184 protein-coding genes, 1 tRNA gene and 1 riboswitch (1 of these 186 cut by a window edge) are annotated in these 230,686 nt (G+C 68.4%); of the genes, 68 read left to right on the top strand and 117 right to left on the bottom strand.

The genetic code is table 11. The features are described from left to right. The 3 genes in view from IRT45_RS00930 to IRT45_RS00920 are tightly spaced (at most 25 nt apart) and all read right to left on the bottom strand, a layout consistent with a single transcriptional unit that may run on beyond the window. Positions 1 to 2,872, bottom strand: partial view of a DUF6782 family putative metallopeptidase gene (locus tag IRT45_RS00930; RefSeq protein WP_194804102.1) — the start only. 16,202 nt of this gene lie to the left of the window's left edge; 2,872 of the gene's 19,074 nt are visible here — the first part of the coding sequence; it begins with the start codon at positions 2,870 to 2,872; its stop codon lies beyond the left edge, outside the window. Positions 2,873 to 2,888: 16 nt separating this feature from the next. After that, positions 2,889 to 3,389, bottom strand: a complete 501-nt coding sequence (locus IRT45_RS00925) for a YbaB/EbfC family nucleoid-associated protein (RefSeq protein WP_194803967.1) — start codon at positions 3,387 to 3,389, stop codon at positions 2,889 to 2,891. A gap of 25 nt (positions 3,390 to 3,414) precedes the next feature. Beyond that, complete coding sequence (locus IRT45_RS00920) at positions 3,415 to 3,735, bottom strand: hypothetical protein (RefSeq protein ID WP_194803966.1); 321 nt, start codon at positions 3,733 to 3,735, stop codon at positions 3,415 to 3,417. Positions 3,736 to 3,898: 163 nt separating this feature from the next. Here IRT45_RS00920 and dtd point away from each other — a divergent pair, with 163 nt between their 5' ends. Beyond that, positions 3,899 to 4,342 carry a D-aminoacyl-tRNA deacylase gene (dtd, locus tag IRT45_RS00915; protein ID WP_194803965.1) on the top strand — a complete coding sequence of 148 codons (444 nt, stop codon included), beginning with the start codon at positions 3,899 to 3,901 and terminating at the stop codon, positions 4,340 to 4,342. A 9-nt stretch (positions 4,343 to 4,351) separates the two neighbouring features. Here dtd and IRT45_RS00910 read toward each other — a convergent pair whose 3' ends face one another. From IRT45_RS00910 to IRT45_RS00885, 6 genes are read right to left on the bottom strand one after another with little or no spacing between them, the layout of a single operon-like run. After that, complete coding sequence (locus IRT45_RS00910; RefSeq protein ID WP_194803964.1) at positions 4,352 to 5,143, bottom strand: ESX secretion-associated protein EspG; 792 nt, start codon at positions 5,141 to 5,143, stop codon at positions 4,352 to 4,354. Between the two features lie 10 nt (positions 5,144 to 5,153). Next, positions 5,154 to 8,051, bottom strand: coding sequence for a hypothetical protein (locus tag IRT45_RS00905; RefSeq protein ID WP_194803963.1), 2,898 nt, complete (start codon positions 8,049 to 8,051; stop codon positions 5,154 to 5,156). Between the two features lie 2 nt (positions 8,052 to 8,053). Then, complete coding sequence (locus tag IRT45_RS00900) at positions 8,054 to 8,386, bottom strand: hypothetical protein (protein ID WP_194803962.1); 333 nt, start codon at positions 8,384 to 8,386, stop codon at positions 8,054 to 8,056. 21 nt (positions 8,387 to 8,407) lie between these two features. Beyond that, positions 8,408 to 11,059: a hypothetical protein gene (locus IRT45_RS00895; protein WP_194803961.1), complete on the bottom strand. Its 2,652-nt coding sequence runs from the start codon at positions 11,057 to 11,059 to the stop codon at positions 8,408 to 8,410. A 6-nt stretch (positions 11,060 to 11,065) separates the two neighbouring features. Beyond that, positions 11,066 to 11,581, bottom strand: coding sequence for a YbaB/EbfC family DNA-binding protein (locus IRT45_RS00890; protein WP_194803960.1), 516 nt, complete (start codon positions 11,579 to 11,581; stop codon positions 11,066 to 11,068). 34 nt (positions 11,582 to 11,615) lie between these two features. Next, the gene (locus IRT45_RS00885; protein WP_194803959.1) at positions 11,616 to 12,419 is read right to left on the bottom strand and encodes a DUF6585 family protein; all 804 of its coding nucleotides are present in this window, start codon (positions 12,417 to 12,419) and stop codon (positions 11,616 to 11,618) included. Between the two features lie 219 nt (positions 12,420 to 12,638). Here IRT45_RS00885 and IRT45_RS00880 point away from each other — a divergent pair, with 219 nt between their 5' ends. Further along, positions 12,639 to 12,836 (top strand): hypothetical protein, encoded by a 198-nt coding sequence (locus IRT45_RS00880; protein ID WP_194803958.1) that lies wholly within the window; start codon positions 12,639 to 12,641, stop codon positions 12,834 to 12,836. A 61-nt stretch (positions 12,837 to 12,897) separates the two neighbouring features. On the opposite strand, the gene map is transcribed toward IRT45_RS00880, so the two are convergent. From map to rpsH, 9 genes are all read right to left on the bottom strand, one after another. Further along, positions 12,898 to 13,698, bottom strand: coding sequence for a type I methionyl aminopeptidase (map, locus tag IRT45_RS00875; protein WP_194803957.1), 801 nt, complete (start codon positions 13,696 to 13,698; stop codon positions 12,898 to 12,900). A gap of 5 nt (positions 13,699 to 13,703) precedes the next feature. Then, on the bottom strand, positions 13,704 to 14,249 hold the full coding sequence (locus tag IRT45_RS00870; protein WP_062994277.1) for an adenylate kinase: 546 nt from the start codon (positions 14,247 to 14,249) through the stop codon (positions 13,704 to 13,706). Then, a complete protein-coding gene (gene secY / locus IRT45_RS00865) occupies positions 14,246 to 15,565 on the bottom strand; it encodes a preprotein translocase subunit SecY (RefSeq protein ID WP_194803956.1) in 1,320 nt (439 codons plus the stop codon). Before secY ends, IRT45_RS00870 begins: the two co-directional genes overlap by 4 nt. A 194-nt stretch (positions 15,566 to 15,759) precedes the next feature. After that, positions 15,760 to 16,206, bottom strand: a complete 447-nt coding sequence (gene rplO / locus IRT45_RS00860; RefSeq protein ID WP_194803955.1) for a 50S ribosomal protein L15 — start codon at positions 16,204 to 16,206, stop codon at positions 15,760 to 15,762. Continuing rightward, positions 16,203 to 16,388 carry a 50S ribosomal protein L30 gene (gene rpmD / locus IRT45_RS00855; RefSeq protein ID WP_030513404.1) on the bottom strand — a complete coding sequence of 62 codons (186 nt, stop codon included), beginning with the start codon at positions 16,386 to 16,388 and terminating at the stop codon, positions 16,203 to 16,205. Before rpmD ends, rplO begins: the two co-directional genes overlap by 4 nt. A 1-nt stretch (position 16,389) precedes the next feature. After that, on the bottom strand, positions 16,390 to 17,028 hold the full coding sequence (gene rpsE, locus IRT45_RS00850) for a 30S ribosomal protein S5 (protein ID WP_062994279.1): 639 nt from the start codon (positions 17,026 to 17,028) through the stop codon (positions 16,390 to 16,392). Positions 17,029 to 17,077: 49 nt separating this feature from the next. Continuing rightward, on the bottom strand, positions 17,078 to 17,485 hold the full coding sequence (gene rplR, locus IRT45_RS00845; RefSeq protein WP_036498216.1) for a 50S ribosomal protein L18: 408 nt from the start codon (positions 17,483 to 17,485) through the stop codon (positions 17,078 to 17,080). Positions 17,486 to 17,488: 3 nt separating this feature from the next. Further along, on the bottom strand, positions 17,489 to 18,028 hold the full coding sequence (rplF, locus tag IRT45_RS00840) for a 50S ribosomal protein L6 (protein WP_030513401.1): 540 nt from the start codon (positions 18,026 to 18,028) through the stop codon (positions 17,489 to 17,491). Between the two features lie 14 nt (positions 18,029 to 18,042). Continuing rightward, on the bottom strand, positions 18,043 to 18,441 hold the full coding sequence (gene rpsH / locus IRT45_RS00835) for a 30S ribosomal protein S8 (protein WP_030513400.1): 399 nt from the start codon (positions 18,439 to 18,441) through the stop codon (positions 18,043 to 18,045). A gap of 458 nt (positions 18,442 to 18,899) precedes the next feature. On the opposite strand from rpsH, the gene IRT45_RS00830 reads away from it, so the two are divergent. Beyond that, entirely contained in the window at positions 18,900 to 19,658 is a 759-nt protein-coding gene (locus IRT45_RS00830) for a YoaK family protein (protein ID WP_194803954.1), read from the top strand. A gap of 340 nt (positions 19,659 to 19,998) precedes the next feature. Here the strand turns inward: IRT45_RS00830 and IRT45_RS00825 are convergent, their stop codons facing one another. The 5 genes from IRT45_RS00825 to rplN all read right to left on the bottom strand — a co-directional run bounded on the left by IRT45_RS00825 (position 19,999) and on the right by rplN (position 22,824). Next, on the bottom strand, positions 19,999 to 20,703 hold the full coding sequence (locus IRT45_RS00825) for a hypothetical protein (RefSeq protein ID WP_228533229.1): 705 nt from the start codon (positions 20,701 to 20,703) through the stop codon (positions 19,999 to 20,001). 680 nt (positions 20,704 to 21,383) lie between these two features. Continuing rightward, a complete protein-coding gene (locus IRT45_RS00820) occupies positions 21,384 to 21,569 on the bottom strand; it encodes a type Z 30S ribosomal protein S14 (protein ID WP_025347225.1) in 186 nt (61 codons plus the stop codon). A gap of 4 nt (positions 21,570 to 21,573) precedes the next feature. Next, positions 21,574 to 22,137, bottom strand: coding sequence for a 50S ribosomal protein L5 (rplE, locus tag IRT45_RS00815; protein ID WP_036498214.1), 564 nt, complete (start codon positions 22,135 to 22,137; stop codon positions 21,574 to 21,576). Positions 22,138 to 22,139: 2 nt separating this feature from the next. After that, positions 22,140 to 22,454, bottom strand: a complete 315-nt coding sequence (rplX, locus tag IRT45_RS00810) for a 50S ribosomal protein L24 (RefSeq protein WP_040818503.1) — start codon at positions 22,452 to 22,454, stop codon at positions 22,140 to 22,142. Position 22,455: 1 nt separating this feature from the next. Next, positions 22,456 to 22,824, bottom strand: a complete 369-nt coding sequence (rplN, locus tag IRT45_RS00805) for a 50S ribosomal protein L14 (RefSeq protein WP_030513395.1) — start codon at positions 22,822 to 22,824, stop codon at positions 22,456 to 22,458. A gap of 403 nt (positions 22,825 to 23,227) precedes the next feature. Here rplN and IRT45_RS00800 point away from each other — a divergent pair, with 403 nt between their 5' ends. Further along, on the top strand, positions 23,228 to 25,270 hold the full coding sequence (locus IRT45_RS00800) for a M13 family metallopeptidase (RefSeq protein WP_309240744.1): 2,043 nt from the start codon (positions 23,228 to 23,230) through the stop codon (positions 25,268 to 25,270). Positions 25,271 to 25,285: 15 nt separating this feature from the next. Here the strand turns inward: IRT45_RS00800 and IRT45_RS00795 are convergent, their stop codons facing one another. The 12 genes from IRT45_RS00795 to IRT45_RS00740 all read right to left on the bottom strand — a co-directional run bounded on the left by IRT45_RS00795 (position 25,286) and on the right by IRT45_RS00740 (position 49,427). Continuing rightward, the gene (locus IRT45_RS00795) at positions 25,286 to 27,394 is read right to left on the bottom strand and encodes a glycogen debranching N-terminal domain-containing protein (protein WP_194803951.1); all 2,109 of its coding nucleotides are present in this window, start codon (positions 27,392 to 27,394) and stop codon (positions 25,286 to 25,288) included. A 268-nt stretch (positions 27,395 to 27,662) separates the two neighbouring features. Next, positions 27,663 to 28,817, bottom strand: a complete 1,155-nt coding sequence (locus IRT45_RS00790) for an alkane 1-monooxygenase (RefSeq protein ID WP_228533227.1) — start codon at positions 28,815 to 28,817, stop codon at positions 27,663 to 27,665. 255 nt (positions 28,818 to 29,072) lie between these two features. Further along, positions 29,073 to 30,389 (bottom strand): lipase family protein, encoded by a 1,317-nt coding sequence (locus IRT45_RS00785; protein ID WP_194803950.1) that lies wholly within the window; start codon positions 30,387 to 30,389, stop codon positions 29,073 to 29,075. A gap of 102 nt (positions 30,390 to 30,491) precedes the next feature. Continuing rightward, positions 30,492 to 31,811 carry a lipase family protein gene (locus tag IRT45_RS00780; protein ID WP_194803949.1) on the bottom strand — a complete coding sequence of 440 codons (1,320 nt, stop codon included), beginning with the start codon at positions 31,809 to 31,811 and terminating at the stop codon, positions 30,492 to 30,494. Positions 31,812 to 31,964: 153 nt separating this feature from the next. Beyond that, on the bottom strand, positions 31,965 to 32,774 hold the full coding sequence (locus IRT45_RS00775) for an ABC transporter permease (RefSeq protein ID WP_309240743.1): 810 nt from the start codon (positions 32,772 to 32,774) through the stop codon (positions 31,965 to 31,967). Positions 32,775 to 32,809: 35 nt separating this feature from the next. Then, positions 32,810 to 33,595 (bottom strand): ABC transporter permease, encoded by a 786-nt coding sequence (locus IRT45_RS00770; protein WP_194803947.1) that lies wholly within the window; start codon positions 33,593 to 33,595, stop codon positions 32,810 to 32,812. Next, positions 33,592 to 34,569, bottom strand: coding sequence for an ATP-binding cassette domain-containing protein (locus IRT45_RS00765; protein WP_228533226.1), 978 nt, complete (start codon positions 34,567 to 34,569; stop codon positions 33,592 to 33,594). The genes IRT45_RS00770 and IRT45_RS00765 overlap by 4 nt, the downstream gene beginning before the upstream one ends. Positions 34,570 to 34,645: 76 nt before the next feature. Continuing rightward, positions 34,646 to 37,690: a nocobactin polyketide synthase NbtC gene (gene nbtC / locus IRT45_RS00760; RefSeq protein ID WP_194803946.1), complete on the bottom strand. Its 3,045-nt coding sequence runs from the start codon at positions 37,688 to 37,690 to the stop codon at positions 34,646 to 34,648. Further along, entirely contained in the window at positions 37,683 to 38,981 is a 1,299-nt protein-coding gene (locus IRT45_RS00755) for a polyketide synthase (protein WP_194803945.1), read from the bottom strand. The genes nbtC and IRT45_RS00755 overlap by 8 nt, the downstream gene beginning before the upstream one ends. Continuing rightward, entirely contained in the window at positions 38,978 to 39,730 is a 753-nt protein-coding gene (locus tag IRT45_RS00750; protein WP_194803944.1) for a thioesterase II family protein, read from the bottom strand. The genes IRT45_RS00755 and IRT45_RS00750 overlap by 4 nt, the downstream gene beginning before the upstream one ends. 23 nt (positions 39,731 to 39,753) lie before the next feature. Continuing rightward, positions 39,754 to 45,927, bottom strand: coding sequence for a non-ribosomal peptide synthetase (locus tag IRT45_RS00745; RefSeq protein ID WP_194803943.1), 6,174 nt, complete (start codon positions 45,925 to 45,927; stop codon positions 39,754 to 39,756). A gap of 50 nt (positions 45,928 to 45,977) precedes the next feature. After that, the gene (locus IRT45_RS00740; RefSeq protein WP_194803942.1) at positions 45,978 to 49,427 is read right to left on the bottom strand and encodes a non-ribosomal peptide synthetase; all 3,450 of its coding nucleotides are present in this window, start codon (positions 49,425 to 49,427) and stop codon (positions 45,978 to 45,980) included. Positions 49,428 to 49,573: 146 nt separating this feature from the next. Between IRT45_RS00740 and IRT45_RS00735 the strand changes: the two genes are divergently transcribed. Continuing rightward, positions 49,574 to 50,272, top strand: a complete 699-nt coding sequence (locus IRT45_RS00735; RefSeq protein WP_194803941.1) for a siderophore-interacting protein — start codon at positions 49,574 to 49,576, stop codon at positions 50,270 to 50,272. 72 nt (positions 50,273 to 50,344) lie between these two features. Here the strand turns inward: IRT45_RS00735 and IRT45_RS00730 are convergent, their stop codons facing one another. The 10 genes from IRT45_RS00730 to IRT45_RS00685 all read right to left on the bottom strand — a co-directional run bounded on the left by IRT45_RS00730 (position 50,345) and on the right by IRT45_RS00685 (position 67,625). Further along, positions 50,345 to 50,650 carry a helix-turn-helix domain-containing protein gene (locus IRT45_RS00730; RefSeq protein WP_194803940.1) on the bottom strand — a complete coding sequence of 102 codons (306 nt, stop codon included), beginning with the start codon at positions 50,648 to 50,650 and terminating at the stop codon, positions 50,345 to 50,347. Next, a complete protein-coding gene (locus IRT45_RS00725; RefSeq protein WP_194803939.1) occupies positions 50,647 to 50,979 on the bottom strand; it encodes a type II toxin-antitoxin system RelE/ParE family toxin in 333 nt (110 codons plus the stop codon). Before IRT45_RS00725 ends, IRT45_RS00730 begins: the two co-directional genes overlap by 4 nt. Before the next feature lie 110 nt (positions 50,980 to 51,089). Further along, positions 51,090 to 52,820, bottom strand: a complete 1,731-nt coding sequence (locus IRT45_RS00720) for an ABC transporter ATP-binding protein (protein ID WP_194803938.1) — start codon at positions 52,818 to 52,820, stop codon at positions 51,090 to 51,092. Next, positions 52,817 to 54,718: an ABC transporter ATP-binding protein gene (locus IRT45_RS00715; RefSeq protein WP_194803937.1), complete on the bottom strand. Its 1,902-nt coding sequence runs from the start codon at positions 54,716 to 54,718 to the stop codon at positions 52,817 to 52,819. Before IRT45_RS00715 ends, IRT45_RS00720 begins: the two co-directional genes overlap by 4 nt. 22 nt (positions 54,719 to 54,740) lie before the next feature. Beyond that, the gene (locus IRT45_RS00710) at positions 54,741 to 59,477 is read right to left on the bottom strand and encodes an AMP-binding protein (protein WP_194803936.1); all 4,737 of its coding nucleotides are present in this window, start codon (positions 59,475 to 59,477) and stop codon (positions 54,741 to 54,743) included. Beyond that, positions 59,474 to 61,168 carry a condensation domain-containing protein gene (locus tag IRT45_RS00705; RefSeq protein WP_194803935.1) on the bottom strand — a complete coding sequence of 565 codons (1,695 nt, stop codon included), beginning with the start codon at positions 61,166 to 61,168 and terminating at the stop codon, positions 59,474 to 59,476. Before IRT45_RS00705 ends, IRT45_RS00710 begins: the two co-directional genes overlap by 4 nt. A gap of 13 nt (positions 61,169 to 61,181) precedes the next feature. Next, positions 61,182 to 62,183: an ABC transporter substrate-binding protein gene (locus tag IRT45_RS00700; RefSeq protein ID WP_194803934.1), complete on the bottom strand. Its 1,002-nt coding sequence runs from the start codon at positions 62,181 to 62,183 to the stop codon at positions 61,182 to 61,184. A gap of 62 nt (positions 62,184 to 62,245) precedes the next feature. Further along, positions 62,246 to 65,380, bottom strand: a complete 3,135-nt coding sequence (locus tag IRT45_RS00695) for a non-ribosomal peptide synthetase (protein ID WP_194803933.1) — start codon at positions 65,378 to 65,380, stop codon at positions 62,246 to 62,248. Further along, positions 65,377 to 66,318 carry a methionyl-tRNA formyltransferase gene (locus IRT45_RS00690; protein ID WP_194803932.1) on the bottom strand — a complete coding sequence of 314 codons (942 nt, stop codon included), beginning with the start codon at positions 66,316 to 66,318 and terminating at the stop codon, positions 65,377 to 65,379. The genes IRT45_RS00695 and IRT45_RS00690 overlap by 4 nt, the downstream gene beginning before the upstream one ends. 56 nt (positions 66,319 to 66,374) lie before the next feature. Beyond that, positions 66,375 to 67,625 carry a SidA/IucD/PvdA family monooxygenase gene (locus IRT45_RS00685; RefSeq protein ID WP_194804085.1) on the bottom strand — a complete coding sequence of 417 codons (1,251 nt, stop codon included), beginning with the start codon at positions 67,623 to 67,625 and terminating at the stop codon, positions 66,375 to 66,377. Positions 67,626 to 67,880: 255 nt separating this feature from the next. Between IRT45_RS00685 and IRT45_RS00680 the strand changes: the two genes are divergently transcribed. Then, positions 67,881 to 68,345: a hypothetical protein gene (locus tag IRT45_RS00680; RefSeq protein WP_194803931.1), complete on the top strand. Its 465-nt coding sequence runs from the start codon at positions 67,881 to 67,883 to the stop codon at positions 68,343 to 68,345. Between the two features lie 54 nt (positions 68,346 to 68,399). On the opposite strand, the gene IRT45_RS00675 is transcribed toward IRT45_RS00680, so the two are convergent. Then, a complete protein-coding gene (locus IRT45_RS00675; RefSeq protein ID WP_194803930.1) occupies positions 68,400 to 68,987 on the bottom strand; it encodes a glyoxalase in 588 nt (195 codons plus the stop codon). A 51-nt stretch (positions 68,988 to 69,038) separates the two neighbouring features. Between IRT45_RS00675 and IRT45_RS00670 the strand changes: the two genes are divergently transcribed. The 6 genes from IRT45_RS00670 to IRT45_RS00645 all read left to right on the top strand — a co-directional run bounded on the left by IRT45_RS00670 (position 69,039) and on the right by IRT45_RS00645 (position 75,977). Further along, on the top strand, positions 69,039 to 69,617 hold the full coding sequence (locus IRT45_RS00670; protein ID WP_194803929.1) for a helix-turn-helix transcriptional regulator: 579 nt from the start codon (positions 69,039 to 69,041) through the stop codon (positions 69,615 to 69,617). Between the two features lie 36 nt (positions 69,618 to 69,653). Continuing rightward, the gene (locus IRT45_RS00665; protein ID WP_194803928.1) at positions 69,654 to 70,595 is read left to right on the top strand and encodes an RluA family pseudouridine synthase; all 942 of its coding nucleotides are present in this window, start codon (positions 69,654 to 69,656) and stop codon (positions 70,593 to 70,595) included. A 97-nt stretch (positions 70,596 to 70,692) separates the two neighbouring features. Beyond that, entirely contained in the window at positions 70,693 to 71,451 is a 759-nt protein-coding gene (locus tag IRT45_RS00660; RefSeq protein WP_194803927.1) for a CPBP family intramembrane glutamic endopeptidase, read from the top strand. A 307-nt stretch (positions 71,452 to 71,758) separates the two neighbouring features. Continuing rightward, complete coding sequence (locus IRT45_RS00655; protein WP_194803926.1) at positions 71,759 to 73,765, top strand: hypothetical protein; 2,007 nt, start codon at positions 71,759 to 71,761, stop codon at positions 73,763 to 73,765. A 95-nt stretch (positions 73,766 to 73,860) separates the two neighbouring features. Then, the gene (locus IRT45_RS00650; protein ID WP_194803925.1) at positions 73,861 to 74,466 is read left to right on the top strand and encodes a maleylpyruvate isomerase N-terminal domain-containing protein; all 606 of its coding nucleotides are present in this window, start codon (positions 73,861 to 73,863) and stop codon (positions 74,464 to 74,466) included. A 197-nt stretch (positions 74,467 to 74,663) separates the two neighbouring features. After that, a complete protein-coding gene (locus tag IRT45_RS00645; RefSeq protein WP_194803924.1) occupies positions 74,664 to 75,977 on the top strand; it encodes an acyltransferase in 1,314 nt (437 codons plus the stop codon). Here the strand turns inward: IRT45_RS00645 and IRT45_RS00640 are convergent. The 15 genes from IRT45_RS00640 to rpsJ all read right to left on the bottom strand — a co-directional run bounded on the left by IRT45_RS00640 (position 75,920) and on the right by rpsJ (position 84,128). Next, the gene (locus tag IRT45_RS00640) at positions 75,920 to 77,215 is read right to left on the bottom strand and encodes a flavin-dependent oxidoreductase (protein WP_194803923.1); all 1,296 of its coding nucleotides are present in this window, start codon (positions 77,213 to 77,215) and stop codon (positions 75,920 to 75,922) included. The genes IRT45_RS00645 and IRT45_RS00640 overlap by 58 nt on opposite strands. Positions 77,216 to 77,395: 180 nt before the next feature. Next, positions 77,396 to 78,064, bottom strand: a complete 669-nt coding sequence (locus IRT45_RS00635) for a YdcF family protein (RefSeq protein WP_194803922.1) — start codon at positions 78,062 to 78,064, stop codon at positions 77,396 to 77,398. Positions 78,065 to 78,079: 15 nt separating this feature from the next. Further along, positions 78,080 to 78,520 (bottom strand): type II toxin-antitoxin system VapC family toxin, encoded by a 441-nt coding sequence (locus IRT45_RS00630; RefSeq protein ID WP_194803921.1) that lies wholly within the window; start codon positions 78,518 to 78,520, stop codon positions 78,080 to 78,082. Beyond that, positions 78,517 to 78,741, bottom strand: a complete 225-nt coding sequence (locus tag IRT45_RS00625) for a CopG family transcriptional regulator (protein WP_194803920.1) — start codon at positions 78,739 to 78,741, stop codon at positions 78,517 to 78,519. The genes IRT45_RS00630 and IRT45_RS00625 overlap by 4 nt, the downstream gene beginning before the upstream one ends. A 117-nt stretch (positions 78,742 to 78,858) precedes the next feature. Next, positions 78,859 to 79,155, bottom strand: coding sequence for a 30S ribosomal protein S17 (gene rpsQ, locus IRT45_RS00620; RefSeq protein ID WP_039776446.1), 297 nt, complete (start codon positions 79,153 to 79,155; stop codon positions 78,859 to 78,861). Next, positions 79,152 to 79,391, bottom strand: a complete 240-nt coding sequence (gene rpmC / locus IRT45_RS00615) for a 50S ribosomal protein L29 (protein WP_025347181.1) — start codon at positions 79,389 to 79,391, stop codon at positions 79,152 to 79,154. The genes rpsQ and rpmC overlap by 4 nt, the downstream gene beginning before the upstream one ends. Beyond that, on the bottom strand, positions 79,391 to 79,807 hold the full coding sequence (gene rplP / locus IRT45_RS00610) for a 50S ribosomal protein L16 (RefSeq protein WP_030513364.1): 417 nt from the start codon (positions 79,805 to 79,807) through the stop codon (positions 79,391 to 79,393). The genes rpmC and rplP overlap by 1 nt, the downstream gene beginning before the upstream one ends. 3 nt (positions 79,808 to 79,810) lie before the next feature. Continuing rightward, the gene (gene rpsC / locus IRT45_RS00605) at positions 79,811 to 80,608 is read right to left on the bottom strand and encodes a 30S ribosomal protein S3 (RefSeq protein WP_039776445.1); all 798 of its coding nucleotides are present in this window, start codon (positions 80,606 to 80,608) and stop codon (positions 79,811 to 79,813) included. Continuing rightward, positions 80,609 to 81,016: a 50S ribosomal protein L22 gene (gene rplV, locus IRT45_RS00600; RefSeq protein ID WP_025347178.1), complete on the bottom strand. Its 408-nt coding sequence runs from the start codon at positions 81,014 to 81,016 to the stop codon at positions 80,609 to 80,611. It lies immediately after the preceding gene. Then, a complete protein-coding gene (gene rpsS / locus IRT45_RS00595; protein ID WP_030513362.1) occupies positions 81,013 to 81,294 on the bottom strand; it encodes a 30S ribosomal protein S19 in 282 nt (93 codons plus the stop codon). The genes rplV and rpsS overlap by 4 nt, the downstream gene beginning before the upstream one ends. 14 nt (positions 81,295 to 81,308) lie before the next feature. Then, positions 81,309 to 82,139 (bottom strand): 50S ribosomal protein L2, encoded by an 831-nt coding sequence (gene rplB / locus IRT45_RS00590; RefSeq protein WP_036498168.1) that lies wholly within the window; start codon positions 82,137 to 82,139, stop codon positions 81,309 to 81,311. Between the two features lie 33 nt (positions 82,140 to 82,172). Continuing rightward, the gene (rplW, locus tag IRT45_RS00585) at positions 82,173 to 82,478 is read right to left on the bottom strand and encodes a 50S ribosomal protein L23 (RefSeq protein ID WP_025347175.1); all 306 of its coding nucleotides are present in this window, start codon (positions 82,476 to 82,478) and stop codon (positions 82,173 to 82,175) included. Next, complete coding sequence (gene rplD / locus IRT45_RS00580) at positions 82,475 to 83,146, bottom strand: 50S ribosomal protein L4 (protein ID WP_036498167.1); 672 nt, start codon at positions 83,144 to 83,146, stop codon at positions 82,475 to 82,477. The genes rplW and rplD overlap by 4 nt, the downstream gene beginning before the upstream one ends. Next, positions 83,143 to 83,808 carry a 50S ribosomal protein L3 gene (rplC, locus tag IRT45_RS00575; protein ID WP_194803919.1) on the bottom strand — a complete coding sequence of 222 codons (666 nt, stop codon included), beginning with the start codon at positions 83,806 to 83,808 and terminating at the stop codon, positions 83,143 to 83,145. The genes rplD and rplC overlap by 4 nt, the downstream gene beginning before the upstream one ends. A gap of 14 nt (positions 83,809 to 83,822) precedes the next feature. Beyond that, a complete protein-coding gene (gene rpsJ, locus IRT45_RS00570) occupies positions 83,823 to 84,128 on the bottom strand; it encodes a 30S ribosomal protein S10 (RefSeq protein WP_003938093.1) in 306 nt (101 codons plus the stop codon). 465 nt (positions 84,129 to 84,593) lie between these two features. Between rpsJ and IRT45_RS00565 the strand changes: the two genes are divergently transcribed. Then, entirely contained in the window at positions 84,594 to 85,070 is a 477-nt protein-coding gene (locus IRT45_RS00565) for a hotdog fold domain-containing protein (protein WP_063018211.1), read from the top strand. A 14-nt stretch (positions 85,071 to 85,084) separates the two neighbouring features. Here the strand turns inward: IRT45_RS00565 and IRT45_RS00560 are convergent, their stop codons facing one another. The 3 genes from IRT45_RS00560 to IRT45_RS00550 all read right to left on the bottom strand — a co-directional run bounded on the left by IRT45_RS00560 (position 85,085) and on the right by IRT45_RS00550 (position 88,036). Continuing rightward, entirely contained in the window at positions 85,085 to 86,017 is a 933-nt protein-coding gene (locus IRT45_RS00560; protein ID WP_228533223.1) for a triacylglycerol lipase, read from the bottom strand. Positions 86,018 to 86,092: 75 nt separating this feature from the next. Further along, on the bottom strand, positions 86,093 to 87,034 hold the full coding sequence (locus IRT45_RS00555; protein ID WP_194803918.1) for a triacylglycerol lipase: 942 nt from the start codon (positions 87,032 to 87,034) through the stop codon (positions 86,093 to 86,095). Positions 87,035 to 87,037: 3 nt separating this feature from the next. Further along, complete coding sequence (locus IRT45_RS00550) at positions 87,038 to 88,036, bottom strand: alpha/beta hydrolase family protein (RefSeq protein WP_228533221.1); 999 nt, start codon at positions 88,034 to 88,036, stop codon at positions 87,038 to 87,040. 230 nt (positions 88,037 to 88,266) lie between these two features. Here IRT45_RS00550 and IRT45_RS00545 point away from each other — a divergent pair, with 230 nt between their 5' ends. Next, positions 88,267 to 89,514, top strand: a complete 1,248-nt coding sequence (locus IRT45_RS00545) for a lycopene cyclase family protein (RefSeq protein WP_194803917.1) — start codon at positions 88,267 to 88,269, stop codon at positions 89,512 to 89,514. Positions 89,515 to 89,655: 141 nt separating this feature from the next. Here IRT45_RS00545 and IRT45_RS00540 read toward each other — a convergent pair whose 3' ends face one another. Further along, entirely contained in the window at positions 89,656 to 90,450 is a 795-nt protein-coding gene (locus tag IRT45_RS00540; RefSeq protein ID WP_194803916.1) for an enoyl-CoA hydratase, read from the bottom strand. Between the two features lie 145 nt (positions 90,451 to 90,595). Between IRT45_RS00540 and IRT45_RS00535 the strand changes: the two genes are divergently transcribed. Next, a complete protein-coding gene (locus IRT45_RS00535) occupies positions 90,596 to 91,855 on the top strand; it encodes a TetR/AcrR family transcriptional regulator (protein WP_194803915.1) in 1,260 nt (419 codons plus the stop codon). A 24-nt stretch (positions 91,856 to 91,879) separates the two neighbouring features. Here IRT45_RS00535 and IRT45_RS00530 read toward each other — a convergent pair whose 3' ends face one another. After that, positions 91,880 to 93,343 (bottom strand): aldehyde dehydrogenase family protein, encoded by a 1,464-nt coding sequence (locus IRT45_RS00530; protein WP_194804082.1) that lies wholly within the window; start codon positions 93,341 to 93,343, stop codon positions 91,880 to 91,882. Positions 93,344 to 93,819: 476 nt separating this feature from the next. Between IRT45_RS00530 and IRT45_RS00525 the strand changes: the two genes are divergently transcribed. The 3 genes from IRT45_RS00525 to IRT45_RS00515 are packed head-to-tail and all read left to right on the top strand — an operon-like array spanning position 93,820 to position 96,643. After that, complete coding sequence (locus tag IRT45_RS00525) at positions 93,820 to 94,974, top strand: ATP-binding cassette domain-containing protein (RefSeq protein WP_228533219.1); 1,155 nt, start codon at positions 93,820 to 93,822, stop codon at positions 94,972 to 94,974. A 38-nt stretch (positions 94,975 to 95,012) separates the two neighbouring features. Next, positions 95,013 to 95,780 (top strand): ABC transporter permease, encoded by a 768-nt coding sequence (locus IRT45_RS00520; protein ID WP_106956997.1) that lies wholly within the window; start codon positions 95,013 to 95,015, stop codon positions 95,778 to 95,780. A gap of 5 nt (positions 95,781 to 95,785) precedes the next feature. Beyond that, a complete protein-coding gene (locus IRT45_RS00515) occupies positions 95,786 to 96,643 on the top strand; it encodes an ABC transporter permease (RefSeq protein WP_194804081.1) in 858 nt (285 codons plus the stop codon). A gap of 17 nt (positions 96,644 to 96,660) precedes the next feature. On the opposite strand, the gene IRT45_RS00510 is transcribed toward IRT45_RS00515, so the two are convergent. Both IRT45_RS00510 and IRT45_RS00505 read right to left on the bottom strand, forming a co-directional pair. Further along, positions 96,661 to 96,801 (bottom strand): hypothetical protein, encoded by a 141-nt coding sequence (locus IRT45_RS00510; RefSeq protein ID WP_194803914.1) that lies wholly within the window; start codon positions 96,799 to 96,801, stop codon positions 96,661 to 96,663. Between the two features lie 56 nt (positions 96,802 to 96,857). Further along, positions 96,858 to 97,238: a MerR family transcriptional regulator gene (locus tag IRT45_RS00505; protein WP_194803913.1), complete on the bottom strand. Its 381-nt coding sequence runs from the start codon at positions 97,236 to 97,238 to the stop codon at positions 96,858 to 96,860. Positions 97,239 to 97,303: 65 nt separating this feature from the next. Between IRT45_RS00505 and IRT45_RS00500 the strand changes: the two genes are divergently transcribed. Then, positions 97,304 to 98,170, top strand: a complete 867-nt coding sequence (locus IRT45_RS00500) for a polysaccharide deacetylase family protein (protein WP_194803912.1) — start codon at positions 97,304 to 97,306, stop codon at positions 98,168 to 98,170. 6 nt (positions 98,171 to 98,176) lie between these two features. Here IRT45_RS00500 and IRT45_RS00495 read toward each other — a convergent pair whose 3' ends face one another. From IRT45_RS00495 to IRT45_RS00470, 6 genes are all read right to left on the bottom strand, one after another. Further along, complete coding sequence (locus IRT45_RS00495) at positions 98,177 to 99,424, bottom strand: Nramp family divalent metal transporter (RefSeq protein ID WP_194803911.1); 1,248 nt, start codon at positions 99,422 to 99,424, stop codon at positions 98,177 to 98,179. Positions 99,425 to 99,537: 113 nt separating this feature from the next. Continuing rightward, positions 99,538 to 100,533, bottom strand: coding sequence for an alpha/beta hydrolase family protein (locus IRT45_RS00490; RefSeq protein ID WP_194804079.1), 996 nt, complete (start codon positions 100,531 to 100,533; stop codon positions 99,538 to 99,540). Between the two features lie 227 nt (positions 100,534 to 100,760). Beyond that, positions 100,761 to 117,719 (bottom strand): amino acid adenylation domain-containing protein, encoded by a 16,959-nt coding sequence (locus IRT45_RS00485; RefSeq protein ID WP_375540046.1) that lies wholly within the window; start codon positions 117,717 to 117,719, stop codon positions 100,761 to 100,763. A 50-nt stretch (positions 117,720 to 117,769) separates the two neighbouring features. After that, complete coding sequence (locus IRT45_RS00480) at positions 117,770 to 125,131, bottom strand: non-ribosomal peptide synthetase (RefSeq protein WP_194803909.1); 7,362 nt, start codon at positions 125,129 to 125,131, stop codon at positions 117,770 to 117,772. Between the two features lie 220 nt (positions 125,132 to 125,351). After that, entirely contained in the window at positions 125,352 to 126,329 is a 978-nt protein-coding gene (locus IRT45_RS00475; protein WP_194803908.1) for a helix-turn-helix transcriptional regulator, read from the bottom strand. Between the two features lie 53 nt (positions 126,330 to 126,382). After that, positions 126,383 to 127,255: a M23 family metallopeptidase gene (locus tag IRT45_RS00470; RefSeq protein ID WP_228533217.1), complete on the bottom strand. Its 873-nt coding sequence runs from the start codon at positions 127,253 to 127,255 to the stop codon at positions 126,383 to 126,385. Between the two features lie 201 nt (positions 127,256 to 127,456). On the opposite strand from IRT45_RS00470, the gene IRT45_RS00465 reads away from it, so the two are divergent. Then, complete coding sequence (locus tag IRT45_RS00465) at positions 127,457 to 128,500, top strand: nitronate monooxygenase (RefSeq protein WP_194803907.1); 1,044 nt, start codon at positions 127,457 to 127,459, stop codon at positions 128,498 to 128,500. A gap of 57 nt (positions 128,501 to 128,557) precedes the next feature. Then, positions 128,558 to 128,950 carry an SCO5389 family protein gene (locus IRT45_RS00460; RefSeq protein ID WP_030513337.1) on the top strand — a complete coding sequence of 131 codons (393 nt, stop codon included), beginning with the start codon at positions 128,558 to 128,560 and terminating at the stop codon, positions 128,948 to 128,950. A 45-nt stretch (positions 128,951 to 128,995) separates the two neighbouring features. Here the strand turns inward: IRT45_RS00460 and IRT45_RS00455 are convergent, their stop codons facing one another. The 3 genes from IRT45_RS00455 to IRT45_RS00445 all read right to left on the bottom strand — a co-directional run bounded on the left by IRT45_RS00455 (position 128,996) and on the right by IRT45_RS00445 (position 133,234). After that, positions 128,996 to 130,630: an acyl-CoA synthetase gene (locus IRT45_RS00455; RefSeq protein WP_194803906.1), complete on the bottom strand. Its 1,635-nt coding sequence runs from the start codon at positions 130,628 to 130,630 to the stop codon at positions 128,996 to 128,998. Positions 130,631 to 130,885: 255 nt separating this feature from the next. Continuing rightward, on the bottom strand, positions 130,886 to 131,371 hold the full coding sequence (locus IRT45_RS00450) for a PaaI family thioesterase (RefSeq protein ID WP_194803905.1): 486 nt from the start codon (positions 131,369 to 131,371) through the stop codon (positions 130,886 to 130,888). Positions 131,372 to 131,599: 228 nt separating this feature from the next. Further along, positions 131,600 to 133,234, bottom strand: a complete 1,635-nt coding sequence (locus IRT45_RS00445; RefSeq protein WP_194803904.1) for a long-chain fatty acid--CoA ligase — start codon at positions 133,232 to 133,234, stop codon at positions 131,600 to 131,602. A 457-nt stretch (positions 133,235 to 133,691) separates the two neighbouring features. Between IRT45_RS00445 and IRT45_RS00440 the strand changes: the two genes are divergently transcribed. Further along, complete coding sequence (locus IRT45_RS00440) at positions 133,692 to 135,158, top strand: NAD(P)/FAD-dependent oxidoreductase (protein ID WP_194803903.1); 1,467 nt, start codon at positions 133,692 to 133,694, stop codon at positions 135,156 to 135,158. 16 nt (positions 135,159 to 135,174) lie between these two features. On the opposite strand, the gene IRT45_RS00435 is transcribed toward IRT45_RS00440, so the two are convergent. Continuing rightward, a complete protein-coding gene (locus tag IRT45_RS00435; protein WP_194803902.1) occupies positions 135,175 to 137,412 on the bottom strand; it encodes a M20/M25/M40 family metallo-hydrolase in 2,238 nt (745 codons plus the stop codon). Between the two features lie 140 nt (positions 137,413 to 137,552). Here IRT45_RS00435 and IRT45_RS00430 point away from each other — a divergent pair, with 140 nt between their 5' ends. After that, positions 137,553 to 138,488, top strand: a complete 936-nt coding sequence (locus IRT45_RS00430) for a TIGR03564 family F420-dependent LLM class oxidoreductase (RefSeq protein ID WP_194803901.1) — start codon at positions 137,553 to 137,555, stop codon at positions 138,486 to 138,488. Positions 138,489 to 138,505: 17 nt separating this feature from the next. On the opposite strand, the gene IRT45_RS00425 is transcribed toward IRT45_RS00430, so the two are convergent. Continuing rightward, positions 138,506 to 139,360 (bottom strand): universal stress protein, encoded by an 855-nt coding sequence (locus tag IRT45_RS00425; RefSeq protein WP_194803900.1) that lies wholly within the window; start codon positions 139,358 to 139,360, stop codon positions 138,506 to 138,508. A 136-nt stretch (positions 139,361 to 139,496) separates the two neighbouring features. On the opposite strand from IRT45_RS00425, the gene IRT45_RS00420 reads away from it, so the two are divergent. The 3 genes from IRT45_RS00420 (at position 139,497) to IRT45_RS00410 (ending at position 141,550) form a co-directional block, all read left to right on the top strand. Further along, the gene (locus tag IRT45_RS00420; protein ID WP_194803899.1) at positions 139,497 to 140,471 is read left to right on the top strand and encodes an Acg family FMN-binding oxidoreductase; all 975 of its coding nucleotides are present in this window, start codon (positions 139,497 to 139,499) and stop codon (positions 140,469 to 140,471) included. Between the two features lie 121 nt (positions 140,472 to 140,592). Beyond that, positions 140,593 to 141,342 (top strand): oxygenase MpaB family protein, encoded by a 750-nt coding sequence (locus IRT45_RS00415; protein ID WP_194803898.1) that lies wholly within the window; start codon positions 140,593 to 140,595, stop codon positions 141,340 to 141,342. Between the two features lie 135 nt (positions 141,343 to 141,477). Then, positions 141,478 to 141,550 (top strand) — tRNA-Arg (locus tag IRT45_RS00410). A 122-nt stretch (positions 141,551 to 141,672) separates the two neighbouring features. Here the strand turns inward: IRT45_RS00410 and IRT45_RS00405 are convergent. After that, entirely contained in the window at positions 141,673 to 142,671 is a 999-nt protein-coding gene (locus IRT45_RS00405; RefSeq protein ID WP_194803897.1) for a YafY family protein, read from the bottom strand. Positions 142,672 to 142,797: 126 nt separating this feature from the next. Here IRT45_RS00405 and IRT45_RS00400 point away from each other — a divergent pair, with 126 nt between their 5' ends. Continuing rightward, positions 142,798 to 143,193 carry a RidA family protein gene (locus IRT45_RS00400; protein WP_194804077.1) on the top strand — a complete coding sequence of 132 codons (396 nt, stop codon included), beginning with the start codon at positions 142,798 to 142,800 and terminating at the stop codon, positions 143,191 to 143,193. A 333-nt stretch (positions 143,194 to 143,526) separates the two neighbouring features. Here the strand turns inward: IRT45_RS00400 and IRT45_RS00395 are convergent, their stop codons facing one another. From IRT45_RS00395 to IRT45_RS00385, 3 genes are all read right to left on the bottom strand, one after another. After that, entirely contained in the window at positions 143,527 to 144,528 is a 1,002-nt protein-coding gene (locus IRT45_RS00395) for an amidohydrolase family protein (RefSeq protein WP_194803896.1), read from the bottom strand. 121 nt (positions 144,529 to 144,649) lie between these two features. Beyond that, positions 144,650 to 145,651: a 4,5-dihydroxyphthalate decarboxylase gene (locus tag IRT45_RS00390; protein WP_228533215.1), complete on the bottom strand. Its 1,002-nt coding sequence runs from the start codon at positions 145,649 to 145,651 to the stop codon at positions 144,650 to 144,652. Further along, positions 145,648 to 146,673: a PhnD/SsuA/transferrin family substrate-binding protein gene (locus IRT45_RS00385; protein WP_194803895.1), complete on the bottom strand. Its 1,026-nt coding sequence runs from the start codon at positions 146,671 to 146,673 to the stop codon at positions 145,648 to 145,650. The genes IRT45_RS00390 and IRT45_RS00385 overlap by 4 nt, the downstream gene beginning before the upstream one ends. A 121-nt stretch (positions 146,674 to 146,794) precedes the next feature. Here IRT45_RS00385 and IRT45_RS00380 point away from each other — a divergent pair, with 121 nt between their 5' ends. Beyond that, positions 146,795 to 147,433, top strand: a complete 639-nt coding sequence (locus tag IRT45_RS00380) for a TetR/AcrR family transcriptional regulator (protein WP_194803894.1) — start codon at positions 146,795 to 146,797, stop codon at positions 147,431 to 147,433. A gap of 202 nt (positions 147,434 to 147,635) precedes the next feature. On the opposite strand, the gene IRT45_RS00375 is transcribed toward IRT45_RS00380, so the two are convergent. Continuing rightward, positions 147,636 to 150,386: a LuxR C-terminal-related transcriptional regulator gene (locus tag IRT45_RS00375; protein ID WP_309240740.1), complete on the bottom strand. Its 2,751-nt coding sequence runs from the start codon at positions 150,384 to 150,386 to the stop codon at positions 147,636 to 147,638. Positions 150,387 to 150,520: 134 nt separating this feature from the next. Between IRT45_RS00375 and IRT45_RS00370 the strand changes: the two genes are divergently transcribed. From IRT45_RS00370 to IRT45_RS00355, 4 genes are all read left to right on the top strand, one after another. Further along, positions 150,521 to 150,868, top strand: coding sequence for a VOC family protein (locus IRT45_RS00370; protein ID WP_194803893.1), 348 nt, complete (start codon positions 150,521 to 150,523; stop codon positions 150,866 to 150,868). A gap of 26 nt (positions 150,869 to 150,894) precedes the next feature. Continuing rightward, on the top strand, positions 150,895 to 151,341 hold the full coding sequence (locus tag IRT45_RS00365) for an iron chaperone (RefSeq protein WP_194803892.1): 447 nt from the start codon (positions 150,895 to 150,897) through the stop codon (positions 151,339 to 151,341). Positions 151,342 to 151,526: 185 nt separating this feature from the next. Further along, positions 151,527 to 151,829 (top strand): hypothetical protein, encoded by a 303-nt coding sequence (locus tag IRT45_RS00360; RefSeq protein WP_194803891.1) that lies wholly within the window; start codon positions 151,527 to 151,529, stop codon positions 151,827 to 151,829. A gap of 103 nt (positions 151,830 to 151,932) precedes the next feature. Beyond that, entirely contained in the window at positions 151,933 to 153,138 is a 1,206-nt protein-coding gene (locus tag IRT45_RS00355; protein ID WP_194803890.1) for an FAD-dependent monooxygenase, read from the top strand. 21 nt (positions 153,139 to 153,159) lie between these two features. Here IRT45_RS00355 and IRT45_RS00350 read toward each other — a convergent pair whose 3' ends face one another. Beyond that, positions 153,160 to 154,422, bottom strand: coding sequence for a diguanylate cyclase domain-containing protein (locus IRT45_RS00350; RefSeq protein ID WP_194803889.1), 1,263 nt, complete (start codon positions 154,420 to 154,422; stop codon positions 153,160 to 153,162). A 290-nt stretch (positions 154,423 to 154,712) separates the two neighbouring features. On the opposite strand from IRT45_RS00350, the gene IRT45_RS00345 reads away from it, so the two are divergent. Beyond that, positions 154,713 to 156,491: an ABC transporter ATP-binding protein gene (locus IRT45_RS00345; RefSeq protein ID WP_194803888.1), complete on the top strand. Its 1,779-nt coding sequence runs from the start codon at positions 154,713 to 154,715 to the stop codon at positions 156,489 to 156,491. 18 nt (positions 156,492 to 156,509) lie between these two features. On the opposite strand, the gene IRT45_RS00340 is transcribed toward IRT45_RS00345, so the two are convergent. Continuing rightward, positions 156,510 to 157,166 carry a hypothetical protein gene (locus IRT45_RS00340; protein WP_194803887.1) on the bottom strand — a complete coding sequence of 219 codons (657 nt, stop codon included), beginning with the start codon at positions 157,164 to 157,166 and terminating at the stop codon, positions 156,510 to 156,512. A gap of 226 nt (positions 157,167 to 157,392) precedes the next feature. On the opposite strand from IRT45_RS00340, the gene sigJ reads away from it, so the two are divergent. Continuing rightward, positions 157,393 to 158,280 carry an RNA polymerase sigma factor SigJ gene (sigJ, locus tag IRT45_RS00335; protein WP_194803886.1) on the top strand — a complete coding sequence of 296 codons (888 nt, stop codon included), beginning with the start codon at positions 157,393 to 157,395 and terminating at the stop codon, positions 158,278 to 158,280. Positions 158,281 to 158,431: 151 nt separating this feature from the next. Then, positions 158,432 to 159,658 (top strand): cytochrome P450, encoded by a 1,227-nt coding sequence (locus tag IRT45_RS00330; protein ID WP_194803885.1) that lies wholly within the window; start codon positions 158,432 to 158,434, stop codon positions 159,656 to 159,658. 15 nt (positions 159,659 to 159,673) lie between these two features. Here IRT45_RS00330 and IRT45_RS00325 read toward each other — a convergent pair whose 3' ends face one another. From IRT45_RS00325 to IRT45_RS00310, 4 genes are all read right to left on the bottom strand, one after another. Beyond that, the gene (locus IRT45_RS00325) at positions 159,674 to 160,903 is read right to left on the bottom strand and encodes an acyl-CoA desaturase (protein WP_194803884.1); all 1,230 of its coding nucleotides are present in this window, start codon (positions 160,901 to 160,903) and stop codon (positions 159,674 to 159,676) included. Between the two features lie 139 nt (positions 160,904 to 161,042). Beyond that, positions 161,043 to 161,792: a neutral zinc metallopeptidase gene (locus IRT45_RS00320; protein WP_309240739.1), complete on the bottom strand. Its 750-nt coding sequence runs from the start codon at positions 161,790 to 161,792 to the stop codon at positions 161,043 to 161,045. Positions 161,793 to 162,019: 227 nt separating this feature from the next. Further along, positions 162,020 to 162,508, bottom strand: coding sequence for a MarR family winged helix-turn-helix transcriptional regulator (locus IRT45_RS00315; RefSeq protein ID WP_194803882.1), 489 nt, complete (start codon positions 162,506 to 162,508; stop codon positions 162,020 to 162,022). A 65-nt stretch (positions 162,509 to 162,573) separates the two neighbouring features. Continuing rightward, positions 162,574 to 163,017, bottom strand: a complete 444-nt coding sequence (locus tag IRT45_RS00310; protein WP_228533211.1) for a nitroreductase family deazaflavin-dependent oxidoreductase — start codon at positions 163,015 to 163,017, stop codon at positions 162,574 to 162,576. 356 nt (positions 163,018 to 163,373) lie between these two features. On the opposite strand from IRT45_RS00310, the gene IRT45_RS00305 reads away from it, so the two are divergent. After that, complete coding sequence (locus IRT45_RS00305) at positions 163,374 to 164,249, top strand: MHYT domain-containing protein (RefSeq protein ID WP_309240738.1); 876 nt, start codon at positions 163,374 to 163,376, stop codon at positions 164,247 to 164,249. Positions 164,250 to 164,282: 33 nt separating this feature from the next. Here IRT45_RS00305 and IRT45_RS00300 read toward each other — a convergent pair whose 3' ends face one another. From IRT45_RS00300 to IRT45_RS00290, 3 genes are all read right to left on the bottom strand, one after another. Beyond that, entirely contained in the window at positions 164,283 to 164,558 is a 276-nt protein-coding gene (locus tag IRT45_RS00300) for a hypothetical protein (protein WP_194803881.1), read from the bottom strand. 131 nt (positions 164,559 to 164,689) lie between these two features. Continuing rightward, entirely contained in the window at positions 164,690 to 165,268 is a 579-nt protein-coding gene (locus IRT45_RS00295; RefSeq protein WP_194803880.1) for a C40 family peptidase, read from the bottom strand. Positions 165,269 to 165,457: 189 nt separating this feature from the next. Next, positions 165,458 to 166,894, bottom strand: coding sequence for an amino acid permease (locus IRT45_RS00290; protein ID WP_194803879.1), 1,437 nt, complete (start codon positions 166,892 to 166,894; stop codon positions 165,458 to 165,460). Between the two features lie 156 nt (positions 166,895 to 167,050). Here IRT45_RS00290 and IRT45_RS00285 point away from each other — a divergent pair, with 156 nt between their 5' ends. The 9 genes from IRT45_RS00285 to IRT45_RS00245 all read left to right on the top strand — a co-directional run bounded on the left by IRT45_RS00285 (position 167,051) and on the right by IRT45_RS00245 (position 178,098). Continuing rightward, positions 167,051 to 168,268, top strand: a complete 1,218-nt coding sequence (locus IRT45_RS00285; protein WP_194803878.1) for a cytochrome P450 — start codon at positions 167,051 to 167,053, stop codon at positions 168,266 to 168,268. Further along, on the top strand, positions 168,265 to 168,843 hold the full coding sequence (locus tag IRT45_RS00280) for a TetR/AcrR family transcriptional regulator (RefSeq protein ID WP_194803877.1): 579 nt from the start codon (positions 168,265 to 168,267) through the stop codon (positions 168,841 to 168,843). The genes IRT45_RS00285 and IRT45_RS00280 overlap by 4 nt, the downstream gene beginning before the upstream one ends. Positions 168,844 to 168,944: 101 nt before the next feature. Beyond that, on the top strand, positions 168,945 to 170,744 hold the full coding sequence (locus IRT45_RS00275) for an acyl-CoA dehydrogenase (protein ID WP_194803876.1): 1,800 nt from the start codon (positions 168,945 to 168,947) through the stop codon (positions 170,742 to 170,744). A gap of 70 nt (positions 170,745 to 170,814) precedes the next feature. After that, the gene (locus IRT45_RS00270) at positions 170,815 to 171,591 is read left to right on the top strand and encodes an RNA pseudouridine synthase (protein ID WP_309240737.1); all 777 of its coding nucleotides are present in this window, start codon (positions 170,815 to 170,817) and stop codon (positions 171,589 to 171,591) included. 187 nt (positions 171,592 to 171,778) lie between these two features. Continuing rightward, a complete protein-coding gene (locus IRT45_RS00265) occupies positions 171,779 to 172,558 on the top strand; it encodes a metallophosphoesterase (protein ID WP_194803875.1) in 780 nt (259 codons plus the stop codon). Positions 172,559 to 172,639: 81 nt separating this feature from the next. Further along, positions 172,640 to 174,115 carry an NAD(P)/FAD-dependent oxidoreductase gene (locus tag IRT45_RS00260; RefSeq protein WP_194803874.1) on the top strand — a complete coding sequence of 492 codons (1,476 nt, stop codon included), beginning with the start codon at positions 172,640 to 172,642 and terminating at the stop codon, positions 174,113 to 174,115. An 82-nt stretch (positions 174,116 to 174,197) separates the two neighbouring features. Beyond that, positions 174,198 to 176,477: an ABC transporter ATP-binding protein gene (locus IRT45_RS00255; protein WP_194803873.1), complete on the top strand. Its 2,280-nt coding sequence runs from the start codon at positions 174,198 to 174,200 to the stop codon at positions 176,475 to 176,477. Then, a complete protein-coding gene (locus IRT45_RS00250) occupies positions 176,474 to 177,211 on the top strand; it encodes an energy-coupling factor transporter transmembrane protein EcfT (RefSeq protein WP_194803872.1) in 738 nt (245 codons plus the stop codon). Before IRT45_RS00255 ends, IRT45_RS00250 begins: the two co-directional genes overlap by 4 nt. A 224-nt stretch (positions 177,212 to 177,435) precedes the next feature. Continuing rightward, the gene (locus IRT45_RS00245) at positions 177,436 to 178,098 is read left to right on the top strand and encodes an ammonium transporter (RefSeq protein ID WP_228533209.1); all 663 of its coding nucleotides are present in this window, start codon (positions 177,436 to 177,438) and stop codon (positions 178,096 to 178,098) included. 194 nt (positions 178,099 to 178,292) lie between these two features. Here the strand turns inward: IRT45_RS00245 and IRT45_RS00240 are convergent, their stop codons facing one another. From IRT45_RS00240 to IRT45_RS00225, 4 genes are all read right to left on the bottom strand, one after another. Continuing rightward, on the bottom strand, positions 178,293 to 180,650 hold the full coding sequence (locus IRT45_RS00240; protein WP_194803871.1) for an ATP-dependent DNA ligase: 2,358 nt from the start codon (positions 180,648 to 180,650) through the stop codon (positions 178,293 to 178,295). 109 nt (positions 180,651 to 180,759) lie between these two features. After that, positions 180,760 to 181,044: an antitoxin gene (locus IRT45_RS00235; RefSeq protein WP_194803870.1), complete on the bottom strand. Its 285-nt coding sequence runs from the start codon at positions 181,042 to 181,044 to the stop codon at positions 180,760 to 180,762. A gap of 32 nt (positions 181,045 to 181,076) precedes the next feature. Then, positions 181,077 to 182,228, bottom strand: coding sequence for an MBL fold metallo-hydrolase (locus IRT45_RS00230; protein WP_194803869.1), 1,152 nt, complete (start codon positions 182,226 to 182,228; stop codon positions 181,077 to 181,079). Continuing rightward, complete coding sequence (locus tag IRT45_RS00225; protein WP_194803868.1) at positions 182,228 to 182,953, bottom strand: enoyl-CoA hydratase; 726 nt, start codon at positions 182,951 to 182,953, stop codon at positions 182,228 to 182,230. The genes IRT45_RS00230 and IRT45_RS00225 overlap by 1 nt, the downstream gene beginning before the upstream one ends. Positions 182,954 to 183,080: 127 nt before the next feature. Between IRT45_RS00225 and IRT45_RS36565 the strand changes: the two genes are divergently transcribed. Then, positions 183,081 to 184,412 (top strand): NAD(P)-binding domain-containing protein, encoded by a 1,332-nt coding sequence (locus IRT45_RS36565; RefSeq protein WP_375540045.1) that lies wholly within the window; start codon positions 183,081 to 183,083, stop codon positions 184,410 to 184,412. 41 nt (positions 184,413 to 184,453) lie between these two features. Here IRT45_RS36565 and IRT45_RS00210 read toward each other — a convergent pair whose 3' ends face one another. The 7 genes from IRT45_RS00210 to IRT45_RS00180 all read right to left on the bottom strand — a co-directional run bounded on the left by IRT45_RS00210 (position 184,454) and on the right by IRT45_RS00180 (position 192,761). Beyond that, positions 184,454 to 185,308: an aldo/keto reductase gene (locus IRT45_RS00210; RefSeq protein WP_194803867.1), complete on the bottom strand. Its 855-nt coding sequence runs from the start codon at positions 185,306 to 185,308 to the stop codon at positions 184,454 to 184,456. A 91-nt stretch (positions 185,309 to 185,399) separates the two neighbouring features. Further along, positions 185,400 to 185,999: a Uma2 family endonuclease gene (locus tag IRT45_RS00205; RefSeq protein WP_194803866.1), complete on the bottom strand. Its 600-nt coding sequence runs from the start codon at positions 185,997 to 185,999 to the stop codon at positions 185,400 to 185,402. A gap of 116 nt (positions 186,000 to 186,115) precedes the next feature. Further along, positions 186,116 to 187,657, bottom strand: a complete 1,542-nt coding sequence (locus IRT45_RS00200; protein ID WP_194803865.1) for a carboxyl transferase domain-containing protein — start codon at positions 187,655 to 187,657, stop codon at positions 186,116 to 186,118. Positions 187,658 to 187,750: 93 nt separating this feature from the next. Then, on the bottom strand, positions 187,751 to 188,353 hold the full coding sequence (locus IRT45_RS00195) for an ATP/GTP-binding protein (protein ID WP_174372252.1): 603 nt from the start codon (positions 188,351 to 188,353) through the stop codon (positions 187,751 to 187,753). Beyond that, on the bottom strand, positions 188,334 to 188,708 hold the full coding sequence (locus IRT45_RS00190) for a DUF742 domain-containing protein (protein ID WP_025347064.1): 375 nt from the start codon (positions 188,706 to 188,708) through the stop codon (positions 188,334 to 188,336). The genes IRT45_RS00195 and IRT45_RS00190 overlap by 20 nt, the downstream gene beginning before the upstream one ends. 7 nt (positions 188,709 to 188,715) lie before the next feature. Then, positions 188,716 to 189,129, bottom strand: a complete 414-nt coding sequence (locus IRT45_RS00185; protein ID WP_011207200.1) for a roadblock/LC7 domain-containing protein — start codon at positions 189,127 to 189,129, stop codon at positions 188,716 to 188,718. Continuing rightward, complete coding sequence (locus IRT45_RS00180) at positions 189,126 to 192,761, bottom strand: ATP-binding protein (protein WP_194803864.1); 3,636 nt, start codon at positions 192,759 to 192,761, stop codon at positions 189,126 to 189,128. The genes IRT45_RS00185 and IRT45_RS00180 overlap by 4 nt, the downstream gene beginning before the upstream one ends. Before the next feature lie 318 nt (positions 192,762 to 193,079). Here IRT45_RS00180 and IRT45_RS00175 point away from each other — a divergent pair, with 318 nt between their 5' ends. The 5 genes from IRT45_RS00175 to IRT45_RS00155 all read left to right on the top strand — a co-directional run bounded on the left by IRT45_RS00175 (position 193,080) and on the right by IRT45_RS00155 (position 199,152). Continuing rightward, positions 193,080 to 195,191: an AMP-binding protein gene (locus tag IRT45_RS00175; protein WP_194803863.1), complete on the top strand. Its 2,112-nt coding sequence runs from the start codon at positions 193,080 to 193,082 to the stop codon at positions 195,189 to 195,191. Between the two features lie 136 nt (positions 195,192 to 195,327). Beyond that, positions 195,328 to 195,708, top strand: a complete 381-nt coding sequence (locus IRT45_RS00170; protein WP_194803862.1) for a hemophore-related protein — start codon at positions 195,328 to 195,330, stop codon at positions 195,706 to 195,708. A 76-nt stretch (positions 195,709 to 195,784) separates the two neighbouring features. After that, positions 195,785 to 196,489, top strand: a complete 705-nt coding sequence (locus IRT45_RS00165; protein WP_375540044.1) for a response regulator transcription factor — start codon at positions 195,785 to 195,787, stop codon at positions 196,487 to 196,489. 37 nt (positions 196,490 to 196,526) lie between these two features. Next, positions 196,527 to 197,909 (top strand): sensor histidine kinase KdpD, encoded by a 1,383-nt coding sequence (locus IRT45_RS00160; RefSeq protein WP_194803861.1) that lies wholly within the window; start codon positions 196,527 to 196,529, stop codon positions 197,907 to 197,909. A 76-nt stretch (positions 197,910 to 197,985) separates the two neighbouring features. Beyond that, positions 197,986 to 199,152 (top strand): hypothetical protein, encoded by a 1,167-nt coding sequence (locus IRT45_RS00155; RefSeq protein ID WP_194803860.1) that lies wholly within the window; start codon positions 197,986 to 197,988, stop codon positions 199,150 to 199,152. Between the two features lie 6 nt (positions 199,153 to 199,158). On the opposite strand, the gene IRT45_RS00150 is transcribed toward IRT45_RS00155, so the two are convergent. Then, positions 199,159 to 199,521: an FKBP-type peptidyl-prolyl cis-trans isomerase gene (locus IRT45_RS00150; protein ID WP_036498008.1), complete on the bottom strand. Its 363-nt coding sequence runs from the start codon at positions 199,519 to 199,521 to the stop codon at positions 199,159 to 199,161. A gap of 139 nt (positions 199,522 to 199,660) precedes the next feature. On the opposite strand from IRT45_RS00150, the gene IRT45_RS00145 reads away from it, so the two are divergent. Next, on the top strand, positions 199,661 to 200,464 hold the full coding sequence (locus IRT45_RS00145) for an RNA methyltransferase (protein WP_194803859.1): 804 nt from the start codon (positions 199,661 to 199,663) through the stop codon (positions 200,462 to 200,464). Next, positions 200,461 to 200,763 (top strand): DUF2537 domain-containing protein, encoded by a 303-nt coding sequence (locus IRT45_RS00140; RefSeq protein WP_194803858.1) that lies wholly within the window; start codon positions 200,461 to 200,463, stop codon positions 200,761 to 200,763. Before IRT45_RS00145 ends, IRT45_RS00140 begins: the two co-directional genes overlap by 4 nt. Positions 200,764 to 200,772: 9 nt before the next feature. Here the strand turns inward: IRT45_RS00140 and IRT45_RS00135 are convergent, their stop codons facing one another. The 3 genes from IRT45_RS00135 to serC all read right to left on the bottom strand — a co-directional run bounded on the left by IRT45_RS00135 (position 200,773) and on the right by serC (position 204,369). Further along, entirely contained in the window at positions 200,773 to 201,504 is a 732-nt protein-coding gene (locus IRT45_RS00135; RefSeq protein ID WP_194803857.1) for a DUF6928 family protein, read from the bottom strand. A gap of 338 nt (positions 201,505 to 201,842) precedes the next feature. Continuing rightward, positions 201,843 to 202,934: a septation protein SepH gene (sepH, locus tag IRT45_RS00130; RefSeq protein ID WP_194803856.1), complete on the bottom strand. Its 1,092-nt coding sequence runs from the start codon at positions 202,932 to 202,934 to the stop codon at positions 201,843 to 201,845. A gap of 307 nt (positions 202,935 to 203,241) precedes the next feature. Then, on the bottom strand, positions 203,242 to 204,369 hold the full coding sequence (serC, locus tag IRT45_RS00125) for a phosphoserine transaminase (protein WP_062994372.1): 1,128 nt from the start codon (positions 204,367 to 204,369) through the stop codon (positions 203,242 to 203,244). A gap of 138 nt (positions 204,370 to 204,507) precedes the next feature. On the opposite strand from serC, the gene IRT45_RS00120 reads away from it, so the two are divergent. Further along, positions 204,508 to 205,314: a hypothetical protein gene (locus tag IRT45_RS00120; protein ID WP_228533205.1), complete on the top strand. Its 807-nt coding sequence runs from the start codon at positions 204,508 to 204,510 to the stop codon at positions 205,312 to 205,314. 8 nt (positions 205,315 to 205,322) lie between these two features. Here the strand turns inward: IRT45_RS00120 and IRT45_RS00115 are convergent, their stop codons facing one another. Beyond that, the gene (locus IRT45_RS00115) at positions 205,323 to 206,213 is read right to left on the bottom strand and encodes a polysaccharide deacetylase family protein (RefSeq protein WP_309240736.1); all 891 of its coding nucleotides are present in this window, start codon (positions 206,211 to 206,213) and stop codon (positions 205,323 to 205,325) included. 80 nt (positions 206,214 to 206,293) lie between these two features. After that, the gene (locus IRT45_RS00110; protein ID WP_194803855.1) at positions 206,294 to 207,436 is read right to left on the bottom strand and encodes a citrate synthase 2; all 1,143 of its coding nucleotides are present in this window, start codon (positions 207,434 to 207,436) and stop codon (positions 206,294 to 206,296) included. Positions 207,437 to 207,643: 207 nt separating this feature from the next. Between IRT45_RS00110 and pdxH the strand changes: the two genes are divergently transcribed. The 5 genes from pdxH (at position 207,644) to IRT45_RS00085 (ending at position 213,566) form a co-directional block, all read left to right on the top strand. Continuing rightward, positions 207,644 to 208,417 carry a pyridoxamine 5'-phosphate oxidase gene (pdxH, locus tag IRT45_RS00105; RefSeq protein ID WP_194803854.1) on the top strand — a complete coding sequence of 258 codons (774 nt, stop codon included), beginning with the start codon at positions 207,644 to 207,646 and terminating at the stop codon, positions 208,415 to 208,417. A 114-nt stretch (positions 208,418 to 208,531) separates the two neighbouring features. Continuing rightward, on the top strand, positions 208,532 to 209,824 hold the full coding sequence (locus IRT45_RS00100; protein WP_223273499.1) for an MFS transporter: 1,293 nt from the start codon (positions 208,532 to 208,534) through the stop codon (positions 209,822 to 209,824). 183 nt (positions 209,825 to 210,007) lie between these two features. After that, a complete protein-coding gene (locus tag IRT45_RS00095; RefSeq protein ID WP_375540043.1) occupies positions 210,008 to 211,363 on the top strand; it encodes a citrate synthase in 1,356 nt (451 codons plus the stop codon). 413 nt (positions 211,364 to 211,776) lie between these two features. Beyond that, complete coding sequence (locus IRT45_RS00090; RefSeq protein WP_194803852.1) at positions 211,777 to 212,979, top strand: GNAT family N-acetyltransferase; 1,203 nt, start codon at positions 211,777 to 211,779, stop codon at positions 212,977 to 212,979. A 197-nt stretch (positions 212,980 to 213,176) separates the two neighbouring features. Beyond that, on the top strand, positions 213,177 to 213,566 hold the full coding sequence (locus tag IRT45_RS00085) for a YccF domain-containing protein (protein ID WP_084490958.1): 390 nt from the start codon (positions 213,177 to 213,179) through the stop codon (positions 213,564 to 213,566). A 27-nt stretch (positions 213,567 to 213,593) separates the two neighbouring features. On the opposite strand, the gene IRT45_RS00080 is transcribed toward IRT45_RS00085, so the two are convergent. Then, complete coding sequence (locus IRT45_RS00080; RefSeq protein ID WP_051024228.1) at positions 213,594 to 214,058, bottom strand: MarR family winged helix-turn-helix transcriptional regulator; 465 nt, start codon at positions 214,056 to 214,058, stop codon at positions 213,594 to 213,596. 36 nt (positions 214,059 to 214,094) lie between these two features. On the opposite strand from IRT45_RS00080, the gene IRT45_RS00075 reads away from it, so the two are divergent. Together IRT45_RS00075 and IRT45_RS00070 are read left to right on the top strand one after the other, a co-directional pair. Further along, a complete protein-coding gene (locus IRT45_RS00075) occupies positions 214,095 to 214,331 on the top strand; it encodes a DUF2530 domain-containing protein (protein ID WP_030513273.1) in 237 nt (78 codons plus the stop codon). An 87-nt stretch (positions 214,332 to 214,418) separates the two neighbouring features. Then, positions 214,419 to 215,045 carry a TetR/AcrR family transcriptional regulator gene (locus tag IRT45_RS00070; RefSeq protein WP_039776158.1) on the top strand — a complete coding sequence of 209 codons (627 nt, stop codon included), beginning with the start codon at positions 214,419 to 214,421 and terminating at the stop codon, positions 215,043 to 215,045. A gap of 12 nt (positions 215,046 to 215,057) precedes the next feature. On the opposite strand, the gene IRT45_RS00065 is transcribed toward IRT45_RS00070, so the two are convergent. Both IRT45_RS00065 and IRT45_RS37935 read right to left on the bottom strand, forming a co-directional pair. Then, positions 215,058 to 217,898: a sacsin N-terminal ATP-binding-like domain-containing protein gene (locus IRT45_RS00065; RefSeq protein WP_194804068.1), complete on the bottom strand. Its 2,841-nt coding sequence runs from the start codon at positions 217,896 to 217,898 to the stop codon at positions 215,058 to 215,060. Between the two features lie 68 nt (positions 217,899 to 217,966). After that, a complete protein-coding gene (locus IRT45_RS37935) occupies positions 217,967 to 219,709 on the bottom strand; it encodes a DUF3027 domain-containing protein (RefSeq protein ID WP_375540042.1) in 1,743 nt (580 codons plus the stop codon). 17 nt (positions 219,710 to 219,726) lie between these two features. Here IRT45_RS37935 and IRT45_RS00055 point away from each other — a divergent pair, with 17 nt between their 5' ends. The 3 genes from IRT45_RS00055 (at position 219,727) to IRT45_RS00045 (ending at position 222,902) form a co-directional block, all read left to right on the top strand. Then, positions 219,727 to 220,506, top strand: coding sequence for a glutaminyl-peptide cyclotransferase (locus IRT45_RS00055; RefSeq protein ID WP_194803850.1), 780 nt, complete (start codon positions 219,727 to 219,729; stop codon positions 220,504 to 220,506). An 87-nt stretch (positions 220,507 to 220,593) separates the two neighbouring features. After that, the gene (locus IRT45_RS00050; RefSeq protein WP_375540048.1) at positions 220,594 to 222,366 is read left to right on the top strand and encodes an MFS transporter; all 1,773 of its coding nucleotides are present in this window, start codon (positions 220,594 to 220,596) and stop codon (positions 222,364 to 222,366) included. After that, entirely contained in the window at positions 222,363 to 222,902 is a 540-nt protein-coding gene (locus IRT45_RS00045; protein WP_036497932.1) for a DUF2771 domain-containing protein, read from the top strand. The genes IRT45_RS00050 and IRT45_RS00045 overlap by 4 nt, the downstream gene beginning before the upstream one ends. Before the next feature lie 34 nt (positions 222,903 to 222,936). On the opposite strand, the gene IRT45_RS00040 is transcribed toward IRT45_RS00045, so the two are convergent. After that, positions 222,937 to 223,365, bottom strand: a complete 429-nt coding sequence (locus IRT45_RS00040; protein ID WP_174372251.1) for a cold-shock protein — start codon at positions 223,363 to 223,365, stop codon at positions 222,937 to 222,939. A gap of 206 nt (positions 223,366 to 223,571) precedes the next feature. Here IRT45_RS00040 and IRT45_RS00035 point away from each other — a divergent pair, with 206 nt between their 5' ends. Together IRT45_RS00035 and IRT45_RS00030 are read left to right on the top strand one after the other, a co-directional pair. Continuing rightward, positions 223,572 to 223,805, top strand: coding sequence for a hypothetical protein (locus IRT45_RS00035; RefSeq protein WP_194803849.1), 234 nt, complete (start codon positions 223,572 to 223,574; stop codon positions 223,803 to 223,805). A 263-nt stretch (positions 223,806 to 224,068) separates the two neighbouring features. Next, positions 224,069 to 224,279, top strand: a riboswitch (cyclic di-AMP (ydaO/yuaA leader). A gap of 9 nt (positions 224,280 to 224,288) precedes the next feature. Continuing rightward, the gene (locus IRT45_RS00030) at positions 224,289 to 224,930 is read left to right on the top strand and encodes a resuscitation-promoting factor Rpf1 domain-containing protein (RefSeq protein ID WP_063013475.1); all 642 of its coding nucleotides are present in this window, start codon (positions 224,289 to 224,291) and stop codon (positions 224,928 to 224,930) included. Positions 224,931 to 225,086: 156 nt separating this feature from the next. Here the strand turns inward: IRT45_RS00030 and IRT45_RS00025 are convergent, their stop codons facing one another. Further along, positions 225,087 to 225,275, bottom strand: coding sequence for a hypothetical protein (locus IRT45_RS00025; protein ID WP_030513263.1), 189 nt, complete (start codon positions 225,273 to 225,275; stop codon positions 225,087 to 225,089). Positions 225,276 to 225,316: 41 nt separating this feature from the next. On the opposite strand from IRT45_RS00025, the gene IRT45_RS00020 reads away from it, so the two are divergent. Further along, the gene (locus tag IRT45_RS00020; protein WP_194803848.1) at positions 225,317 to 227,671 is read left to right on the top strand and encodes a helicase-associated domain-containing protein; all 2,355 of its coding nucleotides are present in this window, start codon (positions 225,317 to 225,319) and stop codon (positions 227,669 to 227,671) included. Between the two features lie 37 nt (positions 227,672 to 227,708). Here IRT45_RS00020 and IRT45_RS00015 read toward each other — a convergent pair whose 3' ends face one another. Further along, positions 227,709 to 228,227, bottom strand: a complete 519-nt coding sequence (locus IRT45_RS00015; protein ID WP_194803847.1) for a hypothetical protein — start codon at positions 228,225 to 228,227, stop codon at positions 227,709 to 227,711. Positions 228,228 to 228,503: 276 nt separating this feature from the next. Between IRT45_RS00015 and IRT45_RS00010 the strand changes: the two genes are divergently transcribed. After that, positions 228,504 to 229,292 (top strand): hypothetical protein, encoded by a 789-nt coding sequence (locus IRT45_RS00010; RefSeq protein ID WP_194803846.1) that lies wholly within the window; start codon positions 228,504 to 228,506, stop codon positions 229,290 to 229,292. A 48-nt stretch (positions 229,293 to 229,340) separates the two neighbouring features. Here IRT45_RS00010 and IRT45_RS00005 read toward each other — a convergent pair. Beyond that, positions 229,341 to 230,686 (bottom strand): M1 family metallopeptidase (locus tag IRT45_RS00005; protein WP_194803845.1); only part of this gene is annotated, 1,346 nt, incomplete at its 5' end.

Raw genomic sequence — 230,686 nt, 5'->3', positions numbered from 1 at the left:
GATTCGCATCGGCCGCCGATCGCCGTCGCTGTCCGCCCGGTTCGGACGATTTCTCCTGCGTGCCTTCATGTTCCGCGCGCGAGTTGTCAGGGTGGGACGGGTCTCGTGCCGGGTCGCCGGTGTCGTCGCGCGATGTACCCGCGGCGTCGTCGGCCGTATCGTGTCGCACCCCCGGCTCGTCCGTGCGGTTCGATACCTCCGAATCCGCATCGCGGCGTGGTGCGGCGGTATCGGCGTCGCGGGGTGCCGACGGGTCGGCCTCGTGAGGAACGGCGGTATCCGCATCCCGAGGGACCGACGAGTCGACGTCGCGGGCGGTAACAGACTCGTCTGCACCGCGTCCGGTTTGATCGGACTCGCGGGACGGCACACGCTCGTCGTGCGGGAGTGCACCGTTCGAATCACGCGGACCGACAGGTTCGGTATCCCTCGGACCGGCATGCTCGGACTCTCGAGGCTCGGCGCTGTCGGTATCGCGCGGGGTGGACGTGTCGGTGTCACGCTGCTCGGGATCCCGTTGCAACGCCTCGTCCCGATCGCGCGGTGTCGACGTGTCCGCCTCGCGCCGCGCGGGATCCCGTTGTGCGGGCTCGGCCGAATCGCGGGGGTCCTGGTCCGTACGCGGTCCGGCACCGGCGCGGTCCCGTGGCTGGGTGGTCTCCCCACGGTCTCGTGGCTGGGTGGTCTCCCCACGGTCTCGCGGCTGGGTGGTTTCTCCGCGGTCTCGCGGCTGGGCGGTGTCCGCGCGGTCCGGTTTGGCGGTTACCCGCTCACTCTCGCTCGCGCCGGCTCGGCTCGCGGCGCGTGGGCCCTCGGAGTCGCCGACCTTGGCCTGTACGCGCGGATCGGCGGCGGGGCGGGCCGCGGACGCGTCCGCGGCACCGGCTCTGCCCTGCGGCCGGGCATCGGTGGCGGAACCTCGGCCGAGATCGGAGGCGGCCCGTCCGTCGGTGCTGGTTCGGGCCTCGGGACTGCGCACCTCGCCGGTCCGGGAAGTCTCGGCACCGCCGGATGCAGGTCCGCGGGCGTCGACCGGCGAGGCACCGGAAGCGGACGTGGATCCCGTCGATCCGCCGGTTGTCGCACTGGAACCTGCCGAAGCCGCCGGGCTCGAGGTACTCGGACCCGACGACGCGCTCGCCCCGGACGACGCACTCGGGCCGGAAGACGCCGCCGGACCGGACGCAGCGGCAGGATTTGCCGACTCGCCCGGGCCCGACGCAGCCGGACCCGACGCGGCGGCGGAACTCGCCGACTCGGCCGGGCCGGACGCTGCAGGGCCGGACGACGCGGCCGGGCCCGACTCGGCAGAGCCGGACGACGCGACAGGGCCGGCGACCCCTTCGCTATTGGCTGGAGCGGCGCCCGACACATGGGACGCCGAGTCGGAACCGGGTATCGTTGCCGGCCCGGCAGTTTCGTGCGGACCGCCGCTCTGGCTTCCCGTGGTATCCGTGGTCGTGGAATCGTGGGACGAGTCGGATACCGGCCCACTGGATGTCGCGGATTCGGGCGGCGAACCCGAGCCTTCCGAGCGCTCCGCCGCCGAAGTCGGCGGTCCGGCCTCGTCGGTGCCCGAACGACTCTGTGGCGCAGCCTGTTCCGGCGTTCCGCCGCCCTCCGATGCCGGGCGTTCGTGAGTGCCCGCCGTCGTTGTCGGCGCACCCGCGTGACTGTCGTGACCATTGGTCACCGGCCCGCCGCGCACGGGCCCGGAAGATCCTTGCTCGCCGCCCGTACCGGCGGCCGAATCACCGTGCGGCACAGCGCCGTTGCCGTTCGCGAGATCGACGTGTGCGTTCGGCACGGTGCCGTCATGGGTGAAGCCGTGCAGGTCCCCGATATTGCCCAGATCGGCGCGCGGCGCGTTCAGCCTCCAGAACGGCGAATTCTCGAAATGGCTGTGCGCGAAATTGTGATTCAGCGCGGACGCCCCGCCCGTGATCGCACCGGCGCTGAACATGCGCCAATCGACGTGGGTGTTCTTCAGGTTCTTCAGCGCGGTGTCCAGATCACCGTGTGCCAGATCGGAGGCGAACTGCCAGCCGACCGAGCCGCCGAAGGCCGCCACCGAGTTGACCAGGCCCGATCCGGCGCCGATGCCCGCGCGGGTCAGATTGACGCCCCACTTCGAGGTGACGTCGCCGACCTCGTTACGGAAGGCGTTGCCGAACTTCTTGCCCATCGCCTCGCCGAAGGCGCCACCGGCCGCGCCACCGACACCGGCGGCGAAGGTGGTTACCTCGAGCTGCTGCCAGTCGATGCTCTTGCGGTGTCCCTCCCACACCTGCCACTGCTGCACCGCGAAATCCTGGATCGCGCCGAGGGCCGCATTCAGCAGCACATGCCGGAACATGAAGCGCACCAAGGCGTTCTCGGCCAGCCGGCCCGCCCAGCCGGCCATCGCGTCGAGCACCCGGCGCATCATCATCCGCACCGCGACGCGGGTCGCCACGATGATGCCGGCCTCCTCCGCGGGAGCGGTCGGCGGGAAGATCCACACCGCGGCGATATCGGCGGCGGTGATCACCAGCGTCGAATAGAACATCAGCTTGGTGTATTCGATCTGCGTACCGCCGCCGTAGACCGAATCCCCGACCTGATCGAAGTATCCCGCCAACGCCTCCAGCGAATCCTTGCCGTGGCGCATGCTGTCGAACGTGTCGATCATCTGCTGCTGGCCGTCGCCGGACGGATACGCGGCCAGCGTCGCGGACTTGGCGTCGTCCATCAGGCTCAGGATTTCGCGCAGCTCGCCGGCGGCGGTGTGCCAGTCGCCCGCCAGCGCCCACATATCGTCTTCGTTGCCGTGCGGCCACTCCATTCCGATGGCCGCACCCAGCCACTCGAGCCAGCTGGGAAACTCGATCATGCGCCGTTACCCCGGGTCACCAACTGGAGTCGGTGACCCGGCGTTCCGGTTCGACCGGATAGGTCTCCGCATCCGCGAACCGGAGTTCGTCCTCGCCGTAGGCGGCGGTACGTTCCGGCGAATCCGGCGGCGCCAGTGAGGGTTCCGGCGCCGTCGGCAGCCGCATATCCGGCATGCCCTCGATCAAATCCGTGAGTTTGGGCAACCGGGCCCGGCGTTCCTGCAGCGGCGCCATCAATTCGCGTTGCCGCTGCGCCAGGTTCTTCGACGCCTGCTGGGCCGCCTCGGTCACCGCCCGGGCGATCTCGGAATAGCTCAGATCCTCGATCCCGGCGCCGAATTTGGTCTCGATGACGGTGCCGTCGGCATTCACACTGACCGTGACCCGGTTCTTGCGCACCGACGCGGTGCCGGTCAATTCCGCTCGGTCGCGCTGGATTTGGGCGATCACGCGCAGTTGCTGTTTGGCCTCGCCGATGATTCCCGCCAGCTCCGCCTTCATATGCTCGTTCGTCATGGGTACTCGATCCGCGGCGGGTCGATCACTTGAAGCCGTAGGTGTTGCCGTGCTCCATGGTCTCCAGGTAGGTGGCGCTGTCGTTCTGGCCGTCGGAGAACTTCTGGAAGGCGGTCGAGAAGTTGCGCGCGCCGGTGACCATGTTGTCGTGTGCGGAGAGGTAGCCGTCGCCACTGCCGGTGCCGGCGAACTGCTTGCCCAGACTGTCGTCCCCCCAGCAGTTTCCGTACGCGGTGGTCTTGCCCTGCAATTTCGTCAGCACCTGTTCGATGTGGTCGCGCACATCCTGCGTCTTCCCGGCGGCCGTGCGGAGTTTCGCCACCTCGACCTCGATCTCGTCCGCCATCGTCCGTCCCTCCATCGCACTGCCGGCCGGCGCCCGTCGACGCTGGTCTTCGACGATGGCAGTCGCGGGAAAATCGTCAGTGGCGCCGACGTGAACGCCCGGTGGCCGGTCCCGGAAGCCACCGCGAAACCGCCTCGGCGGCCGGTATCCGATGATGGAGGGCATGCGAATCCTGGTACAGCGCGTCAGCTCGGCCCGGGTCACGGTCGACGACGAGGTGGTGGGACAGATCGACCCGCCCGCGATGGGACTGCCGCACGGCCTGCTCGCCCTCGTGGGGGTCACCGGCACCGACACCGTGGCCCTCGCGAAAACTCTGGCGGACAAGCTTTTTCGGTTGCGCATACTCGAGGGTGAGCGCTCGGCCGCCGATCTCGGTGCGCCGATTCTGGTGGTCAGCCAGTTCACCCTCTACGCCGACACCGCGAAGGGCCGCCGGCCCTCGTGGTCGGCCGCGGCGCCCAGGTCGGTCGCCGAACCGCTGGTCGGCGAATTCGCGGCCGCACTGCGCGACCTCGGCGCCACCGTCGCGACGGGCCGCTTCGGCGCGCACATGCAGGTCTCGCTGGTGAACGACGGGCCGGTCACGCTGCTGCTCGAGGCGTGAGCGGCGCGCTCACTCGTCCACCTCCTGATAATCGTTCATCCGCTGCACGATGTGTTCGGCCTCGGTATCGATCCAGTCGATCAGACCCGACGAACCCATCCCGACGGCTACCGGCGCCGGTTCCTCCAGCGGAATCACGTAGCGACCGTCGCCGGGCAGATCCCGCCACAGCCGGGCGACCGAGATGCGCCCGCGCGGGCCGAATTTCGATCTGCCCTGCGTCAAGCGGACGGTGCCGGTGTGAGTCGCGGGGATGGCGAAGAAGGCCGCGCTGGTGAGGCCGCGGTAGTCGTCGTCCTCGTCGTCGGCGACCATGGAACCGCCGCCCGAGGGCCGGCCCACGCTCTCGCCGATCTGGATCTCGATCGGTCCACGCCGTCCCGGTTCGGCCACCGGCAGCAGGCCGACGACCGTCTCACCGAGCGCCCGCGGGTCACAGGCGGTAATGGTGAAACCTTCGGCATGTTTGAGGGTTTCACCCGGCAACTGGACGACCACGAACCCGCGGGAACCGAGCCGCCCGGCGTAGAAGCGCACCCGCTTGGCCGGATTGTCGAAATCCGAATCCTCCCACGCCTCCCCGCCGACCAGCACCTCCGGCAGCACCATGGTGTCCACGATCGCTTCGAAGGCGCTGTCGCCGCGGCTCTCCAATTCCGCTCGGGTGCGGCGCCATTCGCGTTCGTAGTCGTCCAGATACGGAATGCGGCTGGTGATGCTGAACATCGACGGCACCAGACCGAAGAAACGGGTGTCGCACAACACCTTGAATTCCAGGTCCGTCAGAGTCCACCTGTTCACATGTCCTCGTTCATGGTTCGATGACCGGCTTGACCCGGAACGGGGTGTCGCCCATCGCGTCGTCCAGCCAGTCCGTGGAGGTCAGATACTTCGGCCGCCGATGCTGGCCCTGCGGTGCGGAATTGCCCGCACTCGAGGCCGGGGTTCCGGCCATGCCGGGCTGACCGGGTTGTCCGGGCTGGCCGGCCTGCTGGTCGTACGAATCGTGCTGCCCCGCACCGTAGGAGGAGACGTCCGCCGGCAGCGATGCGCGCGGGAACTTGTCGGGTTGCCGTGGTTGGTCGAGTTGCCGGGGCGGCGTGACGTCGTCGGGCCCGGTACCGTCGCCGACTCCACCACCTGCTCCCGCGCCCGCGTCGGCGCCTCCCCCACCGGCGCTGCCGCCTCCGCCACCGGGATCCAGCTGTGCCGCGATATCCGACAGCCCCTCCAGGCCCGGCGTGTGGCTGAGATCCCGCAGCCGTTCCGCCAGCGAGTGCAGCGGATCGGTGGCGCCCGTGCCCGACAACAGTTCATCCAGACCGGGAATGCCCGAGAGCAGATGACTCAGGTCGGGATTGCCGGAGAGTAGTTGATCCAACCCTGTCGAGCCCGACACCAACTGGTCCAGACCGGGGATACCGGCCAGGAGATGACTCAGATCCGGATTGCTCGCCAGCAACTGATCGAATCCGGGAATGCCGGACAGCAGTTGCCCCAGGCCGGTCAGGCTGTCGTGGGCGGTCTTCCCGAGCTGGTTCAGCGCCTGTTCGCCGCCCGAGAGCAGCGATTCGAGCGGGTTGGAGCTGCCCGCGGTCCCGCCGAGCAGCGATTCCAGCGGATTCGAACTTCCGGTCGTCGCCGAATCGCCGAAGGACGGCACCGTCTGACCGAGGCTGTCGCCGGTGGTACCTGTTCCGGCTTCCGTATTCTGTTCTCCCGCAAGCCCGGACAGGAGATCATCGAGCGACGGCAATTGCTGTTGGCCGTTCTTGGCCGCGCCGGCCCCGGATTGCTGAGTCTTGCCGAGACTCGACGGAATCGTCGACGAACCCGTTCCCGAGGTGGATCCGGTGCCGGTCGACGAACCGGTGCCACTGCCGCTGGGACCCGAGTACGGCGTACTGCTGGGACCGGAACTGCCGCCGGAGGATCCGCCGGTGTCACCGAGACCGGCGGAATTGAGCAGGTCGCTCAGATTCGGGAGTTGCTGGTTGGACTCGCCGCTCCCCGGCATGCTGTCGTAGTTGCTCGGGATCTGCGAACTCTTGCTCGTCCTGCCGGAACCCGAACTGGCCCCGGAACCGCCGCCGTAGCCGCCGCCCGTGCCGCCTCCGTAACCCGAGCCGGTGTAGTCGGAACCGCTGCCGTAGTCCGCGCCGCTCCCGTAACCTTCGCCACTGCCGTAACCTTGGCCGCTCCCATAGCCTTCGCCGCTGCCATAGCCCTCGCCGCTGCCATAGCCGGAGCCGCTGTCATAGCCGGAACCGCTGCCATAGCCCGAACCGCTGCCATAGCCCGAACCACTGTCGTAGCCGCCCCCGTAGCCGGAACCGCTGCCCGAACCCGAATTGTGGGAACCCTCTTCGTATCCGGCCTCATAGCCCTGCTCGTAGGCTGCTTGCAGCTGCTGCGATGTGGCGCCGCTACCGGACCCACTGCCGTAGCCGGAACCGCTCCCGTACCCCGAACCGCTGTCGTAACCGGAACCACTGCCGTAGCCCGACCCGCTGCCGTAACCGGAACCGCTGTCGTAACCGGAACCACTGCCGTACCCCGAACCGCTGCCGTAACCGGACCCACTGCCGTACCCGGAACCGCTACCGTAACCCGATCCGCTGCCATAGCCCGATCCACTGCCGTAACCCGAACCGCTCCCGGAGCCGCTACCCGATCCCGAACCGCTACCCGAACCGGATCCACTGCCCGACGTGCTGCCACCGCCCGTCTGCCCCGGAATGGCGATCGTCGGAATCGTCGAGATCGTCGACTTCATCGGATCCGCGTAGTACTTCTTGTAATTGGCGCGGTATTCGTCGGTGTGGTGATGTTTGCAGCCCGTCTTCTCCGGTTGTCCGGGAGTGGGCATCGACTTGCGGGTCGCCTCGAGCCAGTCGCTGGTGTACCGCAAACTCGCACCGGTCACCTTGATGGCGTCGATCAGATCCTGCGTACTGTCCTTGTAATTGCGCACGGCGGTCACCGCCGCGGCCGACGCGGTACCGGTCCAGCTGGCCTGCAACTTCGCGATCTGATCCGCGTAGGTGGCCATATTGCTCGAAATCAGTTTCGACATCGAATCCCAGAACCCGGACAGATCCATCGGGGGCTGCGCGTGAATCGTCTGGCCCAGCTGGATCATCTGATCCCAGTCCAGGCTGTCCGGATTCTCGATGTTGATGGTGACCGAATCGGTCTTACCGCCGTAGCCCTGAATCGCCTCGGGGAAACTCGGCATCGACCAGCTGTCGTCGACGAAATCCTGATTGAGGTCGGCGACCAGGCTCCCCCCGTTCGAGGAGAGTTTGGGCGGCGTCACATTGCTGGTGACGTCCTTGGGTTTGGCGATCGTGTCGAAATTGAACGTCGAACTGTGCTCGTGTGCGGCGAACGTCTTACCGGCGGCGACGAAGGTGTCGAACTGATCGCGAACCACATTCGCATGGGTCATCAGCGAGTTGTACAGAGCCGCACCGTGATTGCTGTAGACACCCGCGAGATCGCGGCTGGACTGCAGAATACTGAAAGCGCCGACCTCGTGCGCGCGAGTGTCGTGGACCGATTGCGCCAATGCCTCCAGATTGGCGATCAGCTGCGCCGCGGCATCGGTGGCGGCCTTGATGTCTTTCGTATCGAATTGCAGCACACCGGAATTCGCCGCGCCCAGAATCTGTGTCCACTCGGTGGTATCCGCATTCGGCAACGTCATGATCAGCCTCCGAGACCTTCGGTCGAACCTTGTTCGGCGGCTCTGAACTGGTCGGCGGCCGAACGCTCACCCTCGGCGAACTGGAACAGGGCATCGGCCATGCCGTAACCGCCCTCGACCATATTGGCCCGCGTCGCCTTGTACCCCTTGTCACCGTCGGCGAACTTCTTGCCGGACTTGTCGTTTCCCCACGGCTGGTTGGTGGAGTCGTTCTCGATTCCGGTGAGCGTGCTGTGCAGGGTATCGATCACGCCCCGCACTTTGTGTGAGACGTCCTCGGGCAGGTCGGCGGCTCTGGTCAGCGCGTCGACATCCACCTCGATCTTCTCCGCCATTGTCAGTCCCTACCTGTGTGCCTACATCTGGAACGGCTTGTCGACATTCGGATCTCCCGCGCCCGGATAACCCGTACCCGGATCGTGGCCGCCCGGATCGTTCGCGGCGGCGCGCGGTGCGGGTGGGGTGTCGGCCGCCTGCAGCCACGCCTCCTCGCCCGGCGCGTCCGGGGCGTCGTAATGCCCCGGCATCGGACCGATATCCGGCACCTTCTTCGGCCGTGACTTGGCGCGATAATCCTTACCCGGCCCCAGTGGTCTCCCCGGATCCTGCTGGTCGGTGGAGTCGGGCGGTGGGGGCGGAGCCGGAGCCGGACGCGACGGAGTCATATAGTTCGGATCCGACGGATCACGCGAAACACCCCCACCCTGACCACCATTCACCGGCGGCTGCGGAGCCGGACGCGACGGAGTCATGTAATTCGGATCCGACGGATCACGCGAAACACCCCCACCCTGACCACCATTCACCGGCGGCTGCGGAGCCGGACGCGACGGAGTCATGTAATTCGGATCCGACACATCACGGAAGCCACCACCGCCCTGTCCTCCGGTGGAGGAAGTCGGCGCCGCGGTGGTCGGCGGTCCCGGCTGCGTGAACGGCCGCGAAAAGTTCGGCGGGTTACTCGAATTCCCCGACGAACTCCCCACCGGCGCCGCATGAACCGGAGCCGACGATGAGCTCACCGACGGGCCCGGCTGCGTGAACGGCCGCGAAAAGTTCGCCGGATTGCTCGAATTCCCCGACGAACTCCCCACCGGCGCCGCATGAACCGGAGCCGACGACGAACTCACGGGCCCGCCCACCGATGCACCCGGCTGCGTGAACGGCCGGGAGAAGTTCGGCACGTTCGGTGTCGGCCTGGTCACCGATGCGGGCGCGGGAACACCCTGCGAGCTCGGATCACCGTGCGCGATTCCGATGGTCGACGGATGCGGCGCCGATCCATCCCCTCCGAGCAGGGTCGCGTGTAGCGGGCCCGGAATTCGCGAATTCGGATTGGGCGACATCGAGGGAAACAGTGGTGTCGACCGCTGCGGCCCCGACCCGTTCAGGGCATTCGAGCCGCTGGTAGTCGTCGTGTCCGGCCCACTCGACACCGACGGTTGCGGCACCCGAGCCGGTCCCGCGTTCGTGCCGCCGACCGCTGTCGGATGCGAGATATTCGGCACGGCACCGGAATTGGTCGTGTGTATCGGCGCCGGCGGCGCTTGATGGGTCCCGGGATTCGGCCCACCGAGCCCGGCGGGCCGAGTCGACGGCTGCGGCATCGGAGCCGGATGATTGTTCCCGCTGCCGTTGGTCGTCGCCGAATTCGTCGTGCCGCCGTGACTCGTCGTACCGCCCGCCGGATTCGTCGTGCCGCCGTGATTCGTCGTGACGCCCGCCGAATTCGTGGTACCGCCGTGATTCGTCGTGACGCCCGCCGGATTCGTGGTACCGCCGTGGTTGGTTCCAGTGGTAGTCGTCGAGGACGGTTGAGTCTGCCCGGGCACCGGCCGCGGCGTCAGTGGATTGTTCTCCGGTGGCGTCTTCGGCGGCGCCCACGGCGCCTTCTGGTTCATCCACAGGTTGAACCGGGGATCGGTGCTGTCGGGTCCGTGGGTCTTCGTGCCCAGACCGCGCATACCGCCGACCATGCCACCGCGGGCCGCACTACCCACCCAGCCTTCCGGGCCCGCGAAGGCCCCGGCGATATCGCCGGTTACCGCGCCCGCGCCGAGATTGCCGAAAATATTGCCGAACACACCGGCCGTGGCGCCGATAGTGGCTCCTTGCAGAAAGAATCCCGACCGGAACGGCATATTGGTGATCGCGCCGCCGAATTTCTTGTCCAGATTGCTGATTCCGAAACCCATGTACCGGCCGAGTTCGCGACTGGGGATGGTGCTCAACGCCGACGCCGCCCAGGAGGCGCCGAATTCCTTCCAGTTGAATCCGTGCCGTTTACCGTCCGCGATCTGCGCGCCCTGCACGATCGCATTGGTCACCGGCGCCCAGAGCGCGCCCTCACCGAATTTCACCGTGTAGACACCCATGCCCTTGGCCGTGGGCAGAATCGTCTTCGCCTTGTACTTCCAGGTCTGCCCCTTCATCCCCTTCCAGGTATCGGCCGAGAGGATGTGTTTGAACCAGTACCGGGAGGCCCCGTTGAGTTCGCCGCGGGTCGCGAATCCCAATTTCGCCCAAGCCCGTTCGAGTGCGTTCTGCAGTGCGTCGGCGATGAACTTCACGATCGATCGGGTGGTGCCGATCGCGGCCGCCTCCACCGCCGGTGCGGTCGGCGGGAACAGCCACGCCCAGGCGATCTCGACCAGCAGAATGCACAGCGAGACGATGATGTTGATCTTCGCCGACTGCAGCTCGGTCCCGACATCGAAGGTCGAATCGCCGATGGTCTTGAACGATTCGGCCAGTGTCGCGAGCGACTGATCCCCCTGCAGGAACACATCGAACAGCTTGCCGATCTGATCGGCGGCATCACCTGCCGGAAAGGCCGCCATCGCCGCGTTTTTCGCGCTCTCGATGCCGGGGACCTGCGCCGCGAGATCCTTGGACGCCTGCTCCCAGGCCCGCGACACCGCCCACATCTTGTCTTCGTCACCGTCGGGCCAGCTCGCACCGGCAACCCAGGCGATCGGACGTACGGGCGGGGGCAGGTACAGGCTCACGGCGGATCAGTCCTCGTCGGACACCATCGAGCGGTGCGCGCTACCGTCCATCGGATGCGCGGGCGGGACGTCGCGATAATCCTCGACCCGGGTCGGCGGCGGTGGCGCGGTGGGCATCATCTGCCCGAGATCCGGTGCGCCCTCGACGAATTCCGACAACTTGGGCAACTGCAGTTTGCGTTCGCGCAGCGGCTGCATCAGTTCGGCACCCAGGCGCAGCACCTCGGCCGCGGCCTGCTGCACCGCCGCGGTCATCCCGGCGGCGATCTCGTCGTAGGTCAGCTCCGCGATATCGTCGGCGAACTTCGTGTCGATCAGCAGCCCGTCGGCATTGACCGTCACCCGAATTCGCTGCTCACAGGTGCTCGCCGTGGCCGTCAGCCGGGAGCGTCGCAACTGGATCTCCGCGATCCCGCGCAACTGCTCGTCGAGCCCCTCGAGCACCGTCATCATGTCGGCATGGAGCCGTTCGTTGACCACTGCCACCTCCACCGTCGACGCGCGCAGTAGCAACAACAGCACACCAGATTGAATATCCGGTGGCGCCCAAGGAAATTCAGTGTCGACTACCGCCGTGCACCCGGGACAGATGGGTGGCCAGCGCCTCGAAGATCAGGAAATTCGGAATATCGCTCACCATCGCCGAGGTCAGCGCGAACCAGCGCCCGGCGACGTCGACGCTGAGCCGGCCGTCGGAGATCGACACCTGATTCACCTGCGTCCACGGCGCCGACTTGCGCGGCGAGCCGACCTCGTACCACGTCATCCACAGCTCACCGAACACGAGCCGATGCCCCGCCTGCAGAGCTGCCAGCGCCTGTGGCAGCTGAGCGTCGGTGACGGCCCGCTGAATCGCCGGACCCCACTGCTGCGGATCCGATATGCCGTCGCCGACAACGAAATTCGTACCGGCGAGATCGGTGAGGGTGTAGGCGTAGGTGGTGCCGATGTGATGGCCGTTGCGCATATGCCGCACGATGTTCTGGTACACGGTGGTGCTGTCGTAGCGCACCGCCCACAATCGTCCCAGCAGGGCCGCGATCAGTCCCCGTTCGTAGAGGTCCAGCCGGGCGCCCTCGTAACTGCGGGTGTAGCGGAACGCCCGAATCAGCGCCGGTACCAACACGATCGGGAAGATCGCGGCCAGGATGCCGAGCACCGGCTGCCCCACCGCGAACGACACCACCGCGGCGATCACCCCGGCGGTCGCGAGCACGATCAGCACGATCTTGCCGCCCGTCCGCGGCGACCGGGGCAGATACGTCTGCTGATGCCGGCCCAGCCCGGACCGCCCGGCCAGATCGCCGATCGCCGCCGCCAGTTCCCGATCGTTTCCCTCGGCCATCACCGAATCGGCCACAATCCCCCCTCGACACATGATTACCGACTCAGCCTAATCGAACCGGCGCGACCGGCACCCTGTGGCACACCCGCAGCGCCTCGCCGCACCGCTTGTGAGATGTCCAATGCGCACGCCGGAACGGATCGATCGCACCGGCGCGCGAGTTAGGTTCTCGACCAGCAGATATTCATCGACACGTGCGGTCGCGACACCGTACGCCGACTGTGAGGAGGGCCCGTGACCGAACGCAGTATCGCCATGAACCCCGGAATGCACGAGGTTCTCGACTACTTCGGCAAATGTCCCGAATGCGGTTATCCCGCACGGGCTTCGGCCGATTTCGCCGGGGCGCCCACCGTCGTCGCCAGCTGCGACCGCCCGTGCGGCTGGACGGGCGTGGTTCCGCTCACCACCATGACCGGGCGCACGGTGTAACAGTCCGCCGACAGCACGACGCACCCGCGCCGACGAGGCCACGGGTGCGTCGCGAAACGAATTATTCGGGGCGAACGGTCAGGATCCGCGGCCCGTCCTCGGTGACCGCCACGGTGTGCTCCCAGTGCGCGGCGCGACTGCCGTCGGTGGTGACGACGGTCCAATCATCTTCCAGCACAGTGGTTTCCGTGGTGCCGAGAGTCAACATCGGCTCGATGGCCAGTACCGAACCGACCACCAGTTTCGGACCGCGTCCGGGCGCACCCTCGTTGGCGAGGAACGGATCCATATGCATCTGACGGCCGATGCCGTGTCCGCCGTAGCCGTCGACGATGCCGTAGGCGCGGTTGTGTTCCTTCTCCGCGGCACGCGTGCCCAGCTCGATCGCGTGCGAGACGTCGGTCAGGCGATTGCCCGGCAGCATGGCCGCGATACCGGCGTCCATCGACAGCCGGGTGGCCTCGCTGAGCAGCCGGTCGGCCTCGATCACCTCGCCGATGCCGAACGTCCACGCGGAATCGCCGTGCCAGCCCTCGAGAATCGCACCACAGTCGATGGATACCAGGTCACCCTCGGCGATCACCTCGTCCTTCGACGGAATCCCGTGCACCACACGGTCGTTCACCGAGGAGCAGATCGATCCCGGGAAACCGTGATAGCCCTTGAAAGACGGGACGGCGCCCGCTTCCCGGATGGTCTGCTCGGCGACCTCGTCCAATTCCCAGGTCGAGACCCCGGGCTTGGCGGCGGCGCGCACGGCGACCAGAGCGCGGCCGACGATCGCGCCGGCCGCGGCCATGGCATCGAGCTCACCGGCGGTGCGGAACGGCACCACCTTCTTCTGCTTGAGGCCGAAAACCATTCGCCTCAGCGACCCAGAACGTGGAGCACGCGGGCGTTGACCTCGTCGACCTCACCTACGCCGTCGATGGAGACGACCAGGCCGTCGTAGTGCTGCAGCAGCGGCTCGGTCTCGTCGCGGTACACCTGCATCCGGTTGCGGATGACTTCCTCGGTGTCGTCGGCGCGGCCGCGGCCGAGCATCCGCTCGACCACCACATCGGTCGCCACCTCGAAGCTGATCACGGCGTCCAGCGCGTGGCCGGACTCCTTGAGCATCTTCTCCAGGGCCTCGGCCTGGTCGACGGTGCGCGGGTATCCGTCGAGCACGAAACCGTTGACGGCGTCGGGCTCGGCGATGCGCGACTCCACCATGCGGTTGGTCACATCACTGGGCACCAGGTTGCCCGCGTCGAGGTACTTCTGCGCCTCACGGCCCAGCGGGGTCTGCTGGGAGATGTTCGCACGGAACAAATTCCCCGTGGAGATGTGCGGAACACCCAGCTTGTCCGACAGCAGTTCGGCCTGTGTCCCTTTACCGGCACCCGGCGGTCCGAGCAGTACGAGTCTCACTTGAGGAACCCTTCGTAATTTCTGTTCATCAGTTGGCTCTCGATCTGTTTGACCGTATCGAGGCCGACGCTCACGACGATCAGCACCGACGTGCCGCCGAACGGCAGGAAGTTCGAACCGCCACCGCCGGCACCGATGTGCAACAGCAGGTTGGGCAGTACGGCAACAGCACCGAGGTAGATCGAACCGGGGAGGGTGATTCGGCTCAGTACATAGTTCAGATAGTCGGCGGTCGGCTTACCCGGACGGTAACCGGGAATGAAGCCGCCGAACTTCTTCATCTCGTCCGCGCGTTCCTCCGGATTGAAGGTGATCGCGACGTAGAAGTAGGTGAAGAACACGATCAACGCGAAGTAGATCAGGACGTACACCGGGTTACCCGGGTTCACCAGATACTTCTGGATGATCTTCTGCCACCAGCCGTCGGAGTTGGACGACTGGGTCAGCTGGGCGACCAGATTCGGCAGGTACAGCAGCGAGGACGCGAAGATCACCGGGATCACACCCGCCTGGTTGACCTTCAGCGGTAGGTAGGTCGACGATCCGCCGTACATCTTGCGGCCGACCACGCGCTTGGCGTACTGCACGGGTATTCGGCGCTGGCCCTGTTCGACGAAGATCACGCCGACGATCACCACGAAGGCGGCGACACACACCAGCCCGAAGATCAGGCCGCCCTTGCTGTCGAGGATCTGCTTGCCCTCGGTCGGGATGCGGGCGGCGATACCGGCGAAGATCAACAGCGACATACCGTTGCCGACACCGCGCTCGGTGATCTGCTCGCCGAACCACATCACCAGAGCCGCGCCGGCCGTCATCACCAGCACGATGATGATCATGCCGAAGATGCTGGTGTCGGCCAGGATGTCGTCGGGGCAGCCGCGCAGCAGCTGACCGCGCGAGGCCAGGGCGACCAAACCCGTGGCCTGCAGAATCGCGAGCGCGATCGACAGATACCGCGTGTACTGCGTCATCTTGTTCTGGCCGGACTGGCCTTCTTTTCGCAGTTCCTCGAACCGCGGGATGACCACCGTCAGCAGCTGGATGATGATGCTCGCGGTGATGTAGGGCATGATCCCGATCGCGAACACCGACAGCTGCAGCAGCGCACCACCGGAGAACAGATTGATCAGCTGGTAGATACCGGCATTGTCACCGCCGGAGACGACGTCGATGCAATGGCGGATCGCCTTGTAGTCGACGCCCGGCGACGGTAGCGAGGCGCCGACGCGGTACAGCGCGATCAGGCCCAGCGTGAAGAGAATCTTCCGCCGCAAGTCCGGGGTCCGGAAGGCCGACACGAAGGCGGAAAGCACAGATCCTCCTGGCTGACGACACGGGGGTCACGCCCACTTCCGTCACCTCGGCACATACCGGTGCCCTACAGGGCAGAGCCGGTCCTGTGCCACGACAACGGGGCAGACTGGTTGGCAGACAACACTTGAACTCTAACAGCGACGCCGGACGGGCTCTCACCCGTCCGGCGCCCCGACTGTATTACCAGTAACTGTCAGCCCAGTTCGGTGGCGGTACCACCGGCGGCGGTGATCTTCTCCTTGGCGGAGCCGGAGAACTTGTCGGCGCTGACCTGAACGGCCACACCGATTTCGCCCTCGCCGAGCACCTTCACCAACTGGTTCTTACGCACGGCACCGGCAGCGACGAGTTCGTCCTTGCCGATGGCGCCGCCCTGCGGGAACAGGCGCGCGATATCGCCGACGTTCACGACCTGGTACTCGACGCGGAACGGGTTGGTGAACCCCTTCAGCTTCGGCAGGCGCATGTGGATCGGCATCTGGCCGCCCTCGAAACGGGCCGGCACGTTCTTGCGAGCCTTCGTACCCTTGGTACCGCGACCGGCGGTCTTACCCTTGGAGCCTTCACCGCGACCCACACGGATCTTCTCGGTCTTGGCGCCCGGGGCGGGCCGCAGGTGGTGGAGCTTGATGGGGGTCATGCGGTTTCCTCCTCAACGGAAACGAGGTGGCGCACGACGTTGATCAGCCCGCGGTTCTGGGCGTTGTCCTCGCGGACCACGGTCTGGCGGATACCGCGCAGGCCGAGGGTGCGAAGCGACTCCCGCTGATTCTTCTTGGCGCCGATCGTGGACTTGATCTGGGTCACCTTGAGCTGTGCCATGTCAGACTCCCTGTCCGGCACGCGCACGCAGCATGCCCGCCGGGGCAACGTCCTCGATCGGCAGACCGCGGCGAGCGGCCACCTCTTCCGGACGCTGCAGCATCTTCAGGGCAGCGACGGTCGCGTGCACGACGTTGATGGCGTTGTCGCTACCGAGCGACTTGGCCAGGATGTCGTGGATACCGGCGCACTCCAGCACGGCACGCGCCGCACCACCGGCGATCACACCGGTACCGGGCGAGGCCGGACGCAGCATGACGACACCGGCGGCAGCCTCACCCTGCACCGGGTGCGTGATGGTGCTGCCGATCATCGGGACGCGGAAGAAGCCCTTGCGAGCCTCCTCGACACCCTTCTGGATGGCCGCGGGAACTTCCTTGGCCTTGCCGTATCCGACACCGACCAGGCCGTTGCCGTCGCCCACGATCACCAGGGCGGTGAAGCTGAAGCGACGACCACCCTTCACGACCTTGGAGACGCGGTTGATCGCGACGACGCGCTCGAGCTGGTTCTTCTCGGCGGCATTGTCGCGACGGTCACCGCCGCCGCGACGGTCGCGGCCACCGCCGCGCTGATCGCGCTCGTTACTGTTCTGTCCGGCGGGTCCGTTGCCGCCGTCACGCCGCTGACGTCCCGGCATCAGACGTTCCTTCCGTTCAGGGTCATTCGGTCCATGAGCTGAATCTGCATCAGAACTTCAACCCACCTTCACGAGCGGCATCGGCCAGAGCGGCGATGCGGCCGTGGTAGTCGTGGCCACCGCGGTCGAACACCACGGCCTCCACACCGGCAGCCTTCGCGCGGGCGGCCAGCAGCTCGCCGACCTTCTTGCCCTTCGCGGACTTGTCACCGTCGAGCGCGCGCACATCGGCCTCGATCGAGGACGCCGAGGCGACGGTCTTACCGACGGAGTCGTCGATCACCTGGGCGTGCAGGTGCCGCGAGGAGCGGAACACGACCAGACGCGGACGCTCGGCGGTGCCGAGGACCTTCTTGCGCAGACGGAAGTGCCGACGGGTCTTCGACACCCGGCGACGAGTCGACGCATCCTTGCCGACCGGCTTGCGGGCGGCTTTCTGAGCTTCAGTTTGTGCCATGGCTTACTTACCCGTCTTTCCGACCTTGCGGCGAACGACCTCACCGGCGTAGCGGATGCCCTTGCCCTTGTACGGGTCGGGCTTGCGCAGGCCGTGGATCACTGCGGCGATCTGGCCGACCTTCTGCTTGTCGATCCCGGACACCGAGAACTTGGTGGGGGCCTCGACCTGGAAGGTGATGCCCTCGGGGGCCTCGATCGGCACCGGGTGGCTGTAGCCGAGGGCGAACTCGAGGTTCGAACCCTTCTGCTGCACGCGGTAACCGACGCCGAAGATTTCCATCTTCTTCTCGTAGCCCTGGGTCACGCCGACGATCATGTTGTTGATCAGGGTGCGGCTCAGGCCGTGCAGCGAGCGGTTGCGGCGCTCGTCGTCCGGACGGCCCACCTCCAGCTCACCGTTCTCGGCCTTGGTGACGGTGATCGGCTCGGCGACGGTGTGCGAGAGGGTGCCCTTGGGACCCTTCACCGACACCTGCTGGCCGTCGATGGTCACCTCGACGCCGGCGGGAACCGAGATCGGCTTCTTACCGATACGCGACATTGTTCCTACCTCCCTTACCAGACGTAGGCGAGGACTTCCCCGCCCACACCCTGCTGCTTGGCCTGACGGTCGGTGAGCAGGCCCTTCGACGTGGAGATAATTGCCACGCCCAGACCGCCCAGCACCTTGGGCAGGTTGGTGGATTTCGCGTACACCCGCAGACCCGGCTTCGAGACGCGGCGCACACCCTGCAGGCTGCGCTCCCGGCTCTGGCCGTACTTCAGGTCGACGATCAGGGTCTGGCCGACGGGCGCATCCTCGGTGCGGTAGTCGGCGATGTAGCCCTCGCGCTTGAGGATCTCGGCGATGTTCGCCTTGAGCTTCGAGTGCGGAGCCTTCACCTGATCGTGGTACGCCGAGTTGGCGTTGCGCAGACGGGTCAGAAAGTCTGCGATCGGATCAGTCATGGTCATGTGTTGACCGTTACCTTTCTCGCCGCGGTTCCCATACAGCACCGTCACGCGGGGCGGTCGTGGGCCTACGACAATTTCGGCTGGTCCGGCCGACACCATTGCCGACCGGATTCGGAATGCTGTCACTCGGAGCAACGCGCACGCATATGGGCACGAGGGTGCCCGAGCAACCGGTCTAGTGTAGGCGAGCGGTATGAGCGGGCCAAATCGGGGCCTTCGAGCCGCGGCGAGGGAAACCACCACCGGCGATGCTACTTACCGGCGAGTCCACCGGCCCGCCGAGCCCGTAGCCACCTCCGGCTTCTGACGATCGGCAGACCGTGATGACACCGCGTCGTGAATAACGTTGCGATGCACCGTGTTCCAGATCACGAGAGCACACTTTCACAGCTTTTTCTGAGGTGATCCCGATACGGTTTGTCCGATTCGCCCAGACAGACAACACCTCGGGGAGCTGTATGCCTGCCATGAGCCTCACCAACCCGCACCGCGCACTCGTTCTCGGTTACGGATCACTGCTCGCGACTGTCGCGGGCTTCGTCAATGCCGTAGCCATCCTGACCTTGGCCATCCCGGTCGGCAATCTGACGGCGACAGCAACGCGGCTGGGGATGGACACCGCCAGACCGTGGCTGTTCGAGAGCAGCGTGCTCGTCCTCATCCTTGTCGGATTCCTGATGGGAGCGGCGGCGGCCGGTGCGACATTGGCGCCCGCGAAAACGCATGCGGGAGTCCGACACAGCGCCGTCATGATCGGTGAAGCGGTGCTGCTCGTTCTGGCCTTTGCCTGGTCGACGCACACCCTGTCGGTCTTTCTCGCGGCCCTCGCCTGCGGGCTACAGAACGCAACGACCTCCAGCCTGCAGACGATGCAGATTCGCACCACCCATTTCACCGGCACCGTCACCGATCTCGGCCTGATCCTCGGACGTTCCTGCCGGCACGGTATCGACAGATGGCGCGTCACGGTGCTGTCGGCCACGGTCGTCACCTTCATCATCGGCAGCATCGCCGGCACCATCCTCGGCACCCGCCTCGATGAGGCGGCACTATTGGTGCCCGCCGCCATCTGCGTCGTCATCGCCATCGCCGGACTCTCCTACGATCGCCGACGCCCTCTTCCGACATCGTCGAGCGAGCCCGAGCCACTGGCCGCCGCCAACTCCTACGGCCCGGAGATCAGCAACGGTTCGCGAGCGATGTACCAGGTCGGCTGACCCTGCCACGACGCGCGGCGATCGGGCCCGGAACTCGATCGCCGCGTGTTCGACGCCGCCTGACACGGGGTGACACGCCCGCCCGGAGAGGCCAATAGGGCAATAAGGAGCCCCAGGCGCGTGTTCTGCCGCAGTCACATCGGCCGACGGAGTATTCGACGTGTCGTTGACCGTCTTTCCGGGCCCGGTCGCCGTGCCGGAGCCGTGCGATCAGATTCGTGAGCTGGCCGACGCTTTCACATCCGCTCTGGATTAGAAGTAGCAGATCCGTTGCCGCGCTCCAGCAACGACGATCGGTACCACCGCATCACGAAACAGATCAGCACGATCGTCGCACTGATCAGGGAAACAGAGTCAGCACCTGGCGGGTGACCTCGGCGAGCGCGTCCGCGTTCTTCCCCGTCACGGTCACAACGGGGCGGCGAGGCCCGAGGAAATCGCCCGGGGCGGGCGAGCCGAGTTCGGGGCCCAGGACTGTCGTGTAGGTGACGTAGCCGTCAGGATCCGATGCGGGCTCCATGTAGACCTCGTGGTTACCTGCGAAGTCGGCCTGCTGCGACCCACGGATGAGCTTCTGTTGCTCGTATTCGTACCGGACGGTGACAGCATCTCCGCGATAATCGAAGTCGCACTTGTCCTCTCGGCGGTCATCGGGGTCCGCGGTGGCGTTCACCTTCGGAAGTACAGCGCAGGGGTCGGCTCCGGTCAGAACGGTTCGGGGCGAGACGGTTCCCTGCTGCGGTTCGTTGGCGAACTCGGATATCAGTTGCGGCACCAGTGATTTCGCTGTTTCGCAAGCATCGGTGCCGAGCGGGCCGTCGAGATGCATCATGACGGCCGCGTGGGACGGGTATCGGACCGTGACGGCGCACGTGCGCTGCACCAGCTGATCGGTCGGCATGCCGGAATCCGCATCACTGAGGAAGGTGACCGGAACACCGCCGATCGTCTCCGTCCTACCCTTACCGGAGTTCTTCACCCCGGCGACCACAACCGACCAGTCGACGCTTGTCCCTTTGTACGCCTCGGACGATCCCAGCTCCACGTCGCACGAAGTAGGATCGTGGTTCTCCATCGAACGGATAGACCCGATCTTCGCCAGCGCGGGCTTCGAAATGAGCGCGCAGGGGTCCAGATTCCGCACTCGCTGCAGAACTTCCGAACGCTGCTGATCGTTTTGCGGTGCAGTGAACCAGAACCCACCGGGTTCAGCCGACTTCCCTGCCCCGCAAGCAGTTACCGCAATCGACAACACCGCGACCATACCCAGCCGACGAATCATCCCCCACTCCTTCACAATCCACCGCAGCGGTCGACGAGCACCCGCTATTCCGGGCGTCGATCACGCAACCGGCCCGAATAATAGTCGGCCAGTACCGACGACAGCCCCGCGAACCACGACCGCTGACCGGCGGTACCGACAGAACGCAAAGGCCGAGGGAGCCGGACCGGCGGCGACTCGGCGGTGACGCGGCTTGTCTCGCTCGATGTCGACGTCGCTGTATCCGCGGCGACGCCGTAGTACGCGCTCGATATCCGCGAACCGCGTGGTCTGGGAAATGTGAGCATTTGCGGACTTGAACCGCGCTATCTGCCGCTGGCTACTACTCACCAGGTCCCTGAAACTCCCCCCACGCAAGAAAGGGTACGGACTCAGCCCGAGTCCGTACCCTTTCTCGATTCGATTGTCGCGCTCAGCGCGGGCGCTGCCTCAGCAGCGCGAGCTCACCAGGAGCTCTTGTGCACGCCCGGCAGCTCGCCGCGGTGCGCCATCTCACGGACGCAGACGCGGCACAGGCCGAACTTGCGGTAGACCGCGCGGGGGCGGCCGCAGCGCTGGCAGCGGGTGTAGCCACGAACGGCGAACTTCGGCTTCGCGGCGGCTTTGTTGACGAGAGCTTTCTTAGCCATGTGCTCAGTTCTCCTTGAACGGGAAGCCGAGGTGCTTGAGCAGGGCGCGGCCCTCCTCATCGTTGGTCGCCGTGGTGACGACCGTGATGTCCATACCGCGCGGACGGTCGATGGAGTCCACGTCGATCTCGTGGAACATCGACTGCTCGCTCAGGCCGAACGTGTAGTTGCCGTTGCCGTCGAACTGCTTCGGCGACAGGCCGCGGAAGTCGCGGATACGGGGCAGCGCGATGGACACGAGGCGGTCCAGGAACTCCCACATGCGGTCGCCGCGCAGCGTGACGCGCGCACCGATCGGCATACCCTCACGCAGCTTGAACTGCGCGATGGACTTGCGGGCCTTGCGGATCTCCGGCTTCTGACCGGTGATCAGGGCCAGGTCGTTGACGGCGCCGTTGATCAGCTTGGCGTCGCGGGCGGCGTCACCGACACCCATGTTGACGACGACCTTCACCACGCCCGGGATCTGCATCACGTTGGCGTAGTTGAATTCGTTGTTCAGCGCGTCCTTGATTTCCGCGCGGTAGCGGAGCTTGAGGCGAGGCTGAATGTTCTCTGCGGTGGTCATGCTCAGATGTCCTTCCCGTTGCGACGGGAGATGCGCACCCGCTTGCCGTTCTCGTCGGTGCGGTAACCCACCCGGGTCGGCTTGCCGTCGGAGTCGACAACCATCACGTTGGACACGTGGATGGGCGCCTCCTGGGTCACGATGCCGCCGGAGCTGGCGCCGCGCTGGTTCGCGGAGTTCGCGACGTGCTTCTTGATCCGGTTCACGCCCTCGACCAGGACCTTCTCGGTCGCCGGGTAGGCCTGGATGACCTTGCCCTTGGCGCCCTTGTCCTTACCCGAGACGACGATCACGGTGTCGCCCTTGTGCACCTTCATGTCAGAGCACCTCCGGGGCCAGCGAAACGATCTTCATGAACCGCTTGTCACGCAGCTCGCGGCCGACGGGGCCGAAGATGCGGGTGCCACGCGGATCGTTGTCCGCCTTGATCAGCACCGCGGCGTTCTCGTCGAACTTGATGTACGAACCATCCGGACGACGACGCTCCTTGACGGTGCGCACGACGACCGCCTTGACGACATCACCCTTCTTGACGTTGCCGCCGGGGATGGCGTCCTTGACGGTGGCGACGATGACGTCGCCGATACCGGCATAGCGACGCGACGACCCGCCGAGCACGCGGATGCACAGAATCTCCTTGGCACCCGTGTTGTCGGCGACGCGCAGTCGCGACTCCTGCTGAATCACTTCAGCTCCTCCTAGACCTGGACGTAATGCACGCCGGATTACCGACCCGACGGGCATGGTCAGTTGCCCTTCGACGGACCTTGACGGCCCGCTCCCGCACAGTAGCGGGGCAGCGCCTGCCAGCGGTTTTGCATGATCTTCGAAGATCAACCACTGTGGGTTCGCGGCCGAAGTGCGGGCACAATGCCCGCAGGCAACCGGACAAGTGTAGCGAAGCCGCAGGTCGCGCCCAAATCAGGGGCCGGCGGGGAATCCGGCGAGGCCGGCCCCCACGGGTGGCGGTCGAACTCAGCCGATACTCAGCAGGTTCGGTTAGCCTCTCACGGACGCGACCGGCCTCGCTTCCGGGTGGGCCGCGGTGTTGTCGCGCAGGTGCACGATGAAGTCGGGGAGAGGATTTTCTGTGACATCGTCCGGTCGCCAGGTCCGCCTGGGTCGCCGCTCGTTCCTGATCGCCCTCGGCGCGGTGCCGGTGGCCACCGCCCTGGTGGCGTGCAACAGCGACGACGCGAAGCCCAAACCTCTCACCGGTCCCGATCTGTCGGGCGTCGACCCCGCGGTGCGGCCGCAGGACGATCTGTACCGCCATATCAACGGCACCTGGTTGCGCACCTATCAGCTGCCGCCGGACAAGGTCTCCTTCGGCACGTTCGCCGAGGTGTCGGATCGGATCGAGGGACAGCTGCGCGAGGTCATCGACGGCATCCACGATCCGAAGGACGGGTCGGAGGGCCAGCAGATCCGCGACCTCTACGACGCCCGGATGGATCTGGACACACTCGAGAAGCTCGGCACCGCCCCGCTGCAACCGCTGTTCGCCCGGATCGACGGGGCGCAGAACCGGGCCGATCTCGCGAAGGTCATGGGTGCGCTGCCACTGGGCGGCCTGATCGGGCTGGGCGTGAGTATCGACCACAAGAATTCGAACGCCTACATTCCGGCGGTGGGACAGTCCGGCCTCGGCATGGGCGAGCAGTACTACCGGAAACCCGAATTCGCGCAATATCTTTCGGCGTATCAGACATTGCTGCACAAATTGGCGACCGGCGCCGGCCTTCCGGATCCGGACGGTGCGGCCGAACGCACCCTGGACCTGGAGAAGCGCATCGCCGCCGGTTACTGGGACAACGTCCGCACCCGCGACGCCGACGCCACCTACAACCTCATGGCATGGAACGAGATGACCGCGCTGGCACCGGGTTTCGACTGGGAGCCGTGGCTCGCCGGCAGCACCGACCGGCCCAAAGATCTGTTCGCGACGATGGTCGTCGGCGAACCGTCGTTCGTCACCGCGGCCGGGCAGCTGTGGACCGAGGTGGATATCAACATCTGGCGGGAATGGCTGAAGCTCAGCCTGCTGCGCAAGTACGCCAAGTACATGAACAAGGAACTGTCGGACGCGAACTTCGATTTCCTGAAGGCCACCAGCGGAATCGAGCAGCGCCCGGAGCTGTGGAAGTCGGCGGTCGCGGTGGTCGACGCCAGTCTCGGTGAACAGCTGGGCAAGCTGTACGTGGCGAAATACTTTCCGCCGCAGGCGAAGACGCGCGTCAAGGAACTGGTCGACAATCTGCTGGCCGCCTACCGTGACAACTTCCGCAACTCGTCGTGGATGTCGCCGCGGACGCGCGAGGCTGCGATCGCGAAACTGGACAAGATCACGGTCAAGATCGGCTATCCCGACAAGTGGCTGGACTATTCGAAGCTGAAGGTCACCCGCGGCCGACTGGTCGAATCCCTGCTCGCCATCGAGGCTTTCGAGGCGAAGCGTTCGATGGACAAGCTGGGAACGCCGGTGGACAAGGCCGAATGGGGCATGTCGCCGCAGACCGTCAACGCGTACTACGAGGCCACCTCCAATTCCATCAACTTCCCGGCCGCGATCCTGCAGGCTCCGTTCTTCGACACCGACGCCGAACCGGCGGTGAACTACGGCGCGATCGGCGCGACCATCGGCCACGAGATCGGCCACGGCTTCGACGACCAGGGTTCGAAGTACAACGGCGACGGCAATCGCGAGGACTGGTGGACCCCGGAGGACCGGGCCGCGTTCGAGGCCAAGACCAAACAGTTGATCGATCAGTACAACGCCCTGGTGCCCGAGGGGCTGCCGCCCAGCGATCACGTCAACGGCCAACTGACCGTCGGCGAGAACCTCGCCGACCTGCGCGGACTGATGATCGCGCTGGCCGCCTTCCGCATCGAGGAAGCCGAGAGCGGCCGCAACACACCGGACTACACCCCGATGTTCCAGTCCTGGGGCCGCAACTGGCGGGAGAAGCGGACCCAGCAGTCGCTCGAAGAGCAGGTCGCCACGGATCCGCACTCCCCCAGCGAATTCCGCTGCAACCAGGTGGTGCGCAACCTGCCGGAGTTCTACACGACCTTCGGCGTCCAGCCGTCGGACAAACTCTTCCTGCCCGAGGATCAGCGCGTCGCTCTGTGAGCTCCGCGCGACCGGTCAATGGGTGATCAGTCGCCAATCCTCGGGGAGGTTGGCGGCCGTCACCTGCTCGCCGTCCACCGCCAGATCCACCGCGGTACCGCCGAGGCGCAGATCGGTGAGCTCCACTCTGCCCCAGCGCGCGGGAACGTGCGGCAGCACGGTCACCGTGCGGTGCGGCACATCCGGTTCGAGTCCGAGGAACGAACGAACCAGCAGCAGCGGCGCGGCACTGGCCCAGGCCTGCGGGGAACACGAGGTCGGGTACGGCACCGGCGCCGAGAACCGAGAACGCTGGAAACCACAGAACAGCTCGGGCAGGCGGCCGCCGAAAGCGGTTGCGGCGTCGAGCAATCCGTTGGACAGCCGGGTGGCCAGTCCGACCGCGCCCGGGATGTGACGGTAACGCAGCAGCCCGGCGACGGCGATGGCGGTGTCGTGCGGCCAGACCGAACCGTTGTGATAGCTCATCGGATTGAACGCGCCCATCCCGGAAGACAGTGTGCGCAAACCGAATCCGGAGTCCATCTCGGCGGTCGCCAGATGGTGCACCAGCTGTTCGGCATGTTCGTCGGTCACGATGCCCGACCACAGGCAATGCCCGACATTGCTGGTGAGCGCGTCGACCCGGCGTTTGTTGCCGTCCAAAGCGACCGCGTACCAGCCCTTTTCGGGGATCCAGAACGCTTCGGAGAATTTCGTCCGCAGTTCGGCGGCGTGTTCGCGCAACTTCTCGGCCTTGTCCGACTGCCCGAATTCCTCGGCCAGTTCGGCGCGGGCCAGGATCGCCGCGTAGACGTAACTCTGCACCTCGCACAGCGCGATCGGCGCCTGAGCGAGATGTCCGGCCGCGTCGTTGATGCCGTCGAAGCTGTCCTTCCAGCCTTGATTGATCAGGCCGCGGTCGGTCGCGCGCTGATATTCGACGAAGCCGTCGCCGTCGCGATCGCCGAAATGCGACATCCAGTCGAGGGCCGCGTCGGCCGCCGGCAGCAGCGTCTGCACAGCCTCCGGCGACGCACCCCACCGCCGTGTCTCGGCCAGCAGCATCACGAAAAGCGGTGTGGCGTCGACGGTTCCGTAGTACACCTCACCACCCAGGGCCAGTCCGCCCGCCGGGCCGCGGCGGATCTCGTGCATGATCCGGCCCGGTTCCTCCTCGGTGAGCGCGTCGACCTGCTGGCCCTGCATTTCGGCCAACTGCTGCATGGTGCCCAGGGCGAGCGAGGAATCCAGCGGCAGCGCCATCCACGCGGTGAGCAGCGAGTCGCGGCCGAACAGCGTCATGAACCACGGGGCGCCGGCGGCGACGAAGGTGCGATGCCGGCGTTCCTCACGGATCTGCAAAGCGCCCAGGTCGCTTTCGGTGCGCTGCAGAATAGCGGTGAGCTGCGGATCGCCGGTGGTGAGTTTGGTGGCGGTGTCCCGCCACGCGGCCATCTTGCGGCCCGGTTCACTGCTGCGATAGTGCTCGCCGGGGCGTAGCGCGACATGCACCCGCTGATTGGCCACCGTCGGCTGGGCCAGGATCTCGGTCTGCCAGCGTCCGGTGGCGGGCACGACGATGCGCCAGGTCAGCGAGCCGGGCAGCACGGTCGGCAGTTCCGAGGACGAGACCGCCAGGCCGCGTGCGCGATCGGAGCGGTCGTTGAGCAGCAGTTCGTTGTCGGTGACCAGTATTTCGGCCCGTCCGTGCCCGGCTCGGCCCTCCTTGACGGCGAACAGATCCACGAAGTCGGCGTCGGCGCGCAGTTCCAGCACGACCGCCGTGGGTTCGCGGCCGAGATTCTCCAGGATGACCGTCTCCCGCATACCGTCGGCGACGAGGCGTTCGCGCACCACCAGCAGACTGGAATCGGCGGCGCCGGACCGCGGCGGCCGCCGCAGGATGAACCGCGCGGTGAAGGCCTCGGGACTGAGCACCGACAGCGGTTCGAGCCGCTGCCCGTCCACCCGCAACTCCCAGCGCGATACCACGCGGGCATCGCGATAGAACAGGCCCTGGGAGGTTCCCGATTCCACATCGCCGACCCGGTCGGACAGGCAGAAGGTGCTGCCCTCTACCAGCGTCACCGAACCGTTCAGCAGGGCGGGTTCGCCGCCGTTGAGAGGTGAGGGCCCGGTCATCGCGCATCACCCCCTCGGGGGTGTCGCGGCGCCGCGGCGGGCGCGGTAGATCGTTTCGTCGACTCGAACATCACCATCGCGAACGGCTCCTCCCTGATCACCGGCGACAACCGATCCGGCTCGAGGTTTGCGTGGGCCTATCCGACAACGTTCGTGCGAGAACGTCTCGATCATCGAGAGTAACCGCTGGAGGGTGCTCGGCACGGCCAATCCCTCGAGCACGTCGCAAATCCGCGCTGCGGCGCGGCACGGCGGATCGCGGACGGGATCAGCGCGCGAGATCGCCGGCTCCCTCGACAGGCCGTTTGCGTGGCGGTTTGACGTTGACCAGGCTGCGGTCACCGCCGTAGTGGGCCAGCACCCGAGGATCGATCACCGCACGCCACAGCGGCGGCACCGCGGCCAGCAGGACCATCCCGGCGTAACCCATCGGAAGCTGTGGCGCCTGGTCGACGCTGCGCAGGGTCTGGTAGCGGCGGCCCGGATTCGCGTGGTGGTCGCTGTGGCGCTGCAGATGGAACAGGAAGATGTTGGTGACCAGACTGTCGCTGTTCCAGCTGTCGCGCGGCGAACAGCGCCCGAAGGTGCCGTCGGCGCGCCGCGCGCGCAGCAGGCCGTAGTGCTCGACATAGTTCACCGTCTCGAGCAGGAGGGCGCCGATCAACGCCTGCAAGGCCAGCCACGGAATCACACGCGGACCGAAGTACAGGATCATCGCGCCGAACAGCACGACGCTCATCGACCAGGCCTGCAGAAGATGATTCTCGTGGCTGAACCACCGCTTACCCCGGCGTGCGAGCCGGTCTCGTTCGAGGCGGAACGCCGAGCGGAGCCCGCCGAACATGCTGCGCGGCAGAAATACCCACAGGGACTCGCCGAAGCGGGCGCTGGCCGGGTCCTCCGGGGTCGCGACGCGGGCGTGGTGGCCGCGGTTGTGCTCGACGAAGAAGTGCCCGTACGCGGACTGCGCGAGCGCGATCTTCGACAGCCATCGTTCCAGATGCTCGGACCGGTGGCCCAGTTCGTGCGCGGCATTGATGCCGATGCCCGACACCACCCCGAGTGTGATGGTGAGGCCTAGTTTGTCGACGAACGACAGCACGGTGTCCGCCCACAGGAAGCCCGCGACGAACAGGCCGAAGAATTGCATCGGCAGGAACAGGTATGTGCACCAACGGTAGTAGCGGTCGTTGGAGAGTGCTTCGTAGTCCTCGTCGTGCGGATTGCTGCCGTCGTTCCCGATCGCCCAGTCCAGCAACGGAATGGCCCCGAAAACGATGATCGGCCCGATCCACCAGAACACCGGCGATCCGGTGAGGACCACCAGCGGCCCGGGGAGCAGGGCACAGGCCGGTGCTATCAACCCCAGCATCCAAAGGTAGCGCTTGGGGTCGCGGGCTCGGGATTGTTCGAAGATCGCCATGTACTTCTCGCTATCCAGGAGTCACACCAGATGGAGAATGCGGCCGCGGGAAGCGGCGTAGGCCTGAAATATTCAGAGTAGCCGTTCGATCCCGGCTGTCCACAGATCTCCGAAAAAGACCTACCGACGTGCAGATACCCCGAAATCGAGAAAGTATGGCAGCGAATTTCGGGGCCGGAGTTTCCGGCATGACACGACACGACGCCGCCCACCCCGGTCGGCGGGCGGCGTCGGTCGGACCGTGCGCGAATGTCGCTACGGCAGAGCGGCGCAATTACTCGGCGCAGGCAGCCCTGCCAGCCGATCGGTCATCCATGAATGCGCCGTCGCCAGCGACGGGAAATAGGCCAGGTCGTGGGTACCCACAACGCCGGTGACGGCGGGCAGCTGCGGATTCGCGTCCAGCTGAACCGGAGTACCACCGGCGCACCAACCGGCGGCCACGGCACGAACCGGCGGATACGGCGTGCCCTCGTCGTTCGCGGCCGAGGCGATGAGCACCGGCATCGAGGGCGCCATGGTTCCGATGCGCTGCTCGTCGAATGCCGCTTTCAGCGCCGGAGACCGGTCGATGACCGCGGTGAGAGGTTCTCCACTATTGGTGATTTGCGTTATTCGCCGTATTTGAATGTCCACCGACGCAGCAATGGCGCACTTGCCGAGAGCGTCGTTCATCAGTCCTTTACCGGCATCGTTGATTTCGGCATCGAGAATCGGACGCGTTTCCGGATAGTCGGCGGCGATGCCGTTGAGGGTGAACGGCGCGGAGGATCCGACACCGGTCTGGCCGTAGTTGTAGCCGATGAAACTTTCCGGGTCGACGATCGGCCCGCCGATGTAGGCCCCGCGCACGTTCAGTTCGGGCGCGTAGCTGGACTGCAGTTCAGCGGCGCCGGCCGAGGCCATGCCACCCTGGGAGTAGCCGAACAGAATGACCGGCGAGTGCGGATTCAGTCCGGTGCCCGGCAGCTGCAATGCGGCACGCGCGGAATCGAGTACGGCATATGCCTGCGCTTTCCGGTTCAGGAAGTCGTGCACATCGGGTGTGCCCAGCCCGTGATAATCGGTCAGCACCACGGCCATACCGCGCGCGAGCAACGACGTCAGCGCGATGACGTCGTATTCGGCGATGAGGTCGTACGGCGGCTGGAACTGGGCCAGCTGCGGCAGCACCTTCGACGGCGCGCACTGATCGCCTTGCCCCTGAGAGCCGACTCCGTATGCGACCAGCGGACGTTCGCCCGGGCCGGTCCACGGCAGCGTCGGCTGCAGATAGGTCGCCACCACAGCGGTCGGAGCGTCGTGAGTATCGCTGCTGAGATACATCATTCGCGTCGACGCCGCCGGCACGACACCCGGTTGGCCGGGCGCCGACATCGCCAGCGCGGCCGGCTGGGCACGAAGGATCGCGCCCGGGGGCATCGGTGGTACCGGCGGCGGCATGTAGAAATCATCGGCGGCGACCTGCGTAGCCGGTTGCGGCGACGCGGGTGGCGCCGAGATCGCCGCGCCCGCGATGACGACGAGTGAGCCGAACAGAACTGCGTTCCATCTGCGGATCAAGCCCCTCACGATCGATCCTTCCCTGCGCTTTCGGCGGATATATGTCGAGCGTCGAGCGATCGAACATCAGCGGCCCGGGTGGGTGTGTGTCGCCCACCCGGGCACGGGCCGCTACGGCAACGCGGCGCAATTGCTGGCCGCGGGCGCGGCCGCGAGCCGATCGGTCAGCCACATCTGCGACGCCGCCAACGACGGGAAGAACGCGAGATCGTGGGTGCCGACGACACCGGAAATCGGTGGCAGCTGGGAGTTCGCGTCCATCTGCACCGGCACGCCACGACTGCACCACGCGGCGGCCACATCTCGGATGGGCGCGAACGGCGCACCCTCGTCGTTCCTCGCCGAGGCGATGAGCACCGGCGCCGACGGCGTGCCGCCACCGATGCGCTGATCGGCGAAGGCCTGGCTCAACGCCGGGGAGCGGTCGATCACCGTGGTGAGTGGCTGTCCGCTGGAAGTGAACTGGGCCGTCTGCCGCTGCGGATTGTCGATCGACACCGCGATGGCACATTTGCCCGCGGCGTCGCGCATCAGCGCCTTGCCGGCGTCGTTGAGTTCGGCGTCGAGTTCCGGACGGGTTTCGGGATAGTCGGCGGCGATGCCGTTGAGCGTGAAGCCGACCGCACCGGACAGGCTCGGCTGGCCCTCGTTGAAGCCGATGAAATATTCGGGATCCACCACCGGCCCGCCGATGTACGCGCCACGCATATTCAGCTCCGGCGCATAGCTCGGTTGCATTTCGGCCGCACCGGCCGAGGCCATACCACCCTGGGAGTAGCCGTACGCGATGACCGGCGGCCGCGGCCCCAGGCCGTTGTTCGGCAACTGCTGCGCGGCCCGCGCCGAATCCAGTACCGCATAGGATTGCGCTTTGCGATTCAGGAAGTCGTGCATTTCCGGTGTGCCCAGCCCGTGGTAATCGGTGACCACGACGGCCATCCCGCGCGACAGCAGCGAATACAGCGCCAACACATCGTATTCGGCGATGACGTCGAACGGCGGCTGATATTGGACGAGCTGCGAGAGCACTTTCGAGGGCGCGCATTGATCGCCTTGGCCCTGCGTGCCGACCGCGTACGCGACCAGCGGGCGATCACCGGGACCGGTCCACGGCAGCAGCGGCTGCAGATACGTGCCCGTCACCGCGGTCGGCGTGTCGTGCGTGTCGGTGCTGAGATACATCATGCGTGTCGAGATCGCCGGGACGACGCCCGGTTGCCCGGGCGCCGAAAGCAGCAACGATGCGGGCTGGGCTCGTACGATGGCTCCCGGCGGACCCGGCGGCAACGGCGCCGGGGGAACGTAGAAATCATCGGCGGCGGCCTGCGCCGGCGGCTGTGTCCAGGCATGCGGCGCCGAAACCATTCCGCCCGCGACTGCGATGAGAGCTCCGAACAAGACAGCGGTACAACTGCGAATCCGGCTCCGCACGATTCGTCCTTTCCTGAGCTTCGGGATGCCTATCGGAACGAACAAACGGATCTCGACAGTACCGAAAAAGACGGATCGATCTTCTGTGAATCAGAATGACAGTCGGCGTGTCTCGCTAACGACTGGCTAACAAGTTGTCGGGGAGCGGACCGGTCAACTCTGAACGGCCCGCCGATAACCGCGAATGGCCACGGCGCCGAAAACCACGATCAGCCCTGCCGACCATGCGAGGGTCTGTAACACCGGAACCACAAGCGGACCACCGAGAGTGAAGTTGCGCATCGCCTCGATGGCGCAACTCATCGGCTGGGCCCGCACGACCGGCTGCAACCAGCCCGGATAGTTCTGCACCGGTACGAATCCGGAATTGAAGAACATGCCGACCAGTACGACGATCGCGAACAACTGCACCACCTTGTCGCCGGCGCTGCTCACCCCGACCGCGACGACCAGCGGCGTGAATCCGGCGATCACGATCACCGGCACCAGCAGGACGCCGATCGCACCGCCCCAGCCCTGCTGGAAACGCAGGCCCAGCGCCATACCGACGGCGACGACCACGATCGTCGCCGCGAGCGCGCGGGCGCATTCGGCGGCGAGCCGGCCGGACAGTCCGGCCCAGCGATGCGTCGGGAGCACCCAGAACCGGCGCAGCAGACCGCTTTCCCGCTCGGCGTACAACGACATGCCGGTACCCATCGCGCCGTACATGGCTCCGGCGACCGCGATCATCGGCACGAAACCGTAGATCGGGTCGGCGCCGCCGGTGGCGCCGAGGGATTTGTCCAGCACCAAGTCGTACATGAGCAGCAGCAGAATCGGCAGCACCAGCGTGCTGGTGATCACCTCCGGCTGCCGCGACCAGCGCCGCAACAGGCGGCCGGTCTCGACCAGAGTCTGCGACCCCAGATCGCCGATCCGCGTGCCCAGCACGGGAGAATCGACCGTCGCCACCTCGCTCACGGGTGTTCCTATCGGGGACATTCCGGTCACCTCACTCATCCCCGGCGCCCTTCCGCTCGTACTGCCAGGACCGCGGCCACCACCAGCAGCACCGCGATCCAGATCGCGGCCACGCCGAGTTCGGAGGTGTACTCCCCCGCGGCCAGTCCGCGCAGCGCGTCGGTGATCTGGGAGACCGGTTGATTGCGCACGTACGGCTGGATCCAGCCCGGGAAGCCGTGGACCGGAACGAATCCGGTGGAGGTCATCACCAGCAGCAGCTGAGGGCCGAACAAGACGGTGCCGCTGAGTTCGCTGTTGCGGGTGATGGTGCCGAGCGCATCGGTGGCGATCACCAGGGTGGCGCCGAAAGCCAGGACCACCAGCACGAAGACCAGCGCGGAATCCGCGCTGTGGAACCGGAAACCGAAGGCCGTGCCGATGACCAGCGCCCCCGCGAAGGCGGCGACGGCCCGCACCAGATTCGCCGACATCCGCGCGGTCACCGGAACCCAGGGCGGCACCGGCATCGCCCGCAACCGCGTGGCCATACCGCCGACGACCTCTCGTGCCGCCCGGTCACCGGCGAACATGGACGTGAAGAACATGGCGAAGACCGCGATCAGCGGAAGCAGGTACTGGGCGTAGTCGATACCGCCGGCTTCCATGGAATGCCGCAGCGGCACATAGAAGCAGACGAAGAACACCACGGGCGCCGCGAAGGCCAGCACGAGATCGCCTTCGCGCAGGGCGCTGCGAATCATGCGCCCGCTCAGCGCGGACCACTGCAGACCGGCCGGAACCCGGAACAGTTCCGGCGTTTCGGTGGTCGCCGCGGTCATGCCGATACCTCTTCGGCCGGTTTGGTCAGCTGGATGAAGACCTCGTCGAGGGAGGGCCGGCGCAGCGCGATGTCGATCAATTCGATTCCGGCGGTGTTGATTCGGTCGAGCGCCTCCGACAGCGTCACCGCGCCGCCGGGCGCAGGCACCGACACCCGGTCCTGCGATTCGGCGATGGTGACCTCGCCCAGGTTCGCCAACGCGGCGGCCACGGCCGGCACATCCGCGGCGTCGACCGGAACGACCTCGCAGTAACTGTCGCCGGAGCGGGCCTTGAGCTGATCGGCGGTGCCCTCGGCGATCACGGTGCCCTTGTCGACGACGATGATGTTGTCGCTCAACGCATCCGCCTCCTCGAGGTACTGGGTGGTGAGCAGGATCGTCACGCCCTGTTCCTTGAGCGAGCGCACCAGCGCCCACAGGCTCTGGCGGCTGACGGGATCCAGGCCCGTGGTGGGTTCGTCGAGGAATACGACGCGGGGCGGGCGTACCAACCCGCAGGCGATGTCGATGCGCCGGCGCATACCGCCGGAGTACTGGCCGACCCGTCGTTGCGCCGCCTCGGTGAGCGCGAACTGTTCCAGCAGTTCGTCGGCGCGCTGCGCGGCGGCCTTGCGCCGCATACCCATCAGCCGGGCGAAGAGCACCAGATTCTCCCGGCCGGTGAGCATTTCGTCGAGCGCCGCGTACTGCCCGGTCAGCATGATCGACGACCGCACCTGCGCGGCCTGGGTGACCACGTCGAAGCCGGCCACCCGCGCCCGGCCGGCATCGGGCCGGATCAGCGTCGACAGCACCGACACCGTGGTGGTCTTACCCGCGCCGTTGGGTCCGAGCACGCCCAGCACACTGCCCGCGGGGGCAGTGAAGCTGATACCTCTCAGCGCACGCACCGCGCCGAAGGTCTTCTCCACACCGTCGACGACGATCGCGTCGTCCGTATCCGCCGGACCACCCATTGAATTCGACACCATGCTCTCCGTCCGAGCGCCCACCCAATTACTTTGGTAAGGCTAACTTGATCATTCGATGAACTCCACCGCTTCGGCATCAGCCGAGCAGCGCCACCACCTCATCGAGGGAGGCGCCGCCGAGGATGGCGGTGACGGGGAGATCCCGCCGCAACTCGGCCTCGACCCGCTTGCGGAGATCGAGCGCCTGCAGCGAATCCAGGCCCAATGCCACCAGCGGAACCGAGCCGTCGACGGCTTCATCGGGCTCCAGCCCCATCACCACGCGCAGCGCATCGCGCACGGAGTCGGCGACATCGCGTGGCACGGCCGCAACGTCTGCGGCGGGCACCGGTTCGGCGGCGGGCTCGGCGACCGGCGGCGCAGGTTCCGGCTCGTCTTCCGGTAGTTCGGCGAACAGCGGCGCGAAACCGAAGACCGAGAACAGGTCCCGGATCCTTCCCCACTGCGCGGCGGCGACCAGCACGTTGGCCGCGCGCGGCGCGAAACCGGCGGCGACCGCCACCGCCGGGTCCATCGGCAACAGCCCGGTGCCGCTGATGCGGGCCAGCGCTTCGGCGTGGTCGGCACCGACCGCCCGCCACAACCCCCACTGCACCGACGAGCATCGGATGCCCTCGGCCCGGTAGTGCGCGGCCTGCGCGTCCAGCATCCGGTTGACCGCCGAGTAGACCATGTGCCCGCGCCCGCCCAGCGTGGCCGACAGCGATGAGCACACCACGATGCGGCCGTCGTCGGTGCGCGGGACGAGGCGCGTGAGATTGTGCAGCACAACTGATTTCGCGGCCGCCGCCGCGCGGATGGTGGACGGGTCCGGATCGGCGGCCACCGCCTCGTAGTCCACGGCGGCGTGCACGATCAGGGTCGCCGGACTCGCGGCGTATTCCGCCGCCAGGGCGCCGAGCGCCTCCGCGTCACCGGCGTCGCACCGCCGCACGACGACCTCGGTGTCGTATCGGGCTCCGATCTCGGCGATGCGCGCCCCGGCGGCGGCCGTTCCGCCGGATCTGCTGATCAGCGTGATCCGGCCCGCGCCCGCGGCGGCGAACTGCGCACAGAAGTCCAGCCCCAGTTTGCCGGTGCCACCGACGATCACGACCTCGCGCAATTCCTCCGCGCGCCACGGGGCATCGCCCGCGGTGTCGTCGAGGATCAGCCGTTTGGCGTAGAAGCCGCCATTGCGCACGGCCAGTTCGGGTTCCGCCGCGATGTGGATCGCACCGAGCAGCGCCTTGGCGGCCGCGGTGGCGTCGACCCCGGCGCCCAGATCAGCATGCCGGAAGGCGATGCCCACGTGTTCAGCTGCCAGACAACGGAATCCGGCCTGCACCGCGGCATGGAACGGATCCGGCAGATCGGATTCGACGACCTGTTCGCCGCCGCTGGTCACCAGCCAGATATCGCCGATGCCGTCCAGGTCGTCCAACCACGCTCGGGCGCCGAGGAATTCGGCGACGTCGTGTACGGGCCCGTCCGCCGACGACGGCGGGACCAGCACCACCACGGTGTCCGGCCTGATGCCGGACCCCGGCTCGACGATCGTGGCGCCCTGGCGCGGGGCGGCCGCGCGGACGGCCGCCGCGAGGTCTTCGTTCGCGCCGGCCGGATCGATCACCGCGAAGGTCCGCGGCGGCACCATCGTTCGCCGCTGCAACCGGGTCCAGGTTTCCACCACTCGCTGCGGGGCGACCGTCGAGTCGTCGGAATCGCTGTCGGCGAGCGGCTTGTGCGCGGCGCGTGCGTAATCGAACGGCGCCCACAGCGATTTGGCGCTCATCTGCGTATTGGGGAAGTCGAGCAGTGGCAGTGCGGGCACACCACCGTCTCCGGGTTCGCGCAGCGCCTCCCATCGATAATTCGCGTCGTGCACCGCGACCGTCGCCAGATTGCGGGTGAATTCCCGCAGATCCTCGGCGGTGCGGCGCGAGGTGCCCAGCGCCTGGAATTCCCGCTGCCCGGGGATTTCGCTCAGGTTCTCCTGAATCGCGAGCATCAGCGTGGGATGTTCGGAGATCTCGACGAAGGTGGTCGCGCCGGCGGCGGCGGCCTTCTTGACGGCCAGGTCGAATCGCACGCGGTTGCGCAGATTCAGGTACCAGTAGTCCACGATCGACAGTCCGGAGTGCAGCCGGTCGCCGAAGGTTGCTCCGAAACACTCGATATCGGCGTCGAGGAACGCCGCATTGTCCATCTCCGAACTCACCGTGCCGGACAGCGGTTCACGCGCGGTGGCCACGAAGGAGGTGTGCGCGGGATATTGCACCCGGATCTCTTTCGCGAATTTCCCTGCGGCATTGAGATTTTCGACGATATCGACCACGGCGGTGCGTTCACCGGAGATCGCGATGATATGCCGGGAATTGATCACCGACAGTTCGACGAAATCGGCCTGCCGGGCGATCAGGTCTTCGCATTCGTCCCGGTCGACGCCGAGTACTGCCATCGAGTAACCGGTCAGTTCCATGCTGTCGACGATCTGCGCCCGGGTGGTGACGATCCGAACCGCGTCCCGGAGGGTCTGGGCCCCGCTCACATAGGCGGCGGCGATCTCCCCCTGCGAATGCCCCACCGTCACCCCGGGGGCGACCCCGGCGGCCTGCCACATCGCGGCCACACCGACCATCTGCATGAACAGTGCCGGTTGCACGGTCAGCGCCTTGTCGTCGGCCTGCTGGTCGGCCTCGAGCAGATAGGCGCGCGGCGACCAGCCGTAGAGATCGTGAAAGACCTTGTCGCACTCGTCGACTGCGTCGCGGTAGGCCGATGAGTGCTCGTAGAGCATCGCCCCCATGCCGGGGCGCTGGCTGCCCTGACCGGGAAAGACGTACGCCACGCGCTGCGCGGTCGCGGCGCGCCCCGAGCGCACCACCGCCGGATGCGCCCGGCCCTCGGCCACGGCACGCAGCGCGGCGATCACATCGGTCTGCGCATCCGCCATGACCAGGGCGCGGTGACGGCGCGGCGATCGGGTGCGAAACAGCATGTCGGCCACGCGATCCGGCGTCACCTCGGGATGGCGGGTGAGGTAGTCCGCGATCGCGGCCGCCTCCGATCCCAGCAGATCCGGGTTGTCGCTGGACAGCAGGATCGCAACGCTGCCGTCGGGCAGGCGGTAGCTAGACATGACTCTCCTCTTCGGCCGGAACGGCCAGCAGCGCATGGGCATTCGTGCCCGAGACGCCGAACGACGACACCGCCGCGTAGCGCACACCGTCGTGCGGCTGCCAGTCCTCGAGTTTCGCGGCCAGCCGCAAGCCGGTCGCGTCCCAATCCACCTTGCCGGTCGGATCGTCGGCGAAGCGGGTCGGCGCGATCTGTCCGTGCAGACCGCTGAGCAGCACCTTGATCAGGCCGAGCATGCCCGCCGCCGCCTGGGCGTGGCCCAGATTCGATTTCACCGAGCCCAGGCGCGCGGACCCCGATCCGTAGACGCGGTCCAGCGCCTCGAGTTCCAGCGGATCTCCGACCGCGGTCGCGGTGCCGTGTCCTTCGATCATGCCGACGACCTCGGGCGAAATACCGGCTGCGGCCACGGTCGCGCGGATCAGCCGCTCCTGCGCGCGGCTGCTCGGCACGGCGATCGGAGCCCCCGCGCCGTTGTGATTGACCCGGGTGGCGAGCACCCGGGCGTAGATCCGGCGGCCGGCCGCACGGGCCCGCGATTCGCGTTCGAGTACCAGAACGCCCGCGCCCTCACCCCACAGCGTGCCGTCGGCAGCATCGGCATACGGTTTGCACTGCCCGTCCGCGGCCAGCGCGTTGTTCTTGGAGAATTCGAAGAACGCGGCGGGCGAACCCATCACGCACACCGCTCCGGCCAGCGCCCAGTCACATTCCCCGGCGCGGATCGCCGCCGCCGCCATGTGCACCGCCGACAGGGACGAGGCACACGCGGTGTCGACCACGATCGACGGGCCGCCGAGACCGAGGCAGTTGGAGATCCGTCCCGCCACCGCCCCGAGCGCGGCGCCGGCCGCGCGGTAGCCGGAGTAGTCGTTGACCTCGGCGCCGTGTGGCCCGTATTCGGTCGGTGAGGCGCCCATATAGCAGCCCACCTCGTCACCGTCGACGGCCGCGGGATCGATGCCGGCGTTCTCCAGCGCCCGCCAGGCCACCCGCAGCGCCACCCGCTGCTGCGGATCCATCGCGACGGCCTCGCGCGGGGTGATGCCGAAGAACGTCGGATCGAATTCCGCTGCGCGATCGAGGAATCCGCCGGCGTCGCAGACGGGCGCCCAGCCTTCGTGGCGCGACAGGTTCAGCAGTTCGGCGAGCGGCCAGCCGCGGTCGCGCGGGAACGGCCCGGTCAGATCGCGCGCCTGCGACAGCGCCGCCCAGTACTGTCCGGGCGTCTCGATACCGCCGGGCGCCTCGACGGCGAAGCCGCTGACGACGATCGGATCCGCGTCGCTCATGATGTGGTCTCCATTTCCGCGACCAGCAGTTCCGCGATGCCCTCGACGTGGTCGTGCAGGTAGAAGTGGCCACCGTCGAACATCGCCACCCGCAGGTGCGATTCGGTGTGTTGCTGCCAGCCGTAGAGGTCGCCCATGGTGACGTAGTCGTCGTCGCTGCCGCCCATCGCCTGGACGGGGGCCTGCACGCGCACGTCCGGCGGACAGGAATAGCGGTCGAAGGCGGCGTAGTCGGCCTTCAGCGCCGGAAGCGCCATCCGCATCAGCTCACGATTGCCGAGCAGATCGGAGCCGGTGCCCTCCAGTCCGGCCATATGGTCGAGCAACTGTTCGTCCTCGGTGGGATGGCCGGGCATCTCGGCGACCCGTCCCGGGGGCACGGCACCCGAGACCGCGAGCAATCGCACCGGAACTCCTTCGGATTCGGCGATGCGCACGAATTCGAAGGCCACGATCGACCCCATGCTGTGGCCCAGCACCGTGATCGGCTCGTCGCGATTCCATGGGGAGAGCGCGAATTCGTCGAAGGCGCCCTCGGCGATCTCGGGCAGCGTCTGTAGCGCGGCCTCGCGAGCGCGGTCCTGGCGGCCGGGGTACTGCAGCACACCGACATCGAAATGGTCGCGCAACTGCTTCGAGAAGGGCCGGTAGGTCGATGCGCCGCCGCCCGCGTGCGGGCAGATGATCAGCGGTGCGCTCGCGCCGCGCGGTGCGTGGAACTGCCGGATCCAACCGGGTGCTGCTGCCATGCTCGTCTGACTCCTCATGTCTGTCACTGCCACATCCGCCGCATCACCAGCAGGCCCTGATCCTCGTCGTCGATCACGGTGGTGTCGGCGACGGCGCGGTCGGGCTGTTCGGCGATGGCGCGCAACGTATTCCGGAAGGCGGTCTCGACGATGCGGGCATCGTCGGCTTCGAAGCTGTCCTCGGCGTAGAACACCACGGCCTGCACGCCGTCGCCGGGCAGCAGGGAATTCGCCGGGAAGATCATCAGCAGCAGGGCGTTGTCGGTGGCGCCGCCGCCCTCGAACGACACCAGTTCCAAACCGCCCTCGCGCACCGAGGTTTCCAGCTCCTCGCGCCCCGGCGGATAGGACTGGAAGACGAACATGCTGTCGAACAGCTTGCGCGCCGCCGGCCCGGATCGTCCGGCCGCCCGCATCGCCGAGGTGAGCCGGTATTGGTGATACTCCATGAGTTCCACACGGTGGCGCTGCATCTCGGCGAGATGGTCGCGCCAGGTGCGGTCGCCGGCCAGGTCGATCGCGACCGGGATGGTGTTGGCGAAACAGCCGACGGCGTGGTCGACGCCGTCGAGATCGGCGGGCCGGCCCGACACCACCTCACCGAATACCGTCGCCTGCTCGCCGGTGACGTACCGCAGTGCGTTGGCCCAGGCGAGCTGGCAGACCAGGCTGAAGGTGGTGCCCTGCTCCGCGGCCAGTTCGGTGGCGCGCGCGACCGTGTCGTCGTCGAGGACGAATGGACGCCCCTCCGGCACACCGCCACTGTCGGGCGTGCGGGCCGGGGCGACGAGGCACGGCCGCACATCCTCGAGATAGCTCTGCCAGGCCGCCTCGGTGGCCTGCTCGCGATCCCGGGTGAGGCGCAGGAAGCGCGCGAAGGTTTCCGGATCGCCGAGCGGCTGCCCGCCGCGACCGGCGTATTCGGCGAAGATCTCGCGCGGCAGCAGCTGGCCCGACCAGCCGTCGGTGAGCAGATGGTGCGAGGTCAGTACCACCATGTGGTGGTCGTCGGGAAGATGCACCACCGTCACCCGCAGGAGCGGTCCGTGCGTGAGGTCGAAATGTTCGGCCTGGTCGGCGCGGAAGAACTCCTGCAACCGCTGCTGCGCGTCGGGCAGGTCCGCGAAGTCGATCTCGCGCACCGGAATCCGCATGTGGTCGGCGACCACCGCGTACGGCTGTCCGGCATGGGACACCGACATCGACACGCGCAGATTGGGATAGCGGTTCAGGACGGTGTCGAAGGACGCGGCGAGCAGCGGCAGGTCGAGTGCGCCGCGCACCCGGATCAGCGTCTGCACGTTGTAGACGTCGTTGCCCGCGGAGCCGAGTGCGGTCAGGTATAAACCGGCCTGCAAGGGCGCCAGCGGATAGATGTCCACGCAGCCGCGATACAGCGACTGCCAGCGATCCAGGTCCAGCTGGGTCACCTCGTCGGCGACCACGTCGCTGGGTGTGAGGCGGCGAATCGGGTTGTCGCGCACCGTCTTCACGAGCTCACCGAGGCCCTCGGTCCACAGCTGTGCCAGTTCGCCGGCTTCGTCGTCGGACAGCGGTCCCGCCGGGAAGCGGAAGGAGGCATGCAACCGCACGCTGTCGCCGTCGGCCAGTGCCACGGTGTTGATGTCCAGCAGGGCGGGAGCCGGCATGGCCGGATCCGCATGACCGCCCATATAGCCGAATTCCGGTGCGGCATCCCAGGTTCGGACCGATTCGCGGTCGGCGGCGCCGGACACGGCGAAGCGGCCCATGTAGTTGAAGCTCACCTGGGGTGAGGGTGAACCCGCCAGCTCGGCGCGGGTTTCGGGGTTGAGCCGGCTGAGCAGTCCCCAGCCGATTCCCGATTCGGGCACCGCGAGCAGTTGCTCCTTGACCGCTTTCACCGCGGATTCGACCTGCTCGCCCGCATCCGGGATATGCAGTGACACCGGATAGGTGGTGGTGAACCAGCCGACGGTGTTGGCCAGATCGACTCCGCTGAACAGGGTTTCGACCCGGCCGTGCCGTTCCATCGTCACCGCGACGGCCTCCGCGTCCCGATCGCGACGGCGGCGGAAGCGATGGATCGCCACGGCCAGCGAGGCGACCTGGATGTCGAGGAAGTCGCAGCCGAAAGCCGTGGTGGCCGTGCTCATCAGGAACGCGGTGTCGTCCGCGTCGAGGGTGGCGGTGACCTCGCGGACGGTCGCGACGGTGTCGACGGCCGGGTCCAGGGCGCGGCTGCCGAGCAGCGGATCCACCGCCTCGGCGGCCGTGCGCCAGTACGGCAGCGTCGCGAGGACGGCGGCGCTGTTCGCCACGTGCACCAGGCTGGTGTTCCAGGCCTTGACCGAGGTCCCCGGCTGCGGTTCGACCGTCGCGGCAGCGACGCCCCACAGGCCGCGCAGATCGTCGTGCAGAACCCGCCAGGACACACCGTCGACCACCAGGTGGTGGACGACCAGCAGCAGCCGCCCCTGCGTTCCGTCGGCGGAGTGCACCCAAGCGGCGGCGAGCATGCGGCCCGCGGCGGGGTCCAGCCGCGCGCTCAACTCGGCCAGCTGCTCGTTCAGGCGCGCACCCGCGGTGCGGTCCCAGCTCTCGTCGCCGATCACGATCTCCGCGACGGTAAGCGCGGGGGTCGGCTCATCCGGTTCCGGCACGTAATAGGCCGTGGCACCCTGCGGATCGGTGCCGAGGCGGGCACGCAGCATCGGATGGCGGGCGGCCAGCGCCGAGACCACCTCGGCGATCTGGTCACGAGTGCTGTGTGCGGGGGCCACGACCGCGGTGGCCTGGGTGTAGGCGTGGTAGTCGTCGGATTGTTCGGTGAGCAGGGCCGCGATGGGGCTGAGCGGGATCCAGCCGGCCGGGCTCTCCGCCTCGATCAGGGCCGGGCCGCTGCTCTCGACGATCGGCTGGCACGCCGCGGCGATGCGGGCGATCGTGCGCGCGTCGAACAGCGCGCTGGTGGTGATCAGCAATCCGTACTTCTTCAACGCCGACGCCATCCGGATCGCGCTGATGGAATCGCCGCCGAGGGCCAGGAAATCGTCGTCGGCGGCCAACGCGGTGGTATCGCCGAGGTGCAGCACCGCGCGCACCACCTCCGCGACCGCGGCTTCTGCGCCCGCACGCAGTTCCCGGCCGTGGCCGGTGCTGCCGCCGAGATCCGGCTGCGGCAGTGCCCGGCGGTCGAGTTTGCCGTTGGCGGTCAGCGGCAGTGCCGCCAGTTTCACCAGTGCCGTGGGGATCATGTATTCCGGCAGGCGTTGTGCCAGTGCGGCTTTGATGCGCTCGGTGTTCTCGGCGTCGCCGCCGGTGGCGAATTCCGAATTCGCTTCGGGCACATAGTAGGCCACCAGTGCCAGGTCGTGGCTCTGCGCACCCTGCGGCACGGTGATCGCCACGGCGGAGGCGATTCCGGGTACGCGGCGCAGCACGGTGCCGATCTCACCGAGTTCGATGCGATGCCCGCGCACCTTGACCTGATCGTCGACCCGCCCCAGATATTCCATGCGGCCGTGGGAATTCCAGCGCACGATATCGCCGGTGCGATACATCCGGGCACCGGGCTCACCGGCGAACGGGCACGCCACGAAGGCTCCGGCGGTCAGATCGGGGCGCCGGTGGTAGCCCTGCGCGAGCTGCACGCCACCGAGGTAGAGCTCACCGATCACGCCGGGCGGGACCTGCCGCAACCGCTCGTCCAGCACGTAGACCGACGAATTCCATTCGGGCAGGCCGATGAGCGCCGGTTCGAGCGCAGTGCCGGCGGCAGCTTCGGTGTTCGTTCGTCCGGCGAAGTCCTCGTGCATGAGGTCCATCGAGCCCTCGGTGGGGCCGTAGAGGCCGAGGACCGTGCCGCCGAAGAACCGGCTCGATTCCTCGACCAGCGCCGGGGGTACCGCCTCGCCACCCAGGTAGACGTAACGCATGGACTGCAGCCGAGCCGGGTCCGGTCCGGCGTCGATGAAGGCGCGAACCACACTGGGCACCAACGAGATCTGTGTGATGCGATGCCGGTGGATGATCCCGGCGAGCGCCTCCACATCGGCCTGCCACCACTGCGGCGGCGGCAGCACCGTCGCCGATCCGGTGCACAGCGCGTTCACCAGTTCGAAGACCGAGACGTCGAAGCCGATCGGCGCCTTCTGCAGGATGCGCTCCTCGCCGAAGCCGAGATAGTCGCGCATCCACTGCACATGGTTGGCGATGCCGCGGTGGTGGATCACGACACCTTTGGGGCGGCCGGTGGTGCCGGAGGTGTAGAGCAGATAGGCGGGATCGAGCGGATGCAGGGGTCGCGGCAGTGCGGTCGGCGACAGCTCCGAGCCGTCGAGTGCGGACAGGCGTTCGTTCACCTGCTGGTCGGTGAGATCGATTGTGGTAACGCGGGTTTCGACGCTCAGCGCCTTGTCCGCTGATGTCAGCAGCAACGCCGGTTCGGCATCGCCGAGCATGTACTCGATGCGGTCGATCGGGTAGCTGGGGTCGATCGGGAAATACACCGCGCCGACGCGCAGCACCGCAGCGAAAGCGATCGGCAGCCGTTCACTGCGTTCGGCGTAGACACCGACGCGATCGCCGGGCCGCACCCCGTCTTCCAGCAGCAGTCGCGCGAGCCGGTTCACCCGGGTATCGAATTCGCGGTAGCTCAGTTCGATATCGCCGAACACCACGGCCGTGCGGTCCGGGTAGGTGCGCGCGGAGGCGCGGATCATCGCGTCGGCGGTCTCCGCCTCGATCGGTACCGCGGCGCCGTGCGACCACTGCGCCAGCGCCGCGCGATCGGTCGCCGACAGCGTGGCCAGCTCCGATACCCGCCGGTCGGCGGCCGCGGCGGCGAGCACCAGGTCGATGTACTCGTGCAGGCGATCGATCGTAACGGCGTCGAAAAGGTCGGTGCGATAGGTGATCTGGACGTCGGTCCGATCACCGTGCATGAATGTCTCCACCACCAGCGGCAGCAGGGCGGCGCCGTTGTCCATCAGCTCCCAGCTGGTGGTGACGCCCGGCAGCTGGGGACCGTCGATCTTCTGGTGCAGGAACAGCACCATCGTGTCGAACAGGTTCGAGCCGACGTTGCCGGTCGCGGCGTTCACCGCGCGGACGATGCCTTCCTGCGGGAAATGCTTGTGCCCGAACGCGTCGGTGATCACGCCGCGCACCTGTTCGACCAGGTCGGCGAAGCGCTGATCGTCACGGCCGGCGATGTGTAGCGGGAGCATATTGCTGAGATTGCCGATCAGCAGCTCCATCCCGGACTCTTCGCGGTTGGCCACGGTGGTGCCGATGACCATGTCGCCGCGCCCGGTCATCTCGCGCAGCGCGACGTAGTAGGCGGCGAGGAATACCGAGAACGGGGTGGTGCGCAGCTCGGCGGTGAGGCGGCGCAGCGCGGTGTCGGCGGCCGCGCTCAGCGGGCGATCACGGCGGGCACCGCGCTCGGTGGCCGCCACGGGGCGGCGATCGTAGGGCAATTGCAGCTCCGGAAGTTCCCCGTCGAAGCGGCTCTGCCAGAAACGGATATCCTCGGCATGGTCGTCGGCGGCGAACCGGTCGGCCTCCCATTCGGCGAAATCGGCGACCTGCAACCGCAGCGGCTCCACCGTGACCGGGCCGGTCAGTGCCTGCCGATAGAAGGTCTCCACATCCCGGGAGAGGGCGGGCAGCGTCATCCCGTCCCACGCGATGTGCTGAATCACCACCACCGCGACCAGTTCGGTGGCGGACATCCGGACGAAGGTCACGCGCAACGAGGATTCCGCGGTCAGATCGAAGCTTTCGCGGGCCGCGGCCTCGGTCAGCTCGCGCAGCCGCCGCCGGGCCTGCTCCGCGGCGAGACCGGACAGGTCCTCCTCCACCAGCCGGGGCGGCAGGTCGGCGTGGATCCGCTGATAGGGCTCACCGTCCTCATCGGTGTGATAGGTGGTGCGCAGCACCTCGTGCCGCTCGACGAGCGCGGCGAAGGCCGCACGCAGTGCCCCCACATCGATCGGCTCGGCGTCCACCGCGCTCTCGAAGGTCAGCGCCAGGCACAGGTTGTAGGCGGAGCTGCCGGGCGAAATCTGCTGATGCGCCCACACGTAACGCTGCCCGAACGACAACGGCGCCCGCTGCGGATTCCGGCGTGCCGGCACGGCCGCGGCGGTGGCCAAACCTTCCTCGGCGAGCCGAGCCGCCATCGCTACCTGCAGGTCTTCCAGCGAACGCATCTGACGAACCAATCTGTCTACAACGAAAACTCGGGTGCCCGGTGCTGCGGTCAGTTCCCCGCCGGGGCGAGTGCCGAATCCGGCTGGGGCACGGGCACTTCGGCCAGTTCCAGCAGGATCCGCGACACCTGCGCCAAGCGGCCGGGGGTGGTCTCGTCGGCCTGCAGTTGTGCGGCGATGCGGCGCACGGTCCGTCCGCCGAAGACCGCGGTGACACCGAATTTCTCTACCGCGAGCAGTCCGCGCACCTTGGCGGTGAACGTGGTGGCCAGGATCGAGTTGCCGCCGATCTCGAAGAAATCGGTGTCCACACCGACGGTCTCGACACCGAGGATCTGCGCCGCGATATAGGCCAGCGCCGCCTCGATCTCGTTCGCGGGCGCCACCGCGGCCGCGCCGGCATCGGGGGCGCCGGCCTCGACCAGCCGCCGGATCGCGGCCCGGTCCAGTTTCCCGTTGGGAGTCAGCGGGATCTCGGTCACGATCTCGATCAGGTCCGGGATCATGTGGGCGGGAAGCAGATCCCGCAGCGCTACCCGCAACTCGTCGGCGGTGACACTGCCGGCCCGCACCGCGGCGGCCAACCGGCCGGAACCTGTCACCAGTGCGACGGCCTGCTGAACGGACGGCAGTGTGGTCAGCGCGGTCTCGACCTCACCGAGTTCCACGCGGTAGCCGCGAATCTTGACCTGATGGTCGGCACGACCGAGGAAGTCGACGGTGCCGTCGGGCAGATACCGGGCCAGGTCGCCGGTGCGGTACCAGCGCAGGCCGCCGTATTCGACGAAGCGCTGGGCGGTGCGTTCCGGGTCGCCGCGGTAGCCGTCGGCCACACTCGTTCCGCCGATCCACAATTCGCCGACGACCCAGTCCGGGCAGTCCTCGCCGCGCTCGTTCACCACCCGCATCGCCACATTCGCCAGCGGCGTGCCGTAGGGCACGGTGGCGCGGTCGGCCGGGAAGTCGTCGGTCACTTCGCAGACGGTCGAATGGATCGCGGCCTCGGTGGCACCGCCGAGACCGGCGAAACGCAGGTCGGGCACCGCGGCGCGCAGGCGATGCGCGAGTTCGGCGTCGACCCGGTCACCGCCGGTGACGACCACCCGCAGTGTGCGCAAGGCCGCCGCGTCGGCGGAGTCCAGCAGCATCCCGATCAAGCCGGGCGCGCAATTGAGCACGCTCACTTCGTCTTCGGCGATCAGCCGGGCCCACGCCTGGGCGTCCCGCTCGATCTCGGCGTCCACGCACACCAGCGCACCGCCCAGCGCGAGCGGAGCGAAGATGTCGAAAACCGACAGATCGAATTCCAGCGACGACAGGCCCAGCAGCCGAACGCTCGCGTCCAGGCCGAAATAGGCGCCGAGGGCGTCGATGGTGTTGGCGGCGGCGCGATGGCTGACCTCCACGCCCTTGGGCTCACCGGTGGATCCGGACGTGAACAGCACGTAGGCGACGGCGTCCGGATCGCTGGCGTAGGCGCGCTCGAGGCGGCGGCCGGCCAGCGCGGTGGTCAAGTCGATGGCGGTGACGTCGGCCGGCAGCTCGAGCGCCGCATCGGTGAGCGCGACCCGGGCACCGGCGCGCGCCAGAATGCGGTCGCGCCGCGCCGGCGGCTGACCGGTGCCGATCGGCACGTAGGCCGCTCCCGCGGCCAGCACACCGAGGACGGCGGGAATCTGCCGGTGGCCCTTGGGAATCACCACCGCGACGGTATCTCCCGGCCGCACGCCGGCATCGGTGAGCGCGGCGGCGACCGCGAGCGCCTGATCGGCCAGATCGCCGTAGTCGCAGGCACCGCCGCGCCAGCGCAGGGCCTCGGGCTCCGGCTTGCGGCGGGCGCGGTCGAAGAAGTCACCGTGCAGGGTGCGGGCCTGCCAGTCGGTGAAGGTGTCGTTCACCCGCTCGCGTACCGCACGCTGCTGCGCCGGCAGCTCGATCGACAGCGGTGCGTTCCAGTCCGCATCCGGCTCGGCGAGGGCCAGCAGCAGGCGGCGGAATTCGGCGAACATCGCCGTGACCACGCCCTCGGGCATGGCGTCGCGGCGCACGTCCCAATTGACCAGCAGACCGCCGCCCAGTTCGGCGACCTGCGCGTCGAGATCGACCTGCGGGCCCTGCGACAGGATCCACACCGGCTCGCCGAACAGGGTGGTGACCCGCTCGGAGAAGAGCTCGCCCAGGTCCAGGCCGGACGTGAAGACCACCGACGGCGTCACCGGACCGCCGCGCAGGCGGCCGAGATCGCGCAGCACATCCAGGCCCTCGTACCCGGAATGCACGGCGCAGGTGTGCAATTCGCGTTGCAGGCGCTTGGCGCGGGCGACCATCGATTCCGGCGCGTGGGCGTCGACGTCGACCAGGACCGAATTGGTGAAGTCGCCGACCACGCGGTCGATATCGTCGTGCAGCGGCTCCCGGTCGAACAGCGGGACGTTCAGCAGGAAGCGCTGCCGCGCGGACCAGCGTGCGATGGCCTCGGCGAACACCGTGGCCAGCGCCACCGCGGGGGTGACACCGTGGCTGTGGGCGAGCTTGTCGAATCCGGCTTTGGCCTCGGGTTCGAACCAGTGGTGCAGCCGGATGCTGCGGCTCGGGTCGGCGCGCTCGTCCTCGGCCAGTACCGGCAACGACGGGATATCGGGCAAGTCGGCGAGTCGCTGCTCCCACCAGGCCTGGGCGGCCGAATTGTCCGGCGCGTGGCGCGCTCTGGCGTCGAGATATTCGCGGAAGGTGTAGCCGACGGTATCGGCCGGATCGGCGTCGCTGTCGTAGAGCGCGGCCAGATCGTCGAGAATTCGCCGGTAGCTCAACGCATCTCCGGCGAGCATGTCCACGTCGACGTGCACGCGGTGGGCGCCGCCGGGCAGCAGGGTGAGGGTGATGTCGATGACCTGACCGGCCTCGACATCCATCCGCTGATGACTCTTGTCCTGGCGCAGCCGTTCCAGTTCGGTGTCCGGGTCGGCGGCCGCGCGCAGATCCTCGACCGAGAACACCGGGAGCAGCGGCTCGGGCAGCACGCGCTGCGTGCCGGCGTCGGTGAACTGCACGCGTAGCTGGGGATGGCGCCGGACCAGGCGTTCGACCGCACGGCCCATGCGCTCGGCGTCCAGGCCGCGGCCGTCGAATTCGACGTAGAGGTGGGCGGCGACACCGCCGAGCCGCTGGTCCTGGCGGCGGCCCACCCAGTAGGCGTGCTGCATGGTGGCGAGCGGGAATTCCTCGCCGTCGGCGAACACGGCACCGGCTTCGGCGGTGGCGGCGGCGGGCGCGGGTTCGGGAGTGGCGCCGAGCAATTCGGCCCATGCGGAGATCGTGGGCGCCAGCGCGAGTTCGGAACTGCGGACCTCGTGGCCCTGTTTGCGCCAGCGACCGGCGAGACGCATGAGCTTCATCGAATGCATGCCCAGGCCGACCAGATCGTCGTCGTATCCGATCGATTCGGGTCGGATCCCCAGCTCCGCCGCCACGATGTCACGAACGTCAGCCTTGCCGAGCATCAGACAAACTCCTCACCGGCCGGAAATCGGGCCTCACCACCTACTTCAAAGGCTAGGCTTGCCTAACCTCAAAGCATAGTAGCCCACACACCCCCGACTGCCGTAGGGATGTGGTTTGGCTAACCTAACTCCGCTACTCTAGCCGCATGGGCAAAGGGTTCAATGGCATCGTGCTGAAGGCGCTCGGCGCCGACGACTACCGGTTCACGGTGACCTCGACGCGACAGATCAGCGACAGATACTTGCGCATCGGCTTCACGGGCGGCGGCCTGCTGGCCGAGCACCCGGTCCACCCCACCCAATGGGTACGGATCTGGTTCGCCGAGGACAGCGGCAATCTCGTCCAGCGGGGCTACACCCTGGTCGACCCGAATCCTGAAGCCGACACCTTCGATATCGAATTCGCCCTGCACGGTGGACCTGCCTCGCGCTGGGCCGAGAAAGCCGCGGTCGGCGATGTCATCGACGCCACGGTTATGGGCTCGAAATTCGCTGTGCCCGAACCGGTCCCGTCCGAGTTTCTGATCTTCGGCGACAGCGCCTCCCTGCCCGCCGTCAACTCGCTGCTGGACGCCATCGGTGAGACGCCGGCCCGGGTCTGGCTGGAATGGCAGGAGGAGTCCGAACAGTCGCTGCCGGTGCGGACCGGACCCAAGACCGAGGTGACGTGGGTGCAGCGAGTGAACTACGGCCAGTTGCTGCGGCAGGCGGCCGACTCGGTGACCTGCTCCCCCGACGCGTTCGGCTGGGCCGCCTGCGATGCCGCCACCACACGCGCGATCACCAAATCGCTGAAAGCCAAACTGCCGAAACACAATATCGCCACCCGCGGCTACTGGCGGTGAGCGCCAGCAGTGGCCACCTGCCCATCCGGCCCGCCATCGACCACCGGCTGCAGCGAGACGGCATCCGCAACGTCAGGCCGCGGCGGTGAGCGAGATATCGAGCTGCATGCCGACCGCAGTGGCCAACCGCTCGAGCATGTCCAGTGTCGGGATCCGGCCGCCGCCCTCGATCCGGGCGATCGTCGGCTGAGTAGTACCCATGCGACGCGCCAGCTCCGTCTGCGTCAGACCGGCCGCCGTGCGGGCGTCATAGAACAGCTCCGCGAGTCGCAGTGCCAAACCGGCGTGTTCGTAGGCAGCGTCGTATTCGGCACGCTGCTCAGGGGTCATCCGCGCCAGCCGCTGGGCATGAACCTTTTGATAGTTCACAGTGTTCATCGTTCACCCTCTTCGCTCCCGCGATAACGCTTCAGCGCACGGCGTGCGCGCAGCACTTCGCGAGCCTCATTCTGCCGCTGTTTCCGGAAGGTGGTCAGAGTGATCACCTTCCTACCCTCATCGAATGTGTAGGTGATGCGACGGTTGACGCTCTCCAACGCAAACCGCAGTTCGTACAACTTCTGCCCGAGATACTTCGCATGTGGCATACGCAGCATCGGGCCCTCGGCAGCGAGCAGATCGAGTTTACGACTCGCAGCGGCATAGTCCGATTCATTCAGAGAAACGAGCCACTGGGCCACTTCGTCCGACAACTCGATCTGCCACATCAGCAGACTATATCACCACAGGAATATTCCCCAAAGGCATATGACCTGGCCGAGGTCCTGTTCGGCGAATTTGGCACTGCTACACGGCTTCGCCACGAGCGGAACGAAGGCTAGGCCGACACCAGATGCCAGCCGGTCGCGCGGGACCGCTCGGACCAGAACGCGGCATAGCGGCCGCCGAGTTCGAGGAGTTCGGCGTGCGTACCGCGTTCGACGATGCGGCCCGCCTCCACGAACAGAATCTGATCGGCGTGGGCGATGGTGTCGAGCCGATGCGCCACCACGACAACGGTTTTGTCCCGCGTCAGTTCGTGAATGCCGCGCACCACCGCCGCCTCGCTGTGCGGGTCGAGGGCGCTGGTCGCCTCGTCGAGCAGCACGATCGGCGCGTCCTTGAGCAGCGCGCGGGCGATCGACACCCGTTGGCGCTCACCGCCGGACAGCGCCGCGCCGCCCTCGCCCACCGCCGAATCCCAGCCGTCGGGCAGCCGGTCGACGATCTCGTCCACCTTGGCGATCTCCGCGGCTCGACGCACCTGCTCGTCGGTCGCGTCCGGATTCCCGATGCGGATGTTGTCGGAGATGGTCTCGTCGAACAGGTAGACGTCCTGGAAGACCAGCGACACCTGGCGCAGCAGGGTTTCCGAGGGCTGCCGGCGCACATCGTGGCCGCCGACGGTGATGCTGCCGGAGCCGACGTCGTAGAACCGGGAGGCCAGCTTGAGCAGGGTGGTCTTACCGCCGCCGGACGGGCCCACGATCGCCGTGGTGGTGCCGCTCGGCACGGTGAACGAGACGCCGTCGACGACCTTTTCACCCTCGCGGTAACCGAATTCGACAGTATCGAAGACGATCTCGGGCGCACCGGGGGTCACCGGTTCGGTGGCCTCGGCCAGATCGTGCTCGGACAGGAAGTCCGTGATCCGGTCGGCGGCGTCGCCGGCGCTGCGGATCGCGGTGCTCAGCTGGGCGGCGCGGTTGATCGGTTCGATGAATCGGGAGGTCACCGCGATCAGCGCGATCGTGGCCGGAATGGAGAGGTCGCCGCCGGTCCCGCGGGCCACCACCACCGACACCACGATCAGGAAGACGATCTGCACGCACAGTGCGAACACCATCAGCCCCGGCACACTGGCCACGATCATGCGCTTGGACGCGGCCTCCTGCTCGCGCAGGGCCCGGGTGAGCGCCCGGTTGCCGGCGCCCACCGCGCCGAATGCCCGCAGTACGGGCTGCGCCTGCGCGAACTCCACGACCCGCGAATTGGCTTCTGCCGCAGCGGCATCGAGCCTGCGGTCGGCGCGGGTGTAACTGTTGTTGGCCCAGCTGCTGACCAGCAGCAGCACCGGCAGGCTGACCAGCATGACCAGCGCGATCCGCCAGTCGATGAAGGCGACCCCGATCGCGACGCCCACCGGAACCAGGACCGCGGTCAGTACGGGTGCGAGCAGATAGTTGACGACGCTGAGGATTTCGCGCACGCCGCCGACCACCATGCGGGAGAGGGATCCGGCGTTGGCGGTGGCGAACCAGCCCAGCGGCAGCGTGCTCAGGTGGTCGCCCAGCCGGGTCTGCACGCCGCGCAGCATGCCCACCCCGATCCGCAGACCCACCAGCAACTGCTGATACGAGCACACCGAGGCGACGACCACGGCGAGCGCCAGCCAGGCGGTCCAGCGCCAAGCCCGCCCGACATCACCGTCGAACAGCGCCTGCAGCACCGGAATCAGCAGCAGATAGGCCGCGATCTGGCCCAGCGCGCCCGCGCCGATGAGGGCCAGATGGCGCGGCACGTAGCGGCGCAGTTCCGGCGGAATGAGGGCGAAGATCTTCCTGATCACCGCAGTTCTCCTTCGGAGTCACAACCGCCCAGCACGCCCACCGACGCCTGATTCTGTTCCCAGAGGCGCTGATAGAGCCCGCCGGCCACCGACAGCGTGGCGTGGTCACCCGTTTCGGCGAGTTCGCCGTTGTCCAGCACCAGAATTCGGTCGACGCCCGTAATGGTGTGCAGCCGATGCGCGATCACCAGCACCGTGCGCCCGGCGACCAGGACGGCGAGCGCGTCCTGGACCGCGGCCTCGGATTCGGGGTCGGCGAAGGCCGTGGCCTCGTCGAGCACCAGCACCGGGGTATCGGCCAGCAGGGTGCGGGCGATCGACAGGCGCTGCGCCTCACCACCGGACAGCACCGCGTCGACACCGATTTCGGAGTCGTAGCCGTGCGGCAGTTCGAGAATCCGATCGTGGATCTGGGCGGCGCGTGCGGCTCGCTCGACGGCGGCCGCATCCGCGTCGGGCCGGGCCAGCGCGATGTTGTCGCGGATCGTGCCGCGAATCATCCGCACGTCCTGCAGGACGAATCCCACGGTGCGATAGAGCTGCGCGGTGGAATACTCGCGGACATCCTTGCCGCCGATCGTGATCCGGCCCGCGGTCACGTCGTAGAAGCGCGGCAGCAGCCGGGCTACGGTCGACTTGCCGGAACCGCTCGGGCCGACCAGGGCGGTGATGGACCCGGGCGCGAGTTCGAAGTCGACCTCGCGCAGGACGGTCCGATCGGCGCGATAGCCGAAACTCACCTGTTCGAACCGCACCGCGAGTCCCGTGGCGGCAGCGTCACCGGCAGCGTCGGCAGCGTCGTCGCCGTCGGCCCGCACCTCGAGTTCGGGTGTCTGCTGCAACTGGTGCAGGCGCAACGCCGCGGCCCCGCCCTCGCGCAGCGCCTGTCCGCCGAAGCCGATGCCCAGCAGCGCGCTGCCCAGGCCGATGCCGAGCAGCAGGAACGGCAGGATGTCGACCGGATCGGTCCAACCCAGGTCGGCGAAGCCCACGCCGGCCACCACCACGACGAGCATGAGCAGCGCCGGGGTCAGCAGAATCTCGGCGGCCGACTGCAGTTTGGTCATCGGCGTCTTCCACGCGAGCAGGCTCTCGGCGGTGTTGTCGACCGCGCGCTGAAAGGTGCTGTGCGCCTTGCGGGCCCGGCCGAACGCCCGCACCACCTGGATGCCGTCGACGAATTCGATGATGGACTGTTCGATGGCGCGTTCGTTGGCGTCGAAGACGGCGAAGCGTTCCTGATGCGCCTTACCCATCATGGCCGCCAGGCCGCGGGTGTAGAGCACCAGCGGCACGAGCAGGATCAGCGTCAGCCGCCAGTCGACGGTGAACAGGTAGATCAGCGCCACCAGTTGCACCGTCACCGCACCGACGAATTCCAGTCGCGCGTGTGCGACCAGATAGTGCAGTGCCTCGACATCGTCCTGCAGGAACTTCTTCACCTCACCGGAACTGCGGTCGGTGAACCAGCCCAGCGGCACCCGGGTCAGCTTGGCCGCCAGCAGTTGTCGCAGGGTGAGCTGGAATTTCGCGTCGACCATGTGGGTCCAGACCAGCGCCGCGGCCTGCAGCAGTCCGCGCAGCACCAGCACCACGACCGCGGCGATCACCAGCGTCCACACCCGGTCCTTGTCGATCGGTGCGGACAGCAGTTCCCGGCAGGCCTCGACGATGAGGATGAACGGCACCACGGCGCAGATCGAGGAGGCCACGACGACCAGGCTCGCCAGCGACAGCGCGCCGTTCACCGGCGCGAGTACCTGTTTGCGGGCCAGGCCGTCGGCGCGGCGCTGCTGTTTGAGCGCGACCCGGTCGGGTTCAAGCGGTGCGTCGGGCGTGGTCGGCGGCACCTGCCGCGCCGCCTCCGGCTCGGCCGGATCCACGGTCTGAACCGTCATCAGTCCTTCCCTCCCATAGCTGTCACCCTGCCTGTCGCTGTGCACCGAATTCGGACATTCCGGCGGCGAAATCACACAGTATGGTGCGCCAGCGCTCGGCGCGCGCGTCGGCCCCGGCCTCGTCGAGCACCGCCGAGTTCACGTCGATGTGCGCGACCAGAACCGGACGTGAATCCTTCGACACCACCGCGGTGTTGAGGTCGATGGTGAAGCGCAGCGGGAGATCCGGATGTCCGGCCACACCGAATTCGGCGGTGAGCTCCGGCAGCGGCACCGGCGTCCACGGGCCGCTGCCGAACTGCAGCACATCGAAGCGGCCCAGGTGGTTGAGGCGAATCTGCCCGCGCGCGTGCAGGGTCCGATCGTGGACCGGCGCCCGGCCGGTGCCCGGCGTCCAGGTCTCGAGTTCGGCCGCCGGCACCAACGCCGTCTCCTCGACGGTGAACCAGCCGACGCGGCGGGTGTCGTCGCCGGGGTCGCGGCCGTGCGATTCGCGGGTCACCGCGATGCGACCGGTGTCGTCGGCGGTATCGGCGACCAGTCGCGCGCACGCGGCCAGTAGCAGATCGTCCAGGGGCACATCGGTGTCCGCGCACCGGGCGAGCAGCGCCTCGGTGTGGTCGGGGCCCAGTTCGACTATTCGCTGGATGGCCTTACCGGCCCGATCGCTGCGCGGATCGGTGTGGCGGCCGCCGAGCGGTGCGCCCAGGATCGGCGGATTGCCGGGCCGGGTTCCGCCGGGGACGGAATCCGAAACCTCTTCGGCCCCGGTCTCGTTCACCGCCTCGCCCCCCTGTTCGAGCCGGCGCAGATCGTCCACGAGAATCAGCCAGGACACCACGTCCACCGCCAGGTGGTGGATCGACAGCACCAGTCGCGGCCGGTCGCCGGACAACAGGGTCGCGGCCACCATCCGGCCGGCGTCCGGATCCAGCCGTTGCGCCGTCGCCCCCAGATGATCTGCCGCACTGCGGCTTTCGTCCGGCGCGGCGACAACGAACGATGCGGCCGCGCTCGAGTGTTCCTGCGCGATCAGGACCGGCCGCCCGTCGTCGCCGATCCCCAGGCGAGAACGGAGTGTGGGATGGGCGGTGGCCAGGTCCTCGAGCCGTCGCACAATCGCCTCGGGCGTGATCTCCGGATCGAGCGAGATCACCTGGGTTTGGGCGAGCCAGCGGTAGTCGCCGTAGCCGAGGATCTCGTGCGCCAGGGCGGTGAGCGGTAGTACGGTTCCTGCCGGTGTCACCTCGGCCTCGACCCGGGCGTCCTCGGACGGTTCGTCCAGACGCTCGGCGAGATCGCGAAGATCGGCCGCCGCGAGCACTTCTCGCGCCGAGACGCGGTAACCGGCGCCGCGCAGCCGCGACACCAGATCGATGACGCCGATACTGTCGATCCCCAGGTCCACCAGGCTGTCCAGGATGCCGATCCGCGACCCTGCGCTCATCGCCTCGATCAGCGCCAGCAGGGTGCGTTCGGTCTCGGTGCGCGGTTCGGCGCGGGCGCCGGTGTGGTCCGGGCGGGCCAGCAGTTCGGTCGCGACGTGCACATCGAGTTTGTCGTTGCGGTTCAACGGAATCTCGTCGACGAACACGATGCGGGTGGGAACCAGGTACTGCGGCAGCCGCCGGGCCAGATCGGAACGCAGCCGCGCGACGGTGCCGTCACCGACCACCAGCGCGCCCAGCCGGGTCCGCCCGTTCTCGGTGAAGGCCAGCGCCGCCGCGTGGCGCACGCCGTCGAGTTCCCGCAGCACCACACTGACCTCGTCGGGTTCGACGCGGTATCCGTTGATCTTCACCTGCCGGTCGACACGCCCCTCGTAGACGACGGTCCCGTCGTCGGAGCGGCGCACCAGATCGCCGGTGCGATAACGCCTTTCACCCGCCTCGCCGGCTACGAAGGCGGCCGCGGTGGTGGCGGGCCGCCCCAGATAACCGAGCGCGAGTTGCGGTCCGGAAAGGTAGAGCTCGCCCTGCCCCCCTGGCGGCACCGGCCGCAACCGGTGATCGAGCACCTCGGCGGTCATCGCGTCGAACGGGCGGCCGATGGTCGGCGCGGCGTGATCGTGCACATCGGCCATCAGCGCCTCGACGGTCGCCTCGGTCGGGCCGTAGAAGTTGATGACCCGGGTGGTCGCCAATCCCTGCAGGCGCCGCCAGGTGTCGGGGCTGATCGCCTCACCACCGAGTGCGAGCACGGCCAACGGGCAGTGTTCGGCGCCGGTCTCGGAATCGGTCCGGAACATCCCGGCGGCGATCAACCGGTTCAGCATGGACGGTGAGGTGTCGAAGATATCGATACCGAAGTCGTCGATCGCCGCGACGATGCGCTCGGCGTCGGTGCGTACCTCGTCCCCCAACATCACCACGGTGTGGCCGCTCAGCAGGGCGACCGTGGGCTGCCACGCCGCATCGAATCCGGTGGACCAGCCGTGCCCGATGCGCAGTGTGCGCCCGGTGGCGGCGGCGATCGGCGCGAAGATCCGCCGCTCGTGATTGCCCCAGTGGTTGAGCAGCGCGCGATGCGATACCGCCACCCCTTTGGGCCTGCCGGTCGTGCCGGAGGTGAACACCACATAGAACGGGGCGTCCGAATACCGTTGCGGCACAGTGTCTGACGCGCTGACGGACTCGCGGTTCCGTTCCGCACTGGAGTCCGACCGTCCGTGCGCTGCGGCACCGTCCGATGCCGGCAGTGGCGACCCGTGCGACGTGGCCTCCTCCGTCGTCGCAACGCCCGGAGTCGCCGTTTCGGCCGAAACCGTCACTCGCGGCACACCACGGCCGCCCGCCGAAACCGAATCGGAGCCTGGAAACAGAAGGCGGCCGTCGCTGTCCGTGATCCCGTGGCGGCATTCCACCGCTTGCGCGCGGACCTCGGCCAGCGTCTCGGCGCGGTCCGCGTCGGCGAGAACGATGCGCGCCCCGCTGGTGCTCAGCAGATACGCCACGCGGTCGGCCGGGGTGGCCGGATCGACGTGCACACAAGTGGCGCCGGCGAGACCGACGGCGAAGGGAACGTGCAGGACTCGGCGGTCGCGGGGCAGCATGACCGCCACCGAGTCACCGGAACCGATCCCCGCCGCAACCAGCTCGGCGGCCAATGTGCGTACCGCGGAACCGAATTCGGCGAAAGTCTGCTCACCCGCCGCATCGACGACCGCGATCCGATCGGCCGCCGCATCGGCAGCGTCGAGTAACGCCTCCGGAACCGTGGCGGGTGCGGCAGAACTCGGCGCGCTGCTCGGCGAAGCCTGCGCGGACCCGGCAGCAGAACTCGCCCGGCTATCCGGCACGGCCTGTGTCGCCGGCGCGGACCGGACGATGGAACTCGCCGGAGTACCCGGCACCGCCTGCGTGGATGCCGGGGAACCCGATACCTCGGCCGACGAGCCGACAATCGACGTGGAATCGGAAACCCCTGCGCCACCGGCGTAGTCGGCCGTCAGCGCGGCGGGCTCGTCGTCGAGCAGTACATCGACCGCACTGCACTGCCGCGCCGTCACGATCCGGGTGGCGACGGCGAGCAACCGGCGCGCCATCCGGTCCGGGTCGAAGGTGGTGAGCAGGTCCGGTCGGGTTTCGACGCGGCAGATCAGCTCGCCGTGTTCCAGTACGGGTACGACGGCGATCGGATAGTGGCTCGGGGAATCGACGCGGCGGGCGGTCATGGTGGCGCCGCCACCCATCGGCATGCGCGGTGCGACCGCGCCGACCGGTGAGTTCTCGAAGACGAGCAGACTGTCGAACAACTGCCCGGCCCCGGCGTGGCGGGTGATCTCCGCGATGCCCAGATATTCGTGCGCCCGCAACTGCGCCACCGAACGCTGCAGTTCGGCGCCGACCTGCGCGGGCGCGCGGTCGTCCATCCGCACCCGCACCGGAATGGTGGTGACCAGCGCGCCGACCAGGCGTTCCGCATTCGGCAGCGAGGCGTCCCGGCCCGAGGTGGTCTGGCCGAAGACCACGTCGTCGCGGCCGGTCAGGCCGGAAAGAATACGCGCCCATGCCATTTGGAGGACGGTGTTCAGTGTGAGGCCGTTGGCCCGCGCCCAGGTGAGGAGCAGGTCGGTGCCCGCCGCGTCCACGCGCGCCTCGCCCACGACGGGCAGGTCGAGATCCGCCGGTGCCGGCGGCCCGAGCATCGGCATCGGCGCCAGACCCTCCAGTGCCGCGGCCCATGCCCGCGCCGAGGCCTCGGTGTCGCGGCTCGCCAGCCAGGCCGCGTGTTCCCGCAACGGCGGAGCCGGGGGCAGCGCCGCGCCCTCCCCGCGATGCAGGGCGATCAGATCGGAGAACAGCAGCGGAATCGACCAGCCGTCGACGACGATATGGTGTGCGGTGCACACAACTTCGTACTCGCGCTCGCCGACCTGCGCAGCGACCACCCGGAACAGCGGCCCGCGGTCCAGGTCGAGCCGCCGGCGCGCTTCCTGCCAGTAGAGATCCCGCGCCGCCGCCTCGGGGTCGGGGGCCGAGCGCAGATCGAGCTCGCGCCAGCCGATTCGGCCCGCCGAGGTGATGACCAGCACCGGATGCGGCACATCCTCGGCCAGTACCGCCGCACCCAGATGCGGGTAGCGCCGCAGGACGCCGTCGAAGGCCGCGCGCAGTGCCGCCGGATCGGCCAGATCATCGATGCGCACCGCGAAGGTGACCAGATAGGGGTCGATGCCCTGCGCCATCGAACTGACCGAATACAGCCCGCGCTGCAGTGGCGACAGCGCGACGACGTCGAGAATCTCCACCTCGCTCACCGTGCGGCGAACTTCTTGCCGAGTGCGGCCAGCGCGGCCGGATCCAGACCGGAAGCGCTCATCGGCGCGACGGGGGCGGGCTGTTCGGCGGCCGGGACCGCCTCGGCCTCGGTCAGCTGTGCGGCCATTTCGTGCACAGCCGGGAATTCGAACACCTTCTGCACATCGAGCGCATAGCCTCGCTCACCGAGCAGGGTGACCATGCGCAGTGCGGCGATGCTGTCCCCGCCCAGCGAGAAGAAGGTGTCGGCGCGGCCGACCTCGTCGTCCGCGTCCAGTTCGAGCACCTCGCGAATGGTGGCGGCGATCAGCCGTTCGGCCTCCGTGCTGGGCTCTCCGCCGAGACCGGTGCCACCGGAGTACGACGTGTTCCGTTCGAACACCGTCGGAATCTCCACATCGCGCAGCGGATTATCCGAGGCAGCGGAGTTCAGCAGCCATCGCTCGATTCCGCTCGTGAGCGTGTCGAATTCAGCGCTTCCTGCCAGTACCGCCGGGAATTCGAGGGTCACCGCCACCTCCTCGCCTCCGGTGACGACATCGGCGACGACATCCACGCCGTGCGGCCGCGCCACTCGCCGGGCGATCTCGCGCGCATTCGCACCGGTCACCTCGGTTCGGGTGGTGACGAGGGCCTGGAAGGGCGCACCCGCGGCGACGGCGGCGGCACCGCGCAGCTGATGCGTGATCCGCTCGATCCGGGCCGCGGCATGGGCGCGCGCGGGCACCGCGAGCTCCGCGACCTGCGCCAGCAGCGCTCGCGGGGTGGCGGACGCGCCGGTGTCGACGCGCAGCACCAGATGGTTCGCGTAAGCGCCGAGCGCCGAATCCTGCTGTGCGCCGGTACGTCCCGCGTCGGCGATGCCGATCGGCACATCATCACCGAGACCCGCCGCGCCCAGCACCGCGGCCAGTGCGGCCACCACGGACAGTTCGACGTCGTGGTCACCGAAGGCAGCCGCCGGAATCCGCAGGGTGCGGGTCGCGGCGGCCGGACCCGGTGCCGCGCCGGAATCAGCGGTCACCGCCACGGTCGCCCGCTCGGGCAGATCGGCCAGCCGACCCAGCCAGTACCCGAGGTCGGGATCGGCGGCCGCGTCACCGACCAGTGACTTCATCTGTGCCATCGCGTAGCCCCGGTACTGCGTCACGGGCTCGGCGACCGTCCCCTCGGCCAGTTCCGCGATCAGCAGTTCGAGACTGCGATCGTCGGCGGCCACCGGATGAGCGGTGAGGGACAGGACGTCGCGATCGGGCGTGCGGTGCAGTCTGATCCGGATCGGCAACTCGCGCACCGGATCGATGCGGTGCGCGGCGTCGGCGCGCAGCGCGGCGTCGAGGTCCGAGGAGGCGGTCTCGACCGTCTCGACCACCGTGTCGGGCGCGTCGACGACACGCTGGTACGGAATCCGGCGATCGTCCGGATAGAGCGTGCGCAGAACGTCGTGCCGGCTCACCGCGGCGACCGCGGCCCGGTCCAGATCGGCCGGACCGAGGTCACCGGTGATCTCCAGGGCGAGAAAGAGATTCGTCGCCGCGATCCCGCGCAGGCGTTCCGGCAGCAGGGCGGCCTGCTGGGCCGGGGACAACGGGATGCCCCGCCCGCCCGCCCGCGACTCCGTCGCGGCCGCAGCGGTTTTCGGAGCAGAGGTGGCCGGCACGGTCGTATTCGGCACGAGCGCATCAGACATGGGTAATCAGTCCTTACTTGCCGACGGTCGCGAAGGTCGGTTCGAGCTTGTCGAGCAGATACGGCACCGACAGCGCGGTCGGCTGGTTGATGGCGTTGATCGTGATCATGTCGACGAACGAGATGCCGCCCTGGCGCACCGACGGCAGATCCGCGTAGCCCGGCAGCTGGGTGAACTTCTCCTGCAGGCCCGGCGCCGCGCCGCACACCAGCAGATCGGAGGTCAGATCGCCGAGCCGTTCCGGCGAGAGCGCCAGCCGTCCGCCCGAGGGGGCCTCGGCGACCAGTTTCGCCGGCATCGTCATCCCGAGCCGCGTGAACACCTGCGCGGAACCGTCTTTCGGATCCGCCAGCACCATCAACTGGGTGGGCGTGGTGAGCATGCAGGTGAGGAAGGTCTTGCCCTTCAGGCCGGGATGTTTCGCGGCGACCGCGTCGATCCTGCCGTGCACATCGGCGACCACCTTGCCGGCCTGGTCCTGCTTGTGCAGCACCTTGCCGAGGGCCTGAACCTGGTCCTCCCACGGGTCGATCTGCGCCGAGGACAGCGGCCCGATGGTCGGGGCGAGTTTGGACAGCTTGTCGTACATGGCCTTGTCCATCATGTAACCCGGCGCCACGATGAGATCGGGCTCGAGCGCCGCGATCTGCTCGACGACATCGCCGCCCACGTTCAGGGCCTTGGACTGTTGCGGCAGCGTCGGCGGCAGCCACGGCACGGTCATCCCGGCCCCGGCGCCGGGCACCAGATAGCCGACCGGGGTGACCCCGAGCGAGACGGCCGCGTCCAGCCAGGCCGGGCCGAGGGTCACCACGCGCTTGGGCGTGCCGTCGACGGTGGTGGTGCCCATGCTGTGCTCGATCGTCACGGCCGCACCGGAATCGGCGTCGTCCGAACCGGATCCGCACGCGGCCACGGCCGTCACCAGACCCAGGATCAGCGCCAGCAACGTGGTTCGCAGCACCGCGCCGCGTGCGCGCATACCGCGGCGCGCGGATGTTCGACCTGGGTTCATTGCACAGCTCCTTGTACTTCGCTCCGGGCGACTCGCGATCCCGGCCCTCTCGGAATCGTAGCTTAGGCTAAGCTAACACTGGTCGTCGATGCCTCGATCCGGGCCGCCAATCCGGCCACGGTCGGAGTGTCGAACAGCGCGCGCACACCGATCCGCACGCCGAATTCGGCTCGGATCCAGGCCAGCAGCCGCACGGCCAGCAGCGAATGACCACCTAGTTCGAAGAACGAATCCTCGGCGCCGATCCGTTCGCGGCCGAACATCCGCCCGAACAACTCCGCGATCCGCGTCTCCACCGCGGTATTGGGCTCCCGATACAACTCCACCGGCGACCGCTGTGGCAGCGGCAGGGCGCGGCGGTCCAGTTTTCCGTGTTCGGTCAGCGGGATCTCGTCGATGATCGCGAAGGCGCCCGGAACCATGTACGGCGGCAGGACGGCTGCGGCGTGTGCGCGCACCGCCTCCACATCCACTGCGGCGCTGCCGTTCTGGCTGCGCGCGGGCACGAGGTAGGCGGCGAGTACCGTGCCGAGCGTCTCGTCGGACACCGCGGCGGCCACGCAGTGCGCGACGTCCGGGTGGGCGGCGACGGCGGCCTGCACCTCGGCGAGTTCGATGCGGTAGCCGCGCACCTTGACCTGTTCGTCGGCGCGGCCCAGGAATTCGAGTTCGCCGTTGCCGTTGCGGCGCGCCAGATCGCCGGTGCGATAGAGCCGCTGCCCGGGCGCGAACGGGTCGGCCACGAAGCGCTCGGCCGTGGCGGCGGCTCGGCCGAGATAGCCACGCGCCAATTGCGCACCGCCCAGGTAGATTTCACCCACCACACCGGTCGGCACCAGTTGCAGCCGCTCGTCCAGCAGATACAGCGCGACATTGCGGTTGGGCCGGCCGATCGGCACGATCCCGGTTCCCTGCGGGCCCTCCACGGTGAGATGGGTGGCCGAGACGACCGCCTCGGTGGGTCCGTAATGGTTGCGGAGTTCGGCCTCGAAGATGCCGGCGAACCGGTCGGCCACCTCACCGTAGAGCGCCTCACCGCCGACCGGCACATGGCGCAGCGCGCGCCACTGGCTCACCTCCGGCAGCATCAGCAGGGTGCTGAGCATGGACGGCACCATATGCAGCACGGTCACGCCGCAGCGCGAGATCACCTCCGCCACATGGGGTATGTCGTCGAAGGCGTCCACCTTGGGAATCACCAGGCCGGCGCCGAGGGTGAGCGTCACGAAGATGTCGAGCAGCGAGGCGTCGAAACCGATCGACGAGGATTGCAGCAGCCGATCCTCGGCGCCCACACCCCACTGCGCACAGAACCCCACGACGTGTTCGGCGATCGCGGCATGGGATACCGCGACCCCCTTCGGCGTTCCGGTGGAGCCCGAGGTGTAGATGACATAGGCGAGATTGCCGGGCCGCAGCGGGCGCAGCCGGTCGCTGTCGCGCGGATCGTGCTGCGGCGATGTGCGGGCGGCGGATTCGGCGGCGCGCAGATCGCCCGCATCGAGGACCAGCGCCGCCCCCGCATCGGCGAGCAGGAATTCCACCCGATCCGCCGGATAGGCCGGATCGATCGGAAGATAGGCCGCACCGGCCTTCAGCACCGCGACGACGGCGACCACGAACTCCACCGAGGTATTCAGCCGCAACGCCACCACGTCCTCGGTGCCGATCCCCTGCCGAATCAGGTGATGTGCCAGGCGATTCGCGCGCCGGTCGAGGTGGTCGTAGCTCAGTTCGCGATCTCCGTCGCGGGCGTCGACGAGTGCGACCGCCTCGGGATTCGCCGCCACCTGCCGCTCGAACAGATCGACCAGCGTGGTGGGAGCGACGGCGACGAGTTCGCCGTGCGACTGCTCCAGAATTCCCTCACGGTCGCGGACGCCGAAGATATCCAGCTCGCCGACGCGACGCTCGGGATCGGCGATCGCCGCAGCGAGCACGCGCACATAGTGGGTGAGGAACTGTTCGACGATGCGTGCATCGAATTCGTCTGCCTGATACGCGATCTCAATGCGCTCGGGTACGTCGCCGGTGGTGATCACGGTGAGCGACAGCGGCATCCGCGTCGTCGGGCTGCCGACATCGACCGCGGCGGTCGCGATGCCTTCCAAGGAGAGCGTCGCGGTGCGCCGGATGCCGAATTCGATGCGGGCCAGCTGCTCCAGCCCGTCGCGACCACTGCCCCGCTCGGGGTTGAGGTCGGCGACGACCTGGTCGATCGGTGTGCCCCGGTGCTCGAAAGCCGCTGCGGCGCGGAGGTTCACCGCACGCAAGCAGTCGAGGAAGCTGCCCGCCGGGTCGACCGTCGTACGCAACAGCAGCGTATTGCCGAAGTACCCGATTCCGGTGTCGTAAACGTGCCGCACGGTGGCCGGCACGCAGACAAGGAAGTCCGTGGCGGCGGTGTAGCGGTGGATGAGCGCGTCGAAGGCGGTGAGAAGTACGACGAACGGCGTGGTGCCCTGCCGGCGCGCGAACTCCGTGACCCGCGCGGCCACGTCGGCCGGGAGCCCGGCACGGACGTGGCCGGTGCGCAGCGAGGGCACGGTCGCGACGACACGGCCCGGCAGTTCCAACGGCTGCGGCAAGGGCGACAATGCGTTTCGCCAATACGCGCGATCGGTCTCGGCTGCCGGGACGGGTGACCCGTCGGGTCGGCTGCGCACGTCTTCGGATGACGCCTGAGTGGTCGAAACCGCGTCGTAGCGCTGCCCCACCTCGTCGAGGAAGATCTGCCAGGAGTCGTCGTCCCACGCGATCGTATGCACCACGAAGGTGAGGACATACTGCCGATCTCCCATGCGAATCAGCAGGCAGCGCAACGGTGTCTCGGCCGAGGGATCGAAGGGACGCCCCGCCTCACGGCGGATCAGCACCTCCGCCCGTCGCTCGCGACTGGCGCCGGCGAGATCGCGCAGATCCACCTCCTGCCAGGACGGCGCCACGTCGGAACGCACCACCGCACGCGGCTCGTCGTCCTCGTCGAGGGTGTATACGGTGCGCAGAACCTGGTGCCGCGCAACGGTTTCGGTGATCGCGTCCCGCAACCGGGCGGCGTTCACCGCACCCTCGAGCCGATGGACCGCACAGCAGTTGAGTGTGGTGTCCTCCGGATCGCGGTTCTGCAGGAACCAGATCCGGCGCTGCCCCGACGACAGCTCCCCCGCAGCCGGCTCCTGCGCCGACGGCGCGGTCATGCCGGGGCGTCGGTGAGATAACCACCGCGAGCGAAGAATTCGGCGCCGTCGTGCTCGGCGCCGTCGGCGGTGCGCACCCGGGTCACGACCAGACCGAGATTGCCGCCGCGATGTGCGTCCGGCCCGCAGATCACCACGCCACCACCCTCCTGCACGACCACTCGGCCGGGAGTTCCGCCGTAGCGGGCCTGCGACAGGGTGGCGGCGGTGATCTCCACCTTCTCGCCGCGGTAGTAGGAGAAGGCCCGCGGATACGGCTCGGACAGCGCGCGCACGAAACGTTCGAGATCCACTGCGTCCCAATGCCAGTCGATGCGGCTGTCGCGCTCGGACCGCTTGTGGAAATAGGTGCGCTCGGCCTTGTCCTGCGGCCGCCAGACCGCGGTGCCGGATTCGATCGCGCTCAGCGCCTCCTGAAGCGCGCCCGGAATCAATTCCATTCCGGCGAGGACGAGTTCGGTTCCGGTGGCGGTCGGGCCGATCGGCAGCGAGCGCTGCACGAGGATGTCGCCGGTGTCGAGCTGTTCGTCCATCCGGTGCACGGTCAGGCCGAATTCGGATTCACCGCTGATCAGCGCCCACAGCACGGGCGAGAACCCGGTGAACTTCGGCAGCAGCGAATCGTGCAGATTCAGCGTGCCGTGCGGCGGCATCAGATACAGCTCCGGCGGCATCCAGGTGTACCAGCTGTTGACCACGATGATGTCGGGTTCGGCGCGCTTGACCAGGTCGATGGTCTCCGCATCGGCGCGCTCGGTCAGGTGGACCGGAATGCCGTGTTCGCGCGCCAGTTCCTCGACCGAATCGGACCAGATGCCCTTGTAGGCGTGTTCACTCGCGGGGTGGGTGACCGCGAGCACCACCTCATGTTCCGAATCGATCAGCGCCTGCAGCGTTTGACGACCCCAGGTCTGATAACCGAACGACACGATACGCATGAACCGAACCTCTTCCCTCGAACTAAGGGTAGCCTAGCCTACAGTTTGCCGGGTGATCATTCCGGGCGCTGCCCGGCCCCGATCCGCGCCACCGCGGCGGCCCGGCGCACCGGCACCTCACCCAGCACCCGATCCGAAAGTTCGCCCAGGCAGCTGAGATTCGGGAAGCCGGGCCCCTGCGCCATCCCCGCGAGATTCGGCAGATAGAGCTTGGCATCGAGGCCGGACACCGCCAGATCGTGGCCGATGGCCGCCTCCAGCCGGGCATGAGTGACGGGCCCGCCCACCGCGAGCTCCACCAGATCCGAGGCATCGGCATCGAACAGATCCAGGAACCACAGCGGCTGGCCTCCCGTGGCGTCGACCACCAGATCGAAGGCGTGCATCTGATCGGGGCGCAATTCGTTGCGCAAGGTGAGCGCCACTCCCTCGCCGCGCTCGGCCACCCGCACCACGCGTCCCTGGAGATGATGAACGCGATTGTCCCCCAGCACGTTCTCCTGCACCCGCACCGAGAACACGCCACGATCGGTGCGGCGGATGACGTCGCGGCGCTCCTGCAGGCTCAGCGCCCGCCACTTCGCCGGATCACTGAACAGCGCGTTCTCGAAATAACTTTCACCGCGGGTGTAGATGGTGGCCGCGGGCGAGATCACCGACACGGTGAGGACGTCGTGGCGGACCAATTCGTCCACCGCCGACCCCGCGGTCTCACCGCCGCCGATCACCGCCGCCCGCGAGGAGACCGGCAGCCGGCGCTTACCCGCGAGATCCCAGAAGTCCGCGATGCTCAGCACCTTCGGATGTTCGGCCAGCGCGCGCCGACTGTCGCCCGGGCCGGTGATCATCAGTCCGTCGCAGTCGATTTCGGTCTCCACGCCGGAACTGTCGGCCACCGCGACCAGCCAGCCGTCGGCGGCCGGGCGAATCCGGCGCACCGCGCCCATCACCATCTCGACCTCGGCCTTGCGGGCGACCCACTGCAGATAGTTGGCCCAGACGTGATGATGCGGACTGGGCCGGCCCCGGTCGATCCATTCGGCATAGGCGCCGTTCTCGACCAGGAACGACGTCCAGCTGTAGGCGATCATCGCCCGGTCGATCGCGCGGTTGTGGCCGCGCGCCCAGGTGGAGTGATACGGGAAGCCGACATCCTTTTCGGGGCTGGTGCCGAGCCGGTGCTGGCCGTCGGTCCAGCCGCCGCTGGGCAGCCAATTGCCGCCCACCGCATGCGGTTCCACCACGACCACGCGCGGAGCGGGTAACCCCAGGTCCCGCAGCACCCGAGCCTTCGCCGCCACTGCCATCGCTTTCGGCCCGGCTCCGACCACGAGAAGCGTCTTCACTGGTTCTCCCGTTCTGTGATTCCAGCCACCGCCCAGCCGGTCGCCGGGGCGTTCAGCTGCGCAGATCCGACATATCGGAAGGAGCGGATCCACCCGAAGTCGACTGAGTATTACCTACCTTTGCATAGGCTTACCTTATATTGCTTAGTGGTGCCAGCCCTTGCGGAACGATTGCGAGGCAGGGCACTCCCGTCCCCCAACTGATCGGATACGACCATGATCAAGATCAAATCCCGTGCCGTTGCGGCGTTTTCGCTGGCCGTCGTGGTCTTCGCCGGCGGCGTCGCCTCCGTGACCCCCGCCGTCGCCGCGCCGATCGCCGCCCCTGTGCACGCCGCCGCTCCGGGCGTCGGCGAGCTGCAGAGCAAACTGCAGTTGGTGCTCGACCCGAACGGTTCACGGTCCGCTCGCGCCAACGAGCTGGAGGCCGGCGAGGCCGGTCTGAGCCTGGTCGACCAGGTCGGCGGCGTCATGGCCTCGGTGCCCGGATTCCAGTGGCAGGCCGTCGCTCCGGTGAACGTGCAGGGCGACACCCTCACCCACAACCTGCAGATCAACGTCCCCGGCTTCGATGCCATGTACATCGAGCTGAAGTGGAAGGACATCGACGGCACCTGGAAGCTGACCCGCGAATCCGAGTGCACCATCGCCTATTACGCGAACCTGCCCTGCACCGTTTAGTGCACGAGCGGTCCCGGGCGCCCGCCGTCGCGCCCGGGACCGCCATCGCGGACGCTAGGGCGACTCGCCCGACAACTCCGCCCGCTCCCGCTGCGCACGCGCCAGATCCTCCGGCGTCGCGGTCGGCCCGTATCTGCGCAGGCCGACTTCCAGCGCTCTCAGCGCCGCCGCGTCGTCGTTCTTGAAATCGCGCAGTATGCGCACATTGTCGAGCACCCGAGCGAGGCCTTCGAGCTCCGCGGACCCGCCGTACTCGAGCTCGCGCGGCTCGTCTCGCTGGATCACCAGCACGTGATTGCCCGCGGGATCCACGATCGTGAAACGGGTCTGCCCGGGCTTGAACCGCGTGATGCGCGGCATCCCCTTGGCCGGCACCTTGCCGAGCCGCGCGCGCAGCGCGGCAGTGAATTCGCCGTGATAGGCGCCGACGTCGTCGACGAGAATCAAACAGCTGAGTTCCGCGTCGACGCCGTCGGGCCGGGCGGTGAAGTGCAGTTCGTACCCGCTGCGCGCGACCGCGCCGTACACGTAGGGGCGAGTCTGCTCATAGGTGACCTCGAAACCGAGGCCGCGGTAGAAGTCGAGCACTTCGGACAGCTCGGACTTACGGCTCCACAACAACGGCACCGCACTCTCGGGCATCCCACATCCCTCCGGTATTCAAATTTGACTAGTGGAGGCTATCATCCATTCGTGTCCACAGTGCGATTACTCGTCCTCGGCGTGATCCGGTTGCGGCAGCCGACGTACGGCTACGCGGTTCGGCGCGAATTGCTGTCCTGGCGCGCCGACACGTGGACGAATGTGAAGCCGGGCTCGATCTACCACGCCCTCAAACAGCTCACCCACGAGGGCAAACTGCAGGCGAGCGGAACCGAAGCCAGCAGCACCGGTCCCGGCCGCACCCTCTTCGAAATGACCGAGGCCGGTGACGCCGAGTTCCGCACCCTCCTGGAAGCGGCGCTGGTCAGCGTCGATATGGAGGAACTCGGCGCCGGTATCGCGTTCATGGACACCCTGCCGCGATCGCACGTCATCGGTCTGCTGCGACAGCAACACGAACGCAGTGCGCAGGTGCGAGACGAACTACTCGCCATGAAGCCCGACTACCCGCCTCGGTACGAAGCTCCGCATTCCGCCGACCTGCTCGAGCTGTGGAGCGGCACATTCGACAACCTGTCGCAGTGGACGGCCGGCGTGCTGGAGCGGCTCGAGGCCGGCCACTATCGCATGGCGGACGACCGATCGGCTGCGCGGGACCGCGACCTCTGATCCGAGGCACTGCGGCGCTGTCGTTAGGGTCGTTACGTGCGACGCCGGCAACAGCCGCCGCTGCCCAAGCGCCACGGACTCGATCCGGCGCGGCTGCGGTTACCCGAAGACGGAACCTGGGCGACGATTCGCGACCATCTGGTCCATCGGCTCCCCCGGGTCCCCGCCGCGCGCATCGACGAGATGCTCGCCGGCGGCGACATCGTCGACCTCGACGGTCCGATCGAGCCGGACGCGCCCTACGTCCCCGGGGGCGCGGTGTGGTTCCACCGCGATCTGCCGAACGAGACACCGGTGCCCTTCGAGGTCACCGTGGTGCATCGCGACGACCATCTGCTGGTGGTCGACAAACCACACTTCCTGTCCACGATTCCGCGCGGACAGCACATCCTCGAGACCGCACTCGTCCGGTTGCGGCGCGATCTGGACCTTCCGGATCTGGTACCCGCGCACCGGCTGGACCGGACCACGGCCGGACTGATCCTGTTCGTGGTCGATCCGGCGCGGCGCGGGGCGTATCAGACCCTGTTCCACAAGCGCCGGGTCCACAAACAGTACGAGGCGATCGCGCCCTACGATCCCGCGCTGACCCTGCCTCGCACGGTGCGCAGCCGAATCGTCAAGGAACGCACGATCCTTCGCGCCTTCGAGGTCGAGGGCGAACCCAACGCGGAAACGCTGATCGAGCTGATCGACCACCGCGACGGCCTCGGTCGCTATCGGCTGAGCCCGCACACCGGCCGCACCCACCAGTTGCGACTGCACATGAACGGGCTCGGGGTGCCGATCCTCGGAGACGACTTCTATCCCGACCTCACCGATCGCCCCGTGGACGATTTCACCCGGCCGCTGCAACTGCTGGCCGCGCGGCTGGCCTTCATCGACCCGATCAGTGGGGCCGAGCGCGTGTTCGAGACCACGCGCACCTTGCAGGCATGGACCGAATACGCGGGCTGGAGCGGCGAACCGATCGGATAGCGCGGATGGTCGCCGGCCCGCGGTACCGGCGTCCGACGCGTCGATCGTGACCCGCCGAACACGGCGCGCCCGCCCGGATGAACGTAGACTGGCGGCGATGTCTCGAAACGATAACGGGGTCGCGCAATCCTCGGCCCCGGTCGGACCGGGGCGCCGGTTACACGCTTACCTCGACGTCGCCGTCGTGGTGGCGGTGCTCGCCGGTACGAATCTGATCGCGCATTTCACCTCGCAATGGGCGAATATCGCGACCGTTCCGGCGGCCGCGGTGATTCTCGTGCTGTTGATGCGGCGACGCGGGCTCGGCTGGGCGGAATTGGGACTTTCGCCGCGGCAGTGGCGGCGCGGAACGCTCTATGCGCTCGGCGCCGTCGCGATTGTCGTGGGCGCGGTGGTGATCGGCGCCCTTCTGCCGATTACGCGGCCGTTCTTTCTCGCCAATCGATATGCGACCCTGTCCGGGGCATTGATCGCCTCCATGATCGTCATTCCGCTGCAGACGGTGATTCCGGAGGAACTCGCCTTCCGCGGCGTCCTGCACGGCGCACTGGATCGAGCGACCGGCGCGCGCGGTGTATTCGTCGTCGGGTCACTGCTTTTCGGCTGCTGGCATATCGCCTCGTCACTCGGCTTGACCAGGGGGAACCGCGGTTTGAGCACATTGCTCGGCGGTGGTGTCGGCGGGCAGATCGCCGGCATCGCACTGGCCGTCCTGGCCACCGCTGCCGCCGGTGTGATCTTCACCTGGTTGCGCCGGCGCAGCGGAAGTCTGCTCGCGCCGATCGCACTGCACTGGTCGCTCAACGGCGCGGGGGCGCTCGCGGCGGCCATTGTCTGGCATACCGCGGTGCACTGAAATTCCGGTGTCGCAGCGTAATTCGGAATCGCCGGGCCGAACAGCCCATTTGCATAATCACCCGAACTGATGTTCGGTGAAAGCGTTGACCGCGCCGATGGTCGGCGATTACTCTCTCACTTCGATCACACATATGTTCGAGTACTCGGGTAATCGACCTCGGTAGCGCGGTTGCTGCCGGGAAAGGCACGCCATGCTCGACGAGCAGTCGACCACCACGACCGCCGTCCCTCCGGCGGACTCCGCACACCCTCCGATCCACGCCGCCGCACGGTCCGCCGCCGGCGCACACCTCGGGGAGGTCTCCGTGGAGGCGCCCTCGGCCACGCCGAAGGCCGCCCGGCGCCGGGGCGCCACCGAGCACTCCCCGCAGGCGGAGCTGGACGCGCTGGCCCGGCGGGTGGCGACCGCGCGGGGCAAGCTGCCCCTGCAAGCGGACCCGGCGCTGTTCGCCGAACTGTCCGATCGCGAGATCGCCGCCGAACGCGATCTCGCCGAATGGATTCGCGCCCAGCGCCGCCGGCAGCGCAAACGCGCGGTGACGGCCCAGCTGTCGGCCGAGAAGCGTGATCGCCGCGTCGCCCTCGCCCTGCGCCGGGCCGACGACGCGGACGCTCGCTGGCACCGGCGGGCCCGCGCGGCGCGTATGCGGGTGTCGAATTCCGATGCGCGCCTGGCGCAACTGTTCCGCCGCGCCGAATGGTCTTCGCGGGCACTGATCGGCGTCGTCGTCCTCGGCATGGTGTGGGCGGGAGTGAACGTCCAGCACAACCTCGTGCCCAGCGGCGACATGTCGGATCCGCTGTACTGGCTCAGTTACGGCTTCGAGGCCATGATCTCGATCCCGATCATCACCATCATGGTGGTCGCCACCACCGCCGCCCGATGGGGCCGCGATATCGACCGCGGCAAGGTCGTCTTCCTGGAAACCGCGCTGCTCGGCGTCACCATCGCCCTCAACGCCGGCCCCCATCTGGTCGCGGGCGCACCGGCGCGCGCCGCCGAGGCCGCCGTCGCCCCCGTCATGGTGGGCGTCGTGATCTGGTTGCACGCCTGGGTTTCCGCGCGCTACGCCCAGCTCATCGACGACATCCCGATGGAGGACATCGACTCCGAACTACCGCCGACCGGATACCGCCCGAGCTACCGGCCCGACGACCTTCCGGAATGGGCGGAGGCACGTCCGCTCCCCGAATCCGCCGGGACCGCGGAATTCCCCAGTTATCCACAGCTCCCGTCGACGGCTGTGCCGCAACCGGTTTCGGTGGCGGGCTGGGATGCCTCGCTGCTGCTCGCGGACGCGGTGGACAGTTGCCGGCCTACGGCTGCGACGGTGGACGCGGCCGGGGCAGCGCTCGACACCGTGTCTGCACCGCCGCGATCCGCCGCGCGCATCGCACCGACCGTTTCGGTGGCTGTCGAATCACCGGTTCCGGCATCCGGCGAAGAGGGCGCGGTGGCTTTCGCCGATTCGCCGACCGTCGTCTCTCCTGCGACGTCGCCCCAGGATTCGGCCGCACCGACCCCGCCAGCCGCCGGCACGACCGCGGCAAACGCATCGTCGACCACGCGGGGCCCGGCTCCCGCCGAACCGGCCGCCGCATACGAAGTGGTCACCGACGCGACAGCGATCGACGACCCTACCGGCGCGACAGCGATCGACGACCCTACCGGCGCGACGGCCACCGACGGCTCTACCGACGCGGCACCCGGCAAGGCCGACGAGCCGACGGTAAACGCTTCGGCGACAACCGAAGTCACGGAGGCCGAGGCGCCGCCCGCGCGCACCGATGAACGGCCGGGATCGCACGGTGCCGGGCTCCGGATCGTCTCCGACGAACCGCGCAAGACGCGCACGCGGCGGGCCGTGGACGACGCCGTGCAGTTGGTGCTGGGCGAGCCGGTCGCCGAAGCACCGCGACCGGTTGCGGCCGCAGCCGAACTCGACCGCACGGCGCCGATGGACGACCCCGCCCACGCCGAAGACACGGAGGTGGACGAGGCGGAATTCGCCGATATCGATTCCGTCGCTGTGGATTCCGTGACTGTCGATTCCGTCGCTGTCGATTCCGTCGCTGTGGATTCCGCGGAGGACGAGACCGGTGAGGTCGCCATCCGGTCGGTGGCACACGAAATCCGCCGCCGCGGCCTGTCCAAGCTGTCGGTCGACCAGCTCGCCGAAATCCTCACCCTCACCGACGAATCGTGGACCCCCGCCGCGATCGGCGCCGCCATCGGCCTGCCGGGCTCCCGGATACTGGGAATACTGGAGGCGGCGCGCCGCATCAGCATGCCCGTGGCGGTCGGCGGCTGACGCGGCCGATATCCGGTTGCCGTCACCGCACGCCGGTGGTGATATCGGTAGGGGGCCGGCCACGCACGCACCCCGAACATCGATAGGGGGACCGTATGAGTGTCGACGTGCTGCAGGCCGTCTGGCACGCGTGGGCCAGACGCACGACCGCGCTCACCGCGGCGCAGTGGCGAACGCCGACGCGCCTGCCGGGGTGGGCGGTACAGGATCTCGTCGCGCATGCGGCACCGGATCAGGGCGTACTCGAATTCCTGCACGGCCCTTCGGTGCCGGATCCGGAGGTCACCACCGGCGCGGAAATGATCCGGCGGCTCCACGCGCCTGCGGGCGCCACCCACACCTTGGCCGACGACATCGCCGAACAAGCGCGCCGCGCCGCGCAGGTGGGCCCGGAGTCGCTGGCCGCGCACTTCGCCCGGACCGGGCCGCGGGTGATCGCGGAACTGCGCGCCCACGACCGCACGACCGGCCTGGCGTATCCGCATCTGGGTAGCGCGAGCTACGGCGCCATCGCCGAGACCGCGACCGTGGAGGCCACCGTGCACTATCTGGATCTGATCGCCGCCGTCGGCGGTCCCCCGCCCCCGGACATCGCGTTGCGGGCCACCGCGTCGACGCTGTCGGCCGTCGCCGATCCGGTCGGTTTCATCGAGGCGGCGACCGGGCGCAGCACCGTCGCCGTCTTCCCCGTCATGCGCTGAGCACCCGTGTCGCGACGCCGCTACCAGGCGGTTCAGGCGCCTCGAAGGGCCCGATAAGGAACCTCACAGGCTCGGTCGTAATCATGGAGTGCGACGACCGACTCGAGGAAGCAGATGATCGAGACCTTTCCGCGAGCGCATTCGTCGGCGACCTTGCTGCGCGACGGACGGTGCTCCTGCCCACGGATCACGGCACTATGAGTACGGCGATTGCGACATCGGTCCGCGGTACGCCCAGCTCCGTCACCACCGAATCCGGAGAGGCCGCACCACCCCAGCCGTCGCGGCCCTATCTGCATCAGGTCAACCTGTTCCGAATCCTGACCTTCGCCAGTGTGATCGCCGTACACGTGATCGACAGATCCAGTGATCCGAACAATGTGTCGGCGAACGGGGTGATGGTGCTGCTGCACTTTCCCCGCGAGGCCTTCTTCACGCTGACCGGATTCGTGCTGATCTACCAGTACGCCGATCGGTCCTTCGACGCGCCGCACTTCTGGCGCCGGCGCTTCGCCCTCGTCGGCATCCCCTACGTTCTCTGGTCGGTGTTCTACTGGGGCTATTCGGTGCTCGCCGGCATTCATCAGGAGTCCGCGGCGGGAGCGATACGCCGGTTGGCGATCGAGCTCGTGACCGGAGAGGCCTGGTATCAGCTGTACTTCCTGCTGGTCTCGATGCAGATCTACCTGCTTTTTCCGCTGTTGCTCCGGTTCGTCCGCTGGTCGGCCGGCCACCACCGGTGGGTACTCGGGACGAGTGCGCTCGTACAAGCGGGCATGTTGTGGGCGCTCACGCATCCGCCGACGCTCACCGGTATGCCGGAGCAGCTGTGGGACCACCTCTACGTGACGGTACTGCCGTACCAGTTCTACATCCTGTTCGGCGCGGTCGCCGCCTGGCATATCGGCACCGTCGACCGGGCCGTGCGCCGCTTCGGCCCGCTGCTGATCCTCGGCACCGTCCTCGTGGCGGCGGGCGCCGAGTGGTGCTATCAGCACGCCGTCGCGGACGGCACCACACCGTGGCAGGCCGACAACGTCTTCAACCCGTACATGGCCGTCTATTTCGTCGCGCTGATCGTCGGCCTCTACACGGTGAGTACGTGGTGGTCCTGGCTGCGGCCGAAGTACCGTGTCGTCGGCCGCATCTCGCGCTACGGCGCCGATCGCTCCTTCGCGGTCTTCCTGATGCATCCGATCGTGCTGGAACTGCTGATCCCTCTCTACCCGCGGCTGCACGACGCGGTCGGCGCGGCGGGCGCGACGGCGCTGTTGTTCGTCGCGGTCCTGGCGGTCACCCTCGCGGTGGTCGGCGTGGTGCGCCACGCGCCCGGCAGTATCTACCTCACCGGCCGGCCCCGCATCGAGGGAACCACCCCGCTCGGACGCCGATTGCGGTCGCTCGGCTGGAACGGTTCGGCATCACCGCAGCATGCGAGCGCCCTCGACACCGGTCACACACTCTCGGAGTCGTACGGCCCGCCGTCGTCCGCCGAAGCGCCGGCGGCGTAACGCGCGTCGGCATCCCCGGCGGGGGCAGCGCCGCTGGTGTGGCGGTACGCGTCGGCCAGGGCGGCGAGTTCGGCGGCGGTGAGGACATCCTCGATCCGATCGAAGCCACCCGGCGCCCGCTGCGCGACGGCATGCAGCACGCGGTCCATCGGCATATCCCGGTTCGCGACCACGATGGTGTTGACGGCATCGCGCCGGACCTGTTCGTAGCGCGCGAGCCCGGCGATCGGGTCGGCGGTCGCGGCCAGCTCGGACGCCACGGCGCGGGCGTCGAGAATCGCTTGCGACCCGCCGTTGGAACCGACCGGATACATCGGATGCGCGGCGTCACCCATCAGCGTCACACGTCCGCAACCCCAGCGCGGCAAGGGGTTCCGGTCGACCATCGGATATTCGAGCACTTCGGCACTGGCGCGCAGCAGCGCCGGAACGTCGACACCGGCCAGGTGCCAACCGTCGTAGTGCGGCAGCACATCCGCCAACCGCCCGGCGCGATTCCAGTCGGGATTCTGCACCCCGGCATCGGGCACCCGCACCTCCGCGACCCAATTCACCAGCGCACGCCCACGCCGGTGCGCACCACCCGAGATCGGGTACATCACGAATTTCGCGGCGCGATTGCAACCCGCGAGCACCATCGTCCGCCCGTCCAGGAACGGGCGAAACTCGCTGACGCCGCGCCACATTCGAATTCCGTTCCACAGCGGCCGCCCCTCGTCCGGATGCAACTGCGCGCGGACCGTGGAATGCAAGCCGTCGGCGCCGATCAACACGTCCGCGGTCTCCTCGACGACGGTGCCGGCGGCGCGGTCGAGGAACCGGCAACGCACGCCGTCGGCATCCTCGGCGAACGATTGCAGCACCATTCCTTCGCGCACGGCATCGGGCCCGAGCCGACGGCGCACCAGATCCAGGAGCAGGCCCTGCAATTCGCCGCGGTGCACGGAGTATTGGGGCCACGCGTGCCCCGCGGCGAGTCCCCGCGGCTCACTCCAGATGTGATTTCCGAACCGGTCGAGATGTACCGCGGTGGAGGTGGCGATCGCGCAATCGTCCAGTGCCGCACCGAGTTCCAGTTCGTGCAGCTCCCGCACCGCATGCGGGAGCAGATTGATTCCGACGCCGAGCGGGCGAAGTTCACCGACCGCGTCCAGCACGACGGCCTCGATCCCCACCCGGTGCAAGCATGCCGCCGCGGTCAACCCGGCGATGCCGGCGCCTGCGATCAGAACCCGCATCACCGCACCCCGGGCTCGTCGACGGCCGGTGCCCCACCCACGATTCAGCTCCTCCCTACGACCCGAATCTACCGATTCGCGGTACGCGATGCGGAGCGGTCATTCACCGGAGGTGGAAGGCCCCGCACTCGGCGCCACCGCTCCTCGCTCGGTTCGACGTACTCGATATAGGTATCGCCGCTACTCGCGCGGCGGCAGCAGGCGCCCGGTGAACCCGGCTGCCACCAGCCGGTCGTATGCGGCGCACACCCCCTCCGGAACCTCCTGCTCGATCGCCCAGCCCTCGGCCGCGTATCGCCACACGCGTTGCGTATCCCCCACCAGCATCGTGACGACCCGCTCCACATCGCCGATCCGCGCCACGTAATCGTCGAGCGATTCCGGTAGCGAACCGCACACCACCTCGACCTCCGGCCACCGCTTCCGGCAGGTCGCATAACTGCGCCGCTGTTGATACGGCCGGCAGATCAGCAGAACCGACCGCACGTCGCGACCGGTGTCACACAGCAACGCCCGCGAAAAGTCGATGTTCTCAGCGGTATTCGTGGCCCGAGGTTCGACCAGCACAGCGTCGTCCGGAACCCCCAGCGCGACAGCGTGTTCCCGATAGTGAACCGCTTCCCCGTCCGGAAACTCGGCAACCGTCGTGGGCGCATTGGCGCCGCTGAACACGATCGTCGAAAACATCCCCCGCCGAAACAGCTCGACCGCGTACGCCGCCACCCCGATGTCGTGGCTCCCCAGCCCGATCCCCACATCCACCGCCCGCACCTCATGACCCAGGAGGTTGTACTCCCACAGGGTGCGGACATCGGCGCGAAGGGAGTCGGGCCAAGTCCTCCAGCTCACAGCGACCTCCCGCGATCACTGGTCGAGATCATCGGGGAACAATCGGAATGCGCGGAAGCGATTCAGTGGACGCAGCACCCGAAAGTCCCTGCGATCCAACGTCAGGATGGCGTCGGTGTCGAAATCGGCAGCCAGCACGACACTGACCGCGTCGACGAGATCGAGATTCAGGCCCTCGTATGCGGCCCGCACCCGCAGGGCTGTTCGCAGGCGATCAGCGCCCACGTCGCCCAGCACGAGTCGTCCCGCCTCGATCCGATCGGCAAGCAACGCGACGATACGGTCGGCGATCTTCCTATCACCGCGAACACTGGCCACGTGGTGAACTTCCGTGAGCGCCAACTGGCTGGTCACCAATGTGCTCGCGGAATCGGCGGCACGCCGCACCGCGAAGTGTTCCGGATCCGAGCGATTGAACAACGCGAGGAGACCCGAGGTGTCGGCGACGACGATCATGCGGACCGATTCATCGCGCCCCGGATGTCCTCCTTGCGGATCGGGCCCCCCAAATCCACCGTGTCTTCCTCTTCGACGAACGCAACGTCCCAGCGCCGATGGGCCAGAAGATACATACGCACAGCATCACGGACGATCTCGCTCTTGGCGCGCCCCTCCTCCCGGGCCTGCGCGTCGAGCTCCGCTCCCTCATCCTCGGGAAACCGCATCGTCCATGCCATGCTCCGATGATACCAGGGTAGATACCACCCACTCGTCGGCTCCGGATGCACGAAGGCCCGCTTCCCGAACAGGGAAGCGGGCCTTCGTATTCGACTACACAGCCGGGGCCGGGAAGACTACTTCGCCTTCTCCAGGACCTCCACCAGCCGCCACCGCTTGGTGGCAGACAGCGGACGGGTCTCCATCAGCTGCACGCGGTCGCCGACACCGGCGATCTCGTTCTCGTCGTGCGCCTTCACCTTCGAGGTGGTGCGGATGATCTTGCCGTAAAGCGGGTGCTTCACACGATCTTCCAGCTCGACCACGATGGTCTTGTTCATCTTGTCGGAGACGACGTAGCCGATGCGCACCTTGCGCGAGCCACGCTCCTCCTGCTTGGCCGGCGTCTTGGCCGGGCCCTTTACGTCGCTCATGCGGCGTCTCCCTTGCCTTCAGGACCGGAGGCCAGGCCGAGCTCGCGCTCACGCATGACCGTGTAGATGCGCGCGATCTCGTGACGAACCACACGCAGGCGCCGGTTGTTCTGCAACTGGCCGGTCGCCATCTGGAAGCGCAGGTTGAACAGCTCTTCCTTCGATTCACGCAGGCGGGCGACGAGCTCGTCCTCGTTGAGCTCGCGCAGGTCTGCGGCCGGAGTTCCGGTAGCCATCAGAACTGCTCCTCCCTGGTCACGATCCTGCACTTCATCGGGAGCTTGTGCATCGCGCGGCGCAGCGCCTCACGAGCGGTCTCCTCGTTCGGGTAAGACATCTCGAACATCACGCGACCGGGCTTGACGTTCGCGACCCACCACTCCGGCGAACCCTTACCGGAACCCATGCGGGTTTCGGCCGGCTTCTTGGTCAGCGGGCGATCCGGGTAGATGTTGATCCAGATCTTGCCGCCACGACGGATGTGGCGGGTCATCGCGATACGCGCCGACTCGATCTGCCGGTTGGTGACGTATGCCGGCTCCAGAGCCTGGATGCCGAAGTCACCGAACGCCACCGAGGTGCCGCCCTTGGCCATACCGGTACGACGGGGGTGATGCTGCTTGCGGTGCTTGACCTTGCGGGGCATCAACATGGGTCAGCCCTCCTGATTCTCTGCCGGAGCCTCCGCCACCGCGGTGGCGGCCCGTCCGGCCTCAGTGCTGGTCGCGGTGGTACCGGCCGAACCGGACCGCCGCGGACGGCTCGGCCGCTCCCGGCGCTCGCGACGCTCGGGCTGCGCGGCGGCGGCGGTGACCTCACGCTTACCGCCGACGATGTCGCCCTTGTAGATCCACACCTTCACGCCGATGCGGCCGAAGGTGGTGCGAGCCTCGTACAGGCCGTAATCGATGTCGGCGCGCAGCGTGTGCAGCGGCACCCGACCCTCGCGGTAGAACTCCGAGCGCGACATTTCGGCGCCACCGAGGCGGCCCGAGCACTGCACTCGAATGCCCTTGACGTTCGGCGAACGCATGGCCGACTGGATGGCCTTGCGCATCGCGCGACGGAACGCCACACGGTTGGACAGCTGCTCGGCCACACCCTGGGCAACCAGCTGCGCATCCGACTCGGGGTTCTTGACCTCGAGGATGTTCAGCTGAACCTGCTTACCGGTGAGCTTCTCCAGCTCGGCGCGGATGCGGTCGGCCTCGGCGCCGCGACGGCCGATCACGATGCCCGGACGCGCGGTGTGGATGTCCACCCGGACGCGGTCACGAGTGCGCTCGATCTCGACCTTCGAGATGCCGGCCCGCTCCATACCCGTGCTCAGCAGCTTGCGGATCGCTACGTCTTCCTTGACGTATTCCTTGTACTGCTTGTCGGCGTACCAGCGGGACTTCCAATCGGTGGTGATACCGAGGCGGAAGCCGTGGGGGTTGATTTTCTGTCCCATTTACTTAGCCCCTCCCTTCCGGCGGCTACGAGCCGGGGCGGCGCTGGCGACGCTCTCGACCTCGATCGTGATGTGGCTGGTGCGCTTGCGGATCCGGAACGCGCGGCCCTGGGCACGCGGCTGGAAACGCTTCATGGTCGCGCCCTCGTCGACATACGCCGTCGAGATGACCAGGGTGTCGGGGTTCAGGCCGAAGTTGTTCTCGGCGTTCGCCGCGGCGCTGGCCACGACCTTGGCGACGGGTTCGCTGGCGGCCTGCGGCGCGAAGCGCAGGATGTTCAGCGCATCCTCGACCCGCTTGCCGCGGACCAGGTCCACGACGCGGCGAGCCTTCATCGGAGTGACGCGAACGTGCTTCGCGGTCGCGCGCGCGGTCGGATTCTGAAGCGTGGTGTCTTGTTCGCTCATCGCCGCTTGCTCTTCCGATCTTCCTTGACGTGGCTCCGGAACGTCCTGGTCGGCGCGAACTCACCGAGCTTGTGCCCGACCATGTTCTCCGAGACGAACACCGGCACGTGCTTGCGGCCGTCGTGGACCGAGAACGTGTGGCCGATGAAATCGGGGATGATGGTCGAACGACGCGACCAGGTCTTGATGACCTGCTTGGTGCCCTTCTCGTTCTGGACGTCCACCTTCTTGAGGAGGTGTTCGTCGACGAACGGGCCCTTCTTGAGGCTGCGTGGCATCTTTAACCTCCTCCTTAACGCTTCTTGCCGCGGCGGCGGACGATGAGCTTGTCGCTCGGACGGTTGGGCTTACGAGTACGGCCTTCGGGCTTACCCCAGGGCGAGACCGGGTGGCGACCACCGGAGGTCTTGCCCTCACCACCACCGTGCGGGTGGTCGACGGGGTTCATGACGACACCACGGACCGTGGGGCGGCGACCCTTCCAGCGCATACGGCCGGCCTTACCCCAGTTGATGTTCGACTGCTCGGCGTTGCCGACCTCGCCGACGGTGGCGCGGCAGCGCACGTCGACGCGGCGGATTTCACCGGAGGGCATACGCAGGACGGCGTAGGCGCCTTCCTTACCCAGCAGCTGGATGCTCATACCGGCGGCACGAGCCAGTTTGGCGCCACCGCCCGGACGCAGCTCCACCGCGTGGATGGTGGTACCGGTCGGGATCGAGCGCAGCGGCAGGTTGTTGCCGGGCTTGATGTCGGCGCCGGTGCCGGACTCGATCCGCGTGCCCTGGGCGATGCCCTTCGGCGCGATGATGTAGCGCTTCTCGCCGTCGGCGTAGTGCAGCAGGGCGATGTTGGCGGTGCGGTTCGGGTCGTACTCGATGTGAGCGACCTTGGCCGGGATGCCGTCCTTGTCCAACCGGCGGAAGTCGATCAGACGGTAGGCCCGCTTGTGACCGCCACCGCGATGACGGGTGGTGATCCGGCCGTGCGCGTTACGACCACCGGACTTGGTGAGCGGGCGCAGCAGCGACTTCTCGGGAGTGGACCGGGTGATCTCGGCGAAGTCCGAAACGGACGACCCGCGCCTACCCGGCGTAGTCGGCTTGTACTTACGGATTGCCATGAGTTCTTCTCTGCTTTCTGAAGATCCGACCGCCTAGGCGACCGGGCCTCCGAAGATCTCGATGGGCTTGCTGTCGGCCGAGATGGTCACGAGCGCGCGCTTGGTGCTCTTGCGCTGGCCGTAACCGAAGCGGGTCCGCTTGCGCTTGCCCTGACGGTTGGCAGTGTTGACGCTGGTGACCGTGACGCCGAAAACCTTCTCGACGGCGATCTTGATCTGCGTCTTGTTCGAGTCCGGGTGCACCAGGAAGGTGTAGGTGCCCTCTTCGATCAGCCCGTAGGACTTCTCGGAGATCACCGGCGCGAGCAGAATGTCGCGGGGGTCGGCGATGGTGGTCACTTGCTTTCCTCCTGTGCAGACTCGGCCGGGCCGTGCACGAACGCGTTGAGCGCCTCGACGCTGAACACGACGTCGTCGCTGAGCAGCACGTCGTAGGTGTTCAGCTGGTCCGGCGCGATCGGGTGCACACCCTGCAGGTTCGCCACGCTCTTCCACGCGGTGACATCTTCGCGGCCCACCACGACCAGAACCTTCTTGCGGTCCGACAGCTCGGCCAGGAAGTTCTTGGCGGCCTTGGTGGACGGCGTCTGGCCGGCGACCAGTTCGCTGATCACGTGGATGCGCTCGTTGCGGGCCCGGTCCGACAGGGCGCCACGCAGGGCGGCGGCCTTCATCTTCTTGGGCAGACGCTGCGAGTAGTCGCGCGGCTGCGGGCCGTGCACGGTGCCACCGCCGGTGAACTGCGGCGCACGGGTCGAACCCTGGCGGGCGCGGCCGGTGCCCTTCTGGCGGTACGGCTTCTTACCACCGCCGCGGACGTCGCCGCGGGTCTTGGTGGCGTGCGTGCCCTGGCGAGCCGCGGCCTGCTGGGCCACGACGACCTGGTGCATCAGCGCGATGTTGGCGGTCGCGTCGAAGATCTCCGCGGGGAGCTCGACGGTGCCGTTGGTCTTGCCGCCCGGCTCTTTCACCGGAAGCGTCAGGTTGGTCTTAGTGTCGGTGCTCATGCCCGGGCACCACCCTTCGCAGCACTCTTGACGATCACGATGCCACCCTTGCGGCCCGGGATCGCGCCCTTGATCAGCAGCAGGCCGTTCTCGGCGTCCACCTTGTGGACCGAGAGGTTCTGCGTGGTCACGCGGTCGTTACCCATCCGGCCGGCCATCCGCATGCCCTTGAACACGCGGCCCGGGGTGGAGCAACCACCGATGGAGCCCGGCCGGCGGTGCACGGCCTGCGCACCGTGGGCGGCGCCCTGACCCTTGAAGCCGTGACGCTTCATGACACCGGCGTAGCCCTTGCCCTTGCTGGTGCCGGTCACGTCGACGTAGGTGCCCTCTTCGAAGACATCGGCCGACAGTTCCTGGCCCACCTCGAACGAGGCGGCGTCGGCGACGCGGATCTCGGCGACGTGGCGACGCGGGGTGACACCGGCCTTGGCGAACTGCCCGGCGACGGGCTTGATCACCTTGCGCGGGTCGATCGCGCCGAAAGCGATCTGAACGGCGGAGTAGCCGTCGCGCTCCTCGGTGCGGATCTGGGTCACGACGTTCGGTCCGGCCTTGACGACGGTCACCGGAACGACGCGGTTCTTCTCGTCGAACACCTGGGTCATACCGAGCTTGGTGCCCAGGATGCCGGCCGCCGGCCTGTTCTTGTTGTCAGTCATATCTGCAATCCCCGTCACTGAATGTTGACGTCGACGCTGGCCGGCAGATCGATGCGCATGAGCGCGTCGACCGTCTTCGGCGTCGGGTCGAGGATGTCGATCAGCCGCTTGTGCGTGCGCATCTCGAAGTGCTCGCGCGAGTCCTTGTACTTGTGCGGCGAGCGGATGACGCAATACACGTTCTTCTCGGTCGGCAACGGCACCGGCCCGACGACGCGGGCACCGGTGCGGGTCACCGTCTCGACGATCTTGCGTGCAGACGCATCGATCGCCTCATGGTCGTAGGCCTTGAGCCTGATGCGGATCTTCTGTCCCGCCACGCTGAGTGTCCTTTTCTCCGCTTACGTTGTGACCCAGGAGCTTTCGCTCCCGAACCACCCTCATTTGCACAGCCCGAACACACGAAGACGCATCAGCCACCATCACGACCGGGGCGCACCCGATCCATCGCCGCTGTTCATCTGTCATGGTTCTTCCGGTCCACGCGGTCGGGCGTGTCGCCTCTCCGCTCATTCTTCGACCCCGGGCATACTTCACCTGCTGGGTCTCGAACTTCGTCCCGGACGTACCCGCGCCGGACTCGACGCCGATACTCAGTGGGTCCTGCTCACCTACCGGCGATGGACACACACCACCGCTGCAGGCAACCCGAACAGTATGCCCGAGGCCCCCCACCCACTCCAAATCGGGGGTCGTCCACTCCGGCGGACATGCCGCGGTCCTGGTCGGACGGTACCCGACCGGACCGCGGCGCGTCGAACTTACTCCAGAGTAAGATGCTGGCCATGACCACAGAGACCGCCACGTATCGCGGCTGGAAGAAGCTGCCCGACAACCGGCTCGGACATGCCCTGTTCTCGGTCGGCATGATCGCCCGCGTCCCCTACTTCGGCACCGTCGTCCCGAACGTCGTGCGGCTGGAGCCGGGATTGTGTGAGGTCACCGCGCCGAAATGGTTCGGGATCCACAACCATCTGGGCACCTTCCACGCGATCGCGGCCTGCAACCTGGCCGAAGTCGCGATGGGGATGCTGAGCGAGGCGACGGTGCCGACCACCCACCGCTGGATCCCCAAGGCGATGAACGTGCAGTACCTGGCCAAGGCCGAATCGGGGCTGCGCGCGGTCGCGAAACTCGACCGGATCCCGGATTTCGCGACCCTCACCGAAGGGACGGAAGTGGTCGTCCCGGTGTCGATCTACGACAAACACGGCGTCGAGGTCGTGCACGCCGACATCACCACCTGGGTGACGCCGAAGTAGCCGATCGGCCCGGCTCAGCAGGGCGGGGGCGGCGGCGCGCCGGCGACCGCGGCCGTGATCTCGGCGATCGCGCGCGGATTCGACAGCAGTTCGTTGTGGCTGACCGCCAGCGCCGGGCACCCGTCCTGGATCCAGATATTGCGGTTGTCGCCTTGCGGATCGGCCAGCAATGCGGTCTCCGCCGGGGTGATCACCTCGTCGGTGCGGCTCGCGATCGCGGTGTAGCGGATCCCCGGCTCGGTTTCGCCGTCGGCGTTGAGCCGGGTCAATGTCGGCGTGCCCGGAACCTGCTCGGCGCCCGCGGGACCGAAGACCTGGGCCGCGGTCTGCTCGCCGTCCATCCCGATGGCCCCGTAGAACGGGAACATCTTCGGCAGGCCTTCGAAGGTCGAACCCCGGTAGGGCGTGCCGACTGTGACCACGCTGTCCACTACGCCCGGATGGCGGCGCACATACTCCCGAATCTCTGTGCCGCCGGTCGAATGCCCCACCATCTCGACCTTCGGCGCCCCGGTCACCCCGCGCACCATGGCGACGAACGCGGCCAGTTGCACCGCTTGCGAGCCGATATCGGCCACGCCGTAGACGACGTTGCCCTGTACGGCCGCGGCGATCGGGCCCAATCCCGGCCAGCCGGCATCGGAGACACCGTTCAGTCCGAGCGTCGGCAGCGGTACCCGTCCCACATCGGCGGCGAAGACGCAGTAGCCCTGGCTGCGCAACGCGGGGGCCAGCGCGCCGAAGCTGCGCTGGGCATCGGTCGCCGCACCGTGCGCCAGGATCACCGGATAGGGCTTGTCACGGGTCGGACGACAGGAGAAATCGTTCGCGCCGGCCAGCGGCGGAACGTCCATCGCGAAGGCGTGCGCTCGCGGCGCGCGGCCGGCCGCGACGGCGATCAGCGCGCACAGGAGCACGGAGATCGTGGCGAACCGCACCGCACTCATGGCAGCCCAGGGTAGCGGAACGATTGCTCGCCGCCGTCCAGACACACCTGGGCGCCCGGTGACGAATCAGCGCCCTCAGCAGGGCGGGGGCGGCGTGCCCGCGACGGCGGCGGCGATTTCGGCGAGCGCGCGCGGATCCGACAGCATCGCGTCGTGGGCGACGACGAGGGTGGGGCATCCGTCCTGCAGCCAGATGTTTCGGTTGCCGCCCCGCGGATCGCTCAACAGGGCCGTCTCCGGCGGGGTGATGACCGTATCGTCGCGGCTGGCGATGGCGGTGTAGCGGATTCCCGGATGGGTCTCACCGTCGGCGTTCAACCGGTTCAGGGTCGGCGTTCCCGGCGCCTGTTCGGCTCCGGCGGGTCCGAAGACCTGCGCCGCAACCGCCGGCCCGTTCATGCCCAGCGCGCCGTAGAACGGGAACATCGCCGGCAGGCCGGCGAAGGTCGATCCGCGATAGGGCGTGCCGACGGTGACCACGCTCGCCACCTGCTCGGGGCGGTGGCGCACGAATTCACGAATATCCGTGCCGCCGGTGGAGTGGCCGACCATGACGACCTTCGCCGCTCCGGTCGCATCCAGGACCCGTGCGACGAAGGCACCCAATTCCATTGCCTGCGTGGCGATATCGGCCACGCCGTAGATTCCGTTGCCCTCCACCGCCGCGGCCGCCGGACCCAATCCCGCCCATTTCGGATCGGGCACACCGTTGGCGCCCAGATTCGACAATGGCAGTCGCCCCACATCGGCAGCGAAAACACAGAAGCCGAGCCGGTGCAATTGCGGTGCGAGTACGGCGAAGCTGCGCCCGGCGTCGGTGGCTGCGCCGTGGGCCAGAATCACCGGATAGGGCTTGTCCGCGGTGGTCCGGCAGCCGAAATCGTTGGCGCCCGGCAAATACGGCACTTCGGCCGGGAAGGCCGCGGCCTGGGGCGCACGGGCGCCGGCCCAGGCGATCAACGCCCCCAGGACCAGCGCGAGTATCGCGCGCGCAGTGGGATTGCGATCGCCGCGCATCGGTTACAGTCCCAGGCCCGAGGCCAGCACCGGCCACGATTTCTTCAGGTCGTCCTGCCAGTAACCCCAGGAGTGCGTGCCGGTCGGCCGGAAGTCATAGGTGGCGGGGATGTTCAGCGAGTCCAGCCGTGCCTGCATGTTGTGGGCGCAGTAGTTCGTCGCCGATTCGATGATGCCGCCGAGCGCGAGCTGATTGGCGTAACCCCATTCCCCGGGCAGTGAGTATTCGCCGTTCAAGGTGTCGTAGGGCCCGGGCAGTCCGCTCCCGTTCGCGATATAGATGGCCTTGCCGCGCAGGCCCTCCGCGTGCACGTAGGGATCGTTGCCGACCCAGTCCGGATCGCCGGGCGGTCCCCACATGTTCTCGGCATTGCCCCATCCCCACGTCTCGACCGTGAGCCGGACGAATTCCTGTCCGACCGGATCGGAGGTCTGCGCGCATCCGCTGTAGGAGCCGACCGCGGAGAACAGGTCCCCGGTAGTCGCCGCGAGCGCCAAGGTCGTGGTGGCCGACATCGAATAGCCGGCAATTCCGTTGCGGCCGTTGGCATCCAGATACGTGTTCAGAAGCGGCGGCAGTTCCCGCGTCAGGAAAGTGCGCCACTTGTTGTGACCCAGGTGCGGATCGTCGCGCTGCCAGTCGGCGTAATAGCTGAACATGCCACCGATCGGCGTCACCACGTTGACGTTCTTGTCGGCGAGGAATTTCAGCGCATCGGTTTTCGTCGCCCAGGTCGAGCCGTCGAGACCGCCGCCGGCGCCGAGCAACAGATACAGCACCGGACGCGGGGCGCTCGTATCGGCGGCCCGCTGCACCTGCACTTCGATGTCCTGTCCCATCGCCGCGGAGTGCACGAACAACGACTGATGGCGCGGATCGTCGGTGCGGACCCGGACGATCGCCGAGTCCGAGCCGGTCGGACCGGGCGCCGGCGCGGGATCGGCCGCACCGTTCCCCTGGCACATCAGCAGGGCGGCGGCGGCCACCACCGCCGTACTCATCATCCGCAGCATGGATCTGTGCCGCGGAGCCCGCCCCGTGTCTCGAAACCTTCGCATATCGTTCTCCCTGGCCACCAGCAATCGGCGAGCACCCCCCGACGGCGCCCGTGGTCTCAGGTTATGAACTGCCCCAACGCATTTCACGACGCGAATTGCTACGCCACGAGTTTTCGGGGCGTAACGTCCACGGCCTGCGCGGCGATGCGGGGCCGGGCTGGGAGAATGCAGCCATGAGTGCGCAGGATGTCCGTCGAGCCGATCTGTGCGTGGTCGGGCTCGGGCCGACCGGCCGTGCCGTCGCTCACCGCGCGATGCGGGCGGGGCTCGACGTCGTGGCGGTGGATCCGCGGCCCGAGCGGCTGTGGCCGCCGACCTTCTCCTGCTGGGTCGACGAACTTCCCGCGTGGCTGCCGCACAGCGCGATCGCCCAGCGCATCGAGGCGCCCACCGTCTGGACGCAGACGCCGCATCGAATCGACAGGCCGTACTGCGTACTCTCCAAGCCCGGGCTACGCGACGCGCTCCCTCTGGACGATGCCACCGTCCTGGCTGGTCGCGCTACCTCTGTCGACGCTCATCGCGTCGAATTGCAGGACGGCGGCACCGTCACCGCCGCCGCGGTGGTCGATACCCGCGGTCTGGCTTCGCCCGGGTCCCGGCGCACCGCCAGCGCGCACGGCATCTTCGTCGATGCCGACCGGGCGGCGCCGATGATCGCCGATGGTGAAGGGCTGCTGCTGGATTGGCGCGACGAGAACGGCGCCGGCCCGGACGAGCCGCCCTCGTTCCTGTACGCGGTCCCGCTCGGCGACGGCACGGTGATCTTCGAGGAGACCAGTCTCGGCCTGCGCGGCGGCATGCCGCAGCACGAACTGCGCCGGCGCACCCTGCATCGGCTCGCCGCGCACGGCGTCCGGCTGCGCGGTGACGAACCGTCCGAGGCCGCGCACTATCCGCTGAATCAGCCGCCCCCGCCGATGCGCGGCTCGCTGCGCGGCAACGATCCGGTGCCGTTCGGCTCCCGCGGCGGCATGATGCATCCGTGCACCGGCTACAGCGTCGCCGATTCGCTGGCCCTGGTCGACACGCTGGTCGACGCGGTGCGCACGGGCGCCGATCCGGTCGCGGCGCTGTGGCCGTGGCAGGCGCGGCTGGTGTATTGGATGCGGATGCGCGGCGTCTACGGCTTGGGGCGGCTGACGACCGCGCAATCGATCTCGATGTTCGAGGCCTTCTTCACCGCCTCCCCGCGCCAGCAGCGCGCGCTGCTGTCCGCGCACGACGACTATGCGGCGCTCGGGGCGGTGCTGTTCATGACGGTGTCGCGGACCTGGCCGTTTCGCTGGCGATACGACCTGGTCGGCTGGGCGAATCGCAACCGCTGGGTGGGCTACGAGTATCCGGCGGCGACCTCGGATCCGGTGCTCGACGCGACGCTCGACCCGGCCCTTCCGGAGGACGAGAGCGCGGGCGGCTAGCCACCCGGGCACCGGCGCCGTCGAGCGCGCTCGGTGACCGACGGTGCGGCCGCCCCCGGCCCGAACACCACCCCACGCCGGCGCCGTCGAGAGATGCTGCGGCGCAGCGCTCACGGAAGCCGCCGGTTCGACCGGGGCGTCCTAGTGCGCGAATACCGCCTTGCGCTTGCCCAGCATCGCGGCGGCGCCCTCGGCGAAATCGGGTCCGCGCAGCAACTCCGCCTGTCCGGCCTTCTCGGCGGCGAGCGCCTCGTCCAGCGACGTCAGGGCGGCCCGGTTGAGGGTGCGCTTGGTGAGTTCGAGAGCGCGGCGCGGGCCGTGCGCGAGCTTGGCGGCGACCGCCTCGACCTTCGCATCGAGTTCGTCGACGGGCAGGACCCCGGCCAGCAGGCCGCGCCGATAGGCCTCGGTGACCGGCAGCCGCTCGCCGAGCAGCGCCAGCTCCGCCGCCAGCGCCCGCCCGGATGCGGCGGCCACCAGCGCGGCGGCGCCCCCGTCGGGCATCAGGCCGATGTTGATGAAGGCCTGCAGCAGATAGGCCTCCTCACTCGCATAGGTGAAATCGGCGGAAAGCGCCAGCGCCACACCGATTCCCGCGGCGGCACCGCGCACCCGAGCGATCACCGGCACCGGCGCGTCGATGATCGAACGGATCATCCGGTTCGCGCCGTCCATGGTTATCTCGGGGGTGATACCCCGCTCCTTCTCGGCGGCCGCCGCGGCCAGATCGGCGCCGGTACAGAAATCACCGCCCGCCCCGGTCAGCACGACCACGCGGATCGACGGATCCGCGGCCACGCTGCCCAGCGTGTCACCGAGGGCGATCATCGCGTCGTAGCTGAGGGCGTTCTTGCGGCCGGGATTGTCGATGGTCACCCGCAAAACGCGATCGTCCCGCACGATGGTGAGGCCGGGGGTGTGGTCGCGATCGCTCATGGTTACTCCCAGGTGGTCCGCCGCCGGTGGCGACGAGACGAGAATGATGGTTAACTTTGCGAATTGTGGTTAACTTATGTTGACTTGTCCGGCGCTGTCAACCAATCGGCGCCGTCGACGAGCCGAAACGCAGAAGGAGAGGTGTATGGTCGCGGATCGCAGCGAGGCCGGGCTCGCATCCGCGCGACCGGGTACCACCACGACGCCCCGTCGTCGGCCGAAGGATCGCAAGGCACAGATCGTGCGGGTCGCCGCCCGCGCCTTCAGTGAACGCGGCTATCACCCGGTCGGCGTGGACGAGATCGCCGCCGAGGTGGGCATCTCGGGTCCGGCGCTGTACCGCCACTTCGCCAACAAGTACGCGCTGCTGGTGGCCGCCGCCGAGGTCGGTGCCCAGCAACTGCTCGACGCCGCCAAGGCCGCCGACGCTCCCGGACTCGATCCGAAATCTCGATTCACCGCGCTGATCCGCGCCCTGGCCGAGCACACCATCGATGTGCGCCGCGAGGGCGGGTTGTACCGCTGGGAGCGCCGCTACCTCGAGCGCGAGGACCGCGCGCGCATCCGGGTGATCTACGACGAACTGCAGGATCTGATCGAATCCGCGGTCGCCGCGCTGCGGCCGGAGGCATCGCCCGCCGACGTGGAACTGATCGCGACCGGCATGCTGGGCGTGATCGGCAGCATCACCGCGCACCGCACCGCTCTGTCCAACGCGCGGCTCACCGATCTGATTCTCGATATGTGCTGGTCGCTCTTGCATACCGAGCTGCCGCCGCTGCCCGACCCCGCGGCCACCGGGGCGCCGGTGCGCGGGCTGCCGCTGAGTTCCAAACGCGAACAGCTGCTCACCGAGGCGATCCGCATCTTCGGCCGCCAGGGCTATCACGAGGCCAGTATCGAGGAGATCGGCGCGGCGGTCGGTATCAACGCGTCCAGCGTGTACCGCTACTTCGCGAGTAAATCCGATCTGCTGGCGGCCGCGTTCCACCGCACCGGGGAACGTCTCGCGATCGCGAATTCCGAGGCACTGGCGGAGGCCACCAGCCGCTCCGATGCAGCGCTGCGCATCGCGGCGCGGTTCGCGCGGCTGACCTTCTCGACGCCGGAGATTCTGCCGGTCTATTTCGCCGAATTCTCGAATCTCCCCGCGACCGAGCAGCAGAAGCTGCGTTCGGTGCAGCGGCAGAACGTGCTCGAGTGGGCGCATCTGCTCGACGACGACCCGGCCGAGGCGCGCTGCCGCGTCCATGCGGCCATCGCGCAGGTGGTCGACGTCGGGCGGCGCGTGCGCTTCGAGAATCGTCCGGAACATGTCGCCCGGGTGTGCGCATTGATGGAAGCGGTGCTGCTGGGTTGGAATTCAGCGCCGGAGGCGGCGCAGGGCGAACAGCTCGAGGCATAGCGGCGGCACTCGAGCCGGCCGCGACTAGAACCGGCTGTGGCGGATCCGGAAGATCGCCCGCGTCAACCGCAGATGGCGCGGGTGCCGGTCGAAACTCGACAGATCCACCGGCGCGCGATAGCGCTTCTCCGCGATCGCCAGGGTGCGGCTGAATTCGCGCAATCCGGCCTCGCCGTGCGTATGCCCCTGCCCGTACTCGCCGACCCCGCCGAAGGGCAGGGCCGGGTTGGCGGCGTAGGCCATGGTCGAATTCACCGTCACCACACCGGTTCTGATGCGTTCGGCGAAGTCGGCGACACCCCGCACGTCGCGGGTGAACACCGAGACCGCCAGGCCTTGATCGGCGGCGTTGATGCGATCGATCGCCTCGTCGATATTCGCCACCCGATTGACGATCAGCACCGGCCCGACCGCCTCCGCGGTGATCGCCTGACTGTCCTCGGGCACATCGGTCAGCACGATCGGCTCGATATACGGTTCGCGGATCGATTCCAGGCCGCCCACCACGGCCCGCCCGCCGCGCGCGATCGCATCCTTGACCTGCCGGCGGACCACGTCGACCTGGGCATCCATGATCATCGGACCGTAGGAGGCCTTGCGATCGCCGCCGGGCCGCAGCGCACGCGCCTGCGCGACGACCCTTTCCAGGAACGGTTCGTAGACCGAATCCGCGACATAGGCCCGCTGGATACCGGCCGGGCTCTGCCCCGCGTTGGACATGGCGCCGAACACCGCGGCCTCTGCCGCGGTGTCGAGTTTGGCGTCGACGTGCACGATCATCGTGCCTTTGCCGGCCTTCTCGACCACGACGGGTGTGAGGGTGGGCGCGCACAGTTCGATCACCTCGCGCGCACCGGCCTCGGAGCCGGCGTAGGCGATCTTGTCGACCCGGGCGCGGCACAGCTCGGCGCTGGTCACGCTGGTCCCGGTGATCGCCTGCAGGACAGGCTTGTTCGGCGCCAGCGCCGCCCAGCTGTCGGCCAGCCAGATACCGACACCCGGGGTGAGCTCGCTGGGCTTGAACACCACCGCGTTGCCGGCGGCCATCGCGTACGCGATCGAGCCCATCGGAGTGAAGACCGGATTGTTCGGCGAGCCGAGCACCCCGACCACGCCCAGCGGCAGATAGCCCACCGAGGCCCGCTGATTGCGGGTGAGCCAGGTCGAGGCGAGTTTGCTTCGCCCCAAGAGTTTTTCGGCGTTGCGCGCGGCCCAGTTCAGATGTTCCACGGCGAGCATGATCTCGATCGCGGCGTCGACGCGCGGCTTACCCGATTCGGTGCAGATCAGTTCGGCCAGTTCGCCGGCATTGCGGGCGATACTGCGCTTCCATTCCAGCAGCCAGCGTTTGCGCCCGGCGAATCCGATTGCCGCCCACCAGGTCTCGGCCGATCGAGCGGCGCGCACGACCTCGGTGACCGCGGCCGCGTCCATGATCGGATATTCGCCGATGAGCTCGCCGGTGCGTGGATCGTGGGACTTCAGCATCTCGGCCATTGGCCACCCTCTCGCCGGCGGAGACCTCGGCAGTCGTTCGACGTGTGCACCAGCAGCGGGCGGGCGACGATGCCGCGGGCGGGTGCGGACGAATCGATACCGCTCCCCTGATCGTCAGACTATGGTGCGTTCCGGGCGAGCGACAACAACCGCGAACATCCTACGAACCGCCCGGTCCGCGTCCGGACCAGCGACAATGGTGATCGAGGCCGATTCGCCGCGGGAAGTGTGAGCAACGCCACAGATTGAACCTGCGGACCCGTTTCGACAACACCATGTTTCAGATCGCGGTAGAAAATTACCGCGGCGGAAAACACCAGGGCCCTGTCGGCGCCCCGAGCCCGCGGCACCGACGGCCGCGCAGCGAGACGAAGTAACATCGCGCCCGGTGGAAGGTATCCATCAACCGGGACAAAGATCAGCGTTCCGGACAATCCGGTCGCGGCCCGGCCGATAGTGGAGAGTTGATGCCGAGTTTGGACAACGCAGAATCGCACACACCGCGTGAGGATTCGGGCGCCACCGACGCGGCAGCGTCCCGGGCAAAAGCCGACGCGGCAGCGTCCCAGGCAAACGCCGACGCGGCAGCGTCCCGGGCCGGTACCGACGCGGCAGCGTCCCGGGTGAGCACCGAGGTGACCACCGGTGCCGATACCGCTGTGACCGCATCGGGCGCCGATCCGGCCGTCGTGGTCGACGATGTGCGCAAATCCTTCGGCGAGGTCCAGGCGCTGCAGGGCATCAGCTTCACCGCCGCGCGCGCCTCGGTGCTGGGCATCCTCGGCCCCAACGGCGCCGGCAAGACCACCACGGTCAAGATCCTGTCCACCCTGTTGCGCCCCGATTCGGGCAGCGCCTCGGTGGGCGGGCACGACGTGGTCGCGGATGCGGCCGGGGTGCGCCGCTCGATCATGATGACCGGGCAGTACGCCGCGCTGGACGAAAATCTTTCCGGCCGCGAGAACCTGGAACTGTTCGGGCGGCTCATGGGCCTGCCCAAGAAGGACGCGCGTCGCCGCGCCGACACCCTGCTCGAGGAATTCGACCTGGTCGGCGCCGGCAAGCGCGCGGTCCGGCACTACTCCGGCGGTATGCGCCGGCGCGTCGACATCGCCTGCGGACTGGTGGTGCGGCCGGAGGTGGTCTTCCTCGACGAGCCGACCACCGGCCTCGACCCGCGCAGCCGCCAGGGCGTGTGGGATCTGGTCAACGCACTCAAGGAGCAGGGCATCACGGTGCTGCTGACCACGCAGTATCTGGAAGAGGCCGATGTTCTCAGCGACAACATCATCGTCATCGACAAGGGCACGGTGATCGCCGAGGGCACCGCCGACGAGCTCAAGGAGAAGACCGGCGGCAGCTACTGCGAGGTGGTCCCGCTGGATCCGACACAGCTGCGCAAGGCGGTGACCGCGCTCGGCGAGCTGGTGCCCGAGGCCCTGCGGCACGAATTCGCCGGCGACCGGATCTCCATCCCCGCCCCGGACGGGGCGAGCACCCTCGCCGAGGCGGTGCGCCGTCTCGACGCCGCGGGCCTGGAACTTGCCGATATCGCGCTGCGGCGGCCCTCGCTCGACGACGTCTTCCTGTCCATCACCGGTCATTCCGGCGGAGTTCAGTGAGCGCGCCGGTGGCCGCCGAGGCCCGCCTCTTCGCACAGATGCCCGAGGCGCGGATCTCGAGCTTCGCCCAGTGGCGGGCGCTGACCGGGCGGATCGTGCGCACGATGGCGACCAAGGGGGAACTGGTCGTCGCGGTGATCACGCCGCTGGTGTTCACCCTCGGTTTCTATCTGCCGCTGCGTTATGTGATGCAGTTCCGTGGCATCGACTACGCGCAGTTCGTGATGCCGATCATCGTGCTGCAGACCATGTCGTTCACCATGATGTCGAATGCGCAGATCGCCGCCTTCGAATCGATGACCGGTCTGCACACCCGGATGCAGACCATGCCGATCGGGCCGATGGTTCCGCTGACCTCGCGCATCTGCGCGGGTCTGGTGCGTTCGGTGACCTCACTGATCGCGGCGTTGATCTTCGGATACATGATCGGTTTCCGGTTCACCGCCGGCCTCGGCCAGGCCGTGCTGTTCTGCGCGTTCTCACTGGCCGTCGGAACCGTGCTGGCCATCGGCGCGGACGCGCTGGGCAGTTTCACCAAGAGTCCGGAGGCGCTGAGTCAGGCACTGACCCTGCCGACGCTGATCCTCGGCATGCTGTCGTGCGGCTTCGTGCCGGAATCCGGCTTCCCGGCGTGGATTCGGCCGTTCGCACGTAATCAGCCGGTCTCGCAGTTCTCCTTCGCGCTGCGGGATATGGCCGCAGGCGGGGTGAGCTGGCATGTGCTGTGGGTGCCGCTGGTGTGGTTGATCAGTCTGACGGCGGCGTTCGTACCGCTGGCGGTGTGGGCGAGTGTGAGGCGATCGTGAGCAGTCTGACCATCGATGCCGCCGAGGCGTCCCCGGAAACTCTCGGCTGGAAGACGCCGCTGCCGACGGTCGCGCCCCGCTCCGAGCGGTCGGTGGCGACCTGGGCACAACACAGTCTGATCCAGTGCAAACGGTTGCTGCTGGTGTGGGCGCGCGACCCCGCGACCACCATTCAGACGCTGATCTACCCGGCCCTGACCCTGCTGATGTTCCGGATCGTGCTCGGCGATTCGATCACCGCGGCCACCGGCATGCCCAGCGTGTACGGCACTGTTCCCCTGATCACGCTGGTGGCGGCGATGTCCGGCGCGGTGGTCAGCGCGCTGGGCTTCAAAACCGAGAAGTACACCGGCCTGCTCGGACGCTTCTGGACGATGCCGATCCACCGGGCCGCGGGGCTCACCGGCCGCTTGCTGGCCGAGGCACTGCGCGTCCTGGTGACCACGCTGTTCGTGATCGCGGTCGGCGTCTGCATCGGCTTCCGCTTCTGGAACGGCCCGCTGGCCTCCCTGGCCATGATCGGCATCCCGGTGCTGTTCGGCGTGGGCTTCGCGGTGATGGTGACCGCCCTGGCCACCGTCTCCGAGGGCGTGATGCTGGTCAACATCATCAGCATCATCAACACCCTGCTGATGTTCTTCAACTCCGGCTTCGTCCCGGTCTTCGCCTACCCCACCTGGTTGCAGACGATCGTCGAGAACCAGCCCATGAGCACCGCCATCGACGCCATGCGCGGCCTCTGCTGGGACGGCCCGATCGCCGAACCCCTGTGGAAGACGGTGGCATGGGTCCTCGGCATGATCGTGGTCTTCGGCTACCCGGCCGTACGCGGCTACCGCCGCGCCGCGGAGACGGGAGCGTAAACCACCGTCGACAGTGATCAGCGCACGGCGAGGTATTCCAGAGCCTTGGCGACGGCCGGGATCTCGACGACCGCACCGGTGGCGACGTCCACGACCAAGTTCTCGCAGTAGTCCGTGTCGACTCGAAGTTGTACGCCGTTGAATGCGAGAAACATCATGCACGCCAACCAGGCGCGTGCACGCCGACGATCGGCGCCGTGCCGACCGCACCGGATCAACCCACTGACGCCGGGCGGGCGCAGCCGCGCAGTTCGCCGATGTAGGCGGTCATGGCGTCGCGGTTGCGGGTGAGCAGGTCGATGCGCTGGGTCAGGCGGTCGCGCTGATGTTCGAGGGTAGCGATGATTTCCGGTGTGGCGTCGGCGAAATGGATGTCGCGCGGGTCGTCCAGGCAGGGCAGGATCTGCTTGATGATCCGGGTGGGCAGGCCCGCGTCCAGGAGACCGCGGATGTGCAGGATCTGATCGACCAGACGCTCGTCGTAGTCGCGGTAACCGTTGGCGCAGCGGCGCACCCGGATCAGGCCCTGCTCCTCGTAGTAGCGCAACAGCCGCCGGGACGTCTCGGTCCGCTCCGCCAACTCGCCGATCCGCATATGCCCTACCTCACAACGGCTTTCGATTGACCTTCACATGTATGGCAAGGTTCGACGATACCGCCATGAGCACGGACATCACACTGTACGACTACTCCCCCATCACCGAGCGCGAGCCGATCCACTGGCCCGAGGGTAAACGAGTCGCGTTCTACGTCGGCCTCAATATCGAACATTTCTATGTCGACCTGCCGGGCACCGCGACCTACGAGGGCACCACCGCCCTGACACCGGACGCCCTGAACTACGGCTGGCGCGACTACGGACCGCGGGTGGGTATCTGGCGCCAGATCCAGCTGCTCGACAAGTACGGGATCCGGGCCAGCGCCCTGCTGAATTCCGATGTGGGCGAACGATATCCGCAGATCATCGCGGCGGGGAAGGAACGCGGCTGGGATTGGCTCGCGCACGGCAGCAGCAACAGCCATCTGCACACCGGGCTGTCGCTGGACGACGAACGCCGGGTCCTGACCGATATCGTCACCACCATCGAGAAGACCACCGGCCGCCGGCCCCGGGGCTGGATGGGGCCCGGCCTCACCGAGACCTTCCACACGCCGGAGCTGCTGGCCGAACTGGGACTCGAGTACGTCCTCGACTGGACCAACGACGATCAGCCCTATCGGCTGAATGTGCCCGGGCTGCTGAGTGTTCCGTATTCGGTGGAACTGAACGACATCGGCATCTTCGTCAGCAAGGGCCTCACCGGACCCGATTTCGTCCGCATGGTCCGCGACCAGCTCGACCAGCTCTACGCCGATTCCGCCGACAGTGGGCGGGTGCTGACGCTGGCGCTGCACCCGTTCGTCACCGGGCAGGCGTTCCGGCACCGCTATCTGGACGAGGCGCTCGACTACGTGGTGAACCATCCGGGCGTCTGGGTGACCACGAGCGACGAGATCGCGGAGCATTATCGACGGACGACGGCGTGACAGCCGCTAGCCACCGGCCACCGTCAGATAGATCAGCAGCAGGTTCAAGGCGCTGATCACCGCGGCGATCAGCCACGCGGCCGCGGTGGTCGCGCGATGATTGGCGTCCGCACCCATCAGCACGCGATCACTCGTGAACCGCACCAACGGGATCAGCGCGAACGGGATGCCGAAGGACAGCACCACCTGCGAGACGATCAGGGCGCGGGTGGGGTCGACGCCGGCGGCGAGGATGAGCAGAGCGGGAACCAAGGTCACCACACGGCGAAACAACAGTGGGACCTTACGGCGAAGCAGCCCGTCCATGATCATCGCGCCGGCGTAGGCGCCCACCGAGGTGGACGCCAGGCCGGAGGCCAGCAGGGCCACGGCCAGCAGCAGGGCGGCCCAGGGGCCGAGGACCTCGCGGACCGCGGCGTGCGCGGATTCGATCGAGTCGATATCGCGGCCGCCGAGCGTGGCGGCGGCCATCAGCAGCATCGCCAGATTGACCGCACCGGCGATGATCATCGCCAGACCGACGTCCATCCGGGTCGCGCGCAACAGGCGGCTGCGGCGCGGGCCCGGCTCGGTGCGGCCGTGCCGGTCCCGAGTCAGGCCGGAGTGCAGATAGATCGCGTGCGGCATCACCGTGGCGCCGATCATCGCGGCGGCGAGCAGCACGCTCTGCGCACCCTCGAAATGCGGCACCAGCCCGCCGGCCACGCCGGACGGCGAGGGCGGCGAGATCACCACACCGGCCAGGAAGCCGATCGCGATCACCGCCAGCAGGCCGATGATCACGCGCTCGAACGGCTGCTGCCCGCGGCGGTTCTGCACGGCCAGCAAGGCCATCGACACGACGCCGGTGATCACGCCGCCGAGCAGCAGCGGCAGTCCGAACAGCAGGTTCAAGGCGATGGCGCCGCCGACGACTTCGGCGAGATCGGTTGCCATCGCGGCCAATTCGGCCTGTCCCCAGTAGGCCAGCCGGACCGGGCGCCCGGCTCGTTCGCGCACGATCTGCGGTAATGAGCGGCCGGTCACCACGCCCAGTTTCGCCGACAGATACTGCACCAGCGCGGCCATCACATTCGCCATGACGACCACCCACACCAGCAGATAGCCGTACTGCGCGCCGGCGCTGATATTGGAGGCCACATTGCCGGGATCGACATAGGCGATCGCCGCCACGAACGCCGGGCCCAGCAGGACCACGAGCGAACGCAGCCGATTCCGGCTCGCCGGCCCGGATTCGACGGTGATCGCATCCATGAAGAATAGTTTACGGGCGACCGAACTTTTTAGTGAGCCAACCCTCGGAAAAAGACGAATCCGCCCCGATCGCGAGGGCGATCGAGGCGGATCCGGTGGTCCGTGTGAGGCGGTCAGATGCCCAGACCGCGGGCCAGCACCGGCCACGAGTCGAGGAAGTCGTCGTGCCAGTAGCCCCACGAGTGGGTGCCCGAGCTGCGGAAGTTGTAGGTCGCCGGAATGTTCAGCGAGTCCAGTTTGCCCTGCAGGTCGTGGCTGCAGTAGTTGGTCGCGGCCTCGATCACGCCGCCGACGACGAGCTGGTTGCCCAGACCGTAGGCGCCGGGCAGGGTGTAGGGGCCGTTGAGGGTGTCCCACTGGCCGGGCAGGCCGTTACCCGAGGAGATGTACAGGTTCGCGCCGCGCAGCTGCTCGGCGTGCAGCAGCGGGTCGTTGTCCTGCCAGGCCGGGTTGTCGTCCTCGCCGTACATGTTGCGCACGTCGCCGCCGCCCCAGGTGTTGACGGTCAGCTTCACCGCTTCGCGGCCGACCTCGGTGCTGGTCTCCGCGCAGCCGGAGTAGGCGGCCACCGACTTGTACAGGCCCGGCTTGGCGATCGCCAGGTTCAGCACCGACGTGCCCGAAGTCGACAGGCCGGCAATGGCATTGACGCCGTTGGTGCCCAGCGCGCCGTCGATCAGCGGGGGCAGCTCCTCGGTGAAGAAGGTCTTCCACTTGTTGCGGCCCAGGCTCGGGTCGTCCTTCAGCCAGTCGGTGTAGTAGCTCCACTTACCGCCGATGGGCTGCACGACGTTGACGTTCTTGTCGGACAGGAAGCCGTTGACGATATCGGTCTTCTTCTGCCACGACGCGTCGTCCTCGCCGCCGCCCGCGCCGTTGAGCAGATACAGGGTCGGGCGCGGCACCGAGGCGTCGGCGGGGCGCTGCACATCGACCGGGAAGGTGCGGTTCATCGCCGCCGAGTGGACGTACAGCCGGATGCTGCGGTCGTCCTTGTAGGTGGCCTTCTCGATCCGCGATCCGTCGGGCGACTGCGGGTCGGCCAACAGAGACTTCGAGGCGATGACCGGATCGTCCGCCGAGGCGGACGTTGCGCCGACTCCGGCCACGACGCCTGTGAGGACTCCGGTGGCCGCGAGCACGGCAGCAGCTCTCAGACCACTACGCCGGAAGTGTCGACGAATCAATGTTCACACCTTCGCTATCTGCTCGAATTCGGTTTCAGCTCTTCCGTGGGGCGCCCGGCGAGGCGCCACCCGGACGGTCGAGACCTCGCCCGACCCTACGGCCTATCTAGTCGTCTGACCAGACCGGTCCGTTACGTATGCGCCGCCCATCATGCCGGAGACGGCCCCTCCGGGCGAGGACCGGCCCCGCGCGCCAGCACTCGCGCGAGCACCGGCCCGAGTTCGGCCAGCGCCGACGGCGAGGTCATCTGGTCGTGAGCGACGCCGACCCGATGATCGGCGATCTCGCCCTCGACGTAGGGCCGCCAGTTCTGCGCCGCCGTTTCGTGTCCGGCCGCGCTGAAATAGTGCAGGCGGCCGCGATATACGTCCGGCCGATGTTCGGCGATCAACTCCGCCGACCGCACCGCACTGCGGTAGATGCGGCGTACCCGGTCCGGCGTCAGCACGGCCATATCCGGCGGGATGGTGGCGTGCAGGGCGGCCACCGCCTCCTCGCTGAGGTCGTGGATGTCGCCGTTGCCGACCAGGGCCTCGGCGCCGATGCCGATCTCCGCCAGCGCTTCCCGGATCGCGGTCCGGAAATCGGCGACGTCGATCTCGGCGTGGCTGTCGAGCATGCTCAACGAGCCGACCTGCTCACCCGCCGCCTGCAGCGTGGTCGCGACGGCATGGGCCAGCACACCGCCCAGCGACCAGCCGAGCAGGTGATACGGGCCGTGCGGCTGCACCGCGCGAATCTCGGCGACGTAGCGATCGGCCATCTCCTGCAACGATTCCGGCAGGTAGCCGTCCTCCGACAGCGCCGGCGACTGCACGCCCAGAATCGGCCGGTCCGCGACGTACCGGGTCAGACCCGCGTAGCACCAGGACAGTCCGTACATCGGGTGGATGCAGAACAGCGTCTCACCCTCGCCCTGCGCCCGGATCGGCAGCAGCACACCGAGTGCGGCATCCGATTCCAGGTCGTAGTCGTGCTCGTCGCTCATCGCCGCGACGATGCGCTGCGCGAGGGCGGCGACGGTGGATCCGAGGAAGAACCACTGCACCCGGACCTCGACGCCGGTGAGCGTGCGCAACCGGCTCACCGCCCGGGTCGCGACCAGGGAATTGCCGCCCAGATCGAAGAAGTCGTCGTCCAGGCCGACCCGGTCGGCGCCCAGCACCTCGGCGAAGACGCCGGCGATCGCCTCCTCCAGCGGTGTCGACGGCGCCCGGTAGGGGCGTCCGGAGAACTGCGGCACCGGCAGCGCCTTGCGATCGAGTTTGCCGCTGGCATTGAGCGGCAGCGCGTCGAGCACCACCACGGCCGCCGGAATCATGTACGCGGGCAACGACTCTCGCGCATAGGCCAGCAACTCGGCCTCCTCGATCGCGCCCCGGTCGGGCACCACGTAGGCGACCAGGCGGTCACCCGACGAGCTGCGCACCAGGGACACCACGGCATGCCGCACCGGCGCGAAGCCCGCCAGCACCGCCTCGATCTCTCCGAGCTCGATGCGCTGACCACGTAGTTTGATCTGGAAATCGCTGCGGCCCAAATATTCCAGTGCCGCGCCGGCGCCGGTTTCGCGCCAGCGCACGATATCGCCGGTGCGGTAGAGCCGCTGCCCGCCCTCGTGGGCGACGAACCGTTCGGCGGTCAGCGCGGGTGCGCCGAGATAGCCGCGGGCCAGCTGCACACCGGCCACGTAGAGCTCACCGGGCGAGCCCGGCGGCACCGGCCGCAGCTGCCGATCCAGCACGTACACCCGGGTATTGGCGACCGGCGTGCCGATCGGAACGGCGACACCGTCGGCGTTCCCGGCGGGCCAGGCGGTGACCACGGTGGCCTCGGCCGGGCCGTACCAGTTCACCAGTTCGGCTTCCCCAAGGGTGGCGCCGAATCGCTGCGCCGTCTCCGCCGACAGCGCCTCACCGGCGGCGAAGACCCGCCGCAGCGACGGATAACCGCGGGTCACCGCCGCATTCGCGGCCGGATCCAGGAACGCGTCCAACATGGAGGGCACGAAGTGCACCGTGCTCACCGAGCGCTGTTCGATCACCTGCGACAGATACGCCGGATCGCGGTGGCCGTCCGGCTCGGCGATCACGATCGCCGCACCGGTCTGCAACGGCCAGAACAACTCCCACGTCGAGATGTCGAAGGTGATCGGCGTCTTGTGCAGGACGACGTCGCCGGTGTCGTGCGGATAGGTCCGCTGCGCCCACCGGAACTGATTGGTCATCTGCCGGTGCGTGATCACCACGCCCTTCGGCCGGCCGGTCGAGCCGGAGGTGTGGATGACATAGGCCACCGCATCCGGATGGACGTACGGGAACTGCAGCGCCGCAACGGATTCCGGCTCCCCGTCCAAACCGGAGATGTCGACGACCGGGACCCCGCTGTCGGTGGCGAAGCCGTCGCGGCCCGTGGTCAGCACACACACCGGACGGGCGTTGGCCAGCACGAACTCGTTGCGCTCGGCCGGGTGATCCGGGTCGACGGGGACATAACCCGCACCCGTTCGCAGCACCGCGTAGATGCCGACCACCAGGTCGATCGACCGCCGCATGGCCACGGCCACCAGCGAATTCGGCTCCACCCCCCGGCCGATCAGTTCGGCGGCGAGGGCGCGCGAGCGCAGATCCAGCTCGCGGTAGCTCAGCGTCACGTCGCCGAAATGCAGCGCCGGCGCCTGCGGGGTGCGGGTCACCTGCTCGTCGAACAGACTCAGCAGCGTCGCCTGATCGCGCAGCTGCGGCACATCGGTGGCGTTGCGGGCCTCCAGTGCGGCGCGCTCGCCCTCGAGCAGTGCCTCGACATCGGCGACCCGAGCCTGCGGCGTATCGGTGAAGCGGCCGATGAGCGCCGCGAGCCGCTGCGACAGCGCCTGCGCCGCCGCCTCGTCGAAGACGTCGCGCAGATACTTCAGGCTGATCCGGAGCTGGTTGTCCAGCACCACGATCACCGTCACCGGATAGTGCGTGCCGTTGACCGCGCCGATGCCGGTGACGTGCATACCGTCGATCGAGCCGACACGGTCGAGTCCGTCGCGATCGACCGGGAAGGATTCGAACACCACCAGCGAGTCGAACAGCCCTTCCACCCCGACGGCCTGCTGGATATCGCTCAGGCCCAGGTAGTGGAAGTCCAGCAGCGCCGCCTGTTCGGCCTGCAACTGGCTCAGCAGGCCGGCCAGCGTGTCGGTGGCGCCCAGGCGCACCCGGACCGGAATGGCGTTGAGGAACAATCCGACCATCGTCTCCACACCCGGCAGCGCGGGCGGGCGCCCGGATACCGTGGCGCCGAAGACGACGTCGTCGCGATCGATGCTGCGACCGATGAGCAGACCCCACGCCGCCTGCACCACGGTGTTGACCGTGACACCGAGCCGGGCGGCGAGCCGGGTCAGCTCGGTGGTGTCGGCGACCGACAGCTCGAAGCCGATTTCGCCCACACCCGCGGAGATCTCCCGGCTCGGGTCGACCGGCGCCAGCGGCGTCGGCTCGGTGATCCCGTCCAGCGCACGCTGCCATTGCGCCCGCGCGGCCGCCGGATCCTGGGAGATCAGCCAGCGCAGATAGTCACCGTAGGACCCGGCCGACGGCAGCTGCCGCGACCGCGCGCCCACCGCGTAGAGCGTGAGCAGATCCTGCATGAGCAGCGGTGTCGACCAGCCGTCGATGAGGATGTGGTGGCTGGTGACGAGCAGCCGGTAGGCGTCGGCGCCGAGACGGAACAGGCTGAACCGCAGCAGCGGCGCCCGGTCCATCGCGAACCGCCGGCCGTAGTCGAGTTCACACATCCGGACCGCTTCGGCCTCGGCGGCCTCGGGCGCCAGGTGGCTGAGATCGATACTGCGCCAGGGTACGTCGACGCGATCGAGCACCACCTGCACCGGATTCCCGGTGGCGTCGGCGGCGAAGGCGACCCGCAGATTGTCGTGCCGGTCCAGCACGGCCTGTGCGGCCGCGCGCAGCCGCCGCTCGTCCACCGCACCGCCCAGATCCAGGGTGAACTGGGTGATGTAGACGTCGGTCGAGGTGTCGGCCAGCAGGGCGTGGAACAGCATGCCCGACTGCAGTGGCGTCACCGGCCAGACATCGGCCAGATCCGGGTAGTCCTGCGACAACTTCGCGATATCGGCGGCGTCCAGGCGGACCAGCTCGAAGTCGGACACGGTGAAACCACCGGCGTCGGCACGGGTTCCGTGCTCGGCGAGACCGCCCAGCGCCCGCACCCACAGCCCGGCGAACTCCTTCACCTGGTCGACGGTGAAAACGGCTGCCGCGTAATCGAAGCGCGCCAGCAGTCCGTCCTCGGTGGCGTCGACGGTGATGTCGAGCAGCAGATCGGCCGCGGGCAGGTGCGGGTACGGCCGGGCCGGACGCAGATCGCGGTAGCGGAACGCGGTGCGGCCCTGCGGGGCCGCGGCCAGTGCGGGCGCGGTGTCGGCGTTGAGATACCGCAGCAGACCGTAGCCGACACCCGAATCGGGCACCGCGCGGCGCAACTCCTTGATCTGCGCGATGGCGTCGCCGGCCGCGCGGTGACCGAGCAGCGCCTGCTCGACATCGATACCGGTGAGGCCGACCAGCAACGGATAGGTGGAGGTGAAACCACCGACTGTCCCGGCGGATTCGGCGCCGGCGACCGCACGGCCGTCGGCCGCCAACCGCACGACGGTGCCGATCAGATCGCCGGCATCGGCCCGGGCGCCCCGCTCCTGCGCCAGCGCGAAGGCGGTGAGCAGCACATCCTCGATGGTGGCGTGATAGGCGTGCGCGACCGCGTCCACGGCGGCCGCGCCCTCGGCGGTGATGACCAGCGAGACCCGCCCGCGCGCCGCCAGATCGATGCCCTCGACCGGCGCATCGGCGGGTGCGGAGGCGAGATGACGCCGCCACCAGCCGAGCTGCGCCACGGTCTCGGCCGCTCCGGCACTCGCCGCGAGCGCGCGACCGACGCCCAGCGGACCGGCGTCGACGGCCGCGGGCGCGGAATGTCCTCCCGCCCACGACTCCGACAACTCGTCGACGACGATGCGCCAGGAGGTGTCGTCCACCACCAGCCCGCTCGCCGCGACGACCAGACTCGTTGCGGCGCCGACGGATTCGCCCGGGTCGGTGGGCGCGATGAGCGCGAAGGCGATGGTGCGCCCGTCCGCCGGATCGAGCTCCTGCTTCAGCGATCGCACCGCCAGGTCGACGGCGTCGGGCCCGGGCACGAACTGCCGCAGGACCGCCGGGACGGGAGTTTCCGGAATCACCAGGGCGCCCGCCTCGAGATCGAGCCGCGCGGACAGTACGGCATGCCGTTCGAGTACACCCGTCACCGCCGCACGGATCCGCTCGGGGTTGCAGTCGGCCGGAATATCGAGGGCGATCGCCCGGAGCTCGCGACCGGAGGGGTCGAGTTCCAGCGCACGAACCGCGGCCGGCGGCAACGGCATCGGCCCGGACTGCTCGGCGGCGGCCGCCGCCTCGACGGTGGCCACGCGGGCCAGTGCCTCGACCGTGCGCGCGGTGAACACGTCGCGGGGGGTGAAGTGCACGCCGCGGGCGCGCGCCCGCGACACGACCTGGATGGAGACGATGCTGTCGCCACCGAGGGCGAAGAAGTCGTCGTCCACGCCGACGCGATCGACGCCCAGCACCTCACCGATCACCTCGGCGACCACCTGTTCGGTGGCGGTCTGCGGTGCGCGGTAGCGCTTGGCCTCCAGGACCGGCTCCGGCAGGGCCTTGCGATCGAGTTTGCCGACCGGGGTCAGCGGAATCTCGTCCAGAACCACGATCGCCGTCGGAACCATGTACTCCGGCAGCCGCGCGGCGAGTTCGGCGGTCAGCGTCTCGGTATCCAGCGGCACACCGGCGGCCGAGCGCACATACGAGACGAGAATCGTCGTGCCCGTCGCGGTGCGGTGCCCCACGGTGACCGCGAAGTCGACACCGGGCTGATCGATCAGCGCGCTGTCGATCTCGCCCAGTTCGATACGCAGACCGCGGATCTTGACCTGGAAGTCGTTGCGGCCCACATATTCCACCACCGGTTCGCCGCGGCGCCAGCGCACCACGTCGCCGGTGCGGTAGAGCCGCTGCCCGGGCGGGCCGTACGGATCGGCGACGAACCGGGCGGCAGTGAGGCCCGGCCGGTCGTGGTAACCACGGGCCAGCTGGATGCCGCCCAGATACAGTTCCCCCGCGACGCCTTCGGGCACGAGCCGCAGCCGCGAGTCCAGGATCAGCGCCCGCATGCCGCGGATCGGCCCGCCGATTGTCACCGCGTCACCGGGCGAGAGCGGATCGCTGATATTGGTCATGATCGTGGTCTCGGTGGGGCCGTACCCGTTGTGGAACCGGCGGCCCGAACCGTCCGGCGCGCCACCCCATTTCGCGACCAGATCGGCCGGCACGGCCTCACCGCCGGCGACGATGACCTGCATCGAGGCCAGCGCATCCGAATCCAGCGAGGCCAGCACCGACGGGGTGAGGAAGGCGTGCGTGACCCGCTGTCCGCGAATCACCTCGGCCAGTTCCTCACCGCCGAAGGTGCGTGGCGGCACGATCACCAGCGCCCCGCACGCGCCGATGGCCAGCAGCAACTCCAGCATCGAGGCGTCGAAGGACGGCGAGGCGAACGCCAGCGCCCGCGAATCGCGATCCAGCCGGTAGCGCTCCCGCTGTTCGGCGCTGAAGTTCGCCAGACCCGCGTGGGTGACCACGACGCCCTTGGGCAGACCGGTCGAACCCGAGGTGTAGATGAGGTAGGCGGTGTTGTCCGGGCGCAGCGGGACCAGCCGTTCGGCATCGGAAATCGGTGCGCCGGACAGGGAATCGACCTCGTAGGCGAAAGCGGGATCGTCGAGCACGATCCAGCCGCCCGCGGTGTCCGGCAGGTCCGCGACCTCGGCCCGCACGGTGACTCCGAAATCCGCGCGGCAGTCGGCGACCATGTGCGCGATGCGGTCGTACGGATAGGTCGGGTCGATCGGCACGAACGCCGCACCCGACTTGGCGACCGACCACAACGCCACCACACCCTCGAGCGAGCGCGGAATGGCCACCGCCACATGCTTGTCCGGCCCGGCACCCAGTTCGATGAGCCGGCGGGCCAGTTTGGTCGACGCCAGATCCAGCTGGGCATAGGTGAACGCGCGCCCGCCCACGACCACCGCGGGACCGTCCGGATTCGCCGCGACCGCGGCCGCCATCAGATCCGGCAGCGTGGCGGGCGGAACCGCGGGCCGCCCGGTGCGGGCGGCGAGATCCTCGCTCTCGGAGCCGACCAGGATGTCGAGATCGCCGACCGCGATATCGGCGTCGCGCGCCACCGCGGCGAGGATCCGGCCCAGCCGCCTGCCGAAATCGACGACCGTGTCCCGGTCGAAAAGATCGGTGGCGTAGGTGAACTCACCGAAGATTCCGGCCTCGCCGCCGGATCCGGTGCGCTGTTCGCGCAGCGTCAGCAGCAGATCGAATTTCGCGGTGTCGGCGGCCGGGTCCAGCGCGGTGAAGCTCAGGCCCGGCAGTTCGAAACTGGTGGCGGCCAGATTCTCGAACGACAGCGCCACCTGGAACAGCGGATGCCGGGCGGTGGAGCGCTCCGGGTCCAGTGCCTCGACCAGCCGCTCGAACGGCACGTCGGCATGGGCGAAGGCACGCAGATCGGTTTCCCGGTTGTCGGCCAGCAGTTCGGCGAAACCGCTGCCCGGCCGCACCCGGCTGCGCAGGACCAGGGTGTTGACGAACATGCCGATCAGATCGTCGAGTTCGGCCTCACCGCGGCCCGCGATGGGCGCACCGATGGCGATGTCCTCGGTGCCCGACATGCGGGCCAGGAAGACCGCCAGGGCGGTGTGCACCACCATGAACACGGTGGAATTGTGCCGCTGCGCCAGTGCGGTGAGGCCCGCGTGCACCTGCGAATCGACCGCGAAGTCGACCTTGGCGCCGGCGAAGCTCTGCACCGCGGGCCGCGGCCGGTCCGCGGGCAACCGCAGCTCGTCCGGCAGGTCGGCGAGTTCGGTTGTCCAATAAGATAATTGGGCGCTGACCAAGGATTCCGGATCGTCCTCGGCGCCCAACGCGGCGCGCTGCCACAGCGCGTAATCGGCGTACTGGATCGGCAGCGGCGCCCACGACGGCGCCTGTCCGGCGGCCCGGGCCACGTAGGCGGTCATCAGATCCCGGGTCAGCGGGCCCATCGACCAGCCGTCGGCCGCGATGTGGTGGGCGACGAAGACGAGGACGAACTCGCTCGCCGAGAGCTGGAACAATCGGATCCGGAACGGGATCTCGGTGGTCACGTCGAATCCGCTCGCGACCTGGTGCCCCACCTCGTGGGCCACCCGCTCCTCACCGATCTGCACCGGTTCCAGATCGACGGTCACCGCGCTCGGCGCCAGCACCTGCTGCACCGCGCCGCCGGACTCGGTTTCCGGATAGATGGTCCGCAGCACCTCGTGCCGGGCCACCAGATCCGCGACCGCCTGGCGCAGCGCGACCACATCCAGTGCACCGGACAGTCGGATGGCGACCGGGATGTTGTACACCGTCGCGGCGGTGTCGAACTGGTTGAGGAACCACATCCGCTGCTGGGCGTAGGACAGCGGAACGGCGTCCGGGCGCGGACCGGCGACCAGCGGCAGCCGCGGCCGCTCGGTTCCGGTGCGCTCCACCCGGGCGGCCAGGGCACCCACGGTGGCCGCCTCGAACAGCGCTCGCACCGGCACGCGGACTTCGAGCGCGGCGCCGATCCGCGCCGCCACCTGCGTGGCCAGCAGCGAGTTGCCACCGAGGGCGAAGAAGTCGTCGTCCAGCCCCACCCGGTCGATACCCAGCACCTCGGCGAAGGCGCCGGCCACGATCTCCTCCACGGGAGTCGAGGGCGCACGGAAGGCGGTGGTCTCGAATTCCGGCTCCGGCAGCGCCTTCCGGTCGAGTTTGCCGTTCACGGTGAGCGGCAGCGCGTCGAGCACCACGAAGGCCGCGGGCACCATGTAATTCGGCAGGGCCGCAGCCAGTGCCGACTTCACCTGTGCCACATCGAGTTCCCGGTCCGCGGAGACCAGATACGCGACGAGCCGATCGCCGGTGCGCGGGTCGGACTTCGCCACCACGACCGCCTGGGCGAGCTGCGGCAGGCGCAGCAGCGCCGCCTCGATCTCCCCCAGTTCGATGCGAAAACCGCGCACCTTGACCTGGAAGTCGGTGCGGCCGCGATATTCCAGCTCCCCGTTCGCCGTCCAGGCCACCAGGTCGCCGGTGCGGTACATGCGCGTGCCACCGTCGAACGGATCGGCCACGAAACGATCCGCGGTCAGATCCGCCCGGCCGAAGTAGCCGCGAGCCAGCTGCGCACCGGCCAGATACAGTTCACCGGATACGCCCACCGGCACCGGGTGCAGGCGCGAATCCAGCACGTAGACACTGCTGTTCCACTCGGGTGCGCCGATCGGCACCGACAGTTCGTCGGCCGCGCCGACGCGGTGCGCGGTGATCGAGACCGCGGCCTCGGTCGGACCGTACAGGTTGTAAAGCTCGACCTCGGGGTGGACGGCGGCGAACCGCTGCGCCAGCGCCGCGGGCAGCGCCTCGCCGATGGCGAGGACTCGCCGCAGCGGGCTCGTCGTCGCCGGCACGGTATTCATCCGGGCCTCGGTGAGCAGTGCGTCCAGCATCGACGGCACCACATGCAGGGTGGTGACGCCGCTGCGCCGGATCAGATCGTTCACGTAGGCCGGATCGCGGTGTCCGTCCGGCGCGGCCATCACCAGGCGTCCGCCCGAGACCGCCGCGGACCAGAACTCCCAGACCGACAGGTCGAAGGTCGCGGCGGTCTTCAGCAGGACCGCGTCGTCGGCGCCGAGATCGAATTCCGCCGTCTTCCAGACCAATTGGTTGACGATCGCACCGTGCGGCACCGCGACGCCCTTGGGGCGGCCGGTCGAACCGGAGGTGAAGATGACGTAGGCCGTGTGCTGCGGCAGCAGCGGTGCGATCCGGTCGGCGTCGGTAACGGGCCGCGCGGACAGACCGGACAGATCCAGCTCGTCGAGGCGCACGACGCCCTCGCGCGCCGCGGACCGGCCGGAATCGGCCAGCGCGGGCATGGACTGCGAGCGCCCGCGCCAATCCCGGGCCGCCGCAGCCGTTGCCGAGGGCGCGCTGCGTCCGGGCAGGTCCGGAATATCCGAGGTGGTCAGCACGCACACCGGATCGGCGGAATCGAGGATGTAGCCGACGCGCTCGGCGGGCTGATCCGGATCGACCGGCACGTAGGCGCCGCCGGCGACCGAGACGGCGTACATGGCGACGACCAGATCGACGCCGCGCCGCAGCGCCAGCGCGACCCGCGATTCGGGGCCGACACCGAGCGAAATCAGATGCCGGGCCAGGCGATCGACACGCTCGCCGAGTTCGGCGTAGGTGAGCTCGGCGGGCGCACCGCCGAACTGCCCGGCGGCATCGGCCACCAGGGCGACGGCATGCGGCCGGGCGGCGACCGTGGCCGCCAGCAGTCCCGGCAGCGTCGCGGCCACGACCGGATGCGACGCGCCGGTCGCGGCGCGCTCCAGTTCGGCCCGCTCGGCCGCGGTCAGGATGTCGAGGTCGCCGACCGGAGTGGCGGCGTCGGCGACCACACCGGCCAGCAGCAGCGACAGCCGCTCGACGATCGATGCCGCGGTCGCGGCGTCGAACAGGTCCGTGGCGTAGGTGAGGAAACCGCCTACGCCGTCGGCGTTTCCGTCCGCGTCGTACGCGTCGGCCACGATCAGATGCAGGTCGAACTGCGAGACGTCCAGATCGGCGTCCACCCCGGCGACGCTCAACCCGGGCAGTTCCAGTTCGGTGCGCGCCACGTTCTGGAACGACAGGCCCACCTGGAACAGCGGGTGATGCGCGGTGGAACGCGGCGGGTTCAGCACCTCGACCAGCCGCTCGAACGGAATGTCGGCGTGGGCGAAGGCCTGCAGATCGGTTTCGCGCTGGCGGGCCAGCAGTTCGGTGAACGGCTCGCCGCGCTCGACACGGGTCCGGAAGACCACGGTGTTGACGAACATGCCGATCAGATCGTCGAGTTCGGCCTCACCGCGACCGGCGACCGGGCTACCGACGGCGATGTCGTCGCCGCCCGACAGCCGCGCCAGCAGCACCGCGAACGCCGAATGCACGACCATGAACAGCGTGGCGCCGTGGGCGCGGGCCAAGTCGACCAGGCCCGCGTGCACCTCGGGCTCGATCCGCACGTCCACGCGCGCACCGGCCAGCGTCGCCACCGGCGGACGGGGGCGATCGGTGGGCAGCTCCAGCACGTCCGGCAGGCCGGCCAGCTCCCGCTGCCAGTACGAAATCTGCTGGGCAGCAATGGAATCCGAGTGCGATTCCGAGCCCAGTACGGCACGCTGCCAGAGCGCGTAATCGGCGTACTGCACCCGCAGCGGCGCCCAGTCCGGCGCCGCGCCGGAGGTGCGGGCGGCATAGGCGGTCATCACATCGCGCACCAGCGGGCCCATCGAGGACGCGTCGGCGGCGATGTGGTGAACCACCACGGCGAGCACGTATTCGCGGCGCGAACCGGGGGCGAGATCGGAGATCTCCAGCAGCCGCACCCGCAGCGGGACTTCGGACGTGACATCGAAAGGCGTTGCGGCCAGGGCATATACCGCATCCGCGACCGCGGCGGTGGCGGTGCGTTCGGGCCGCAGACCCAGCCGGGTGTCGGCCGGCAGGATCACCTGCACGGGCCCCTCGGGGGTCTCCGGGTAGACGGTGCGCAACACCTCGTGCCGCGCGACCACGTCGTCGAGGGCCTCGCCCAGCGCCTCCACATCCAGGCTGCCGGTCAGGCGCAGCGCGAACGGCAGGTTGTAGGCCGCCGAACCGGAATGCACTGCCTCTTCAGCGGTTTCGGCCTGGTCGAAACGGTTGAGGAACCACATGCGCTGCTGCGCCAGCGAGAGCGGCAGCTGTTCCGGGTGCTCGATCGAACCCAGTTCCACGCCGCGCCGGATGTGGGTCTGGGAATCGAGGGTGGCGGCCAGCCCGGCCACCGTGGGCGTCTCGAACAGCGACCGCACCGGAACCCGTCCGCCCACCGCGGCGCCGAGCCGGGCCACCACCTGCGTGGCGATCAGCGAATTGCCGCCGAGAGCGAAGAAGTCGTCGTCGGCGCCGACCCGTTCCAGTCCGAGCACGGAGCCGAAGACCTCGGCGACGATCTCCTCCACCGGAGTACTCGGCGCCCGGAACTCGCGGCTGCTGAAGGTGGGTTCGGGCAGCGCCTTGCGGTCGAGTTTGCCGCTGGGATTGAGCGGGAAGGCGTCGAGAACCACGACGACCGCCGGAACCATATAGGCCGGAAGCGAATCCGCCACGCTGGTGCGCAGGCGCTCGGGGTCGAGGGTGGCGCGCGGCTGGGCCACGACGTAGGCGACCAGTTGATCGCCCAGCGCCGAACCCATCACCAGCGCCACCGCCTGGCTCACACCGGGCAGCGCCAGTAGCGCCGTCTCGATCTCGCCCAATTCGATGCGCTGGCCGCGGAACTTCACCTGGAAATCGGTGCGGCCGATGTAGTCGAGCCGGGCGGGCCGGGTCTCGTCGGCCTCGCGCCACAGCACCAGATCGCCGGTGCGGTACATCCGCTCGCCGTGGCCGAACGGGTTGGCCACGAACCGGTCCGCGGTCAGGTCCGGGCGGCGCACATAGCCGCGGGCCAGCTGATCACCCGCGAGATACAGCTCACCGGGCACGCCCACCGGCACCGGACGCAGGCGTCCGTCGAGCACGTAGACGCGAGTATTCCACTGCGGCAGGCCGATCGGCACGCTCGGGCGGTCGTCCTCGCCGACCGGCCAATACGTGACCGACACCGCGGCCTCGGTGGGTCCGTACAGGTTGTGGATGCGCGCATCGCACACCGCGTGCACGGCGTCGGCGGTCTCCGGCGGCAGCGCCTCGCCGATCACGAAGATGTCCTGCAGCGTCGGGCAGCTACCCGGCGCGATGTGCGCGGCGAAGACGGTGAGCATCGACGGGACGAAGTCGGTGACCGTAACACCGTGCGCCGCAATAGTTTCCGCGACGTACAGCGGATCGCGATGGCCGTCGTGGGTGGCCACCACCAACTCCGCACCCGCGCGCAGCGGCATGAAATAGCCCCACAGCGAGACGTCGAAGGTGGTCGCCGTCTTCTGCAGATAGACGTCGCCGCTGCCCAGCGGATACGCGGCCAGCATCCACTCGATCTGATTGTTGATCGCGGCGTGCGAGACCGCGACGCCCTTGGGCCGGCCGGTGGAACCGGAGGTGAAGATGACGTAGGCCGGATGGTCCGGCCGCACGGGAGCGAGCAGTTCGGCGGGCCGGATGGGGCTCGGATCGAAGCCGCCGAGATCCATGGTGTCCAGCCGCAGCACCGGAATCCGCGCGGGCACCGCGACCGTATCGGCGACGGTGGTCACGACGCAGACCGGCTGGGCGGTATCGAGAATGTGCGCGATGCGGTCCACCGGATGATCGGGGTCCAGCGGCACGTACGCACCACCGGCCGCCACGATCGCGTACATGCCGACCACCAGATCCAGCGATCGGCGGATCGCCAGGCCGACCAGGGCGTCCGGGCCGACACCGCGCGAAATCAGCAGGCGGGCCAGTTGATTGACCTGCGCGTCGAATTCGGCGTAGGTCAGCTGCGCACCCTCGTAGGTGACCGCCACCGCGTCCGGGTTGCGCAGTGCCGCCCGCCGGTAGCCGTCGAGCAGCAGTTCCGGTTCGACCCGATGGGCGGTGTCGTTCCAGTCCCGCAGGATCCGCAGCCGCTCGGCCGGATCGAGCAGCTCGATATCGCCCACGGCAGCAGCCGGATCGGCGGCGATACCTTCCAGCACCCGCACCAGCCGGTCGGCGTAGGCGGCCACGGTCGGCTCGTCGAACAGATCCAGCGCGTAGGTGAACATGGCCGATACGCCGGCCGGGGCGCCCGCGTCGGTTCGCGGTACGGCGGTGAGCTGCAGATCGAATTTCGCCACGGCGCCGTCGAATTCGACCGTTTCGGCGACCAGCCCAGGCAGCCGCAGCTGCGGCTTCTGCATGTTCTGGAAGAACAGCGCGGCCTGGAACAGCGGATGATGCGCCTGCGACCGGACCGGGTCGAGCACCTCCACCAGTCGCTCGAAGGGCAGCTCGGCGTGGGAGAAGGCGCCCAGATCGGTGTCCTTCACCGCGGCCAGCAACTGCTCGACCGTCGTGGCGGCGTCGATGCGGGTACGCAGCACCAGGGTGTTGACGAACATGCCGACCAGCGCGTCGAGTTCGGCCTCGCCGCGCCCGGCCACCGGCGTGCCGATGGTGATGTCGTCGGTGCCGCTGGAGCGGGCCAGCAGGATCGCGAACGCCGCGTGCACCACCATGAACAGCGAGGTGCCGGTGCGCTGGGCGAGTTCCTCGAGCCGGGTGTGCAGCTCGGGTGCGATATCGAAGGTGTACTCCGCGCCGCGTCCGGAGGCGATCTGCGGGCGCGGACGGTCCGCGGGCAGATCCAGCCGGTCCGGAATGCCGGCCAGTGTCGTGCGCCAGTAGTCGATCTGCTGGGCCGCGAGGGATTCCGGATCGCGTTCGTCGCCGAGCAGCGCCCGCTGCCACAGCGCGTAGTCGGCGTACTGCACCGGCAGCGGCTGCCAGCTCGGCCGGGCGCCGTTGCGCCGGGCGAGGAAGGCGGCCAGCAGATCGCGCATGAACGGCGCCACCGAGGCGCCGTCGGCGGCGATGTGGTGGACCACGACCGCCACGACGTGATCGTCGGGCGCCAATTCGGCCACCGCGATGCGCAGCGGCACCTCGGCGGCCACGTCGAATCCGGCGAGCAGATATCCGGCCAGCCACTGCGGCAGTTCGTCCTCGGCGACCGGTTTCGGCGCCAGATCCGGAACCGATTGCGCCGCAGGCAGAATCACCTGGTGTCCGGCTCCGTCCGCGGACGGGTAGACGGTACGCAGCGTTTCGTGGCGCTCGATGACGTCGGCGACGGCCGCCTGCAGCGCGTCCACGTTCAGCGCGCCGGTGAGCCGGATCGCGAACGGGATGTTGTTGGCCGCCGACTCCGGATCGAACTGATTGAGGAACCACATCCGCTGCTGGGCCAGCGAGAGCGGAATGCGTTCCGGACGCGGCATCGGCGCCAGCGCCAGGCGCCCGCCCTCTCCCTTCAGCGGTTCCAGCTGCTGCGCCAATTCGGCGACCGTTGCCGCCTCGAACAGCAACCGGGCCGGCACCCGCGCCGAGATCTGGGCGCCCAGGCGGCCCGCGACCTGAGTGGCGATCAGCGAGTTGCCGCCCAGTTCGAAGAAGTCGTCGTCGGCGCCCACCGGCCCCGGCGGGTCGAGCAGGTCGGTGAAGACGGCCGCCACCATCTCCTCGAGCGCACCCGAGGGCGCGCGGAATTCGCGGGCGGCCAGGACGGGTTCCGGCAGCGCCGCGCGGTCCAGTTTGCCGACCGGGGTCAGCGGAATCGTGTCCAGGACCATGATCGTCGTCGGCACCATATGGGCCGGAAGACTCTGTCCCGCATGCTCGCTCAGCTCGTCGGAGTCGACCTTCGCACCGTCGGCGGCGTGCACGTACGACACCAGAATCGTCGCCCCGCTGTGCAAGGTGTGGCCGACGGTGACGGCGAAGTCGACCGAATCGTGCGCGGCCAGCACCGCGTCGATCTCGCCCAGCTCGATCCGGAAACCGCGAATCTTGACCTGGAAGTCGTTGCGGCCCAGATATTCCAGTTCCCCGGCGGCCGTCCAGCGCACCAGGTCGCCGGTGCGGTACAGCCGCGAACCGCCGGCGTCGAAGGGGTTGGCGACGAAGCGGGCCGCGGTCAGCCCGGGGCGCAGGTGGTAGCCGCGCGCCAATTGCGCACCGGTGATGTACAACTCGCCGACCGCGCCGCGCGGCACCCGCGCGAGCTGTTCGTCGAGGACGTACTCGGTGATGCCGCGCACCGGCGCGCCGATGGTGACCGTCTCCCCCGGCACCAGCGGCGCGCTGATGTTGGTCATGATCGTGGTCTCGGTCGGGCCGTACCCGTTGTAGAACTCGCGGGTGCCGCCCTCGATCGCGATCGCCCAGCGCCGCACCAGTTCCGGCGGGCAGGCCTCACCACCGGCGACCACGACGCGCAGGTCGTCCAGCCCGGCCGGATCCACCGAGGCCAGGGCCGCGGGCGTGACGAAGGCGTGGGTGACCCGTTCGCGCCGCAGCAGATTCGCCAATTCGTGGCCGCCGAGCACCGATGGCGAGGCCACCACCATGGCGGCCGCACCGCCGATGGCCAGTAGCAGTTCCAGCACCGAGGCGTCGAACGACGGCGATGCGAAATGCAGGGTGCGCGAGTCGTTTCCGACCCGGTACCGCTCGCGCTGTTCGTCGCAGAAACTCGACAGCCCGGCCTGGGTGACCACGACACCCTTCGGCTTGCCGGTCGAGCCGGAGGTATAGATCACATAGGCCGGATGTTCGGCCCGCAACGGCCGCAACCGATCGGCGTAGGTGACCGGATCGCCGGAGAACTCCTCGAGCCGCGCGGCGAAATCACCGTCGACGGTCAGCCACTCCACCGAATCGGGCAGGTCCATCCGCACCGGCGACACCGTCAGGCCGAGTTTCGCACCGGAGTCGGAAACCATGTGCGCGACACGATCGGCGGGGTAGTTCGGATCCACGGGTACGAATCCGGCGCCGGTCTTGGCGACCGCCCACACCGCGACCACCGATTCCACCGACCGCGGAATACCGACGGCGACCAGGTCCTCCGGGCCGATGCCGCGGGCGATGAGCAGCCGGGCCAGCCGGGTCGAACGCTCGTCGAGCTCGGCGTAACTGAGCTCGGCCAGCGTGGTGGTGGCATCGGCGAACACCAGGGCCGTACCGGTCGGATCGGCCTCGACCGCGGTGGCCATCAGCTGGGGCAGGGTGGTGACGCGTGGCCGGCGAGTACGTGTCGGCCGGACCCGAGCGGGGCGCGTCATGCCGTCACTTCCAGCGCGTACTGTCCGCTGACCACCCGTACCACCTATCTCATCCTGCCTGTCGTCGCCGCATGAACCTGCACGCAGGCCACCCTTGTCCATCGATTCCGGCCGCGGCGGGCGTTACTTCCCGCGATCGTGCCACCGGTTGCTCAGCGAAGCACATTGTCCGGCAGCAGTACCAGCTCGGCGGAACCGAAGGCCGCCGGCGCCGGCCCGTCCTCGAACACCACGGCCCGCAGGTCTTCCAGCGGTTCCGGATCCAACCGATCCAGACCGGCGCGATCGGTGAACAGGTGGGTGACCCATTCGTCGGCGAGCCCGTCGGTGTCGGCCTCGGCCGGCAACACCATCGACGCGCCGGTCATCCCCGCGCCGACCACCTCGAGCAACGCGGCGATGCCGTCGGCCCGGCCCTGCCGGAAGGTGCGGGACTCGAAGTCCAGCTCGGTGCGGGCCCGCAGCCGGTCGACCGCGGCGGCCAGCGCGTCGTAGCTGTGGCTGCCCTCCGCACCGAGGAAGGCCGGATCGGCGCCGCGCAGCGCCCGGGTGCGGTTGGCGTAGGTCACCGGCCGCGCCGACTCGCCCGCGATTTCGGCGGCGACCGCCGCATCGTCGAGGACCAGCCAGTCGATACCGTTCGGCCCCGCCTTCGGCCGGGCCGCGGCCACGGTGACTCCGGTCTTGATCTCCAGCTCCGCCGGCAGTTCGCCGCCGTCGACGACCGGGACCAGCGCGGCACCGGCCTTGAGCACCGCCCAGGACGCGACCGCCGACTCGATACCGCGCTCGAGCCGGACCGCGACCCCGGTGCCCGGACCGCAGCCGCGACCGATCAGAGCCCGGGCCAGCCGGGAGGAGCGGGCGTCGAGTTCCTGATAGGACACCGCCTCCTCACCCCAGGCCAGCGCCGGACCCTCGGGATCGTCTTCGACCGCGGCGGCCAGCGCCTGCGCCAGCGCGGTGCCGACGGTGGAGCCGGCCTCGGCCGGTTCGGTGCGGGCCGCCTCGGCCACGACCTCCGACTCGTCGTGCAGGTCGATCGCGCCGAGCAGGATCTGCGGGTCGGCGGCCACCGCCGCGAGGATGCGCTCGAATCGATCACCCAGCGTGCGCATCGTCACGGGATCGAACAGGTCCCGCGCGTAGGTCAAGACCGTGACCAGTTCCGCCGGTGAGCCGTCGGATTCGTGGCGCGGCTCGACCGTGACCTGCAGATCGAACTTCGCCGCCACGGCATCGGTGTCGACTGCGGCGATGGTCAGGCCCGGCAGTTCCAGCGTCGGCTGCTGCGTGTTCTGGAACGACAGCACGACCGTGAACAGGCTCTGCGCGCCGCCGCGTCCCGGGGCCACGACCTCGGCCACCCGTTCGAACGGGATATCGGAGTTCGCGAAGGCCGCCAGATCGGTGTCGCGGGCGGTTTCCACCAGCGCGTCGAAGGTGTCGGTGGTGTCGACACCGGTGCGCAGCGTCAGCGTGTTGACGAACATGCCGACCAGATCGTCCAGCGCGCGCTCGCCGCGGCCCGCGATCGGCGTGCCGACGACCACATCCGCGGTGCCGGACTGCCGGGCGAGCAGCACCGCCAGCGCGGCGTGCACCACCATGAACAGCGACGAATTATGTTCGCGCGCAATGCGGACCAGGCCCTCGTGCACCGCGGCCGGGATCGCGAAACCGATCGATTCGCCGCGCATCGACGGCACCGCCGGACGCGGATGATCGGGCGCCAGCAGCGGCGAACCGGACACCCCGGCGAGCCGATCCCGCCAGTAGGCGAGCTGCTTCGCCGCCACCGAATCCGGATCGTCGTCGGTGCCGATGGCCCGGCGCTGCCAGATCGCGAAATCGGCGTACTGGACTTCCAGTGGCGCCCAGCCCGGTTCGCGGCTGCCGGTGCGGGCCACGTAGGCGGTCATCAGATCGCGGGCCAGCGGGGCCATCGAGGAACCGTCGCCGGCGATGTGATGGATCACCAGCGCCAGCACCTGGTCGGCGCCGTTGCGCAGCAGCAGGGCGCGCACCGGAACCTGTTGGGTCACATCGAATCCGGTCGCCATGAGCGCGGCGATGCGGTCGATCGGCTCGGCGGTGTCCTCGACCGGCAGGCCCTCCGGCAGCGCCTCGCGGACCGAGAGGATCTCCTGATACGGCAACCCGCCCGGACCGCTCGCCGGATAGCGGGTGCGCAGCACCTCGTGCCGCTCCACTACATCGGCGACGGCCGCACGCAGCGCGTCCACGTCGAGATCGCCGGTGAGCCGGATCGCCAGCGGAATGTTGTAGGCCGGGGATTGCGGATCGAGCTGGTTGATCACCCACATCCGCTGCTGGGCCAGCGACAGCGGAATCCGCTCGCCGCGCGCGGCCGGCGCGAGGCGCGGGCGCACCGCACCGGCGGCCGCGCCGGGCACGATCCGCGCCGCGAGCGCCGCCACCGTCGAGGCCTCGAACAGTTCGCGGACCACGAGGTTCGCGTCGAGCGCCTCGTTGATGCGAGCCACCGCCCGGGTCGCGAGCAGCGAATTGCCGCCGAGGGCGAAGAAGTCGTCGTCGAGGCCGACCCCGGACGTCTGCGCTGCGGTCACACCGAGCAGATCGGCGAACACGTCGGCGACGGCCTGTTCGATCGGCGTACTCGGCGCCCGGAAGGCGGCCGCGCTGACGATCGCCGGTTCGGGCAGGGCGCGACGATCGAGTTTGCCGTTGGGCGTCAGCGGCAGCGCGTCGAGCACGACCACCACGTCCGGCACCATGTAGCCGGTCAGGAAGGCGCCGGCCTCGGCCCGCAGCGCGATCGGGTCGAGCGACGAGCCCGCCTCGGGCACCACATAACCCACCAGCCGATCGCCGGAGTGCTCACCGGTGCGGACCATCGCCACGGCCTGCGCGACACCGGTGCAACGCAGCAGCGCCGCCTCGATCTCGCCGAGTTCGATGCGAAAGCCGCGCAGCTGCACCTGCTGATCGCTGCGGCCGGCGTATTCCAGCGCGGCCTCGCCGTCGAAGCCGGCCCAGCGGCCGATATCGCCCGAGCGATACATCCGCGAACTGGGCGCACCGTAGGGATTGGCCACGAACCGCGTTGCGGTCAGGCCGGGACGCCCGAGGTAACCGCGCGACAGTTGCCGTCCGGCGATGTACATCTCGCCGGCCACCCCGACCGGCGCCGGATGCAGCCGATCGTCGAGCACATAGGTCTCCAGGCCCGGCAGCGCCCGGCCGATGACGCTGGCCGGATGGTCGGCCAGACCCTCGTCCAAGGCCAGGAACGACACGTGCACCGTCGTCTCGGTGATGCCGTACATGTTCACCAGCTGCGGCGTGGTGGAACCGTGCCGCTCGTACCAGCGCGCGAGCTGCCGCAGATCCAGCGCTTCACCGCCGAAGACGATGTAGCGCAGCGCGAATTTGGCCGCGACGGTCACCGCGGCATCGCCGGTGTGGCTGTGCGCGGCGCGGTCGGCCTCGGCGAGCTGATAGAACGCCGAGGGCGTCTGGTTCAGCACGGTGACCTGTTCGCGAATCAGCAACTCGCGGAACAACTCCGGCGACCGCGAGGTGAGGTGGTCGACCACCACGACCGCGCCGCCGTTGGCCAGCGAACACCACAGTTCCCACACCGAGAAGTCGAAGGCGAAGGAGTGGAACAGCGTCCACACGTCGGTCTCGTCGAAATCGAAGAGCAGCTGGGTGTTGGCGAACAGTTCCAGCACATTGCGGTGCGTGACGCCGACACCCTTGGGCACACCGGTGGAACCCGAGGTGTAGATGACGTAGGCCAGATCGGCCGGCCGCAGCGGGGCGAGCCGCTCGGCGTCGGTGATCGGGCCGCCGGCGAAGTTGCCGGTCTCCTCCAGCAGCACCGTCGCCAGGCCGGCGGCGGGTATCGCGTCGCGCAGCTCGGCGGTGGTGAGGACGCAGGCGGGCGCGGCGTCGCCGATCATGAATTCCAGCCGCTGCGCCGGATAGCCGGTGTCGATCGGCAGATAGGCGGCGCCGGCGAGCAGCACGCCGAGCAGCGCGACCGGCAGTTCCTCGGTGCGCGGCACCGCCACCGCCACCAGCGATTCCGGACCCACGCCCTGGGCGATCAGCGCCCGGGCCACCCGACTCGCACGCTGGTGCAGGTCACCGAAAGTGAGGGTGGTGTCGCCGAAGCGAACCGCCACCGCACCGGGACGACGCCGGGCCTGCGCGGTGATCAGATCCACCAGGGTCACCGGCGGCACCGGCGCGCCGGGCGAATTCCATTCGTGCAGAACGAGTTCCCGCTCACCGGGGGCCAGCACGTCGATATCGCCCACCACGGCCGCGGCGTCGGCGGCGACGGTGTTCAGGATGCGGATGAAGCGGTCGGTGAAATCACGCACCGTCGCCTCGTCGAAGAGGTCGGTGGCGTAACTGAAGGCCGCCGAGATACCTTGCGGCACACCGCGCTCGTCGATCCGCTCGGCCATCGCCAGCTGCAGATCGAACTTGGCGAGCTCGATGTCGAGATCGACACCGGAGACCGCCAGCCCGGGCAGCTCCAATTCGGTCCGGGCCAGGTTCTGGAAGGTCAGCATCACCTGGAACAGCGGGTGCCGTCCGGCCGACCGAGCCGGATCCAGGATCTCGACCAGCCGCTCGAACGGCACGTCGGCGTGGCCGAACGCCGCCACGTCCGTCCCGCGCACGTCGGCGAGTACCTGTTCGAAGCTGCGGGCCGGGTCGATTTCGGTGCGCAGCACCAGGGTGTTGACGAACATGCCGATCAGCTCGTCCAGCGCCGCCTCACCACGCCCCGCGACCGGGGTGCCGATCGCGATGTCGCGAGTGCCCGACAGCCGGGCCAGCAACACCGCGAGCGCGGCGTGCACGACCATGAACAAGGTCGAATGATGTTCGTGCGCAAGGCGGTTCAGTGCCGCGTGCACGCCCGGGTCGATCTCGAAGTCGAGGGTGGCGCCCCGATACGACGCGACCGCCGGCCGGGGCCGGTCGGCCGGCAGGTCCAGTTGTTCGGGCAGGGCGGCGAGTTCGCGGCGCCAGAAGTCGATCTGCGCGGCGAGAACCGAGTCGGGGTCGCCCTCGTTGCCCAGCGTTTCCCGTTGCCACAGGGCGTAATCCGCGTACTGGACGGCGAGCGGCGTCCATTCCGGATGGCCGCCGCGGACACGGTCGAGGTAGGCGGTCATCAGATCGCGGGTCAGCGGGCTCATCGAGAAGCCGTCACCGGCGATGTGGTGGACCACGCACACCAGCACGTGTTCGGTCTCGCCGGTCCGGAGCACCCGCAGGCGCACCGGCGGCGCGGCCGTCACGTCGAAACCGCCGGAGACGGTCTCGGCGACCACGGCGGCCACCTCGTCCGCGCGCGCCTCGAGCAGCGGAATCTCGGGCACCGCACGAGGATCCGACACCGGCAACACCCGCTGGTAGCCCTCGCCGTCGAGTTCCGGATAGATGGTGCGCAGCACTTCGTGGCGCTCCACCAGATCCCGCACCGCGGACCGCAGCGCGTCCACGTCGAGGCGTCCGCTCAGCCGCACCGCGACCGGGATGTTGTTGACCGCCCCGGCGGGATCGAAGCGGTTGAGGAACCACATGCGCTGCTGCGCATAGGACAGCGGGATGCGCTCGGGACGCGGCATCGGCCGCAGCCGCTCACCGGTATCGGTTCCGGCGTGCCGCTCCACCTGTTCGGCCAGCGCGGCCACTGTCGACGCCTCGAACAACAGCTGCACCGGCACCCGGGCGCCCAGCGCCGAGCCGATCCGGGCCGCCGCCTGCGCGGCCAGCAGGGAATTGCCGCCGAGTTCGAAGAAGTCGTCGTCGGCGCCCACCCGGCCGGGATTGTCGCCCTCGCCGGGAACGAGCAGGGCAGCGAACACCTCGGCGACGATCTCCTCCACCGGCGTACTCGGCGCCCGGAATTCGCGCGCGGCGAAGGTGGGCTCCGGCAGCCGGGCGCGGTCGAGTTTGCCGACCGGGGTCAGCGGGATCTCGTCCAGCGCCATGATCGCCGCGGGAATCATGTACGCGGGCAACGATTCCGCCAGGAAATCGTCCAGGGCCGCGATATCGACTGCGGCGCCGGGACGCGGCAGCACGTACGACACCAGCGCCGTCGCGCCCGAGGGCAGCGTGCGGCCGATGGTGGCGGCGAAATCGATATCGGGATGCGCGGTCAGCGCGTTGTCGATCTCGCCGAGTTCGATGCGGAAGCCGCGAATCTTGACCTGGAAATCCGAGCGGCCCAGATATTCGATGGTGCCGTCGGATTCGTTGCGGCGCACCAGGTCACCGGTGCGGTACAACCGGGCGCCCGGCCGGCCGGTTTCGGCGCCGAAGGGGCTGGCCACGAACCGTTCCGCGGTGAGCCCCGGGCGGCCCAGATATCCCTGAGCCAGCGCCGGACCCGACAGATACAGCTCGCCGACCACACCGGCGGGCACCGGGCGCAACCGCGAATCCAGCACGAACGCACCGACTCCGGCGATCGGGGTGCCGATCGTGATGGGCTCGCCGACAGCCATTTCCGCGCTGGAAGTGGCGAGGATCGTGGCCTCGGTCGGACCGTAACCGTTGTAGAAGCGGCGACCGTCGCGGGCCCAGCGGCCCACCAGCTCCGGGCCGAACTTGTCGCCCGCCACGACGACGACCTCGAGGTCGGGCAGCCCGGCGGGATCCACCGATTCCAGCGCGCCAGGGGTGATCAGCATGTGCGAAACCTGTTCGCGGCGCAGCAGTTCGGCCAGCTCGAAACCGCCGAACACCTCCGGCGGCGAGACCACCAGGGTCGCGCCCGACGAGAAGGCCAGCAGCAGTTCCAGGACCGAAACGTCGAAATTGGGCGAACAGACGTGCAGGACACGGGAATCCTCGGTCACGTCGTAGTGCTCGCGCTCGGCGGCGACCAGACCGCCGAGTCCGGCATGGGTCACCACAACGCCCTTGGGACGGCCGGTGGAGCCCGAGGTGTAGATCACGTAGGCCGGGTGATCCTCGGTGAGCGGGCGGACCCGGTCGGTATAGGAGATCGGATGGGCGGGGCGCGCGCCGATCCGCTCGGAGACCACCGGATCGTCGAGTTCGAGCCAGTACACGCCCGTCCCCAGCGCCCGGCGGTGGGCTCCGGTGGTCAGGCCGAGTACCGCACCGGAGTCCGCGACGATATGCGCGATGCGCTCCGGCGGATAGGCCGGGTCGACCGGCACGTAGGCGGCGCCCGCCTTGGCGATCGCCCACACCGACAGCACCGATTCGATCGAGCGCGCGATGCCGATGGCCACCACGTCGCCCGCGCCGATACCGCGCGCGATGAGTTCCCGGGCCAGGCGCGAGGACGCCTCGTCCAACTCTCGATAGGTCAGCTGCCGCGCGTCGGCCGGCTCACCGGTCGGATCGAACCGGATCGCTACCGCGTCCGCGGCGGATTCCACCGCAGCGGTCAGCAGTTGACCGAAAAGCGGGCTGCCCGACCGGCGGCGACGACCTCCACGAGCGGAACGGCGGGCAGTATCCATTCGAGTGTCTTCACCTCTCGCGTCCAGCAGGTCCGCACGGTCCAACACCCCCTCGCGCGGTCCGAGCAATCATATAAGGATGGCTGAGTTCCCGGGGCACGGCCGATCTACGGCCGCAACCCGCCGGTTCTCCTAGTTCTCATCGCTGCCAGGGTGCCTCGATGTTGCACCCCGCGTCGACCTCCGTGACTCTAGTCACAGCCGCACCGGCGGCCGCATGTCACAGCCAGCCGCGGCGAATCGCCTGCACGCCGGCCTGGAACCGGGTACTGGCACCCAGGCGTTCCAGCAGGCTCGCGGTCCGCCGCACCACCGTGCGCCGGGACATGCCCAGCCGCCGGGCGATGGTGTCGTCCGTCGCGCCCAGGCCCATCAGGGTCAGGATGGCCCGGTCGCGTTCGTCCAGCGGCTGATCCGGATTCACCGAGATCGGCGCGGCCAGCGACCACAACACCTCGAAGGTGTGCACGATCGCGTCCAGCGTCGGACAGGCCGCGATGCGCAACCCCATCGGATCGCCGCGGCGTTCGTCGTGATGCAGCATCAGCGCCGCGCGGTCGTCGTCGGCGATGATCACCTTGAACGGCGGATCGGGCAGGGTGCGCGCCTGCGCTCCAGCGGTATTGGCCTGCAGGGCGAAGCGCAGCCGATCGGGATCCTGATAGATGGTGTCCTGATACAGCGTCTGATAGCGCACGCCCGCCGCCATCCGCGCCGAGCGCAGGTCGAACAGCCGCGCGGCGCGCTCGCCCTCGCACAGGTACGGGCCCCGGTCGATCATCCGGATCCGGCTGCGCGCGGCCCGCTGCAGATCCTCGAATTCGGCGACCACCTCGCGGGCCTCGTACATCGGCACGACCGTGCCGTCGCCGCGGGTGGTACGCCGCACCGAGCGGAAGGTCTCACCGAGCCGGGCCGCGGCGTCGTGCATGCGCGCGGTTTCGGCCTGGCGGCGGCGGGATTCGGCTTCCGACAGGGCCTCGGGAGCATGGGCGTCCCAGCGGACGGTGTCGTCGATCTCGATGCGGACCACGGCCTGCATCTCGCAGAGGGCGTCCAGTGCGGCCGCGACGGCCTCGCGGGAGCACTCCAGATATTGCGCCAGTTCCGACAGGCTGGACCGCGGATGCTGCACCAGAGCCGTGTAGGTGCGGCCGTGCAGGGATCCGCAATCGAACAACTCGTGCAAACCAGTCAATGCATCAACCCCCCGCGGCCGGCCGAGCCGGGCGGCCGACGACAGCGCGGGCGCTATTCGCCCGCCCCCCACGACTGCTGGGACAGGACGACGCCCTTGCTCGCCAGATAGGGAGCCGGATCGATCTTGACGTCGCTGGGATCCCAGATCTCCAGATGCAGGTGCGGGCCGGTGGAGTTGCCGCGGTTGCCGACGGTGGCGATCACGTCACCGGCGTTCACCCGCTGGCCGACGTGAGTGAGGATGTCGTTGACGTGGCCGTACACCGCGGTGGTGCCGTCGTCCTGCTTCACCCGGACCCACAGCCCGAAGCCCGAGGCGGGACCGGCGTCGATCACCGTGCCGTTCTCCACCGAATGAATAGGAGTGCCGATCGAATCGGCGAAGTCGACACCGTAATGCATGGCGCCCCACCGGGATCCGAAGCCGGAACTCACGACCCCGGCCACCGGTCGCACGGCCTGGGCCGGCGCGAGCTGCTGCTGGATACCCTTCAGCACCTCTTCGGCGTGCGAGAGCGGGCCGGCGACCTCGGGCGGCAGATTCTGCAGACCGAACGGCGCGGGCGCGGGCGCGGCCACCGGCTGGGCCTGCGGTGCGGCCGGAGTCTCGGCGGCGACCGGGGCGGCGACGGGTGCGGCCTGCTCGGCCTCGTGCGCGGGTTCGGAGGCCGACTTCAGCGCGACCGGTTCGGGAGTGTCGTTGTGGCCGCCGGGCAGCAGCGGCGCGGCGTGCGCGAACTGGGTGGCGGTGCTTATCAGCGCACCGGTCGCGACCGCGGCGCTCGCGGCGAGCTTCATCCGGTCGCCGGTGCGCGGCTGGGCGCGATGACGAGTGGGACGCTCGGCGAGGCCGCTGGCGGCGGAGATGTCATCGAGCAGGTCCTGAACGGATACGGAACTGGATGTCTCACGGTGCTGCGGCAAGGCTCGTCCTAGCGTCGATCAACTCGGTGGCGACGCCGGTCGAAACCTGGCATTCGGTAACGATTCGGCATCTGTTGTGACGGAAACTGTACTCCGTCGTGACCTTTTCGCAACCTCCCTGACGGAATCAGCAGGTGGAGGGCTGATCTTGGTACTGCGGGCACCGTTACCGAGGCCCGGCGCCGGGTTCAGACTGAGGGGATGATCCTCGACAACGTGCGCACCCCGATCGTGCTGGCGCCGATGGCCGGCGGCCCGTCCACCCCGGAACTCGCCGCCGCTGTCGGCAACGCGGGCGGTCTGGGATTCCTCGCCGCCGGATATCTGAGCGCCACCGATACCGCCGCGCGCATCACAGCGCTGCGCGAACTGACCGAGACCCCCTTCGGGGTGAACCTGTTCGTTCCGGGCGCGCCCACACCGCCGGAACACTTCGCGGTCTACCTCGACCGGCTGGCCCGCCGTTTCCCTCTCGGCGAGGCGCGTTTCGACGCCGACGCCTGGGCGGAGAAGCTCGATCTGCTCACCGCCGAGCCGGTCGCGGTGGTCTCGTGCACCTTCGGCTGCCCGTCGGAGACCGAGATCGAGCGCCTGCATCGCGCCGGGACCGAGGTCTGGGTGACGGTGACCTCGGTGCCCGAGGCCCGGGTCGCCGCCGAGACGGGTGCCGATGTCCTCGTCGCCCAGGGCGCGGAGGGCGGCGGACACCGCGGCGGTTTCGCCGATCGGCCCGAGGAGGACGGCGCCGACCCCCTCACCACCCTGGCGCTGGTGCAGCTGGTGCGCGCCGCGGTCGACACGCCCGTGGTCGCGGCGGGCGGCATCGCCACCGGCGCGGGTATCGCCGCGGTCCTCGCCGCCGGCGCCGCGGCCGCACAACTGGGCACGGCCTTCCTCCGCTGCCCGGAGGCGGGCACCTCGGCGCTGCACCGCGATGCGCTCGCGATCGAGACGCCCACCATGCTGACCCGCGCCTTCAGCGGCCGCCGGGCCCGTGGACTGCGCAATCAATTCATGCTCGACAATCCCGACGCGCCTGCGGCCTACCCCGAAATCCATTACGCCACCGGACCGTTGCGCGCGCAGGCTCGCGCCGCCGACAACCCCGACGCGGTGAACCTGTGGGCCGGGCAGGCGCACACCCTCGCCGACGCCGTTCCGGCCGCCGACCTGGTACGCACGCTCACCGAGGAAACGAAAGCCGCTCTGCAATCGGCACTTTCGCGGCCATTCGGGTCTTGTTGACAACGTTTGTCGTTTAGACTCATGGGACATCACCCGCCATCCCACGAGGAGAGCGTCATGTCATTGGATGTCCCAGCCGCACTGCTCGAACGCGCCGAAAGCGGTCCGGTCAGCGACGAGGAATTCGTCGAATGCGTTCGTACCTCACTGCCCTACGCCTACGAGGTCGTCAGCCGCGTGGCCGCCGATCTGCGTTCCGGCACAGCAGAATTCGCGGACAATCAGGTCCCCCCGCCGGACGAGACCGCCCGCGGACAACTGCTGCGCGCGATGGCGTCGGATTCGATTCGCGGCAGCCTGGAGCGGCATTTCGGCATCAAACTCGCCTTCCAGAACTGCCATCGGGTGGCGGCCTTCCCGCTCTCGGCCGTCGGTGGCGACACCTACTCCACCTTCATCTCCACCCGCGCTCAACTGCTCAATCAGAGCCCGGAACTGCGTAACTGCTGAACCGTACGGTTCCGGCGCCGGAGGTGTCCGGCGCCGGGACCGGCGTTACGCTCCGGCGCCCTCGCCCCACTCCCGCAGCCGCCGTTTGAGGACCTTGCCGGTGGGATTGCGCGGCAGTTCGTCGATGAACACCACGTCGCGAGGCACCTTGTAGCGCGCGAGGTTGGCCTTCACATGCGCTTTGATCTCCTCCGCGCCGAGAGCTTCGGTGGTGCGGACGACGAAAGCGACCAGTCGCGCGCCGTATTCGTCGTCGGGTACGCCGATGACCGCGGCCTCGCGCACGTCCGGATGTGCGTCGAGCAATTCCTCGACCTCGGCCGGGAACACGTTCTCACCGCCGGAGACGATCATGTCGTCGTCGCGCCCGTCGATGAAAAGCCTTCCGGCCGAATCGAAATGGCCGACATCGCCGGTGGACATCAGGCCGCGGATCCGCTCCTTACCGCCGCCACCGGTATAGCCGTCGAAGGGAATCGCGTTGCGGACGAAGATCCGCCCGGTCGTCCCGGCCGGTACGGGCTCGCCCCGCTCGTCGAGGATCTCGACCACCGCGCCCACCACCGGTGACCCCACACATCCCGGCTCCTGAGCCAGATCCTCCGGCGTGGCGATGGTGGCGTAGGCGACCTCGGTGGATCCGTACAGGTTGTAGACGACCGGCCCGAACGCTGCCGTCACCCGCCGGCACAGCTCGGCGCCCAGCTGCGATCCGGCGACGAAAATAATGCGCAGCGCCGACAGATCCCGCTCGCGCACCGCCTGCGGACCCGATTCGACCATGCGCGCGAGCATCACCGGCACCACGATCAACGCGGTCGCACGGTGCTCGGCCATACTGTCGATCACCCGCTGCGGATCGAAGCGCCGCCGGATCACCAATGTCGAGCCGAAGCCGATGGCCAGCAACGACATTGCGAAACCGAGGGTGTGGAACAGCGGCGCCGGACATTCGGTCACCTCACGGGTCCGGAACGGCACCTTGCTGAGAATCGCGCCCAGCGGTTCCAGTGAACGCGGCTCCGACCGCGGCGCACCCTTGGGCGTGCCGGTGGTGCCGCTGGTCAACAGGATGATCTTGGCGCCGGAACGCGAGATCGGCGGCGTGGCGGGCGAGCCGCCGGTGATCAGCGACTCCAGGCTGGAGGTGTGCCCGGTCTCCGACCACGCCCGATAGGCCCCGCGCCGAGGGCTCAGATCGCCGAGGATGGATTCGTATTCCTCGTCGTACACCAGCAGATCGGCGCCCTCGCGGGCTGCCACATCCCGCAGTTGCGGCCCGGCGAAGTCGGTGTTCAACAAGATGATCCGGGCCCCGCACTTGGCCGCGGCGAAGACCGCGTCGAGCAGGCCGCGGTGGTTGCGGGCCAGAATCGCCACACCCTCGCCGGTGCGCAGTCCGCGTTTTCGCCATTCGTTGGCCAGCCGGTTGGAACGGTCCTCGAGTTCGCGGTAGCTCAGCGTGCCGAGTTCGTCGATCACCGCGGCCCGATCGCCGTAGCGGGCGGCGGCCAGCCGCAGCAGCGCGGGCAGCGCACCGTGCCGGAGCAGCGCGTCGCCCGCGGACAGCAACGTCAACGGCGAGTCGATTCCGACCACGCCACTGCCGACCGCGAGCCGCAGATATTCCAGCTCGGCCCACGCCCGCGCGATCACAGTGCGTAACAGATTCACCGTCATGCTCGAATCCCCCTGCCGCGCCGACTGTCTCGCATCGGATGGCGGTGCACGCCCATTACGCCGGACCTCTCTGTCCCCGCCCGGTGGAGCGGAGTCCGCGAGGAGGCAACGGCTGCGTGGCCACGCGGGCTCCCCTGTCGGGCGCTACAACACCGCCATTTCGACGGTACGCGCCCTCACCGTAACCCCGCGGCACACTGTCGGTCGACCGGCAGCGGGCGGCATCGGCCGACCGCGGCCGTGCGGCTCGACTCGCTACTTTCCGTGTGCCCGCAACTGGTACAGCCCGCGAGTCTCGGCGACGACCACGCCGTCGGCGTCGGTCACGGTGGCCTCGAGGGTGAAGTCGGCCTTGCCGTTGGCCTCGGCGGCGGCGATCACCTGGGCGATCTCCTCCTCCGAAAGCGAAGCCTGGGCCCGCACATCGGTTTTCGCCGGCTTGCGGAAGAAGATCTGCAGGTCCTTCACGAGCGGGTAGTACTTGGCGCTGTCGAAGGTGGCGATCGGAATGGCGCCGCCGAGGATTTCCGCGACGGTGAACAGCACGCCGGCGTACATGACGCCGAAGTGGTTGCCGTTGCCCTCGATCGGCACGGTGGTGGCGGCGAAGCCGGGCCGCACCTCGAGCGCCTGCACACCCATCTTGTGCGCGATCGGGATGGTGAACTCCAGCGCGCCGTTCACCACATCCGCGAACGCGGGGGTGTCGTTGTTCGTCTCGGCGCTGCTCGTCTCGGTCATCGCCAACCCTTTCTGCACGTGATCGGACGCCCACCGGACGCCGGTGCTCAGCCTACGACACCTTGTTGACATAGCGCCAACAGGTGCCGCGATCGCCCGCCGACCGGCACGGGCGGGCACCACCGCACCCGCTCACACCGCGGGCGCGACCGGATGTTCCGGCCGCGCCCGCGGGGATTCGTTCACAGCGTCGGGACGCTCGATCTCACAGCGTCGGGACGCTCGACTTCACAGCGTGGTGACGCTCAATTCGCCGTCGGCATACCGAGCCCGCAGCCGCTTCTTGTCGAATTTGCCGACGCTGGTCTTGGGCACCTCGTCGATGAAGGTCCAGTGCTCGGGCAACTGCCACTTGGCGAACTTGTCCGCCAGGAAATCGCGCAATTCGGCCGGTTCGGCGGTCGCACCCTCCTTGAGGACGATGGCGACCAGCGGCCGCTCGTCCCACTTCTCGTCCGGCACACCGATCACCGAGGCCTCCGCGACGGCCGGATGACCCATGATCGCGTTCTCCAGATCGACCGAGGAGATCCATTCGCCGCCGGACTTGATCACATCCTTGGATCGGTCGACCAGCGTGAGGTAGCCGTTGGGCGTGATCTTGCCGACGTCACCGGTGCGCAGCCAGCCCTCGTCGAACTTGTCCGGGTCGACGGACGCGCCCTCGGGTGAGTAATAGGCCCCCGCGATCCACGGGCCGCGCACCTCGAGTTCGCCCACGGCCTCGCCGTCGTTGGGCAGCACCGAGCCGTCGTCGCCGACCAGGCGCGCCTGGACCAGCGCCGGGAACCGTCCCTGTGTGTAGCGGTACTCCCATTCGTCCTCGCCCGACACGCCCCTCGGCGGATGCGCGACGCTGCCCAGCGGGGAGGTTTCGGTCATCCCCCAGGCGTGCAGCAGCCGCACTCCGTGCTTCTCCTGGAAGGCCCGCATCATCGACGGCGGCAGCGCGGACCCACCGACGACCACCTCGCGCAGATGCGTGATGTCCTGCGGCTTCGCCTCCAACTGCGCCAGCACGCCACCCCAGATGGTCGGCACCGCCGCGGCGAAGGTCGGCTGCACCGCGGCCATCATCTCCAGCAGCGGCGCCGGTTGCAGGAAGCGGTCGGGCATCAGCACGCTCGCCCCCGAGAGCATCGCGGCGTACGGCAGGCCCCAGGCGTTGGCGTGGAACAGCGGCACGATGGCCAGCACGGTGTCGTCGGAGGTGAATCCCATACTCGCGTTGGTCAGCACCTGCATGGCGTGCAGCACATTGGACCGGTGCGAATACACCACGCCCTTGGGGTCGCCGGTGGTGCCGGAGGTGTAGCACATCCCGGCCGCGGAGCGTTCGTCGACGACCGGGAAATCGTAGGTATCGGGTTGTCCCGCAAGCAGTTCCGTGTAGGAGTGCACCTGCACGCCCTCGGGGGCGGTCAGATCCGCGGCATTGCCGTTGGCCACGATGACGTGGCGGACGGTCTTCAGCGTCGGGAGGTAATTGGCGAACATCGGCAGCAGCGAGCCGTCGACGATCACGACCCGGTCCTCGGCGTGATTGGCCACGTAGGTGACCTGCTCGGGGAACAGCCGCAGGTTCAGCGCGTGCAGTACGGCGCCCATCGCGGGCACGGCGGCGTAGGCGACCATATGTTCGTTGTTGTTCCACATGAACGTGGCGACCCGGTCGCCCACATCGATCCCCAGGCCTCGCAGCGCGTTGGCCAGCCGCGCCGATTCCGCACCCAATTCCCGATAGGTCATGGTGCGCACCCCGTCGCCCGTCCAGGTCGACACCGTGGCATCGCCGTGGAACGTGGACGCATATCGCAGCAGGGTGGCCAGCGACAGTTGATCGTCCTGCATCGTGCTCAACATCAGTAACCGCACTCCTTCACCGGTGAACGACGTCACACCTGCCGCGAGGATAGCCGAAACCGGACGTAGCGGTTATCGGCCCGACCGAATGGTCCACTTTTCCCGCGACACGCGGCGCGAACAGCACAGACATGGGATGAATCGGCTGCACGTGGCGAACCCCTGATCGCCACGTGCAGCCATCCCTGCCGTCCGGGTGCACCCGGGTGCGGCAGATCCGTCCCGAATGGCCGCGGTCGCGCGACGACACCCCCTGCAGCGCCGTCGAAAACGCCAAATACCCACCGGGACAGGCTTTTTGAAGAGGAACTGCTATAGATAGTAGGTTCGCCGGGCCGGAACTGTCCAGCGGAGTCGCATATCCGGTCCCGCGCGGCAGTCGCGGCATGGCCGGAAATATTGATTCGTTGGCCGCTGATCTCTCGGAAACGGCCGTCCCGCGCCCTACTCTTCGACTATGACTGCCACGCCGTCCATCGTGATCATCGGCGCCGGATTCGCCGGCCTCGGCATGGCGCTGGAATTGCAGCGCGCCGGTATCGACAATTTCACCATCGTCGAGAAGGCCGGCGATCTCGGCGGCGTCTGGCGCGAGAACACCTATCCGGGCGCGGCCTGCGATGTGCCCTCGCCGCTGTACTCGTGGTCGTTCGAACCCAAATCCGACTGGCCGCGCCGCTTTTCACAGCAGCGCGACATCCACGCGTATATGCGCGCGGTCGCCGAGAAGCACGATCTGCCGCGCAAGATCCGCTTCGGCATCGAGGTCACCGATGCGGAATTCGATGCCGTGCGCGGTGTCTGGCAGATACGCACCGCCGACGGCGAAACCCTCACCGCCGACATACTGATTCCAGCGGTGGGCCAGCTCTCGCGTCCGGCGATGCCGAACATTCCCGGTATCGACACCTTCACCGGTCCCGCCTTCCACTCCGCCGAATGGGACCACGGCGTCGATCTCACCGGTAAGCGGGTGGCGTGCATCGGCACCGGAGCCAGTGCGATCCAATACATTCCGGCCATTCAGCCGACCGTCGGGCATCTCACCCTGTTCCAGCGCTCCGCGGCCTGGGTGCTGCCGAAATTCGATACCGAATACACCGGCCTGCATCACGCGCTGTTCAAGTACTTTCCGCCCAGCCGATGGGCCGAACGCTTCGCCATCTGGACCTTCTTCGAGGTGATGGCACTGGCACTGACCGACGTGCCGTGGATCAAACATCCGGTGATCGCGATCGCCGACCGGCATCGCGCCAACGCCGTACCCGACGAGGAATTGCGCGCCAAACTCACGCCGGATTACGCCGCCGGATGTAAGCGCGGCCTCTTCTCCAACGAGTACTTTCCCGCGCTCGCCCAGCCCAATGTCAGTGTGGAGACCACCGCCATCGAGGCGGTGACGGAGAACGGAATCCGCACCGCCGACGGCGTCGAGCATCCGGTGGACGTGATCATCTACGGCACCGGATTCAAGGGCACCGAATTCCTCGCGCCGATGCACATCTACGGTCTCGGCGGCCGCAAACTGTCCGACGAATGGGCGCCGGAGGGTGCGCGGGCCTTCCTGGGTATGTCGGTGCCGGGCTTCCCGAATCTGTTCATGATGTACGGGCCCAATACCAATGTGGGCTCCGGCTCGATCATCTACATGCTGGAGTCACAGGCCCGCTACATCCGGCAGGTGGTGGAGTATCTGTCCGCCGAACCCGGACATTTCCTCGCCGCGCAGCCCGCCGCCGAACAGGCCTGGGACGACTGGTTGCGCAAGCGCCTGGCCGATACGCCGTGGAACTTCTGCTCCAGCTGGTACCGCAACGCCTCCGGCCGCATCACCAACAACTGGCCCGGCGCCACCCTGCTGTTCCGATGGAAGACACGGCGTTTCGACCCGGCCGACTATGCCGAGGGCGTGGCCGGATCCTGAGTCGCCACCGCGGTGTTCACAACCGGATGGTGGTGAACACCGCGACCGTGCTGTCCTGCCGGTAGTAGATGTCCGCGGGTGGGTCGGCGAGATGCGCATCGGGGAGCCAGCTGTAATCGACGGCCCGCAGGGTGAGTGGCCCGGCCGGGGCCGTGAGCTCGACCTCGACCCCCGCGGCGGGTGGCGCGTAGAACCGGAACCCCGCGGGCGGCACCGGCGTGATGTCACGGCCGGCGACCGTCAGTGAGCGGACCTGCCCGGCATACCGCAGCGCGACGGAGGTGGCTCCGCGCGTGGATCGCAGCCGCAGTCGCACGGTGCGCAGATCCGCCTCGGTGCGATCGGAGAGAATATCGGCCGCCGGACCGGAGAGATCGTGCGGCGGGGCGGCGCCGACGGCCGCCGCGTCGGTCCACAGTTGCGCGAATGCCCCGTGCGGAGAACCGGATTCGACGAATTCTCGCGTCCATCGATCCGGTGCCGCGGTGGACATCCACTGCGCCTCGCGGGTGTCCGCATCCAGCGCATACGACAGTTGCGACATCAGCGGATGCCGTGCGTCGAACCGGTCCACGATCGTTCCGGTCGCCGCGAGCGCCACCGTGAGGACCACCGCGGCGACGGGGACCAGGACACCGCCGCGGCTCGGCCACGCATGGGTCAGAGTGAGCGTGAACAAGCCGCCGAGAATCAGCACCACGGGCGCGGTGAGGTATGCGGCGGCGGCGATTCCGGTCTGCAACGCCGCGTACGCGGTGCCACCGGCGAATACCGCCGCCGGGACGAGGAACAAAGTGAGCACCGGCAGCCGCAGGCGGTCGGGCACGGCGAAGGTCAGCACGACGCCGGCGGCTGCGGCGAGCGCCGGAATCACCACCATCACACCGGCTGCCGGCGACAGGGCCGTGACCACCGCACCGATCGCGGTCACCGCGCACAGCACACCCACGGCCGTCGCGGAGGGCCCGAACAGCCGCCGCGACACGGCGTACCAGGCGGCCAGGACGGCCACACAGGCCAGCACCACGGCCGCGCCGTAGAACTGCGGCCGATACGGATCGACGAACAGCTCGCGGTACTCCGGGCGGATCCACGTGATCGCGGTCCACAACCCGTAGACGACGCCCATGCCGATCGGAACCGCCACCAGCGCGGTCGCCGCCGCGCCCAGAGTCCGGCCGATCGTGGCCTCACCGGTACGCCGGATCCGCCACACCACCCAGGCCACGAGCAGCACCGAGGCCACCGCGGCCACGACCACCACCCACAGCGGCAACGCCACCAGCTCACCGAACGGCAGCGGGAAATACGCGCGATCCGGCTGATCGGCCGCGGCCCGCAGATCCCGCGCCGCGAATTCGCGCGCCGCGGTGGTGGTGTTGTCACCGAATTGCTGCACGGTGGCGAGGTCGACGTGGTCCGGATCATCGAACGGGTTGTGGTAGTAGGCGTTCCGGCCGGCGAAGGCCCAGTCGAGCACCCGGAAGCCACGTGGATCGAGCGCCGCGAAATCGGTGATGCTCCCGGTCTGAGCACCGGCCAGGGTCGTGGACAGCGAATCGGTGTTCGGATGCGGTACCCCGGTGACCACGCCGATCAGCCCGGCATCGGGATGGCTGATCCGCCACAGCATCGGTGGACCACCGGCGCCGCGCGCCTCGTGATTGATCACCACACCGCCGCGCGGATCGGCGCCGCCGGAGGTCGCGAAGGCCTCGGCGCCGAGCAGGCCCACCTCTTCGGCGTCGGTGAGCAGCACCACGAGATCGTTGCGCGGCTGCGGTCCGCTCGCCCGCAGCGCGCGCACCGCCTCCAGGATGGTCGCGACGCCGACCCCGTCGTCGTTCGCGCCGGGGCCGGGCGGCACCGAATCATAATGCGCGACAAGATAAATGGTGCCGGTCGCGGCGCGCCCCGGCCAGCGCGCGACGATATTTCCGGTCTGCCCGAGCACCGCTACCGCACGATGTGGATCCACCGGATACCTGCCTACTCCGGAGCGAACATCGGTGTCCAGGCCCAGTTCTCGCAGTTTCCCCACCAGGTGGTCGCGCACCCGATCGTGTTCGGCGGTGCCGACGGGATGTGGCCGCGAGGCGATCTCCCGAATCGTCGCCAGCGCGCGCTCGGCACTGAATTCTCCGGCCGGGGTCGCGATGTCGCGATATCCGTGCGGTTGTTGCTCCCAGGCCGTCGCGATCGCGATCAGGACCAGGACAGCGAAGGCCAGCACACCCGATACTCGACGCCCCATCGTGCGATGGTAACCCGGAAAAACCGTAGAAAACGGGCAGGCCGAACAGCGGCGACGCGCACATGGCCGCCACGGCAACGGTTTCGATCCGTCCGAGCACAACGGTGGGATCGCCCGATGCGCGGATTAGCCTCGGTCCGATGAGCCTTTCAGTTCCGATCGGGGTGTCGGTGTGGCCGCGGCCCGACGTGGTCAACGACGTCGACGAGGTCCTCCGACTCGCCACCGCGGCGCAGCACACCGGGGTGCGCTCGGTGTGGTTCGGGCAGAAATTCGATCTCGATGCGCTGACCCTCGCGGCGGTCGTCGGACTCGCCGTGCCGGAGATCGGGGTGGGCACCTCCGTGGTGCCGATCAATCCGCGTCATCCGCTGGTCGTCGCGTCGCAGGCCCAGACCGCACAGGCCGCGTCGGGTGGCCGCTTCCGGCTGGGCATCGGATTGGGCGCTCCGCCACTGGAATCGGCGGCCTTCGGTATCCGGGAGGACAAGCCGGTCCGGCGGCTGCGCGAATATCTGATCGCGCTGCGCCAGGCCATCGAGGACGGCACCGTCGATGTCGAGGGCGAGCGGGTGTACGCCCGCCCGCCGATCCCCACGACCGTGCACGGCGGCGGCGATATCCCGCTGCTCGTGGCCGCCATGGGTCCGCTGGCGTTGCGGGCCACGGGCGAGGCCGGCGACGGCGTGCTGCCGTTCCTCGCCGGGCCGCGCACGCTGGAATCACATATCGTGCCCACCCTGCAGCGCGCTCGCCCGGCGAATCCGGTGCGGCCGCTGCAGGTGGTCGCCGGTGTGGTCGCGGTGGTGACCGATCGCGCCGACGAGGTGCGCGAGACCGCGGCGCAGGCGCTGGGGTTCTACGAGCAATTCGATTCCTACCGCGCGGTTCTCGACCGCGAGGGGGTCGCGCACGCGGTCGATGTGGCGCTGATCGGCGACGAGGAGCACGTCGCCCGCGGCCTGCGGGCATATGTCGACGCCGGTGCCACCGAACTGCTGATCCATCAGACCGATCTCGCCGGCGAGGACGATCAGTTGCGCACCTGGAAGTTGCTGGCCGAACTCACCGCTTGATCACGCTCACCGCCTGATCATTCGGTGCGGGGCCGGGCGATGACGATCGGGCATTCGACGCTGTGCATCAGCGCCTGACTGGTGGAGCCCAGCGTCATCCCGGGAAATCCGCCCTTGCCGTGGCTGCCCACCACGACGAGTTGTGCGGCGGCGGATTCGTCGAGGATCCGCCGCACCGGCCGATCCTCGACGACGACCCGCCGCACCGCGATCGGTTCGTCCGGATCCTCGTGCGCGGCCAGGGCGGCGTCGAGGAGCCGATTGCCCTCCTCTTCCAGGGCCGCCGGGGAGGGGTAGTCGCCGAACCGCTGCCAGGTGTGCACCACCACCAGATCGGTCTGCCGCCGCCGCGCCTCGTCGACGGCGATCGCGAGAGCCTGTGCGCTGCACGGGGAATCGTCGTATCCGACGAGCACCGGACGTTCGGAACCGAGCAGCGGATCCGCCGGCACCACGGCGACCGTGCCGCGAGCGTGGCGCACCAGCGCGGTACTGACCGAACCGAGCAGGCTGCGTTGATATGCCCCGAGCCCGCGAGCGCCGACCACCACCAGGCGGGCCTCGTCGGCCTGGGACAGCAATGCGGGAATGATCGGCGCATCGATGACGGCGGTGTCGATATCGATTGCCGGGGCGATATCGGCCGCCACCCGAGCGGCCTGCGCGACGGCGCGCTGCGCCTGCTCGCGGGAGCGCTCATGGTAGGCGCACACACCCTCGTCCGCGGCACGGTCCTGCGGAACCGGCGGCACCGCCGAGATCACTTCCAGCGGAACCCGGTGCAGCGCCGCATCATTCGCGGCCCAGCGCGCGGCCCGCAGCGCGTCGTCGGAACTGTCGACTCCCACCACCACGGGCGCCTTCGAGGCCATGCGTCCCACCTTCCGAGCGGTTCACGAGCGTTCCAGGGCGAAGACACCCCCACCCTACCGGCCGCGATGGTGACAACTGCGATACTGGCAATACTCTGGCGAATGCACCCGACGAAATATCGCTCTGGGAGGCATCATGCAGCACGTTCCCGACCGTTCGACCATCGTCGCGGCCCTGCAGTTGGCCGCCCGCGCCCCGTCCGTGCACAACACCCAGCCCTGGCGCTGGGATTTCGACGGGACCCGCCTGCACCTGTTCAGTGATTCCACCCGGCAACTGAAGGTGGCCGATCCGAGCGGACGGCAGGAGGTGATCAGCTGCGGCGCCAATCTGCACCATGCCCGGATCGCCTTCGCCGAGCAGGGGCATCCGATCGCGGTGTCCTACGTTCCCGAGGAAGGACTGCACGATCTGCTGGCCGTCGCCGAATTCGAACCGCCGCGCACGCCGTCGGACCGGGAACGGACCCTCGCCGCCGCGATCCGCGCGCGCCGCACCGACCGGCTCCCGATGTCGGCGCCCGACCGGCCGGAGCTGGTGCAGCAGTTGCGTGAGGTGGCCGAGATCGACGGTGTGCGGTTGAACGCGGTCGACGATTCGGTGCGTCCGCGGCTCGCCGCCGCCTCGGAGCAGACCGCCGCCATGCAGCAGTTCGACACCCCGTACCAGAACGAATTGCGCTGGTGGACCGGTAATTTCGATCTCCCGGAAGGGATACCCTCCTCCGCTCTGCCGACCGCGCGCGAGGCCGCGCTGGTCGACGTCGGCCGCGATTTCCCGATACCGCCCGGAAGTCCGCACCGCACCGGCGAACCCGATCACGCCACCCTGGTGGTGCTCAGCACCGCCGAGAACACCCCGCACGAATGGCTGGCGACCGGCGAAACCCTGTCCACCGCCCTGCTGTCCGCCACAGCGGCCGGGCTCGCGACCTGTCCCCTCACCCACATCACCGAAATCCCGGCCGCCGTCCGCGCGATCAGCAGTCTCCTCCCCGACCCCGATCGCATACCCCAGGTACTCATCCGCCTGGGCACGGCACCCCACGACACTTTCGTCCCGCCCACCCCGCGCCGACCGGTCGAGGATTTCCTGTCGTTGCCGCGGTGAGGCGCGTCGCCGCCGGATCGCACCGTTGACCCGAGCGTGAATTACTGAGAAGGTTTTCATGTCTCCTTTTCAGTGACGCCGCCGCGCCGGCGGCCGGAACCTCCTGCGCGAGAGGGAAACGATGGGCAACGCGGGCCGAACCTCCCTGCTCCACCGCTACGTGGGCGACCGGCGATTCCTGCTGGCTCTACCCCGGGCGGTCGGCCTGCAGATCCTGCATCCCTCGATCGCCGCCGCGCTCGACGAACACATGCCGCCCATGCGGCTGTGGTACCACAAGCGGCGCACCGTATCGCGGACCATCCGGGCGGCCTACGAGGACCGCGACCACAGTCACTTCATACTCGGCATGCATCAGCACGTGAAAGGCATGGACGACCGCGGCGCGCGCTATCACGCACTGAAGCCCGAACTGTTCTTCTTCCAGCACGCCACGTACGTGGAGACGCTGGTCTTCGCCACCAACACGCTCATCGCCCCCCTCTCCGACCGCGACCACGAGCGGCTCTACGAGGAATGCTGCGAGTGGTACCTCCGCTTCGGGGTGTCGGCGCGCACCATGCCGGCGGACTGGGCCGCATTCGTCGACTATTTCGAACAGACCTGCGCCGCGGAGTTGCGCCTGGGTCCGGCAGCACGAACCTTCGCCCCCGAAGTGATCCGGCCGACCGCCTGGATCCCTCGCTACCTCCCCACCTTCGCCGTCCGCGAGGTCCTCCACCCGCGCGCCCGCGACCTGTTCGGCGTCCACCCGGAACCCGGCGACCACGCCGCCTTCCGGTCCTGGGCCAGGGGCCTGCGACTGGGCGCGGCCGTCGCCCCGTCCTGGCTGCGCTACCTCCCCTCGGCGCGAGCCACCCTGGCGAGCTAGCCACCGGCCCGCCACACGCTAGACTGACCACGCCTGTTCGTCACCCCCGGGAGGCACAGGCACCGTGAACCACTGCGAGGCAGGTGCGAAACCCGTTGTGAAACGGGGTCTTTCACACTGTCGCGGCCGGTTCACGCCCTCGTAGCTCAGGGGATAGAGCACCGCTCTCCTAAAGCGGGTGTCGCAGGTTCGAATCCTGCCGAGGGCACAGGACGATGTCGCCGCAGTTCACGGCAATCAATGTCGATCTGGGGTACACCCCGAGCTGACGATCTTGTTCTCCGCTCGAACAAGCAGTTCTCGTGCCTCGGCGCCAGGTGGCTGGAAGTACTAACCGGGGATATCGGTTGTCCCGGCGGGTGGCTTGGGCTTGTATCGTTCCGCAACGGCTTCAGCACGTTCTCGGAGGGCGACTCTCAGTTCGTCGGGGTTCAAGGCCTCCGCAGCGGTATCCAATTGCCAGATCGCCCATTCCGCGTGTCGCAGATCCTCGAATGTCACTTCGAGACGAATCCAGCCGTCTGGTTCGGACTCCTCGGCACAAACAGCGCGCGCGGCGTTGAGAAGTTCTTCTCGCCGCGCCGACTTCACCCTGACCAGCACCGGGATGTGGCCGTCAGAGAGAAACCGTGCACTTCGCTCTGCCCAGATTCGGTTGAGGTCGACCTGCGCGGGGCGCTCCGCCGGTTCGGAAAGTTCTTCCGCGGCCAACATGCGCGACAACCTGTACGTGCGGTCTTCACCGGACTTTGTTGCCAGCAGGTATGTGCGGTCTCGGATGGTGACGAGTCCGATCGGATCGACGGTGCGCCAGCGAGGTGTCTTGTCGGGTGCGGCGTAGTGGAAGCGGAGCTTGTGTCCGGCGAGTACTGCATGACGGACTTCGTCCATCACCTCTCTCGCGACTTGCTCTGTGACCAGTCGCCGTGAGAGTAGGTCCGTGTCTGGCTCGACCAGCAACCGCTTGGTGGCGTCGTCCAGCGTGGCTCGGTGGCCTTCAGGTAGTGCGTCGACCACCTTGCGCATCGCCGAAGCTAGGGCCGAGCCGAGCCCGAATGCCTTTTCGCCGCTTCCCGTTCCGGCGGTGAGCAGGGCGAGGGCTTCATGGTGATTCAGCCCGGTCAATTGGGTGCGAAACCCTGGAAGCAGGGAGAAACCACCGTGTCGACCGCGGTCGACAAAGACCGGGACGCCCGCCGTGGACAGCGCCTCGATGTCGCGCAGCACCGTGCGGGCGGACACTTCCAGCTCGTTGGCCAGCTCGTCCGCGGTCATTCGGCCTCGCTGGCGTAGTAGCAGCACCAGCGAGACCAACCGATCGGCACGCATAACTCCATTCTCCCCATAAAACATGACACAAGGTGTCGTGTTTTTTCGGAAGCCTGTTCTCTCGGGCGTCGACAACGGAGGTCAGCAGGCCGCCGGGCGCTCGCAGTCGCAGCGATGGGAGTGGCAATGGAACGAACAGCAGTCAACCCGGTGACATGGTCACAGGAGATGGGCTTCAACCAGGGTGAGATCGTCTCCCGAGAATCACGGACCCTGTATATCTCGGGGCAGACCGCGATGAGCAAGGACGGTCAACCCGAGCATGACGGAGACATCGCGGCACAGCTCGCATTGGCCGTGGACAACCTCGAAGCCGTGCTCAGCGAAGCCGGCATGTCGCTGGCGAACCTCGTTCGCCTCAATGTCTACACCACCGACGTGGACACGTTGTTGCCGCACTATGGCGTGCTCGCCGGACGGCTCGGAGCCGCCGGCGTCGCCCCCACGACCACGATGCTGGAGGTGACACGCCTCACGGTTCCCGGCCAGCTGGTCGAGCTCGAAGGCACCGCTGTCGAATAAGACCACTGCTACACGTCTCTCACTTCGACGAGGGTCAGTGGCTGTAGAGCCGCTGGCCCTCGTCCCCGCCACACGGCCGGAGCCCCGTCCGATGGAATCGACGTGATTCATCCGCCACGTCACGCCCCGCCGCAACGAACTGGCGGGTCACCGATGCCACGCGCAGCCCCCTGTGGCGACCTGGTAGTCGGGGGAAGCGGCGCTGCCGGGACCTGCCCATCTGTAGCTTGATCGGCGTGGGAAGTGATGATCGCCTCACCGCGCTCGCCGGTCCATCGCTGAATTGTCAGATAAAACATCGAAATATCCTTTCGCGCAGGCTGTTCCGAGGGGTCATCGGCGGATCCGGGCCTGGATCCTGTCCCAGTTTCCTGAGCCGATCCCGGCCCGCACGACCGGGTCCGACGCGGCTGCGTCCACAAACGTTCGCGCCCTGGTCGACAGCGGAACGAAGGGGTAGTCGGCGGCAAACAGGATTCGGTCGGCGCCGAGGGTCTCCGCGGTCCAGCGCAGGTACTTCTGGCTGAGAATGCCACTGGGCGTGACGAATACGTTGGAACGCAGGTAGTCCGAGATCGGTCGGTCCAGCCCGGCGAGCGTGGTGAGGTTGGTGTCGATGCGGTCGAGGAAGAACAGCATCAGCTCGCCCCAGTGCCCGACCACGACCTGGAGGTCGGGCAACCGGTCGAACACGCCGGACAGGATCAGCCGCAGCAGTTCGACGCCACAGTCGTAATGCCAGCCGATGCCGTGGGTGGCCAAGGCCGCATCGAGTTGGTCGCCGAACCCGGCGTAGTACGCCTCGCGTACGCCGGGCGGCGGCGACTGCGGATGCAGATACAGCGGTGCGCGTAACGCCGAGGCGGTTTCCAGCAGCGGCTGGAACTCGGGTGCGTCGAGGTGCCGGTCGCGGGTTCGGCCGAAGACCATGGCGCCGCTGAGGCCGAGTGTGGTGACGGCGCGCTCCAGCTCGATGGCCGCGGCCTCGGGTGCCGGGGTGGCCAGCGTCGCAAAGGCCTGGAATCGGTCCGGCCGGGTTCGAACGGCGTCGGAGAGTTGGTCATTCACCTCGCGCGACAGGACGATCGCGTCGGCGGGCTCGAGGTTCTGCACGCCGGGTGCTGTCAGTGACAGGACCTGCACGTCGATGCCTCCGGCGTCCATCGCCGCGAGGCGTTCGTCGCCGATGTCGGCCAAACGCCGCCCGCTGTCCCCCTGGCTGGAGGGCGTCAGGGCGAGGTCGCGCCAACGTGGCTCCAGCTTCTGCCAGGCGGTGAGCACTTCGGTGGTGACGATGTGTTCTTCGAGCGCGATGATGCGGTAATCGGTGCTCATATGACTTCCGGTTCGTCGAAAATGGTGTGGTCGTAGATCGAATGCCTCCGACGAGGCGCACGGTCACGGCCCCGCCGGCCAGGACATTGATACCGATCGTCCGATTGCGTCGAACGCTTCCTCATGTGTCGAGAAGTTCCGGAACGAACAACTCTTCACAGGTCAGCCGGCGAGCCGACAGTCCTTGTTCGAAGTGGTATCTGAGGAAGGTGTCGATCGTCTTGCGGTTGGCGTCGAGGCCGTAGGGCCACCAGTCGGCCGGGAAGAGTTCCGCGTTGCGGTCGAATAGGGCGTTGGTCCACGGCAGCATCGTGCGAACTTGGTAGAGCTTGCGGCCGGTGCGATATCGGTCCATGCCCGCATTCTTCGCCGCCAGGTATGCCTCGTAGACGGTTCGGGCTAGGCCGGGACGGGTCGCGACCAACGACCGGGGCAGCACGACGGTGTGCATGATCGGGAAAATTGTTGTGCGGCGGTAGTAGTCGCGCTCGACGGCTTCGTGGTCTGGGAACAGCCGGGCGACGTGCGGGGACTCATCCATCACGCACTGCGGAACGTTGGAGGAGATGAGCGCGTCGATCTCGCCGCGTTCGAGCATCGCGCTGAGGGAACGTCCGGGAGGCGCCTGCTCGACGCATACGTCCGCGGGGTGGATATGAGGGACGAAATCGAACGGCCGGATCGGCCGGTCCAGCCCGCCGATCACCCAGCGGCACTGCTCAGGGGTGAGCCCGTAGTCGTCCGACAGTATCCCCTTGGCCCAGATTCCCGAGTCCTGCCCGTACATCCCGAACTCCCCCACCATTTTTCCGGCGAGGTCCTCGGGGCGGGAGATCCCGCTCGCGGTGTTGACGAAGATGGCCGAGTGACGAAAAATCCGCGCCGGGAAGGCAGGGACCGCGACGAACGGCGACTCCTCCGAGTCGAGTGTGCGGAGGTAGACGGTCAGGCCCAGCTCTGCCACGTCGAACTCCCGGTCGTGCACCATGCGGCGGAAGATGTCGGAGGCGAGGTCGGCGGTGTCGACCCGCGCCCGGATACCGTCGAAGGTGACACTCCCGTCGAGCAGCGCCTCCGTGGTCTCGTAGGGCATCGTGCCCACGTGCAGTGTGGGCTCGCTCATTCGATGGCTCCGCTTTCAGGGGAGACAGCCCACTCGACGCCGGGGACGAAGATGTCCTCGGAGGTGAGCAGTCGCTTCGACAGGCCCTGCTCGTGGTGGTACCGCAGGAAGGTGTCGACAGCCTTGCGGTTGGCGTCCAGGCCGTAGGGCCACCAGTCCTCGCCGAGCAGCGCGCGATTCTCCGCGAACAACTCACTGAACCAGGGCGTGATCACGGACATGTGCTGCTTGGCCGCGTCGACCCGATAACGCTGCTGCACAATGGATTTCGCCTCGTCGAACGCGCGATACACCGACTGCGCCAGACCCGGTTGTTCGGCCAGTTCCCGGCGTATCGCGACGACATGCATCATCGGATGGATACCGGTGCGGCGGTAGTAGTCTCGCTCGACCGCTTCGTAGTCGACGAAAAGCCGCCGGATGTTCTTCGTCGAACCGTCGAGCAGGGCCGCCGGGACATCGACCGACAGCAGCGCATCGATCTCACCCACTTCGAGCATCGCGGCCAGCGTCCGGCCCTCCTCGGCGTGGCGGACATCGACGCCCTCGGGCACGGGTTGCGGAATCCAGCCGAAGGCCGGGATCGCGTGGTCGGTGCCACCGATCACCCAGCGCATCTGATCGGGAGTGACGCCGTATTCCTCGGCCAGGACGCCTTTCATCCAGACACCCGGATCACTTCCCCACAGCGCGAACTCCCCGACCGTCTTGCCCGCCAGATCCTCCGGCTTCTCGATCCCGCTGTCCACGTTGACGAACAGTGACGAGTGCCGGAAGTTGCGGTTCGGGAAGATCGGCAGAGCCAGGAACGGCGAATCGTCCAGGTCGAACGCGCGCAGGAAGTAGGTCAGCCCGAACTCGGCGATATCCAGTTCACCTTCGGCCATGCGGCGGAACACATCCGAGATCAGCGGCGACGTGTGCACGGTGACATCGGCTCCGGCGATCGTGACCCGCCCGTCGAACAACGGCTCGGTGTGCTCGTACCGGTAGACACCCACATCGAGCTTCGGATCGGTCATGACAGGACCTTCTTTCCTTGATGGCGTTTCCGTGAATGACCTTTCACTTTCAGGATGGCAAGGGCATCCGCTATCGTCAAGGCGAATGACTATTCATTTTTATGGAAGGGAGTGTGACCTCGTGCCACGCATCACCGCCGAGCATCGGGAGGCGAACCGGGCGCAGATCGTGGCGGCGGCTCGCCGTTGTTTCTCCCGTGACGGCTTCCACCAGACTTCGATGCCCGACATCGCCGCCGAGGCGGGCGTTTCGGTGGGCGCTCCCTACCGCTACTTCACCGGCAAGGAGGAGATCATCGTCGAGATCGCCGGCGATGCCTTCCGGGTGATGTTCGCCCCGGTCGAACAGCTCGCCGACGCAGCCGACGTCACGGTTGCCGATCTGGTCGCGGCGGCGGTCGACCCGGTGAGCGGTGAGCTCGCCGTCGACGGGGCGGGCCAGTCCGTCCCCGTCGACGAACTTCTGCGCTGTGCCGTCCAGGCGTGGGGCGAGCTACTGCGCAACGAGGGGCTGCGGCAGCAGGCCACCGCGGGCTTCGAGCACGTTCGCGAACGCATCGCGGACGCGCTCCGCAACGGCCGGCGGGCGGGAACCGTTCCAGCCGAACTGGATCCCGATCGCGGAGCCCGGGTGGTGATGGCGTTACTCCACGGTTTCGTCCTCCAGCACGCCGCCTTCGGGCTCACCGATACCGCCGGCTTCGCACACGATGTCCGTGTCGTACTCAACGACGCCGGACTGCTCCGCGATCATCGCTGATCCGCGAAACCGGCGAGTCAACGACAGGTACTCCGATGCGCTAGCCACGATCAAGCAGCAGCCGCGTCAGACATATGCACTACCTTGCCGGTCTCCGGAGTTTCAGCGAGGCGAAGGATGGTCGGTGTCTACATCTCGGCTGAGCTATTTCGGCAGGAATGGTGACAGTGATTTCGCAGGTCGAGCGCGCTTCTTGTGCTCATCAGCTCGGGGCGAGGCCCAGGGATTCCAGGAGGACCGCGCCGGCCGGGTCGCGGGCGAGGATCGAACTGCGGGCCTGCTGGTAAGGACAGTGCGCGGCCTCGAAATCGGCTGCCGTGGCGAGCACCGCGGGGCGATCGTCGGCGAGCAGGGCGGCGCCGCGGCTGACGATCGCGGTGGCGATCGGGTTGCCCACCACGGTGTTTCGCGCGGAATCCAGGATGGCCGCCGCCTCCGGCCGACCCGCCAGCACCGCCGCCTCGGCGCGCAGCGCCACATACCAGTGCCGCCAGATCCACAACTCCTGCTCGTCCAGATCATCCGGTGCGGTGGCCAATTCCGCCCAGGCGCGGTGCGCATGCCCGGCGTGCAACAACTGGACGGCGGCGAAGACCGCTCGCCAGGCCGCCGGTGCCCCGGACAGCTCGGCGGCGCTCGCCTGCCATCGAGCCTGCGCGGGAAAGTCACCACGCAGGCCGTGGATCAGCGCGACAGCGGCCGCCGACACCGCCAACTGCGGTGCGCGGGCCCGCCCGGACAGCTCGCGGGAGTCGGCGAACCGCTGGCTGTCCGCCACCACCGCCTGCGCGTCGCCGGCCAATGCCCGTGCGACCAGGACACGCGAGGTGGCCAGGTCGCCACGCTCGGCCAGCAGTGCCAGATCACGCAGCTGCGTGGCCCAGAGCTGCGCGCCGGCCAGATCCCCATTGCCGATACAGCTGTCCGCGGCCTCGGACAACGCGCCGACCCGCTCCAGCGCGCCTGCCGCGGTCGGCGGCGCCGCGGCGAGCAACTCGACCCGGCGGCGAGTCGTCACCGCGCCCGAGGCCGCGTCGCCACACCACCACTGGGCGGCGGCCAGTGCGTCCAGGGCCGCGCTGCGAGCCAGCGGATCAGCGGTTCGCCCGGCCAGTGCGACCGCTCGTTCGGCCGATGCGATCGCCTGCGAACCATCGGATTCCGCGGCTCGGAGACCACATTCGGCGAGGGCGATGGCCGCCGCGGCAGCCGGATCGTCTCCGGCCAGGCCGCGGGCCGTGGCCAGCAGCTCCACCACCTCGGGCAGCGCGGGCGGCTCGTCGAAGGTATCGGACATCCGGAAGCAGGTGCTCACCGCCGTCGCCAGATCTCTTGCGGCAGCGGCATCCTCGCCGGACTTCCGGGCGACCTCCGCCGCCGCCAGGAAAAGCCGATACCTCTCGGAGCCGTGGAGCCGGCACCCGGCCGTGGCGGCGGCCGCGCGCAGCGCCTCGGCCGCCACGGAGAGGTCGCCGGTGAGCGCGGCGGCCTGCTCGTAGCGCCGCTGTGATTCACCGATCAGGTTACGTGTGAAGGCGATTCGCGCCAGGGTCAGCGCCAGGTCGGCTGCCGCCGCCCGCTGCCCCGGCTCGGCTGCCGCCCAGTTCAGCGCCGCACGCAGGTCGTCGACCACTCCATCGAATTCGGTTCGCCACGAACCGGTTTCGGGCCGCTGCGCCAGCGCGGTAGCGGTCGCCAGACTCCACACCAGATGCCGGGCGAGCATGTCGGGCAGTTCGCCGAGCGAGTCGAGCTGTTCGCGCGCGTACTGGCGGACGGTCGCCAGCATCCGATATCGGATACCGGTGCCGGCCGGAACCACCGTCAGCAGGCTCTGCTCGGTGAGCCGCGCCAGCCCGTCCGCGACCTCGTCCGGCGTCAGCGGCGGGCCACCCGTCACCTCGGCGGCGGCCATGGCGGTGAACGCCCCGGCGAACACCGCCACCCGCTGCAGCAACCGGCGATCCGATTCCGTCAGCAGGGCTCGGCTCCAGTCGAGCGTGGCCCGCACCGATCGGTGCCGCTCGTCGGCGCGGCGGCCACCCACGAGCAGCCGCAGCGGATCGGACAGGCTCGAGGTCAGACCGTCCAAGCCCAGGGTCGGCAGCCGGGCGGCGGCCAGTTCGATGGGCAGCGCCAGACCGTCCAGGCGAGCGCAGATCTCGGCGACCCGATCGGTCTGCTCCGGCGGCACCGACCAGCCCAGTGCCTCCGCCCGATCCAGGAACAACGCGACCGCGTCGGCGTTGTCCTCCAGGGTCAGCGGCGGCACCGCGTAGACCTGCTCGAACGGCACCATCAGCCGGGACCGGCTGGTGGCCAGGACGGTCACGCCCGGGCACCGCGCCAACAAGCGTTCCAGGAACGGCGCCACACCGTCCAGCAGATGCTCGCAGTTGTCCAGCACGAGCAGGAGCCGACGGTCGGCCAGCGCCGCCGTCACCGAATCGTCCAGGTCCCGGCCCGGTTGTTCCCCGATACCGAGCGCGTGGGCCACCGCCGCGCCGGTCATCTCCGGATCGGTGACCGGCACGAGATCCACGAACCAGACCCCGCCCGCGAATTCGTCGGCCAACTGTGCGGCGACGGCCAGCGTCAGCCGCGTCTTGCCGACGCCACCGGGGCCGAGCGCGGTCACCTGGCGATGCGCGGCGACCAGCGCGCGCAGTTCGGCCTGTTCCCGGGCCCGGCCCACGAACGAGGTCAAGGTCGTGGGCAAGACCGTTACCGGCGCCTCGGCCGGCCGGCGATCGCTCAGTGCCGCGGCCCTTTCCGCGAGGACCCGCCGATCGGGCACCCCGGCCTTGCGCAGCAGTGACGACACGTGGGTCTCCACGGTGCGCACGGAAATGAACAGGTGGGCCGCGATTTCGGCATTACTGCGATGCTGCCCGACCAGGGCGAGCACCTCGGCCTCCCGAGCCGAGATCTCGGCGGCGATCTGCTTCGACACGCCCCCATTCTGACGCCCGTGCCGGTACCACCACGTAGCGGATCCGTGGTGGATTCCGTGGTCACCACGGATGTTGCGCGGCGCCGCGATTCCTACCGTGGAAACCACAAGAACACGACATCACAGGAGATTTCATGACCACTCTGGGCATCAGGACCGTGCTGCACCCGGTCACCGACCTGGCCGCCGCGAAGGCCGTGTACGCCGCGTTGCTGGGCGTGCCGGCGAGTGCCGAGAGCGCCTATTACGTCGGCTTCGAGGTCGGCGACACCCACGTCGGCCTGGTTCCGGGTGGCGGCCCGCAGGGCATGACCACACCGGTCACCTACTGGGCGGTCCCCGATCTGGAGGCGAAGCTGGCCGAGCTGACCGCCGCCGGAGCCGTGGTCGGGGAGCCGATCCGCGACGTCGGCGCGGGCCGGCGGGTCGCCACGGTGATCGACCCGGACGGCAACGTGCTCGGCGTGCTGCAGGACAACTGAAATACCCGACTCGAACGGAGACGACGATGACCACGAAGACCTCTGCCGCGGTGAACTTCTCGACCGAGGAACGCGCCGCGATGAAAGATCATGCCCGGGAACTGAAGACCGCCGCCCGCCGTGGCGGCAAGGCCACGAAGGCGGACGGCACCGCCGATGTGCTGGCCAAGATCGCCGCGATGCAGCCGGCCGATCGCGTACTGGCCGAACGGATTCACGCCATCGTGACCGCCGAGGCGCCGGATCTCGCCCCGAAGACGTGGTACGGAATGCCGGCCTACGCCCGCGACGGCAAGGTGGTCTGCTTCTTCCAGAGCGCCGAGAAATTCAAAGCCCGGTACGCGACACTGGGTTTCAACGACACCGCGCGCCTCGACGAGGGCACGATGTGGCCGGTCACCTACGCACTGACCACGCTGACGGCGGCGGACGAGGAGCGGATCGCGGACCTGGTCCGCGCCGCGGCCGCCTGAGCGCATCCGCTTGTGCCGACCCCCCCTCGGCGATCGTGTCGAATCCGGCGGCCCCAGATGGTGAAACAGGTTGTTTCGGCAACTTTTGCATTCGGCGAAAACGCGTAGAATTCCAGCAGGTCGGGACAGCTATTTGGAGCCCTATCATGATCAAGAAAAGGAATTCACACTCGAAAATCGCACGGTTGGCGGCCGCAGCCGGAATAGCCGCGGCTGCCGCGGTTCCGGTCGTCGCCGCCGCGACGCAATCGTCCGCCGCGACACCCAACTCCGCGACCCAATCCGTCGACAGCCCCGGCTGGGGTAACGGCGGCGGCTGGGGCCACGGTGGTGGCTGGGGGAACGGCGGCGGCTGGGGTTGGGGTAACGGCGGCGGCTGGGGCCACGGTGGTGGCTGGGGGAACGGCGGCTGGGGTTGGGGTAACGGCGGCGGCTGGGGTAATGGCGGCTGGTGGAACCCCTTCGGCGGCGGCTGGGGAAGCTTCTAGCCGATGACCGAGCCCGGACACGCACCGCGTGCCGGGCTCGGCCGCGTCGAATACCGTTGCTGCGCCGCCGAAATCGACCCACCGGGCGGAAACTGGTGACCGAATGAGAATCGTGTGTATCGGTGGCGGTCCCGCCGGACTGTATTTCGCCATTTCGATGAAACGCCGCGACCCGGCCCATGCCATCACGGTGATCGACCGGGATCCTCCCGGCTCCACCTACGGCTGGGGCGTCGTGTACTGGGACGACCTGCTCGACATCCTGTACCGGAACGACCCCGACAGCGCACAGGCGGTGCGCGCCGGATCGGTCCTCTGGCGTGAACAGGCGATTCACGTCGGCGATGACCGGACCGCGTACTTCCCGGGCTACGGCTTCAGCATGGGACGCGCGGCATTGCTCGAGGTGCTGTCGCGCCGGGCGAGCGAGCTCGGCGTCGACGTCCGGTACGGCCGAGAGGTCCACGATCTGTCCGGCTTCGACGGCGCCGATCTCATCGTCGCGTCCGACGGCGCGAACAGCCGGGTGCGGCAGCTGGACGATCATCGGTTCGGAACATCGGTGACACTCGGCGAGAATCGGTATATCTGGCTCGGCACCGACAAGGTCTTCACCCGATTCACCTTCGCCTTCGAACACACCCCGGCCGGTTGGATCTGGTTCCACGCCTATCCGTCGATCGCCGGAAAAATCAGCACCTGCATCGTCGAATGCCAACCGCAGACCTGGCACGGACTGGGATTCGATTCTCCGGACAACGCGGCGAATATGCCTGTCCTGGAAAGCATTTTCACGCGCGTGCTCGACGGTCATTCGTTGATCGGCAAGTCGCGAGGCGAAATCGCGAGGTGGAATTGTTTTCCCGAGGTGACCAACAAATCCTGGTACCACGACAATGTGGTGCTACTCGGCGACGCGGCGCATACCACGCACTTCACGATCGGTTCGGGCACCCGGTTGGCGATCATCGACGCGATCGTGCTCGCGCAGAGCGTGTACGAACACGGCGAGATCGCCGACGCGCTGGAGGATTACGACACGCAACGGCGCGCCGCGATGCGCCCGATTCAGGCCGCCGCCCGTGCCAGCATGACCTGGTTCGAACGCGCCGACCGGTATCTCGACCGCGATGCCGTGCAGTTCGCCTATGCGATGGCGGTCCGGCACGGGCTGCAGATGCCGTGGCGCTACCAGATGCATCTGCTCATGCAGATACCCGCCGTTCGCAGGGTGCGGCGTGCCGTCGATTCCGGACAGCGGTGGTGGCGGGCCGCTCGGCGAGGGGAACTCGCGATGGGCCGACACTGACCTGGACGGGCCCGCGCCGAGCTATTCGGCTGCGCGACCGCTCTCGTCGCGATGCAGCACCCAGGTGCCGCGGCCGGCGGCCTTGGCCCGGTACAGGCCCACATCGGCATCGTTCAACAGCTTCTCGGCGTTCGCGCCCGCGACCGGGGCGACGACGGCGCCGATGCTGGCCGACATCGCCAGCAGATCGGTGGGACCGACGGGCACCGGTTCTCGCAGGGTCGCGAGCATGGTCTCGGCGGCGGCGTGCGCGGTCTCCTCGTCGCAGGGCGGTGCGAGCAGCGCGACGAACTCGTCGCCACCGATGCGGGTGACCGTGACCGACGGTGAGGTCATCTTCGCGTCCAGCCGCCGCCCGACCTCGGCCAGCACGCTGTCGCCCGCGCGGTGGCCGTAGCGGTCGTTGATCAGCTTGAACTCGTCGAGATCGAGAAAGCACAAACCGATGTGGTCGGCGGGGCCGGCCGTCGCGACGATGGCCTCCAACTGCTCGAGCAGGCAGTGCCGGTTGGGCAGACCCGTCAACGGGTCGTGGCGCGCCTGCCACCACAGCTTCTGCTCCATCGCGCGGCGCTCGGTGATGTCCTCTCCGACGGCGAGCAGGCGCAGATCACGGCCGCCCGCGCCGCGCACCAGCGTCATCGTCCACGCACCCCAGCAGACGGTGCCGTCGGGGCGGCAGAAGCGGCCTTCGAAGTGCACGGTGCCGTGCCGGCGCTGATACAGATCGACGACCACCTGCTGGAGCTTGTCGCGATCCTCGGGGTGCATCAAATCCAGCCCCGCGACCCCCGGCACATCCTCCGGTTTCATCCCGACCATCCGCGCCGTGGTCGGGTTGGCTTCCAGCGTGATGCCGTTGCTGTCGTACAGCGCGATCGCCACCGCGGCGTTGTCGAACACCACCCGGAAACGCTGGTCGGCTATCTCCCGGCTGTCCGCGTGGACCTTCAACAACTCGGCGCTGTAGCCGCGCCCGAGTTCGCCCAGGAGGGCGCCGAAGCGCTGCGTGCGATCCGGCCGCTGTGACCGCTCCAGCAAACAGGCCAGCACCGTCGCGGACGGAGTCATCAGGGCGGGGTCGGTCAGCTTCCACCGCACCATCTCGACCCCGACTCGGTACGCGGGCGACGGATCGAACGATTCGGCCGCCATGGCGGCTTCCAGGTCGACGATCCATTCCGTCAGCTGGTGCGCGCGCGGCAGAGCCGTCGGCACGCTACCGCAATCGACCAGGGCCGCCGACCAGTCCCGCGCTATATCGGCAGCCTCACGCCTGTCCATCCGCGAGGACCTTCCTCCATCGCCGAACCCGCGGGGCCCGGCACCGACGACCCTCCCCATTCGCTAACAACGAGCATACGAAAGAACCGCCCTGCCGTGTGGTCGACGGCATGAACCGTCGCACTACCGCGGGGACCTGTGGGCCAGCACCGATCGCGCATACCGGACGCCTTCGCTGCGAGCCGAGCGTCGACGATCTCCGCACACTCCCGTCGGCTCGACCCGTGAGATGAGTGCGGCTACGTTGAGCCGGCCGAGAGCGGTCGGCTCCAACGGAAACGGGGGGAAAGATGTCAGCTGACGACGATGAGGTTCGGCAGGACGATTCCTGGCCGCGGCGGGTCGGTGCGCTCCTGAGAATCCTCGTACCACAACGCCATTCGCTGCTGGCGGCGACGGCGCTGCTTCTGGTCGGCACCGGGTTGTCGCTGGCGCAGCCGCTGCTGGCGGGGCAGGTCGTGCGAGATGCGTCGTCGGGCGCGACGATCGTGTGGTCGCTCGCGGCGTTGGTGGGGGCTTATCTCCTGTATGCCGTGGCCGACACCGGCGGCACCTACATCCTCGAGCGAACCAGCGAATCCGTGCTCCTGTCCGTACGTCGTCGCCTGACCGGGCATCTGTTGCGGTTGCGGATTGCCACGCTGGAGTCACAGCGAGTCGGTGATCTCCTTTCCCGCGTCACGCTCGATTCGACCGTGATCCGCAACGCCGTCGGGAGCAGTCTCGTCCAAATAGTCACGGGCGCAATCACACTCGTCGGCACGGTGGCGGTGATGATCTATCTCGACTGGCTGTTGTTCTCGATCGTCTTCGTCACCGTGGGCGTTGCCGCGGGGGCGATGTTGCTGGTCATGACGAGAATCGAGGTGGCTTCGGTTCGATTGCAGGAAAGTGTCGGCGCACTGTCGGCCGATATCGAGCGCGCGCTGAACGGCGTGCGCACGGTCAAGGTCAACAATGCCGAGGACCGCGAACACGAGCGGTTGACGGAGCTGGCCGGTGCGGCGTTCGCCGCCGGCGTGCGCGCGGCCCGACTGAAGGCGCTGGGGAATCCGGCGATGCACCTGGCGGTGACCGGGTCGTTCGTGGTGTCACTGCTGGTCGGCGGCGTGCGGGTGGCGAATCATCAGATGGAGCTGAGCAGTCTCGTTACGATGATGCTGCTCGCGATGAATCTGCTGATACCGGTCGGTGATCTGTTCAACGGCTCCGTCGGATTGCAGAAGGCCTTGGGAGCGCTCAGCCGGATCGAGTCGACACTGAGTCTGCCGGTCGAGGATGTCGACGAGATTGCTCACGACGGCCTCGAACCGGCTCGTTCGATGATCGAGCCCTACTCGGAGAACGGGCATCCCGCACTCGAATTCCGGGACGTGCGGTTCTCCTACGACGAGCGGCCGATCCTGCACGGCGTGAGTTTCTCGGTACCTCCGCGGGGACATGTGGCCCTGGTCGGCCACTCGGGCGCCGGAAAATCCACCGTATTCTCCCTGGTGAGCCGGTTCTATGATCCGGACACCGGCGACATTCTGCTCGGCGGCCGCTCCTACGCCGGTCGGCCGCGGCGGGTGTGGCGCTCGGAGATCAGCTTGCTGGAGCAGAACGCGCCACTACTGTTCGGCAGTCTCCGCGACAATCTGACCTACCGGCAACCCGGCCTCGGCGATGACGATCTACGACGCGCGACCGAGCTCGCCGGTCTGGCAAATCTCGTCGCCCGGCTACCCCGCGGCCTCGACACTCCGGTGGGCGAGCACGGCATCCTGCTCTCCGGCGGCGAGCGCCAACGCGTGGCGCTGGCGCGGGCGCTGATCCGCCGCCCGCTACTGATGATGCTCGACGAGCCCACCGCCATGCTCGACGCCGAAACCGAGAAAGCGCTGAACGTCACCATCCGGACCGTGCGAAAAGAATGTGCCCTCTTGGTGATCGCCCATCGCCTGTCGACCATCCGCGAGGCCGATACCGTCCTGTTCCTGAAGGACGGGCGGATCGTCGACAGTGGTCCGCACGACGAACTGGTCGACCGCAATGCCGACTATCGACAGTTGGTGGGCGCGAAGGCGTGAATCGGCGGTTGCGGCCGGTCAGCTCGACAGCATCGCGAATGCGGCCGGGTCGAACAGGTCCCGGATCCGGTTCCACGGGAGTTGAACCGGGTAGTAGTCGCCCCGGGCGTGGGCGACGGAGAAGTAGACGGTGAGTCCCTCCGGGGCGGGCACCCAATCGGCGAAATCGTCAGCGCCGGGAGCGTGGGTGAACAGCGTGGGTCCGTCCGCCGGCACCAGACTCTGGGCGGTCGTGGCGAGCGCGCCCCAGGCCTGACCGGGGTCACGCAGGACCGTCGGCAGCATGACGGGTTGTGCGGTGCCGGTGTCGATCACCACGGTGCCGATCTGGTTGACCGGATGCGGGCCGCCCTCCCACGTGTGATCCGTGATCAGCACGCCCGCAACGACATGCGCGCCGATGCGGGTGACGCGGCTCGTTTCGCCGCAACGGAGCCGGGCGTCGTGCAGCGCACCGTTCGCGGCGCCGCCGCTCAGATCGGCCAGCGATGCGCGCATCGCCGCGTTGAACCGATCGCGAGCCGCCTGATCGCCACCCTCGAGTTGCGGCAGCACGACGTCGGTCGTCAGGCTCGGCGTCTGCTCCCGCACCGGCACGGTGATGCCGCTGTAAGACCCTGCCGACGGTGCGGCAGGAAGCGGACAACCGGCATCCTGATCGGGCGCAGCGGTCATCTGCCGAGCCACCGGTTCGGACGAGGTGGGCGCCGAAGCGCCGTCCTCCCCGGCGCCGCAGCCCGAAAGCGCGACTGCACCGACCACAATCGCAACCAGAACCGAGCTTTTCATTGCGAACTCCCCCACTCTCACCGGCGAACGGCAGCATATATCGGCCTCACATTTCGGCGCGCTGTTTCGTCCACAGTGGAAGGGGGCTGTACCGAACGAGGGAGCGAACGTCATGACCGATCCGGAATCGAGCGCCGTGGTGAGCGAGCGGCGGGCGTTGCTCAACCTCGCCTACCGGCTGCTCGGCTCCCTCGCCGAGGCCGAGGACGTGGTGCAGGAGACCTATGCGCGCTGGTATGCCATGTCCCCGGAACAGCAGCGGGCCGTCGCGGCGCCCGGAGGCTGGTTGCGCACCGTGGCCAGCCGCATCTGCCTGGATCTGCTCGGTTCGGCGCGGGCCCGGCGCGAGCGCTATGTCGGTGAATGGATTCCGGAGCCGGTCCCCGATCGCAGCGAATGGGGCGCACCCGCACCGACCGATCCGGCCGACCGGGTGACGCTCGACGAATCGATCAGTATGGCGTTCCTCGTCGTACTCGATTCCATGACGCCGGCCGAGCGGGTGGCGTTCGTCCTGCACGACGTCTTCCGCTATTCCTTCGCGGAGATCGCCGATATCGTCGGCCGCACACCCGCGGCCTGCCGCCAGCTCGCCTCCTCCGCGCGCCGTCGCGTCCAGACGTCGGCGAGTCCGTCTCGGGACGAGCGCGCCGAGGTCGTCAAGGACTTCAAACGGGCCTGGGAAACGAAGGATATCGAGGCATTGATCGAGATTCTGGATCCGCGGGCCGTCGCGACGGCCGACAGCGGCGGCCGGGTCCTGGCGTTCCGCGATCCGATCAACGGCGGCGAGCAGATCGCGCGGGCGTGGATCCACATCGCCTCCCGCGCAGGAGAAGTCACGCTGCTCGAGCGAACCGTCAACGGACAGCCCGGCCTGGTGGCGCAGATCGACGGCACCATCGCGACCGTCTACGCCTTCGATATCGCCGACGGCCGGATCACCCGCATCTGGGCGATCCGCAATCCGGAGAAGTTGCGGCAGTGGACGGACGCCTGACGGGCCGAAAGTGGTTCGCGCGGAACGGGTTTCTCCGCAAATCGGGCATCCGCGTCCCGGCGCGATTTTCGGTACTTTGGATACGGTCACCGTCACGACCGGGCTGACACCGTGGGGAGCGTCGAGCGGCGCCGGTAGCAGGGAGCACAGTATGGCCGAGGCCGAGGTATCCGAACAGATCGAACTGGTGGAAGAGGACTTCCACGACGATCCGCACAAGTACTACGAGCGTTGGCGGGCCCGGGGACCGGTGCACCACGTGCGATTCACGCACGAGCGCGGGATTCCGTGCTGGGTTGTGGTGGGCCATCCGGAAGCGCGGGCGGCGCTCGCCGATCCCCGATTGCACAAGAACTCGGCCGGCACCATCGACCTGTTCCGGCGCAAAGGCTCTGCGGTGCTGTCGAATTCGGATGCGCAGGCCTTGAGCACCCATATGCTCAATACCGATCCGCCCGAACATACGCGGCTGCGGAAGCTGGTGAACAAGGCCTTCACGCCGCGGCGGGTGGCGGCATTGCGTCCCCGCATCGAGGAGATCACCGCCGGACTGCTCGACGAGGTGGCGGCGCACGACGAGGTCGACCTGCTGCACGCGTTCGCGACCCCGCTACCCGTCACCGTGATCTGCGAATTGCTCGGGATTCCCTTCACCGATCGCGACGATTTCCAGCTGTGGACGAAGATCCTGGTGGGCGCCGCCGGAGATCTGGCGGACCGCGACCGCGCATCCGCCGACATGGGCGGATATCTGACGGCACTGCTGGCGGACAAGCGCATCCGGCCCGGCGACGACCTGCTGTCGGGGCTGGCCACCGAATCCGACGACGGCGACCGTCTCACCGATCCGGAATTGGTGGCGATGGCTTTCCTCCTGCTGGTGGCCGGTCACGAGACGACGGTGAACCTCATCGGCAACGGCACCTTCGCGCTGCTGCGCAACCGGCCCCAATTCGATGCGCTGCGCGCGGACCCGGAGGGCATCACCGCCGCCGTGGAGGAATTTCTGCGGCTCGACGGCCCGGTCGGCTGGGCCACGGTCCGGTACACCGAGGAACCTGTCGATATCGGCGGAACCGTCATTCCCGCAGGCGAATTGGTCTACGTCGCCCTGTCGGCGGCCGATCGTGATCCCGATCGATACCATTCGCCGGACGCACTGGATATCGGCCGGAAACCGTCCGGGCATGTGGCTTTCGGCCACGGAATCCATTTCTGCGTCGGCGCTCCGCTGGCCCGCATGGAGGCGGCCGTCGCCTTCACCGCTCTGCTGGATCGCTTTCCGAAGCTGGCACTGGCGCCCTCGTTCGCCCCGCGATGGCAGCCGAGCCTGCTCATGCGGGGACTCACCGAACTGCCGGTGCGCCCGCACGGATAGGCCGAACCGACCGGCTCATCCGGCCGGCAGCGCGGTCTTCGCCGCCACCGCACGCAACGCGGTGCGCAGCCCTCGGCGCGAACGTGCGGGCGCGCCGTCTGCGTCGGCGAAGGTGCGGTGCCCGAGAAACTTTCGCTCCGAGGCGGTTTCGGGAGCATCGTCCGAGGTGGCGGTGAGAAAGCGGTCCGGCAGCGCCAGTTTGTGGATCGTGCGGAGGGTGAGCGCGTACTGCCGCAGCAGTGGCCCCGTGGTGTACGGCAGATCGAATTCTTCACACAGCGCTCGCACGCGGGTGGCGATATCCCGGTACCGGTTGCTGGGCAGGTCCGGGAACAGGTGGTGTTCGATCTGGTAGCACAGATTGCCGCTCATGAAGGCCTGGACCCGTCCGGCGTCGAAGTTCGCGGTGCCCAGCATCTGGCGCAGATACCATTCCGCCTTGGTTTCCGATTCCAGCACCGACGGCGTGAATTTCTCCGCACCGTCGGGGAAATGCCCGCAGAAGATCACCAGGTACGCCCACAGGTTACGCAGCACGTTGGCGCCGAGGTTGGCGAAAAGCGTTCGTCGCCAGCGCTTTCCGCTCAACGCCGGAAACAGTACGTAATCCTTGCCGGCCTGCCGGATCAGTTTTCCGAGCAATGCGCGGGTCTGGCCGGCCTTCTCGGCGGCATCGGCGGCCCGGTCGTGTTCGGAGTCCAGATCGTGCCAGGCGATACCCCATTCGAATGTCGCCGCCAGCAGCAGGTTCTGTAAGGGCTGCAGCAGCAGGCGCGGGCGCCAGCGCTGATCTCTGGTCACCCGCATGACGCCGAAGCCGATATCGTCGTCCATGCCCAGCACGTTGGTGTAGAGGTGATGGCGGACGTTGTGCGCGTAACGCCACTGCGCGGACAGCCCGGCCATATCCCACTCCCAGGTGGTGGAGTGGATTTCCGGGTCGTTCATCCAATCCCACTGACCGTGGGAGACGTTGTGCCCGATCTCCATGTTCTCGACGCTCTTGGCCGTCGCCAAGCCCGCCGTACCGAGCAGCCAGGCGAGGCGGCCGCGTCCGCCGAGGATGATCAGTCGCGCGGCGGCGTCGAGAGTGCGCTGAAAGACGATGGTCCGGCGAATGTAGTTCGCGTCGCGCGTCCCCAGATCGGCCTCGACATCGGCGCGAATACGGTCCAGCTCACGCCCCAGCGCCTCGATATCGGCGGGCCCGAGATGTGCGTACGCGCCGATCTCGGTGATTGCCATGGTCTACATCCTCGAATTGGTGTGTGGTGGCGCGAACGCCCACCGACGAGGACATATGCGGAGACCCGCCGATGACCCGAGCCTACCCGCACCGGATCGACAGCCCACGCCACGACCGAGGTGTCGTGCGACCGTGTGTTCATTCCAGCCACGCGTCGCTGCGCGCCGCCCACGGATTGCATTCGTACAGCGACGGTTCGGCGGCGGAGGTGGGATCGCCGCTGGGATGCATGCCCCACCCGAACCAGTTGGCGACGTTCTGGTTGGTCCCGTGCCAGCGTCGTTCGCCCGGCCGATCGCCCGCACCGGCGTTGTTGGTGTAGGCCCGGTCGGCCAGGCTCCGGGTGATCGAACCGCGTCCGGTATTGACGCCGTAGAACATCCCGGAGAAACACCAGGCCTGCAGCTCCAACCGGCGGTTGAGCAGGTCGACCTCCGGTCCGCTCCATTTCAGTGCCGAGGCCCGGGCCTGAAAGGCGGCCATGATCCCGGTGAGCTGTTGCACGTGGTGCTCGTATTCGTGCGAGAGCACCGCGAGCACATTGCCGACTCCGTAGCCGATGACCGGGGCCATGGTGTCGAACGGCATCACGATCGTCCGGTCGGCCGCACAGTAGAACGCTTCCCGGTTGCTGCCGGTGGAACTGCACGCACCGTGGTAGTCAGCGATTCGGGCGCCCGCCCACAGCGCGGGCGAGGACGGGGCGATCCGGAAGTGGGCCAGGGTCGGCGCCCATGCGGCGTCGTGGCAGCCGATCGCGGCCCGGTAGTAGGCCTCGGCACCGTCCGGAGTGTTCCGCCAGCCGGGCAGCCGGCAATCGACACTCGACAGGCCCACGCCCTGTTCGCCGAGTACCGGATTGCCGCCGAGCTCCGGATCGGATTTCACCGGCCCGGTATACGGACGATTTCCGGCGACCGCCGTCGGGCCGGGTGTGGACCGCGCCGTAGCCTGCGGCATGACCGGCGAGTCGACGGGTTTCGGCGAATGGGCCGTCGCGCAACCGCAGAGAAGCAGAGCGGCGACAGCTGAAAAGATCCCCCCACGAAGCAATTCCACGCTCTACTTGTACCAGAGCTCAGCGCGTCCGGTCGGCGCCGACGGTGTGCCGCCGATCAACTTCCGAGCTCGGACGCGGAGTCCGACCCTGCGGTCCCGGTCTGCCGGAGGAAGTCCGCGATCACCTCGAGTTCCGTTTCCGAATACCGCTCGAGCAGCTCGTCCATGCGCCGGTTCATACCCGAGAAGACCTGGAACAGTTCGGAATTGCGTTCGCGGACGGCGCGCAGGGTGACTGCGCGCCGGTCGCTCGCCTCGGGGTCACGTTCCCGGACGATCCAGCCACCCTTCTGCAACCGGTCCAGGACGCCGGTGAGGGTGGCCGGGTGCAGGCCGGTGCGCCGGGCGAGGGCGGTCGGCGACAGAGGGCCTTGCCGGTTGATCAGGTCGAGACACGTCCAGTCCACGTCGCGGAGTTCGACGCGGCCGCCGAATCGCCGATTCAGCAAGGCGAGCTGAATGTTCAAGTCGCGCAACGCATCCTTGACGGCGACGGTCAGCCGGCGCCGTTGCTGCGCGGCCGCGCGATCCGTCTCCGAGCTCATCGGCACCCTCCGCTCAATTCATACGGTTTTCATATGATATCCCCGGCGCGTGCGGCTCCGGCAGGTCAGTGCCGTTCGACTCGGAACACCGCGATGCGCTCGGCCGCCGCCGCCACCCCGTCCGGCGTCGCCGAGTCGGCCAAACCGGTTGTGACGAAACGATTCCCGACACTGGCGGGCCCGGATCCGACCAATTCCCGGAGCAGATCCCCACGCTGCCCGACCGGAACCTCGACCAGGCGCGCGGTAGAGGAGGTGCGCCCGCGCGTCAGCGTCACCGAATCGGCCGCCCGCACGTTGGCCACCCACGCCGCCCGGGGATAGGCCTGCACGATGTAGTGCCCGCCGTTCAACTCGTTCACTGCGATCGGGAATGTGCGCGGTTGCCCACTGCGCCGACCGGCGACGGTGAGCAGTTGCATCGGCCCGAAACCGATTCCCAGCCGTTGCAGGCCGACGACGAGCGGATTGAGTCGATTGACCATCCGCCGATACCGCTGCGTATCCATACTCCGGAACCTCCACTACTTTCGAAACCATATCCTATTGTTCTCATACTATATCCGTACGATATCTCTTTGGATAGTCCCGAACGTCCGGATTCGTCCGGTAAACCCGTCAAGGGCCGTAGGCCCCCGAGGTGGCGCAAGTGCGCCAGAACACACCTCCGGTTCGGTGTCTCTCAGGCGACAGGTCGGCAAACACCGTGCACACACCGCATGAACCTGTATCACCTGCACATTTGCCCGGCTACAGGCAAGACCGCCCGCGCCCGGATACGAACGAGCGCGGGTAACGATCATGAGCAATGTGAACTATCGTCCGGTCACGAATCGATAACCCCTCTTTCGCTTCGGGAGACCATGTGCTCGAGCTCGACCACTTCAGCCACGGCTGGGTAACCCCGGTCCTGGCTTATCTCATGTCCTTCATCGGATCCGTTCTGGCGCTGCGCTGCGCCACACACGCCCGGGCCTCGCGCTGGCCGGGGGGCTGGTTGATCGCCGCGGCCGTCTCACTCGGCGGCGCCGGTATCTGGGTCATGCACTTCACCGCCATGCTCGGTTTCTCGATCCACGGCGCGAACATCCGCTACGACGTGCCGATGACGCTGCTCAGCGCGGGTATCGCGATCGTCGTGGTCTGGGCCGGGTTGTCGATCGTGGTGCGCGGGCACCGGGAAGCGATCGCACTGCCCCTGGGCGGAATGATCACCGGCTTCGGCGTCGCGGCCATGCACTACCTCGGCATGCACGCCATGCACGCCGGCGCACACATCGAATACAGCACCGGGCTGGTGGCCCTGTCGCTGCTGATCGCCGTGGTGGCGGCGACCGCGGCGCTGTGGTTCGTCCTGCACGTGCGCGGGTTCTCCGCCACCGTCGGCGCGGCGCTCATCATGGGTCTGGCCGTATGCGGAATGCATTACACCGGAATGGCATCCATGACCGCGCACCGTATGGACAACATGTCCGAACCGTCCGGCGGGGTCGACTCGGTGCAGCTGCTCACCCCGCTGATCATGGTGGTCACACTCGTCACCATCATGCTCGTGGTACTCGTCGGGCTCGCGGAGGTCGACGGGCCCTCGCGTCGCGAGAATATCGACACCACAGGCGATCTCGATCTCGCCGACAGCGGCCGCGCGTGGCCGCGCGCCTACACCGAGGAATCTCCCGCACCCGATCAGCCGGCGTTCAGTCTGCAAGCGATCTCGAAGCGGCAGCCGCCCCGGCGATAGCCGGGCGATCCGGACGATCGGCCGAGCGACAGCTCAGCCGATCGTCCTCCGGATCCATTCTTCCGCAGCGGCTTTCGCCTCCGCGACCGATCGCGCGCTGACCTCACGCAACATCCGGCCGTCGGCGGCTTCGACACGCCACGCACAGGTGGTCCGCGTGGTCGGCTTCACCAGACCGCGGGCCTCGCCGAACGCCTTGACCAGCCACCAGCGGGTGCCGTCACCGGCCAACTCCCAGCCGTCGACCGCATCCGAGCGGCGCACCGGCCCGAACGGCTCGTCGTCGGCATCAGCCCGGGTCTCGGCCACCGGCCCCCTCCTCCGCGATTCACGTTGCAGTCCAATGCTGGTCGAGCTCACGCACATTGTCGCGCAACATGTCCTCGCGGCGGATTCGAACCCCCGGATCGGCGAGCCGCGTGGCGTGCCCGCCGCCGGCCTCAGAAACGTCGAGCGCCGGTGACCGGCATCTGCCCGATCGCCGATCGGATGACACCCTCACCGCTCGTCGCGGCGTGTACGACCGTGCCGTCACCCGCATAGAGGGCGGAGTGACCGCCGCCGTAGAACGACACCAGATCGCCGGGTTGCAGCGTATCCAGGTCGACCGGCGTACCGGCGGACAACTGGTCGTAGCTGGTGCGCGGCAGGTCCACCCCGACCTGCCGATACGCCCACTGGACCAGGCCCGAGCAGTCGAAGGCGTCGGGTCCGGCGGCGCCGGAGATGTAGGCCGAGCCGATCTTGGACTCGGCGGCCTCGAGCGCCCGCTCACCGACCGATTTCATGTACTCCGGCGGGGCCGGAGTGATTTCCGGGAAGAGTCCGGGAATGGTGAACTGCGGTGGTAGCGAAATTCCCGGTACGACCGGGACGGGGAATGGCGAGTCGGCGTGTGCCGGGCCGGCGGTCGCCACCATCGTGCCCGCCGCGCCGAGCAGAACGGCCAGCGATGCCGCGGACGACCAGGCCTTACGACGCAAACGGCGGGTACATCGACCCGCCTCGGTTCCTGCCATGATGCGTTCCTCCGAGTCTCGTAGCGAGAGCAGATTTCCGAAACACCACGGTGATCAGTCGATCGTTGGATCCGGGGAGCCATGATTCGCCACGGTCGGAGCGAAAACAAATACGAACACACCAATTCGAATAACGAAACGATAAATTCGCGAAATACCTCAGATATCGGCGGTATCTCGATACAATCCCTACTGTCGTCCGGCGGGGGTTTCGGACGCATCCGGGCCGGTCGCCAGCAGGGAATGGCGACGGCTGTAGCCCAGATAGACGACCGCGCCGACGGCGAACCAGACGGCGAAGCGCAACCACGTCACCGGCTGCAGGTAGGTGATCAGCCAGATCGAGAAGCCGATCCCGAGCAGCGGCACCACCGGCATCAACGGCGTGCGGAAGCTCCGCGGCAGCTCCGGACGGCGATAGCGCAGCACGATCACCGCAGCACAGACCACGATGAACGCCAGCAGGATGCCGATATTGGTCAGCTCGGCGGCCTGGCCGATGGGCAGCAGCCCCGCGATCACCGCCGACGCGATACCGACGATCCAGGTGATCCGGGTGGGCACCTGGCGCACCGGGTGAGTTTTGGCGAACCACTGGGGCAGCAGGCCGTCGCGGCTCATCGAGTACCAGACGCGGGTGACGCCGAGCATGAAGGTGAACAGCACCGTCATGATGCCGACGATGGCGCCCGCCGCGATCAGGCTGCCCAGGCCGGGCAGGCCGACCGATTCGAACGCGGTCGACAGCCCGCTCTCCGGATCGATGTCGGTGTAGTGCTGCATGCCGGTGAGGACCAGGCAGACCAGCACATAGAGCACCATCGACACCGCCAGCGACAACAGGATCGCCTTGGGCAGATGACGTTTCGCGTCCACCGACTCCTCCGCCGCGGTCGACATCGCGTCGTAGCCGAAGACCGCGAAGAAGACGGTCGCCGCCCCCGTGACCGCGCCGGACATGCCGAACGGGAAGTACGGGTGGTAGTTGGCGGAGTCGATATGGAAGAACCCGACCGCGATCACCACCACGACGACCACGATCTTCAAACCCACCACGAAGGTTTCGAATCGCGCCGCGGCCCGGATACCCAGGTTCAGCAAGGCCGCGATGAGCAGGCACAGCAGCGCGGCGAACAGATCCACCACATGGCCGTGCCCGGTTCCCGGCGCGCCCAGCATCCATTCGGGAAGCCCGATATCCCACTGCCCCAGCAGAAATTGGATGTAGCCCGAGATGCCGATCGCCACCACCGACACGATCGCGGTGTATTCGAGCAGCAGATCCCAGCCGATGAACCAGCCCACCGGCTCGCCGAGGACCGCGTAGCCGTAGGTATAGGCCGAACCCGCGCGCGGGATGAGGCCCGCGAATTCGGCGTAGGAGAGCGCGGCGGCGGCGCTGGCGATACCGGCGATCAGAAAGGAGACCAGCACGGCCGGGCCGGCGGTCTGATTGGCGACCGCACCGGCCAGGGTGAAGATGCCGGCGCCGATGATCCCGCCGACCCCGATGGCGGTGAGCTGCCACAGCCCCAGCGTGCGATGCAGAGTGGTGGCGGATTCGTCCTGGATCTGGTCGATCGGCTTGCGCCGGAAGAACTCTCGCAGAGCGGGACCGGTTCGCATGGGCGCTCCTTGTCCGAGGGCGGCGCTGGTGAGCCCACAGTACCGATCTCACCGGCCGGTCGCCCGGTATCGGGAGCGGCGACCCGGCGGCCGGCGGCTCGCGATTCCATGGAACACGTTCTAGACATGAACAAGGATTTGTCTTACCGTCGATACATGAGCAAGACGATGTCTCACGAGGCACGCTTCACCTTGCGGTCCGGCGAATCCTGGCGAGACCCCTGGCCGATGTACGCCGCTCTGCGCGAATCCGATCCGGTACACCACGTCGTCACCGAGAGCCGCCCGCACGAGGACTACTACGTCCTGTCGCGTTACGCCGATATCTATGCGGCGGTGCGCGATCCCGAGACGTTCTCCTCCGCCCAGGGCCTGACGGTCGACTACAACAACCTCAGCGAGATCGGGCTCGGCGAGAACCGGCCGTTCGTCTTCACCGATCCGCCCGAGCACACCGTTTTCCGGCGCCGCGTGGCCAAGGGCTTCACGCCGCGGCAGGTCCAGGAGATCCGGCCCGCGGTGGAGGCGTTCGTGATCGAGCGGCTCGAGAAGCTGCGCGCGGCCGGTGGCGGTGACATCTCGGTGGAGTTGTTCAAACCGCTGCCGACCATGGTGGTGGCGCATTATCTCGGTGTGCCGGAAGAGGATCGGGCACAGTTCGACCGATGGAGCGAGGCGATCGTGGCGGCCTCGGCGACCGGCGGCATCGAGCATGCGCAGGAAGCGGTCGGTGAGCTGACCCAGTACTTCATCGCGATGATCGAGAAGCGCAAACGCGAACCGGCGGACGACACGGTCTCGCATCTGGTCGCCTCCGGACTGGGCGCCGACGGCGACTTCGGCGAAATCCTGCAGATCATCGGCTTCGCGTTCACGATGATCACCGGCGGCAACGACACCACCACCGGAAACCTGGGCGGGGCGGTGCAATTGCTGACCAGCTACCCCGAGCAGCGCCAGCGCCTGCTCGACGATCCGAGCCTGATCCCGGGCGCGGTCGACGAATTCCTGCGCATGACCTCCCCGGTGCAAGGCCTGGCCCGCACCACCACCCGCGATGTCGACATCGAGGGCGTCACCATTCCGGCGGGCCGGCGGGTGCTGATGCTGTACGCGTCGGCCAATCGGGACGAGCGCGAATACGGTTCGGACGCAAGCGAACTCGATGTGACCCGCAATCCGAAGAACATTCTCACCTTCGGCAACGGCAACCACCACTGCCTCGGCGCGGCCGCCGCCCGCATGCAGGCCACCATCGCGCTGCGGGAACTGCTGGCCCGCTGCCCCGACTTCTCCGTGGATCTGGACAGCGTCCGATACACCGAGGGCAATTACGTGCGCTGGCCGGTCCACGTCCCCATCGTCGCGGCATGAGCGACTGGCTGGCGCATCCGCGCTCCCTGCAGGCGGCCGAACGGATCCTGGACGCCGCCGCGAGCCTGTTCTCCGAACGCGGCGTGAACGCGACCCAGATGGGCGATATCGCCAAGGCCGCCGGCTGCTCCCGGGCGACGCTGTACCGCTACTTCGACAACCGGCAGGCGGTGCAGCTGGCGTATGTGCATCGTGAGGCACGGCGAGTGGGCGCCCGGGTGACCGCCGAGATCGGGGCCATCGCCGACCCGGGTGCACGCGCCGTCGCCGGGGTGCTGGCCAGCCTGCGCGCGGTGCGTTCGGATCCCCTGCTGATCGCGTGGTTCCGGCCCGACGACGCCGGGGCCACGCTGCAGATCGCCCAGACCTCCGAGGTGATCGAGGCCATCGCCCGCTCGCTGTTCGCCACCGAAACGCCCTCGGGACCCGATGAGGCACACGAGGATTGGACCCGGCTGGCCCGCTGGCTGACCCGCATCATCGTCTCCCTGCTCACGGTGCCCGGCCGGGACGAGGACGAGGAGCGCGACATGCTGGAGCGCTTCATCGCTCCCCTCGTCGCCCGGTCGGGCTGAGCACACCTGCGCGGCCCGACGGCGCCGCCCCGGAGCCGTCTCGGCGACGGCCACACGCGCGCACCCTTGCGCGCACGGGCGTTGCCCAGGAGGCTTGGGATATGGATTCGCTCATCATGTCCGCCCGCGACCTCGATTTCCTGCTCTACGAGTGGCTCGACGTGACCGGGCTGACCGAGCGCGAGCGCTATCGGGAGCACAGCCGCGAAACCTTCGATCAGGTACTCACACTGAGCCGGGAACTGGCCGAGAAGTATTTCGCCCCGCACAACCGCCAGGGCGATCTGCACGAGCCGACCTTCGACGGCGACAAGGTGCACATCATTCCGGAGGTGGCGACGGCGCTGTCGGCCTTCGCCGAGGCCGGATTCGTCGGGGCCGCGATGGACGAGCGAGTGGGCGGTATGCAATTGCCGCACACCGTCTTCACCGCGTGCATGGCATGGTTCTACGCCGCCAATGTAGCGACCGCCAGCTATGCGCTGCTGACCATCGGCAATGCCAATCTCCTGGCCGCACACGCTGATTCGGATCAGCTCGACCGGTTCGTGCGGCCGATGCTGACCGGCCGCTACTTCGGCACGATGGCGCTGTCGGAACCGCAGGCGGGCTCCTCACTGGCCGACATCACCACCAAGGCCGTGCCGCAGGACGACGGCACCTACCGGCTGTTCGGCCGCAAGATGTGGATCTCCGGCGGAGACCACGACCTGTCGGAGAACATCGTGCATCTGGTCCTGGCGCGCATTCCCGGATCGGATGCCGGAACGCGCGGCATCTCCCTGTTCATCGTGCCGAAATACCTTCCCGCCGAGGGTGGTTCGCTCGGCGAGCGCAACGATGTGGTGCTGGCCGGGATCAACCACAAGATGGGCTGGCGCGGCACGGTGAACACGGCGCCGGTCTTCGGCGACGGCGCGTTCACCCCCGGCGGCGCGCCGGGCGCGGTCGGTTACCTGGTGGGTGAGCCCAATCGCGGACTGACCTACATGTTCCACATGATGAACGAGGCGCGCCTCGGCGTCGGTCTGGCCGCCACCGCGCTGGGATACACCGGCTTCCTCAAGGCGCTCGACTATGCCCGCAATCGGCCGCAGGGCCGCCCGGTGACCGCGAAGGGCGGTGCGAGCGCGCAGGTCCCGATCGCGCAACATCCGGATGTGCGCCGAATGTTGCTGGCGCAGAAGGCGTATGCCGAAGGCGCACTCGGCCTGCAGTTGTACTGCGGCACGCTGATCGATCGTCAGCGCAGCGCCGTGGACGCCGCGGAGGCGCAGCGCGTCGCTCTCCTGCTGCGGGTGCTGACCCCGATCGCCAAGAGCTGGCCCAGCCAGTGGTGCCTGGCCGCCAACGACCTCGCCATCCAGGTGCACGGTGGCGCCGGCTACACCCGCGACTACGACGTCGAACAGCATTACCGCGACAACCGCCTGAATCCGATTCACGAAGGGACACACGGCATTCAGAGTCTGGACCTGCTCGGCCGGGCGGTGGTCGCGGACGGCGGTGCCGCGCTGACATTGCTGCTCGACACCATGGGGGAAACGGTCGACCGCGCCCGCGCGACCGGCGACGGCGAACTCGGTGATTTCGCCGATGCGCTGGCCGCGGCCGCGGGACGCATCGCGACCACCACCGCCACGGTGTGGCGCGACGCCGATCCGGAAGCGGCACTGGCCAATTCGTCCGCCTACCTGGAGGCGTTCGGACATGTCGTGCTGGCCTGGATCTGGCTGGAGCAGGCGGTGGCCGCCGCCCGCGGATCCGAGGACTTCCACCGCGGCAAACGGGCCGCCGCACGGTACTTCTTCCACTGGGAATTGCCTCGCACCGCACCGCTTTTCGATCTGCTCGACGCGATGGATCGCACCACGACCGACCTCGACGACGCCTGGCTTTAGCACAGCGGGGAGGACACACCCACCCCTCCTGGCGATATTCGGCCATCGAGCCGCCCACTAATCTGGCCCGGTGGAGAAGCACCCGGTGGAGATGGGCTGGCAGCAACTGGCGCAGCAGTGCCTCGTCGACGAGGACGAGGCGGTCATCGCGCTGAACAAGCCGGCCGGTATCGCCGTGACCGGGGAACGCCACGACACCGACCTGGTCGAGTTGGCCGCGGCGGAGGGAATCACCCTCTACCCGGTGCACCGCATCGACAAGGTCACCTCCGGTCTCGTGCTGTTCGCCAAGGACCTGACCGCCCACGGCGGCCTGACCAGGCAATTCACCAAGCGCACGGCCGACAAACGGTATCTGGTCGTCACGGCCGCCACCGATCTGCCCGATACCGGCGTCATCGACCTGCCGTTGAGTGTCGGTCGCAAGAACCGGGTCCGGATCGCGGCCCCCCGGGACACCATCCGGCGCGAGGGGCAGCTGTGGACGGTCGACGAGGGCGATCTGCTGGCCGGTAAGAACTATCCGTCCCGGACCGAGTTCACCACCGTGGCGCGGACCGACCGGCACACGATCCTGCTGGCCCGGCCGATCACCGGCCGGCGGCATCAGATCCGGGTCCATCTGGCCTGGATCGGCTATCCGATCGCCGGTGATCCGCTGTTCGACAAATCGGGTGAGTACGCGCGCACCCATCTGCATTCGCTGTCGTTGCGGGTGGAGGCGCCCTGGCGCCCGGACTCCGAACTCGCGCTGACCGCCACGCCGGGTGCGGATTTCTTCTCGACGGGGTCGCAACCGATCCTCGAGAATCCGGCCGGCCTGCTCGAACGGATCGCCGCGGAATAGCGGTTCGCTATAAAAGGTGGCGTCCGTCACGCAGACGGCACGCTGAGGACCTTCTACTCTGGACAAGTGCCGTATCGGCACGCATGCGGCCGAAGCGATCACACCCGGGGGCCGATTCCACACGGGCTCGCACAGGTCGTTCCCGGCGACGGGCGCAACGGTGCGATCCCACGAGAAAGCGGACGCCATGATTCTGTTGGCACAGCTCAGCGATACTCACTTCGATCTGGATCCGCGCAACGCCGAACGAGTCGCCGCCGTCCTCGGTTACCTCGACCGATTACCGCGCCGGCCCGACGCCATCCTCGTCACCGGCGACCTCACCGAATCCGGCACCCTCGCCCAGTACGAGCAGGCCCGCAAATCGCTGACCACCGACATCCCGCTGTACGTCCTGCCCGGCAATCACGACGACCGCGCGAATCTGCGCCGGACGCTGCTCGACGGCCCCGCCGAGGACGGGCCGATCAACCAGGCCGTCGAGATCGGCGAGCTCACCGTGGCACTGCTCGATTCCACGATTCCCGGCTCGGGCGGCGGTGAGCTGGGCGAACCTACCTACGCGTGGCTGGACCGGTTGCTGGCCGCCACGCCCGCGGACGCCTCCGTGCTGGTGGCGATGCATCACCCGCCGGTGCCGATGTACTCCACGGTGGTCGACCCGATCCGGCTCGCCGATCCGGAGCGGCTGGAACGCACCATCGCCGGTGACGCGCGAATTCTCGGCGTGCTCACCGGCCATATGCACGCCATGGGCACGACGCTGTTCGGCGGGCGGCAGCTGGTGGTGGCGCCCAGTGTGGCCTCGGCCATCGGCGGGGCATGGGAGGTCGAGGAGCCCGGCGACGTTCCGATCGACTACGCGCCCGACCCGTCCGTGGTGCTGCACGCCGTCGCGGATCGGCGGCTGACCTCGATCGTTCGTACCGTGCCGATGGGCGGGCGGATCCGCGTACAACCGCGCTGAGCAGGGTTCGCGGAACGGGGTTCGGAGCCGGCGGCACGCGCCTACAGTGGAGATACTGTTCTCGATTCGAGGAGCGCGCGCATGCCCGCTACCAAGCCGTCGGTCGTCATCGTCGGAGCCGGGTTCGGGGGACTCGGTGTGGCAATCGAGCTGCAGCGCAACGGTTTCGACGACATCACGATTCTGGAGCGGGCGAGCGACCTAGGCGGGGTGTGGCGGGAGAACACCTACCCGGGCGCGGCCTGCGACGTCCCCTCCCCGCTCTACTCCTTCTCCTACGAACCGAAAGCGGATTGGCCGCATCGCTACTCCGGTCAGGCCGAGATCCTGGGCTATCTGCATACGGTGGCGACGAAACACCGGCTGCTCGAGCGGATCCGGTTCGGCGCCGAGGTCACCGAGGCGAGCTTCGACGAACACGGCGGGCAGTGGACGGTCCGCACCGCCGACGGCGACGTCCGATCCGCCGACGTGCTGATCAGCGCGGTCGGGCAGCTGTCGCGCCCGCGGATGCCCGACATCGCGGGTATCGAGACGTTCGCCGGGCCGTCGTTCCATTCCGCGCTGTGGGAACATGACGTCGATCTCGCCGGCAAGCGCGTCGCGGTGATCGGAACCGGCGCCAGCGCAATCCAATTCGTGCCCACCATCGCCCCCGACGTAGCGCGGCTGACGCTGTTCCAGCGGACCGCCGCCTGGGTGGTGCGGCGCACCGATCGCGAGTACCGGCCCATCCATCACGCCCTGTTCGCACACGTCCCCGGCCTGCGGCTGGCCCAGCGCCTGTGGGTGTGGTGCTTCCTGGAGTTCTTCTCCCTGGGCTTGACCTCGGTACCGCCGATCCGGCGCATCGCCACCTGGCTGGGTACCCGCGCCCTTCGCCACGACGTCCCCGATCCGCACTTGCGCGCGAAGCTGACCCCCGACTATCCGGTGTTGTGCAAACGAGTGCTGTTCTCCAACGAGTACTACCCGGCGCTGGTGCGGCCGAATGTGGACGTCGTGACCGAGCCCATCGCCGAGGTGGTGCCCGAGGGCGTCCGCACCGCGGACGGGACCGTGCACCCGGCCGATGTGATCGTCTACGGCACCGGCTTCAAGGGCAGCGAATTCCTCTGGCCGATCCGGATATTCGGGCGCGACGGCGCGGAACTCGAGAAGGTGTGGGCCGAGGGCGCCCGGGCCTATCTCGGGATGACGGTGCCGGGATTCCCCAATCTGTTCCTCATGTACGGACCCAACACCAATCTGGGCACCGGCTCGATCATCTACATGATCGAATGTCAGGCCCGCTACATCCGGCAGGCCGTCGGCTATCTGAGCGAACATCCGGGATCCTGTCTCGAGGTGAAGCCCGAGACCGCGGCCGCCTTCGATACGCACACCCAGCACCGATTGCTGCGCACGCCGTGGACCGCTTGCTCGAGCTGGTATCGCAATGCCGCCGGGCGGATCACCAACAACTGGCCCGGCACCGTCACCTCGTACCGCCTGCGCACCCGGTCGCTGAATCCGGACGACTACATGCTGCGCGCACCGGAACCGGTCCGCACGTGATGACCAGCGCAGGCGGTCCGCGCGAGCCCTTCGCCCCGGCGAGTGCCGTCCCGCGGTCCGCCGGTGCTGGCAGACTTGAGCCGTGACCGCGCCCCTATCCGCCGGCGCCGAGCCGCGAATCGCTCACGGCCCGCTGCGCCCCGTCGAACTCGCCACCGCGGCGGTCCTCGGTGGGGTGACCGTCGGGCTGGTGACCATCGGCTCGGTGGTGCCCTACGCGGCGGCCCTCAATCTGGTCGCCGCGGTGCCGATGGGTCTGCTGGCGCAGCGCTACCGGCTGCGCGCCATCCTGGGTGCGACCGTCGCCGCGACCCTGGTGAGTTTCGTCGCCGCCGGTCTGGTGCCGGCGGCCACCGTGGTCAGCGCGGCGACGATCGGCGGCATCATCGGCACCGTCAAACGGCGGCGGCGCGGACTGATCACCGTGCTGTGCCTGTCGTCGCTGGCCGGATTGATCTGGGCGGCGTTCTCGGTCGGCATGCTCTTCCTGTTCGCCGCCTCGCGCCGGCTCGTCTTCGACAACGTGCGCAATATCGCCCAGGGCATCGATCACATGCTCTCCCGGCAGCAACAGCTGGAATCGCTGGGCAACGGTGTCGTCTCGGTGACCGACAGCGTGCTGGCCTGGTGGTGGCTCTACATCGGCGGCGGCGTGTTCCTCGGCGTGGTCTTCACCGCGGTGTTCTCCTGGTTCGTCCTCGGATCGGTCCTGGATCGGCTGGAGTGGCTGCCGGGGCGGGATCGGCTGGAGGCGCCGGCCGATACGCGGGCGGTCGCGCCGGTGCCGGTGCGGTTGCGCGGCGTGTCCTTCCGTTATCCCGGGGCGCGTGCCGATGCGCTGACCGATATCGACCTCAGCGTCGAGATCGGCGAATTCGTCGCGGTCGTCGGCCACAACGGATCCGGTAAATCCACGCTGACCCGCCTGCTGGCCGGACTTCCGCCCACCGGCGGCACGGTCGAACGTCCCGGTTCGGCGGGGCTCGGCGTGATCGGCGGCACCGCGCTGGTGCTGCAGCGGCCAGAGAGCCAGACACTCGGAGTCCTGGTCGCCGACGACGTGGTGTGGGGCCTGCCCGCCGAGGCCGCGCGGGCCGTCGACGTGGAGGCGCTGCTGTGCGAGGTCGGGCTGAGCGGGCTCGGCGGCGCGGAGACCGCGACCCTGTCCGGCGGCCAGCAACAGCGACTGGCGGTGGCGGCCGCCCTGGCACGTGATCCCGCACTGCTCGTGGCCGACGAGGCCACCTCGATGATCGATCCGGACGGTCGGCGCGAACTGGTCGCGTTGCTGGCCGGATTGCCCGCCCGGCACCGGATGGCCGTCGTCCTGGTCACCCACCACGAGGCCGACGCGGCGGCCGCCGACCGGGTCATCCATCTCTCCGGTGGCCGCCAGGTCGAGCATCTGCCGACCTGGCCGCGCCCGGTACGCAATCTGCGGCGCTGCCCGATCGGCGAACCGCTGCTGGAACTGCGGGATGTGCGCCACACCTACAATCGCGGCACCCCGTGGGCGGCGACCGCGTTGCGCGGGGTGAATCTGACCGTCCACCGCGGCGAGACGCTGCTCGTGGTCGGCGGCAACGGGTCGGGAAAATCCACCCTGGCCTGGATCATGGCCGGACTCGTCGTGCCGACCACCGGCAGTTGCCGGCTGTGCGACTACACCGGATCCCGGCCGGTCCACAAGCGCATCGGCGCGGTCGAGCTGGCCTTCCAGCATTCCCGGCTGCAACTGCAGCGCCAGACCGTCGGCGCCGAGATCGAGGACTGGGGCGGGCACGGCACCGGCTCCGGCGCGGTGGGCCGGGCCCTCGACGCGGTCGGGCTCGACCGGGCGATGGCCTCACGCTCGATCGAGGAACTGTCGGGTGGTCAGGCCAAGCGCGTGGTCCTCGCCGCGATCGTCGCCAGCCGCCCGCAGGTCGTGGTGCTCGACGAACCCCTGGCCGGACTCGATCCGCAGGGCCGCGCGGAAGTGGTGGAACTGCTCGCCCGGCTGCGGGATTCGGGACTGACGCTGATCGTCATCTCACACGACGTGGCCGATATGGAGAGTGTCTGCGACCGCACAGTCCACCTGCAATCCGGCCTGATTCTGGAAACTTTGCCCGCCGTCGCGGCCGCCGCCGACAGTCCGGCGAATACCGCCGGCGCCCCGGCGGCGTCTGCGGGGCCGGCCGAACCGCTGGTAGGTCCGCCCGCCGACGGCGACGGGCGCGGGGACGCCGGGATCGCGGGCACGCGGTCCGAACCCGTTCAGGCGGGGACGGACGGCGCTCGCCCCGAACCCGACCGGGCGCGGGGCCGGAAGCGGCACAGCCGGGGCCGGCACGGCGACGCCCTCGGAGGTGCGCGATGAGTATGGTCCTGCTGCGCGAAGTTCCGGTCGACAGCCCCATCCATCGACTCTGGGCCGGAACCAAGATGATCGTCGCCTTCTTCATCAGCGTGCTGCTGATGTTGCAGCCCACGTGGCCGGTCCTCGGTGTGGTGGTCGCCTTCCTGATCGTGATCGGACTGGCCGCCCGGCTGCCGCTGGGCACACTGCCGCGGCTGCCGTGGTGGTTCTGGGCGCTGATCGCGCTCGGCGGATTGATCACCATCCCCACCGGCGCAAGCGCCGTCCTGCGGTATGTCCAGGTCACCCTGTTCGGGCTGATCCTGCTGACCACCTCGTTCCTGATCGCGTGGACCACCCCGATGAGCGAAATCGCCCCCGCCCTCGCCAAACTCGGTGCGCCGCTGCGCGTTCTGCGGATTCCGGTGGACGAGTGGGCGGTCGTCGTGGCATTGACCCTGCGCGGGCTACCGCTGCTGATGGACGAGATCCGGGTGTTGCGCGCCGCCCGCCGGCTGCGTCCCAAGGACGGTTCCATGGCGCGCGGAGCCGCGAATCCGCTCGTGGACATTCTCACCGCGGCCATGGCCGTCGCCACCCGCCGGGCCGGCGAATTGGGTGAGGCCATCACGGCACGCGGCGGGACGGGCGAATTGACCGCCCATCCGGCCGGACCCCACCGCACCGATTACCTCGCCCTGATCGTCTCGGTGGTCGTATGCGGCGGCGCGGCGGCATTCGGCGTGTTGCTGTAACTCGCCGAAGCAAATAGCCAGCAATCTACAACAGAAGCGGGCAAACATGTTCGCTTTGCGAAAAACCAAGTCAGCGGATCGAATTCGCTCCACTTTGCGACCGAGTGAAGGTACGGTTATTTCCGTGAGTTAGCCGGACCACGGCTCCACGCGCAGGGGTTGAGATACGTCGGGGGTATGGGGTTCTCAGCGCGCGTCGTTTTCGGCTGCCGAATGTCTTCCTGATGGAGATTGGAACCGGAATGTTTCTGCGCAAGTTCGCCGCTGTTGCCCTTCCGGCAGTGGTGGCCGTTGCCCTCGGGGCAGGTACCGTCCATGCCGATACCGGCGCACCCACGGTGCGCTACGAAACCCACCTGACGGGCAACACCGTCGAAACCACCCTCGACGGCGGCTTTTTCCGCGTCGACGCGGACCGCGGCACCGTCGACGTCACCGACGCCGGCGGCGCGACACTCGTCACGCTGCCGCTGTCGTTCCGGCAGGACGGCTTGGAGTACCCCATGGCCCACCAGGTGCGCAACGACGCCCGGGTTCTGGATCTGACCGTGGTGAAGGACGCCGCGGCGGCCCGGCCCGCACCGGTGATGCCGGTGGCGTCGCTGCTGGAGAATCAGAGCGCGATGAACGCGTTCGCAACACAATTCGGAATCGCGACCGCCATCGGCAGCTTCATCGGAACGGCTATCGGCGCGCTGGTCGGGCTGACCGGCATCGTCGCCGGTCCGGGAGTAATCGCCAGCGTGATCGCGGGGGCTGCCGTGGGTGGAATCATCGGCACCATCGTGGTCGGCGGTCCCGCCTTGATCATCGCCGGTGTCGATCTCATCAGCACCCTGGCTGCCCCGGCCGGCACGACCAAGTGGAGTGGCACCGCCACGAACTGAGGTCACTCTCGTCTGCCCATCGCGCGACGACCGCGACCCGCCGGTCGCGGTCGTCGGCTTACCGTTCTGCTGCATCGCCTTTGCCCGCGGCTCCGTCCGCACGCCCATGGCAGCTCCGAAAACCCACGTCGGCCGTCGCGCCCGATCCGCCACAGCGGCTTCTCGCGAACGTTCCACCGGCTCGGTTGGTTTCGTTACTCGTGCTCCGGCACCCACGCCGGATGCCACAGCCGCCCGGATTCGGTCCAGTTCATATACCGCACCGTGCCGGTCATCTTCGGCGTCGCCCAGACGGCATCCTTGCGTTCGTCGGCGGTCAGTTCGTTGGCGAAGGGACTGGTCTTGCGGCGCAGCGGACGCAGCCGCGCGGTCAGGTCCGACATCTCGCGATCGCTGAAGCCGGTGCCCACGCGACCGATGTAGTACAGCTCCCCTTCGTGGCGCACGCCCACCAGCAGGGAGGCGAATTCTCTTGCGGCGCTGCGCCGCCAGCCGCCGATGATCACCTCCTGGGTGCGCCAGTTGCGGGTCTTGATCCACGACTGGCCGCGCTTGCCGGGCAGGTAGACCGAATCCTTGCGTTTGGCGACGACCCCCTCGAGACGATGCTCGCGGCTGTACTCCAGGGCGTCCGCGCCCGAACCGTCCAGACGCGGCGGAACCAGCAGCGAGGGCACGCCCTCGGCCAGCGCCTCCAGCACCTGCCGCCGATCCGCGCAGCGCTTGCGCAGCAGCGAGGTGCCGTCCAGATACAGCACGTCGAACGCGACCAAGTCCGCCAGCGCCGGATCCGCCTGCAGCAGAGCAAGATTCGACGCGCCCTCGGCATCGGACACGACCGCTTCGCCGTCGAGCACGAGCCGATGCCCCCGCAGTTGCCGCCCCAGCTCGGCGATCCGCGGATAGCGGCCGGTGACGGTATTGCCCGCACGGCTGCGGATCACCACGCTGTCGTCATCGATTTCGACGATGACCCGGAAACCGTCCCATTTGGTCTCGAAGACCCAGTCCCCGGCGCCGAGTTTCGCCACATCTCCGGAGGTCGCCAGCATCGGTGACAGCCCGCGCGGAAACTCGGCCCCCGCCCGCGCGGCGGATTCACGGTTCGCGGCACCGGTTTCGGAACCGCCACGCCGACGTTCGGCGGCGCCGTCCGGCAGGGCACCGTGTTGCCCGTCGCTCGAACCGCCCTGTCCCGCATCCTCTTCCGGCTCGGCGGCCTGTGATTTCATCAGGTGCATCAACCACTGCTTGCCATCGGTGCGGATGAAGGCGTAGCGGCCGTTGAGGCGCTCACCGTGAAACTGGACGATCACCTCGTCCGCGCGCCACTTCTCGGTGTCGTAGGTGCCGGTATCCCAGATCGTCATCTGCCCGGCCCCGTATTCGCCACGCGGGATGGTGCCGTGGAAATGCAGATATTCCAGGGGGTGGTCCTCGGTGTGCACGGCCAGCCGGTTCTGCGACGGCGAGGTCGGCGGCCCCTTCGGCACCGCCCACGACACCAGCACCCCGTCGCGTTCGAGCCGCACGTCCCAGTGCAGTCGCCGGGCGTGATGTTCCTGCACCACGAAGCGATCACCCGCCCCGGGGTCGGGCGGGCCGGGCGGAACCGGTTCCGGGGTGCGAGCGGGGTCACGCATGGATCGGTAGGTCTGCAGCGGGTCCGACGCACCGGCACTGCCCACAGGCGGATCCAGGCCCGCCAGCAGATCCCCGTCGGAGCGCCAACGTTCGAGCACCTCGTCGAAACGCAACTGCCGCAGATGGTGTCGATCGGCGATTTCGTCCCAGCTGCGCGGCGCCGCCACCGTCGGCTGCTCGCGCCCGCGCATCGAATAGGGCGCGATGGTGGTCTTCGCCGGATTGTTCTGGCTCCAGTCCAGAAAGATCTTGCCCGGCCGCACGGCCTTCGCCATCGTCGCCGTGACGAGCGTCGGATGCAGCTTCTCCAGCCCGGTCGCCAGCTGTTTGGCGACCGTCGAGGCGCCGCCGGGACTCAATACGCGATCCAGCGGCACATAGATGTGAATACCCTTGCTGCCGCTGGTCACCGGATAGGCGTCGAGACCGGCGTCGCGCACGGTATCGCGAATCCACAACGCCACCGATGCGCAATCGGCCAGTTCCACTCCGGGCCCGGGATCGAGGTCGAAGACGATGCGGGTGGCCGGGCCGCGCGAGCCGTCGACGAAACGCCATTGCGGGACATGGATTTCCAACGACGCCTGTTGTCCGAGCCAGGCCAGACCGGCCACCGAATCGATGACCGGATAGTTCACCCGGCGATCGGAATGTTCCATCGGCCGCCGCTCGATCCATTTCGGTGCGTGCGCGGCCAGATTCTTCTCGAAGAACGAGGATTCGCCCACCCCGTTGGGCCAGCGCTTACGCGTCACCGGACGATCGGCGATATGCGGCAGCAGAGCCGGTGCGATGGCGGTGTAGTAGTCGATCACCTCCCCCTTGGTGGTGCCCGTCGCCGGGTACAGCACCTTGTCGAGGTTGGTCAGACCGACCTCGATGCCCCCGAACTCGCGGCGCGCCGCCATAGTCGCAGTGTAAAGCGAAAACGGGCACCGCCGGAGGAGTGAACCTCCGGCCGGTACCCGTCGTCGATCGGCGAGTGAGCCCGGGCGAACCGGGCATCCCGCCTCGCCCTCAGCCCTCCGGCGGTTGCGGCGCCTGCGGCGGCGTGGCGGGCGGAGTCTGCGGGGGCGCGGCGGGCGGCTCGGGCGCCGGCGGCGGGGTCTTGCCGCCCTGCTGGGTGATGTTCTTCTTGATGGCCTCGGTGCCCTTGTCGATGTGATCGGAGTACTTGCCCCCGGTCTTCTCGTTGACGAAGCCACCGGCCTTGTCGACCGCTCCGTACACCTTGTCCGCGTTCTGCGAGGCCGCGTCGCGGCCCTTACCCACCAGACCCTTGAGCGTATCCATCAAACTCATGAAGCCCACTCCTTCACTCGTCGACTGCGTTGCTAGCGCACATCCTCCCACCAGGAGACCTGCGGCGATACCGCATCGGTATCGATCCGCCCGCCGGGAAGCGGCACCACCACCCGGGTACCCGCTGCACGCGCCGCCGCAACAAGTCTGCGGACCGGTTCCGACCAGCCGTGGAAGGCCAGGTTGAACGTGGCCCAGTGAATCGGCACCAACATGCCGTATTCGGCGTCGCCGACGCACACGTCGGCGTGGGCGCGCACCGCCTCCTCGGGATTCATGTGCACATCCGGCCAGTGCACGTCGTAGGCGCCGATGGGCAGCAGGGTCAGGTCGAACGGCCCGTAGGTGGCGCCGATTTCGGCGAACGCCTTCGTGTATCCGGTGTCGCCGCCGAAATATGCTCGTCGACGCGGACCCGCGAAGACCCACGACGCCCACAGCGTGGTGTTGCGGGTGAAGCCGCGCCCGGAGAAGTGCCGCGCCTCGGTGCAGGTGACGGTGAGCTCACCGCGCCCCGGGCGGGCGATGGATGTGGAGGTGTTCCAATCCAATTCGATGATGCGCTCCTCCGGCACCTGCCATTTGCGCAGATGGGCGCCGATGCCGATCGGCACCACGAACGGTGCGTCCTGACCGGCCACCAGCGCGCGCACGGTCTCACGGTCCAGATGGTCGTAGTGATCGTGCGAGATCACCACCGCGTCCAGCGCGGGCAGCGACGACAGCGGCGCGGGCACCGGATGCAGCCGGGCCGGGCCGACCAGTGGCGACGGCGAGACCCGCTCGCTCCACACCGGATCGGTGAGGATGCGGTAGCCGTCGACCTCGATCAGCGCGGTGGCGTGGCCGAACCAGGTCACCGCCAGCTCGGCCGCCTGCTCGGGATGTTCGGCGCTCGCCAGCGGGATTTCCGCCGGTGGCCGCCCCACATCGCGACGGGTCAGTGCCGACAGCAGCAGCGACGCGCCCGAGCCGGGCGTGATCTGGCTGCTGGGTTCGGTGTTGTGGAACTGCCGGTCGCGGTAGCTCGCCGACCGCGTCGCCAGCGGTGCGATGGCGGCGGCGGACGCCCCCATCTCCACGGGAATCCGCCACGCCGCCCGGGCCACCCAGCGCAAACCGACCAGCCCGGCCGCGGCCAGCGCCGCTCGGCGGGCGGCCGCGACGATCTCGGTGCCGGCCATCAGCGGCCCACGAACTTCGCCGCGCGCTTCTGTTCCCGCGCCAGCCGCGCCTCCTCGGCGTCGGCGCTGCGCCAGGCGGCCTCGAGGGCGGCGCGCTGCTCGGGAGTGTCCTCGCCGCGGGTGCCGTCGTCGTTGAACACCAGCTTGAGGTGACGCAGGGAGAGCGGGGCGAGTTGCGCGATCGACTTCGCCCATTCCTGCGCGTCGGCCAGGGTGCCGAGGCGGTTGGCGAAGCCGAAAGTGTATGCGTCGGAGGCGGATACGCTCTCGGCCCCCATCAGTACGGTCCGCGCCGGGCCGCCGCCGATCAGCGAGACCAGCCGGCGCACCGTCCAGCGATCCACGGAGATGCCCAGCTTGGCGGCCGGAATGGCGATATAGGAATCCGGGCCCATCACCCGCAGGTCAGAGGCCAGCGCCAGCTGCACACCGGCACCGAGCGCGCCACCGTTGATGGCGGAGATCACCGGCACCGGGACCGTTTCGATGGTGTGCAACAGACCGAGCAGTCCGTCGAGGAAATCCGACGAGTAGACGCCGGACAGATCGGCGCCGGCACTGAAAATCGGACCCTGACCGGTCAGCACGATCACCCGCGCGTCGGCCGCCGCGGACGTGACGGCCTCGCGCAACGCTGCCACCAACTCGTCGTTGAGGGCGTTGCGGCGCTGCGGGCGCTGCAATTCGATGGTGACCACGTCACCATCCCGGCTCACTGCGAGCATCTGACCTCTCCCCATTCGCGCGGTTTCTCTTCCGGGGGCGCACCTCACCGCACCCGCCGGTCGGTATCGACTCCACTGTATGCGCCGGACAGTTGCCGCAACGCACCCGACGCGTACTGTGACGGCGGTGACCGCACCCGATTTCGAGATTGTGGTGATCGGCGCCGGCCAGGCCGGACTGTCGGTCGGCTATCACCTGCGGCGGCTCGGATTGACCCCCGGAGTCGATTTCGTCATCGTCGACCACTCGCCCGGCCCCGGTGGCGCATGGCAATTCCGCTGGCCTTCACTGACTTTGAGCACGGTGAATCGCGTGCACGACCTGCCGGGGATGTCGTTCACCGAAACCCTGCCGGCCGGTTCGGATTCCGTCCCCGCCGCCACCGCGGTGCCGCATTATTTCGAGCTGTACGAAAAGCGGTTCGACCTGCAGGTTCGCCGGCCGGTGTCGGTCCGGGTGGTGTGCGATCGGGCAACCACCGCAACATGTCCGGGGACGTCGGTGGACGGGCTGTTGCACGTCGAAACCGCGGCCGGTGAAAACCGCTCGGCTGCAGGAGTTTCCGTCGTTCCGCCGCCCGTTACCGGCGACGATGGCCTGCCCTCGACGGCTCGCGAGGCCGGCACGGCAGCGGAGCCGGACGGATCGACGCCTCGCGATGCTTTCACCGATCCGGGCTCACCCGACGAGCCGTCCGCGGCCGCCGATTCGCGGCGATCGACGGATGCAGCGACCGGATTACCCGGTGCCACCGGCGAGACGCTCCGCGCGCGCGGCGTGATCAATGCGACCGGCACCTGGGAAAAGCCGTTCATTCCGTACTATCCGGGCGCGGAAACCTTCGCCGGGCGGCAGTTGCACGCCCACGACTACCGCAGCGCGGCGGAGTTCGCCGGTAAGCACGTCGTGGTGGTCGGCGCGGGGATCTCGGCGGTTCAGCTGCTCGATGAGATTTCCCAGGTCACGAGCACGACGTGGGTGTCGCGGACGGAGCCGCGCTGGCGCGAGGGTCCGTTCGGGCCCGACGAGGGCCGCCGGGCGGTCGCGATGGTCGAGGACCGCGTGCGACGGGGTCTGCCGCCGCGATCGGTGGTGTCGGTGACCGGACTGCCGGTCGACGACCGGATTCGCGCCGCCCGGGCGCGCGGCGCGCTGACCTGGCATCCGATGTTCGCCCGCATCGAACCGGAGGGCGTGCGGTGGGCCGACGGCAGCTTCCGGGCCGCCGATGTGCTCCTCTGGGCCACCGGTTTCCGCAGCGCGCTCGACCACCTGGCACCGCTGCGACTGCGCGGGCCCGGCGGCGGCATCACGATGACGGGGCAGCTCGCGACTCGGGTGGCGGCCGACCCGCGTATCCACCTGATCGGATACGGACCGTCGGCAAGCACCATCGGCGCCAACCGAGCGGGACGCGCCGCAGCGGTGGAGCTCACGCGTTACCTGGGGCTGCCCTGAGTGGTTCGGTCCGCCACCCGCTGGGAAACGGGTGCGCCGCCTCAGTCGAGGCCCATCGCGAACGTGTCGGGATCCGGGCCGACGCGGCTGCCGGTGTCGAGCGCGTTGAGGGTGGTCATCTGCTCGGCGTCGAGTTCGAAGGTGAACACGTCGAAGTTCTCGCGAATGCGCTCCGGATTCACCGACTTCGGAATGACGATATTGCCCAGCTGCAGGTGCCACCGGATCAGAACCTGCGCGGGCGTGCGGCCGACCTGTTCGGCGACCGCGCCCACCGTCGGATCCTTAAGTTCCGCGCCCTGGCCGAGCGGACTCCACGCCTCGGTGGCGATGCCGTGCTCGGCGTGGAACGCGCGCAGCGTGTTCTGCGCGAGCGCGGGATGCAGCTCCACCTGGTTCACCGCCGGCACCTCACCGGTCTCACCGATCAGTCGCCGTAGGTGTTCCGGCTGGAAATTGGAGACACCGATCGAGCCGATGCGGCCCTGAGTCTTCAGCGACTGGAACGCGCGGAACGTGTCCACATAGCGATCCGCGCTCGCGACCGGCCAGTGGATCAGATACAGATCGAGATACTCGAACCCCAGCCGCTCCATGCTCGCCTCGAACGCGCGCAGAGTCGAGTCGTACCCCTGGTCGGCATTCCACAGCTTCGTGGTGAGGAAGACCTCGTCGCGCGCCAGCCCCGATTCGGCGATCGCCCGCCCCACCTCGGCCTCGTTCCCGTAGGCCGCCGCGGTGTCGATGCTGCGGTACCCCGCCTCCAGCGCGGCGGTGACCGTGTCGAAGGTCTGTCCCTCCGGCACCTGGAAGACCCCGAAGCCCAGCCTCGGAATCAGATGGCCGTCGTTGAGAATCACCGACGGTACTGTGCTGCTCTCGCTGCGAAAGGTCACCGTTCCGACCGTAGAAGCGGTTTGCCGAGCCGTCAACGACGCGCACCTGCGTGTTCGGATCGCACGAGGTCGACCGGCCGAACCCCGAACGTCAGCGCTCGGTTGCCCGGCCGAGATCGAGGTCTATGTCGAAAGGGACACGCAAGTGCAGCCGATCATGATGGATGCCGGTGAGCGCGTACTGCTTGGTAGCCGGGTCCAGTTCGTAAACGTAGGCCACGGCGCGGTCGTCGGCGTTCTCGATCCGCCAGAAATGCGGAATTCCCGCTTCGGCATAGAGAAGTGGCTTGCGCTTGCGGTCGCGTTCCTCGGAATCGGGCGAGACCACCTCGACGGTGAGAACTACGTCGTCCGGAGCGAAGGTCGTGGTCGCCAAGTCGGCGACGGCTTCGGCAGAGACCACCATGATGTCGGGTTCGGGGCGTTGCCGGCTCCCGAGCGTCACCGTCATTTCCCGGCACACCTCCAGGTTGCCGGGAGCCTGGTCACCGAGCGTTCGAGCCAGATAATTGATGACGCGCATATGAAACATCATCTGCGGGCTCACGAAGACGAGGCTCCCGTCGATCAGCTCGGTATGTGGGGGAAGGTCGGGCAGTCGTTCGAGATCGTCGGCGGTGTATCCCTCCGGTGGCGGCACGGGCCATCGCGGGCGTGCGCGATCGTCGCTCGGCATCGGATCGGCTGTCATCGAGTCCTCGCTCCGCATTGGTGACCGACTGATGTGACTCGACCAGTATCGCATGTGACCAGGCAACCTCCTGTGGCTCGGCTTCGGTCCGCACGGCCGGACACGGGACCGCAAGTTCAGCCGGGAACGCCCAGCCGACGGTAGCGGCGGTGGCGAAGGGCGCGCAGCTCGGCTGTCGGCCGTGTTCGCAAGCCCCCGAGTTCCCCGGCGATGGCGGCGACCATGCGGCGGGAGAAGTCGATCGGTTCGTGGGCAGCGTCGGGTCGCTCGGCGACGATGCGGTCGACGACACCGTCGGCGAGCAGGTCGGCCGCGACGACTCGTTGGGCGGCGGCGAGTTCCGGCGCGTGGTCGGTATCCCGGAAGACGATGGCGCTGGCGCCTTCCGGTGGTAAGGGAGCCAGCCAGCCGTGGGTCGCGGCGAGGACCCGGTCGGCGGGAAGGAGCGCCAGTGCGCCGCCGCCGGTGCCCTGCCCCAGCAGAACCGAGACGGTCGGCGTATCCAGCGTGACCAGATCGGCCAGGCAACGGGCTATTTCCGGGGCCAGGCCGCGTTCCTCGGCCTCCTGCGACAATGCCGCCCCCGCGGTATCGATGACCATGACCAGCGGGATACGAAGTTCGGCGGCCAGGTGCATACTGCGGCGCGCCTCGCGCAATGCCGCCGGCCCCATGGTGTTCTCACCGGTCTGGCCGGCCCGGTCGTGGCCGAAGATCACGCACGGCTCGCCACGCAGGCGGGCCAGGGCGTGGACGACGGTGCGGTCGGATTCCCCCTGCCCCGTACCGCTCAACGGCACCCGATCGGTCGCCTGCCGCAACAGCTCCCGAATGCCAGGGCGCCGGGGATCCCGGGAGATCAACACCGACTCCCACGCCGGTGTATCGGCTCCCTCAGCGCCCGGCGAGCCCACTCGACCCACACCCGGCGCACCCGCTCGGTCGGCCTGCGCGGATGTAGCGAGGGGTCGCGAATTCGCCTGGCCCGCAATGGGAATCGCGACGTTCAACACGCGGTGTGCGATCCGGCGGAAGAACCGGACCGGCACCACCCCGTCGATGACCCCGTTGCGGTACAGGTTCTCCGCGGTCTGCACGCCCTCGGGGAACGGCCGGTCGTAGAGGGCCTCGTACACCCGCGGCCCCAGGAATCCGATCAACGCTCCGGGTTCGGCGAAGGTCATATGCCCCAGCGAACCCCAGGACGCGAACACCCCGCCCATCGTTGGATTGCGCAGATACACCAGATAGGGATGGCCGGCCGACTTGTGTGCGGCCACCGCGCCCGCGATCTTCACCATCTGCACGAAGGCCACCGTGCCCTCCTGCATGCGGGTTCCGCCGGAGGTGGGCGAGGCGAGCAGGGGCAGACCCAGTGCGGTGGCGCGTTCGACGGCGGTGACGATCCGCTCGGCGGCCGCCACGCCGATCGATCCGGCGAGAAAGCCGAATTCACACGCGATCACCGCGACGTGCCGCCCGCGCAACCGTCCCTCACCGGTCAGCACCGATTCGTCGGTGCCGCTGCGCTCGGCCGCGGCGGTCAGTTCCGCGCGATACGCCGGCGCAGTGGTCACCTCGATCGGTTCTCGATCCCAGCTGCGATACGAACCGGGATCGAGCACACCGTCGAAAAACTCACGCGCCGAGATCTTCACGCCCCGAGCGTAACCGCGCCGGACCGGGCGATCGGCGGTCGTGGTGGCACCGCGCGCCGACGCGGCCGCGTCGTGCGGCCGGTCGCCGGCGTATCAGTAACCCTGAACCACTTTGCGCAGCGCGTACTCGGTGACCGAGACCAGCGCCTGCTTCACCGGCTCACGGCGGCGCGCGTCGATCGACATGATCGGCACGTCCGCCGGGACGGCCAGCGCCTGGCGGATGTCCTCCAGGGGGTACCGCGGTGCGTCGTCGAACTCGTTGATGGCCACCAGGAACGGCAGTCCACGAGCCTCGAAGTAGTCGACGGCGGCGAAGGAATCCTCGAGCCGTCTGGTGTCGATCAGCACTACCGCCCCGATGGCGCCGCGAATCAGGTCGTCCCACATGAACCAGAAGCGGTACTGGCCGGGTGTGCCGAACAGATAAAGCACCAAATCGTCGGCGAGGCTGATCCTGCCGAAGTCCATGGCCACCGTGGTGGTGGCCTTCGTCGGCACGGCGGCCAGGCTGTCGACGCCCACACTGGCGTTGGTCACCAAAGCCTCGGTGCGCAGCGGAACAATCTCCGATACAGCACCGACCAAGGTCGTCTTACCCACACCGAAGCCACCGGCCACCACGATCTTCGCGGAGGTCGGCTTGGCGTTGCGGGTATCGACCTGGGCCGTCGAATCAAATACGCCGGAGTCCACTGAGAACCCTTTCGATCAGCTCGCGACGTTCATCGTCGCTCGAATCGTCTTTCAAAGTCGCCGAAACTCGAACATGTCCCGCCTCGATGAGGTCGGCGACGAGCACTCGAGCCACCCCGATCGGAATACCCAGTCGGGCAGCAAGTTCCGCAACAGATGGCGATTCTCTGCACAACTCCACGATTGACGTCTCGATGTTGGTCAGTTCGAACTGCCGCTCTAGGGCGACCGGATGCGATGCGACGAGCGCCTCCAATGCCAACTCCACCGTCGGCCGCGTACGACCGGCGGTCAGCGAGTACGGACGGACGAGGCTGGGCTCGGCGCTCCCCACGTGCTGGTTGTCTATGTCCATCCCACCATCAGGAACCCATCGTGACGCGAGGTGTGGCCTGGACTGTCTGGCCCACCCGCTCGACCAGCAGGGCCATCTCGTAGCCCACCTGGCCGATATCGCAGGACGTGTTCGTCAGCACGGCCAGATAGGACCCGTCACCGACTGCCATGAGCAGTAGGTAACCGTGTTCCATCTCGACCACGGACTGCAGTACCGTGCCGCCTTCGAACAGGTTCGAAACGCCGACAGAGAGGCTGGCCAAACCTGCGGTCACGGCGGACAGCTGTTCGGCACGGTCGACGGGCAATTGAGCGCTCGCGGCCATCAACAGGCCGTCCGCCGAAACCAGCACGGCATGAGCGACGCCCGGAACCTCGTTGGCGAAGTTCGAAACCAGCCAATCCAGCTGACGGTTCGTACCACCTAGATCGGGGTTCATCGGTCTCCTTTATCTCCGGTTAGGTTCATTGCTCCCATTGCGCGGCCATCCCGGACGCCCTGCTGGTGACGACTCAGACTTGACCTGATCGACTCTGGGTCGCGGCTCGGCGTCCGATCGGCCCGCCCGGTGACGCCACCGGGTACCAGCCGATTACCGGGATCGCGCTGCGGCAATCCGGCCGCCGTCCGCTTCTCCGACGAGGTTTCCACTGCCCGCCGGGCAGCCTGCCAGCCTTCGTCACCTGGGGATTCGAAGGAGGCGGCGACTTGGGACCGGTCCGGGTTGGGGTCCGCGAGCCACGCCGACATCATCTCGGCGAAGATCGGACTCCCCCCTTCCGACGGGCCGGCGTCGGCTGCGGGCTGCAGCCGGGTCTGGAAGAACGAGGCCGTCTTCTGCGGGTTCGACCGGTAGCTGTGACGGCCGCGTTCCCGACCCTCACCGGATTCCGCATTCGCGTCCGCGGCGGAGCTGTCCCGCTGCGGCGCATGACGTCCGGGCAGGCTCAGCCCCGGGGTGGGTTCCGGCCGCGGCGGCAGACCGGCGCCCGGTTGCCGCTGCGGCAGACCGCCGGTGGACGGGGCACGCTGCGGCAGACCGTCATTCGACTCTCGTTGCGGCAGACCACTTCCGGCGTCGCGCTGTGGCAGTCCGCCGATGCCCTCACGCTGCGGAAGTCCGCCACCGGCACCGCGCTGCGGCAGACCGCTGCCCGAATCCCGTTGCGGCAGGCCGTTACCGGCGTCCCGCTGCGGCAGGCCGTTACCGGTGTCCCGCTGCGGCAGACCACTGCCGCCATCGCGCTGCAGACCGGTGGGCGCACCCTCGCGCGACGGCGCGCCGTTGGAACCCGGGGTCCGCTGCGGGAGGCCGCCTCCGGCGCCGCGCTGCGGCAGGTCGCCGTTGGACGGTTCCCGTTGCGGCAGGCCACCGTTCGCGGATTCCCGCTGCGGGAGGCCACCCTCGCGCGCCGGGGCGCCGTTCGTGCCGGGAGTCCGCTGCGGCAGGCCGTTGGCGCCGAGTTCGCGGGCCGGCAGGCTCGCCGCGGGGCGGTCCTCACCGGCGGGCGCACGCGGCGGCAGGCCGGAGCCACCGCGCTGCGGCAGACCGCCTTCGCGCGGCGGCAGGCTCGAGCCCGAATCACGCTGCGGCAGACCGCCTTCGCGCTGCGACAGGCCGTTACCGCCGGCCGGCGGCCGCTGCGGCAGTCCCGTCGGACGGCCCGGCCGCGGCGGCTGACCCGCCGCACCCGGCTGACGCTTGAGCATATTGGCCGCCAGACCCGAGGTGGGCTGCGCCGTAGCGGAGCCGCCGCGCTGGGGCAGATTCGCGTTCGGCTGCGCCTTGGGCGCCTGCGGTCCGTTGGCACCCGGCTCACGCTGCGGCAAGCCCGTGCCGGGCTCGGCATCGGCGAGCGGATGACGCGCGGTCGGCCCGTTGGCGCCCGGCTGCCGCTGCGGCAGGCCGCCCGGAACCGCACCGCCCGGCTGGCGCTGCGGAAGTCCGCCCGCGGCCGAACCGTTCGCCGCCGCGGCGGCACCGTTGGTGCGCACCGTACGGTCGTCGCCGGCATCCGCGGCCGGCGTGATCGGAATCGGCCCGCTCACGCCCGGATCCACGGTGACCATCATGTTGCCGCTCGGGGTCCGGGTGACGCCGCGCATCTGCATCGACGACGCCGCGGACGGCCGCTGGGGCGGCACCGACACCTGCTCACCGGACTGATCCGGCAGCGAGACCACTCCACCCGACGGCGCCACGATGATCGCCTTGGGCACGTGCACGGTGACGGTGACGCCCGGGTCGCGGGCGGTGTCGAAGGTCGGGCGCAGGCGCACGTTGAGGCCGTGCCGCTCGGCCAGCCGGCCGACGACGAACAGACCCATGTGGCGCGCGGTGTCCGCGCCGACCTCGGCGGTCGTTTCCAGGCGCCGGTTGATCGATGCCATCTCCGCGGGCGGCATACCGATACCGCGGTCGGCGACCTCGATCAGCAGACCCTGATCGTGGGCCTGGGCGAAGGTGAACTTGACGTCGGTCTCCGGCGGCGAGGCGCGCAGCGCGTTGTCGAGCAGCTCGGCGAACAGGTGCGCCAGGTCGGAGGCGGCCGGTTCGGTGATGGCGCCGCGCGGGGTGGCGCCCAGCTTCACGCGCTCGTAGTCCTCGACCTCGGAGATGGCGGCACGCAGCACGTCCGCGATCTCGACCGGCGCGGACTTGCTGCGCCGCTGCCGGGTACCGGCCAGAATCAGCAGGTTGTCGCCGTTTCGGCGCATACGGGCGGCGAGGTGGTCGAGCCGGAAGAGGTTCTCCAGCAGGCGCGGGTCCTTCTCGTCGTACTCCATCGCCTCGATCAGCGAGAGCTGATGGTCGACCAGCGACTTCGACCGGCGCGCCAGGGTCTCGAACATATCGTTGACCTGGGTACGCATGGAGGCCTGGTCGGCCGCCAAGCGCAGGGCCTGACCGTGGATGTCGTCGACCGCGCGAGCGAGCTGGCCGACCTCTTCCTCGGTGTGCACCGGCATCGGCTCGAGCGGCACATCCTCGGGGCTGGCGCCGTCACGCAGGCGCGAGACCTCGTAACCGAGGTCGTGCTCGGCGACGCGCAGCGCGGCCAGGCGCAGCTTGCGCAGCGGCACGATCATGGCCCGCGCCACCAGCACGGCGAAGATCAGCGCGGCCAGAATCGTCAGGACGACGATGACCGCGTACTGAATAGCGCCGGCCCGGGCGTTACCGGCCAGGTCGTTCACTCGCGACGTGATGTCCTGGGTCGAGGAACCGACGATCTTGGTGTAGCCGTTCAGGCTGTCGACCAGCGACTGCTTGATATCCATCAGCGGCAGCTGACCGACGTCGACGTTCGGCCCGCTGGTCATGGTGATCCGGTTCTGCAGCAAGCCGTTCAGCTCGGCGATCGTCGGATCGTTCTCGGGCAGACGCTTGGCCAGCAGGTCCAGCATGTACTTCTCGGTGTTGCCGGCGACCTGGAAGTCGTGCAGACCGCCCTTGGCGTCACCGGTCAGGGTCTTGGCCGAGGCCGCGATCTCCTGGACCATCACCGCGCGGGTGTTCAGCGAGTCGACCAGGCGCAGCTTCGCCGCGTCGACGCCGGGGTCGGAGATGGTGGAGACGATCTCCTCGACCGTGCGGACGCTGTTCTGGCGGATCGCCTCTTCCTGGGCGATCGCGTCGGCGAGGACCGGCGAGGGTTTGGTGCCCTGGTCGCGCACCGTCTGGGCGCCCTTGATCATCTGCTCGATCGCATCGCGCGCACCCGGAACGCCGTCCAGCTTGGCCGTGGCCTTCTGCGCGGTCTGGATGGCACCGTCCAGTCGTGTCAGGTCCGCGTCCTGAACCAGTGACTGGGTCGGGCTGATCGCGGCCATCTGGCCACCGGCGACCGTGGCCGCGGCACCACTCAGGCCGGTGACGGCCGGAATCGCCTCGACGTGCTCGACCGCCTGATCCAGGTGGCTCGAGTCACTGAACTCGGACGCGATCCTGGAAGCACCGAGTACCACCGCGACGAGCAGCGGCACGGCCAGCACGGCCGTAACCTTCCAGCGCAGGTCCCAGTTGCCGAGCGCCCAGCGCTTCCCAACGGGCCTAGCGGCGTCACGCATCTCCAACTCACTTTCCAAACTGGCCCCAGCCACGCGCCATCGGCGAGCCTCCACGATCGCACGCGCGGCTCGATAAGCAGAACGGGCCGGGAACTGCGGCTGGCCGAGAAATTGCGTCCATGACGGCCGAAATAGGTGACATGCGATTCTAACGGATCAATAACTTCTTGTGTGACCTCTTGGCAACCACCAGCCGTTGACCTGGCTGTTCCAGCCAAAATCAAAGGTCGCGGCGCCCGCCCGGACGTCGCGTGAAGTCTGCCACAATCAGGCTGATCTATCGAGGCGGGCATCGATGCGAGGCAGGGAGTCATACGGTTGAACGCGAAGCAGGAGTACCGGCCCACCTACCAGACCAGCCTGGTCGACCCGTCGGACTTCTGGCGTAGCGCGTCCGAGGCGATCAGCTGGGACGTTGCGCCCGAACAGATTCTCGATACCACGGCACGACCGACGGCTCGGTGGTTTCCCGATGCTCGCCTCAACACCTCCTACAACGCCCTCGATCGGCATGTGCGCGATCTCACAGCGGAACCCGCCTCGACGAACGACGATACCGATACCGCCGCCGAAACGGGTATTTCCGAAAAAACGGGCGGTCGCGCGAACCAGCCCGCCTTAATATATGACTCCGCTATGACGGGCGCCACAGTCGTCTACACCTACGCCGAATTGCTGGCCGAGGTCGCCCGGTTCGCCGGTGCCATGCTGCGGCTCGGGGTGCGTACCGGCGACCGCGTGGTGATCTACATGCCGATGATCCCCGAGGCCGTGATCGCGATGCTGGCCTGCGCGCGGATCGGCGCGGTGCATTCGGTGGTCTTCGGCGGATTCGCCGCCCACGAACTGGCCGCCCGCATCGACGACGCCGAACCCGTCCTGATCGTCACCGCCTCCGGCGGCCTGGAACCGAACAAGCGCCTCGAGTACCCGCCGATCGTGCTGCAGGCACTCGACCAGGTGCACACCACCGCGCCGCGCAATGTGGTCGTGAAGCAGCGCGAGGGGTTTCCGACCATCCGGTTCGCCGCCCCGCAGCCGGCCACCGACACCCTGCCGGATTCCACCGCCACCATCGCCGCCCGCTGGCTGGATTGGGAGGACATGGTCCGCGACGCCGAACCGGCCGACCCGGTGCCGGTGGCCGCGACCGATCCGCTCTACATCCTCTACACCTCGGGCACGACCGGAAACCCCAAGGGCGTGGTGCGCGACAACGGCGGCCACGCGGTGGCGCTGGCCTGGTCGATGCGCAACATCTACGACGTCTCCCCCGGTCAGGTGATGCTGACCACCTCCGATATCGGCTGGGTGGTCGGCCATTCCTATATCGTCTACGCCCCGCTGCTGGTCGGCGCGACGACCGTACTGTTCGAGGGCAAACCGATCGGTACGCCCGACTCCGGCACCTACTGGCGGCTGGTCGAGCAGTACGGGGTGCACGTAATGTTCACCGCCCCCACCGCGTTGCGCGCGATCCGCCGCGCCGATCCCGATGCCGCGCTGGCCCGCCGCCACGATCTGTCCTCGCTGCGCGCGCTGTTCTGCGCCGGCGAACGGCTCGACCCGGCCACCTACGAGTGGACCCGGGAGACGGTGCTGGCCGACCTGCCCGACTGCCCGGTGGTCGACCACTGGTGGCAGACCGAAACCGGCTGGCCGGTGTGCGCCAACCCGCTCGGCCTGCAGCAACTGCCGATCAAACCCGGCTCGGCCTCGGTTCCGGTACCCGGCTACCGGCTGCGCGTCCTCGACTACGAAGGCGATGCGGTGGCCACCGGCGCCGAGGGCAATATCGTGATCGGCCTCCCGCTCCCGCCCGGCTCGCTGACGGGCCTGTGGCGCGACGACGAACGCTTCGGCCGCTCCTATCTCTCGACCTACCCCGGCCACTATCTGACCGGCGACTCCGGCTATTTCGACGAGGACGGGTATCTGTACGTCCTCGGCCGCAGCGACGATGTGATCAATATGGCCGGCCATCGGCTCTCGGCCGGCGGCATCGAGGCCGCGATCTCGGGACATTCGGCGGTCGCGGAAACCGCGGTGATCGGAGTGCCCGACGAACTGAAGGGGCAGCTGCCGATCGCCTACGTGGTGCTCAAGGACGGCGTCGACATCGAACTGGCGCAGCTGCGCGCCGAGATCATCGCCCGTGTGCGCGAGCAGATCGGCGCGATCGCGACCCTGCACGACGTGACGGTGGTCCGGGCATTGCCGAAGACCCGATCCGGAAAGATCCTGCGCCGCACCATCCGCCAGATCGCCTCGGGCGAGACCTGGGAGATGCCGGCGACCATCGAGGATCCCGCGGTGCTCATCGCGCTGGAGGACCAACTGCTCGCCGGGACCGATCCGACCGCCGACCCGGCCGCGGAGCACACGGCCGACCCGGCGGCGAGTACGAACGGCTCGAGTATCGGTTCCTGATCGGGGCATTCGAGTGTCGGGCGCGCGCCCGGTCCGGGCCCGGTTCAGAGTCTTCTCAGAATCGGTTCACGCACGCCCCAGACTCCGGCGATACCGTGCCGGACACGTACGTGCCGACGCACAGGGAGAGAGAATCATGCGCATTCGCGGATTTGCCGCAACCATCCTCACCGCCGCGGGCCTGGCCGCCGGGGCCGCCCTGCTGGTCCCCGCCACCGCATCGGCGGGTCCGACCGAACTGGTTGCGCCGCTGCTGAATTCGACCTGCAGCTTCGCTCAGGTCGACGCCGCCCTGCACGACAAGGCGCCGCAGCTGGCCTCGATCCTGGACAACAACCCGGACCAGAAGGCCGAGCTGAAGGCCAAATTCGATCAGCCGGTGGAACAGCGCCGCGCCGAATTCCAGCAGTATCTGGCCCAGCATCCGGACGAGGCGCAGCGCGCCCAGCAGGACCCGCGGGCCGCCGGGCTGAGCCAGACGATTCAGGAAGTCGCCGATTCCTGCCACAACTACTGATCCGGGCGCCGGATCGGCAACTCGCGCGGGCCTCGGGCCACCCCCGGGGCCGCGCGGTCAAATTACACTGCACACCGTGGCGAGCAGCGAGAATCCGACGGTGCTGGTGGTCGACGACGACGAGGATGTGCTGTCCTCGGTGGAACGCGGCTTGCGACTGTCCGGATTCCGGGTGGTCATCGCCCGCGACGGCGCCGCGGCCCTGCGCAGCGTGGCCGAACAGTCGCCCGACGCCATCGTGCTCGATATGAACATGCCGGTGCTCGACGGCGCCGGCGTGGTGACCGCGCTGCGTGCGATGGGGAACGAGGTGCCGATCTGTGTGCTCTCGGCGCGCAGTTCGGTCGGCGACCGGATCGCCGGACTGGAATCCGGGGCGGACGACTATCTGGTGAAACCGTTCGTCCTCGCCGAATTGGTAGCGCGGATCCGGGCGCTGCTGCGCCGCCGCACCGATACCGCCCCCGCCGCGGCGCCGGGCTCGATCACCCTGGGCCCCTTGGAAATCGATGTGGCCGGCTACCGCGCCCTGCTGCACGGTAACGAAATCGAGCTCACCAAAAGAGAATTCGAACTGCTGTCCACACTGGCCCGCAATGCCGGGGTGGTATTGAGCCGGGAACGACTGCTGGAGCTGGTGTGGGGGTACGACTTCGCCGCGGACACCAATGTGGTGGACGTCTTCGTCGGCTATCTACGTCGCAAACTGGAGGCCGACGGCACTCCCCGGCTGCTGCACACCATCCGCGGCGTCGGCTTCGTGCTGCGGATGCCGAAATGACCGGTGCGCCCGCCGAAACGACCTGTGCCGGTGCGGGATGACCGCACCGGGACGGCGGCGCTTCGGGCTGCGACACTCCTATTCGCTGCGCACCAGGGTCGCCGGGGCGGCGGCATTGGGCGCGATCATCATCACCGCGGTGTTGAGCTGGGTGTCGGTGGTGGCACTGGGCCGTAACAATCTCGCCCAGGCCGATCAGGAACTGAACATCGCCTCGCGCATCGTGCTGATGCAGCCGCTCATCGCGGTCGGGGTGCTGTCGCTGGTGACCCCGAACAAGGATATGGCGGTGACGGTCCGCGACCACGGTGAGATCATCGCCTCCACCAGCGTGCGCCTCCCGGCCGAGGACCCGGGTTCACATACGGTCACGCTGGACGGCACGCCGTTCCGGGTGCTGACCACGACCGAGAATCAGCCCGAGGGACGGACCGTATCGATCGCGATCCCGCTGACCGACGCCTATCACACCATGTCCGAGCAGCGGCGCTGGGTGCTGTTCGCGGCCGGGCTGGCGGTGGCGGCGGCGGCGGGGCTGGGCTGGGTGTTCGGTGGTGGCGCGGTGCGCCCGATCCGCGATCTCACCCGGCAGGTGAGTGCGCGCAGCGGCACCAGCACCGCCGAGGTCCGGGTGGACGGATCCGGCGTCTGGGAGGCCGAAAAGCTCTCCGAGGCAGTCAATTCGCTGCTGGAGCGAGTGCAGTTCGCCCAGGCCGAAACCGCGGCGGCACTCGAGACGGCCCGCGATTTCGCCGCCGTCTCGGCGCACGAACTGCGCACTCCGCTCACCGCGATGCGCACCGACCTCGAGGTGCTGCGCACCCTGGACCTCGACGAACAGCAGCGCGCGGAGATACTCGGCGATCTGCAGCGCAGTCAGGGCCGGGTGGAGGCCACGCTCGCGGCACTGGAACGGCTCGCCGCCGGCGAGCTGACCGACGAACGCGACCACGTCGAAACCGATGTCGGCGATCTCGTCGACCACGCCGCCCACGATGCGATGCGCCACTTCCCGCAACTCACCGTCCGCATCGACACCGATCGCGAACTGATCACCCGTGGCCTGCCGACGGGACTGCGGCTGGCGATCGACAACGCGCTCACCAATTCCGCCCGCCACGGCGGCGCCACCCAGGCCCTGGTGTCGGCGCATCGCCGTCCCGACGGATGGATCGTGATCTCGGTCGACGACAACGGCGCGGGCATCCCGGCCGAGGAACGGCGGACCGTCTTCGACCGCTTCATCCGCGGCGCCAACGCCACCAAGGGCGGCTCCGGACTGGGCCTGGCCCTGGTCGCGCAGCAGGCCCAATTGCACGGTGGCCGAGCCTATTTCGACGACGGCACCCTGGGCGGAGTGCGCCTGGTGCTGGAATTGCCGGACCGTCCGATGTCCGCACCGCCACCGCCGGACATCTGATTCGTCCGAGTTCCCTCACAGAACCCTCAGATATCCGCCAGTACTTGCGCATTCACCGTCGCTACCGTCGAACGGCGTGGCAGTTAGACGTTTTCGCTGGACAGTGCTCGGTGTGGTGACCCTGGTGGTCGCCAGTGCGGTGACGGGTGGGGTGATCGCCGCCACCCGCGGTGGTGCCGCGCCGACCGATATCGCGATCGTCAACGCGGATACCGGTCCCGCCGGAGCCCGCATCGTGACGGCGCTGCGATCGGAGGACGACACCTGGACCGTGGCCGAACCGGGCGCCCGCACCACCGATCACGCCGCGGTGATCACCCTGCCCGCCGACCTCAGTTCGTCGTTGGCCACCCTCGCCACGGCGCAACCGCATCGGGCACAGCTGACCGTGGCCACCAACGAGCACGCCGACACCGCCGCGGTCGACGATGCGGTCGCGGCGGTGACGCGGCGCATCGCGGCCGCCGGCGTGGATCAGACCCTGGCCGCGATCGCGAACGCGCGCGGTTCGATGCAGCAGGCCGCCTTCACGTCCCAGCTGCTCGACGCGGGCGTGCGGACGGCCTCCGACGCCGCCGGACAGTTCACCGGCGGCGCCCAGCAGATGCTGGGTTTCCTGGATTCCGCGAAATCCGGTGCGGCAACGCTGACTTCGCAGCTCGGCCAGGTACACAGCACCCTGGGTCAGGCGACGAATCAGGCCGAGAACATGGCCGGTGCCTTCGACGCCACCGGGCTGACCATCGGGCAGATCAGTGCCGGTGCGAACGCGATGAGTACCGGGCTCGACCAGGTCCTGCCGCTGCTGCGAGCGCTGCCGTTCGCGGCGGATCCTCAGCTCACCGACATCATCGGAAAGCTCGAGGCGCTGCGCTCGATCGCCGGGCAGGCCGATACCCAACTCGCGGGCGTCGCCCGGCTGACCGGGAGCAGTACCGATCCGAACACCGGCCTCGGCACCATCCTGCGCGATGCCGCGAACCGGCTGACCTCGGCCACCGCCCAACTGGACCAGGGCGCCGCCCTGGCCGGGCAGATTCCGCGGCTCGCCGATCAGGCGAGCACGCAACTGCAGGGTGCGCTGCAGGCGGTGACCGGCGGGGTCACCCAGATGCAGCAGATTTCGACGAATCTGACCGATCAAACCGGCAAAGCCCTCACCGCGTTACCGGCACACAGCACATCCCAGCAGTCCGTCCTGGCGACGAATCTGTCCGATCCGGTCGAGATCGTCCGGCAGTGAACGTCCTTATTCGACGACGTTCAGCAGATCGATGACGAAGATCAGCGTCTTGCCCGACAGCGGGTGTCCCGAGCCCTCGGGACCGTAGGCCAGCTCCGGCGGGATGGTCAGCTGGCGGCGGCCGCCGACCTTCATCCCGGGAATTCCATCCTGCCAGCCCTGGATCAGGCCGCGCAGCGGGAAGGTGATGGATTCGCCACGGTTCCAGGACGAATCGAATTCCTCGCCGGTGTCGTAGGTGACGCCCACGTAGTGCACCTCCACGGTGCCGCCGGGTACGGCCTCGGCTCCGTCGCCCACGACCAGATCCTGCACTTCCAGCGTGGTGGGCGCGGGGCCTTCCTGGAACTCGACTTCCGGCTTGGTCATGCGTCCTCTTCCGTTGCGATGGATAAATCGTTCTGTGGATAAACCAATAAAGAGTTCACCATAGCGTTGCCCGCCAAACCGTGTTTCACACGACAGTTGGCTCGGCCGAATACGCGGCCGGGGTGCAGGATAGGTTGCCGTGGCCCACGTGATCGATATCGTCGACCCCGGCGACCCTCGGGTCGCCGACTTCCGCGACCTCAACTCGGCCGACCGGCGGCCCGACCTTCCGCGCGGGAAAGGCCTGGTCGTGGCCGAGGGCGTGGTGGTCGTGCAGCGCATGCTGGCCTCGCGTTTCCAGCCGTTCGCCCTGCTCGGGGTGGGTCGCCGCTTCGATCAGCTGGCCCCCGACCTCGCCGGTGTGGACGTCCCCTATTACCGCGTCGGCGCCGAGGTGATGGCCGAGATCGTCGGATTCCATCTCAATCGCGGCGTACTCGCCGCCGCCTTCCGCCCGCCGGAACTGCTGCCCGAGGAAATCCTGGAGACGGCCCGCACGGTCGCGGTGCTCGAGGGCGTCAACGATCACGAGAATATCGGCTCGATCTTCCGGAATGCGGCCGGACTCGGCGCCGACGCGGTGTTGTTCGGCGACCGCTGCGCCGACCCGTTGTACCGCCGCGCGGTGCGGGTGTCGATGGGACACGTGCTGCGCGTACCGTTCGCGTCGCTGCCGACCTGGCCCGACGGACTGCATACGCTGCGCGAGCTCGGGTTCCGGATCATCGCGCTGACGCCGAATCCGGCGGCGGTGAATCTGGCGACCGCGATGACCGGCGACCGGGTGGCGCTGCTGCTCGGCGCGGAAGGCCCCGGTCTGACCGAGGCGGCCATGCGCGCCACCGATATTCGCGCCCGGATCCCGATGACCCCCGGCACCGATTCGCTCAATGTCGCGACTGCGGCCGCGATGGCCTTCTACGAAAGGGTGCGGACCTCGTGAATCGACCGCTCGGCCGCCCGGAAGCCACCCCCGGCGAACCGACACCGTGGGCGGCGGGCATCGCCGTAACCGTCTTCGTCGCCGCGCTGACCGCCGCCGGGGTGTACTCGTTCGGTGTCGCACTGGCCCATGTCCATTGGACGCTCGCGGTGGCGGTGAACGTGATCGCCGTCGCCGGTACCGCACCGACCGCGTGGCGCTGGCGCCACACACCGGTCACCCGCTGGGTGCTCGCCGGACTCGGTGCCGGGGTACTGATCGGCTGGGTCGTGCTGCTGATCGACGCTGCGGCCCACTAGGTTTCGCGATCACAACACGCGGTCGCGGCCGCGCAGCCAGCCGAACCAGCGCTTACTCGCCGGAATCGTCACCGACGTCTCCCGCGTCGCCGGTGCGGGCGCCTGCCCGGCGGGATAGAGGCTGAATCCGCACACCTCGATCCGGTCCGGAATCAGTGCGTCACCGCAAGCGCCCGCCCGATAACGGAATCCGAGCCACTCCTCGTTCGCGGCGTCGGCGAATTCCGGCGGATCGAACGGCAGGATCTGCGGATCCGGAAAATCACCGGGCCGCAGCCGGACCGGATGGTCGCCGGCCCAGTACGGGCGCTCCCATACCAGCGGCAGTCCTTCGTCCTCGACGATGTTGACCCGGGTGGCGCTGAAGGCGCGACGGAATTCGCCGCGCTCCCAATGCGCGAACGCGCCCCAGCCCAGTGGGACGTCGTAGGACACGAGATAGGTGTGCTCGGAGGCCAGCGGCCGGATGAGCAGTTCCGGCAGCCGGGTCGGATGGCTGCGCGCCGCCTGCACGGTGCAGACCACGGTGACGCCCGGGAAGCAGCCGATGTACATCGAGCCGGGATCGGGGCCGGCCCAGACCTTCAGGGTGCCGGAGGCGGCGGGCACCACGTCGTGGCCGGGATTGAGCTGTTTGGCCAGCGCGAGCGCGGCCTCCGGATCGGGATCGGGGTGCGAGCGCAGGACCGCCGCCGGATCCGGGTCGTCGACGTACCAGATCGACGAGGCTGTGGATGGCACCTGCGACACCTCCCGAGCTCGAACGGGTAAGCGTGGTTACTCCCGAGCAATCGCGGGAGCCGAACCACATCCGCCGCCGCGGCCTGCTCGCTGTGCGTCCGCCGAGAATCGGGCGCACACGAAAAATCTACTCCCCCAACAGCGGAAACACCGGCGCTTCTGACTTCTGCCGCGCGTGTCAACCCCCGTTTCCCAACATTCCGGCGGCAACGGGCCCGAACGGGAGTCATCAGCGAACCGCCACACGCACTTCGCGGCGGAGACCGGTGCCTCCGCCGCGAATTCGACGTGGTTACCCGGATCGATGCGCGACCGGAATACTCAGTGCCCGGAATACTTCAGTGCCCGGAGCTACGGACGCCGAGCAGCACATCCTCCCAGGACGGCATCGGCGCCTTACCCCGCTTGGCCCGGGCCGTCTTCTGCGGCGCGGGCTTGCTCTCGGGCTTGGCGTTCGCTGCCGCGGCGGTGGACTTCGCGGCCGGGGCCGGCTCCGGCTCCGGGGCGACGGCAGGCTCGGGATCCGCGGCGGGAGCGGCCGGTTCGGACGGCTCGGACGGCTCGGCCGGGGCGGCGGGAGCCGCGGCGGCCGGCGCGGCCGGGAGCGCCGGGGCAGTGGGAGACGCCGCCGTCGTGCTCGGCGGATTCGCCGCCACAGTGCTCTTGGCGCTGACCGGAACCGCCGTGCCGCCCACGGCGGCCCGCTGCTCGAAGTACTCGTCGAAACCGGCCTCGCCGGTCTCGGCCACCGCGGTGGTCTGAACCGGGCCGGCCGACACCGGTTCCACCACCGGGGCGGGCTCGGGCGCCGGCTCCGGCAGGATGGTGGCCAGCCCGCGCAGCGCGCGGCCGAAATCGGGATCGATCAGGTCCGAGGCCGGATCGTCGAGCGGCACCACCGAGCCGCCGTGCGCGTCCGGCTGGTAGCGCCAGTGCGCGGCGATCACCGAACGGCCCGCCTGCCACTGCAATTGGGCCACCCAGTAGTTCTTCTCGTCCTTCCAGGCGTCCCATTCGGCGATATCGATATTGTGGCCGCGCTCGGCGAAGGCGGCCGAGACGATCTCGATCAGCGTCTCCACCGCGGGACCGTCCTTGCGCACCGGATGCGCCTTCTGCGCCAGTTCGGCCGCGCGGGCACGCTCGAGCAGCACGGGGTAGGCGAAACGCTCCACCCGGCTGGCCGGCATACCGGACTCCTCGGTGACCTGCTCCACCGACGCACCGGCACGGATCCGAGCCTGAATATCGCGAGGACGCATGGTCGCCTCCGTTTCGATCTCGATCTGGCCGAATCGGGCAAGGTCTCCACGCGCGGCGGCACGCAGCTTCTCGTCGGCGGCGAGCCGGTACTTCTGACCGGTCTCGGCATCGACGCACACGATGTGCGCGGAATCGGGCGTCAATCCGATCACTCGAAGTTCACGCACCGTTACCTCCTTATCGCTGCGTCGATCACAGCTGCGCCGAGCACCAACTAGCTCGCGACACCGCCCACGTTCTGGAACAGTAGTGCACTTCTGAGATTCGTGTGGCAAGACACGCGGCCTGAAATCTACCGCCGCGGTGCGGGGGACGACTAATCTGCTCTGTTTCCACGCTCACCGGCCCGCGCCCCGGCAAACTTCCGGCACGATTTCGGTTGGCGCACACCACAACAGCGTAAACGCGAAAGCCGCGGATTTCGGTGACGAAATTCCGCGACTTTCGCGAGCTTTTATCCGAGCGCTGTGGCGATCAGGCGCTGATCTGCTGCACCACCCAGTCGATGCAGCGGGTCAGCTGCGACACGTCCTCGGGGTCGATCGCCGGGAACATGCCGACGCGCAGCTGGTTGCGGCCCAGCTTGCGGTAGGGCTCGGTGTCGACGATGCCATTGGCGCGCAACACCTTTGCGACCTGCGCGGCATCCACCGACGGATCGAAGTCGACGGTGCCGACCACCTGCGACCGGTGCGCCGGCTCCGCGACGAAGGGGGTGGCGAATTCGCTGGACTCGGCCCAGGAATACAGCCGCGACGAGGAATCGAGGGTCCGCTTGACGGTCCAGTCCAGACCGCCGTTGTTGTTCATCCACTCGATCTGATCGGCGAACAACAGCAGGGTGGCCAGCGCCGGGGTGTTGTAGGTCTGATCCTTGGTGCTGTTGTCGATCGCGATCGGCAGCGAGAGGAATTCGGGGGTGTAACGACCCGAATCCTTGATTTCGGAGACTCGCTCCAGCGCCTTCGGGCTCATCAGCGCGACCCACAGGCCACCGTCGGAGGCGAAGCATTTCTGCGGCGCGAAGTAGTAGACGTCGGCATCGGCGATATTCACCGGCAGACCGCCCGCGCCGGAGGTGGCGTCGATGGCGATCAGCGCGTTGTCCGAGCCGGCGGGCCGCTGCACCGGAACCGACACACCGGTGGAGGTCTCGTTGTGCGCCCACGCGATCACGTCGGCGACGGGGTCGGAGACCGGCTCGGGCGCGGTGCCCGGATCCGAGGAGACCACGATCGGATCGCCGATGAACGGGTTGCGCTTGGCCACCGCGGCGAACTTCGAGGAGAACTCGCCGTAGGTGAGGTGCAGCGAACGGTCCCGGATCAGGCCGAAGGCCGCGGCGTCCCAGAACGCGGTGGTGCCGCCGTTGCCGAGCACGACCTCGTAGCCCTCGGGCAGCGAGAACAGGTCCCGCAGGCCCGAACGGACGCGCGCGACGACGTCCTTGACCGGCTTCTGACGGTGGCTGGTGCCCATCACGGACGCGCCGACCTCGACGAGGGAGCGCAGCTGTTCGGGACGGACCTTGGACGGGCCGCAGCCGAACCGTCCGTCGGCGGGCTTCAGATCGTCGGGAATGCTCGGAAAGGCAGCGGTCATGGGCTCAAGCCTAGAGCGTGATGTGGGTCTCGCGCGTGGGTGGGTCGAGGTTGCGCACACCGATGCGACGGGCTCGCCGAAACCGCGCAGATGTCCGTAACACCGTGTCGGCGCACGGCCGCCCGTTACCGTTGGGCAATGAGCATGGCAGGGCGGGAGCGACCGGACACCGCGGACATCTCCGCCGCATCCGGGCCCACCGCGGTTCCCCAGGACGAGGCGGACGGATCGACCCGGTCCGGCAGCGGTGGGCCCGGCCTTCGCGCGCGCCTGGCCAAGCGGCTCGAGGGAGTCGGAAACATGCTGCGTACGGGCATGCTCTCGGATGGGGCGCGCCACGAACTCCTGTTGCGCGGCCTGCCCGGGACAGCCACGATCCTCGGCGTGCGGCCCTGCCGGACCTCCACCTTCGCGACCGTTCCCGTCGACGGCACGCGGAAACGGGCGCAGGCCGCGGGCCGGATCGATGCGGGCTATCGCTTCTGGGTCCGGATCCAGGTCGACGGCGCGCCGCCGTACGAGACGCGGGTGCGGCAACGAGTGAGCGACGCCGACCGGGAGTCCATGCAACCGGGTGATGTGGTCGGCTGCCGCGTCGATCCGGGCGATCGGGAGCGGCTGGTGCTGTACGTGCCCGGCGTCACGGAGGCGACGCGGGTCAGCATTGCGAAGATCCTGTCCGCGGGCCGCCGCGCCGACGCGACCGTGCTGGCCGCCACGCCGATCGCCGCCGACTATTCGGGCCGCGACGATCCGGTGCTGCGGCTGGATCTGGAACTGCGCGCCTGGGACGAACCGCAGCCGTGGCGAGTGCGAATCGTGCAGCCGGTGCCGCTACCGGCGATCGAACTGGTCGATCTGGGCCGGCATCTCGAGGTCGCGTTCTTCGCCGTCGACCGCGGCGAGTCGGTGGCCGTGGACTGGGAGGCCTCGGCCGAACTCTGAGGCGCGAATCAGGGCAGTTTGACGAATTCGAAACCGCGCGAACGCAATACCGGCAGGACCACCGACATCCCCTCGGCGGTACCGGATTTCGGGCGGTGCATATGGGCGATCGAGATCGCGCCGGGCTGCGCCGCCGACATCGCGGTGCGCACCTGCGCGGCCGAGAAGGTCGCGCCGGCATCACCGTTGATGCTGAAACCGACCGGTGTCTCCCCCAGATCCCGCACGATCGCGACCGCCACCTCGTCGTAGTGCGCGGTGCCCGCGCGGAAGAATCGCGGCGGATGCCCGAGCAGCCGGGTGAGCCGCTCGTGATTGCCCCACACCTCGTCGATCGCCTGCTGCGGGGACGCGGTGCCGGCGATGCCGTAGGCGGTGTGGCCGGTGACCGAGAGCGGACAGTGCCGGGTGCCGTGGTTGGCGAGTTCGAACAACGGGTTGGCGGCCAACTGCTCGGCCCGGCCCGGGTCGGCGTCGATCCAGCGCTTGTTGAGAAACAGCGTCGCCGGAATGTCGTGGGCGACGAGGTAATTCATCAGCTCGGTGTTGATCTCGTCGTTGTCCGGGCCGCCGCAGGCGTCGAAGGTCAGCGCCATCTGCTTACCCTGCGCCGGGATCGAGGTGATGATGCCGGGCAGGTCCATCCCCCATCCGGTGGGCTGCCGGCCGGCATAGCGCGCGGCCACGGCCACCGGATCGGGCTGGGCGGACAGCGCCGCCGTCGCCGGACTCGCCGCCGACGGAACCGAGGGGCGCACCGGTGCGGGCGGCGCGGTGGAGATGATCGTCTTGACCGACGAATTCCCTTCGGCCGTAGCGCATCCCGCTGCGGCGAAACCCGCGGCGACCGCCGCGCCCGCTGCCAGAAGCCGACGTCGCGACAGTTCTGCACCACCCACGCGAGCAGATGCTACGGCAGAGAAGCGACGAGCGCCTCCGCAGAAATCGCGGAGGCGCTCGAACGGTGATGGGCCCGCAGCTATCGGACGACGGTGTCCCAACCCGGCACGGATTCCGCGGTGCGCGGCGCCGGTCCGGTGTAGATCGCGGCCGGGCGCACCAGCTTGCCCAGCTGCTTCTGCTCGAGGATGTGCGCACACCAGCCCGCGGTGCGGCCACAGGTGAACATGGCCGGCATCATGTGCGCCGGCACCTCGGCGAAGTCCAGGATCACAGCGGCCCAGAACTCGACGTTGGTCTCGATGGCGCGGTCGGGGCGACGTTCGCGCAGTTCGGTCAGCGCGGCCTGCTCGAGCGCGGCGGCGACCTCGTAGCGCGGGGCGTCCAGCCGCTTCGCGGTGGCGCGCAGCACCCGGGCGCGCGGGTCCTCGGCCCGGTAGACCCGGTGGCCGAAGCCCATCAGCTTCTCCTTGCGATCGAGGATGCCCTTCACCAGACCGCGTGCGTCGCCGGTCTTTTCGACCTCTTCGATCATCGGCAGCACTCGCGCGGGGGCGCCGCCGTGCAGCGGGCCGGACATGGCGCCGATCGCGCCGGAGAGGCTGGCGGCCACATCGGCGCCGGTCGAGGCGATCACGCGCGCGGTGAAGGTGGAGGCGTTCATACCGTGTTCGGCGGCCGACACCCAGTAGGCGTCGATGGCCTCGACGTGCCGCGGATCCGGATCGCCCTTCCACCGCCGCATGAAGCGCTCGGTGATCGTGCTCGCCTCGTCGATGTCCTTCTGCGGCACGGCCGGCTGGTAGATGCCGCGGGCGGACTGCGCGACATAGGACAGGGCCATCACCGACGCGCGCGCGAGGTTCTCGCGGGCGGTGGCGTCGTCGATGTCCAGCAGCGGCTGGTAGCCCCAGATCGGGGCGAGCATCGCCAGACCGGCCTGCACGTCGACGCGCACGTCGCCGGTGTGCACCGGCAGCGGGAACGGCTCGGCGGGCGGCAGTCCCTGCCCGAAGCGGCCGTCGACCAGCAGTGCCCAGACGTCACCGAAGGTGACGTGGTTACCGACCAGGTCCTCGATGTCGACACCGCGGTAGCGCAGCGCGCCGCCGTCCTTGTCGGGCTCGGCGATATCGGTGGTGAACGCCACCACGCCTTCCAGGCCACTGACGAAATCGGGGGGTACGGCCGGACCAGTAGGAGCCGCAGCGCTGGTAGTCATGTTGTGACTCTCCTTGCAAATCGGGCCGCACGATCTGTGGGCGGCCACGCGGTGTTGCTGTCCCGGCTCGGCCGGGGTGTTGCTGTCCCGGCTCGGCCGGGGTGGTGCTGTCCCGGCTCGGCCGGGGTGGTGCTGTGCGGCCGTATGCCACTCCGGCCGATCACCTGCAACCTTATCCCCCCAGTACTGGGGAGTAACGTTTGGACCATGCGCGAGGAGCAGAATTCACCGGGCTCAGCGGGGGGCGAATCGGGTCTTCCGACCGCGAATTCATCGACTTTGCCGGACCGCTTCGGGGCCGTACCCCGCGTCGATGTCGACATCGCCGCGATGCGGGCCGAATACGGCGGCGATCCGGACCTGACCGAGAGCTGGCCGGCCGACGGCTGGGAACCGTTGCTGCGCAACTGGATCGAGCTCGCCACCAACGCCGGTATCACCGAACCCAACGCGATGGTGCTGGCCACGGTCGAGCTCACCGACGCCGGCCCGCGCCCCGCCTCACGCACGGTCCTGTGCAAGGGGGTATCCGCGGAGGGTGTGACTTTCTACACGAATTACGACTCCGCGAAGGGTGATCAACTCCACGCGGTGCCGTATGCGTCGGCCACCTTCGCCTGGCCCAAGGTGGGCCGGCAGGTGACGCTGCGCGGCCCGGTGGACCAGGTCTCCACGGAGGTGACCACGGCGTACTGGCGCTCACGCCCGCGCAATTCGCAACTGGGCGCGTGGGCCTCGCACCAATCGCGCACGGTGGCCTCGCGGGAGGATCTGGATCGGGCATTGGCCGACGTCACGTCCCGTTTCGACGGCGTGGAACAGATTCCGGTCCCGGCCAATTGGGGCGGCTACATCCTGCGTCCGGAACAGATCGAATTCTGGCAGGGCCGGCGCAGCCGGCTGCACAACCGTATCCGGATGACGCTGCCGGACGGACCGGCCGCGATCGGCTCCGCCCGCATCGAACGGCTGCAACCCTGACCCGGAATCCCCGCCGCGACGGGCGATATGCCCGAGTCGCGGATCGGCCGGCACCGGCTATATTCATGGGATGATTTCTCGAAGACGCCGCGCCGTGGTGAAAGCCCGGCCGTGGTGAAGGTGCTCGCCGATGTCGCACCGTTGCGCGATATCGATTTCCGGCGGCTGTGGGTCACCAATATCGTCACCGTCATCGGAGCTCAGCTCTCGGTGGTCGCGGTTCCGCAGCAGATCTACCAAATCACCGGCAGCTCCGGATATGTCGGCCTGGCCGGGATCTTCGGCCTGGTGCCGCTGATCGTCTTCGGCCTGTGGGGCGGCGCGGTCGCCGATGTCATGGACCGGCGCACCCTGTTGCTGATCACCAGCACCGGCACCGGACTCACCTCGGTGGCGTTCTGGCTGCAGGCCGCGGCCGGGGTGAACAACGTCTGGCTGGTGCTCGGACTCTTCGCGGTGCAACAGGCGTTCTTCGCGATGAATCAACCGACCCGCGCGGCCATCATTCCGCGACTGCTGCCGGGTGATCTGCTCCCGGCCGCCAACTCGCTGAACATGACCGTCATGCAGTTCGGCGCCATCGCCGGGCCCGTACTCGCGGGCGCGCTGATTCCGGTGACCGGACTGTCGATGTTGTATCTGCTCGACTCCATCGCCCTGCTGGCCACACTGTGGGCGGTGTGGCGGCTGCCCGCCGTCCCGCCGACCGGAGTGGCCCGCAAGGCCGGATTGAGCACGGTCGTCGAGGGTTTCAGCTATCTGTCCACCCAGCCCATCCTGCTGGCCTCCTTCGCCGTCGACATCATCGCGATGGTGTTCGGCATGCCGCGGGCGCTGTTCCCACAGATGGCGCACGACACCTTCGGCGATCCGGTGACCGGCGGTGTGGCATTGGGCCTGCTCTTCGCCGCGATGTCGGCGGGTGCGGTCGCCGGCGGCGTGTTCTCCGGATGGCTCGGCCACGTGCGGCGCCAGGGCATGGCCGTGGTCGTGTGCATCGCGCTGTGGGGTGTGGCGATGATCGGCTTCGGACTCGCCGTCGGCGCCACCGGCCATCAGCTGAGCGTCGGGGTCGGACTGTGGATCGCCTTGGCCTGCTTGGCCTTCGGTGGCGCGGTCGACATGTTCTCCGCGGCGCTGCGTACCAGCATGTTGCAGGAGGTGGCGACCGACGAGATGCGCGGGCGGCTGCAGGGTGTGTTCACCGTGGTCGTCGCCGGTGGACCCCGCATCGGTGATGTTGCCCACGGTTTCACCGCGGCCGCCATGGGTACTGCGGTGGCGGCGGCCGGTGGTGGGGTCCTGGTGGTGATCGGCGTGCTGATCGCCGCGGCCGTCTTCCCCGCCTTCGTCCGCTACCGCGTTCCCCGCGTCCACGCCGAGATTCCGGCCGATCAGCACTCGTGAGCACTCGCGCGGGCCACTAGCACAGTGGGGCCCGCGAGCTCACATCGCACACATGTGACCGTGAGGTAGCAGATGACGACCCTCACGGATCGGCGCTACCGGTGAGCGGCTAGCGTTGAGACAAGTGCGCCGGACGCCGACCGCGCCCGACGCCTACGGTTCTAGCCTGAGAGGGATCCTTCCGTGCCCGCTGAGAACATCAAAGTCGCGCAAACGCCTTCGGACGCCAACGGCGCAGGCGACGCCAAGCCGGTACTTTCCTACCCTGGCGGCGAATACGCCATGACAGTCGCCCAGGCCGTCGAAGGCAACGACGGAATCGATCTGGGCAAGCTGCTGGCCAGCACCGGGTACGTCACCTACGACCCGGGCTTCACCAACACCGCGCCCACCAAGTCGGCGATCACCTACATCGACGGTGAGGCCGGCATCCTGCGCTACCGCGGCTACCCGATCGAGCAGCTGGCCGCGAGCTCGAACTTCATCGAGGTCAGCTACCTGCTCATCTACGGCGAGCTGCCGACCCAGGCACAGCTGGAAGACTTCACCGACCGGATCCGGCGTCACACGCTGCTGCACGAGGACCTCAAGCGCTTCTTCGACGGCTTCCCGCGCAACGCGCACCCGATGCCGGTGCTGTCCTCGGCGGTCAACGCGCTCTCGGCCTACTACCAGGACTCGCTGGACCCGCGCGACCCCGAGCAGGTCGAGCTGTCCACCATCCGCCTGCTGGCCAAGCTGCCCACCATCGCGGCCTACTCCTACAAGAAGTCGGTCGGCCAGCCGTTCCTCTACCCGGACAACTCGCTGAGCCTGGTGGAGAACTTCCTGCGCATGACCTTCGGCTTCCCGGCCGAACCCTACGAGGTCGACCCCGAGGTCGCCGCCGCGCTGGACATGCTGCTCATCCTGCACGCCGACCACGAGCAGAACTGCTCCACCTCGACGGTGCGCTTGGTCGGCTCCTCGGACGCCAACCTGTTCACCTCGGTATCCGGCGGCATCAACGCGCTGTGGGGCCCGCTGCACGGCGGCGCCAACCAGGCCGTGCTGGAGATGCTGGACGGCATCAAGGCGAACATCAACGGCGGCACCGTCGACGCCGCGGTCAAGGACTTCATCCGCAAGGTCAAGAACAAGGAAGACGGCGTGAAGCTCATGGGCTTCGGGCACCGCGTCTACCGCAACTACGACCCGCGCGCGACGATCGTCAAGAAGACCGCCGACCAGATCCTCGGCAAGCTGGGCGTGCAGGACCCGCTGCTGGACATCGCCAAGGCGCTGGAAGAGGCCGCCCTGACCGACAGCTACTTCGTCGATCGCCGCCTGTACCCGAACGTCGACTTCTACACCGGCGTCATCTACCGGGCCATGGGCTTCCCGACCCGCATGTTCACCGTGCTGTTCGCGATGGGCCGGCTTCCCGGCTGGATCGCGCACTGGCGCGAAATGCACAGCGAGCCCTTGAAGATCGGCCGCCCGCGCCAGATCTACACCGGCTACGGTGCGCGCGACTACGGCGATATCGCCGGTCGCTGAATCACCTGCCACGAAGCCCGCCTTCCATTCGGAAGGCGGGCTTCGTGCATGTCGAGGGTTGTTGTCGCGCAGGGCGTTTCGCTGTTCCACATCGGTGGACCCTGCGCCGCAAAGGGATTCGCGCACGACTACAAGCGCACGTTAAGCGGCTCACTGGGGCGCCCCGGCACCATCATTGTCGCGACCCGGAACCTATACCGGGACGCCGGATCCGGGCCTGCCTCGGAGGGGACGGCAGGCCCGGATCTGTATTTTCGGCAGTATTTTCGGCCTTCGCTTCGGCGGGGTTTCGGCCCCCTGGGCCTAAACCCATCAGGGTGCACGGTCTCGGGGGTGTTTTCTTTGTATTCACGCATGGCACCCTCATGAAAATCCTGGTGCGCCGGATCGGGGCGCCGTGCGATGGTCGAGGTATGGCGATCGCATCAGAGGTCACGCTCAGGCCCGCGACCGAGGAGGACATTCCCGGTATCGGGTTGCTGTTGTCGAACGCTTTCGGCGCTTCGCCCCGCGAGGACCCGGTCGTCACCGCGCAGCGGTTGAAACTGTTCCCGATCGAGCGCGCGCTCGTGGCCGTGGACGGCGACCGGATCGTCGGGCATACCCGGGACACCACGATGACGCTCACGGTGCCCGGTCCGCATCCCGTCGAGGTCTGCGGCGTGGCCGGTGTCGCGGTGGCGCCGACCCATCGCCGTCGCGGGATCCTGCGCGCGATGTACACCGAACTGCACGAGCGCACCGAGGCCGCGGGGCTGCCGCTGACCATCTTCACCGCCAGCCGGGCCACCATCTACGGACGGTTCGGCTACGGGGCGTGTGTGGTGGAGAACCGCATCACCATCGACCGGCGATTCGCCGAGTTCCTGCCCAACGCGCCGGATCCCGGCGGCGTGATCCTGAGCTCGCTCGACGACGCGATCGCCGTGGCGCCCGGCATCTACGACCGCTGGCGGCGACTGGTCCCCGGCGCCCAGGCCCGCCCGCATTCGGCGTGGTTGATCCAGCTGGTCGGCAGCGGGGGCCAGGCCGCCCTGTACGCCCTCACCCATCCCGACGGATACGCGCTCTACCGCTACGACAACCCGGAACCGCGCAAGCTCACCGCCGAGGTGGTGGAACTGCGCGCGGTCACCGCCGAGGCGCATGCGGCCCTGTGGCGGGCGCTGCTGGGGCTGGACCTGGTGGACACCGTCACCGCGACCATCGCCGACGACGACCCGCTGCCCCACCTGCTCACCGACTCCCGTCTGGTCCGCACCGTCAGCCGGCACGACGGGCTGTGGGCACGGGCGATGGACGTTCCCGCCGCCCTGTCCGCCCGGGACTACGAGACGGATCTGGAGGTCGTTGTCGCCGTGGACGATCCGTTCCGCCATGCCGGAGGCACCTTCGCCCTGCGCGTGCGCGACGGGAGAGCCGAATGCGAACCCACGACGCGTGCCCCCGACCTCGAGCTCGGCATCGATGTCCTCGGCAGCCTGTACCTCGGCGCCTACTCCGCCCGCACCTTCGCCGGCGCGAACCGGCTGCGCGCGAAGAGCCCCCGGATCGTCGCAGATGTGGACCGCGCGTTCCGGGCCGAGCGCGAACCTGTCCTCGGCTGGTTCTTCTGAGCGGGCGCCCGGCGGCGAGGATCTCGATGCTCCCCGGCTGATGCGGGCGCCGCGGCGTCGGAAAGCACCGGGCCGGCGGACGGCGCACGGTCCGGCGTCGCATGAACGGCTCGCGGCGGCGCCGGGCTCGTTCACATGCACTCCGGTCACGTCTGGTGAGAGCGGCACCGCCCTGGCATGCTGGGTACGTGACCATCATCCGGTTCGTACTGAATGTGCTCTGGTTGATTTTCGCCGGGTTCTGGCTGGCGGTGGGTTATTTCCTGGCCGGAATCCTCTGCTGCATCCTGATCATCACCATCCCGTTCGGGATCGCGTCGTTCCGGATCGGCGCCTATGTGCTGTGGCCGTTCGGCCGGGAGGTGGTGGCCAAGCCGGGAGCGGGGGCTCCCTCGCTGATCGGCAACATCATCTGGGTGATCTTCGCGGGATTCTGGCTGGCGATCGGACACCTGGTCACCAGTATTCCGCTGTTCGTCTCGATCATCGGGATTCCGTTCGGCTGGGCCAACCTGAAACTCATCCCGGTCTCGCTGATGCCGCTGGGGCGTGAAATCGTCTCCAGCGACCACGCTTTCGTGGCCTGACGCCCACCTCAGGACGCCGGACGGACCCTACTCCGAGTCGGCGACCAGCTGCTTCATGATCGAGACCGCGTCGTCGAGCACCCGTAGCTGATCGGGGGTCAGACCGGACAGCTGATCGAACATCCAGGCCTCGCGGGCGTTGTTCTCGTCCTGGATCAGCGCCTTGCCGGCGTCCGACAGCGACACGATGACCTGGCGGCCGTCGGTGGGATGCGGATCGCGCTTGACCAGCTGCAGTTCCGAGAGCGAGGCGATCACTCGCGTCATCGAGGGAGGCTGCACCCGCTCCTTGGCGGCGAGCACACCGGGAGTCATCGCCCCGTCCCTGGCCAGGGTCGCCAGAGCCGACAGTTGGGTGAGCGAGATCTGCGCGTCGGCGCGACGGCCGCGCAGATGGCGCGTCAGCCGCACGACCGCCAGGGACAGTTCACCGGCGAGCGCGCGGATATCGGAAGGCGTTGTCACAGAGGCAAACGATACGTGACACCACATATGTGGTTCGCCGTTCCCGCCGCTATCGTTGACTTCGTGACCCCCGAGGTGCCCGAGATCCCGCCGCGGCTGACCGATCCACGTCCCGTGCTGGCGGTCGGCTCGCTGGTGTGGCTGGTGGCCACGGTCGTGGTCTGGTGCAACGACAGCTGGGCCGACGCGCGGCCGATCTGTCTGATGGGGCTCGGCGTGGGACTGCTCGGCTACAGCATTTTCGTGATTCAGCGCCGCGGCGCCCGTAGAGGTGACAAAGGCGCGCAGAAAGGGCTGTGACACCGGCCGGCACGCGCCACGCCCGAGCGCGCCGACTTTACAGTGTGCGAATTGACTCATCGCGTCCTGGCGGCTTAACTCGCTTCCGTGTCCTCCCGATTGAGCGTCGAAGAACGACGAGCCCACCTCATCGAGGCCGCCATCGGCCTCGCGGAGAAAAAGGGCGTCGCCGGGGTAACTACGCGCGATGTCGCGCAGGCGGCCGGGGTATCGCTCGGCGTGGTGCATTACTGTTTCGAAAACAAAGATGCGCTGATGACCGAGCTGGTCAAAGCATTGTCGATGGAATTGCGCGATTCCGTCGAGACCAATGAAACGGTCTGGCAGGGAGTCGGAAGTGGAAAAGAATCCCTTCAAAATTTGGTGCGCGCCAGCCTGGAACTGCTCTGGCTGAACATCGAATCCACACCGCAACGACAACTGCTCACCTACGAAACCACCACCTACGCGTTGCGTGAAAGTGAGCAGACCCCAGCGAAACTCGCGATCGCGCGCGAACAGTATCTGTTCAACGACGCCACGGTCGCCGACGTCCTCGAGCACGGGCGCGTGGCCACCGGAACCGAATGGCGAATTCCGGTTCAGACGTTGAGCCGATTCACCCTGAATGTCATCGACGGAATCGTTTTGCGCTGGCTCGTCGACGACGACAGCGCGGCGGTCCGCACTCAGCTCGACGTGCTGGCGGAAATGATCACCACCTACGCGAAATAGCCGCGTCGCGTATCACGAACTCGGCTGCCGCTGCACGTGGGTGGTGTCGCCCGAACGCCACCACGGCACGGCCACGGTGGCCTCGTAGGCGCCGGTGAGCCGGACCTCCAGCCGATCGTGCAGGACCAGCTCACCCGCTAGAGGCGGCAATCCGAACTGGAGTCGCAACAACACACCCAGCGGCTCGTCCGCCCAGGTCGTGCGTTTTCCGGCGCCGAGCACCTCGGCATGGACCGCCTCCGAGGCAGCGGCCACATCGAGCAGCGTGGCCAGCTCGCCCGCATGCTCGATATCGCCGGCGACCAGGCGATCCGGCGGCAGCGCCAGGCCGAACCAGGGGCGGTCCAGGACCAGCGCCCGATCGGGATCGATCACCGCCCCCGACAACGCACGCACCCGTTCCGGCACGCCGATCTCGTCGAGATCCAGCTGCGGCACGGCCGCGGCGAGCCGGCGGTGGGTCTGCGAAACCGCTTCGGGGGTGGGCCTTTTCGCCGGATCGGCCAGGGCCTCGAGCAGGGCCGCGGCCAGGTCCGCGGTGATGTTCGCCGGGTCGGCGAGCACCGCGTCGAGGGCCGCCAGATCGGCCGCGGACAAACCCGGCAACTGGGGCAGCAGATCGGCGAACACCGGATCCGATCCGGCCCGATACACGCCGAGCGGACGGCCGTCGACCCGTGCGTGCCGGCGCAGCCACCACGCGGTGTAGCCGTCGCGGTCGGCGAGCAGGCCGCGGGTAGCCGGTTCGGACAGCAGCAGCCGCAGTGCCCGCGGCCACGCATCGTCGGCGACCAGATCCAGATCCCGCACCGCCGCGAACTCCGGCGGATCCTCGGGCAGCCCCTGCCACCAGCGGTCCTCGTCGTCGAGGTCGTGGTCGGGACCGGTGGGATCGGTCTCGGTGACGACGGTGAATCCCCAGCCGACGCCGATCGCACGCAACGCCGCGGCCGGATGGTGCTGCGCGACAGCGGTGTCGAGCGTGCCGAACGGGGAATCGGCGATCAGCACCTCGGCCAGCGGCGCATCCGGGAGCAGAAGTTCGTCGGCCGGACGCAATTCGCCGGTGGCGTCGGGCAATTCGAGCGCGCCGAGCCAGGTCGGTAGCGTGGTGTCCGGCGGCAGGTGGGCGGCCAGGCCGAGCACCGCCTCGCGCAGGTCCTCGTCGTCGGACCGATAGTCCAGTTCGGCGCGCAGCGTGGTATCGGTCAGCAGATCCTCGACCCCCGCCTGCTGCGCGCCGAGCCGGCCGAGCAGCTCGTGCGCGGCCTCCGGATGGACCAGCCGCGCCCACGGCACCGCCACCGCTTCCTCGAGCTGATCGTCGAGCACCACCGTGCGTGGGCCGGTGACCAGCCGGCCGTCGGAGAGCGGCACGGCCAGCGCACCCAGTTCCTCGGCCGCGAGCGGATCGGTCACGAACGGTTCCAGCGCGTCGTAGAGCGAATACCACCACTGCGGCGGGCGCTGCACACTTCCGGTCAGCTCGGCCACACGAGCCAGGCCGATGCGATGCACGTCCAGCACGCCCAGCAGTTCGGCGCAGGCGCGACCGGACAGCTCCGGGATCACCAGCGGGCCGAGCAGACCCGCCAGCAGACCGGCCAGTTCCGTTGTGACGCCGAGGAATACGCTCGCGCGATTCGGAGCCGCGTCGGCGCGCCGCGGCCCGGCTGCGCTCGACAGCCGAGCGACGTCGGCAGACAGCGGCGCCGCGCCGGTACGCATCGCGTCGCCGACACCCGGCGGCGTGATCGCGGCGTCGAAATCGGCGGACGCGCTGTCGGCGGAGTCGCTGTCGAGATCGGCCAGCACCGGAAGCCAGGGATGTACGCGCAACTCGTTCACCAGCGCCTCGCGCAGCAGACCGTCGGCCTCGCTGCGGGCGAAACCGGGCGCCGGAACCAGCACCAGCCGATCCTCCGGCGGCAGGGCGCGGGCGAAATCCGCATAGCCCTCGGCCAATTCGCCCACGCGGGCGCCGGGCATCAGCCGGCGCCGATCCGGTTGCAGGGCGATATCGGCGATCACCAGGGCGGGCAGGGACAGTTCCTCGTCGGTGCGGGTCGGCGCGCGCAGCACATCGGCGGGCGCCGCGACGGCCCGGCCGTCACGCATCGGAAGCAGCCAGCGCGCCCGCTCGGTGGTGTACTGCCACCACCGGAAGTCCTCGCCGGAGGGCGCGGTGATGCAGATCTGCTGCAGGCCGTTACCCGCCTCCTCCACCGCGCGCCAGGATTCGTCGTCCCCGATCCGGATCGTATGCAGTCCCGGCAGTTCCAGCAGCAGATCCACCGCCTCGGCCCGCATGGCCGCGAGCAGGTCCGCGACGTCGACGTCCTCGCGGAGCCAGACCACGATCTCGCTGTCGTAACCGGGCTCCGGGGCGACCGCCACCGACCAGGCCAAGCGCAGCACGGGGACGGCGGGGCCGTCCGCGCCGACGGGGATGTCGATACCGTTGTCGCGCAGTTCGGTCAGAGTCTGCGCACGGGAGAATCGTAGAGATCCCGTGCTGGAACGAAATTCCACCTCGTCACCGGCGGAGAGCACCGCCGTGAACCCGACACCGAACCGGCCGACCGCCGTGCCCGTCTTGCCCGACGCCCGCAACGCCGTCAGCGCGTGCACGCCGGAAAGATCCAGTGGGGCGCCCGTATTGGCGATATGCAGAGCCCGGCCCCGCAGCCACACCGAGACCCGGCCGGACACTCCGGCTTTGACAGCGGCGTCGGCGGCGTTCTGCGCCAGCTCGGTGAGCAACCGATCGCGATACCCGGCCCGGACCAGATCAGCCTCGGTGGCGGCATCCTCGCGCAGGCGAGTCGGCGAATTCCGCCATGCGGTCAGCACTCCCGCACGCAAGTCCGCGGTGCCGAACGGATCCTCCGTCACCCTTACGGCTCCCCCGCTCGCGCTCGTCAGTTCTCCTCCGCCGCCCCGGCCTCACCCGGCTGCACCCGCACCGCGGACACCGCCCAGGCATCGCTGTAGCGAACCGGTTCGGCGCCGGCCGCGCCGGACTCGGCAGCCGGAGCCGTTTCACCGGTGACCGCGTCAGCGGCAGTATTGGGCGTGTCAGCGGCAGTGCTCAGGGCCGTCACCTCGGCTGGAGCGTCGTCGGCTGCGGGCGCTACCTCAGCCGTACCGCCAGCGGGAACGGTGTCCGACGCACGAGCGTGATCGGCGTCGGGTTCACCAGACGCGGCGGTCGCGGCGGCAACCTCGTCTGCCTGGACAGCTCGAGCGCCGGTCTCGGTGTTCGATGCCGACACCGTGCCTCCGCTGCCGGTCTTCCCTTCAGCATCGGCGACGGTGGCGGCGGTGCCCGATTCCTGCGCCTCGACGGCCGAAGAAAAGTCCGAGGCGGTTTCGGGCGAAGCAGCAGCCGAATCGGCCGGCTCGCGCACAGCTGCCGCGCCGGCAGCCGGAGCCGTTTCGGCAGGCTCGCCGACGGTGTGGGTCGCGGGAGCGCGATCGGCGTCGAGTGCGGCAGGGTCGGCGGTCGCGGAGACGTCGTCCACGGTGGTCGACGGCGATTCGACACCGCTCCGAACACCTTCGGCGGCAACGTCTTTCGGCGCGGGATCGGTGCCGGGATGCTCGGGCGCGGCCGCGCCGGTGTCGGTCGGTGCGTCGGCGGCCGTTCCGGTGTCGCCGACACCGTGGGCGTCGCCCGCCGGGCTCGACGGCGTTTCGGTCTCGGCAGCGCCTCCGCCGGCCGCGGTCGACGCTGCGGGCGTGTCGGTGCCCGCGGGTCCACCCTTTTCCGTCTCCGGATCGGCGCTCGAAGGTTCTCCGGCGTCGATGGCAATCACTGCTGCCGAATCGGCAGCGTCTCCTGCGGAGTCCTGTGCATCCGATCTCGCGGCGGCGGAGGACTGTTCCGCCTCCGCGGATCCGTCCCGCGCGGTCAATTCCTCGGCGGGCACGACCTCGATCGCGGCATCGTCGTAGGCCTCGTAGAGCGGGGAGCCGGCACCGGTGGGCATTTCGGTGTCGGAGTGCGCGCCGCAGCCGTATTCGACGTGGACCACCCGGCCGTCGGCGCCCATCGCGTTGGCGCAGACGCCGAAGGCGGCGCGCAGGGCGCCGGCGAGGGGCACGAAGAAGCCGCAGACTCCGCACGTTCCGGGGGCCGAACGCGCCATCTCGGTGTCGGGACCGAATTCGGAGTACCAGCGCTCGGCGGCCTCCACGCGGCCCTCGCGGCTGAGGACCTGACGGCGGCCGAGGCCGATCTCCTCACACACCTCGTCGACCACCGGGTCGCCGGTCTCCAGATATCCGGGCACCAGGCGCGGATCGTCGACGCGCGGGGCGAGCAGATCGCCGGGGGCCAGATCGCCGGGGCGGATGCGCTGATCCCACGGCACGAAGTCCGGCGCCACCAGAGCGTCGGGCCCGGGCAGCAGGGCGGACTCGCTGACCGTCGCGTACTCGGCATCGGGCGCGGCCGCGACCACGACCTCCCATTGCCAGCCGCGGTACCCCGGCAGGGTCGCGGCGAAGTGATGGGTGGCCGCACACTCGTTCTCGCCGGTGACGCCCAGATGTTCGCCCACACCCGTGGGCTGCAACTCCAGGAGCGCACGGCGAGCCAGGTCGACCGCCTCCGCCAGGATCGGTCGCACGCCGGACTCCGAAACAGACACTGCGCTCACGTCCTACATTTTGCCGTATGAAATGCCAACGCCGTGCGGCGGCCGCAGCAGTGCTGATCGCGGCGTCCACAATGCTGTCCGCCACGGCCTGTGAGCGCGACGACAACACTGCGCGCCTGCGGGTCGAGGTGGTCGCCACCCGCCCGCACGACCGCGCCGCGTTCACCGAGGGACTCGAGGTCGACGGCACGGTTCTCTACGAGAGCACCGGGATGGAAGGCGACTCCGGAGTGCGGGCCACCGATCTCGCCACCGGCGCGCCGATCGCCGCCGCGACACTCTCCGGCGACTACTTCGGCGAGGGCGTCACCCGCGCCGGGGACACCGTCTGGCAACTCACCTGGAAGGACGAGACCGCCTTCGCCCGCGATCCGCGCACGCTCGCCGAACGCCGCCGCGTCCACTACGACGGGGAAGGCTGGGGTCTGTGCACCCGCGGCGACCGCGTGGTGATGAGCGACGGCAGCGACACCCTCACCTTCCGCGACCCCGCCACCTTCGCGACGACCGGCACGATCCGGCTCACCAGCCATCACGACGCCCGGCTCAACGAACTCGATTGCGCCGCAGACGGTTCGATCTACGCCAATGTGTGGCCGACCGATCAGATCCTGCACATCGATCCCGTCAGCGGCGCGGTACTGGCCGAGATCGAGGCCGGCGGCCTGCTGCGCCCCACCGAGCGCACGGGAGCCGACGTCCTCAACGGTATCGCCCAGATCCCCGGCACCGACCGCTTCCTGATCACCGGAAAGTACTGGCCCACCATGTTCGAGGTCCGATTCGTCCCGATGTGAGCGCGACGGTCGCCACGACGGCGGCCGACACGCATCGGATCACAGCCCGGCCGATGTCCACGCGCCGTCCGAGTGCGAGAGAATCGAATCGTGACTGCCTCCCGCGAACCCTCCGGCACCGAACCCGGTCCGTGGGACGGCGAGGAGTATCCCGCTACCCGGCGGCATCCCGGCTACGACCGGTACCCGCCGCCGAACGCCCCGTCGTCCGCGCCGCTGCCTCCGCTGCCGCGCCGCAACGGTGAACCGGACGTGCCCGAATTCGTGACCCGGCGCATGGCGTCGGGCGAACCGCCGCGGGCACTCCCCCCGCGCGGATCGCACGGCGACGACCGTTCCGGCGACGCGTCCGAGCCCCCGCGCTCCGAGGCCCGGAGCTCCGAGGCGCCGAGCGCGGCCGAGCGTCCCCGGCCCAAGGACGCGAAAATCGCCGAACGCCAACGCGTCCCTCGCAAGATGACGGTGACGCGGGTGATGGCGATGCGCACCAGGGACCTCACCGAGAAGGGTTTCCACACCTTCCAGCGCGCGGCACGGGCCGACGGCGCGGGCGAATCCGGGCTCACCGCACTCGTTTACGCGACCATGGCCAACTTCGCCCTCGACGCCGCGATCGCGGTGGCACTGGCCAATACGCTGTTCTTCGCCAGTGCCACCGCCGAATCCAAGACCAAGGTGGCGCTGTATCTGCTGATCACGATCGCGCCGTTCGCGGTGATCGCGCCACTGATCGGCCCGCTGCTGGACCGGCTGCAACGCGGGCGCAGACTCGCGCTGTCGGCCTCGTTCGCGATCCGGGTGGTCTTCGCGATCCTGCTGATCTTCAATTTCGACAGCTGGGCGCTGTACCCGCTGGCGCTGTGCATGATGATCTCGAGTAAATCGTTCGCGGTCCTCAAGAGCGCGGTGACGCCACGGGTGCTGCCGCCCGGGATCGACCTGGTCCGCACCAATTCCCGGCTCACCGTATTCGGCCTGGTCGGCGGGACGCTCGGTGCGGGCGCGGTGGCCGGCGCGGTCGCCGCGGTGGCCGGGTCCGTCGGTGCGCTGATGTTCGCGGCGCTGATCGCGGCGGCCGGGGCCTATCTGAGCCTGCGCATTCCGTCCTGGGTCGAGGTCACCGAGGGCGAGGTGCCGGCGACCCTGGGCTACCACAGCCGCGACGGTGGCACCGAAGTGCTGGACCGCGGCGAGAAATCGACGGTGAAACCGAGCCGGCGCCGGCAGCCGCTGGGCCGGTCGGTGGTCACCGGACTGTGGGGCAACAGCGCGATCCGGGTGCTGACCGGCTTCCTCACCTTCTATGTGGCCTTCGTCGCCAAATCGACCGAACACCGCCCGGTGCAGCAGGCCGCGATGCTCGGACTGGTCGGCGCGGCCGCGGCGATCGGCAACTTCGCCGGCAACGCGACCGGCGCCCGGCTGAAACTGGGCCGGCCGTCGCTGATCGTCGTGGAGTGCACCGCGGCGTGCACCGCCGTCGCCGTCGTCGCGATGTTGCTCGACAATCTGATCGGCGCCGCGGTCGCCGCGCTGGTGGCGGCCTGTGCCAGCGCACTGGCCAAGGTCTCGCTGGACGCCTCGATCCAGGACGATCTGCCGCCGGAATCGATCGCCTCCGGATTCGGGCGCTCGGAAACGGTGCTGCAGTTGTCCTGGGTGGTCGGCGGCGCCGGCGGCGTGCTGCTGCCGACCGTGTACTGGGAGGGTTTCGCGGTGGTCACCGCGGTCCTGGCGCTCGGTTTGGCGCAAACCTTCGTGAGCTACCGTGGGCATTCGCTGCTCCCCGGTTTGGGCGGTAACCGTCCGCAGCACGTCAAGCAGGAAGTCCCCCTAGCGACAGGAAAACAGCCACAGTGACCAAGCCCAGCACCCGCACGATCCTCGCGCTGGCCCTGGCGGCAGTTCTGGTCGTCGCCGCGGCCGTCGCCGGCATCGTGGCGGTGGCGGTGCACAACGCGCACGAGGCCGATCCCACGGTCACCGCCTACGCGCACGGCAGAACCGTGACGGTTCCGCCCTATCTGTACTGCACGATCGGCGAACCGGATCCGCACGGCCGCGTCTCCCCCGACTGCAAGCGCACCGAGATCACCGCGGAACTGAATCCGCCGCTGGGCTATCCGGTGCAGCTGTCGCTACCGCGGCACATCGCCGACGCGCCCTGGGTGATGGTGCTGGAGTACCAGCAGATCGACAATCCGGGTAAGACCGTGCAGCACCTGGCGTCGTACCGGGACTACCCGCAGGGCACCCTGGCCGTGACGGTGGACAGCCATCCCGAACCGAACCTGCGCCTGATCGGCGTCGAGGTGCAGTTGCTGCTGCTCGTGCGCGACGAGGCCGGCAACGAAGCCTTCTCGCCGTATCAGGCGTGGTCGATCAAGGCCGCGTGACCACGGTCCGCTCGCGAATGCGGTGCTCGCGAACTCAGTGATCGAGTTCGCGGGCCACCCCGCGCACCACTTCGGCGATCCGCTGCGCGGTCTTGCGATCGGGGTACTTGCCCTTGCGGAGCTCCGGCTGCACCGTCGCCTCCAGCAGAGTGATCATGTCCTCGATCATTCCGTGCAGGTCGTCGGGCGCCTTACGCGGATGGGCCGGAGCCTCCTTGCGGACGCGGTCGTTGCGCCCCTGCGCGTTGCGCACGGAGGGCAGCGGGTCCAGCAGCTTCAGGCTCAGCGCCTGCGGGCCGCGGCGACCGGCGGCCATCCCGAACTCCACGCGCTGGCCGGGCTTGAGCGCGTCGACACCCTTGGGCAAGGCGGACGACCGAACGTAGACGTCCTCGCCCTCATCCTGGGAAAGGAAGCCGAAGCCCTTGTCGACGTCGTACCACTTCACCTTGCCGGTCGGCACTGCGCTCACCCGTTCGTCATCGTTGTCCGGTCCGTCCGAATCCCGCGGGACGTCGAACGACCCCGGACACGGACGTAGGTCCCGGCAGAACGCCGGAACCTATCTCTGTGCGAAAAGAACGCGCCCCACACAGCTATGCAGGACGCGATTGGTTCGAGTCTACCCCGGTGGGGATAAGGCAAGCACATCCGTTTTACGGTGCACCCATGCCTGACTCCTCCTCGCCCCGCACACCCCGGGGCTCCAGCGACGTGCTGTTGCGGGTGGCCGTGGGCCTGTTCGCGGTCGGCGTGCTCGCGATCGTCGCCATTTTCCTCACGCCGATCCTGACCGACGAGGATCCGCCGCTGTGGCTGTATCTGGTGGCGATGGCGGCGACTCCGCTCGGCCTGCTGCTCGCGATCGCGTTCGCGCTCTGGTCGGGCCGGCGCGCTCGCTGACCGTATCCCCAACACGCCGGGCGGTTACACGTGTGACCTTCGTCACATAACGACGCGATAACGCCGCGGTCACGACCCGCACTCGAACGTGACACGCCGCACTCACCTGCACAGACGTGGATTCGGAAGAGCTTGCGGCACAGTACGACCGGCCATACACACCGGTTACCAAATAGTGATTTTTCAGCCGGATCGTCGTACCGTCTATCGCAGCCGGGACATCCCGGCACCACCGGCCCGCCGCACCGAGCCTCGCCCCGCGGGTACGGACCCCGACGGAACCAGGGGCGAGGGCGGGGAACCCACGTTCCCACAGAGGTTTTCGGAGCTCAACCGGGTTTCGAAGCCTCCGCAGGGAAGCGGGAACGGCCGGCAACGACCGCTCCCTTGGGGTGAAGTCCCGGCGAGCCGGGACCGGACGGCCTCTCAGTCCGAACCCGACAGCTCACCTCGCAGGCGCGTACGAGAGGAAGACGACCCGATATGAGTGGACGCCATCGCAAGCAGACCAACACCGGTCGCACCGTCGCCAAGGTCGCTGTTTCCACCGCGATCATGGGTGGCGCGGGTGTGGCTCTCGCTGGACACGCCGCCGCGGCTCCCGATTCGGAGTGGGACCGCCTCGCACAGTGTGAATCCGGTGGTAACTGGGGCATCAACACCGGCAACGGTTACCAGGGCGGTTTGCAGTTCTCGCAGTCGACGTGGGCCGCGCACGGCGGCACGCAGTACGCTCCTTCGGCCAACCAGGCCAGCCGCGACCAGCAGATCGCGGTCGCCGAGAAGGTGCTCGCGACCCAGGGTTGGGGCGCGTGGCCTTCCTGCTCCTCCAGCCTCGGCCTGCACGGCAGCGCGACCCAGCGCGACGTGCCCGCCTCTCCTGCCCAGACCCCGCGCTGGCAGCCGGTTGCCCCCGAGAGCGAGGCCTCGACCCAGGCCCCGGCCGACGGCAACCAGCAGGTGTTCTCCGCCGTCGACAAGGCCGTCACCGTCGCACAGGCGCAGGGTGTGCAGCTGCCGCAGCCGGCGCTCGACGCCTACAACGCCTTCAAAGCCAGTGGCGCCAAGCTGGATCCGTCGATCGTGAACTTCTACGAGGCGAACAAGGGCCTGCTGCCCAACTAGACCACTCAGATAGTTTCCCCCTGCAGAGAAGGCCCGCATCTCGCGATGCGGGCCTTCTCTGCGTACCGAGGCGGCGAACTCCGCGTGCGCGACGAGACCCCGGATACGAAGAAGGCCCGCACTCCTACCGGAATGCGGGCCTTCTTCGTGTTCGCGTCAGCGGTTGACCACCGTGTGCGGATGCACGTAGGGCAGGGTGTCAGCCGGCACCGGAAACTCGGTGTCCTCGCCGTAGGGCGACAGGCCACCGGAACGGGTCGACGACAATTCGGTGACCGCGTGGTCACCGTGGTCCACCTGGGGCCAGCCGTTGTCGACGTAGGGTTTCTTCGATTTGTTCACCACGGCCTCATTCTGGCATGTTCGCTCGCCGTAGTCTGGATTGGATGACCACGACCGATGCCCGAGCCTCCGACGACGGCGCCGGGACGCATTCCGGGGCCGACGCCGGACCCGCCGAGCTCGGCACACTCACCGACTGGCTGAGCTCCCGCAGCGACGACGATCTCGTCCGGCTACTGGGTTTGCGCCCCGATCTCGCCGTGCCGTTGCCCGGTTCGATGACCGTACTGGCCGCCCGCGCGGAACAGCGGGCGTCGGTGCTGCGCGCCGCCGACGATCTGAACACACTCGAGTTCGCCGTCATCGAAACCCTCGCCGCGCACAACGCATTCGGCGGCGGTCGCCAAGAGCGACCGCTGCCCCGCGGGCGCCTGCACGAACTGCTCGCCGATCGGGTATCCGCCGCGACCGTCGACACCGCGCTCGCGCGCCTGATCGAGCGCGCGCTGGTGTGGGGCGCCGACGATCTGTTCGTCGTTGCCGCCGCGCCCGAGGCCCTGCCGTGGCAGATGGGCGCCACCACGGAACTCCCCGACGCACTGACCGAACCCGAGATCGAGGCGGCGCTGCGCGAGATCGGCGGCGCGGAACGTGCTCTGCTCGACAAGCTGGCGACCACCGGTCCCCGTGGCCGCACCCGTGACGCCGCGCCCGGCACCGATCCGGAGCGGCCCATCCAACGGCTGCTGGCCCGCCGACTCCTGATCTGGATCGACGACGAGACGGTCGAACTCCCGCCGGCCGTCGGCCAGGTGCTGCGGCGCGAGCCGGTCACCGATCCCCATGTGCTCACACCCCCGCAGCCGCAGACCCGCGAGCACTCCGCCGCCGATGTCAACGCCGCGGCCGCCGGTGAGGTCGGCGAGTTGCTGCGCCACGCCGGCGACATCCTGGAGGTTCTCTCCCAGTTGCCGGCTCCGGTGCTGCGCGCGGGCGGCCTGGGTGTGCGGGAACTGCGGCGCATCGCCAAACAGACCGGACTCGACGAGGCCCGGGTCGGGCTGCTCGTAGAGGTGCTGGCGGCAGCCCGGCTGCTGGACAAGGGAATTCCCGAACCTCCACCGGACAACGACGCCGGTGAGGACTACTGGGCGCCCACGATCGCCTCGGACGGCTGGCTGGAGGGTCCGGCGGCGCGCCGATGGACGGTACTCGCCCACGCCTGGCTGGAGTTGGACCGATTCCCCTGGATGATCGGCCTGCGCGATGTGAACGACAAACCGCTGGCCGCCCTCTCGGCGGAGCTGCGCACGGCACACGCGGTCCCCGATCGGCGCGCGATTCTGGCGGTGACCGCGGAGTTTCCCCCGGGTACGGGGATCACGGCCGCCGATGTGGCGCGCGTGCTCAGTTGGCGAATGCCGCGGCGGCGCAGACATTTCCGGATCGAGGCGGTCGAGCGCACGCTGTCGGAGGCGGCGGCGCTGGGCGTCGTCGGCCGCGGCGCGCTGACCTCCGCGGGCCGGGCGCTGCTGCACGGTACCGTCGCCGACGCCGAGGCCGAGATGGACGCGGCGCTGCCCGAGCCGGTCGATCATGTGCTCGTCCAGGCCGATCTGACCGTGGTCGCCCCGGGTCCGCTCGTGCCGGAACTGCGTGAGCGCATCGCCCTGGTCGCCGATATCGAATCCGCGGGCGCGGCCACCGTCTACCGCATCGGCGAAGGATCGGTGCGCCGGGCGCTCGACGCCGGCATGACCGCCGCCGAACTGCATCAGCTGTTCACTGCCCATTCGCGCACCCCGGTCCCGCAATCGCTGACGTACCTGATCGACGATGTGGCACGCCGGCACGGACGCTTGCGTGCCGGGATGGCGCAATCGTTCGTGCGCAGTGAGGATCCGGCGCTGCTGGCCGAGGTACTGGCCGCACCGGTGGCAGCAGAGCTGGCGCTGCGCGCCGTCGCGCCGACGGTGGCGATCTCACAGGCGCCGCTGGGCGAAGTGCTGGAGCGGCTGCGTGCGGCGGGTTTCAGCCCGGCCGGCGAGGATTCGTCGGGGGCGATCGTGGATCTGCGCCCGCGCGGGGCGCGGCTGCCCACCCGGCCGAACGAACGCCACGCCTGGCGGCCCACCCCGCCCAGTGCCGAACAGCTGCGGCTGCTGGTGGGCGAACTACGCGCCGGGGAGAAGGCCGCCCGCAGCCGGTCCGGGCAGCGCGTCCGCAGCGACGGCACCCGCACGAGTACCGCGGCCACGCTGGCGCTGCTGCAACTGGCGGTGCGGGTGCGCCGCCCGGTGCACATCGGTTATGTGGACGCCCAGGGCGTGGCCACCCAGCGCATCGTGGAACCGGTGCGGGTGGCCGGCGGTCAGCTGGATGCGACCGATCCGGACACCGGCGCGATCCGGCACTTCACCTTGCACCGGATCGCTTCGGTGGCCCTGGTCGAGTCGTGACCCGCGGCTGACAGCGGGCCCGACTCCGACAGTGGGCTCAACTCTTGGGGTTGGCCAGACAGAACGTGGTCTTGGGCTCCGAGAGCGTCAGGAAGGTCGAATTCGCGTCGCACAGGAATTCGTCGTTCTGGCCGTCGACCCGCTTCACAACCTTGACCGTCGCCTCCGCCGAGTCGCACTCGGCATAGGAGTATCCGGTCGTCTTGTCCTCGTGATAGCAGCTGCCCTGCTTGAGATTGGGCGCCAGGCACAGGAACGCGGTGGTACCGCCGTTGAAGGTCTCCTCGTAGGAGGAGAATTCGGTCCCGCAGTCCTGCTTCTTGTCGGAGGTAGATTTCACCGTGTAGACGGCCTTGGCCGAGGAGCAGTCCACCGGCTCGGTCTTGGAATCTGCGGGCGATCCCTCCAGCACATTGATGCAGTCACCGACCTTCGCGCGGGCGGTATCGGATTTTGCCGCATCGGAAAACATCGAACAGCCGGTCACAGTCAGGGCGGCGACCGCCATGAGCGCCAGCACGAGACCCTTGACCGGTCTCGGTCCTGCGAACTTCACCTACGAAAACCTTTCTCGCCGAGCCGCTCACCTATGGCGAACGTGGTGGGGAGGATACCCGCCCGCCCTGCCGGGCGGGTCCTGCCTCACATGTGCAGCGAGTGCAGGCCGTACATACCCATCAGCGAATAGTCCACGATGCTGGGCAGCAGGTGGTTGAGTAGCAGGAGCCCGAAATAATTCACGATCCGATACACCTTTCGAATAACTGCGAGTGCAGCCGCGCACGCGCGATCTGTAGTCGATATCCTCGCCCGAATCGTTACGCTCTGCAGCATGAAGCTCGAGCAGACAACCGCAGAGCTCTACGCCCTCGACCCCGCCGAATTCGTGGCCGCTCGCGACGAAGCGGTCCGCACCGCGCGCGCGAACGGCGATAAACAGCTGGCCACGGCGATATCGCGGCTGCGACGTCCGACCGTCGCGGCGTGGGCGGTGAATCTGCTGGCGCACAAGGCAACCCAGGAATTGGGGGCACTGCTGGATCTCGGCGAGGCGTTGCGCGAGGCGCAGCGCACCCTGTCCGCCGACCGGATGCGCACCCTCGCCGACCAACGCCGCACAGCGGTGAACGCGTTGACGGACAAGGCCGCTCGCCTCGTCTCGGACGCGGGGAAGAAGCTCACCGAGCCGGTGTTGCGCGAGGTCGCGCAGACCCTCAATGCGGCACTGGCGGATCCGGAGGTGACCGACCAGGTCCGTGCCGGCGTACTGACCGCCGCGGTCGACTACGCCGGTTTCGGCCCGGCCGGGCCCGCCTTGGCCGCCGTTCCCGATGAGCGGACCGAGGCACCGGCCGACACCGGCGCCGAGGAGCTGGCCGCCGCCCGGGAAGCGCTGGAAGCCGCTCGGGTGGAACGGGATTCGACGGCTGCCGACCTCGAACGGCAGCGCTCCGACGTGGCCGCGCTGGACGAGCGGATCACCGCGTTGCGCGACGAACTCGCGCAGGCCGAGGAATCCCGCCGATTCGCCGCCGCCGGGCTGACCTCCGCCGAAGCGGCCTTGCGACGAGCCGATACCGAACTGGAGCAGGCGCAGCAGCGCGTGGACGAGCTGGACTAATAATCGCGAAAGCGATTGCCGCCGAGCATCTTCGGCGACATCAGCGGATCAGCCGCGCAGCGAACCCGGGTACAGGTACTCGTCCGGCGGCGGGGTGGTGGTGTCGAGCCAGGCGGTGAAGAATCCGCTGAGATCCGTCGCGGTCTTCGTTTGGATGAAGCTGCGGAATTCCGGCATGGAGGCGTTGCCGTACGCGTGAGAACGCACGAATTGCGCTACCGCGGGAAAGAACACGTCGTCACCGAGTTCGTGGCGCAGGGCGTGCAGGAACAACGGTCCGCGCGAATACACCGTGGTGAATTCGTTTCCGGCGCCGGGATTCTGCAGCGGAATCTCCCAGTAGGCGGGCTTGTCGAGGGTTTTGGCGATCGTGCGGCGGTAGAGGGCATCGACATCCTTACCCTCTTTCCGTTCCGGCCACAGATAATCGGCGGTATAGCTGGCGAAGCATTCGTTGAGGCACACATCCGACCAGTTCCGCACCGACATCGAATCGCCCCACCACTGATGGGTGTTCTCGTGGACGACGGTGTTGAAATCGGTCCACGGCGCGTAGATGGGCCGGGTCTGGGTCTCCAGCGAGAAATGCAGGTCGGTGTCGACGTAGATACCGCCGCCGCTCTCGAACGGATAGGGGCCGTAGAGGGATTCGAGGAAATCGAGCACCTCCGGCAGCCGCTGCTCGAGTGCCCTGCCCTTGTCCGCACCCGGCGCGAAGGCGCTGATCAGCGGAGTGCCGTTCGCGCGGCGCTGTTCGAGGAAATCGAAGTGGTCGATCGCGACCGTGGTGAGATAGCCGATCGACGGATGGCTCGAACTCCACGTCACCGTGCGCTTGTCCCCGGCGACGGTATCGCTGACCCGCAGGCCGTTCGACACCGCTTGCCACTCTTGCGGAATCGTCACCTGCAGATCGAAAGTGGCCTTGTCCACCGGGGTGTCGTTGAGCGGGTACCAGGTGGTCGCCGAATGCGGTTCACCGGCCGCGAAGGCGCCGCCGCTCGGTGAGATCGTCCAGCCGGAATCGGGGTCGTCGGATTCGTTACCCGCGTAGTCGACCGTCACCGTGAACGGCAGCCCGGGCAGCACCGGCAGCGCCGGTGTGACGGTCAGTTCGTGTTCACCGCCGGTGGTGAAGCCCGCCGGCAGATTGTTCACCGACACCTTGGACACAGCGGGTCCGGCGTAGTCGAGGTTGAACGCCCGCAGCGGCTGCGTCGACACCGCGTCGATCCGCGCCGTGCCGGTGAGATGCCTGCTCGGCGGGTCGTAATCGATGGCGACGTCGTAGTGCTGCACGTCGTAGCCACCGTTGCCGTCATCGGGATAGTAGGGGTCGCCGAGGCCGGGCGATCCGGTGAACGGATCGGCGGCGGGCTGGGCCAGCGCCGGCA

The organism is Nocardia sp. BSTN01, from assembly GCF_015354405.1.
Classification (GTDB): Bacteria; Actinomycetota; Actinomycetes; order Mycobacteriales; family Mycobacteriaceae; genus Nocardia.
The sequence above is the reverse complement of the archived record's forward strand: the minus strand, read 5'-3'. Positions and strand labels throughout refer to the sequence as shown.

What these genes read in the sequence shown, in the direction of transcription:
- IRT45_RS00505 (WP_194803913.1), bottom strand. Translation starts at nt 97,238, where the DNA reads ATGCGGATCGGCGAGTTGGCGGAGCGGACCGAGACGTCCCGGCGGCTG.
- IRT45_RS00450 (WP_194803905.1), bottom strand. Translation starts at nt 131,371, where the DNA reads ATGACCGAGACGAGCAGCGCCGAGACGAACAACGACACCCCCGCGTTC.
- IRT45_RS00755 (WP_194803945.1), bottom strand. Translation starts at nt 38,981, where the DNA reads ATGAGCGACGCGGATCCGATCGTCGTCAGCGGCTTCGCCGTCGAGGCG.
- IRT45_RS00500 (WP_194803912.1), top strand. Translation starts at nt 97,304, where the DNA reads ATGAGCACGGACATCACACTGTACGACTACTCCCCCATCACCGAGCGC.
- rpsE (WP_062994279.1), bottom strand. Translation starts at nt 17,028, where the DNA reads ATGCCGGGACGTCAGCGGCGTGACGGCGGCAACGGACCCGCCGGACAG.
- IRT45_RS00055 (WP_194803850.1), top strand. Translation starts at nt 219,727, where the DNA reads ATGAAATGCCAACGCCGTGCGGCGGCCGCAGCAGTGCTGATCGCGGCG.
- IRT45_RS00925 (WP_194803967.1), bottom strand. Translation starts at nt 3,389, where the DNA reads ATGACGAACGAGCATATGAAGGCGGAGCTGGCGGGAATCATCGGCGAG.
- IRT45_RS00365 (WP_194803892.1), top strand. Translation starts at nt 150,895, where the DNA reads ATGACCACGAAGACCTCTGCCGCGGTGAACTTCTCGACCGAGGAACGC.
- IRT45_RS00660 (WP_194803927.1), top strand. Translation starts at nt 70,693, where the DNA reads ATGTCTCGAAACGATAACGGGGTCGCGCAATCCTCGGCCCCGGTCGGA.
- IRT45_RS00230 (WP_194803869.1), bottom strand. Translation starts at nt 182,228, where the DNA reads ATGGCCGGCACCGAGATCGTCGCGGCCGCCCGCCGAGCGGCGCTGGCC.
- IRT45_RS00675 (WP_194803930.1), bottom strand. Translation starts at nt 68,987, where the DNA reads ATGCCCGAGAGTGCGGTGCCGTTGTTGTGGAGCCGTAAGTCCGAGCTG.
- IRT45_RS00820 (WP_025347225.1), bottom strand. Translation starts at nt 21,569, where the DNA reads ATGGCTAAGAAAGCTCTCGTCAACAAAGCCGCCGCGAAGCCGAAGTTC.
- IRT45_RS00315 (WP_194803882.1), bottom strand. Translation starts at nt 162,508, where the DNA reads ATGAGCTCGGAGACGGATCGCGCGGCCGCGCAGCAACGGCGCCGGCTG.
- IRT45_RS00080 (WP_051024228.1), bottom strand. Translation starts at nt 214,058, where the DNA reads ATGTGGTGTCACGTATCGTTTGCCTCTGTGACAACGCCTTCCGATATC.
- IRT45_RS00185 (WP_011207200.1), bottom strand. Translation starts at nt 189,129, where the DNA reads ATGAACCCCGATCTAGGTGGTACGAACCGTCAGCTGGATTGGCTGGTT.
- IRT45_RS00625 (WP_194803920.1), bottom strand. Translation starts at nt 78,741, where the DNA reads ATGGCATGGACGATGCGGTTTCCCGAGGATGAGGGAGCGGAGCTCGAC.
- rplO (WP_194803955.1), bottom strand. Translation starts at nt 16,206, where the DNA reads ATGACCCCCATCAAGCTCCACCACCTGCGGCCCGCCCCGGGCGCCAAG.
- IRT45_RS00420 (WP_194803899.1), top strand. Translation starts at nt 139,497, where the DNA reads ATGCAGCACGTTCCCGACCGTTCGACCATCGTCGCGGCCCTGCAGTTG.
- IRT45_RS00695 (WP_194803933.1), bottom strand. Translation starts at nt 65,380, where the DNA reads ATGACCGCGCCGTCGGCGCAGGAGCCGGCTGCGGGGGAGCTGTCGTCG.
- rplB (WP_036498168.1), bottom strand. Translation starts at nt 82,139, where the DNA reads ATGGCAATCCGTAAGTACAAGCCGACTACGCCGGGTAGGCGCGGGTCG.
- IRT45_RS00530 (WP_194804082.1), bottom strand. Translation starts at nt 93,343, where the DNA reads ATGCTGAAGTCCCACGATCCACGCACCGGCGAGCTCATCGGCGAATAT.
- IRT45_RS00415 (WP_194803898.1), top strand. Translation starts at nt 140,593, where the DNA reads ATGGGCAACGCGGGCCGAACCTCCCTGCTCCACCGCTACGTGGGCGAC.
- IRT45_RS00735 (WP_194803941.1), top strand. Translation starts at nt 49,574, where the DNA reads ATGGGCAAAGGGTTCAATGGCATCGTGCTGAAGGCGCTCGGCGCCGAC.
- nbtC (WP_194803946.1), bottom strand. Translation starts at nt 37,690, where the DNA reads ATGTCTAGCTACCGCCTGCCCGACGGCAGCGTTGCGATCCTGCTGTCC.
- IRT45_RS00120 (WP_228533205.1), top strand. Translation starts at nt 204,508, where the DNA reads ATGAGCATGGCAGGGCGGGAGCGACCGGACACCGCGGACATCTCCGCC.
- IRT45_RS00290 (WP_194803879.1), bottom strand. Translation starts at nt 166,894, where the DNA reads ATGCGAACCGGTCCCGCTCTGCGAGAGTTCTTCCGGCGCAAGCCGATC.
- IRT45_RS00245 (WP_228533209.1), top strand. Translation starts at nt 177,436, where the DNA reads ATGGAGATTGGAACCGGAATGTTTCTGCGCAAGTTCGCCGCTGTTGCC.
- IRT45_RS00400 (WP_194804077.1), top strand. Translation starts at nt 142,798, where the DNA reads ATGGAACGAACAGCAGTCAACCCGGTGACATGGTCACAGGAGATGGGC.
- IRT45_RS00260 (WP_194803874.1), top strand. Translation starts at nt 172,640, where the DNA reads ATGCCCGCTACCAAGCCGTCGGTCGTCATCGTCGGAGCCGGGTTCGGG.
- IRT45_RS00265 (WP_194803875.1), top strand. Translation starts at nt 171,779, where the DNA reads ATGATTCTGTTGGCACAGCTCAGCGATACTCACTTCGATCTGGATCCG.
- pdxH (WP_194803854.1), top strand. Translation starts at nt 207,644, where the DNA reads ATGCGCGAGGAGCAGAATTCACCGGGCTCAGCGGGGGGCGAATCGGGT.
- serC (WP_062994372.1), bottom strand. Translation starts at nt 204,369, where the DNA reads ATGACCGCTGCCTTTCCGAGCATTCCCGACGATCTGAAGCCCGCCGAC.
- IRT45_RS00285 (WP_194803878.1), top strand. Translation starts at nt 167,051, where the DNA reads ATGAGCAAGACGATGTCTCACGAGGCACGCTTCACCTTGCGGTCCGGC.
- IRT45_RS00010 (WP_194803846.1), top strand. Translation starts at nt 228,504, where the DNA reads ATGAAGCTCGAGCAGACAACCGCAGAGCTCTACGCCCTCGACCCCGCC.
- IRT45_RS00275 (WP_194803876.1), top strand. Translation starts at nt 168,945, where the DNA reads ATGGATTCGCTCATCATGTCCGCCCGCGACCTCGATTTCCTGCTCTAC.
- IRT45_RS00525 (WP_228533219.1), top strand. Translation starts at nt 93,820, where the DNA reads ATGCCGAGTTTGGACAACGCAGAATCGCACACACCGCGTGAGGATTCG.
- IRT45_RS00790 (WP_228533227.1), bottom strand. Translation starts at nt 28,817, where the DNA reads ATGGCGATCTTCGAACAATCCCGAGCCCGCGACCCCAAGCGCTACCTT.
- IRT45_RS00550 (WP_228533221.1), bottom strand. Translation starts at nt 88,036, where the DNA reads ATGAGTACGGCGGTGGTGGCCGCCGCCGCCCTGCTGATGTGCCAGGGG.
- IRT45_RS00770 (WP_194803947.1), bottom strand. Translation starts at nt 33,595, where the DNA reads ATGACCGCGGCGACCACCGAAACGCCGGAACTGTTCCGGGTTCCGGCC.
- IRT45_RS00110 (WP_194803855.1), bottom strand. Translation starts at nt 207,436, where the DNA reads ATGACTACCAGCGCTGCGGCTCCTACTGGTCCGGCCGTACCCCCCGAT.
- IRT45_RS00545 (WP_194803917.1), top strand. Translation starts at nt 88,267, where the DNA reads ATGAGTGCGCAGGATGTCCGTCGAGCCGATCTGTGCGTGGTCGGGCTC.
- IRT45_RS00460 (WP_030513337.1), top strand. Translation starts at nt 128,558, where the DNA reads ATGTCATTGGATGTCCCAGCCGCACTGCTCGAACGCGCCGAAAGCGGT.
- IRT45_RS00725 (WP_194803939.1), bottom strand. Translation starts at nt 50,979, where the DNA reads ATGTGGCAGATCGAGTTGTCGGACGAAGTGGCCCAGTGGCTCGTTTCT.
- IRT45_RS00405 (WP_194803897.1), bottom strand. Translation starts at nt 142,671, where the DNA reads ATGCGTGCCGATCGGTTGGTCTCGCTGGTGCTGCTACTACGCCAGCGA.
- IRT45_RS00555 (WP_194803918.1), bottom strand. Translation starts at nt 87,034, where the DNA reads ATGCGCGGCGATCGCAATCCCACTGCGCGCGCGATACTCGCGCTGGTC.
- rplE (WP_036498214.1), bottom strand. Translation starts at nt 22,137, where the DNA reads ATGACCACCGCAGAGAACATTCAGCCTCGCCTCAAGCTCCGCTACCGC.
- IRT45_RS00250 (WP_194803872.1), top strand. Translation starts at nt 176,474, where the DNA reads ATGAGTATGGTCCTGCTGCGCGAAGTTCCGGTCGACAGCCCCATCCAT.
- IRT45_RS00340 (WP_194803887.1), bottom strand. Translation starts at nt 157,166, where the DNA reads ATGACCGCTGCGCCCGATCAGGATGCCGGTTGTCCGCTTCCTGCCGCA.
- IRT45_RS00485 (WP_375540046.1), bottom strand. Translation starts at nt 117,719, where the DNA reads ATGGACAAGGGTGGCCTGCGTGCAGGTTCATGCGGCGACGACAGGCAG.
- IRT45_RS00030 (WP_063013475.1), top strand. Translation starts at nt 224,289, where the DNA reads ATGAGTGGACGCCATCGCAAGCAGACCAACACCGGTCGCACCGTCGCC.
- IRT45_RS00750 (WP_194803944.1), bottom strand. Translation starts at nt 39,730, where the DNA reads ATGGCAGCAGCACCCGGTTGGATCCGGCAGTTCCACGCACCGCGCGGC.
- IRT45_RS00510 (WP_194803914.1), bottom strand. Translation starts at nt 96,801, where the DNA reads ATGATGTTTCTCGCATTCAACGGCGTACAACTTCGAGTCGACACGGAC.
- IRT45_RS00090 (WP_194803852.1), top strand. Translation starts at nt 211,777, where the DNA reads ATGGCGATCGCATCAGAGGTCACGCTCAGGCCCGCGACCGAGGAGGAC.
- IRT45_RS00705 (WP_194803935.1), bottom strand. Translation starts at nt 61,168, where the DNA reads ATGTCTGATGCGCTCGTGCCGAATACGACCGTGCCGGCCACCTCTGCT.
- IRT45_RS00385 (WP_194803895.1), bottom strand. Translation starts at nt 146,673, where the DNA reads ATGACCGATCCGAAGCTCGATGTGGGTGTCTACCGGTACGAGCACACC.
- IRT45_RS00715 (WP_194803937.1), bottom strand. Translation starts at nt 54,718, where the DNA reads ATGACGGTTCAGACCGTGGATCCGGCCGAGCCGGAGGCGGCGCGGCAG.
- rplC (WP_194803919.1), bottom strand. Translation starts at nt 83,808, where the DNA reads ATGACTGACAACAAGAACAGGCCGGCGGCCGGCATCCTGGGCACCAAG.
- IRT45_RS00560 (WP_228533223.1), bottom strand. Translation starts at nt 86,017, where the DNA reads ATGAGTGCGGTGCGGTTCGCCACGATCTCCGTGCTCCTGTGCGCGCTG.
- IRT45_RS00430 (WP_194803901.1), top strand. Translation starts at nt 137,553, where the DNA reads ATGAGCCTTTCAGTTCCGATCGGGGTGTCGGTGTGGCCGCGGCCCGAC.
- IRT45_RS00455 (WP_194803906.1), bottom strand. Translation starts at nt 130,630, where the DNA reads ATGACGGTGAATCTGTTACGCACTGTGATCGCGCGGGCGTGGGCCGAG.
- sigJ (WP_194803886.1), top strand. Translation starts at nt 157,393, where the DNA reads ATGACCGATCCGGAATCGAGCGCCGTGGTGAGCGAGCGGCGGGCGTTG.
- dtd (WP_194803965.1), top strand. Translation starts at nt 3,899, where the DNA reads ATGCGAATCCTGGTACAGCGCGTCAGCTCGGCCCGGGTCACGGTCGAC.
- IRT45_RS00795 (WP_194803951.1), bottom strand. Translation starts at nt 27,394, where the DNA reads ATGACCGGGCCCTCACCTCTCAACGGCGGCGAACCCGCCCTGCTGAAC.
- rpsC (WP_039776445.1), bottom strand. Translation starts at nt 80,608, where the DNA reads ATGGGACAGAAAATCAACCCCCACGGCTTCCGCCTCGGTATCACCACC.
- IRT45_RS00920 (WP_194803966.1), bottom strand. Translation starts at nt 3,735, where the DNA reads ATGGCGGACGAGATCGAGGTCGAGGTGGCGAAACTCCGCACGGCCGCC.
- IRT45_RS00310 (WP_228533211.1), bottom strand. Translation starts at nt 163,017, where the DNA reads ATGGATACGCAGCGGTATCGGCGGATGGTCAATCGACTCAATCCGCTC.
- IRT45_RS00370 (WP_194803893.1), top strand. Translation starts at nt 150,521, where the DNA reads ATGACCACTCTGGGCATCAGGACCGTGCTGCACCCGGTCACCGACCTG.
- IRT45_RS00205 (WP_194803866.1), bottom strand. Translation starts at nt 185,999, where the DNA reads ATGACAGCCGATCCGATGCCGAGCGACGATCGCGCACGCCCGCGATGG.
- IRT45_RS00640 (WP_194803923.1), bottom strand. Translation starts at nt 77,215, where the DNA reads ATGCGGGTTCTGATCGCAGGCGCCGGCATCGCCGGGTTGACCGCGGCG.
- rpsQ (WP_039776446.1), bottom strand. Translation starts at nt 79,155, where the DNA reads ATGAGCGACGTAAAGGGCCCGGCCAAGACGCCGGCCAAGCAGGAGGAG.
- IRT45_RS00465 (WP_194803907.1), top strand. Translation starts at nt 127,457, where the DNA reads ATGATCCTCGACAACGTGCGCACCCCGATCGTGCTGGCGCCGATGGCC.
- IRT45_RS00765 (WP_228533226.1), bottom strand. Translation starts at nt 34,569, where the DNA reads ATGGTGTCGAATTCAATGGGTGGTCCGGCGGATACGGACGACGCGATC.
- rpsS (WP_030513362.1), bottom strand. Translation starts at nt 81,294, where the DNA reads ATGCCACGCAGCCTCAAGAAGGGCCCGTTCGTCGACGAACACCTCCTC.
- IRT45_RS00190 (WP_025347064.1), bottom strand. Translation starts at nt 188,708, where the DNA reads ATGGACATAGACAACCAGCACGTGGGGAGCGCCGAGCCCAGCCTCGTC.
- IRT45_RS00690 (WP_194803932.1), bottom strand. Translation starts at nt 66,318, where the DNA reads ATGCGTATCGTGTCGTTCGGTTATCAGACCTGGGGTCGTCAAACGCTG.
- rplR (WP_036498216.1), bottom strand. Translation starts at nt 17,485, where the DNA reads ATGGCACAAACTGAAGCTCAGAAAGCCGCCCGCAAGCCGGTCGGCAAG.
- rplF (WP_030513401.1), bottom strand. Translation starts at nt 18,028, where the DNA reads ATGTCGCGTATCGGTAAGAAGCCGATCTCGGTTCCCGCCGGCGTCGAG.
- IRT45_RS00295 (WP_194803880.1), bottom strand. Translation starts at nt 165,268, where the DNA reads ATGGCAGGAACCGAGGCGGGTCGATGTACCCGCCGTTTGCGTCGTAAG.
- IRT45_RS00170 (WP_194803862.1), top strand. Translation starts at nt 195,328, where the DNA reads ATGCGCATTCGCGGATTTGCCGCAACCATCCTCACCGCCGCGGGCCTG.
- IRT45_RS00435 (WP_194803902.1), bottom strand. Translation starts at nt 137,412, where the DNA reads ATGGGGCGTCGAGTATCGGGTGTGCTGGCCTTCGCTGTCCTGGTCCTG.
- rplV (WP_025347178.1), bottom strand. Translation starts at nt 81,016, where the DNA reads ATGAGCGAACAAGACACCACGCTTCAGAATCCGACCGCGCGCGCGACC.
- IRT45_RS00150 (WP_036498008.1), bottom strand. Translation starts at nt 199,521, where the DNA reads ATGACCAAGCCGGAAGTCGAGTTCCAGGAAGGCCCCGCGCCCACCACG.
- IRT45_RS00645 (WP_194803924.1), top strand. Translation starts at nt 74,664, where the DNA reads ATGAGTACGGCGATTGCGACATCGGTCCGCGGTACGCCCAGCTCCGTC.
- IRT45_RS00350 (WP_194803889.1), bottom strand. Translation starts at nt 154,422, where the DNA reads ATGGACAGGCGTGAGGCTGCCGATATAGCGCGGGACTGGTCGGCGGCC.
- rplX (WP_040818503.1), bottom strand. Translation starts at nt 22,454, where the DNA reads ATGAAGGTGCACAAGGGCGACACCGTGATCGTCGTCTCGGGTAAGGAC.
- IRT45_RS00035 (WP_194803849.1), top strand. Translation starts at nt 223,572, where the DNA reads ATGCCTGACTCCTCCTCGCCCCGCACACCCCGGGGCTCCAGCGACGTG.
- IRT45_RS00700 (WP_194803934.1), bottom strand. Translation starts at nt 62,183, where the DNA reads ATGAACCCAGGTCGAACATCCGCGCGCCGCGGTATGCGCGCACGCGGC.
- IRT45_RS00235 (WP_194803870.1), bottom strand. Translation starts at nt 181,044, where the DNA reads ATGAGTTTGATGGATACGCTCAAGGGTCTGGTGGGTAAGGGCCGCGAC.
- rpmD (WP_030513404.1), bottom strand. Translation starts at nt 16,388, where the DNA reads ATGGCACAGCTCAAGGTGACCCAGATCAAGTCCACGATCGGCGCCAAG.
- IRT45_RS00395 (WP_194803896.1), bottom strand. Translation starts at nt 144,528, where the DNA reads ATGAGCACCGATTACCGCATCATCGCGCTCGAAGAACACATCGTCACC.
- rpsH (WP_030513400.1), bottom strand. Translation starts at nt 18,441, where the DNA reads ATGACCATGACTGATCCGATCGCAGACTTTCTGACCCGTCTGCGCAAC.
- IRT45_RS00480 (WP_194803909.1), bottom strand. Translation starts at nt 125,131, where the DNA reads ATGGATACTGCCCGCCGTTCCGCTCGTGGAGGTCGTCGCCGCCGGTCG.
- IRT45_RS00225 (WP_194803868.1), bottom strand. Translation starts at nt 182,953, where the DNA reads ATGCTCGCAGTGAGCCGGGATGGTGACGTGGTCACCATCGAATTGCAG.
- IRT45_RS00680 (WP_194803931.1), top strand. Translation starts at nt 67,881, where the DNA reads ATGATCAAGATCAAATCCCGTGCCGTTGCGGCGTTTTCGCTGGCCGTC.
- IRT45_RS00345 (WP_194803888.1), top strand. Translation starts at nt 154,713, where the DNA reads ATGTCAGCTGACGACGATGAGGTTCGGCAGGACGATTCCTGGCCGCGG.
- IRT45_RS00180 (WP_194803864.1), bottom strand. Translation starts at nt 192,761, where the DNA reads ATGCGTGACGCCGCTAGGCCCGTTGGGAAGCGCTGGGCGCTCGGCAAC.
- IRT45_RS00540 (WP_194803916.1), bottom strand. Translation starts at nt 90,450, where the DNA reads ATGAGCGATCGCGACCACACCCCCGGCCTCACCATCGTGCGGGACGAT.
- IRT45_RS00325 (WP_194803884.1), bottom strand. Translation starts at nt 160,903, where the DNA reads ATGGCAATCACCGAGATCGGCGCGTACGCACATCTCGGGCCCGCCGAT.
- IRT45_RS00240 (WP_194803871.1), bottom strand. Translation starts at nt 180,650, where the DNA reads ATGGCGGCGCGCCGCGAGTTCGGGGGCATCGAGGTCGGTCTGACCAAC.
- IRT45_RS00520 (WP_106956997.1), top strand. Translation starts at nt 95,013, where the DNA reads ATGCCCGAGGCGCGGATCTCGAGCTTCGCCCAGTGGCGGGCGCTGACC.
- IRT45_RS00900 (WP_194803962.1), bottom strand. Translation starts at nt 8,386, where the DNA reads ATGGCGGAGAAGATCGAGGTGGATGTCGACGCGCTGACCAGAGCCGCC.
- rplP (WP_030513364.1), bottom strand. Translation starts at nt 79,807, where the DNA reads ATGTTGATGCCCCGCAAGGTCAAGCACCGCAAGCAGCATCACCCCCGT.
- IRT45_RS00535 (WP_194803915.1), top strand. Translation starts at nt 90,596, where the DNA reads ATGGTCGCGGATCGCAGCGAGGCCGGGCTCGCATCCGCGCGACCGGGT.
- IRT45_RS00685 (WP_194804085.1), bottom strand. Translation starts at nt 67,625, where the DNA reads ATGGCAGTGGCGGCGAAGGCTCGGGTGCTGCGGGACCTGGGGTTACCC.
- IRT45_RS00495 (WP_194803911.1), bottom strand. Translation starts at nt 99,424, where the DNA reads ATGGATGCGATCACCGTCGAATCCGGGCCGGCGAGCCGGAATCGGCTG.
- IRT45_RS00830 (WP_194803954.1), top strand. Translation starts at nt 18,900, where the DNA reads ATGCCTGCCATGAGCCTCACCAACCCGCACCGCGCACTCGTTCTCGGT.
- IRT45_RS00020 (WP_194803848.1), top strand. Translation starts at nt 225,317, where the DNA reads ATGACCACGACCGATGCCCGAGCCTCCGACGACGGCGCCGGGACGCAT.
- IRT45_RS00905 (WP_194803963.1), bottom strand. Translation starts at nt 8,051, where the DNA reads ATGACGTTGCCGAATGCGGATACCACCGAGTGGACACAGATTCTGGGC.
- IRT45_RS00730 (WP_194803940.1), bottom strand. Translation starts at nt 50,650, where the DNA reads ATGAACACTGTGAACTATCAAAAGGTTCATGCCCAGCGGCTGGCGCGG.
- IRT45_RS00565 (WP_063018211.1), top strand. Translation starts at nt 84,594, where the DNA reads ATGACCACAGAGACCGCCACGTATCGCGGCTGGAAGAAGCTGCCCGAC.
- IRT45_RS00280 (WP_194803877.1), top strand. Translation starts at nt 168,265, where the DNA reads ATGAGCGACTGGCTGGCGCATCCGCGCTCCCTGCAGGCGGCCGAACGG.
- IRT45_RS00650 (WP_194803925.1), top strand. Translation starts at nt 73,861, where the DNA reads ATGAGTGTCGACGTGCTGCAGGCCGTCTGGCACGCGTGGGCCAGACGC.
- IRT45_RS00440 (WP_194803903.1), top strand. Translation starts at nt 133,692, where the DNA reads ATGACTGCCACGCCGTCCATCGTGATCATCGGCGCCGGATTCGCCGGC.
- IRT45_RS00745 (WP_194803943.1), bottom strand. Translation starts at nt 45,927, where the DNA reads ATGCGTTCGCTGGAAGACCTGCAGGTAGCGATGGCGGCTCGGCTCGCC.
- rpmC (WP_025347181.1), bottom strand. Translation starts at nt 79,391, where the DNA reads ATGGCTACCGGAACTCCGGCCGCAGACCTGCGCGAGCTCAACGAGGAC.
- IRT45_RS00445 (WP_194803904.1), bottom strand. Translation starts at nt 133,234, where the DNA reads ATGTTGAGCACGATGCAGGACGATCAACTGTCGCTGGCCACCCTGCTG.
- rplD (WP_036498167.1), bottom strand. Translation starts at nt 83,146, where the DNA reads ATGAGCACCGACACTAAGACCAACCTGACGCTTCCGGTGAAAGAGCCG.
- IRT45_RS00425 (WP_194803900.1), bottom strand. Translation starts at nt 139,360, where the DNA reads ATGGCCTCGAAGGCGCCCGTGGTGGTGGGAGTCGACAGTTCCGACGAC.
- IRT45_RS00740 (WP_194803942.1), bottom strand. Translation starts at nt 49,427, where the DNA reads ATGCTCGGCAAGGCTGACGTTCGTGACATCGTGGCGGCGGAGCTGGGG.
- IRT45_RS00630 (WP_194803921.1), bottom strand. Translation starts at nt 78,520, where the DNA reads ATGATCGTCGTCGCCGACACCTCGGGTCTCCTCGCGTTGTTCAATCGC.
- IRT45_RS00330 (WP_194803885.1), top strand. Translation starts at nt 158,432, where the DNA reads ATGGCCGAGGCCGAGGTATCCGAACAGATCGAACTGGTGGAAGAGGAC.
- IRT45_RS00390 (WP_228533215.1), bottom strand. Translation starts at nt 145,651, where the DNA reads ATGAGCGAGCCCACACTGCACGTGGGCACGATGCCCTACGAGACCACG.
- map (WP_194803957.1), bottom strand. Translation starts at nt 13,698, where the DNA reads ATGGTTTTCGGCCTCAAGCAGAAGAAGGTGGTGCCGTTCCGCACCGCC.
- IRT45_RS00160 (WP_194803861.1), top strand. Translation starts at nt 196,527, where the DNA reads ATGACCGCACCGGGACGGCGGCGCTTCGGGCTGCGACACTCCTATTCG.
- IRT45_RS00355 (WP_194803890.1), top strand. Translation starts at nt 151,933, where the DNA reads ATGAGAATCGTGTGTATCGGTGGCGGTCCCGCCGGACTGTATTTCGCC.